Consider the following 230686-nt stretch of genomic DNA (forward strand, 5'->3'; position numbering starts at 1 on the left):
ACAACTAAATACCATAGTGTAGGGTAATCTATACCTAAAAAAGTTTCCATAATGCTGGTCTTAAACGTATTTTAAAAATTCATCTGGGTTTTTTGCCTCGTCATATGGGCCGTGCTTTATCTTCTTATTTACTGAATAAATAAATAAAAGAAACAATACTGTGTAAACCACTAAGAATAAAATTAACGAGAACAATATCTGATTAGATGATACCTCTTGCGAAAATCCTTCATCAGTTCTTAAATGACCATAGACTATCCATGGTTGTCTTCCCATCTCTGCAGCAAACCAGCCTACTTGATTTGCAATCTGTGGTAGTAATACAGAGAAGGCAAATATTTTGAGCAACCATTTTTTATCAAATAAAGTGCCTCGCCACCATAAAAAACAAGCATATAAGGTCAATCCTATTAAAAACATGCCTATCGATATCATAATATGATAAAACTGGAAAACAGCATTTACCTGTCCAGGACGTTCATTTTCTGGAAAAGCGTTTAAACCTGTAATAGGCTCTTCAAAATCTTGATGTACTAGGAATGAGAGTCCGCCAGGTAATTTGATACCGGTGACTTCTTGGGTCTCGTCATCTACCCAACCGAATAGATACAAATCTGCAGGTGCAGATTTTTCATAATGGCCTTCCATCGCAGCTAGCTTTGCTGGTTGATTAACGGCAACGCCATCTGCAGAGCTGTGTCCAGAAAGCAATTGTGTCAAAGAAAAAATAGTGGCAACGGCTAGCGCAATTTTAAATGCTTTTTTTGATATTTCTACATATCGTCCTTTTAATAAATAGTAAGCATGTACACTAAGAACTAGAAAAGTCCCAGCAAGAAAAGCACCTTGCCAGACGTGAATGATTCTATCGACACTCGATGGGTTAAAAACCATAGCCCAGAAGTCAGTCACTTCAGCTCTGGCATCAAATCCTTCACCTACGATATGGTATCCGGCAGGCGTTTGTTGCCAGCTATTTGCCACAACTATCCATACCGCAGAAAACATAGAACCTAAGAACACCATTATAGTTGAGAAAAAGTGAACTTTAGGAGAAACTCGATTCCATCCAAAAAGTAAAATTCCTAAGAAAGTACTCTCTAGACCAAATGCAAAGAGACCTTCGGCAGCAAGTGCGCTTCCAAAAATATCTCCTACATATCTAGAATAAACTGACCAATTAGTACCAAATTCAAATTCCATGATGATACCAGTCGCAACACCTATCCCAAAAGTGATCGCAAATATTTTTAACCAAAAACGCGTCAGGACTTCATACTGTTTATTACCGGTTTTGAGATATAAACCTTCCATAATTGCCATAATTAATCCTATACCTATACTTAAAGGCGGATATATGTAGTGAAAGGCAATGGTAAAAGCAAATTGTATACGGGCTAGAATTTCTGTATCCATCGTGACATGATTTTGTTTTACAAAAATAGGTTCTAGACTTAGTTTCTTGTGTTACAATAGTCACTTAAAACCGTTAATTTTTTAAAATCTCGCTTTCGCGAAAGCGGGATCATCTGTCACATTTTCATAGATTCCATTTCAGGAAAGTCATAAATATTTATGAATGGTATTTAATGGAGTTACACGTAACTTTAGAACATGATCTGCTATTTCAGCTAACTGCATTAATGCACCGTGTAACTTTTTAAATTTAAGATGTATAGTTCAATGATTTTCTCCATTTATATCCATTGAAACATCTTAGGTTCATGTAAAGTAATTGATAGTTTGTGAGAAAATAATTAAGCTCAATTGCTGCGATTTAATCGACTGATAGCTTTATTTATATTTCTCCTGATTTTCTATTTAAATAGATAAAGTTGTCTAACTCCAGTTCATAAAACCACCTTGTAAATCATAAATTTCTTTAAAACCTATGTTTTCAAGTTTTCTAGCGGCATTATTACTACGGCTACCAGAACGACAGTATAAATAAATGGCCTTTTCTTTATCATATTTTTGTAACGCATCCATAAATTTAGACGTGTTAAAAAAGTCAATATTAACGGCGCCTTTAATGTGACCACTCTTAAATTCGCTAGGTGTTCTTACATCTAATAATTGTTTTGTCTTGTCCATACTTTTAATAGCCTGCTTAAAATCTGCAGGAGATAATTTCTTTATTTGATCAGACGATGATTTTGTGCTAAAAAGGCTGCTTAAAAATGACATGATAATATTTTTATATAATTTTTCAAAATAAAAATACCACGCCTTAAGCTATTTAAAAGTGACCTTTGTTACACTAATTCATTATAATTACAAATGTTAGATTATTAAATTTACACTTATGAATTTTGAGCAAACAAATGACCTGCTAGGTGGTATTGATATTTATATTATTGACCAGATTTTAAAAAATCGTTATCATCCAAAACAATCTATTTTAGATGCAGGTTGTGGTAAAGGAAGAAATTTAAAATGGTTCTATGACAATGATTTTGAGATCTATGGTGACGATGTAGATTCTGATTTTCTCGCTTTCGCGAAAGCGAAATACCCAAAGAGTAAAGCTAATTTTATAAATTCAAATCTGGATGAACTACCGTATAAGGATAGTAGTTTTGACCACGTTTTATGTTGTGCTGTATTGCATTTTGCAAAAAGCGAAAAGCAATTTACAGAAATGTTTAAAGAATTGATACGAGTATTAAAACCTGGTGGCACTCTATTAATTAGAATGGCCTCAAACATCGGGCTAGATGGTAATGCCCCAATAGTACGGTTTAAAGATAATGGACAAAAAGGGACTTATTATTTAACCAGAGAACGCATTGCTTTATTGCTTTCAGAATTTCAATTAGAATTATTAGAACCGGTAAAAACGACTAATGTGCAAGATGAACGAGCCATGACAACTTTAGTTCTATCCAAATAAAAAAAAGCGACAATTTCTTGCCGCTTTCAACTAACTCAACCATAACTTGATACCTTACTAAAGTGTCGATGGACAGACATAATTAGTAACAGCGATATCAATTTCTTTAATAGCGTTAAACCCTCCTTCTACATTTATTAAATTATGTATACCTCGACTTTTTAATATCGATGCTGCAATCATGCTTCTATAACCACCAGCGCAGTGAATGAAAAAAGTGTTTTCTGGAAATGATGCTAGGTGATCATTAATGTAATCTAGTGGAGTGTTGTGAGCGTCCACGACATGTTCTGATAAAAACTCACCTTCTTTACGTACATCAAAAATAGGTAGATGACGTTCATTTTGCTCTTCTTCAAATTGCTTAACTGTTATTGAGGTCACTTTATCATATTCCATAGCGGCTTGCTTCCATGCTTCAAATCCGCCTTTTAAATAGCCAATTGTTTGGTCAAAGCCTACTCGGGAAAGTCTTGTTAGAGTTTCTTTTTCTCGACCTTTTGTTGTAATAAGTAGTAATGGTTGTTTGACATCTGCAATTAGCGATCCTACCCATTGTGCAAAATTACCGTCTAAACCTACAAATATGGATCTAGGGATATGACCGTTTGCAAATTCTTCTTGAGATCTTACATCTAGGATGATTGCTCCAGTTTCATTTGCTGCAGCTTCAAACGCTGCTGGTGATAGAGCTTTTGTCGCCCTATCCATAACGGTGTCTAAACTTTCATAACCTTTAATATTCATCATTACATTTTGAGGGAAATAACCTGGTGGTGGTGTGAGACCAGTAAGAAGTGCTTTTTTAAACTCTTCTTTGCTCATTTCTTGCAATGCATAATTGGTTTTCTTCTGGTTTCCTAAGGTATCTGTAGTTTCCTTGCTCATCATTTTACCACATGCTGATCCAGCACCATGATTAGGGTACACAATTAAATCATCACTTAACGGTAAAATTTTGTTACGCAGCGAATCGTACAAGTAACCAGCTAGCTTGTCTTCTGTAAGATCTTCTACAACATGCTGAGCTAGGTCTGGACGTCCTACATCTCCTATAAATAAAGTATCTCCTGTAATGATACCGTGTTCTTTACCATCTTGATCGATTAATAAATAGGTCGTACTTTCCATAGTGTGACCAGGAGTATGGATTACTTTTATTTTATAATCACCTAACTCAAAAACCTGCTCGTCTTTTGCAATCAAAGCGTCGTAACCAGGTTGTGCCGTAGGTCCAAAAACAATTTGTGCTCCTGTTCGTTCACGTAGGTCTAGGTGACCGCTCACAAAATCGGCATGAAAATGAGTCTCAAAAACATACTTAATCTGTGCGTTATCTTTTGCTGCTCTTTCTATATAAGGATTCACCTCTCTTAGAGGATCAAATACCGCAGCTTCACCATTGCTCTCTATGTAATATGCAGCGTGAGCTATGCATCCTGTATAAATTTGTTCTATTTTCATGATGATTTTATTTCTTGTTTAAAATTAAAAAAAGTGATCATTTAAAATGGTAACATAAGTCACATAACAAGTTCTTTGATGATGATATATATACCCATCACCAAGACAAACCAACCAAATGCTTTTTTTAGTTTTTTACCGTCTATGAATTTATTGAGATAAATTCCTAAGAAAATTCCAATAATAGAAAGCGTTGTAAAGGGTAATAAAAAGAACCAATCTATTTCCAGATTTTTCACATCACCTAGAAATCCTATCAATGAATTTATGGAAATAATGAATAGGGAAGTAGCTACTGCTTTTTTCATGGGTAGCTTTGCGAGTAGTACTAAAGAAGGTATGATTAAAAATCCACCACCAGCGCCTACTATTCCAGTAATGGTACCGACTACTATACCTTCTACAACAATTATGGGATAGTTGTAAGTTACGACGCTGTCCTCATCGCTTTCTTTGCGCTTATTACGTATCATGGAAAAAGATGCTAATAACATTACAAAAGCAAAAAATAGCATGATTGCAAGGTTTTTAGTTAGCACAAATCCGTTTACCGTAAATAATTCATCTGGTATCGCTGGTATTAAATACGCTCTAGTTAGGTAAACCGCTATAAAAGCTGGAATGGCAAATATGATAGCGGTTTTAAAGTCTACCAAACCTTTAGTCATATTCTTGATAGCACCTACGAGAGATGTCGTACCTACTACAAAAAGAGAATATGCAGTGGCTAGAACAGGGTTTAATGTAAGGGCATAGACTAAAATGGGTACAGTAAGAATGGAACCACCGCCGCCTACAAGCCCAAGAACAAAGCCTATTAAAAGAGCTCCTATAAATCCTAATATTTCTATTATTTCCATTCTATAAATTTTAAAAACTCAAATATAGAAGGAGCTTAATCGCATGTTTGTAACAGATGTTACACGACTTCAATAAAACTGCGGTGTAGCTTTATCTTATTAATATTTTCCATTTTTTTAAGTAGTCGAGAGATGACAACTCTGCTGGTATGTAAATCTGCAGCAATTTCTTTGTGAGTAGTATAGATATGTTTACTATTAAGAATTTTAATTTTATCGTTCAAGTAATTCTCTAAGCGCTCATCCATATTATTAAAAGCAATATTATCTACACTTTCTAATAGCTCCATCATACGTGTATGATAACTGGTAAAGACAAAATTGCGCCAGGTCTTATATTTAGAAGACCATTCTTCCATTTTTGTAACAGGTATCATTAATAGTTTAACTGGAGTCTCTGTAACAGCATGAATTTCACTTTTAGTATTTCCTACACAGCAAGTCATAGTCATGGCACAAGTGTTACCTTTTTCTAGATGGTAGAGTAATAACTCATTGCCATCAGCATCGGGACGCATAATTTTAATGCTTCCAGAAAGTAAAAGTGGCATGGATTTAATGTATTGGCCAGGCTTTATTAAATCTTGTCCAGCAGGAACTTCCATAAAAGTTGCCACGCTATTGATGTCTTCTATAAGTGCTAGCTCAAATTGTGAACCATAATATTCTTTAAGCTCTTGTATCATTTTTGACTTGTTTTGCAATCATAGGATTGTACTTAAAAAAAAGATGTGCCCATATAGCTTTAGAAACTGCACCTATGTAGGGAAATGTTAAGGCAAGTATGGCAACTATAGCAACAAAGATAGTTAATGGATTATCTGCTAGACCTAAAAATAATAAAATTACATATGTTGCTACTGCAAAAGCGATTCCTACAGCATAACTAACATACATCGCACCAGTATAGAAACTAGGTTCAATACTGAATTTTAATTCACATTTTGAACATCTTTCTTTTACCTTATTCATCTTAGAAATTTTATAAGGATTTGCTTCAAGAAAATTCCCTTGACGGCATTGAGGACATTTTAAAAAAAGGATACTGTATATAATAGATTTCTTAAACATCTTTTTATTTCAAAGCTACTTATTGCAGCCTCTTTTATGTGTAACAATAGTTACATACATACTGAATTGACAACGGTAATTCTATTTTAAAAATAAGACTTTGTTCCTTTATTTAAGAAGACTACCTCATAGGCCACATTATAGTGTGCTATTATAAAATTCTTATTTTAAAGCTGTTTTGTTTTTAAATAGATATGAAATGGGGCGATTATTAACAGATTTTAAAATAAACAGTTAAAACATATCGATTGTAAATGTTTGTGCTCTACATTTAAAAAAAAATAAACGATGTTCAAGAATTTTACTTTTTACGCGTTGCTTATAGCCACTGTTGGGATTTTTTCATGTTCTTCAGAATCTGATGAACAAAATAATTTTATACAATTAGTGCCTAATGATGATGACACTACAGATGATGATACAACAGAAATCGATAATGTACCAGGTGATAATTTTGCATTAGCTACACTTCAAATAGAAACCAGCTGGAACACGGCAGATAGAGCTACCGTTTCTGAAGATGCAACGACACATGGCCCGACGGCATATTACTTTATGGAGAATCAAGAAATGGTTTTAATAAGTAAAGAACCAGATGGCAAACGCACAGAGCTTAAAGAACCTCCAGGGCAAGAACGTTCTCTAGATGTGGTGAAATCACTGTCTTACACAGCTACTATATTTAATATACCAGAAAACGGTGTGACTATCGCACAAGTACATAATAGAAGTACTGGTGTATTAAGACCACTAGTCAGAGTTTATATAGACGACGACCACAGGATTAAATTTAAACTAACGGACGACCCAGATAGCGATTCTCAATACACGACGATTAATGGACCTTTGTACCAAGAAGGAGAGACCATAGAAGTTTCTATGAGTACATCAAATGGAACAGCGTCTTTTACAGCAACGACACCAGCTGGTACATTTTCTGAAACCTTTACACCTTCTAATAACTGGACACCATACAGTAATGAGTACTATTTTAAAGCCGGTGTTTATACAGAAGGAAATGATACTCGAGCCGAAATTCGCTTCTCTGAATTTGATTTAATTAAATAAATCCAAATAAAAGAACTACAATAATACAGTTATTTATTAAAGCCCAAGAAGTGAATAATCAAAATCACTGACGGGCTTTTTTGCTTTTTTTAATACCCATAAACCTTCGGCAGGAGGTATTTCTAGATCTAGATTTTCTTCCATTTCATTTTGCATAAACCATATACCATTCATGGCTTTCTTCTTATAATCAAAAGAACCATTATAAACGATCTCAAAATTGTGTTCTATCTCTTCTGTATTGAAACCATCTTCTAGAATAACATCATTACTGGTATAAGAGACCGTTAAAGAAATTAGATTCTGTTCCCAAAACCCAGTAAAATTTACCGTTCTACCAGTTGAGAATGGTCCTTTTTCTTCAGTCTGATGTCCGGTTATAATGCCGTCTTTAAATTCCATTTCGGTAAATAACCTGACTTTTTCTCCAAAGAAAGGAAGATCAAAACCTAATCCATAGATAAAATAACCTTCCCAATAACCGCTTAATTCCTCCATTATTTTTTCTCTTTCTCAATCACGAGATACTCTAAATTCAATGCATTAAACTGCTCGTTGAATTTTTTAATATCAGATTGTAAAACTTGGTCAAAAATAGCTAGTTGCTTTTCAATCTCAGCAGTTAATTCATCTTTAACTTCTATACTTTGTGAAGTAGGAGCAAAGTCACCTATTTGTGCCAGACTATTTAAGTGAGCCAGTTTATTAGTTAATCTTATAGGGAAATTTAAAGGATCTTGACCACTTCGATTTTTAGTTTGATAAAGTGCTTTTTCTACCTCGCTAAATTTCTTTTTCATCTCCTTAGACATGGCAATCATATCTTTAACACCTTGTTCTTCTCTATCTCCATACAACGCTTCAAAAGCACTTAATTTTTTATTGAATGCACGTATGTTTTTAATTGATTTGTGAGCTTTGTCTACAGTAGCGTTTACTTCATTTACATAATTAAATTGTGCTAGCATGTCTGCATCGCTAGCCTCGCTATTAGGAGCAGATATAATAGTGATAGGTTGTGATTCCATTTTACCATTTACTGATAATTCTACTTTGTAAGATCCAGGTACGGCCTTAGGTCCAGACATATTTGCCCACCATAGAATCATACCTGGTAGTTTTTCTGCTCCATCATAAACCGTATTCCAATTAAAAGAGTTGGCACCTTCTTTTACTTTTAATTTGTTCTTTTTATCATAGGTAGCATAGGTTTTTATCAACTCGTTTTTAGCGTCATAAAAAGAAAGTGATACACTATCTTTTTCTTTCAACGTCGGAATATAAAAATGTACTTGTACTCCTGCGGGATGATTTGCTCCTGCGGTAAGTGAACCTGCACGACCATTTCCTGCCATACGGTAAGAGGTTTTAGGTTTGAAAAGTTTGTTTTCGTCTTGCTTTCGCGCAAGCGAACTAGAAAAAGCTTCTCTCACTAATCCTAGATCATCATGTATCCATAAACTTCTACCTTGTGTCGCGATAATTAGATTGTTATCCTTTACAGCTAGATCTGTAACTGGTACGATAGGTAAATTCATCTGGAATGATTTCCATGATTTTCCATCGTCGGTAGAAATGTATAAACCAGTTTCTGTTCCTGCATACAGCATTCCTTGTACTTGATCATCTTCTCTTACGACTCTAGAAAAATGCTCTGATGGGATGCCATTTGTTATTTTTTTCCATGATTTACCATAATCTGTAGTTCTATATAAGTAAGGTGTAAAATCGCCTAATTTATAACGTGTAGCAGCGACATAACAAGTAGCCGCGTCATAACGGCTAGGTTCTATGCTGTTAATTTGTGCCCATTCTGGTAATCCCTTAGGTGTAATATTACTCCAGTTTTTACCACCATCTTTAGAAAGGTGTATGAGTCCATCGTCGCTACCTATCCATAACTCGCCAGCGTTTAAAGGAGATTCTGCTGCGGCAAAAATGGTACAGTAATACTCTACACTTGTATTATCTTGAGTAATCGGTCCACCGCTAGAAACTAGTTTTGTTGGATCGTTTCTAGTTAGATCAGGTGAGATAGTTTCCCAGCTCTGACCTTCATTAGTAGTGACGTGTACATTGTTAGAAAATGCATAGAGTTTATTAGGCTCATGTTGAGAGAACAGAATAGGGAAATTCCACTGAAAGCGGTATTTCATTCCTTCGGCACCATGTCCCATAGGGTTATCTGGCCATACATTAATCGCTCGTTGTGATTTAGTCTTGTGATTATAACGAGTTAAATAACCACCATAACTACCTCCATAAACGATGTCGTTATTTTTAGGATCTACAGCAATGTGTGCACTCTCGCCACCTGCAGTTCCTTCCCAATCGTTATCTGTAATACTACGTCCAGTGGTGCGATGAGGTAATCTTATCGTCCCATTATCTTGTTGTGCTACGTAGATTCTATAAGGGAAAGAGTTATCTGTAGTCACACGGTAATATTGTGCTGTAGGTTGATTGTGATACGTACTCCATGTCTCACCACCGTCATAAGTGATTTGTGCGCCACCGTCATCTCCCATAATCATACGGTCAGAATCTTCTGGTGCGATCCATAAATCGTGATGATCACCATGTGGTGCTCGCGCGCTAGAAAAGTTTTTACCGCCATCGGTACTTTTATGATAGTTGACATTAACGACATAAACTTTATCGACATCTTTTGTGTCTGCATAAATACGTGTATAATACCAGGCACGTTGTCTTAAACTGCGATCACTGTTTGTCTTTTTCCATGTTAAACCTGCATCATCACTGCGGTACAATCCGCCTTGATCTTTATTTTCTACGATGGCATATAATCTGTCAGAATCTACTGGTGAGACGGTAATTCCCATAATTCCTAAAGTTCCTTTTGCAAAACCTTCATTTTTTGAGATCTCTTTCCACGTTTCTCCATAATCGTTACTTTTCCATATAGCACTACCATCGCCACCACTAGATAGACTGTATGGTGTACGTTGTAATCTCCAGGTACTTGCATACAATACACGTGGATTACTAGGGTCTATGATTAAATCTACCGCACCGGCTAGATCATTAGTAAATAGTTTTTTACTCCATGTTTTACCACCATCGGTACTTTTATAAACGCCACGGTCTGCAGTAGGCTTATAGATATTACCTAATACGGCGGCATAAACGGTATTATGATCGTTAGGATCTATAACTATTCTAGGTACGTGACGGCTTTTAGGTAATCCAGCCTCAGTCCATGTTTTACCGGCATCTTCTGTTTTCCATATGCCATAGCCGCTGGAAACATTACCACGCACCGTTTTCTCGCCACCACCTACATAAATTACGTTATGATCGCTAGGCGCAACAGTTACGGCACCTATAGAACCGCCAAAAAATCCATCAGAGATATTGCTCCAGGTACGTCCACCATCTAAAGTCTTCCACACACCACCACCTGTACTACCGAAATAGAAAAGATTAGGTTTTCCGGGAACTCCGGTAACCGCAGCACTACGTCCACCACGGAATGGTCCCAAGAGTCTAAATTCCTGCGATTCATAGAACTTCTGTTCTTTTGGTGGTTCTGGTAATTGTTGTGATTCCGCTTTCGCGAAAGCGAGAACAACAAATACAAATAGTATATAGTACAACTTATTCATGGTAGGAAAATTTCCTATAAAGATACTACACCATTTGTAATTTATCGTATCGGGAATAATAGAACAGTACTCGGGAAATGAACACATTTTTAAAGGCTACTTACTGTCGCATCTTTGTAGTGTCCTAAGGGATAAGAAAATAACAATAATTAAAAGTATATAATATCATGGCAACATTTAATGTACCACAAAGAAGTGAAGTAAACGAAGTGAATCAAGGAATTTTTGATAACCTAGAAAAGCAATTAGGTTTTGTTCCTAATTTATATGCCACTTATGCATTATCTAATAACGCATTAAACAATTACCTTTCTTTATCTGGAGCAAAAACATCTTTAAACAATAAAGAAAAAGAAGTAGTAAACCTAGCAGTAAGTGAAGTAAATGGTTGTGATTACTGTCTTGCAGCGCATACGGCTATAGCGCAAATGAACGGTTTTACTCAAGAACAAACACTAGAATTAAGAGCTGGTAAAGCGTCTTTCCAGACTAGTTATAATGCTCTTGCAGGTCTAGCAAAAAATATAACAGAGAATAGAGGTAGAGCAGATAAGGCTGTAGTAGATTCTTTTCTAGCGGCAGGTTATACTCAAGAAAATCTAGTAGATACTATAGTTTTAGTAGGTGATAAAACCATCTCAAACTATTTACACAATACAACTCAAGTACCAGTTGATTTCCCAGCGGTACAACCTTTAGATGCTTAATAACATTTAGGTAAGAGTTAAATTTTTCATAGTTGGTTAGTTGAAACAGGTCTGTCTCTTAGGAGTACGGGCCTGTTTTTTTATGTCTAAGATTAAAATAAACCAAAAAAGAAGTGAGTTGCCACCTAGTTTTTAGGATAACAACCCACTTTTATAATAAATGAAATATGTTGTCTCTTTTAATTTATTGTTTTCTAAAAGATAGCGGGCTAGAACCTGTTTGTTTTTTAAAGAATTTAGAAAAATGACTAGGCTCATTATAACCTAGTTCATAAGCTATCTCTTCGGCACTTTTGTCAGAGTAGAGTAAAAGTCTTTTAGCCTCGGCAGTGATGCGCTCGTTGATTATCTTAAGAGGTGATTTTACATCATGCTTCTTAAAAAAGTTAGAAAGTGTTTTAGGAGATTTAAAAAGTAAGTCTGCATAGTCTGCTACCTGGTGCTTTTCTTTAAAATGCTGTTCTACTAGTATATTAAATCGTCTTACTAGATCAACTTGTTTTACCGTTAAATCGGGCTGGTAACTTTCTTGTTTTATCAGTCTGGTAGAGGTAATCAACATTCTCTTTAATAAAGTACGTAACATCTCACCCTGAATATGATCTTTAGTATCAAATTCTTCCTGAAATAAAACCAGCATCGCATTAAAACTAGCTTGTTCTTTTACAGTTAAGTCTATTATAGGTGCTGTAGAAGAACCGAAAAACAACATTCCCATACAGGATACCTCAGAATCATTATGCTGTATGCAATAGAACTCACGGTTAAACACAAACGCTATTAATCCATAATTATCCTTTGGGATTTCTACTATGTTCACAGGGGTACAAAAAAGTACTTGATTCTTTTTAAGTACGACTTCATATCCATCTACAATAAGGCGTTCTTCACCTTCTGTACACCAGACTATTTTATATAAACCCTTTTCTTTAAGTAGCTGTAATGATGGTCCACATTGAAAACTTGTTACAGTAAACCTTCCTTCGTCTTTGATGTTATGGTAATCTAATTTCATAGATTAAAAATAGGAAGAATATATAACTAAAGTATCACGACTTCAAATATTTTCTCATAGAACCTATACCACCGGCATTTACAACTTTATAACCATTGGCTTTTAATTTTCCAGCAGCGATATTACTTCTTCCTCCCATGGCACAGTACACGATTAATGGCTTTTCTTTATCGAGAGCATTCATTTGTTGATCAATAACTTGAACAGGTATATTTTTAGACCCTTCTATATGACCGCCGTTAAATTCAGATGCGGTACGCACATCCAGTAATTGAGCACCTTCTTTAAGGTATTTCTGTATTGTTTCTTTTTTCTTATTTTTAAATAGACCGAACATAGTTTTCTTTATTGAGACGTTTGTTTTTAGTTTACTTACCTGCAAAGTAGTAAATTGTTATTATAATTTCGCTTTCGCGAAAGCGGAACCACAACATATCACTTTTAATACCTACATTAGGATCATGGGAGCAATTATTGGGTACATTTTTATCGGTTTACTAGTAGGACTAGTAGTTATTCAGTTTTTAAAAGAGTTGGATAGAAAAGAAGTACAAGCTAGAAAGCTGGTAGGAGCAAAGGGTCTGCATAAATTGGAAATACAACGCAATGCTATTTTACAAGAACTAGAACAAAAGTCTCCGGAAAAAACAGCCGTTAAAACAAAGGCAGTTTCATTGATCTATAAACTCGCAGCCAGTAAAAATAAATTTACTTTAAAAGATATAGAGCATACCACTCAACAACTTCAAAACCTGTATGACCAGAACATAGAAGGTGCATCGGTCTATAAAATGAATTTTCCAGAAAAGGAATTACTCAATTTTGAACCTAGAGAGATCTTGTCTTTATTAATTATTATTAATGAAGGCTTGCACAACGCAGCTATTCATTCTCAAGCTAACTATATATTCAATATCGCATCTATAGAAGACGATTTCTTACATATAATTACCCACGATAACGGACTAGGTTATGATCGTAAAGCTGTCGCAAATGGTGATGGTATTCAACAAATCACGACAGCTGTAAATGAATTAAATGGTGACTTAAAACTGACCAGCACACAAGGTAATGGTACTGTTGTAAATGCAGTTATACCATTAACTGATTTTAGTTAACCTATCAATTCTTCAATCTCCTCAATAAGCAGCCACTGCTCAGGATAATCATTTTCTACTTGAGCTTTTAATTCCTCAAGTAACGGTTTATTTATTTTATCTTCTTCTCTATAATTGCGCACTTTCTCATATAAACCTTGAATGGTAATCTCTCTTTTTGAGAAAACTGGCTTTATAGTTTTAGTATCACTCTCATGAAAAACAAGGTCAAAACTGTAATAATCTGCAGGGCCAGCATAGGCACTTACTATTTCTTTTCCTACGGCTAGGTTAAGCATGCCGTCTTCTGGAGTAAATAGAACCTCGTCCTTATAAGTTACGGTACAGTCGGTAAACTGAATGAGCATTAATTTACCATTCAAATTACGCTGTCCAGTGACGTTTAAACCTTCTACTTTAATTCCACTTTCATAGGTAAATTCAATGCGCTCGTTGTCATAAAAATTATAAGCTTGTAAATCACGAGGTCCCATATCTTCTATAGCTAGATTAATTCCCTTAAGTTTCCCTAGCGGACTCAAAAAACCGTTTTTATGCGTACTGCGGCCATGACCTATAAGCTCTTTTTCTCTATATGCAAGAGCACTCTCTCCAGTCGTTTCAAAGAAAACCACCTCGTTGTCATCATTAGTAATCATGCGTGTAAAATGACCACTTATTTGTAATCCAGTACTTAACTCAATAGTCCCAAGAGATTTTGAATTAATTAATTTTTGTAAGCCACGATGTCCGCCTTTACGAACTGCCATGGTGTTTGCAAATTCTTCTAGTACCTCACTAAGGGTCGCAAAATTAGGCGTTACATAAAGATGAGGTTGCTTGCGCGTGATATCAAAATCTTGATAAGCTGCATCAATAGTATACAGTCTTTTTTCTACCGCAGGTTCTAGACAGCTTTTACTTTCTCCTAGACTTGATAATAATCCGGCACCATAAAGTTTAGGATTATCTAGCGTACCTACCAGACCGTATTCTACCGTCCACCAGTGTAAATTTCTAATTAAAGACATTTCACTAGGTTCTACATCTTTGTTTTGAAGACGCTCTATATTTGCCTCGGCAGCTGCGATTTCTTTATCCAGCTCTGGGTTTTCTGTCTCGCTACGAGTTTCTTTAAGAATAGAAATCTTGCGCACTGCCTCATACATTTCATGATCGTGTGCGCTAGAAATAGCTTTGCTGCCTATCTCGCCAAAACGTCTTAAATATTCTGCATAATCTGGGCTTGCGATAATAGGAGCGTGCCCAGCAGCTTCATGAATAATGTCTGGTGCAGGAGTGTATTCTATGTTATCCAGCTTTCTTATGTCTGCCGCAATGACTAATATTTTATAAGCCTGAAATTCCATAAAAGCTGCTGGCGGTATAAAACCATCTACAGCAACAGCTGCCCAGCCTATTTCTTTTAGAATGCGATTCATACCATACATGGACGGTATGTTATCTATAGAAATACCTGTTTTCTTAAGTCCAGCAATATAAGATCCATGAGCCACCTGACTCAAGAATTCTACATTTTTGCTCATCACATGACGCCACACAGCCTGATCTTGATAGGTATAAAGGTCATAATTTTGAGGCTTTATAAACTGTTTTAGATGCGGTGGTAATCTTTCAAGAAGCGGATTAATTTCTATATTCTCTAACATTGTCGTAGGGTAAAGTTCAAAGCTAGTCTAAAACAAATTATTCTAATTATTGTGAATAGACTTTTAATCAATTTTATGATAGTCATGTTCTATTATATTTGCAACTTATGTCTCGCAAAAAACAAATTCTCAAAACAGCTGCTCAACTTTTCAAAGAACGTGGTTATAGCGCTGTCACCATGCGCGATCTCGCGGCCGCTATGGATATGAAAGCGGCTAGTTTGTACAATCATATTTCTGGGAAACAAGAAATTCTTGCCACACTCATTCTAGAAGTTGCTCATGAATTTACAACTGGTATGGATACGGTAGAGATGGATGATAAGTCCGCTTTCGCGAAAGCGGAACAGCTCATACTATTACACATAAAAATAGCACTAGAATATACAGATGCACTGGCGGTATTAAATACCGACTGGATGCACCTAGAAGGAACACCCTACCAAGAATACATGAAGTTGCGTAAAGACTATGAATTAGACTTTAAAAATATTTTAGAGAGTGGTATAAAAGCTGGTGAGTTTAAATCTCTGAATGTAGAAACCATGCTTTTTAATCTTCTAAGCACGTTAAGATCCATATACCTATGGATACCAAAAAAGTCGACTACCGAAGTAGCCGACCTTAAAAAAGAGTTGCCTCAAATATTACTTACAGGAATTAGTTCTTAGCCTTTTCTTCTTCTAAAGTAGGGTAGTCTGTATAACCTTCACGACCTTGTGTATAAAAGGTTTCCATATTCCAGTCTGCTGTTTTAGCCTTTAATTCAAAACGATGTGCAAGATCTGGATTAGAAATAAATAATTTACCAAAGGCAACCAGGTCTGCATGACCGTCTTCAATTACCTTATTACCAGATTCACGATCAAATTGATTGTTAATCATCAAGTTTCCATTATAAATTGGACGGTAATGTTTTGCTATTTCACTTACCAGAAAATCGATCTTACTTACATCTGTAAATGGCTCTGAAAGGTGTAAATAAGCCAGGTCGTATTCATTTAATCTATTAATTAAATAATCAAAAAACGGAATAGTATCTGGTGTTCCATCAATTCCAAAAACTCCATTTAATGATGGATTTAATCTACATCCTATTCTATTATCTGGGAATGATTCTTTTACCGCATCTAAAACTTCAAAGAAAAAACGAGCTTTATTCTCATTACTACCTCCATACTCGTCTGTACGTAAGTTAGATTTATTATTAAAAAATTGGTGTATTAAATATCCATTAGAACTGTGTATTTCTACACCATCAAAACCTGCCTTTTTAGCATTTGCAGCAGCGTTTCCATAATCTTTTACTGTTTGCTCTATTTCTTCTACCGTCATAGCGTGTGGCGTCACAGTCATTTTCTTCTCGCCATTAGGGTTTCTATGTTCCACTTCTGGATTTACAGCACTAGGTGCCCAAGGTAACTGACCGTCATGAAAATCTGGCAAAGAAATACGTCCTACGTGCCATAATTGTAAAACTATTTTCCCGCCTTCTTTATGTACACTATCTACGACATTTTTCCATCCTTCTACTTGGGCTTCATTAAATATTCCAGCCACATGTGCATATCCTCTTGCTTGTTTTGATATCTCACTAGCTTCTGTTATAATAAGTCCAGCACCAGCACGCTGCGTGTAATAATCTATGTGTTTTTGATCTGGCGATTGGTTTTCATTAGTTGCTCTGGATCTAGTTAGAGGCGCCATTACAATTCTGTTTTTTAATTCAATTGCTCCTAGGCTTATCGGTTTTAAAAGGGGTTGTGTCGTGCTCATATCTGTTTTTAAGTAAAAATATTGTATGTACAAGTAAATACGGTTAAGAGCGCGTTAATTAGAGTTTTTTTAAAGTTTTGGAGCATTAAAAAAAGCGGTTATATCATCAAATTTGATACAACCGCTTTTATTATTTATAAATAAATATTATCCTATTTATTTATGCCTTTTAGCGAGCTCTTTCTCAATATCTGCTAGAGATAATCCTTTGGCTTTTAATAAAACGAGGTAGTGATACATCAAATCACCAGCTTCATAAATAAAATCTTCCTCCTTGCCATTAATGGCATCGATTACCGTTTCTACAGCTTCTTCACCTACTTTTTGAGCTACTTTATTAATTCCTTTTTGGATTAATGAATAGGTGTAAGATCCTTCTACTTGATCGTCAATACGCTGGTGGATGGTTTTCTCAAGATCATTAATTGTAAAGCTGTTCTCGCTTTCGCGCAAGCGAGATTCATCACCATTATCAAAACAACTCACCGTACCGGTATGACAAGTAGGTCCATGTGCATTTGCTTTAATAAGAATGGTATCTTGATCACAATCGATCTTTATAGCTACTACATCTAGAAAATTATTAGAAGATTCTCCTTTAGTCCAAAGTCGTTGTTTGCTGCGTGAGTAAAAAGTTACTCTATTTTCAGCTTTAGTTTTTTCAAATGCCTCTTCATTCATATAACCTAACATCAACACTTCTTTGTTAGTAGCGTCTTGTACGATTACAGGCAATAATCCGTTTTCTCCTTTATTCCAGTCTAGTTTCATATTTGTTCCCACGAAAGTGGGAATCTCTTCGATTCAACACTTTCGATTTTATTTACGCAGGCGGAAATCTTCATTTCCCCACCGCAATCATTTTTAATGTCAAGCCGTCGTAGGCCAGACTTTATTTTGTCATTCCGCTGCGTAGCGGAATCGCTTTATTTTATCGCAATCCTATTTTAATTTCTCACAGCAACTCCAGCCGCAGCCAATTGTTTTTTCAACTCAGGAACTGGTAATTCTCCAAAATGGAAAATACTTGCTGCTAGTCCTGCACTCGCTTCTGTGTCTTTAAATAAGTCTGCAAAATGAGCACTTGTTCCTCCACCACCTGATGCAATGATAGGAATACTCAATTTTCTAGAAATGGCATCGGTAAGTTCTAGAGCAAAACCATTTTTTGTACCATCATGATCCATACTGGTAAGCAAGATTTCTCCAGCACCTAATCTTTCAATTTCTTGACACCAAGAAATGGTTTCTAATTCGGTCTCTACACGTCCACCAGCTACATAGACTTTATTTCCGCGCAGGCGGATATCTGTTGGTGTTGATTCGCTAGGCTTGCTTTTTGAATCAGCTAGATACTCACTTTCGTGAGAATGCTTCGTATCCACCGCAACTACAACACACTGACTACCTAACTCAGCAGCGAGCTCACTAATTAATTCTGGTCTTTTTACGGCTGCACTATTGATAGCTATTTTATCAGCACCAGCTTTAATGATTTCTTTGGCAAGAGCTACGTCGTTAATTCCGCCACCTACAGTAAATGGAATATTTAAAACAGCAGCGATTTCACGAACTAGCGGTACTAAAGTGTCACGCTTCTCAATAGTTGCGGTAATATCTAGAAAACATAACTCGTCAGCACCTTGAGCAGCATATTGTTTTGCAAGTTCTACTGGATCACCAGCATCTCGCAATCCAACAAAGTTGATCCCTTTTACGGTACGTCCATCCTTAATATCAAGGCATGGTATAATTCTTTTTTTTAAGCTCATACAAATTCTCTCAATTCCTTAAATGTAATTCTACCTTCATAGAATGCTTTTCCTACTATGGCTCCTTCGCAATTCATTTCGCGCAAGCGATATAAATCTTCTACGACAGCAACGCCACCACTAGCTATTAATTTAACTGGTGCTGTGTTAAGGATTTCCTTATACAGCTCATTACTAGTTCCAGCAAGCATACCGTCTTTTGCTATATCGGTACAAATCACATACTCGATTCCTTTTTTATTCCACTCTTTGATGAATTCTACCACTTCTAGTTCACTACTTTCTAGCCAGCCGTGTGTGGCGATCATTCCATCCTTAGCATCTGCTCCTAGGATGATTTTATTAGTTCCATATCTGGAAATCCAACCTTCAAAAGTTGCAGCATCCTTAACAGCAATACTACCGCCAGTAACTTGTTTTGCTCCACTTTCAAATACGACCTTTATGTCTTCGTCAGTTTTCACTCCACCGCCAAAATCAACCTGCAAACCAGTCTGTCCAGCGATGCGCTCGAGCACTTTCCAGTTCACGACGTGACTACTTTTTGCTCCATCTAGATCAACCAAATGCAAGTGTTTTATTCCATTTGCTTCAAACTCTTTGGCTACTTCTAATGGGTCTTCATTATAAACCGTTTTTTGGTTGTAATCGCCTTGTGATAGACGTACACATTTACCGTCTATAATATCTATTGCTGGTATAATACGCATACTATAATTCTATAAAGTTCTTTAATATCTGCTCACCTATTCCAGCACTTTTCTCAGGATGAAATTGTGTTGCATAAAAATTGTCTTTTTGCAAGACACTACTGAAAGGCAAAATATAATCACAAGCCGCAACTGTGTTTTCACAAACTTCAGCATAGAACGAGTGTACATAATATACATCTGCTGCAGGTTGTAAGCCTTGCAAGATGGTAGATTGTTGATCAACAACCTCAGTATTTAAACTATTCCATCCCATGTGAGGCACTTTCATTCCTTCAGTAGCCGGAAATTTCTTTACGGTAGTATCAAAAATCCTTAGACATTCTGTATCACCTTCTTCACTGTGGCTGCACATCAATTGCATTCCTAAGCATATTCCTAGTACTGGCTGTTTCAATTCTTTTATGACCTGATCTAGTCCACGATCACGCAAATAGTTCATCGCGGTACCAGCTTCTCCTACGCCAGGGAAAATAACTTTGTCTGCTGCCTTTAATTCTTCAGGATCGTCAGTTACTTTATTCTCTATTCCTAGTCTATTGAGCGCATTTGTGACGCTTCCTATATTTCCTGCGTTATATTTTACAATGGCAATCATAAAGTTCCTTTTGTACTCGGTAATTTACCATCACCAGTTTGTTTTACCGCCATTTTTATTGCTTTGGCAAATGCCTTGAAAAGCGCCTCTATTTTGTGGTGCTCGTTATCGCCTTCTACTTTCATGTTCAGATTGCATTTTGCCGCATCGCTGAATGATTTAAAGAAGTGAAAGAACAATTCTGTAGGCATATCGCCCACATATTCACGTTTAAATTCAGCTTCCCAAACGATCCATGGTCTACCACCGAAGTCTATTCCTACCTGTGCTAGCGAGTCGTCCATAGGTAACAAGAAGCCATATCTATTGATTCCTTTTTTTGAGGATAACGCTTTCGCGAAAGTGTCACCCAAAGCAATCGCCGTGTCTTCAATAGTGTGATGTTCATCTATTTCAAGATCGCCATTTACTTTAATATCTAAATCTAATGAACCGTGACGTTGCAACTGCTCTAGCATGTGATCATAGAACTTTAAACCTGTGTCTATTTTTCCGTTTCCAGATCCATCAAGGTTTAAAACGATGTTGATATCGGTTTCATTTGTTTTACGACTTACCGTGACCTTGCGAGGTTGTCCTTTTAAAAAGTCAAAAATCTCTTTCCAAGAATCTGTTTTAAGAACTACTAGTTCGTCTTCAAATTCACTATCATCAGTAATGCTAGGTAGCTGTATTCCTTTACAACCTAAATTCTTAGCCAGTTGCATATCGCTATTGCGATCACCGATTACAAAACTATTTTCAAGGTCGTAATTACCTTTTATATAATGCGTCAATAAACCAGTTTGTGGTTTACGAGTAGGTGCATTTTGCTCAGGAAAAGAACGATCGATTAAAACCTCACTGAACTTAATCCCTTCGTTTTCTAGCACATTCATCATTAAATTATGCACTGGCCAGAAGGTGTTTTCTGGAAAACTATCCGTTCCTAACCCATCTTGATTAGTCACCATAACTAGTTCATAATCCAGCTCTCGAGCGATGCGATGTAGCTGAGTAATTGCCATAGGCAAGAATTCCAACTTTTCATAACTATCCAGTTGATAATCTACTGGTGGCTCTTTCACTATCGTTCCATCACGATCTATAAATAATACTTTTTTCATGTATTTCCGCGAAGGCGGAAACCTCTTCCCGCAATCGACTTTATTTGATTAAATGTCATCAACGATGACTCTTTTATAATTTTTAAACTATTGAAGAACGGCTTCGGTTTTAATTCATCTAATTCTCTTTAATTTCTCGCAACGCAGTAATTACCGCTTTACATTCCATCATCGTCCCAACGGTAAATCGCAACGTGTCTTCAATCTGACTGCTGCGATTACGTATGATAATTCCTTTATCACGTAGGTAATTATAAACTTGTGTAGCATTTTCTACTTTGGCAAGTACAAAATTTGCCTCACTAGGATATACTTCTTTTATAAAGTTAAAACTGTTTAAATGCTCCACAAGAAAATCTCTGTTATGGATGATTTCTTGGATTTCATTTTTTGTTTTTTCTTCGTTTTGTAAAGCCTCTAGAACTGCTTTTTGAGACAATTCATTTACGTTATACGGTGGCTTTGTTCGATTGAATAATTCAATGATTTCTGGAGAAGAAAAGGCAAATCCTACTCGAGCACCAGCCATACCATGAGCCTTAGACATGGTTTGTAACACCACAAGATTAGGATAATCTTCTAGTCGTTTTATGAAACTCATGTTCTCTGTAAAATCTTGATAAGCCTCATCTACCACTATAATACCATTAAAACTACCGAACAAGCGATCTAATTGTCTTTGGTTTTCTAACATTTCAGCTTCAAACTCTGGAGCAAATGGCATATCCATCATACCACCACGAGTGTAATTTTGTGCTTGCCAGTCGTGTTTTAAATCGGCTTTGAGCAGTACGTTACCTGTAGGATTATTAGGAGAGCATATCCATAATAGTTTAATATCCGAGCAGGCGGATATCTCTTCGAGTATTTCATCAACGTTCAACTCAAAGCGATCATTCAAAGGAACCTTCAAAACACTAACATCATTAATCGCTGCACTAACTTCATACATTCCATAAGTAGGCGGACAAGTAATTACTGTGTCTTTTCCTGGTTCACAGAAAATGCGATACAATAAATCAATAGCCTCATCACTTCCATTACCTACAAAAATCTGATTTGGTGAAATGTCTCTTTGTTTTGCCAATTCTTCTTTTATCGAAGACTGCAATGGATCTGGGTAACGGTTTAAATCTCCCTTAGGATTTTCATTTGCGTCTAGTAACGTCAGCTCATTTTTATCGCTGCCGTATAAATCAAATTCACTGCGCGCACTAGAATAAGGCTTCAAATTCCAGATGTTCTTGCGGACTATGTTTTTTAAGTTAAATTCCATTTTATTTTATTGCGTGTAAGCCCCATTGTCCTGCGGACATTTCCCCAAAGAGGAAACTAATTGGGTCTCGCTGTGCTCGTGTTTTTTATTGTTTCAATTACTGATTCTAAGTCGTTTAATACATTGTCATTTGTGAACCTTATGACTTTAAAACCTTGTGATTCTAAAAAATCTTGTCTTAATCTGTCCTCTTCTATTTGATTTAAATGTATGTCGCCATCTATCTCTACGATTAAACGTTTTTCAACAGATGCGAAATCAACTATATATTTATCAATGATGTGCTGTCTTCTAAATTTAATGTCTAATTTTTTCTTTCTCAATTCTTCCCAAACTAACGCTTCAGTTTCTGTTGGGTTTTTGCGCATTTGAGAGGCTCTTTCTTTTAACGTGCCGTAAATTGATTTGCGAGCAGTTTCATACGAGTATTTTTGACGTCCTTTAAAAGTCCCTTCCTCTGGAAGGGATTTAGGGTTGGCTTTTATACTATTCAAACGAAGTGTAACCGCATTTTTATGCGCATCGAGACCTTCGGCAGTAGCCATAATTTCAACGGCTGGTCCTAGGTTTTTTAAACCTTGTGGTGTTGCTTTTTGATAGGTCACTTTGTTTACAAAACTATCTACAGATACACCACTATAATTACGCGCATATCCATAGGTAGGTAATGTGTGGTTTGTACCACTAGCATAATCACCTAAACTCTCGCAAGTATATGATCCTATAAAAATAGATCCAGCAACTTGAATTTGTTCTGCTACATCATCAGCATTTTCTGTGTTTATAATCAAGTGTTCTGGTGCATATGCGTCCGACCATTTGATGCATTCTTCTATGCTTTCTAGAACGATAGTTTTACTGTTTTCAATAGCTTTTTCTGCTGTTTGCTTTCGCGAAAGCGTACTTAATTGAATAGTTAATTGTTCATTTACAGCCTCTGCTAGAGTAGTAGAATCAGTTAATAGAATTACTTGAGAGTCTGGTCCATGTTCTGCTTGTGCTAGTAAGTCTGCTGCTACAAATGCTGGATTTGCTTCTTGGTCTGCAATAACTAAAACTTCCGACGGTCCAGCAGGCATATCAATGGCGACACCTTGTTGTTGAGCAAGTTCTTTAGCACGTGTTACAAATGCGTTTCCAGGGCCAAATATTTTGTCAACGGCAGGAATACTTTCTGTTCCATGAGTCATTGCAGCAATGGCTTGTGCACCGCCGGCTTTATAGATTTCTGTAACTCCACAGAGACTTGCTGTATATAATACGGCTGGATTTATATCTCCGTTTGCATCTGTAGGGCTACAAAGTACAACACGTTTATTACCTGCAATCTTAGTAGGAATGGCTAGCATTAATACCGTAGAAAAAAGAGGAGCAGAGCCACCAGGAATATACAGTCCTACTTTTTGAATAGGTAAAGATTTTCTCCAGCAGGTCATGCCAGGCATGGTTTCTAATACGGGATAGTCCTTTGTAAAACAAATGACGTGAAACTTATAAATGTTTTGGTAAGCCGTTTGAATCGCTTCTTTTAATTCTGGCGCTACAAGTGTTGCTGCGTGCTCGATTTCTTTTTCTGTAACTCTTAGAGAATTTAATTGTGCTTTATCAAACTTCTCTGCAAAAGCAAATAACGCCTGATCACCATTTTCTCTAACCAGCTGTATAATATCTTTTACAGCAGTCTCTACATTAGCACGTTCTTGTTGCGGACGTTCTAATAGGTCTTGTTGTTGAGAATAGTCAGGATTAGAAATAATTTTCATTATGCGATCAATTTTTCAATTGGACTTACTAAAATGCCTTGCGCACCAGCATCTTTTAATCGGTCGATTACATTCCAGAAATCATTTTCTTCAATCACAGAGTGTAAACTGGACCATCCTTCTTCAGCAAGTGGTAAAACTGTTGGGCTTTTCATACCTGGTAATAAGGCAGATATTTCTTCTATCTTATCATTAGGTGCGTTCAATAAGATGTATTTGCTTTTTTGTGCATTTTGCACAGCATCTATTCTAAAGGTAAGCTTATTTAATAACTCTTGCTTATCACCGCTTAGATTAGGATTAGAAATTAAAACAGCTTCACTATACATTACTGTTTCTACTTCTTTAAGACCGTTCATTATAAGAGTAGATCCTGTAGAAACGATATCGCAAATACCTTCTGCAAGGCCTATTCCTGGTGCAATCTCTACAGATCCGCCTATTTCTTCTGTCGTTGCATCGATTCCTTTTTCTGTAAAGAATTTTTTAACGATTGTAGTATAACTACTAGCTACCTTTTTACCGTTAAACCATTCTAGACCTGGATAGTCTACATCTTTTTGAACAGCTAGACTTAAACGACAGCCTGCAAAACCTAGTTGCTTGATCACGTCTACTTCTTGGTCTTTTTCTTCTACCTCATTAAGTCCTAGAATTCCAAGGTCTGCAACACCATTTGCAACGTATTGTGGTATATCATCATCTCTTAAAAAAAGAATTTCCATAGGGAAATTTTTTGCTTGAGTAGATAATTTGCGACCACCGTTGTCAAATTTAATTCCGCAATCCTTTAAGAGTTGCAAAGATTTGTCTGATAGTCTTCCTGATTTTTGTACTGCTATTCTGATCATAATTTTTGTTGCCATTCTATTTTGAGAATGTTGTTTAAGCTGCTTACAAACTGTTTTTTATTTCAAACTTTTTTAAAACAAAAAAACCGCCTGAAACAGACGGTTTTTTGTAAAATATGTTTGAGTTACATCAATACATTTTTAGCTCGCCTGACGGGAAGTAAAAAAATGATGATGATGTACGTTTTGTGTTTTCATTGTGGTGCAAACATAATACTGAAAATTGAATATTAAAAGGATATCCTAGCTTATTGATAGGATTTAACTTTAATTTAAAACTTTATCCGTTTTGATTATGCTTTAAAGGTAAACTTATTTAATCGATGCTACAAAGTTTGTAGCTGCCTTAGATATATCCTCTACATCAGTAATTTGTCTTATAAATTCACTACCTATAATTGCTCCATTTACATACTTACAGGCATCATTAAAATTCTGTTGATTTTTAATATTAAAGCCGGTAAGAATAGGAGTTTTTAGTTCCATGTCTTTAAGCTTACCTAAGTAGTCTGCTGCTGCAGAGAAATCTGTTTTAGATCCTGTAGTACTTGCAGAGCTTACTGCATAAATAAAGCCGTTAGAGTTATCGTCGATTTCTCTAATGCGTTTTTCTGAAGTTTGAGGAGTTACTAAGAATATGTTGCTGATGTTATATTTCTCAAAGACTTCTTTAAATTCTGTCTGATAAATATACATAGGTAAGTCAGGAACAATTAATCCGTCCACACCTACTTCTTGACATCTTTTGCAAAATGCCTCAAGTCCATATTGCATCACAGGATTGAGATAACCCATTAGAAGAACAGGAACTTTAGGAGTATTATTTTCTAATTGAGAAAATAATTTTTCAATAGACATTCCATTCTCTAAAGCAATTTTACTACTTTCTTGAATAGTAGGGCCATCTGCTAGTGGATCGCTGAAAGGGATTCCTATTTCTACTAGATCAACCTTTGCGTTTTCGAGTGCTGTTAATAGAGTAGTGGTGTCCTCTAATTGAGGATATCCAGCGGTATAGAATATATTCAACAAGTTTTGAGGCTTGTTTTTAAGTAATTCTGTGAGTTTATTTTTCATTTTTTTTAGTTTTCAGCGCATCGCATGCGCTTAGTTGGGCGATGTGCAATCCATCCTTGTGTTTTCAGCACATCCACATGCGCTCTATTCTAGGTAAGTACCACCTATCTTAATATTCTCAACGCATGACATGGCATGCGCACAGCATAGTAAGTGTGACTTTGTTTCTACAGTAGGTTCAACTCTTCCATATACGTATTCATATCCTTATCTCCACGACCAGAAAGGTTAATCACTACACGATCAGTTGGTTTTAAGTCTAAGTCTTTTAAGACAGAAAATGCATGAGCAGTTTCTAAAGCTGGAATGATACCTTCTAATCTACTTACCTCTACAGCTGCGTCTAGTGCTGCAGCATCTGTAACAGCCATATATTGAGCGCGGTCAGACACTTTTAACCATGCATGTGCTGGTCCTATTCCAGGATAGTCTAGTCCTGCACTTATACTATGTGGCTCGATAACCTGTCCATCTTTATCCTGCATCATTATAGAACGACTAGCGTGCAATACACCAGGAGTTCCTAGAGTTAAAGTTGCAGCAGTTTTATCTGTATCAACGCCTAAACCAGCCGCTTCTACCCCTATTAATTTTACTTCTTTATCATCTAAAAAGTGATAAAAAGCTCCCATAGCGTTAGAACCGCCACCTACACATGCAATGACATAATCTGGTAAACCATCCATTTGCTTCTTAATCTCTTCAGAAATCACTGATTGATATCTTGCTACCATGTCAGGATAAGGATGTGGTCCAACTACTGAGCCTATAATGTAATGAGTGTCTTCTGGATTATTGATCCAGTCTCGCATTGCCTCATTAGTCGCGTCTTTTAAAGTTTTAGAACCGCTAGTTGCAGGTCTAACCGTTGCACCTAACATTTTCATGCGGGCAACATTAGGCGCTTGACGTTCTATATCTTTCTCACCCATGTAAACGATGCATTCCAGGCCTTTTAAAGCACAAACGGTTGCTGTTGCTACACCATGTTGTCCTGCTCCGGTTTCGGCAATGATTCTTTTTTTACCTAGTTTTTCGGCAAGTAAAATCTGACCGATCGTGTTATTTACTTTATGAGCACCGGTATGACAAAGATCTTCTCTCTTTAACCAGATTTGAGCTCCATATTTTTCAGAAAGTCGCTTAGCTAAAAATAGTGGAGTAGGGCGACCTACATAATCTTTAAGCAATTGATGAAACTCTTCTTGAAATTCTGGTGATTTTTCTATTGCTAGATAATTCTCTTGTAGTTCTTCAATATTAGGATAGAGCAATTCTGGAATGAATGCACCACCGAATTCTCCATAAAACCCTTGTTCATTTACTTGATAGCTCATTTTCTTAATTTTTCTATGAATGTTTTTATTTCTTCTATGTTTTTAACGCCAGGTTCAGTTTCAAATTTTGAATTAAGATCAATACCTAAAAACATATTGTGTTTAAATTCTTTTACTAATGCGACATCATCTTTTGAAATGCCACCGCTCAATAAAAAAGGAACTTCTCCTTTATAAGAGTCGAGAATAGACCAATTAAATTTCTTACCACTACCACCATAATTGGGAGTAGCTGTGTCAAATAAGAAGAATAGTTTACCAACATATTGTGCTGCAAGTTCTTCCCATTCTTTTAAACTATTGAAATCAAAGTCCTCTGTGATTTGAAATGCTTTAAATATCTTGATGTCTATTTCTAGTAACGCTTTCGCGAAAGCGGAATCCTCATCACCATGTAATTGAATAACGTCCAGTTGCAATGGAATGATATCCTTTAAAATGTTTTCAAGGGATTCATTTACATACACGCCTACGGTACCTTTATTCATGGTTTGTTGGGCGACCTTTTCTTTTTGAGAATCGTCTACAAATCGTTTAGACTTTGAGTAACGTATAATTCCCATAAAATCAATATCCAGTTCTTGTAACTGGTTAATGTTTTCTATATCGCGCATACCGCATACTTTAATCATCATGACTTTATGGCTTTTATAAATTGCTCGCAGCTTGCTCCTGGTAGGTCGGTTTTCATGAAGTTTTCTCCTATTAAGAAACCTTCAAAGCCTAGTGTTTTAAGTTCTTTTACTATGTCAGGATCTGAGATACCGCTCTCTGATATGGCAAGAACATTTTCAGGGAAATGTGGTAAAAGATCTTTACTATTCTGAATATCAGTTTTAAACCTTTTTAAATCACGATTATTAACTCCTATCACAAACTTAGACGTATTCAAAGAAGTGGTTACCTCTTTAATGCGATTAAGCTCTTCTAAATCATGAACCTCAAAAAGAATTTCAAGACCTAGATTCATTGCCTCTAGAGACATGGTTTTTAATTCTTCATTATTTAAACATGCTGCGATAAGTAGGATAGCGTCTGCTCCATAAGCTCGCGCTTCATGAATTTGATATAGATCTATCATGAAATCCTTGCGCAGGATAGGTATGTTAACTTGTGATCTTGCTTCTAGTAAATCTTGTAGGGTTCCACCAAAGAAAGGCAAATCAGTTAGACAACTAATAGCGCTTGCACCGGCATTTTCATATCCTTTTACTACTTCTGTTAGGCTTGCAGGACATTGAAACGAGCCTTTACTAGGACTTTGTCTTTTATGCTCGGCAATAATACCGCTGCCTTTCTTCAAACTATCGTTTAAGGATAGCGTTTCTCTAGAATAATGAGGCATCTCTCTTAGGTCAGAAAGAGAGGTAACCTGCTTTCTAGCTTTTAAGTTTAGTGCGGTTTGATTTGTTATTTTCTTAAGAATGTCTTCCATTTTATTTCTTTTTAGGCAGGTGTCACCTGGCCTTACTTTTAAACGCTTAATAAGCGTCAGTCTAGAACTGCTATCTAGGGTTTACCTCTGAACGTTTTGTAAGCGGTTAAAACTTTTCAATGCTTTTCCAGATTCTAGAGATTCTCTAGCTACTATAGCTCCTTGATGTAAATTTAAATCCTGAGCCACAGAAATAGCAGTTGCGGCATTTGCTATCACTACATTTTTTTGTGCTTCGGTCGCTTTGTTTTCTAATACTTTCATGAAAATATGTGCCGCTTCTTCTACAGTTTCTCCACCATAAATATCTGCCTGCTTTAATGGTTTCATACCGAAATCACTAGCAGATAGATCGCTTACTCCTGCGTTTCTAGCAAGTCTTACTTTTCCTGTAAGACTTACCTCGTCATAACCTTCATGTGAATGGAGAATAGCGTATTTCTTATCTGTTTCAGACTGAAATAAGTATTCATAATTACGCGCTAGTTGTAAATTGAAAACACCAACACTTTGTAATTTAGGTTTTGCAGGATTTACTAATGGGCCCAACATATTAAAAAATGTTTTTACACCTAATTGTTTTCTAATAGGTGCAACAGCTTTCATCGCAGGGTGAAATAATGGTGCGTGTAAGAATGTAATGTTTGCCTCAGAAATTTGTTTTCTCAGCACATCATGGTCATTTGTAAAAACAAATCCTAGATGTTCCATAACATTAGAAGAACCACTTACTGAACTTACTCCATAGTTACCGTGTTTAGCAACAGGTACACCTGCACCAGCAGTTACAAAACTAGCTAGGGTACTTATGTTAAAAGTGTCTTTTCCATCACCACCAGTACCACACAAGTCTATCGGATTAAATTCTGATAGGTCGATGAGGTTTGCTTGTTCTAACATCGCGTCTCTAAATCCAGCTAATTCTTCTACAGTGATACTGCGCATTCCATATACGGTTAAAAAAGCAGCGATTTGTGCATCATTAACGGTACCACTAGTTATTGCAGTTAATATATCATGAGCAGCTAGTCTAGAAAGCGTACGATGATTAAATAATTCATTTAAAATATCTTTCATTCTATAAAGTCTCTATAAAGTTCTTAAGCATTTGTTTTCCTTGCGGAGTCATAATACTTTCTGGGTGAAATTGTAAACCGTAAATAGGTAGTTCTTTATGTTTAAGAGCCATGATTTGGCCATTTTCATCAGTTGCTGTTATTTCTAGAACATCTGGAAAACTGCTATTTTGTGCAGCCCAAGAGTGGTAACGTCCTGCTTCAAAATTAGTGTCGATATGATTAAATATTTCATTACCGTTATGTGTCATGTTAGTAGAGATACCGTGATATACTTTATCTAGGTTTATAATTTCTCCACCGAATACTTCAGTTATCGCTTGATGACCTAAACAAATTCCTAAAAGTGGTTTTTTATCTTTAAGGTGATCAATTATCGCAATTAAATTTCCAGCTTCATTGGGTATACCTGGTCCTGGAGATAGCACTACCGCGTCATAATTCTCGCATTCTTGAGGTGTGATTTGATCATTGCGCACCACAGTGAGTTGAGCGCCTAATTCTTCTAGATAGTGCACAAGGTTGTACGTAAAAGAATCATAGTTGTCTATTAATAATAATCTCTTATTCATCTTTCAAAGTTTTAATACTACCATCAGTTTCTATTTGTGCTATAGTTTCTTCACCACTTGGACAGCTGGTAATTATTCTTAGGTCCGAAGTTACTTTTCCTTCACATTGTAATCCATCAAGAGTAGAGGCTATTACCATTTCATCTTTTATTTTACCATCTTTACTATAGGTTCTAACTAAAAATCCATGTTTATAACCATCTTTTGAAAAAAAACTTCTAGTAAACACTCTAACTTTAATAACTTCATTTTGATAAATAGGTGGAGCGACTTTAATCTCGCTGGACATTATTCTGTAGTAATCTTGGTTATTGAATAAAGAGGATGCGCTATCTCTTGCATTATTAAAGGTTAAATTAGGTAGGTATTGAAAAACCGTTTCGCCATCTTTTTCAACTATTTTAATATCGATTAAGTCTTCTTTCTTGCTATCCTGACACGAGAATAATAGAAAATTAAAAGAAAGAAGGGCGATTGATAAATATCTTAATTTCATAATTAATATTGATTTGCTTTATTGATAGCACTGCGTAGTGCGTTAGTCTTGTTGTAAACTTCTTGCATTTCGTTTTCTAAATTACTTTCTACAACCACACCAGCTCCTGCTCTAAATAGTAACTTATTATTACGTGATAATATACTTCTAATAATTATGGCGTGGTTAAAATTGCCGTCAAATCCAAGATAACCTATCGCGCCACCATAAAATTCTCTAGAAGATTTTTCATATTGATCTATGAGTTGCATGGCTCTATATTTAGGAGCACCACTCAATGTACCTGCTGGGAATGTATCTCCTATAAGTTTGATTTTATCATTTTCATTAATGGTACCGCTCACTTTACTTACCATGTGAATAACGTGAGAGTAGAAATGTATGTTTTGATAATCTTCTACCTTTACATCTCTAGCATGACGGCTAAGGTCATTTCTTGCAAGGTCTACTAGCATGATATGCTCGGCAGTTTCTTTAGGGTCTTTTTTTAGCTCTTCGGCAGCTTTTAAATCTGCAACATCATTACCGGTTCTTTTATAAGTACCTGCAATAGGTTGAATACTAGCTTTAGTATCTGAAATTAATAACTGCGCTTCTGGAGAAGAACCGAATATTCTAAAATTACCGTAATCAAAATAAAATAAATATGGACTAGGGTTTATCGCTCGTAACTGCCTGTAGACATTAAAATCATCACCTTTAAAAGGTTGTTCAAATTTTCTAGAGAGAACGATTTGAAAAACATCGCCTCTACGACAGTGTTCTTTACCTTTTTCTACAAGTTCTTTGAAATCATTATCAGTCATTTCAGAAGACTCTTCTTCTGTACATTCAAAACTATAGTTTGCTACATCGCGATGATTAATAACTGCTACGATCTCATCTAGTTTTGATTCAAAATCGGCATATTGATGATCAAATACATAAAGCTGGTTATGGTAATGATCAAAAACGATTACATTTTGAAATACTTGATAGTAGGCAAGAGGTATGTTGTTGGTATCGCTTTCGCGAATGCGAAACTCTAAATCTTCAAATAATTGAACAGCATCATAACTAAGGTATCCGAAAAGCCCGTTAGTAGGGAAGGGGAAATTATCTGTTACTTTTTCAAAAGAATTTTTAAATTCATTTAAACCTGTAGTAAGGTCAAAAGTAGAACTGTAATCTTGTGAACTTATAGAGTTATCTGGAAAAGTAGATTTTATCTCATTCTCATTTACCTCAAAAGTAGCAACTGGATTACAGCAAATAAAAGAATAACTATTACTGCGCTGTCCATACTCATTACTTTCTAGAAGAATGCTGTTTGGGTATTTATCCCTTAATCTCATGTACATAGCGACTGGGGTAAGGGTGTCTGCTAGTATGACTTTATGAGCTGTATTTGCTTTATGTAATTCTTGAACTGAGTTCATTAGATGTTTTTTACTAATTAATGTAAATGAAAAAAGGTCTACCGTTAAGTAGACCTTTATCGTTTATAAATAAACATGCGGGCGACTTTACGGCTGTTGAGCTGTATTATTCCACCACCATGTATGATTTGTTCTTTTCATTTGCCACAAAGATAAAGTTTATTATGTATTCAGACAACTAATTAAATGTTATAGAAATCAAAATAAAACCTCTAATTTGTAATGAAAATTCTTCTGTAGGTATAGTAAACATCGTATATTTCCCACATCAATAACCAATTTAAATACTTTTTATGAAAAAAATTTCAATGTTAATTCTGTTAGCCCTCTCCTTATCTTTAGGGAGCTGTTCTATGCGATTAGTTGACTTTACAGTTATTAGTTCTAAAAATGTAAATCTAAATATAGATAAAACACAAGGAAAATCGGTAGAGGCTAGTAAAGGTTATTTCTTAGGAATAGGATGGAACATCAAAGACGCTATGGATAAGGCTTTAGAAGAAGCAGGACCAGGATACGATTTATTAGTTGATGGAGTAGTGTCTTATTCTAGCTATCCTTTCTTTGCATCAGTAAAAGTGAAAGGTACGGCAATGAGTACTAGTAAAATGAAAATGAGCATGACTGAAACTGAGTACAACGAGTGGTTAGCAGGGCTTAATATTTTAGACCCTAATACTGCTGAAGTAGTTACTGAGGATTAAATATCTTTTTAATTGTAAATAAAAGGCTGCCCAATGGCAGCCTTTTTTGATTTTGTATGTCATCTTTTAATAACCTTCGTCATGAACACCACTTACTGCACGTCCCGATGGATCGTTCATGTTTTTAAATGCCTCGTCCCATTCTAATGCTACTGGAGTAGAACAAGCTACTGATTTTAAAGAAGGTACACAGCTTGCTGCAGCGTCACTAGGGAAATGTTCTGAGAAAATACTGCGGTAGTAATATTCTTCCTTATTCTGTGGCGGATTGATTTTAAATTTAAAGGGAGCTGCCTCCATCATTTCATCAGTCACAACACCTTCTACCACTTCTTTTAATGTGTCGATCCAGCTGTATCCTACACCATCGCTGAATTGTTCCTTTTGTCTCCAGGCAACGCTTTTAGGTAGGTCATCTTCAAATGCCTCTCTTAAAATGTGTTTTTCCATTTTTCCATTTCCACACATTTTATCTTTAGGGTTGAGTCTCATAGCTACATCCATAAATTCTTTATCTAAGAATGGAACGCGACCTTCTATGCCCCATGCTGCAAGCGATTTATTTGCTCTAAGGTTATCATATAGATGTAAGGTATCTAATTTACGTACGGTTTCTTTATGAAATTCTTCGGCACTAGGTGCTTTGTGAAAATATAAGTAACCTCCGAAAATCTCATCACTTCCTTCTCCAGATAGAACCATTTTAATTCCCATAGATTTTATAACGCGTGCAAGAAGATACATAGGTGTGGACGCTCTAATGGTAGTAACGTCATAGGTCTCTAGAAAATAAACTACGTCCTTTATTGCGTCTAGACCTTCTTGAATTGTGAAGTTAACACTGTGATGTACGGTGCCTATATGGTCTGCAACTTCTTGAGCAGCTGCTAGATCAGGACTGCCTTCTAGTCCTATGGCAAATGAATGTAGTTGAGGCCACCAGGCATCTTTGTTATCACCTGATTCTATACGTTTTGCCGCATATTTTTTTGCAACGGCACTTACTATAGAACTATCTAGGCCACCAGATAATAAAACCCCATAAGGGACATCGCTCATTAAATGTCTGTGTACGGAGTCTTCCATAGCTTGTTTAAGATCTGCTACGGAACTTGTGTTGTCTTTTACCGCATCATAATCTTTCCATTCTCTATCGTACCATTTTATAAATTCACCTGTTTCACTATAGTAATAATGTCCAGGTGGGAATGGAGCTATCTCATTACAAGTTCCCTCTAAGGCTTTAAGCTCGCTCGCCACATAAAACTGTCCTAACTCGTCATAACCATAATAAAGTGGTATGATACCCTGATGATCTCTGGCGCATAAAAAGACATCTTTTTCGATATCATATAATGCAAATCCGTACATACCAGTAAGCTCATCCATAAAGTCAACGCCTTTATCTTGATATAGAGCAAGGATTACCTCGCAGTCAGATTTTGTTTTAAATTTATAATCACTGTAGTTTTCTCTCAGGCTTTGGTGGTTATATATTTCACCGTTAACAGCAAGTACTACTTTACCATCAGGACTATAAAGCGGTTGTCCTCCAGACTGAGGATCTACTATAGTTAATCTCTCGTGTGCTAGAATGGCGTTATCACCACAATAGATTCCAGACCAGTCTGGTCCACGATGTCTTAGTTTTTTAGATAATTCTAAGACTTTTTCTCTTTGTTCCTGGCTGTCTTTTTTCAACTGAAACATTCCTACAATTCCGCACATAATTTGTTTTTTTAAATGAAAAAAGGCCTACCGTTAGGTAGACCTTTTGAATATATTAAAATACCAGATTCTACCCCTTACGTTTGTAAAGAATTATTATTGATTCTGATATTATTATTTAATGACATAAGACAAATGTAATTAAAATGTTGAAAGGAACAAGTTTCTCTTGAGATAAATTGTTCGTTTTACTTTTAATGTTGTGCTTCTGGTTTAATTACTTGCGGCATTTTTTGAGCAAATTTTCTAAATCTAGGTATAGATACTCCTCTTATATAACCGTGTGTAGGGTGCAGTTTTGCATAATCTTGGTGGTAATCTTCGGCAATCCAGAATTTTTGAAAAGGTTTTACCTCGGCTCCAATACTGTATCCTTCTTCTGTTAAGCTGGTAATTTTATCTTCAATAATTTTTTTCTGATCATCATTTTGATAAAAAATAATACTTCTATATTGAGAACCATGATCAGGACCCTGACCATTAACTTGTTCTATGTTTTGAGAAGCAAAGTAAACATCTACTAGTGTTTTAAAAGAAACGACGCTAGGGTCGTATATGATTTCATTAGTTTCAGCATGTCCCGTTTTACCAGTATTACTGTCTTCATAGGTAGGATTTTGAGTGTGGCCACCAGAGTAGCCAGAAATAGATTCACTAACACCTATTACGCCTTCATATATTTCTTCTACACACCAGAAACAACCACTTGCAAAATAAGCTCTTTCCATACCTTCTTGAGAAGGAACCTCAATAGGGTCAGTATTAACAGCAGTTTGTGAGGCGTTATTATCTTGTTCGTTACAATTAGATGCTAGGAACATCATAATTAAAATTGATACTATTTTCATTTACTATAAGTTTTAAACGATAAAAATAGGATTAGCTCTTCATGAAGTGTATTAAAAAAGGGTTAAATAAAAAAAAATCCCTTTATTAAAAAATAAAGGGATTAAATATGAAGAAAAAAGTTTTACTATAATTTAGCAAATACTTTATCCATTTTTTCTACTTGTTCATATGCAAGAGCAGCATCTACAAGAATTCTACCAGAATGCTCATCTGTAATGATTTTCTTGCGACTTGCGATTTCTACTTGTACTTGTGGCGGTATAGTAAAGTAAGAACCACCAGAAGCACCTCTTTCAATAGGTACAACTGCAAGACCGTTCTTTACGCTTGTTCTGATACGAGTATATGCCTTGATTAACCTTTCTTCGATTGATTTTGCATGATCCTCGCTCATCTTCATAAGGTTTTCTTCTTCTTTTTGAGTTTCCTTAAGGATCTCTTCTAGTTCAGATTTCTTATGCTTTAAGTGGTCAGTTTTATCAGCAAGACGCTTCTTACTTTTATCGATAACCTCTTTTTGTTGCTCTATTTGAGCTTTGAATTCACGTATATGTTTTTCAGCAAGTTCCATTTCTAGTTCTTGAAATTCCATTTCTTTAGAAAGAGAATTGAACTCACGGTTGTTACGTACGTTTTTTTGTTGATCTGTATATTTTGTAATCAGGGCTTTGGCCTCTTCAATTAAATTCTTTTTGGACTTAATGTTTTCACTAAGTTCATCAGAATGTGCGTCTAATTTAGACAGTCGAGTTTTTAATCCTTCTACTTCATCTTCAAGATCTTGTACTTCTAGAGGTAATTCACCACGCACATTGCGTATCTCATCTATTCTAGAATCGATTAATTGTAGATTGTAAAGTTCTCTTAACTTATCTTCTACAGTAGCCTCGGTCTTTTTTGCCATCTTTTAAAAATAATTAACTGGGTTTGTTCGCGCTTGTGCACAAAGGACTGCAAAACTACTAAATTTTTCTGTAAGATATTCATGTAAAAGGTTTTTTGTAAACTGCTCGCTTTCATAATGTCCCACATCACATAATAGGATGTCTTGACCTTGAAAGAAATCGTGATATTTTAGATCGGCTGTGATGTAAGCGTCAGCACCTGATTGAATAGCATTTTTTATTGCAAACGCTCCAGAGCCTCCTAGCAGTGCGACTTTTTTAATGTTCCGCTTTCGCGAAAGCGAGCTTCTAACAACTCCAGTTTTAAATACGGTCTTTGTTTTTTGTAAAAATTCTTCTACACTCAGGCTTTCTGGCAGCTCACCGATTGTGCCCATTCCTATGTTTTGATAACTGTTTTCTAGCGTAGAAATTTCAAAAGATACCTCTTCATATGGGTGGGAATGGATTAATGCGGCTTTTATCGAACTTTCTAAATGGGGTAAAAATGTAATAGAAAGCATCTTTTCTTCTATGTTCTCCCGGTTTAATTTTTCTCCAATTTTAGGTTTGCTATCTTCATTTCCCTTAAATGTCCCTATTCCCGAAATAGAAAAACTACAATCTGTATAATTACCTAATGATCCTGCACCGGCATTAAATAATGCTTCTTTAACCTCTTCAAATGAGTTAGCAGGTATATATGTTACCAGTTTTTTTATTAATTGTGATTTAGGAAGTAGTGTTTTTACGTTATTCAGTCCCATTTCTTGAGCCATTCTATAGCTTACACCACCTTTTGTGACGTCCAGTGCGGTATGAGTTGCGTATATGGCTATATCGTTTTTAATAGCCTTAACAACAGCGCTGCGTACATAATCGCTAGGTTGTAAATGTTTTAAACCAGAAAATATAATGGGGTGAAAACTTACAATTAGATTACAATTATTTTCAATAGCCTCATCCACAACGTTTTCTAAACAATCTAGAGTGACTAGAATACCGGATAGATCAGTGTTTTTATCACCGGTTAATAAGCCTGTGTTGTCAAAATCTTCTGCATAGTGTCTAGGAGCAAGTAGTTCTAGATGTGAGATAACATCTTTAATTTTCATAATGGTACTATTTATGTCTGTTGTAAAATTAACCTACTTTTGAGCTCATGCAAAATTTGAGACTTTTATTATATCCATTTTCCATAGTTTATGATGGTATTACTTCATTGCGCAATTATGCCTTTAATAAAGGTATAATAGAACAACATGAATTTGATATACCTATAATAGCTGTGGGTAATTTAAGTACTGGTGGTACTGGTAAAACACCTATGATCGAGTATTTCATAAAGAAAAATAAAGGTCTAAAGATAGGTGTGCTAAGTCGTGGATATGGTAGGAGGACGTCTGGTTATATTGAAATAAATCTAAATGATACGGTAGAAAAAGTAGGAGATGAGCCTTTACAAATTAAACTTAAGTTTAAAAATTTGATCGTGAGTGCTGTTTGTGAAAAGCGAGTAGATGGAATTAATAATCTATTAAAGAATCATGATTTAGATCTTATTTTATTAGATGATGCTTACCAGCACAGACATGTAAAGGCGAGTCATTATGTCTTATTGACTAGCTATGGTAATCTATATAAAGATGATTATTTGTTACCGGCTGGTAATCTAAGAGAGTCTCGAAGTGGTGCAAAACGTGCACAAACTGTCGTAGTTACTAAATGCCCGTTTTCCATTAGTGTTGAAGAAACTCTTAAGATTAAACAAAAGCTACAATTGTTGCCATCTCAGCAATTGTGTTTCTCTTACATAGCCTATGATAATTTTGTTTACGGTGCTAATGATTCTAAAAATCTTAGTGATTTTAAAGGATTAGAAGTATCGGTCGTGACTGGTATTGCAAACCCTATACCTTTCATAGAATATTTGAAGAAATTTATAACTGTAGATCATCTTAAATATACAGATCATCATAATTTTACAAATGAAGAAGTAGAGCTTATTAGAAGTAAAAAAATAGTTATTACTACTGAGAAAGATTACGTGAGGCTAAGGAATTATGATTTAAGTAACGTTATGTATTTACCTATACAGACTAAGTTTATAGGGAAAGAACCTAGTTTATAGAACTTCAAAATTAGAAAATGCTTTTTGAATCTTTTCAAAAAACTCATCCATTTTAAATGGTTTTGGGATAATATCATCAAAACCTATTTCGTAGAATTCTTTTTCAGAATCGTTTAAAGTTACCGCTGTGAGTGCTATTATAGGAATCTCTCTATCAAAGCTCCTTATGTCTCTAGTAGCTTCTTTTCCATCTTTTATGGGCATGTGAACGTCCATAAGTATTAGGTCGTACTTTCTGGTTTTTGCCGCTATCACCGCTTCTTCACCGTTATTAGCAACCTCGCATGTAAAATTCTTACCTTCAAGAATCTTTCTAGTGATCATTTGATTGATCTTATTGTCCTCTACTATTAATATGCGTTTGTTCAATAACTCAGTGGGTGACGCTGGTTTAGAACTTATCACTTCATCCTTAGTGTTTTCTGACTTTGTCACTTCAGGATCGTTATATTCGTTCTTTTTAGGAATATTTAAATCTATGTTAGGTAAAATTACTTCTTTATGATCGGTAATAGTGGTGGTTGTAGAATGAGTGATATTACTTGTTTCTGGATAATGATTTTCATTAAAGAACCTGTTAGAGTCTGGTAGGTCAAACCATATTTCAAATGTGAATTTACTACCTCTTCCTACTTTACTGTCTAGTTGAACTGAGCCGCCCATTAATTCTACTAGGTTTTTCACAATAGCTAGGCCTAGACCTGTACCACCATATTCTCTAGTAGTACTAGACCCTTCTTGTGTAAAGTTTTCAAAAATCGCTTGTTGTTTCTCTTCAGAAATTCCTTTACCGTTATCTTCTACTTCAAATTTTATAAGGCATTTATCCTCAATAGTGTTTATTTTATGAGCCCTTACCCATACATCTCCATCTTTGGTAAACTTGATAGCATTACCCATCAGGTTGATTAAGATCTGTGATATTTTAACTGGGTCACCTTGTAATCTAGATGGTATGTTATCATCATATTGAATATGAAGATTATTTCTTTGATCTGTAGCTTGTCCTTTTAAAGATAGGCTTATATCATTTACCCTTTTATTTAGGTCAAATGGAATGGCTTCTAATTCAACTTTGTTAGCCTCTAGCTTGTTGAAATCGAGTATATTATCAATAAGTGATAATAAATATTCTCCTGAGGATTGTAACGTTTCTAAGTGTTCTTTTTGATCTATTCTAGGATCTGTTTCTAATAATAAATGGGTAAGACCAGTAACAGCATACATAGGTGTTCTTAACTCATGCGTTATGGTAGATAGAAAATCTGCCTTTATTTTTGCAGCATCTTGAGCTCTATCTCTTTCATCTATAAGAGCAGAGTTTTTATCTTCTAGCACGTGATTACTCTTTGCTCTTAATTTGTTATTCTTAAATAATGATAAAGTTAACAAAGAGAGTAGTGTGATAAAAACACATAATAATATATAAGATGTGTCTTTACCTTTTAGTTCTCTCGCTTTTTCATTGTTGGATACCACCAGGGCTTCATTCTCTTCTTTAAGCTTCTTAAATTCTAGAAGCTCTTCATTAGAAACCATAGAATTCATATCTTTCTTATTGAGCTCGGTGTATTTCTGTAGATAAGAGATGCTATTTTTATAATCGCCTTGTTGTTCTAATAACTCTGAATAGAGGTAAAAGCCATTTTTTAAGATATCGTTAAATTGATATTTTTCTGCTATGGAAATACTTTGTTGTGTGTATTCTTTGGATAAATTCAACTCTCCTTTTCCAGCAGCTATTTGAGCTAGTTCTAGACTCACTTGTGCAGTAGAGTAGTGCTGGTTGTTATTTTTAAGATGAGGTAATAATTCTATAAATGATTCTCTGGCCTCATCTACCTTATTGATCCTTAGGTTTAATTGTGCTATTCTTAATTTTAAAATAGCATTGAGATTTTCGTTTTTAGTTTGTGCTAGAATTAATTGCGCATTTGTAATCTCTTCTTTAGCATGGACTAATTGGTTAGATCTAATAAGTACATCTGACTTTAAAAGTAATAATTGTGCATTACCTAGAGAAGATTTATCAAAATAAGGAGCGATTCTTTTAATAACCTCGCTAGCATTTTTTAATTGACCTGTTTTATTTAAGTAAGAAACTCTTAATAATTGAGTTTGAGCATAAATGGAAGAATCTTTGGCTATGTCGGTAGCGCCGGTGATTAAATTATCGGCTTCGATGTAATTTGCTCTTTGTAGAGCAAGTTGTGCCTTTTCTAACATTAAATCAACAGCAAGTTGTTGATTAGGTTTTGATATATAATCTTCTTGACCATTAGCTTTTTGAAGAAAACTAATAGTGCATAAACACATTACAATAAAGTATAAAACTCTAGAAGACAAATCTATTAATTAGGTAGACAAATATAAAAGGACTTGATTCTATTCAAATAAAAAACGACTATAATCTTATCATAAATGCTTTTAAACGATGTTTTTACGAGGGATTATGTATTATTTTATGCTTTTGGCGTAAACTACCATATCTCTTAATCGGTGAGAATACCCACTTTCATTATCGTACCATCCTATAATTTTCACCATTTTACCTATTACACTAGTCATTAATGAGTCGTATATGCAAGAATATGGGCTTCCTGATATATCTATCGATACTAATGGAACATTTGTAAAGGAGAATGTTGTAGGATTCGCTTTCGCGAAAGCGGAAAAAGCATCATTAATCTCTTCTATAGAAGTGTCACGTTTTACATTAATAGTAAGGTCAGTCAGGCTACCGTTAGGTACTGGTACTCTGATACCACAACCACCTATGACATCATTTAAATCTGGGAAGATTCTAGTTAGCGCCTTTGCAGCACCAGTGGTGGTAGGTACTATGGACTGCCCAGCAGCTCTTGCTCTACGTAAATCTCTATGAGGTTGATCGTGTAAGCTCTGGTCGGTGGTATAACTATGTACCGTGGTTATGTATGCTTGTTCTATGCCACAAAGCTCATTCATTACTTTAATAAGTGGAGCGGCATTATTTGTCGTACAGCTGGCATTTGAGAAAATAAGATCTTCTTTATTTAATATATGCTCATTAACACCTAGAACCACTGTTTTAATATCGTCTTCTATAGGCGGTGCGCTCAGGATTACTTTTCCAGCTCCAGCGTTAATGTGTTTTTGTAATTCTTTTTTCGTTTTAAATTTACCAGTAGATTCTATTACCGTGTGCATACCGTCCCAGTTTAAATCTTCTAAATTGCGGTGGTGTGTAAAGGCGATTTTATGATCATTAACGGTAATAGAATTTGCGTCAAAAGTAACCTGAGCATCTAGTATACCGTGAATAGAATCATATTTTAAGAGGTGTGCCATTACCTCTGTAGATGCGAGGTCATTAATAGCTACTACTTCAATTTGAGGGTCGTTGTAAACCGTTCTTAAAAAAGTACGTCCTATACGACCGAATCCATTAATGGCTACTTTAATCATTTGATAAGATTATTTTCTTTTTAACCTCCTAGTAGTTGGAGTTAAAATTATGAATACTGCAAATTCCTGAAATTAAAATAAACCAGAATGACTATCAGAAATTTTAAATTGAGATAGTGGAACCTATTAAAGATAATACCATTAAAGTAGAAGTTATCTTTAATAAGGTTCCATATGTTTTTATGTAAACTACGTAGAGTTTATAAAATATGTTTGTGTGCCTTGTAAGAACTTCTCACTAGAGCGCCACTCTCCACATGTCTAAAGCCCATTTCTAGACCTATAGTTTCATATTTCTTGAATTGTTCTGGCGTGATAAATTCTTTTACAGGTAAATGTTTCTTAGAAGGCTGTAAGTACTGACCTATAGTAACCACATCTACATTATTATCTCTAAGATCTCTCATAGTCTGGATTACCTCTTCTTCCAGCTCTCCTAGACCCAGCATAATCCCAGATTTAGTTCTGTTGATACCTTGTTGTTTTAGATATCTTAATACTTCTAGGCTTGTATCATACTTAGCCTGTATACGCACCTCACGAGTTAATCTTCTTACCGTTTCCATGTTGTGAGAAACCACTTCTGGATTTGCCTCTACGATGCGATCTAGATTACGCGTGTTGCCTTGAAAATCTGGAATAAGAGTTTCTAGTGTCGTTTCAGGATTCATACGTCTTATGGCAGCAACAGTTTCCTTCCATATTATAGATCCCATATCTTTTAAATCATCACGATCTACACTAGTGATAACACCGTGTTTAATCCCCATTAATTTAATACTACGTGCTACTTTCTCAGGCTCTGCCCAGTCCACAGTGTCCGGTCTTCCAGTTTTTACACCACAAAAACCACAAGAACGTGTACAGGTATTACCTAGAATCATGAAAGTTGCCGTTCCTTCTGTCCAGCATTCACCCATATTAGGGCAGCTACCAGATGTACAGATGGTATGTAAATCATACTTCTCTACGGTACTTCTTAATTCTTTATATTTTTGACCTACAGGTAATTTAACGCGCAACCATTTTGGTTTGCCCTTTGCCTTAGGTGGTGCTACAGATGTTTTTACTGATTCCATATTACAAAGTTAGTGATAAAGTAGTCGTTTGAATAAGAATACCTAACTAGTTCCATTGTTTAGGTTTATTAACCATGTTTGAAACAAATAGTGCTAGCTGACTTAAAATTAATAATAATTCTAAAAAAGGAAGTAGGATAATGATATCGCTTTCGCGAAAGCGAGATAAACCTTTACCCATCACTATCCAAAATATCAAATATCTAAATAGTACAACCCCTAAGATAATCATCCAGTTAATACCGAATACGAATCCTAGAATAGCTGAAATAATAAACCCTATTTGAGATATGTAAAATAAACCTAATAAGAATTTATGAGCTCCTTTATAGTGACTCGCTGTATTTATGTGTCGTTTTTTCTGTTTCCACCAGGTGGACCAGCTCTGTTTTGCTATACTAGTAGTAAAAGAATCTGGATTTAAAGAGACAATAGTGTTCTTTTTAGTCGCTGCTTGATTTACAAAAAGGTCGTCATCTCCACCCATAATTTTCATATGACTCATAAAGCCACTTACATCATAAAATTGAGTAGCGGTATAGGCAAGGTTGCGGCCTACGCCCATATATGGGTTACCACTCATGGCATAACTAAAATATTGAATAGCTGTCAGTCCAGTTTCAAATCTTATTAATGCATTAAGAAGTGAATTTTTAACCTTTTGATAGCCGCCATATCCTAAAACGATTTTTTTCTCTTCAGATAAATGAACCGCCATAAGGGAAAGCCATTGCTTACTATTAGGTGTACAGTCTGCATCGATAAATATTAAATGATCGTTTACGGCTTTTTTGATACCTAGGGTAAGTGCATATTTTTTATTACCCCAAAAACTTTCATTGTTCACGACATCTACCATTTTTACACGAGCGTCTTGAGACATGAAATCTTCTATTACATCTCTAGTGTCGTCATAACTAGCATCATTAATTAGAATCAATTCAAAAGTAGGATGATCTTGTTCTAATAGTTGAGGTACTAGTGTTTTAAGGTTTTCTTGTTCGTTTTTAGAACATACGATTACTGAAACAGCCTTTTTTAAATCTCCTTGTGGTTGTGGTGTTTTACCAAAACCGGCTTTTGAATAGAAGAAATAATAAATTATATTGATCAAGGCAAAGCCTGTCAACACATAGAAGAATACACCTATTTCCATGAAGAAAGGCCTAAGCTGTTAGCTCTTCGTTTTTGCAATCTTGCTCTTCTGGTAGTTTACCACACATGCTGCATGCTTCACCATCTTTGTTAAGAAAAGGACTTTGACTGGCACAAGTTCCAGCAAATTTACCATCCTTTTTACCCCATATTTTTATTGCTATTCCTGCAAATCCAAGAGCTAATAATACAAACGATATAAGTACGAGTTTTAAATCCATAATGCAAAGATAAGGTATGGTTATAAGTCTCTAATGAGAACCACAGTTTAATTATAAATACAATTATTAGTTATTCTAATAGTTTATTAATCGATTAGGTTTACTTCAGTGTCAATTTTAATGCCGTATCGATTCATGACATGTTGTTGTATTTTATGAGCAACATCAAGTATTTCTTTACCGGTGGCATCTCCATAATTTACTAAAACTAATGCTTGTTTTTCATGCACACCAGCATCACCATATCTTTTTCCTTTAAAACCAGACTGGTCTATAAGCCAGCCAGCAGGGACTTTTACATAATTCTCGTCTACAGGATAAGATGGCATGTCAGGATGCATTCTTATAAGGTCTTCATAAACAGTTCTTTTAATAACTGGATTTTTGAAAAAACTACCACTATTACCTAATACTTTAGGATCAGGTAACTTACTGCTTCTTATATTAATTATAGCTTGTGATATTTTTTGAATAGAAAGGTCACCTTGTAAACTGTCTAACTCTTCTTTAATCGCGCCGTAGCCTATTTTAAAATCATAATCATTAGTCTGATTAAGATCTGTTAATTTAAAAGTCACTGACGTAATTACATATTTACCAGCAGCATCGTTTTTAAATATAGAATCTCTGTATCCGAATTTACAGTCGGCTAGAGTGAGTGTTTTTTCTTCTAGCGATTTTAAATCAATTACTTCACAGCTATGGAAAACATCTTTAAGTTCTACACCATAAGCGCCTATATTCTGAATAGGAGATGTGCCCACGTTACCAGGAATGAGTGATAAATTCTCGACACCTGCTAGATTATTTTCTATACAATAAAGTATAAAGTCATGCCAGTTTTCTCCTGCCATGACTTTAAGAAATACATTATTTTCTTCTCGCCTAGTAACTTCCATTCCTTTTAATAGAACATGAATTACTGGTTTTTGAATATCGTTTATAAGTAGCATGTTACTTCCGCCGCCTAATAAAAAGATATCTTGACCTACATAGTAACCTAGAGATTCTTTTAATTGTTGCGTTGTAGTTGTTGCTGAGTACGCTTTCGCGAAAGCGGATATTCCAAAAGTATTGTAACTTTTTAAAGAAAAATGATGCTTAATTTCTATCATGCTTTATATGCTTTCAACGCATGATCTAAGATACGTACCGCTTTTTCTAGAGATTCCTTTTCTAGAACATAAGCTATTCTTATCTGGTTTTTTCCCATTCCTGGAGTACTGTAAAAACCAGCTGCAGGTGCTACCATAATGGTCTCCCCATCTAGTTCAAAGTTTTCTAACATCCATTGTGCAAAAACGTCGGTGTCCTCTACAGGAAGTTGTGCCACACAATAAAATGCGCCGCCAGGATTTGCCACTTCTACACCGTCTATTTTCTTAAGACCGTCGATGAGAACGTCGCGACGCTCTATGTATTCTCCTATAACCTCGTCAAAGTATTCTTGTTTTGTTTCTAAAGCAGCCTCTGCAGCTATTTGTGCAAATGTAGGAGGGCTTAATCTAGCTTGTGCAAATTTCATTGCAGTAGCCATTACTTCTTTATTTTTTGAGACCATGCAACCTATACGTGCACCGCACATACTATATCTTTTTGATACAGAATCTATCATGATGGCATGTTCTTCTAGACCAGCAATGTTCATTACTGAAAGATGTTTACGGCCGTCATAGGCAAATTCTCTATAAACCTCGTCAGATAAGAGGAAAAGATCGTGTTTTTTAACTAGAGCAGTTAATTGATCCATTTCTTCTTGAGTGTATAAATAACCAGTTGGATTTCCTGGGTTACATATAAGAATAGCCTTAGTTTTATCAGTAATCAGTTTTTCAAACTCGCTTATGGCAGGTAGTGCAAAGTTGTTTTCAATGGTTGTTGAGATAGGTTTTACAGTAACACCGCTTGCTGTTGCAAAACCGTTGTAATTTGCATAAAATGGCTCAGGTATAATAACCTCGTCTCCATTATCACAAATACTACCCATGGCAAACATTAACGCCTCACTACCACCAGTAGAGACTATTATGTTTTCATCAATTAGATTCATGCCTATTTTATTGTAATGTACCGCCAGTTTATCTCTGTAAGATTGGTTTCCTGCACTGTGGCTGTATGCAAGAACAGTCATATCAGTATCTTTAACAGCATTAATTGCTTGTTCTGGCGTTTTAATATCTGGTTGACCTATGTTAAGTTGATAGATGTGAACACCTCTAGCTTTTGCAGCTTCGGCATAGGGAACTAATTTTCTAACAGGGGAAGAAGGCATTTTAAGCCCTTTTTCAGAAATCTTTGGCATAACTTAATTTTATTACTACAAATGTACTACTTGAGTAAGGATGCTCAAAAGACTTTGACTAAACCTTATATTTATTGTTCATGAAAAACGCGGTTCTTTTATTTTCTTTGATTTTCTGTTTGTGTAGTGCAACTGCTCAAGAAGGTTTTGTGTTTAATAAGAATATAAAAAAGGATAAGATTGCTTTTGATCAATATTCTAATTTAATCGTACTGCCAGTAACAGTTAATGATGTAGAGTTTAACTTTATGCTAGACACTGGTGCAGCAAGAACTATTATTTTTAATTTAAAAGGTATAGACTCTCTTAGTATTAAGGAAGGTAAGTATATCTCAGTAAATGGTTATGGTAGTAATGAGGCGTTGAGTGCTTATTATTCTAGAGGGAATAAAATAGAAATAGGCGATTTTATAAGCGATACTCATGCAGATGTTCTTGTTCTAAGCGATAGCGAGATAGATATATCACCAAAGTTAGATGTAGAAATACATGGAATTCTTGGAGTTAATTTTCTTGAGAATTTTGTTACACATATAGATTATGAAAGTAGTTATTTAAAGATATATGAGAACTTTGAAGATCTTCCATTTTCATTGAGAAAAGCAAAGCAGTTTAATGTTACTAGTTATAATAGTAGGTTGTTTGTCAATCTAGAATTAGATAATAGGTTAGTAAAAGGCGATTTTAAACTACTTCTGGATTCAGGAAGTGGCGATGCTTTATGGATTTTTGACGACATAGATGATGCGATGACTATTGAGAATAGTTTTGAAGACTATTTAGGTTTTGGTATAAATGGAGAGATTTTTGGGTTAAGGACTAAAGTGAATGCGGTTCATTTATTCAATTCAACTTTAAAAAATGTGGCCGTTTCCTATCCTTTTAAAAAGTATCAAAGTACAGAAAAAGCAAATACCTCTCATGATGGTAGCTTAGGAGGAGAGGTGTTAAGAAGATTTGACGTGGTGATCGATTATCCCAAGGGTAAAATCAGTATGAAACCTAATAATAGTTTTGAAGAAGGTTTTTATTACAATATGACCGGACTAGGTGTTAAGAAAGGCGAGTTAGAATTATTCACACATTTAGATAGAGATTTTACAAACAGAAACGTAGATGGTTCTAGTAGTCAGATAACGCTTACTTCTAAGACTAGAATGACTTATCAATACGTCCCTAAAATATATGTAGACTATTTGCGAGAAGGCTCTCCTGCTCATAAAGCTGGTATTCAAATAGGAGATCAAATAATTTCTGTTAATGGACGACAAAAAAAACAGCTCACTGTAAATAATGTCAGTGAGCTGTTTTATAAAAATCCTTATAAGAAGTTGAAAATGAAATTAAAAAGAGGAGAAACGGTATTTAATGTAAAGATTATAAATGTTCCATTAATCCGTTAATTAAATTATTCTTCTTCCTTAGCTGGTAATACTTCACCTTTTAATCGCAAAGGGATCAATTTTTTTTCAATATTAGCATAAGCCGTGATGGTCTTTACAATAGGACCTACCTTTTTAGTGTCGTATTTTACAACTATTTCACCTGTCATGCCTTGTGCAATAGGTTCTTCTGGCTTTGATAAAATGTCACAACTACATGAAGAGTATATTTTATATATCTTCAATGGGTTCTCACCAGTATTTTTAAAAGTAAAAGTTCTGACACCATCACTTCCTTTTTCAACTTTTCCATAATCAATAGTAGAAGTTTCAAATTCTACGGTAGTCATAGGGTCTAAAGTTGTACTATCTTGTGCTTGCATACTTGTAGAAACGAGTCCTGTAAACAAGAAAATAAGTAGTAAATTTTTCATCATTATTTATTTAAGTTAATAAAAGTAAACTATCGAGCTTAAAGTGGCCGTTAATGGCGTGTAATTTTTAAGTTAATAGTACTTTTGTCGTTGTAAATTCAAAAACTAAGCCAAACATGTCCTTAGCATCTAAATACGATTCTAAAACTACTGAAGAGAAGTGGTATAAATTCTGGATGGATAACGATTTCTTTAAATCTGTACCAGACGAGAGAGAAAGTTACACCATTGTAATCCCACCACCTAATGTGACAGGAGTCTTGCACATGGGCCACATGTTGAATAATACTATTCAAGATGTATTGATACGTCGTGCTCGTTTAAAAGGTTACAATGCATGTTGGGTTCCTGGAACAGATCATGCTTCTATCGCGACAGAGGCTAAGGTAGTTAAGAAACTTAAGGAACAAGGAATTGATAAAAATGACTTGTCTAGAGAAGAGTTTTTAAAACACGCTTGGGACTGGACAGATGAATATGGAGGTATTATCCTGGAGCAACTTAAAAAATTAGGAGCTAGTTGTGACTGGTCTCGTACTAAATTTACTCTAGATGACGATATGTCTGCATCTGTCATAAAGGTATTTATTGATCTTTATAATAAAGGACTGATTTATCGTGGTTACCGTATGGTTAACTGGGATCCAGAAGCAAAAACAACTCTTAGTGATGAAGAGGTTATTTACGAAGAACGTAACGGACACTTGTATCATTTAAAATATCAAATTAAAGGAAGTGAAGATTTTGTAAGTATTGCAACTACACGTCCTGAAACCATTTTAGGAGATGCAGCTATTTGTGTGCATCCAGAAGATGAGCGTTACACAGATTTAATAGGTGAAACTGTTATTGTACCTATCGTAAATCGTGAGATACCAGTTATAGCAGACTCTTATGTAGATATGGAATTCGGTACTGGAGCGTTAAAAATCACTCCTGCGCATGATGAAAATGATAAGAAAATAGGAGAGACGCATAATCTAGAAGTAATAGATATCTTTAATGCAGACGCTACTTTAAATAGTTTTGGTCTTCACTATGAAGGTAAAGATCGTTTTGTAGTACGTAAAGAAATCTCTGCTGAGTTAGAAGAAAAAGGTTTCTTGATTAAGAAGGAAGACCACGTTCATAAAGTAGGTACCAGCGAGCGTACAAAGGCAGTAATAGAACCACGTCTATCAGACCAGTGGTTCCTTAAAATGGAAGACCTTGCTCAACCGGCTATAAAAGCAGTTAAGGAAGATATAGTAGAATTATTGCCTCCTAAATTTAAGAGTACTTATTTCCACTGGATGGAGAATGTGCGCGATTGGAATATCTCTAGACAGTTAATGTGGGGACAACGTATTCCAGCTTACTATTTTGGTGATGGGAAAGATGACTTTGTTGTTGCAAATAGTTTAGAAGAGGCTGTTACGCTTTCGCGAAAGCGAACTAATAACGATAACCTGAAAGCAGAAGATCTACGTCAGGAAAACGACGTTCTTGATACTTGGTTCTCTAGTTGGTTATGGCCTATAAGTGTATTTAATGGTGTTCTTGAACCAGAAAATGAGGAGATTAATTATTATTATCCTACTCGTGATCTAGTAACTGGTCCAGATATTCTTTTCTTTTGGGTGGCTAGAATGATAGTTGCTGGTTATGAATTAAGAGATGAGAAACCATTTGATAAAGTATATTTAACAGGATTAGTGAGAGATAAACAACGTCGCAAGATGTCAAAATCTTTAGGTAATTCTCCTGATGCACTAGGTTTACTAGAACAATATGGAGCAGACGGTGTACGTGTAGGATTGCTTTTAAGTGCAGCTGCAGGAAATGACATTATGTTTGATGAAGATCTTTGTCAGCAAGGAAAAGGTTTTGTAAATAAAATGTGGAATGCATTTAAACTTACCCAAATGTGGGAAGTTGATAACTCAATTGCACAACCAGCGCATAGCGCACAAGCAATAGCATGGTATAGAAGTCGTTTTAATGAAACTCTTGCTTTAATAGAAGATCATTACTCTAAGTATAGAATTAGTGATGTGTTAATGACATCGTACAAATTAATCTATGACGATTTTTGTGGTTGGTTATTAGAGATCATTAAACCAGAATATCAAAAACCGATAGATGCAAAAACACTTGCTGAGGTTATCGAGCTTTTTGAAGATAATTTGCGATTGATGCATCCGTTTACTCCATTTATTACAGAAGAGATATGGCAAACTATTTCAGAACGTAAGGTAGAAGATGCCTTATGTATTAATACATGGCCTAAAGGTGGTGATGTTGACACTGCTTTGTTATCTGACTTTGTACTGGTTCAAGATGTGATATCTGGTATTAGAACTGTACGTAAAGAGAAGCAAATTGCCTTTAAAAATGAAATTGAATTAAAAACAATTAATAACGAGAACCTTGATACAGCTTATAATCCGTTAATTCAAAAAATGGGTAATGTTTCAAGTGTTGAGGTGATTACAGAACAGTTGTCTGGTGCTGCAAGTTATCGTGTAAAATCTAATGAGTATTTTATACCGTTAGAAGGAAACATAGACGTAGCTGCAGAATTAGTTAAACTGGAAGGAGAGCTTAAAAGAGCTAAAGGCTTTTTAATTGGTGTGCAAAAGAAGCTAAGTAATGAGCGTTTTGTAAGTAGTGCTCCAGAGCAAGTAGTTGCAATAGAAAAGAAAAAAGAAGCAGATACTCTTGCTAAAATCGAGACCATCGAAGCGAGTATAAATGCCTTAAAGTAATTTATATGGACACGGTAGATACTACAGCTTTATTTATATTAGGTGGTGCGATACTTTTTGTTATTATACTAGTGGTAATAGTAATGAGGTATATGACTTATTTACTCAATAAAAGAAAATAATATATGAATCCATTTGTAACTATAGTTGTTGTTTTAGGTGCTGCAGTGTTGTGTTTAACAATACTTGCTATCTATATTCTTAGAAAAAAAGAGTAATTGCCTGCACCTGTTTTAACTAAAAACCCTCAAAAGAAATTATTCTTTTGAGGGTTTTTTTAATTGATTCTGTGTGGTGAGAATGATGAATTCTTTACCAAGGTTTAGGATATAATTTTTCAATTATCTCTATGTATTTTCTCTTAGCTTCGGTTTTAGTAAGAGATTGCACTTGTATAAGTGCGTTCATCTTAAATGCGCTTCTCAGGTCGTTAGATTCAAAGCTACGATTGTTAACATAAGGTTCGTCTATCGCGCGCTTATAATAGGCGTATAGATGTAATTGCAAGTCTGGTGGCACTAGAGATTGTTCTTCAGTGGATGCTTTGTCAAACGCCTTATTAAAAGCTATGTCTATATCTTTTTCTGTCATTTAAAATGTAGCCAGTACAGTTTCTCCTCCTTTTACTTTTTCATTCAGTTTTACGGTTACTGGAGTGTCTATAGGTAGATAAACATCCACACGACTACCGAATTTTATAAAACCACTATCGCTTCCTTGTACAATTTGCTCGTTTTCTTGTGCATAATTTACAATACGTTTTGCAAGTGCGCCTGCTATCTGGCGATACATTACTTGTATTTGATTTTTGTGATTTATAACTACAGTCGTTCTTTCGTTTTCTTCACTTGCTTTAGGGTGCCATGCTACTAGATATTTACCAGGGTGGTATTTACTGTAGGCTACCTGACCAGAAATAGGGTATCTGGTAACATGAACATTTATAGGCGACATAAACACAGAAATCATTAATCGTTCTCCTTTGAAGTATTCATTATCCGTAACTTTTTCTATAACAACCACTTTTCCATCTACTGGAGAAACTATCGTTTTGTCATTTAATTCTGTGTTTCTTTTAGGGTTTCTAAAAAATTGTAGAATTATAAATAAGAATCCAATAGTAAATACAGATAGGGCTATTTGTAACCATTGTGGCATACTTACAAGCCATATAGCGCTCATTATTGCAATAGTTAATAGAAATGCAATTAAGATTATTTTACTTCCTTCTTTATGAAACATGATTGATAATTATAAATGTTGCGTAAGCAAATGGGGCTGCAAATATAATACTATCCATACGGTCAAAAATACCACCATGTCCAGGCATTATACTACCGCTGTCCTTCACCTCGGCCTGTCTTTTAATTTTACTTTGTATTAAGTCTCCTATGGTACCAAAAAATGCTACTACAAATGCGATAATCATCCAGTCCCAAACAGTATAGTTAATGATACCTATATAAAGTAGGTAGTAATAAAGGCCAGCACCTGCTGCAATTGCCATAACTAGGCCACCTAAAAAACCTTCAATAGTTTTTTTTGGTGATATGCGCTTCATTAATTTGTGCTTACCAAAGTTTTTACCAAACAGATAGGCAAAACTGTCGTTAGTCCAGATAATAGCAAAAATACCAATTAATAATTCTGGTTGATACTTTGGTGTTACTAGGTCCAGTTGTTCTACAACATCTGGTATGAGTGCTAGAAATAAACTACTACCTATAAGATACAATAAAGCAATGATGTGTTTTTTTGTGTTAAATAGTGCAATCCTATCTACCAGTACTAGATCTCTTATCAAGTAAATGTTTACTAATAAAGTAGCACCTAGTAAGATATAAATAAATTCCATCGATACGCTTTTCCACACAATGAAATAATAGGCAATAGGTAGAATAGGGTATATAAACCACTGTTTAAGCCTAATCATAGGCATTAATTCTAGAAGGCAGATAAATGCAAATACACAAAATAAAACGATAAATACATCCCTAGAAAATAGAGCGCTTAATACCACTAAGGAAACGTAAACGATTCCTGATATGGAACGAGTTATTAATTCTCTCATTTACAAGTCTTCTAAAAGTAAAAGATATACTCTTTTATTAGGTGTGCCGTAGTCCATTAAATCTTTTTCTTGTTTAAGAACCTTTTCTTTAAAATTTTTAAGCGTAGTAATATTTGTAGGAATATGAGCTTTACTATTATGTTTAATACCTCTCAATCCTTCTCCTATAGATTCGACTATCTGACTAGTGCTGGCTAGAATTACATAAGTGTCTGGTAGCTCAGCTGGTTTAGTTTCTTTAATCTGTCTAGAAGAAAAAAGTATGGCTCCATTATTTGCAATAACGTTTTCACAAGTTCCTAAGAAAAATTCTCCATCTAGCTTTGTAGATGAAAAATTAAGATTGAAACCCTGAAAACGTTTGCTTAGTTCGTGATCAAAACACAAAACATTCTTTTCAAAATAATCGTGCTCTACAAGAATATCTTCAAAATGTTGCTGAATTTCTTTTTCATCTATGGCATAAAGAAATCTACCACCTTGATGCTGGAAATTATGAATAAACTCCTCATCTAGAGGAGGTTTTTCTTCTGGCATATATTTAGAACGTTCCGGTCCAGAACCTTCAACAGGTTTAGATTCAGTGGATTTCTTGAAAAACTTTTTAAATATACTCATTGCCTATGACAGCATTAATTTAGGGATGAAATGTAAATATAGTTACTATTACTTATGCTAGCAAACTATTCTTCTTCATCCACAGATGGAGTACTGTTTAAAACAGGTCGATTAGACGATTTTAAAGAGATGGCTTCTTCCTTAATAAATGGTCTTTTTCCAAATATTTTTTCTAGATCATCTTTAAAGATTACCTCTTTCTCTAGAAGGATTTCAGCTAGCTCAGTTAATTTATCTTTATTTTCATCAAGAATCTTGATAGCGCGCTGGTATTGCTCTTCTATAATTTTAGAGATTTCTTCATCTATAACTACAGCAGTTTGTTCACTATATGGCTTAGTCATAGAATACTCTTGTTGACCACTAGAATCGTAATAAGTAATGTTACCTACTTTATCATTAAGACCGTAAATAGTAACCATAGCTCTTGCTTGTTTGGTTACTTTTTCAAGATCACTAAGAGCACCTGTAGAAATGTTGTTGAAGATAACCTTCTCTGCAGCACGACCACCCATAGTAGCACACATCTCATCTAGCATTTGCTCTGGACGTACAATTTGCCTTTCTTCAGGTAAATACCATGCAGCACCTAGTGACTGTCCACGTGGGACAATAGTAACCTTAATTAATGGAGCAGCATGTTCAGTCATCCAGCTTACCGTTGCGTGACCAGCTTCATGGTATGCAATAGTTTTCTTTTCTGACGGTGTGATTAACTTATTTTTCTTTTCTAGTCCACCTACTATACGGTCTACAGCATCTAAGAAATCTTGTTTTCCTACCGCTTTTTTACCATTTCTTGCTGCGATTAGAGCAGCTTCATTACATACGTTTGCAATATCTGCACCAGAGAAACCAGGTGTTTGTTTTGCTAAAAACGCCGTGTCTAGTTCATTTTCTACCTTTTTCAGAGGTCTTAAGTGCACTTCAAATATTTGTTCACGTTCTCTTACATCTGGAAGATCTACATAAATCTGTCTGTCAAATCGTCCAGCACGCATAAGTGCTTTATCTAATATATCTGCACGGTTAGTAGCGGCTAGTACAATTACGTTAGTGTTAGTACCAAATCCGTCCATTTCTGTTAGGAGTTGATTTAATGTGTTTTCTCTTTCATCATTAGAACCAGACATGTTTGATTTTCCACGCGCACGTCCTATAGCGTCTATTTCGTCTATAAAGATAATCGCAGGTGATTTTTCTTTAGCTTGTTTAAATAAGTCACGTACACGACTGGCACCTACACCTACAAACATTTCAACAAAGTCAGATCCACTCAAAGAAAAGAAAGGAACCTTTGCTTCTCCAGCAACAGCCTTAGCAAGTAATGTTTTACCAGTACCTGGTGAACCTACAAGTAATGCTCCTTTAGGTATTTTACCACCTAATGACGTGTATTTTTCTGGGTTTTTAAGGAAATCTACTATCTCTTGTACTTCTTCCTTAGCACCTTCTAATCCTGCAACATCTTTAAATGTTGTTTTTATATCAGTTTTCTGATCAAATAATTTAGCTTTTGATTTTCCTATATTGAAAATCTGTCCGCCGCCGCCGCCAGCGCCGCCGCCACTCATACGTCTCATTAAGAATAACCATATTCCTATGATAAATATAAACGGTAAAAAGGAAATTAATAGATCGATGATCCCTTCATCTTCACGGTCAAAAACTAGTTTAGTTTCTGGGCTAGATTCATTTATTTCAAGAATTAATCTTTCTTCAAAAGTCTTTGCATCACCAAATTCTACCGTGTAATTAGGTAGTTTAATGCCTCCTAGAGAAGGGTCTTTTTTTGCAGCTTTATGTTCTTCTAGTTTTAAAGCCTCTTTAGTAAGGTATACTTGAGCGATACCTCTGTTGCTAACAACAACGATACTGTCTACCTGTTTTGCATCTATAGATTTAAAAAACTCTAAGTAATTTAATTTCTTAGTTTGATTAAACGTGCTATTAAATACACTGTACCCTACAAAAAGTAGCGCGATAGGTACTACTACCCACCATATACTGTATTTAGGTTTTCCTTGTCCAGGCATTAAATTAGGACGTTTTTTATCTGAATCTTTCTTTTGATTTTCTGACATTACGTGGTGTGATCTTAATTAATAAGTGCTTTCTATAACTGTAGATTTTGCATCGCCCCAAAGTTCTTCAAGGTCGTAATATTCTCTGATTTGTTTTTGAAATACGTGAACTACTACGTTTACATAATCCATTAAAACCCATTCTCCTTGGTCAGTACCCTCTACATGCCATGCATTTTCATGTAGTTCTTTACGTACTCTTCTTTGAACTGAGTTTACTATTGCATTTACTTGAGTGTTAGAGTTACCATTGCATATTATAAAATAACTAGTAACAGTGTTTTCTAGTTCTCTTAAATCAAGTATTGTTATGTTATTTCCTTTTACATCCTCTATTCCTGCAACGATTTGTGCGATAAGGGCATCTGTAGAAACTTCTTGTTTAGTCATCAAATATTTTTTGTATTCACAAATTTATTCTTTTTTTGAGCTGGATTTGCTAAATATCCCATAAACTCGCGAATAAATTTTCGTTTTGAACATAGTCAAATTACATGCCACTACATCTACTAATGATGAGTTGAAATCTCGCTTTCGCGAAAGCGTGCTCCCACATCTAACTGCTATCTATAGTTTAAAGCAAACTAGAGGTAAAGGACAACAAGGTGCTCAATGGGTTGCAGAAGATGGTAAAAACTTGACATTTAGTGTTTTAATAACGGAAGGTATCTCAGATTTAACCCCTTTTTTAATTAATCAAGTCGTATCTGTCAGTATAGTAGAATGGTTAAAAAATGATTTACAGATTCAGTCAAAAATAAAATGGCCTAACGACATACTGTCAGTTAATCATAAATTAGCCGGTATTCTTATCGAGAATAGTTATTCTGGCAATTTTTTGTCAAGTAGTGTGGTAGGTATCGGTCTTAACGTAAATCAGGACGAATTTGAAGGATTGCCCAAGGCTATTTCTTTAAAAAATATAACAGGCAAAGAATTTGAACTAGAGGTCTTACTGATAAGTTTTTTAAATGTTCTTAAAAACAATTTGCGCGACCCTTTAAAAGTCGCGCAAGATTATAATAAATATTTATTTAAATACCGTCAAGTAATTAGTTTTGAATCTAGTAATGCCGTTTTTAATGGCAGGGTAGAAGGTACAGATAAAGACGGTAAATTAATTTTAAGAGTCGATAATGAGTTAAAGATTTACGATCTTAAAGAATTGAAATGGGTGTATTAAATCTTTTCAATACCGTTTGCTAGCTGTTCTAAAAACTTTTTTATTGGGCCTTTAATCATCATCGCCATCATAGCATTAAAGTCTCCGTCAAAGTTGAGTTGAGCTTCAGATCCTGTTGCTACTTCATCGATATTACAAGTTAATGTAAATGCTAGTTTATCACTAGTAGAACCCAATACTACTTTAGAAAAAGGTGTTTTTTCTTTTAGGCCTAGTGCTATTTCTGGCATGCCTTTAAGACCGAATAAGAATTTATCTTCTCCTTTTAATTCAAACTTAGTGTCTTCGGGCATTAATTCTTTGAAGTTTTCTACCTTAGTTAAAAAGTTATATAAATCTTCAGGATTCTTTTGTGTTTTTGCAATGCGGCTTTCTAGATTCATCTTGTTTAATTATGCGTTCCAGTTGCTAGGATCTTTTCTCCAGCTTTTTAATAATTCGATTTCTTCATCTTTAAAATGACCAGCTTGTGTAGCTTGTTCTATAAGATGGTTGTAATCACTTAGAGTGGTTAGCTCTATGTTGTATTCCTTAAAATTCTCTACTGCAAAATCAAAGCCATAAGAGAAAAGTGCTAACATTCCTTTTACGTCAGCGCCAGCTTCCTTAAGTGCATCCACTGCATTTAGGCTACTTTTACCTGTACTTATTAGATCTTCTACGACTACAACTTTTTGACCTTTTTCTAGATGTCCTTCTATTTGATTCTTGCGACCGTGCTTTTTTGCTTCTGGTCTTACGTATATGAAAGGAAGGTTCATGTAGTCTGCTACTAGCATACCTATTCCTATCGCTCCTGTAGCTACTCCTGCAATAACATCTGGCTTACCGTATAACTCTTCTATACGTGCCGCAAGGTGTTCTCTTAAAAAGTTTCTAATCACTGGATATGATAGAGTAACTCTATTATCACAGTAGATTGGTGAACTCCATCCGCTGGCCCAAGTAAATGGTGTTTGCGGTTGCAGTTTAATTGCTTTAATTTGCAACAATAACTCAGCAGTTTTTATTGCTATATCCTTATCTCTTACCATGGCACAAATGTATAAAGTTTTTGTGAAAGAGGTGGCTATAATCGTCACTTCAGATAAAAGCAATTTTAAAGATCATAATACCTTTAATATTAAAAAGGTTGATTTTCATAAACTGGTAGAACAGATTGAAAATAAAGAACTTACAAATGTTGTATTGTATTCTAAAAATAAATCTAAGCTTTTAAAGAGACTTCATAAACTACTGCCTATTGTTATTGCAGGAGGTGGACTGGTTTTAAATCAAGAAAATGATTTCCTTTTTATTCACCGCAATGGAAAATGGGACCTCCCAAAGGGTAAGGCAGAAGACGGAGAAACTATTGAAGAAACTTCTATAAGAGAAGTGGAAGAAGAAACTGGTGTTAAAAATCTAGCAATCACTAATTACCTAGGTCATACGTATCATACTTTTTCCAGAAAGGGCAAGCTTAAATTAAAGCTTACCCACTGGTTTATTATGGAAACAGACTCTGTGAAAAAATTAAAACCTCAAAAGAAAGAGGGAATCGATAAAGCAGTATGGCTTAATAAAGAAATGGCTACCATGGCATTAAAAGACTCTTATGCTAACATTAGAGAGCTTTTTCCTGATGATATGTTAGTCGATAACGCGAGAAAGGTCTAAGTAATGACTTAACTCAAAAGCGTTTATTTCTATTACTATCGTGTTGTTTAAAAAATCAAATTCTTTAGGTAATTCAACTGTTTTAGATACTCTTATTTTTTTAGAAACGTCACTTTTGAAATCAAGAGATAGACCGGTGTTTTGAAAATCTGCGGTTTCAAATTGGAAGACCTTATTTAATACATGTTCAGTAAACCTATTCTGTATTTCTCCTTCAGGTAATTCTAGTGCTAGGTTTGCAACTGCCTGTTGTAAATTTGCATCAAAAATTATTTTAACATCTCTTCTTTTTTCTTCAGGGATAAGATCGTTAAGATATATTTCTTTGAGCTCTGGCTTTAAATACGTTTTTAGGATTCTTCCTTTGCTATTTGTTTTACTATATTCTATTTCATAACTAGTGAATTGAGTATTGTCAGTTACAAATAGTGTCTCTAATTGGGTAAAGCCCTCATTTTTTTTATCATCACATAATATGCGTTCTCTACGCGATGTGAATGTTTCAAAAAGAGATTTTAAAGGAGTACCCTTTGCATAGGTCACATCTATAAAGTCTTGGGTAATTAAGCTGGTTATTTCATGATTTAAAACAAGGTCAGCATCTGTATTAGAATTAAAATTAGGAATAGAATAGTCGTATGATGTTGCTTCACACTCTATCTTTTTATTTAGAATTTCATGAGATATTTCTCCAGTTATTTGGACTTCTATTTGTGGTTTTTCTATTTCAGTTTTTTTTGATTCATTACAGGATAGTAATGCTGCACAACATAGAATTAGGGCTGTTTTTTTCATTATTTGTTCCATTTGTAGATTGGGTAATTAAGGTGTGCTGGTTCATAATTTGCACTTCGTTTATGAATCCAGTTGAGTTGTAGGTGATTGTTTTCTTTAAATTTTTTATCGGCTTTTTTTAAGGAGTCAAATTCTCTTTTTAGAGCTTTGTTTTCACTCAATAATTTACGAGCTGTAGCTTCAAATACATAGCTAGAAAAACCTTCTTTTTGTTGTAAAATGGTGTCAAAGTAATTCCATTTAAAGAAAGAATCTGGTCCAGCAGGTTCTAGCGTTTCAATTATATATCTAATACCAGGTTGAAGCGTTGGGATGATTATATCGCTTTCGCGAAAGCGTAACTCCACAACATCTTCTTTTACATCAATACCGCTATGTGGGTAATGACCTTCATATGCGTTAGTAGCTGTTTTGTAATTTGCTATGCGGTATTTACTTATTGTTAGTGTAGTGTCCTTAGTTAAAAACTCTAGTTGTATGTTATTGCGACGCATTAATTCAATTACTTTCCACTGACTTTGTGGTACTACATAATAATCTGGTATGGATATACTGTCGGTTGCTACAAAGTAATTGTGATAAACTGTTTTTTTATTAAATGGTTTACTGCGATCATATGTAAGTAAATCATTTCCTGTAACGTCACTCTTTCCTATGACTGCTTCATATCCTAGAAAATCTAATGTGTCTGCCTGTGTTTTATCTAAGGAATAATTGAGTGTGTAATGTGTTGCGTTTTCAAAGTTATTAAAGGAACTCTTGCGAGCTTTCTTTATGGTATCTACATTTTCAGATCCTATATGGATCATCTCTTCCATGATAGCTTTTGTACCTAATACTCTGTCTTTGTATGGTTTTAACATGTGTGTTTCTACCATCATGCCTAGTGTGTTCCACAGGCTGGTATATCCAGTAGAATATCTAGGGTAATCCATGAATTGAGAGAAACCCTTTACTGGAGATGCGTTGTGCACGTTTACATAAGGCGTGATAGGAAGATCTCGTGCTGCCAGTCTTTTTTCTAATTGTGGCTGTAATTGTGTATGTAAATAATGACCAGTGGTACTGCCTAATTTATTGTGTTGTGTAAAAAGATGGGTTAATGTGTACTGGTAGTCTGCACCGTTACTTACATGGTTATCAATAAAAATATCTGGATTTATTTTATGGTAGACATCATAAAAAGCTAGTGCATTGCGCGAGTCTGCCTTTATAAAATCCCTATTAAGATCATAATTGCGTGCGTTACCTCTAAAACCATATTCTTCTGGACCATTTTGATTTGTGCGTGTAGATGAATTGCGATTTAAAGAGCCACCTACATTATAAACGGCAATGGTGCTGAAGATTAAATTCTCTGGAGCGTCTATAGCACCTGTAGCAAGATCTCTCATGAGCATCATGGTAGCATCTATACCATCGCTTTCTCCTGGGTGGATACCATTATTTATTAATATTTTAATTTTATCTTCATTAGCACTATTCCAGTCTATAGTATTTTTAGAGAAGCTTATTAAGTGCAAAGGTTTCCCACTGTCGGTCTGACCTATTTCTTCTAGCTCGATGTTAGAAAAGTCGGTAGAGAGTTCTTTGTAAAATTTAATAACTTCATTATAGGTCGCGGTTTGATTACCGTTACCTAGCTCAAAAGCAGTTGGGTATTCTTTGGCTTCTTGTATGGCTTCTTTTTGAGTAGTTTTATTACAAGAGTGGAGAAGAAGTGCTGCTGTAAATAGTGCTATAAGTTTTTTCATATTTATATTCTTACTGTGTCTGGTACTAAACTGGTGTAATCACCATTATTTCTAATGACATCTCTTACTATAGAAGAAGAGATGTAGCTTTTGCCAGAACTAGTAAGTAAAAATACAGTTTCGATTTCAGATAGTTTTCTGTTAGTGTGTGCGATGGCTTTTTCAAATTCAAAATCACCTGGATTGCGCAGGCCTCTTAATATAAATTCAGCTTCTTGTTTTTTACAAAAATCTATGGTAAGTCCTGAGTAGGTCATCACCTTAATCTTTGATTCATGTTTAAAAGACTCTTCTATAAAACGCTTGCGATCTTCTAATGAGAACATGTATTTCTTATCGGCATTAACGCCTATAGCGATAATAATCTCGTCAAAAAGGCCTAAACCTCTCTCTATAATATCAAAGTGACCTAATGTTATAGGGTCAAAACTCCCTGGAAAAACGGCTCTCTTCATTAGTTATGGTGTTTAATAGTGTTTTCAATAATCTCTGTAAATACATTTTTCATAGTATCTCCAGATGCTTTTATTTGTTGTGGTATTATACTTTCTTCACTCATTCCTGGATTTGTGTTAATCTCAATAAAATGAGGTGTGCCATTGTGAAAAATAAAGTCAGCACGTGCTAGACCTTTAAGCTTTAATACTTGGTAAATACGCCTAGTTGTTTCTTGAACTACACGCGTGTTTGCATCGGTAATACGTGCAGGTGTGATTTCTTTAGATTTACCTTGATATTTTGCCTCGTAATCAAAGAAGTCATTTTCACTAACAATTTCTGTAGGTAGTAAAACTTTTATCTCATCATCTATTTGATAGGCACCTACAGACACTTCTACACCATCTAGAAAGGATTCTATAATGATCTCATCATCTATTTTAAAGGCTATTTCTAGTGCAGCATCCATATCTTTAGTCTTATAGACCTTAGTCACGCCTAAACTACTACCACTACGATTTGCTTTAACAAAGCAAGGTAAACCTATGTTACGAGCTATTATTTCGACATCTATTTGATCACCATGATTCAAGTACATGTGATTACCTGTGGTGATATTCCATGGTTTAAGTATGGCGATACAATCTCTCTTATTAAATGTAATAGCACTTTGATAAGAATCACAAGATGTTTGTGGAATGTTTAAAAGCTCTAACATCGCTTGTATTTTTCCATCTTCTCCTGGAGTACCGTGAATGGTGTTGTAACAACAGTCAAAGTAGACTTTGTCTCCATTTATGGTGAGGCTAAAATCATTTTTATCTATTTCATGACACTTACCAGCAGCATCTTTATAGTGCCAGCTATCTTTTAAAATAGCAACTGGATACACTTTATATAAGTCAGAATCTAAATTCTGGGTAATGACGGCGCCACTCTTCATAGAGATTTCCCACTCATGAGAATAGCCGGCCATTAAAACTGCGATGTTTTTCATTAATTTAATTTATAAACAAGCTTAAACAACAAAGTTAAAAAAGATGTCGTTCTAAGAACGTTTTCTATCCTTATCTTTGTTCTTTTATTAACGGTCATAGAAAAATACATCTTTTCGAGCCTATAAAATCATTTTATCCTTATGAATTTCTTCAGATTCATTTTTACTAAAGCCTTCTGGATCCAAGTAGTTATTGCTGGATTAGTTACTGTTTTATTATGTTTTGCTTATTTATTCTGGCTAGACTGGTATACTAATCACGATCAGGAAATTAAAGTGCCTAATTTAGAAAAACTGACACTCACTCAGGTAGATGAGCAGTTAGAACAGCTTAATCTGCGTCGCAAGATTATCGATAGTGCTAGTTTTAACCCTGCTTATGCACCTAGAACGGTAATAGAACAAGATCCACTAGCAGATAAGTTAGTAAAAGAGAATAGACAGGTTTATATCAAATTAAATGCGTCTGGTTATGGAAAAGTTACTGTTCCAGATTTGATATATAAAACTAAAAGGCAGGCTATACCTACATTAGAAGCTTTAGGCTTTAAAATAGGTGATATTACTTATAAACCTAATATTGCAGAAAACACAGTGCTAGAAATGCGTTATAAAGGTAAAAAACTTGAGCCTGGAACACAATTAAGTAAAACATCTACTATAGATCTAGTCTTAGCAGATGGTCGTAATCCATCTTCAACCTTAGAATCTAGTAACTAATGAATAACGAGGTAGAACACGACGATTTAGAAGAGAAAACGAAACACGAACATCATCATTTTGTTGCTGGTAGTGGACAAGACCCTTTACGTATAGATAAATATTTAATGAATTTTATAGAGAACGCAACACGTTCTAAAATTCAGCAAGGGATAAAAGAAGGAGCGGTTACCGTAAATGGAGACGTTGTAAAATCTAATTACAAGGTAAAACCTCATGATGATATTAGAGTTTTATTTGACCATCCGCCGCATGAATCACTTCTTGTTGCTGAAGATATTCCTCTAAATGTAGTTTATGAAGATGACCATTTAGTAGTCGTTAATAAGCCTGCAGGTATGGTGGTGCATCCAGGACATGGTAACTATTCAGGTACTTTAATTAATGCTCTGATTCACCATTTTGATAATTTACCTAATAATACGAGTAATAGACCAGGTCTAGTACATAGAATAGATAAAGATACCAGTGGTTTACTAGTTGTTGCAAAAACAGAAGAAGCAATGGCACATCTATCTGCTCAATTTGCAGCAAAGACCAGTGAGAGAGAATATATCGCTATAGTGTGGGGTAACTTTACAGAGCCTAAAGGAACAGTAGAAGGTAATATAGGACGCCACCCTAAAAACCGTTTACAAAACACTGTATGGTTAGGTGAAGATGCTTATAAAGGTAAGGTCGCAGTTACACACTATGAGGTGACTGAAGATCTAGGTTATGTAAGCGTTATAAGTTGTCGACTAGAAACTGGTCGTACACATCAAATACGTGTACACATGAAATTTATAGGACACACCTTATTTAACGACGAGCGTTATGGAGGTGATAAGATTCTTAAAGGAACTAACTTCACTAAGTATAAACAATTTGTAGACAATTGTTTTAAAGTCTTACCACGTCAGGCATTACATGCTAGAACATTAGGTTTTGAGCATCCACATACTAAGGAGTGGATGAGTTTTACAAGCGAGGTTCCCTCTGATATGGTAGAATGTATAGAGAAGTGGCGTGTATATGCTACTAATTCAAAAGATATGTAAATGAATGGTAATTATCTCGCTTTCGCGAAAGCGAGATAATTATTTACCAATCGTTATTATTACATCTAGACTATAGTATTTGATTATTAAAAACAAATGCATTATAATCATTACTTATACGTGTATTAAGAACTTAACTTGAAATTGAGTGCTTAATCGCATTACCCATAGTATTTTTACGACTCAAAATTTAAGTCATGAAAATCTTACTTTCTCCAGCAAAATCACTTGATTATAAAACCGATTTACCTACTGATAGAGCTACACAGCCTTTATTTGTAGAAGATGCCATTAAGATAAATGCAAAGTTAGAACGCATGAGTACAGGTGAAGTAGGTAAATTAATGCATATTTCTGATAAGCTAGCAGATCTGAATTACCAACGCTATAAAAGTTTTGAGTCAGAATTTAATACAGAAAATGCACGTCCAGCGATCTATGCCTTCTCTGGAGATGTTTATACTGGTTTTAATGCCTATGATCTAGATTCTAAACATTTAGATTATGCACAAGATAATATTCGTATTCTATCTGGAATGTATGGTTACTTGAGACCATTAGATTTATTACAACCTTATCGCTTAGAAATGGGGACTTCTTTACCTATAGAAAGTAATAAAAATCTTTATGAATACTGGAAAGATAAAATCACACCAGCATTGAATAAAGAAATCAAAGAAGGTGAGTTATTAGTTAATCTAGCTAGTAATGAGTATTTTAAGGCTATAGATAAAAAGCAACAGCACGGTACGATTATTTCTCCTGTTTTTAAGGACTTTAAAAACGGTAAATTAAAAATCATATCTTTCTTTGCAAAAAGAGCTAGAGGTACAATGGCAAGATATCTAGTAGAAAATAAGATTGATACTTTAAAAGGTATCCAGTCATTTGCAATGGATGATTATAAATACTCTGAGCAGGAAACCGTTAAAGAAAACGAGCCGGTTTTTGTGAGATAAGTTCTATCTTTCGTTCATGGAAGAAGAAAAAGCTCATTTTTCTATTAAAGACTGGTCGCTCAATGATAGACCTCGAGAAAAATTATTACATAAAGGTAGTTCATCACTTTCTGAGGCAGAGTTAATTGCTATCTTAATAGGTAGCGGTACACGTAAAATGAGTGCCGTAGAATTAAGTCGCATTATAGTTAATGACGCTCAAAATTCATTAGATATTTTAGGTAAAAAAAGCCTGAAGGAACTTATGAAATATAAGGGAATAGGAGAGGCTAAGGCTATTACCATTGCCGCGGCAATGGAACTGGGAAAACGTCGTGCTATGGAAATGCCTATAACATTACCTAAGATTAAATCTAGTAATGATGCTTTTAAAATATTGCAGCCTATTTTAGGTGAATTACCGCATGAAGAATTTTGGATTTTATTATTAGATAATAGCCATAAAGTTTTAGAGAAAAAAAATATAAGTATAGGTGGAATTACTGGTACTCTAGTAGACACAAGATTGGTTTTTAAAAAGGCTATAGAAGCCGGTGCTGTCGCTATGGTGTTATCTCATAATCACCCTAGTGGTAATTTAAAACCTAGTCATCAAGATAAAGCTCTTACTATGAAACTGGTGGAAGCAGGTAAGTTATTAGATATTAAAGTTTTAGATCATTTAATTATAACGCAACAAGGCTTTTACAGCTTTGCAGACGAAGGCCTGATGTAATGATATTAGTTTACTGTTCTCATATAACGCCTAGGAAAGAATACATTTTCAAGCATATTTTCCGTAGAATGATGATGCAAGAATTTAAACTTACATCAGATGTAAGTGAATTTGTAAGTCACTCTGGTGTTAAGTTAAGTTATGGAGTTAAACCACTAGGAGATGAGCTTTTTATATGGTCTCAAGGATTATTGGATGAAACTGGTATAGATTATCACGAGATAGATTTTCATAAATGGGACGAGTTACCCATATTTTTTAAAGCACCAGATAGGAGTGATATTCCTTTTGATATATTCTCTGCAGCATTTTATTTAATCACTAGATACGAAGAGTATTTACCACAAGTAAAAGATGATCTAGGTAGATATAGTGCTAAAGAAAGTGTAGCGGTTCAAGGCTGCTTTATTTTAATGCCTGTAGTAGATTTATGGGTTAGAAAACTTCTAGATATATTAAATAGAAACTTTGAGGTCTCATTAACAAGAAAACAGAAGCTTAAAACTACTGTTGCTATCGAGGTGTCCTCCTTTTTTAAATATCGTGGTAGAGGTGCTCTAGATAATTCTATGATGCTTTATAATCACTTTAGAAGATTTAAAATAAGACCTTTTTTTAAACAGATTGTGGTCCTGTTGGGGTTAAGAGTAGATCCTTTTAAAAACTATGAAGAGTTAATCTCTACGATAAGGAAGAAATGGAAATACGGTAAGAAATCTACTAATGCAGCGCATAACATGATTTTCTTTTTTCACTTAGGGAGCTATAATCGCGTAGATAATGGTATCAATTATACATCTAGAAAATACCGTGAGGCTATAAAACTAATAGGTGATTACCTAGATATAGGTTTACGTTTTTCATTTTATTGTAATGATAATGAGGTTCTAAAACAGGGTAGGAAGTTTGAAGAAATATCTAACCGATCTTTACATAAAACTATGGCAGCGTATTCTAAAATAGCAACACCTGGTCATTACAAGCGGTTAGTAGACCTAGAAAAATTAGAGGATTACAGCATGGGTTATGAATCCATGCCTGGTTTTAGAGCTAGTACGAGTCATCCATTCTATTTCTATGATTTAGATTATGAAGTACAAACCCCTTTATTAATATATCCATATGCTTTGCATTATAAAAGTATTTCTGGCAACATGCTTAATGGACAAAAACAAGTAGTACAACAATTAAAGCGCAGGGTAGAAGAGGTGTCAGGGCATTTTATTGTTATGTTCAATTATGCTCAATTTGAGAAAGGATTAAAAAGTCATGCGACTACCACATTAGAATATATATACGATAATGAAGTTTAATAATTTAGAACACATTTTTTTTGATTTGGACCATACCCTGTGGGATTTTGATCTAAATAGTAAATTAACCTATCAACAAATCTTTGAAGAGCATCATGTCGATTTAGATTTAGAAAAATTCATAAGGATATATGAACCGCTTAATCTGCAATTTTGGCGCATGTTTAGAGAAAACAAAATCACTAAAGAAGATTTACGTTTCCAACGACTTAAAACTGCTTTTGATGCTTGTGACTACCCATTAACAGACGAACAAATACATCTCTTTGCAGATTTGTATATCAAATACCTGCCCAATCATAATCATTTATTTGATGGTTGTATAGAACTTTTAGATGCACTGTATGAAAAGTATCAACTGCATCTAATTACTAATGGATTTAATGGTGTACAGCAAAATAAAGTGAAGAATTCTGGATTATCAAAATACTTCAAGGTAGTTCTTACAGGTGAGACAGCAGGTGTGAAAAAACCTGCGCCACAAATCTTTCATAAAGCATTAGAAATGGCAGGTGCCAAGATAGAAAATAGCATTATGATAGGTGACAGTTTTGAGGCAGATATTAAAGGAGCTCAGAATATAGGCCTGCCGACTATATGGTTTCATGTCACTAATGAAGAAATAAAAGAAGGAGAGGTAGTAGTGCATCACCTTAAGGATATTTATCCTTTATTATCATAATCATAATGATCTTTCCAGCGTTTTTGTAAAAAATCTCTTTGTGTTTGCTCTCTAGGGTTATTACCAGGTTCATAAAACTTGGTTTTACTTATTTCTGTAGGTAAAAAGTCATAATGAGCAAAATTACCAGGGTGGTCATGTGCATATTTGTATTGCTCTCCATAACCTAACTCTTTCATGAGCTTTGTAGGAGCGTTTCTTAGACCTAGTGGCACAGATAGGTCTCCGGTTTCTTTTACAGCACGTTGAGCGTTTCCTATAGCCATGTAGCTAGAATTGCTCTTTAAAGAAGTAGCGAGATAGACAGCACACTGACTTAAAATGATACGCGATTCAGGATAACCTATGGTAGACACTGCTTGGAACGTATTATTAGCCATGATTAATGCTGTAGGATTTGCATTACCTATATCTTCAGACGAGAGTATGAGCATTCTACGAGCTATAAATTTTAAATCTTCACCGCCTTCTATCATGCGTGCTAGCCAGTAAACCGCTCCATTAGGATCACTACCTCGTATGGATTTTATAAAAGCACTGATTATGTCATAATGTTGTTCTCCAGTTTTATCATACCTAGCTGGGTTTGCTTGGACTTGAGATAACACCATTTTATTAGTGATTATAATTTTGTCTTCAGTTTGTGCATTTACCACTAATTCAAAAACGTTGAGTAGTTTTCTAGCATCACCACCACTTATTCTTATTAGAGCTTCTGTTTCAATAATTTCTATATCTTTCTTAGATAATATTTCATCTATTTCTATAGCTCTATTAAGTAAATTTTCTAGGTCCGCTTTCGCGAAAGCGTCTAAAACATAAACCTGACAGCGAGATAAAAGTGCAGGAATGACTTCAAAACTTGGGTTCTCTGTAGTTGCCCCAATAAGAGTTACCCAGCCTTTTTCTACAGCACCCAGTAAAGAATCTTGTTGGGATTTACTAAAACGATGAATTTCATCTATAAAAAGTATAGGGTTCTTTGCAGTAAATAGTCCTCCTGAATTTTTAGCCTTTTCAATAACTTCTCTTATATCTTTTACACCACTATTTATGGCGCTCAAAATGTAGAAAGGTCGTTTACTTTCTGCAGCAATAATTTGTGCAAGAGTAGTCTTACCTGTACCTGGTGGTCCCCATAAAATCAAAGATGGAGTAGTACCGTTTAGTATATGTTGTCTCAACGTTCCTTTGTCACCTACTAGATGTTGCTGACTTAGGTATTGATCAAGATTAATAGGTCTTATACGTTCTGCTAGAGGAGTGTTTTGCATGGTGCTAAATTAAAGTTTCTATCCTACTCATACAATTTGATTAACAATAGTTTTGTCGTTTATGTCATGACATTTTTGGTAGATATAGGTTTGGCTTCTATATTGATAACTTTGTTGTAATGAAAGATTCTGATTATTTTAAATTTGATATAGTAACCGTTTTTCCGGCCTTACTTTTTGTGCTTATTATGTGGGCGGTATATTGGTTAGAAGTTAAATTTCACTTCCGCTTCAATAGTCATGGAATACAACCGCAGAACGTGTCTGGTTTACAAGGTGTTGTTTTTGGGCCTTTTATTCATTCAGGTCTTAAACATTTATGGAGCAATTCTTTACCTAGTCTTGTACTTATAACAGCTTTGTCTTTTTTCTATAGAAGAATTAGCTTATTTGTTTTAATAATAGGACTTCTTTTAACTGGTATTCTTACTTGGTTAATAGGTAGACCATCTTATCATATAGGAGCGAGTGGTGTAGTGTATATGTTAACAGCTTTCTTGTTTTTCAAGGGTTTGTTTACTGGTCATTACAAACTGTTGTCATTAAGTTTTTTAGTCGCTTTTTTCTATGGAAGTATGGTGTGGTATGTTTTACCTATAGAAGAAGGTATTTCTTGGGAAGGACATTTAAGTGGTGCCATCTCTGGAATTGTCTTAGCAATTTTCACTAAAAACAAACTCCCACAAAAGAAAAAGTATTTGTGGGAGTTAGATCATTATAAAGAAGATGAAGATCCTTTTATGCGTCATTTTGACGAAAATGGAAACTTCATTGAATTCTCTGAAGAAGAGGAGTAGGAGTAAAGGGTTATAACTTTTGTCTTACTACTTCATATAACATGGCTCCACACGCTACAGACACATTTAATGAAGCGATATCACCTTGCATTGGTAATTTGACAACGTGATCTAGAATCTTTAAAGTAGATGGGTTAATACCTCTGTCTTCACTACCCATAACTATGGCTAGTGGAGTGTTGAGATCTACATCATATATTAAATCTGTAGTTTTCTCATTTGCCCCAGCAGTTTTCACACCGTATGCTTGCAATAAAAACACAGCATCTTTAATGTGGTTCACTTTACAAATAGGCATATTAAATACAGCTCCTGCACTTGTTTTTACAGTAGCTGCGTTTACAGGTGCGCTTCCTTTTTCAGATACTATAATGGCTTTTACTCCAGTACATTCTGCTGTGCGTATAATAGCACCAAAATTTCTAACATCAGTCACACCATCTAGTAATAAGAACAATGGTTTTGTTTCCATATCTGTATTTTCTAGAATCGTTTCTAGATCATGAAAATTAACAGGAGAGATACTAGCTGCTGCCCCTTGATGGTTTCCACCTTTGGCTATGTGATCAAGTTTTTCTGATGGTACATAAGATACGGCTATGTTGTTTTTACGAGCTGCATTTTGAAGTTGGTGCATAAGTACACCGTCAGCTTCTTTAAGAAGGTAGAGTTTAGATATCTCTTTGTTACTTTCTATCGCTTCTATAATTGCTCTTATTCCGTAAATGTATGTAGTCTTTTCCATGCTGCAAAGGTAGTAGTAATTATTTGAGTTTATTGCATAAAAAAACCCAAGCCTAAGCTTGGGTTTCTAAATTTATAATGTGTGTCAATAATTATTGATTCACACAGAAAGGTACTGATTGACTTGGACCAAAATCACCACCACCTGAAGCAAAAGTAATAATTGAACAAGTTAGTGTAAAATTACCATTAGGATTAGTTCCATCAACTTGACCATCACCAAATGAATCTGTAATAACTGCAGTATAGCAACCGTCTGCTAAGAAGATATCAGCTGTAAATGTTTGAACAGCTTGACCCAAAGTACCTGCAGCTAGTTCATAAACAACGGTATTAGTGTCATCCAAAATTTGGAAGCCAGTTTCTTGAGCATACAAATCAGTATTGATCGTTAATGTTGCGTCATTGCATACAATCTCACGGAAATAAGTTAGATTAACTATATCAGCATAAGCAGTAGCACCTTCAGAAGGTGTTAGTTGTATAGATGCGTTTCTTAAATCACCATCATTACCACCAATAGCAGCAAAATCTATGTTTATGTCTAAGGAACCTTCATAAGTGTCTGCTGGGATAACAACAGATCCTACAGTAATAGCAGCAGTATCATCAGCTTCTAATACAGAAACATTGTAAGTTCTACTTTCTGCAGAAATAGTTGTTATTTCTACTGGTACAGTTACCGTTGCACCAGCTTGTGGTACCGATGTTTCAAAATTAGTTTGCTTAAAAGAAATAGCTGTATCTCCATTTACATTGTCAAATACAACAGCATCTTCATCACATGAAGCAAGTAATGCTATCACACAAACTCCAATAAATTTTATATAATTTTTCATTTTTTAAATTTTAGATATTAGTAACCACTATTCTGTTGTGCAGCAATAACTGTATTTGTTCTAGTCTCGTCTTGTGGAATAGGAAGAGCTTGAACTCTAAAGTCATTGAAACTTAAATCACATTCTGCTGATGGATAAAGTGAACAGTCTATTTCATTTCTGTCGTAACCTTCACCTGCTAAATCACCGATTCTTCTTACATCAATATATCTATGACCTTCGGCAAAAAATTCAATTTTTCTTTCAGCTAAAATGTCGCTAAATGCTTCAGTTTGACTAGCGTATACAGGAGCAGGAGCAGGTGTGGTGTAACGTGCGTCTCTGATGATTTTAATTTGTTGTGCTGCTGTTATAAAGTCACCTCTACTAGCCGCTTCTTCAGCAAGGATAAAATACATTTCAGCTACTCTAATTACTTTGATGTCGTTAGTGTAACCACCTACTAGACCAGCAATTGCTGGGTTACCAGGATACTTATCTACTACAAGAACATCACCTGTTCTTGGATTAGCTTCTGCGTTATAATCAGGACTTACAACTGACGTAATATCAATGTAAATATCTCTTCTTATATCTCCAAAAGCGGTAGCGTTTGCATCTAATACATCAAATAAATTTCTACTCATTTCATAGTTTACAGCACCGTCAAAATCACTTTCGTTAGTGTTAAATATTTGACCTGGTCTAGATCCATTATTAAGTGTTGAAACGAATTTGAAAATTATCTCATTACTACCTGAAGATGGATCATCTTGCCAGATTCTACGATGTGCAGCTAAATCTGCAGTTGTAGGGAAAGAGTAATCAGCTAATACAGAATTAGCAGCAGCGGCAGCAGCAGGGTAATCTTTATTATACAAGGCCATTCTTGCTCTCAACGCTCTAACAAATTTAGCATCAATAAATATTTGAGATGCATTGGTTCCTGCAGAAGTAAATAAAGCCTCGGCTCTATCTAAATCATCATTAATTAGGGTTAAAACTTCACCTACTGTATTTCTACCGAAATTATCTAAAGGATTAGGTACAAAATCAAGTGCGATAACTCCTAATGAGTTGTTGTCAGCTAAATCTTCTGCAAAAAAGCTTAATAATTTACTGTGACCTAAAGCTCTTAAAGCCAAAGCCTCCGCGACGCTTTCGTCATATAAGGCTTGTTCAGCGGCATCAGCCGGAACAATATTTTCAGCTGCTGCTAATAAAACATTTGCTCTTAAAATCAGGTTATAGTTATTTAACCAAATACTACTTACTATACCAGTGCTAGGATTTAAGGTGTAACCATGTAATGCTGATCCTTGTTGTCCAACTAGACCAACTGCTGCTTCATCTGTAAATTGAGACGTAAATGAAATCTCAGTTGATGATACACCAGAAAGGTATACTCCTGAAGTTCCAGTTTTTAAATCTTCTACTGTGATAAAAGCATTAGCTGCTCCTAATTCACCAGGCTGTACGATATCTGTAGCATCCTCACAAGAGAATGTCATCGCTACAGCTGCTATTAATATTACTATTTTTTTCATTTTCGTTTTTTCTAAAAGTTTAAATCAATTCCTACACTAATAGTTCTTGGAGTTGGGTATCTGTTTGAGTTAGACTGTGCTGAGTCAAGTGTTAAACTTGCAGGTCTTTCCGGATCACTACCGTTCCACTTAGAGAAAGTTAATAAGTTCTCAGCGCTAACATAAATTCTTCCACTAGATAAAAAGATATTATCTGTTAATTCCTTAGGGAAGTTATATCCTACTTGAACAAAACGTAATCTTAAGAAATCAGTGTCAGTTAAGAATCTGTCAGTAGTTACTCCATTTGCAACTAAGTTAGTAGCATCAAAAGCAGCAACATCTGTCACTCTATTATCAGGTGTCCAAGCTCTATCAAAACTTGAAGATATCTGATATGTACCAAGGTTAGTAGGATCTAAATATCCTTCTAAATCAGTGTCATATTTTGCTATTCCAGTCATGAAAGTAAATTGAGTTTCAAAAAAGAAATTTTTGTAACCGATGTTAGTACCAAAACCTCCTTGAAATTCAGGATTACTTCCTTTACCAGTATGTCTTCTGTCAGCATCAGTGATATTTTCTGTAATATTTCCATCAATATCTTCAAATAATAGATTACCATTTGCTGGATTGATTCCTCTGTAAGGTACTGCAAAGTATTCACCTAGTTGATGACCTACTTCTATAACTCTACCTGCATCGGTTAAATCTTGTCTACCATCTGGTAAATCTATAAATGTAACTTTGTTTTTGTTATATGCTATATTACCAAATACTGTTGCGAAAAAGTCGTCAGAATTAACTCTCTGTACTATATCATAACTAAGACCTAATTCCACTCCTCTGTTGTACATATCACCAAGGTTAGCAGTAGTAGAGTAACTTCCATTAATACCAGATATAAACTGACTAAAGAATAAATCGGTAGTATTCTTGTCATATACATCTAAAGTACCTCTTAGACTATTGTTAAACATTTGAAATTCAGCACCGATGTTAAATGTAGATACAGTTTCCCATTTTAAATCAGGGTTTGCTATAGTTCCTCCTCTTACAAAAGTTTGGCTGTCATTGTAACCAGATCCAGTAGCAAACAATTGTCTTGTATTACTTAGAGCGCCATAATAACCACCACCTAATCTATCGTTACCAGTTACACCGTAACTAGCTCTTAATTTTAAAACATCAATAACTTCAGAATCTTTTAGGAAATCCTCTTTGTGTAAGTTCCATCTACCTGCAACCGAGTAGAAAGTACCCCATGCATTATCGTCTGTAAATCTAAATGAAGCATCTCTTCTAACTACGGCAGTAAATCCGTATGTATTGTCATAATCGTAGTCAAATTCTCCAAAGTATGAAAATAAACCTGTTTCATTCTTACCTGCGAATACAGTTGGAACGTATAAGTCATCTGCTCCAGAATCTAGTAAGTAACCGCTTCCATCTCCAAATGAGAACGTTCTTGGGTCTAAACCATTTTGGTTATAGCCGAATTGTTTTAGTTCAGCTTTTACGTATTCTACATAACCGTTTGCTAGTATTCTATGCTTTTTTGAAGCATCATCTTCTCCAGGACCAAATTTCTTTTCCCATCCTAAGTTTAAACTTGAATTGAATCTGAAGTCTCTTAAATATGTTTCTGATTGATCTCCTTCTAAAACACCATTACCTCTTATTTGAGATAAAGCTGAGTTTGGAGGGTTTGATCTAAGACCTATAACATTTTGATAATCCATTCCTATTCTATATCTTACTGTAAACTCATCGCTGATATCGTACTCAGCGTTTGCACCTACGATCATTTTTAATTCATCGTTGGTGTTAACATTTTTAGTAACATTGTCAATTAGTACAAATGGAAAGTTTTGTAATCCATTGAAATATTCTTGAAAGATATTTGGGTCATAAGCATTTGCATCTAGATAAGGCAATGCGTTGTTTGCTCCAAATGTAGAACTAAAGTATATGAAGTTGTTTCTATTTGAAGTTGTTGCATCTGGTTCTGTTTGAGATGCATTCTTAGAATATCCCATGAATATATTAGTACCATATCTAAATCTTCCATTTTCAGATTTCCCAGTTACGTTATTTCTTACTGAAAACCTTTGAAGACTACTATTTAAAAGAGAACCTTCTTGATCTGTATAGTTTACAGACGTAAATTGTGTAGCTCTTTTGCTTCCTGAAGATAAACTTAAATTGTGTGATTGTGATACACCTGTCTTAAAAAATACATCTTTCCAATCAGTGTTGACATCAAATGCATCTATTTGAGCATCAGTTAATGTTGCACCTAAACCAGCTCCTTGGGCTTGCTCAAATCTTAAATACCCTTGTGCATCATAAATTTCGTAGTCATTTTCAATTAACTCAGAAAAAGATGTAGTACCAGTATAACTTACCTTCAAAGGAGAATCATAACCACCAGATTTAGTAGTTAAAATAATAACACCATTTGCTCCTCTATTTCCATAGATTGCAGTAGCGGCAGCATCTTTAAGTACAGTTGTACTTTCAACATCGTTTGGGTTGAAAGATCTAAATACGTCTTCATCTACTGGTACTCCATCAACAAGAATAAGTGGTTCTGTGTTACCATTAATTGAACTAGGTCCACGTAGCTGAATAGTCGAGTTAGCACCAGGTTGTCCAGATCCAGTTTGAACCGTAAGACCAGGAATTTGACCCTGTAGTCTTTGGATAATTGATGCGTTTGGTCTATCCGCTGTATCTTCTCCACTGATAGTGGTGCTTGATACGTTACTAGTGGTTTTAGTTGCAGTTCTGTACGCTTGTACAACTACAGTGTCTAATGCACTAGATACCATTGTGATATTTATTGTCGTTTGATTTCCTACTATAACTTCTTGTGAATCATAACCAGTGTAAGAAAATACTATAGTACTCTCTGGTGTAGCTTCAATTGTGAAATTACCATCAAAATCAGTAGAGGCGAATGTTGATGTCCCTTTAATAGACACAACCGCACCAATAACTTCTTCCCCATCGGGACCTGTCACCTTACCGGTAACAGTTTGTTGTGCAAAAGCTACTTGCGCAACTAACACTAGCAAAAGTGTTAAAATTCCATTTAATTTTGTTTTCATGTTTAGATTTATTTGAATTAGCCAGCTCCAAAAATCAAAAAAAGAAGTTAATAAAACAACTTTTCTGTGTTCTATTTATACTATTTCTTAAGATCTCATTAACATTAAGCTAACATATCAGAAATTTATTTTTAAGCTTATATGAGCTATTGTGCTGGATAAGTCCACTTTAGCATCTTCAAATCGGCCGTTTGCGATGCTTAAATTTAATATTCCAGCTTGTGTTAAAATTGCAATTCCTCCTCCAAAACCGTAAAGCTTATCAAGGTTTTTACTGTTAAAATTCTCAAATACACCTATATCTAGAATGGTGTGAAGGTAAATTTGATCGTTTAAACGGTATCTATACTCTGTAGCGAGCGTCGTATAGAAAGAGCTGTCAATGCTATTTTGGTTAAAACCTCTAATGCTTCCCAATCCTCCGAACTGATAAAGCTCATTAAATTGTATGTTTTTCGATTTCAAATAATAGCTAGTGATATTGCTTAAAAATACACTTCTATGAGATAGATGCCATAACTTTAAAAAGGTTGCGTTAAAACTTAATTGTTTTTCATTTATTTCTATTCCAGTCCTTTTTATTAATCCGAAATTCGCTTTTAAATAGAAGTTTTCTGGCATTAAAGGATCAGTCGTGTTTTTTTGATAGTTAGATGTTAGTTCAACTCCGTTTTTGATGTAGTTTTCTAGATCTGTATCTGTTGCTGTAGCATTGGATGTTGCCGATTTGTAGTTAAGTCCTAAGCTAGTTTTCCAGTTTGGTTTATAAAATAACCCAGTGCTGAATGATGTGCTTTGGTATGTGCTGTCTCTACGCTGAATATTTAATTCTGTATTTATACCTATTGGAGTCTTCCATACATACGGTAGATTTATACTAGTTTGAAAATTGGTTTGATCTCCATTATCATTTCGATATTGTAAAATGAAAGTTTCAGCTCTATTTAAATTATTCTGTAATTTTAAATCTATATATCCATTCAGTTCTAGTTTTCCATCTGTGGTGTTGTTAAAGCCTAATAAGCCTTCTGCAGTATTGGTGTTGATTTTTTCTAAATAAACATAAATATTAGTGGAGTCTTTTTTAAATAGGACTTCGGTTTTTTTAGTTTGTTTTGCAAAAGGTATGTTTTTTATAATTTCATCTATTTCTTTAATTGTTTTTTCATTATAGTTTCTTGTTTTGTTGTTAAATGAAGATATAGTTGTTTTTGGAAAGTTAGTGTAGCCTTTTAAAATGATGTTGTCGATATAACGTTTTTCAATTATCTTGAAATTTAAATTTGCTGTTATAGTATCGCTATCGTTTAGTTTTATATTGGATAATTTTATTTCGTTAAAGGGGTATCCCATTTCTTTTAATTGCTCATTGTAATCATCAATGATTTTTTTTTGATCTTTAATTGTTATTATGTTTTCTCGCTTTCGCGAAAGCGAATGCATAATCAAACTATCTTGTTTATTTTTAATATTGAAAAAGTATTTAATGTGGGTGTATTTTCGGTTTAAGTTAATAGTTACCTTGGAAATATTATTTGTGATTCTTTTAGGTTCAGAAATTAATAGATTTAAATATCCTTGATTTTTTAATTGTGATTTTAAACTGTCGGTTATTTTATTAGGAGTGGTTGAATGGTTTAATTGTATAATTCTTGTAGAGTCTGCTTTTTTTGTAGTGTTGCTTTTGTACTGCAGTAAGACTTCTTTATTCTGTGATAATAAAGAATGGGTGGTTAGTATATATATAATAAGGACTATGCAGGATTTGATTTTCATTAATATCTATTGTTTTTCATCATTTTGTAAACGGTAATTTTTTCTTGTTTCTTGTGTATTTTGAAAAGATATTCTAAATATTTGAAACTGAGGTTTGAATAACTCTTTTTTATTCATACCTTTGCCGACTCTTAAAAAAGGGAATTAATTTATTAGCGTAAAACAATATGCCAACGATTTCACAATTAGTACGTAAAGGAAGAGCCAAAATAACCAAGAAGAGTAAATCGGCTGCTTTAGATTCTTGTCCTCAACGTCGTGGAGTATGTACACGTGTTTACACAACTACACCTAAGAAGCCTAACTCAGCAATGAGAAAGGTTGCAAGGGTTAGACTTACTAACGGTAAGGAAGTAAATGCTTACATCCCAGGAGAAGGACACAATCTACAAGAGCACTCGATAGTATTGGTTAGAGGTGGAAGGGTAAAAGATTTGCCAGGAGTTAGATATCATATCGTGCGTGGGGCACTGGACACCGCTGGTGTTGCAGACCGTACACAACGTAGGTCTAAGTATGGAGCAAAACGCCCAAAGAAGTAAACCAATTTTTAAAGATTCTAACAATACTCTGTTAGGGTTTTTTAATTAACAATTTCAACAAGAAGAAATGAGAAAAAGACAGGCCAAGAAACGTCCTATCCTTCCGGATCCACGTTTTAACGACCAGCTAGTGACACGTTTCGTTAACATGATGATGTTACACGGAAAAAAGTCTACGGCTTTCAAACTTTTCTATGATGCAATGGATATTGTAGAAGAAAAAAATCAAGATGAAGAGAAAACTTCTTTGGAAGTGTGGAAAGATGCGTTATCTAACGTTATGCCGCACGTTGAAGTGCGTTCACGCCGTGTAGGTGGTGCTACGTTTCAAATTCCAATGCAAATCAGACCAGATAGAAAGATATCTACAGCAATGAAGTGGTTGATTAGTTACTCTCGTAAGCGTAACGAAAAATCTTTTTCTGTAAGATTAGCTTCTGAAATCCTTGCTGCGGCTAAGGAAGAAGGTGCTGCTGTTAAGAAAAAGGTAGACACTCATAAGATGGCTGAAGCAAATAAAGCATTCTCACACTTTAGATTCTAAGAAATGTCAAGAGATTTAAAATTTACTAGAAACATAGGTATTGCTGCTCATATTGATGCAGGTAAAACAACTACTACTGAGCGTATCCTTTATTATACAGGAGTTTCTCATAAGATAGGTGAGGTTCATGATGGTGCTGCTACTATGGACTGGATGGAGCAAGAGCAAGAGCGTGGTATTACTATTACGTCTGCTGCTACTACTTGTACATGGAAGTTTCCATTAGAAAATGCTCAAACTACTCCTGATACGAAGGATTATCACTTTAATATTATTGACACACCTGGTCACGTTGATTTTACTGTAGAGGTAAATAGATCGTTGCGTGTATTAGATGGTTTGGTTTTCTTGTTTAGTGCTGTAGATGGTGTTGAGCCACAATCAGAAACTAACTGGAGATTAGCAGATAATTACAAAGTGCCACGTATTGGTTTTGTAAATAAAATGGATCGTCAGGGGTCTAATTTCTTAGCTGTTTGTCAGCAAGTTAAAGATATGTTGAAGTCTAATGCGGTGCCAATTGTATTGAACATTGGTGACGAAGATGAGTTCAAAGGTGTTGTTGATCTTGTAAAGAATCGTGCTATTGTATGGCATGATGCTACGCAGGGTTCTACTTTTGATGTAGTGGACATTCCTGAGGACATGAAAGAGGAAGCGAGAAAATATCGTGGGTTGCTAATCGAAGAGGTTGCTGCTTATGATGAGAACCTTCTTGAAAAATTCATGGAAGATGAGGATTCTATTTCAGAGGATGAAGTGCATGCTGCTCTTCGTGCTGCTGTTATGGATATGTCTATCATTCCTATGATTTGTGGTTCTGCGTTTAAAAATAAAGGTGTTCAATTTTTATTAGATGCAGTTTGTCGTTACTTGCCTTCTCCTACGGATAAGGAAGGTATTGTTGGTACAAATCCTGATACAGAAGAACAAGAATTACGTAAGCCAAGTGTTAAGGAGCCTTTTGCTGCTCTTGCATTTAAAATTGCAACGGATCCTTTTGTAGGTCGTCTTGCATTTTTCCGTGCCTATTCAGGTCGTTTGGATGCTGGTTCTTATATATTAAATAATCGTTCAGGTAAAAAAGAACGTATTTCACGTATTTATCAAATGCATTCTAATAAACAGAATGCTATTGAATACATAGAAGCTGGTGATATTGGTGCAGCAGTAGGGTTTAAAGATATCAAGACTGGTGATACTATGTCTGATGAAAAGCATCCTATTGTTCTTGAGTCTATGGACTTCCCAGATCCAGTAATCGGTATTGCTGTAGAGCCTAAAACTAAGGCTGATGTGGATAAAATGGGTATGGCTTTGGCAAAATTAGCTGAAGAAGATCCTACTTTCCAGGTAAGAACTGATGAGGCTTCTGGTCAAACTATTATATCTGGTATGGGTGAGCTTCACCTTGATATTATCGTTGACCGTATGCGTCGTGAATTTAAAGTAGAGCTTAATCAAGGTGCTCCTCAAGTGGAGTATAAAGAAGCTATTACAAGATCTGCTGATCACAGAGAAACTTATAAGAAGCAATCTGGTGGTCGTGGTAAATTTGGAGATATTGTCTTTACTATTGAACCTGCTGAAGAAAATGAAGAAGGTAAGGTAGAAGAAGGTCTTCAGTTTGTTAATAAAATTAAAGGTGGTAATGTTCCTAAGGAATTTATTCCTGCAATTGAAAAAGGTTTCCGTGAAGCTATGAAGGCTGGTCCTCTTGCCGGATTCGAAATGGATAGTATGAAAGTTACTCTTACAGATGGTTCTTTTCACCCTGTAGATTCTGATGCTCTTTCTTTTGAATTAGCAGCTAGGATGGGTTATAAAGCTTCTGCTAAGTCGGCCGGTGCTGTTATATTAGAACCTATGATGAAACTTGAAGTTATTACTCCTGAAGAAAATATGGGTGATATAGTTGGTGACCTTAACCGTCGTCGTGGTCAAGTAAATGACATGGGTGACCGTAATGGTGCAAAGGTTGTAAAGGCTGATGTTCCTCTTTCTGAAATGTTTGGTTATGTAACAACGTTACGTACTCTTTCTTCAGGTCGTGCAACGTCTACAATGGAATTCTCTCATTATGCTGAGACACCTTCTAATATTAGTGAAGAGGTAATAGCAGCAACAAAAGGTAACAATTAATATTTCAAACGATGAGTCAAAAAATCAGAATTAAACTCAAATCATACGATTATAATCTGGTAGATAAATCTGCTGAAAAAATCGTTAAAACTGTAAAAAGTACTGGTGCTGTTGTAACTGGACCTATTCCACTTCCTACACACAAGAAGATTTTTACTGTGTTAAGATCTCCTCACGTAAATAAAAAATCACGTGAGCAATTTCAACTTAGTTCATATAAGAGACTATTAGATATATATAGTTCTTCTTCTAAGACTATTGATGCTCTTATGAAGCTTGAACTTCCTAGTGGTGTTGAAGTTGAAATTAAAGTGTAATTACTTTAATTTATTAAATCAAAATTTGGTTCCGTCTATTATTAGGCGGAACTGTTTTTAAAATTATATATAACAATTATTAATTAATATAAATATGTCTGGGTTAATAGGAAAAAAAGTCGGAATGACTAGTATTTATGATGAGAACGGCAAAAACATGCCTTGTACTGTTATAGAATTAGGTCCTTGCGTGGTTACCCAAGTCAGAACTGAGGAGGTAGATGGATATGCTGCTTTGCAATTAGGTTTCGATGACAAATCAGACAAGAATGCTTCTAAGGCTGCTCAAGGGCACTTTAAGAAAGCAGGAACTGCTGTCAAAAGAAAAGTTGCCGAATTCAAAAGTTTTGATGAGGAATACAAATTAGGAGATTCAATTACTGTTGATATGTTCACTGAAGGTGAATTTGTAGATGTTTCAGGAACCTCTAAAGGTAAAGGTTTTCAAGGTGTTGTTAAACGTCACGGTTTTGGTGGTGTTGGTCAAGCTACACATGGTCAACATAACCGTTTGAGAGCTCCAGGATCTATTGGAGCTGCATCTTATCCTGCACGTGTATTCAAAGGAATGCGCATGGCTGGACAGATGGGGAATGAAAAAGTAAAAGTTCAAAATTTAAGAGTTTTAAAGGTTGTTGCTGACAAGAACCTACTTGTGGTTAAAGGTTGTGTACCTGGTCATAAAAATTCTTATGTAATCGTACAGAAATAATGAAGGTAGCAGTATTAGATATAAAAGGAAAAGAAACTGGACGTCAGGTAGAATTATCTGAAGAGATATTCGGTATTGAGCCTAGTGAACACGCTATTTATCTTGATGTAAAGCAATATCTTGCTAATCAACGTCAAGGTACGCACAAAGCTAAGCAACGTGCAGAGATTGCAGGTAGTACTCGTAAGATCAAAAAGCAAAAAGGGACAGGTACAGCTCGTGCTGGTTCTATCAAGTCTCCTGTATTTAGAGGTGGTGGTCGTATTTTTGGTCCTGTACCTCGTAGTTATTCATTCAAATTGAATAAAGGTCAGAAGAGATTAGCTCGTAAAAGTGCACTAAGTCAAAAGATGTCTGAAGGTACACTTTCAATTGTTGAGAATTTCAATTTAGATGCTCCAAGTACTAAGGATTTTGTTAAGGTTTTAGAAGGTCTAGGTCTTGAAAATAAAAAATCTCTAATTGTCTTGGGGGAATCAAATAATAATGTATATTTGTCTTCGCGAAATTTAAAGGGTTCTGATGTTGTACTTAACTCAGAATTAAGTACTTACAAAATTTTGAACGCAACTAATGTTGTTCTTTTGGAAGGTTCGTTAGAAGGAATTGAAGAAAATTTAAGTAAATAAGCTATGAGCATTTTAATTAAACCGATTATTACTGAGAAGGCAACTAGAGATAGTGAGCTTCTAAATCGTTATGGTTTTGAGGTGTCTTCAAAAGCTAATAAAGTACAAATAAAGAAAGAAGTTGAAGCGACGTATGGCGTTACTGTTCTTAAGGTTAGAACAATGAATACACGTATTGATCGTAATACTAAATATACTAAATCAGGGATTCAAGTTGGTAAAACAAGTGCACGTAAGAAGGCATTTGTACAGCTTAAAGATGGTGAAACCATTGATCTTTATAGTAATCTATAATTAAAAGACAATAATGTCAGTAAGAAAATTAAAACCTGTAACTCCTGGACAGCGATTTAGAGTTGTGAATGGCTACGACGCTATCACAACTGATAAGCCGGAGAAGAGTTTACTCGCTCCGAAAAAACGTTCAGGTGGTCGTAATGCTAGTGGTCGTATGACTATGCGTTACATTGGTGGTGGTCATAAGAGACGCTACCGTATCATTGATTTCAAAAGAGATCGTCATGGTGTTCCTGCAACTGTTGCGTCGATCGAGTATGATCCTAATCGTACTGCTTTCATAGCTTTAGTTAATTATCAAGATGGAGAGAAGCGTTATGTAATTGCTCAGAATGGTATGAAGGTTGGTCAGAATATTGTTTCTGGTGAATCTGCAACTCCAGATGTTGGTAATGCAATGAAGTTGTCGCAAATGCCTTTGGGTTCAATTATTAGTTGTATTGAATTACGTCCTGGACAAGGGGCTGTGATCGCTCGTAGTGCTGGTTCTTTTGCTCAGTTAATGGCTAGAGATGGTAAGTATGCTACTGTTAAGATGCCTTCCGGTGAAACTAGATTGATTTTACAAGAATGTTTAGCTACTATTGGTGCTGTTTCTAACAGTGATCATCAACTTGTTGTTGGTGGTAAAGCTGGTAGATCTAGATGGTTAGGCAGAAGGCCTAGAACTAGACCGGTTGTGATGAATCCAGTGGATCACCCAATGGGTGGTGGTGAAGGTAAGTCTTCAGGTGGTCATCCAAGATCTCGTAATGGTATACCTGCTAAAGGTTATCGTACACGTGATAAGAATAAAGCTAGTACTCAATATATAATAGAACGTAGAAAGAAATAAATTATGGCTCGTTCACTTAAAAAAGGACCTTACGTATTTCATAAACTTGAATCTAAGGTGGCTCAAAATGTTGAGTCTGGTAAAAAAACTGTAATAAAAACTTGGTCTCGTGCGTCTATGATTACGCCGGACTTCGTTGGTCAGACAATTGCTGTTCATAACGGACGTCAGTTCATACCTGTGTATGTTACTGAGAACATGGTTGGACATAAACTTGGGGAATTTTCACCTACTAGATCTTATAGAGGTCATGGTGGTGCTAAGAATAAGGGTAAAAAATAATCTAAGCTATGGGAGTTCGTAAAAGACAAATGGCTGAAAGGCTAAAGGAAGAGAGAAGTAAGATAGCGTTTGCAAAATTAAACAACTGTCCTACATCTCCAAGAAAGATGAGATTGGTTGCTGATATAATTAGAGGTAAAAAGGTTGAGGATGCGTTAAATATCCTTAAGTTTTCTTCTAAAGAAGCGGCAAGAAGATTAGATAAGTTAGTTCTTAGTGCTGTTGCAAATTGGCAGGCTAAGAACGAGGATGCTGATGTGGCTGAGGCTGGACTCTTTATTAAAGAGATTCGAGTTGATGGTGGTGCTATGTTAAAAAGATTGCGTCCAGCACCGCAGGGTAGAGCACATAGAATAAGAAAAAGATCAAACCACGTTACTCTTGTGTTAGGTCAGACTAATAATTTAGAGGTTAACTAATAAAGGTATGGGACAGAAAACAAATCCAATAGGAAATCGTTTAGGTATCATCAGAGGATGGGAATCTAATTGGTACGGTGGAAATGATTATGGTGATAAACTTGCTGAAGATGATAAAATACGCAAGTATATTCATGCTCGTTTATCTAAAGCTAGTGTTTCACGTATTATTATTGAACGTACTTTAAAGTTAGTTACAGTTACTATTACTACTGCTAGACCTGGTATTATTATCGGTAAAGGTGGTACGGAAGTTGATCGTTTAAAGGAAGAGTTGAAGAAGATATCTGGTAAGGATGTGCAGATCAATATTCATGAAATTAAAAGACCTGAGCTAGATGCGCATTTAGTAGGTTCTAGTATTGCTAGACAAATAGAGAATAGGATTTCTTATAGACGTGCTATTAAGATGGCTATTGCCGCTGCGATGAGAATGAATTCTGAAGGTATTAAAGTTCAGATTTCTGGGAGATTGAATGGGGCTGAAATGGCTCGTTCTGAATCTTATAAAGATGGTCGTATTCCTCTTTCTACTTTTCGCGCTGATATAGATTATGCTTTAGTAGAATCTCATACTACGTATGGAAGGATTGGAGTTAAAGTATGGATTATGAAGGGCGAGGTTTATGGTAAAAGAGATTTATCTCCTTTGGCTGGCTTAGCAAAGAAACAACAAGGTAATAAAGGTGGTGGTGCAAACAATCGTGGAGGCAACCGTCGTCGTAGAAAATAATAATAGCTAGAAATGTTACAACCTAGAAAAACAAAGTTTAGAAAACAGCAGAAGGGTCGCATGAAAGGTGATTCAGGACGCGGTAACCAACTAGCCTATGGGACTTTTGGAATTAAATCTTTAGATGCAAATTTCATTAATTCTCGACAAATCGAAGCGGCGCGTATTGCAGCGACTAGATTTATGAAAAGAGAAGGTTCTTTATGGATAAAAATATTTCCGGATAAACCTATTACGAAAAAGCCTTTAGAGGTACGTATGGGTAAAGGTAAGGGTAATGTTGAGTATTGGGCTGCAGTGGTTAAACCAGGTAGAATTCTTTTTGAAATCTCAGGTGTACCGCAAGCAGTTGCACAAGAAGCTTTAAGGCTTGCTGCTCAGAAATTACCAGTTAAAACTAAATTCATAGTCGCTCGCGATTATCAAGAATAGATTTGAGTTATGAAACAATCAGAAGTTAAAGGATACTCTCTTGAAGAGTTAAAAGATAAGCTTGTAGAATCACAAGTTGCTTACGGAGATTTGAAAAGGACTCATAGTATGTCACCGCTGGATAATCCTTCACAGATTACCAAGTTACGTAAGACTATCGCGAGAATCAAGACTGCTATCAACAATAAATAGTACGACAATGGAGACTAGAAATTTAAGAAAAGAACGTGTAGGTGTTGTTAAAAGCAACAAGATGGACAAGAGTATTGTCGTAGCTGAAGTTAAAAGACAGAAGCATCCTATGTATGGTAAATTCGTTTTGAAAACTAAGAAATATGTTGCTCACGACGAAAATAATGACTGCAACGAAGGAGATACAGTTCGTATTATGGAAACTCGTCCTTTGAGTAAGTCTAAGAATTGGAGATTAGTAGAAATAATAGAAAGAGCTAAGTAATGGTACAACAAGAATCGAGATTAAGAGTCGCTGATAATACTGGTGCAAAGGAAGTTCTTTGTATACGTGTTCTTGGTGGTACTAAAAGAAGATATGCTTCGGTTGGTGATAAGATTGTTGTTTCTGTAAAGGAATCAACTCCTAATGGTAATATAAAAAAAGGTGCTGTTTCTACAGCGGTTGTAGTGCGTACTAAAAAAGAGGTGAGAAGACCTGATGGTTCTTATATCCGTTTTGATGATAACGCCTGCGTTTTGTTAAATCCTACATCTGACATGAGAGGTACTCGTGTTTTTGGACCTGTAGCACGTGAATTACGTGATAGACAGTTCATGAAAATTGTATCACTTGCTCCAGAAGTACTATAATAATTATTATGGCAAAGTTAAAAATTAAAACCGGAGATACAGTTAGAGTAACTGCTGGTGAGCATAAAGGTGCTGAAGGGAAAGTAGCAAAAGTTTTTATCGAAAAGAATAGAGCTATTGTAGAAGGTGTTAATATGGTTTCTAAACATGAGAAACCTAGCGCTACTAATCCACAAGGTGGTATAAAAGAAAAAGAGGCTGCATTACACGTTTCTAACCTTTCTTTAATAGATAAGAATGGTAAGAATACTAGAGTTGGATATGAATCTAAGGATGGTAAAAACGTTCGTTTTGCTAAAACAACTAAAGAAGTAATATAATCATGTCATATTTACCAAGATTAAAAGGAGAATATAAAGAGCGTATTGCTGATGTTTTACAGAAGGAGTTTGCTTACAAGAATGTAATGGAGATTCCAAAGCTTCAGAAGATTGTACTAAGCCGTGGGGTTGGTGCTGCTGTAGCAGATAAGAAACTTATCGATTATGCATTGGAAGAACTAACGACTATAACTGGACAAAAAGCAGTTGCTACTTTATCTAAGAAAGATGTTGCGGCATTTAAGTTGCGTAAGGGAATGCCTATCGGTGTTAAGGTAACATTACGTGGAGAACGTATGTATGAATTTTTGGACCGTTTCGTAACCGTTGCTTTACCAAGGGTTAGAGATTTTCAAGGAATCAAAGCAGACGGTTTTGATGGAAGAGGAAATTATAATTTAGGTATTACTGAGCAAATTATATTTCCAGAGATAAACATAGATAAGGTTAACAAAATTTCAGGTATGGATATTGCTTTCGTTACCAGTGCTAATACTGATAAAGAAGCAAAGTCATTACTTACGGAACTAGGTTTACCATTTAAAAAGAACTAAGTAGAGATGGCAAAAGAATCAATGAAAGCGCGCGAGCGCAAGCGTCAGGCATTAGTGGATAAATATTCTGCTAAAAGAAAGGCACTTAAGGAAGCTGGCGACTACGAGGAGCTACAAAAGTTACCTAAGAATGCGTCTCCTGTTAGATTACATAATCGTTGTAAATTAACGGGAAGACCTAAGGGTTACATGAGACAATTTGGTATTTCTCGTGTAATGTTCAGACAAATGGCAAATCAAGGTTTAATCCCAGGCGTTAAAAAAGCTAGTTGGTAATCGCTTAAAGATATATTTATGAATACAGATCCAATCGCAGATTATCTAACGAGAATTAGAAATGCTGTAAGAGCAAATCACAGAGTAGTTGACGTTCCTGCTTCAAAATTAAAAAAAGAGATTACTAAAATCTTATTTGATCAGGGGTATATCTTAAGCTATAAGTTTGAAGATAACACAACTCAACAAAATATCAAAATCGCTTTAAAATACGATAGAGATACAAAGGAATCAGTAATAAAAGATTTACAACGCTTATCAAAGCCAGGTTTACGTAAGTATTCAGGAGCTAATGATTTACCACGTGTTCTTAATGGTCTTGGTATTGCAATCATATCTACTTCTAGAGGTGTTATGACTGACAAGCAAGCTCGTTCTGAGAACGTAGGAGGTGAAGTTCTTTGTTACGTTTATTAATATACAGCTATGTCTAGAATAGGAAAAAATCCAGTAACTATACCTGCTGGTGTTACAGTAAAAGTTGAAAACAACGAGATTGTTGTAGAAGGAAAATTAGGAAAGTTGGTTCAGCCTTTTTCTGATGTATCAATTGAGGTTGACGCGGAAGAAGTAGTAGTTACTAGACCTTCCGATGCTAAGGATCATAGAGCTAAACATGGCTTGTACAGATCTTTAATTAGCAATATGGTTGAAGGTGTTTCAACAGGTTGGACTAAGGAGTTAGAACTAGTTGGTGTTGGATATAGAGCATCAAATCAAGGGCAAAAATTAGATTTATCTTTAGGTTTTTCTCACAATATCGTTTTGAATATAGCTTCTGAAGTTAAGGTTGAAACGATCTCAGAGAAGGGTAAAAATCCTCGTGTAAAGCTTACATCATTTGACAAGCAGTTAGTTGGTCAGGTTGCTGCTAAAATTCGTGGTTTCCGTCCGCCAGAGCCTTATAAAGGAAAAGGTGTTAAGTTTGTTGGAGAAATTATTAGAAGAAAAGCTGGTAAATCAGCATAATTTATAGATATTATGGCATTTTCAAAGTCAGCAAGAAGAATAAAAATTCGTAGACGCATTCGTAAAACAGTTAATGGAACGGCTTTACGTCCTAGGTTATCTGTTTTTAGAAGTAATAAGGAGATTTATGCTCAAGTAATTAATGATGTAGATGGAGTGACCATTGCATCGGCTTCATCACGTGAATTAAAATCTACTGCTGGAAAGGTGGAGGTTGCTAAGGAAGTAGGTATTGCAGTTGCCGCTAAGGCTAAAGCTGCTGGTATTGAATCTGTTTCTTTTGATCGTGGTGGATATTTGTACCATGGTCGTGTGCTATCTCTTGCAGAGGGAGCTCGTGAAGGTGGTCTTAAATTTTAATTTGAAACATTTAATATAATGTACCAAAAATATAAAAACGTAGAAACGGTTAAGCCAGGAGGACTTGAGCTTAAGGATCGTTTAGTAGGTGTTCAACGTGTTACTAAGGTGACAAAAGGTGGTCGTGCATTTGGATTTTCTGCAATAGTTGTTGTAGGTGATGAAAATGGAGTTGTAGGTCATGGTTTAGGTAAATCTAAAGAGGTTTCTGAAGCTATTTCTAAATCTGTTGAAGATGCAAAAAAGAATTTAGTACGCATACCATTGCTAAAGGGAACTATTCCTCATGAGCAAAAAGGTAAGTTTGGTGGTGCTAGGGTGTTATTGATGCCTGCATCAACTGGTACCGGAGTTATTGCTGGTGGAGCAATTAGAGCTGTACTTGAGGCTGTAGGTGTTCATGATGTACTTAGTAAAAACCAGGGTTCTTCTAATCCTCATAATGTAGTTAAGGCAACTTTTGATGCTTTATTACAATTGAGAAGTGCAGAAACAGTAGCGAAGCAAAGAGGGATTTCAATGAATAAAGTATTTAACGGATAATTTCTATTATGGCTAAGTTAAAAGTAAAAAAAGTACGTAGTGCTATTAATAGGACTGCAAGACAAAAGAGGACTCTTGAGTCTCTTGGTCTAAGAAAAATGAATCAGGTTGTAGAGCATGAAGATAATTCTGTGATACAAGGAATGATCGCAAAAGTTCAACATTTGGTTTCTGTAGAGAAGGCTTAAAAATATTTATAATGGGTTTACATAATTTAAAACCGGCTGAAGGTTCTGTAAAGAGATCTGCAAAGATTATTGGTCGTGGTCAGGGATCTGGTAAAGGTGGTACTGCAACTCGTGGTCATAAGGGAGCTAAATCTCGTTCTGGTTACTCTAAGAAAGTAGGTTTCGAAGGTGGTCAAATGCCTCTTCAGCGTCGTGTTCCTAAATTTGGTTTCACGAATATTAATCGCAAGGAATATGCGGGAGTTAATTTAGACGTTATTCAGGCTTATCATGAGGCTGGTAGGTTTTCGGATACAATCACTATAGGTGATTTAGTTGCTGAAAGATTGGTTTCAAAAAATGACTTGGTAAAGATTCTTGGTCGTGGTGAGTTGAAGGCTAAAGTTAATATAACTGCACATAAATTTACTTCTACTGCAAAAGCTGCTATAGAAGGAGTAGGTGGACAAGCACAAACAATTTAATTTTACTCGATGAAGTTAATTGAAAATTTAAAGAATGTTTGGCAAATAGAAGAGCTAAGGGATCGTATTTTAATGACCTTTAGTTTGCTTCTTGTTTATAGGTTTGGTGCTCAAATTACCTTACCAGGTATAGATTCGACTCAATTAGTTGGTTTGGCTTCTAATTTTAAGGACGGAATTGGTGGTATACTTAATGCTTTTACAGGTGGTGCTTTTGCTAAAGCCTCTGTTTTTGCCTTAGGTATTATGCCGTATATATCTGCTAGTATTGTTGTTCAGTTAATGGGTATAGCTATACCTTATTTACAAAAACTTCAAAAAGAAGGTGAGTCTGGTAGAAGAAAGATTAATCAAATAACTAGATGGTTAACGATTGGTATTTGTTTAATACAAGCACCTAGCTATATGCTGTCTTTAGGTTCTTTAGGTGTTCCTGAGTCTGCATTTATGATGCAGGATCAACAAACTTTGTTTTTAGTAATTAGTACAATAATTTTAGTTACTGGCTGTGTTTTTGCAATGTGGCTTGGTGAAAAAATTACGGATAAAGGTATTGGTAATGGTATTTCATTATTAATCATGGTCGGTATTATTGCTACTTTGCCTCAAGCGTTTATTCAAGAAATAGGCTCTAGAGTAGATGGAGTAGGTGGATGGTTTCTCATTATTGTAGAAGTAGTGATTTGGCTTCTTGTTATAGCGGCTTGTATTATGCTTGTTATGGGTGTTAGAAAGATACCTGTTCAGTATGCTAGAAGGTCTGCAACTGGCGGTTATGAGAAGAATGTTTTCGGTTCTCGTCAGTATATTCCTCTTAAACTTAATGCTTCTGGCGTTATGCCAATAATTTTCGCTCAGGCTATTATGTTTGTACCGTCGGCTATTGGGCAGATGGATGCATCTTGGGCTAAGTCTATTGGTACTGCTTATGGCGATATTTTTGGTTTCTGGTATAATTTAACTTTTGCACTATTAATCATAGTTTTTACTTATTTTTACACCGCGATAACAGTTCCAACTAATAAGATGGCTGATGATCTTAAAAGAAATGGTGGTTTTATACCTGGAATTAGACCAGGGACTGAAACTTCTGAGTACTTAGATCGTATCATGTCACAGATTACATTACCTGGTTCTTTGTTTTTAGCAGCAGTGGCTATTTTTCCTGCAATTATTTCATTAATGGGTGTTACTCAATCATGGGCTTTGTTTTATGGTGGTACGTCATTATTAATTATGGTTGGAGTAGCAATAGATACAATGCAACAAATTAACTCTTATCTTCTTAATCGTCATTATGATGGTTTGATCAAGACTGGTAAGAATAGAAAAGCAGTAGCATAATGGCAAAACAATCAGCGATAGAGCAAGATGGTTCTATCATAGAAGCACTTTCTAATGCAATGTTTAGAGTTGAGTTAGAAAATGGTCACGTCGTGACTGCGCATATTTCAGGTAAAATGCGTATGCACTATATTAAATTATTACCTGGTGATAAAGTGAAATTAGAAATGAGTCCTTACGATCTTTCGAAAGCAAGGATAACTTATAGATACTAAAATGAAAGTAAGAGCGTCAATTAAAAAAAGAAGTGCTGACTGTAAGATAGTTCGTCGTAAGGGCAGACTATACGTCATTAACAAAAAGAATCCTAAATTTAAACAAAGACAAGGGTAAGCTATGGCTAGAATTGCAGGGGTAGATGTACCTAAAAATAAACGTGGAGAGATTGCATTAACTTACATTTACGGTGTAGGTAGGAATCGTGCTAAAGAAGTTCTTATGGCTACAGGAGTCGGTGTAGATAAGAAAGTTAGTGATTGGAATGACGATGAGATCAGTAAGATTCGTGCTGCTATTGGTGAATATACTATTGAAGGTGAATTAAGATCTGAGACGCAGTTGAATATTAAACGTCTTATGGATATAGGATGTTATAGAGGTATTCGTCATAGATCTGGGCTTCCATTAAGAGGTCAGCGTACAAAGAATAATTCTCGTACACGTAAAGGAAAACGTAAGACTGTTGCTAATAAAAAGAAAGCAACTAAATAATAAGTAACTGATATGGCAAAGTCTAAAGCGGTAGCTAAAAAACGTAAAGTTATAGTAGATAGTGTTGGTGAGGTTCACATTTCATCATCTTTCAATAATATTTTGATATCTCTAACAAATAAAAAAGGTGAAGTGATCTCTTGGTCATCAGCTGGTAAAATGGGTTTTCGTGGTTCAAAAAAGAATACACCTTATGCAGCGCAATTAGCAGCTGAGGATTGTTCTAAGGTGGCTCACGAGGCGGGATTACGTAAAGTGAAAGCATACGTAAAGGGACCTGGTAATGGTCGTGAAAGCGCTGTTCGTTCAATTCATAATGCAGGAATCGAAGTAACTGAAATCATTGATGTTACTCCTTTACCACATAATGGTTGTCGTCCTCCGAAAAGAAGAAGAGTTTAATTTAATTTTAATATCGAGTGATTATTAGATCATTGAAGGATATAGACCTGAATTCATGATACATCACTCACAAAATTTATAGAAATGGCAAGATATAGAGGTCCTAAGGCAAAGATTGCTCGTAGATTCAGAGAACCAATTTTTGGCCCTAGTAAAGCGTTGGAGAAGAAAAACTATCCTCCAGGTATGCACGGTAACGCAAGACGCCGTGGTAAAGAGTCTGAATATGCTGTTCAGCTCAAAGAGAAGCAAAAAGCTAAGTATACTTACGGTATTTTAGAAAAGCAATTCAGACTTATGTTTGACAAAGCTGTTCGTAGTACAGGTATTACAGGTGAGGTGTTACTTCAACTTTGTGAGTCAAGACTAGATAACGTGGTTTATCGTATGGGTCTTGCTAGAACAAGAAGAGGAGCTAGACAACTTGTTTCTCACAGACACATGACGGTTAACGGTCAGTTGGTGAATATTCCTTCTTACCAATTAAAACCAGGTGATGTTGTTGCAGTTCGTGAAAAGTCAAAATCTTTAGCTACTATCGATGATTCTTTATCAAGTAATGATCGTGTTTACGATTTTATAACTTTCAATAAAGCTTCTTTATCAGGTACTTTCGTTAGCGTTCCAGAACGTCTACAGATTCCTGAAAATGTTAAGGAACAACTGATAGTAGAATTGTACTCTAAATAATAACCAATTCATTAAGTAATCTTATGGCAATATTAAATTTCCAAAAGCCGGATAAAGTAATCATGATTGATTCGACTGATTTTGAAGGAAAATTCGAATTCAGACCGTTAGAACCAGGTTATGGACTTACCGTTGGTAATGCACTTAGAAGAGTACTTTTATCTTCTTTAGAAGGGTTCGCTATAACTTCAATTCGTATTGAGGGTGTGGATCATGAATTTTCTACAATCGAAGGTGTTGTTGAAGACGTTACTGAAATTATTCTTAATTTTAAACAAGTACGTTTTAGAAGACAAATTGACGAGGTAGATAGCGAAGTTGTTAATGTATCTTTTTCAGGTAAGAATCAATTTACTGCCGGAGATTTGCAAAAACATATTTCAGGTTTTCAAGTTTTGAACCCTGATATGGTTATTTGTAATACTGAAAGTAGTGTTAGTCTTAATTTAGAACTGACTATTGAAAAAGGTCGTGGTTATGTTCCTGCAGAGGAAAATAAAAACGTAAGTGCTGCGATTGGTACTATAGCAATAGATTCTATTTTTACACCTATTAAGAATGTTAAATATAGCATTGAAAACTATCGTGTAGAACAAAAGACAGATTTTGAAAAATTAGTTTTTGAAATTGTAACGGATGGTAGTATTCATCCAAAGCATGCATTAACTGAGGCTGCTAAAACTTTAATTCATCACTTTATGTTATTTTCTGATGAGAGAATAACTCTAGAGGCAGATGAGATAGCTCAGACTGAAACTTATGATGAAGAAAGTCTTCATATGCGTCAGTTGCTTAAGACTAAGTTAGTAGATATGGAGCTTTCTGTAAGAGCTTTAAACTGCTTGAAAGCTGCTGAAGTTGAGACATTGGGTGATCTTGTTTCTTATAACAAGAATGATTTGATGAAGTTCAGAAACTTCGGTAAGAAGTCTTTAACTGAGTTAGAAGAATTAGTAAATGTCAAAGGCTTGAACTTTGGTATGGATCTAGCAAAATATAAATTAGACCGTGACTAGGTTCTTCCTAGTTCAAGAATATAATACAAAATGAGACACGGAAAAAAAGTAAACCATTTAAGTAGAAAGACTGCACACCGTAAGGCTATGCTTTCAAATATGAGTTGTTCTCTTATTGAGCACAAACGTATAAATACTACTGTGGCTAAGGCTAAAGCGCTTAAGCAATTTGTTGAGCCATTGATAACAAAGTCTAAAGAGGATACAACTCACAATAGAAGATTGGTTTTTGCTAAACTTAGAAGTAAGGAAGCAGTAACAGAACTTTTTAGAGATGTAGCTGCAAAAGTAGGTGACCGTCCAGGTGGTTACACTAGAATTATCAAATTAGGTAATAGACTTGGTGATAATGCAGACATGGCTATGATAGAGCTTGTTGACTATAATGAAATCTATAAGTTAGAAGCTGGTGCTAAAAAAGCAACTACTAGACGTAGTAGAAGAAGTAAGTCATCTTCTGCCGCTGCTGTAGCTGATACAAAGTCAAATGAAGAAGAGTAAATTTCTTTATAATATGTAGAAAAAGGATCAATGATTATTTCATTGATCCTTTTTTTTTGCATTTTTTTTAGATTATTTTTGAATACAAACTGATTATGGGATATTTAGAGAAAAAAGACGCCATTATTTTGTTGGAAGATGGAACCATTTTTCACGGTAAGGCGGTAGGTAAGGGTGGTACTTCCACAGGCGAAATTTGTTTTAATACCGGAACTACGGGATATCAAGAGATCTTTACAGATCCTTCTTATTTCGGTCAGATTATGGTTACTACAAATGCGCATATTGGTAATTATGGTGTAACTAGTGTCGATGAAGAGTCAGACTCTGTGAAAATAGCAGGATTAATTTGTAAGAATTTCTCTGAAGTATTTTCAAGAGAAGCTGCACAAGGTGATTTGTTATCTTATTTAGAGAAAAAGGACCTAGTAATTCTATCAGACGTAGACACTCGTGCACTAGTTTCATATATTAGAGATAATGGTGCTCAAAATGCTATTATTTCTACTGAAATTGATGATTTAGATGGTCTTAAAAGACAACTAGCTACCGTTCCTTCCATGAAGGGCTTGGAGTTATCTTCTCAGGTTTCTTGCAAGGAGCCTTATTTTTATGGAGATGAAAATTCTAACATTAGAATTTCAGCCCTTGATTTAGGTATTAAAAAGAATATTCTTCGCAACCTAGCGAATCGTGGTGCTTACATAAAGATATTTCCATTTGATTCTACTTATGAACAAATGAAATCTTTTAATCCAGATGGTTATTTCCTATCAAATGGTCCTGGTGATCCAGAACCTTTAACGCAAGCAGTTCTTACTGCTAAGGATATTTTAAATGCTGAGGATCCATTATTCGGTATTTGCCTAGGACATCAAGTTATAGCTTTAGCAAATGGAATATCTACTTTTAAAATGCATAATGGTCATCGCGGTATTAATCATCCCGTTATGCATGTAGAAACTGGCAAAGGTGAGATAACTAGCCAAAATCATGGTTTTGCAATAAGTAGAGAAGATACTGAGAATAATTCAGATATCTCCATCACACATTATCATCTTAATGATAACACAGTTGCTGGTATAAAGCATAATAGTAAGCCATGTTTTTCAGTACAATATCATCCAGAAGCTGGCCCTGGTCCAAATGACGCTACTTATTTATTTGACCAATTTATCAATCTTATTAACTCAACAAAAGAAGTAACAATATGAGTACAATTATAGAAGTTCACGCAAGACAAATCTTTGATTCAAGAGGTAATCCTACTGTAGAGGTGGATGTCGTTACATCAAACGGAATTATGGGTAGAGCAGCAGTTCCATCTGGAGCTTCTACTGGTGAGCATGAAGCGGTAGAATTGCGCGATGGCGGTAAAACTTTTATGGGTAAAGGTGTAAGTAAAGCTGTTAATAATGTGAATACCATTATTGCTGAAGAGCTTTTAGGAACTTCGGTTTTTGAACAAGCCTATATTGATCAATTAATGATACAATTAGATGGTACTCCTAACAAAGCTAGTTTAGGTGCCAATGCTATTTTAGGTGTTTCATTAGCTTGTGCAAAAGCCGCAGCTAGTGAGCTTAACCAGCCTTTATATAAATATATAGGAGGTATGAGTGCGAGTACTCTTCCAGTTCCTATGATGAATATCATTAATGGTGGATCGCATAGTGATGCGCCTATTGCTTTTCAAGAATTTATGGTTATGCCGGTAGAGGCAGAAAGTTTTTCTCATGCTCTTCAAATGGGTACTGAAATCTTTCACCATTTAAAGAAAGTTCTTCATGATAGAGGATTAAGTACTGCAGTAGGGGATGAAGGTGGTTTTGCACCTACATTAGATGGAACAGAAGATGCTTTAGATACTATATTGTTAGCTATCAAAAATGCAGGCTATGAACCAGGAACACAAGTGATGATCGCTCTTGACTGTGCTGCTGCTGAATTTTTTGTAGATGGAAAATATGACTATACTAAGTTTGAAGGTGAAACTGGGGTTATTAGAACTTCAGAAGAGCAAGCAACTTACCTTTCTGATCTGGCAGATAAATATCCTATTATCTCTATCGAAGATGGAATGGATGAAAACGATTGGGATGGTTGGAAATTTTTAACAGAAAAAGCTGGTCATAAAGTACAACTCGTAGGTGATGATTTGTTTGTTACTAACGTAGAAAGACTTTCTAGAGGTATTGAAAATGATATTGCAAATTCTATTTTAATTAAGGTTAATCAAATCGGTACTCTAACAGAGACTATCGCAGCTGTAACTATGGCACACAAAGCAGGATATACATCTGTGATGTCCCACCGTAGTGGAGAGACTGAAGATAATACTATTGCAGACCTTGCTGTGGCGTTATCTACAGGACAGATAAAAACAGGTTCTGCATCACGTTCAGACCGTATGGCAAAGTATAACCAACTTATCCGTATAGAAGAAGAGTTAGGTGATGCTGCTTATTACCCAGGTAGAAAAGCATTTCAGTTTTAATATAATTGATATTATTCCGCTTTCGCGAAAGCGGTAAAACACAAGCCACCTAGAACATAGGTGGCTTTTTTTATTGATATATGTTCATATCACTGGTTTTTAAAATCGATTAAATGCGTTAAAAGCCAATTAAAAGCGCATTTGATAGATGAAACAACCTAAAGTCAGACGAACTGTTGTTTATTTGTGATCCCAAAAATTCACAACAAATGAACAAAATTCTATTTTTTGCATTTTTAATTCTCTTACCGTTTTCTACTTATTCACAAACGATCTGGAAAAGTCCAGATATGTCTATAGTAGGTAAGATATCTAAAGATTTAAGACCGATACAGCCTAATAAATTTGATATTTTTGATATTGATGTAGATGCACTTTCTACAAAGTTAGATGGTGCAGTCGATAGATTTGATGGCGGCACAGCTATAGAAGTAGACTTTCCATTAGGTAATGATCAATTTGAAACATTTAGCATCTACACTTCTGGTGCTGTTTCTGAAGAGCTACATGCTCAATACCCACAGATTCAATCTTATGTAGGTCAGAGTAAAACAAACCTTTTAAATAAAATATATTTTACCATTACACCTAAAGGTTTTCATGGTTTAATCACTGGAGAGAAGATTCTTTATATGGATCCATATTCTAAGGTATCTCCAGAATCTATTATGATCTATAATAGAAAAGATCTTAACCGTGCTAGTGACGATAATTTTGCGTGTGAGGTAGACGATAGTTTAGACGCATTAAGTAAGTCGTCTGTTGCTGTTGCACAAACAAAATCATTTAGAGATCTTACTTTTAGAACATATAGAATAGCAATTGCTGCTACTGCAGAATATACTGCCTACCATGATGATGGAAACATAGCCAATGGGAATGCCGTGTCAGATGCTCTTGCTGGAATAGTCGTTACTCTTACAAGAGTTAACTCTGTCTATGAACAAGAAATGTCTATGAGATTCAGTCTTGTAGGAAATAATAGTAATGTTATTTATACAGATCCATCTACTGATCCTTACAGTAATTACTCTGGAAGTGATATGCTAGCTGAAAACACAAATACATTAACAAGTGTTTTGGGTACTGGTAGTTATGATATAGGTCATGTGTTCTCTACAGGTGGTGGTGGTATTGCTGGGACTAGTCCTTGTAGCACAGGTAAGGAACGTGGTGTAACGGGAATAGTTACTCCAGAATTTGATCCTTTTGATATCGATTATGTATGTCATGAGATAGGGCACCAATTTGGTGCTTCTCATACTTATTATAATCCATGTTTTGGTTCCGCTGGTGGTCAGCCGTTTGAGACAGGTAGTGCGTCAACCATTATGGGTTACGCAGGTATTTGTTCTCCAAATGTTCAGGAAAATAGTGATGCATATTTCCATGCAGCAAGTATTCAGCAAATGCATAATTCAATTGATGCAGATACTTGCGAAGTAGAAGTTAACTTAACTAATGATAATCCTACTGCTCCTATATCAAATGATTTAGCAGAAAAGTTTTTACCTATTTCTACTCCTTTTAAGCTGACTGGAAATTCTGGACAAGTTCCTGATAGTGGTGAGGTGTATACATATAACTGGGAGCAATGGGATGAAGGTACATCGGCAAATGCTGGATCAACTCAACCTCCGGTCAGCACAAATACGACTGGGCCTATGTTCCGAACTAAATTTGCAACAACTAGTCCTACTAGATATTTTCCGAACTTAGAGGAAGTGCTGAATGGTACAGATGATACTTGGGAAACTTTAAATTCGGTGTCGAGAGATATGAGGTTTGTTTGCACTATAAGAGATAATAATCTTTTTGGAGGTCAGACAGATCGTGGAGAAGTAATAGTTAAACCTAGGGATGTCGTAGGTCCCTTCGTAGTCAATACTCCATTGTTAAATGAAATATGGCACGAAGGAGAGATACAAACTGTAACTTGGGATGTTGCTGGAACCAATAGAGTAGAGCTAGCAACAGAAGTTAATATCAAATTATCATTAGATGGAGGTTACACTTATCCGGTTACATTGGCATCTAATGTGAGTAATACAGGATCTAGTAGTGTTGTTATTCCTACTGGGACTAAAACTGCAAATGCTCGAATTATGGTAGAAGCTGTAGATAACTATTTCTTTAATGTGAATAACGGTAACTTTGAGATCAAAGAAGGAACATTTGAATTAACTGCAGTAACAAAAGACTTTTCTGTTTGTCAACCTGGTAACGGAACAACTTCTTTTCAATACAACGCTGCGCCTGGTTTTAATGAAACGGTTACATTTAGCGCAGTAGGTTTACCAGCAGGATTAATAGCAAGCTTTAACCCTAACACAACTACTGTAGACGCTACGGTAGATATTGTTATTTCAGGAACATCTTCGGTAGAAGCAAGTCAGTATGATTTTACTGTAGAGGCACAATCTTCTACGGCAACAATAGTTAAAGATTTTACATTTAAACTATTTGATAATAGTATAGGAGATGTTCTTCAAGTAGCGCCAGTAAATGGTGCAGGAAATCAAGTTGCAAATCCATTACTAGAATGGGAGGATCTAGCTAGTGCTGCTAATTATTTTGTTGAAATATCAGAAAATCCTAGCTTTTCTACTATTGCAGAATCTGGTATGGTTTCTTTTGTGAATTCATATCAACCTACTGCATTAGAAGCAGGTAAAATCTATTACTGGAAAGTAACACCTTCTAGTGATTGTGTCGCTGGAACTATTAATTCAATAAGTTCTTTTCAAACAGCACAAGATGTATGTAGAACTTATGAAAATGAATATTTTGAAAACGGAGATAATGTGTGGGAAAACAGCGCAGTTAATGCCGTAAGCGCACGTATGAATATTCCAGATGATATAGAAATTACTCAAGTGAGTTATTATATGCGAGCAAGTCATTCAGATACAGGAGATATTAAAATGCAATTTAGCGCACCTTCTGGAAGATTTTCTGAAGTATATAATCGGGAATGTGCAGATGGAGCAAACTTTGACCTTACAGTAAGTGATAATGGTACTCAGAACTTTAGCTGTGCTTCAACTTATCGTGGTGCCCTAACTGGTAATCAAAGACCAGGGCAAGCTTTTACTCGTTTCAATGGGTTAAGTGCTCAAGGAGAATGGGTGCTTTTAGCAACCGATAGAGTTGGAACAGTCAGAGATAGATTTGGCAATATTACAACGCAAGATGGTGGAACATTCAATGAGTTTTCAGTTACCGTTTGTGGTAGATTACAATATGTAAATGATATCGATAATAATAGAAACTTAGGATTAACAAGTGCTTTTAATGCAACTAGCATCATTGATAATACATTATTAAGATCGGTTCAAACAGGATTTACTAATGCAAACCTAGTTTATGTAGTAACTAACGATGTAGATTATGGACAAATTCAATTAAACGGTGTAGATCTTAATGTAGGAGATTCATTTAGTCAAGGAGATTTAAATAATAGTAATATTCAATATGTACATGACTCTATGGAGTTGGTTAATGAAGACTCATTTGGATATACAGTTTTAGGTAATTCAGACACTGTTTTATTAGGTGATGTATTTACTATCACGATAGAAGATCCTACACTTATATATGATGCTGGTGCATGGTCTCCATTTGCTCCTCATGCAGAAACAGGAGGTTTAAATGCTCAAGTATTAAGTGGTGTAGCTCCTATATCTGTTAGTTCTGTGATTAATAATATGGATGTTATGGGTGCCATGAGTACTTTAGATATTAATGCAACACTTGCTGTAAAAGGCAACCTGACTGTAGATGGTCTAGTAGATGCAACAGATGGTGTTCTAGAAATAAGTGGAGCATCTAGTCAGACAGTAACTGGTACTGGATCTTTGGACTTAGATATTCTAGAGGTTAACAACACAGCTGGAGTGACCTTTGATGCTGTTACAAATATTTATAATGTCTTAAAACCTCAGTCATCTGTTATAAATGCCAATAATAATATTGTATTTAAGAGTAATGCAACCACAACAGGACAACTGGATAATGCTAGTCTAGCAACTATCAACGGCAGTGTAAAAGTAGAGCGTTATATACCAGCAAAACGAGCTTTTAGATTCCTCAGTTCTTCAGTAAACTCTACTGGTAGTATAAGAGAAAACTGGCAAGAGGATGGGAGTGTTGCAACAGGATTAGGTACGCATATTACAGGGCCAAGCGCTGCAAACGGTTTTGATGTTACCTCTACAGGAGCTTATTCTCTATTTACATTTGATAATGATAATTATTTATGGAACACGGTGCCTAATACTAATATAGAACAATTAGTTATAGGTACACCTATGAGAATGTTAGTAAGAGGAGATCGTAATACAGATTTAACAAATAATGCAGCAACACCTTCTAACACGACATTAAGGTCTAGTGGTGTTTTACATACAGGAGATTATTCGGCATCTTATGCAACTAGTAATGGAGAATTTGCGATGATAGCAAATCCATACCAGGCAGTCGTAGATTTCAAAAGCGTTTTATTAGATGCTGCAACTACTGGTATGAATGCAAACTTTGTTTATGTATGGGACCCTAATTTAAATGTACGTGGCGGTTATGCCACAGTAGATTTAGGTACGGCAAATGGTGACGCGATACCTATGTCTAGTACAGCAAATAAGTTCTTGCAACCAGGACAGTCTCTGTTTGTGTCCACTAACGGTGCTAGTACTTTAACATTTAAAGAATCTCAAAAAGCAGTTAGCCAGCCGTTGACTCAAGTCTTTGGAATCTATGATTTAGATAATGAGATAATTATTGGATTAAAGAATGCAGCGACTAGGACTGTTTTAGATCAGGCTGTGATGCGTTTTAATAATTCATATAACGACCAGGTAGATAAGAGTGATGCATTAAAGTTTAACAACTTAGATGAAACTCTTGCTATATCAAATGGTGTTGATATTCTAAGTGTAGAAAAAACACAACATCCACAAGCAGGAGATGTAACACCACTACATATTTCTAATTATAGAATAAATAACTATGTGATGGAATTAGATCTCAATTTAAACAGTGGTGTAACAGCGACTCTAGTAGATAATGAAATAGGAACGCGCACAATTTTACAAAACGGTGTGAATGTCGTTAATTTTAATGTAAGTGCTGCTGGTAGTAGTAGCAACAGATTTAAGATAGAGTATGGGGCAGCGATACTTTCCTTAGAGCAGTCGTTATTAGAAAACGATCTAGAAGTATTTCCTAATCCGGTAGTAGGTAATTCGTTTCAAGTAAATAGTAGTTATTTAAGTGGTAAAGAAGTGACTATGACTTTGTATAATACGTTAGGTCAAAGGATTTATACCCATACAAATCAGTTTGATGGTTCTCAAACCATAAAACCATCTACCGTGTTAAGCGCAGGTATGTATATTTTAAAAGTAGAAACAAATGTAGATGCTGCTGCTGTACAACTTATAGTGAAATAATTTTTTGTTAGTTTTTGGGACTACAAATTGCTTTACGGCGGCCTTTTTTGGTCGTCGTTTTGTTTTTAAGATGGTTTTAGTTTCGCTTTCGCGAAAGCGGAATTCAAGTTAAAACTGTGCTTATTCGTAGAATATTCTAAGTTATCGCCCTAAATAGATGTATTAAAGATTAAATATTTATTAAATAATTAAACTTCACTTCTATATAGTATGAAAATTAAAGCTTGTGACGTATTTTCGTAGACAGAAAATCCAAAAATAAAAATGGCAGACAAGGCGATATTAGAGTTTGAAGGCAAGAAATACGAGTTTCCTGTTATTACTGGCTCAGAAGATGAAAAGGCAATAGACATAAAAACACTTAGAGGTGCAACTGGTGGACTTACCACTATTGACCCAGGTTATAAAAATACTGGTAGTTGTACTAGTGCAATAACATTCTTAAATGGTGAAGAAGGAATTCTTAGATATAGAGGTTACTCTATAGAAGACCTTGCAGATAAAGCTGATTTCCTTGAAGTTGCCTATTTATTAATCTTTGGTGAGTTACCTACAACTACTCAATTAGAGAAGTTTCACAGTGACATTAAAGCTCAATCTCATGTAGATGAAGATGTAAAGAAAATTTTAGATGGTTTTCCTAAGACGGCTCACCCTATGGGAGTGCTTTCTTCTTTAACAAGTGCGCTTATAGCATTTAATCCATCTTCAGTAAATGTAGATAGTGAAGAAGATATGTACAAAGCTATCGTGAACATCATGGGTAAATTCCCAGTTCTTGTAGCATGGGCATTAAGAAAACGTACAGGACAGCCACTTGATTATGGTGATGATAGTCTAGGTTATGTAGATAACATCCTTAAAATGATGTTTAAGAAACCTAATTCTGAATATAAAGTAGACCCTATTGTTTCTAACGCACTAGATAAATTATTAATCCTTCATGCAGACCATGAGCAAAACTGTTCAACAAGTACAGTACGTATCGTAGGTTCTTCTCATGCAGGTCTTTTTGCTAGTTTAAGTGCTGGTATATCTGCACTTTGGGGACCACTTCATGGTGGTGCTAACCAGGCAGTTCTTGAAATGCTAGAAGCAATTAAAGAAGATGGTGGTGATACTAAAAAGTATATGGCTAAGGCTAAGGATAAGAATGATCCATTCCGTTTAATGGGATTCGGACACAGAGTTTATAAAAACTTTGATCCACGTGCTAAGATCATAAAAGTAGCTGCAGACGAGGTTCTTGAAGCATTAGGTGTAGAAGATCCTATCTTAGACATTGCTAAAGGTCTAGAACAAGAAGCTCTTAACGATCCTTACTTTGTAGATCGTAAATTATATCCTAACGTAGATTTCTATTCTGGTATTATTTACCGTGCAATGGGAATTCCAGTTGAAATGTTTACAGTTATGTTTGCATTAGGACGTCTTCCAGGATGGATCGCACAATGGAAAGAAATGAGAGAAAATAAAGAACCTATAGGTAGACCACGTCAGGTTTATACAGGTGAAAACTTAAGATCTTTTAAAGAAGCATCTGACAGATAATCTCTTTTAAATTAGATATTTAAAACTCCCAAAAGTAATTGCTTTTGGGAGTTTTTTAATTTTATAAACTTTATAAGTTGATCTTTAAATGATTATAAATGGTTGATAAATGCATTATCATATTGGTAGAAAAGACTAGCGGTAATTATTAAATTCGCATTATGGAAAAAATTAATCTTCATGTTAATAACGAGACCTCAAGGTTAAGGTCGGTAATTTTAGGTACAGCTAAAAGCAATGGTCCAGTGCCAGATCTAGTAGATGCCTATGACCCTAAGTCTAGAGAACACATCATAGCAGGTACTTATCCTAAAAATGAGGATATGGTAAGAGAGATGGAAGCGGTTGCTGCTGTGTTTGAGAAATATGATGTAAAGGTTTTTAGACCTGAACAAATAGAAGACTGTAATCAGATATTTACACGTGATATAGGTTTTGTAATCGATAATGTTTTTGTGAAGGCAAATATTCTCCCAGATCGTGAGGAAGAAATAGAGGCTATACAATACGTAATAGACCTAATTAATCCTGACAACGTAGTACGACCTCCAGAAGAGGTTCATATAGAAGGTGGTGATGTTATGTTATATAACGATCATGTTTTTGTGGGGACTTATCGTGGAGAGGACTATGCAGATTATATAATAGCTCGCACTAATGTACAAGGTGTGGAATGGCTAGAAAAAACTTTTCCTAATAAGAAAGTGGTCTCTTTTAATTTAAGAAAAGATAATCACGATCCATACAATAACGCATTGCATTTAGATTGTTGTTTCCAGCCTGTAGGTGACGGTAAATGTATTATACATAGAAACGGATTTTTACAAGAAGAAGAGTATCAATATTTAATTGATTTCTTTGGATCAGAAAATTGCTTTGAAATATCTCAAGAAGAGATGTATTACATGAATTCAAATATCTTTTCTATCGCTCCAGACGTAGTAGTGTCAGAAAATAATTTTACAAGATTAAATACATGGTTGCGCGGTCACGGTATCACCGTAGAAGAAGTGCCATATGCTGAAATATCAAAACAAGAAGGTCTTTTAAGATGTTCTACCTTACCCTTAATTAGAGATTAATGAGACAAATTACTGATACCATTTTCATGGTACGCCCTATACAGTTCCGTTTAAACGAAGAAACTGCCGTAAACAACTATTATCAAGATGAAGGCGTAAAGATCATTGATCAAAACAAGAAAGCTCAAGATGAATTTGACGCTTTTGTAATAGCATTACAAGAAAAAGGAATTCATGTATTAGTAGTACAAGATCGCATAGAATTTGACACGCCAGATTCTATATTTCCTAACAACTGGATCTCTACTCATGAAAACGGAGACATCGCATTATATCCTATGTTTGCCGAGAACAGACGTAGAGAGAGAAGACCAGACGCTATGGAGTTAATGGAAGCAGAAGGTTTCCAGATCAATAACGTTATAGATTACACAAGTGCTGAAGACGAAGGGATCTTTCTAGAAGGAACTGGTAGTTTGTTATTAGATCGTGTAAATCGTAAAGCATACTGTAGTTTATCTGCTCGTGCAGACGAAGAACTGATGATCGAATTTTGTGAAGATTTTGAATACACACCTGTTATCTTCAAAGCTTATCAAACAGTAGGGGAAGAGCGTCTATCTATTTATCATACTAACGTAATGATGGCTCTAGGAGAAGATTATGCAGTAATTTGCCTAGATTCTATTGATGATAAGAAAGAAGCTAAAAACGTTCTTAATCACCTTAAAGAAAACGGTAAAGAAGTTATAAAGATTACCGAAGAGCAAGTGAATGCGTTTGCAGGTAACATGATGCAGGTTCATAATGATAAAGGTGATCGCATTCTAGTAATGAGTGACCAGGCATATAAGTCGTTAACTCCTATGCAAATTGAAAAATTAGAAAAATATAACGAGATTTTACATCCATCTATTTCTACTATTGAAACCTTAGGTGGTGGCTCTGTAAGATGTATGATGGCTGAGGTGTTTTTACCTAAGGTATAGATGCTTTTGATTTTCTAGATTAATTTTTTCGACTCTTTTTTAACTTTTAAATGATGTTGTTTTAAGAACCACTGTTAAAGTTGTTGCGTTTATTTATAAACTTGTGGCATCTATTATAGGAATGCTTAAATTCATAGAAATAAGCGTAATACATAAATCTTAAAATTTAATATATGAGTTTTTTAGAATCGATGCAATGGAGGTATTCAACAAAAAGATATAATCCTTCAAAGAAAGTGGCGGTAGATAAAATGGAAGAATTGAAAGAAATTCTTAGGTTATCACCTTCTTCTATTAATAGCCAGCCGTGGAATTTTACATTTGTAAATGATGACGATTTAAAAGATAAATTAGCTGCAGCTTCTTATTTTAATGAACATAAAATTAAAGATTGTGATACTCTAGTTATCTTTAACAGAGTTGATAATTTAGAATTATTTGAAGAGCAAATAGAAAACTCATTACCAGAGGGTTCTGTAAAGTATTATAAAGATGTTTTAAAGCCATTATCTAAGAAAGATATAACTACATGGTTTGATAAGCAGGTTTATCTTTCTATAGGTGTATTATTAAGCGCTTGTGCGCAAATGAAAATAGATGCAACACCTATGGAAGGTATCGATGCTGTAAAGTATAATAAAATTTTAGGACATAAAGGTTATCATTCTATAGTCGCAGTGGCTGTTGGATATCGAGATGAAGATGATAGTAATCAAATAGATCGTAGTCCTAAATCTAGATTACCTATGGAAAAAGTTGTAACCTCTATTTAAACAAATATGCTCACGAGAGATAGAGTTAAATTAACCTCTCGTGAGGATTTTTCAATACTACTTACCAGTTGCAATTTTCCTGATCATACCAGCAAAAATAAAGTAATGAAACGGTAGCATAGAGTACCAGTATAATCTACCCCAAATACCTTTGGGTCTAAAAGTGGCTGTTTGATGTACGACATTGTTCTCATCGATTTCAAATTCTAACCAGGCTTCTCCTGGCACACGCATTTCAGCAAAGAGTAACAATCTTTTTCCTTCCCGATCTGCAACAAGAACACGCCAAAAATCTAAGGCATCTCCAGCATAAATAGTGGTAGGATTTGTACGACCGCGTCGCAAGCCTACACCACCTAAAAGCTTATCCAGATAACCTCTTATTTTCCATAAAAACGTTGCGTAATAATAACCGTTTTTACCGCCTATGGACCAGATCCTTTCCAGCGCCGCGTCAGGATTATTAGCTGCTAGTTTTTGAGCATCCTTAAGACATCCATAACTTGGGACCTGTTTATATTTATTGAGATTGTTTTTAAATCTGCCGCTCACCATAGAATCTTTCCAGCTGCTGACTACCTGATTTTGCTCAATTTTTGCAAAAGCCATAGTAAGCGCTTCTTGATAATCGTATAATTCTATGCCTAACCTTTGAGCAAGATCATTCTTAGAAGCGATCACTTCTATAGCCATGCTGTTTACTAGATTTTGAGCAAGTTTATAACTCGTGCTGGTTACAAAGTACAACCAGTAACTACTCAACTTAGGCGTCATAACAGGCACCGTAATTATAGCCAGTTTTAAATTCCTATTTTTAGCATAGCCTTGCATCATTTCCTTGTAGGTTAGAATGCTTTTACCACCTATATCAAAACTTTGACGGTAACAATCTTCTCTACCTAAAACGCCTATTAAAAAACTCATCACATTGCGTATAGCGATGGGATGCGTTTTAGTATTTACCCATTTAGGAGTGATCATTACAGGTAACTTTTCACATAGGTCGCGTACTATTTCAAAAGAAGAACTACCACTACCCACAATTATTCCAGCTCTTAATACCGTGAGGTTATAATCTCCTGTATAGAGTATGTCTTCCACTCGCTTTCGCGAAAGCAAATGCTTACTCAATTTATCCTCGTTCACTATTCCGGAGAGATAAATAACTTGTTTACAGTCTGTTTCTCTAATTAATTTTACAAAGTTTTGAGCACTTTGCGCTTCTAGTTGATCAAAATCTTCTGTGCTCGATGTCATGGAATGGATCAAATAATAGGCAGCATCGATATCTTGAGGTAATTTTTGATTTAATTCTACCTTTAGAAAATCTACTTCTATAATCTCTATTTGATCGCGTATTTCTTGTGGCACAGATAGTCTTGCCGCATTGCGCACTGCACAAACCACTTTATGATCTGCTTTAAGAAGTTCATATAATAAACGAACTCCTATATAACCGTTGGCACCTGTAAGTAATACTTTCATGTCTTAAAGATACTACACTAGATAGGTACCTCGACCAATAGTTTGTTAAAACAAAAAACGCCATCTGGTGAAGATGGCGTTTTAAGACTATTATAAAAGTATTTTACTCTTCTTTTTTCTTGCTTTTTTTATTGTCAGATTTGCTCAACAACATGCGATTATCATCACTGTTTCTATCAATCAGAATATTGAATGGATCAATTCCTGCTTCAATAGGTTTTGAGTCTACAACAATGTCAAAGGAATTAGAAATCTCCGAGATCTTAACTTTTTTAAGGTATAGTACGCTTTCTTCTCCTGTTTCTTTGTCTTCTTCTCCAAAAACACCTACCTCGATATAATCAGCAAGTGGTAAGGATTTTATGGCTCTTTTCTTTCCTTCTGGAGTAAATGAAATGCTGTCTCCTGCGATGTTTTTGTAAACAGATTTACCTTTTTTATCAGACCTGTATTTACTTGTCAAAGCATTTATGTTGACAAGGTATTTACCATCAGGAAGTTCTGTGTAAGTAGCTTTTTTAACTTTATTATCATATAAAGTTATAGTTTCAAACATATCGGTAACTAGATACTGCAATGAGTCTGGTGTTACAGCTCTTATATCTTCCACAAATTCTATAGACGTGGGATAAGGAGCTGCTTTGAATTGATATTTCTCTGCAAATCTTTTTACTACATCATTGAATTTCTTTTCACCTAGATAATCACTCATCGCATACAACACGAGAGATCCTTTTTGATAATGAATATACTGTTGATTTTCATTAAACATCAATGGATTCTCACCTATAGATTCTACCGTTCTACCTAGTAAATATCGATCCATAGCATTCTTCAAGAATTTGCGCATTTGTATTTTACCACTTCCTTTTTCTAGAACTTTTAAAGAACTGTACTCAGAAAGGCTTTCAGAAAGTAAAGTCATTCCTTTTGCTTTGGCACCTATAACTTGATGCGCCCACCATTGGTGTGCTAGTTCGTGAGCAGTAACACTATAAGGAACATCAACACCGTTTTGGTCATCTTCATCAACATCTGCAATGAAACCTATGGCTTCACTAAAAGGTATCGTATTAGGGAACGCTTGTGCAAAACCACCACCAGTTCTCGGGAACTCAATGACACGTGCTTGTCTATGCTGGTAAGGCGTATAATTATCATTATAATAATCTAGACCATCTTTAAGACCACTCATCATTCTATTAATATTATAATCATGATCTGGATGATAGTAAATTTCAAGTTTCACACCATCATGTTCATCTCTTAATACATCATACTTACCACTCATGAAGTTATAGAAGTTAAGAATCTTACTATCCATTTTATAATGAAAGTATTTACGATCATTTTCTTCCCATTCTTTAGTAAGATATCCAGGAGCAATAGCTATTTGATCATTACTCGTGCTTACGGTTGCTTCAAAGTCTATCCAGTCGCTATTTCCACCTATATAATTATTATTTGTTGCTCCAGGAGCTAATGGAGATGGCAGCCTGTCCTTAGGAGGTAGGTCATATTTCTCACGTAATTTAGTATTTCTTATTTCAAAATTATCGCTATATCCTAAGGTAGGGAAAATACTGCTGTTAAGGAATGTACCATTTTGAACGATAGGAGAGAAGTTGTTAAGCAAAGAAGCTTTTCTATTATGCTTATCAACCGTAAAAATTAATGTATCATTTGGTTGCAGCGCTTCTTGAAATTTATAGATGGTATAATCATAATCTTTGTTTTCATAAACGATATCTGCTTTACGACTTAATTGAATATTAACAAGACTATCCATAGCACTATTAACATGTAAACTGTCGATTGCTACACTAGATTTGTTAACCATAGTCATTACCGCTTTGGCATTGTAATCGCCGTCGTAAGGATAGATGTCAACATTTGCTTTCACGGAAATTATTCTAGGTTGAGGTATGTCTAAATATTGAGAAAGGTCTTTTTCATAGTTGACTCTTAATTGTTCTCTTTCTTTCGATGAAGTGATCTCGCGTTCCACATTATTAGACCTCCAGATCATAGTACCTGTGGTAAAGAATCCTATTAGAGATATAAATAATACACCTAACATTGCAGGTTTAAATCTTTTTTTAGCTATGTAAAAGCGTTCTACAGCTTTTACACCTACACCTCTTCTGTACAAAGTAATTGAAGTTACGATACTTGCAATACCTAAGAATATCCAATAGACTCTGTAAGCGATAAACTTATTGATAAAACCATAACCATTCATGTCGCTGGCGCTTAAACCACTACCGCCTTGATTAAATTTAAATTGAGCTTGTTCTATACCTATTCCATCTAAAATTAATGGTATAAATAAGAGTACAAATAGTAAAAGAATAAATCCTACCCATCTATTTTTAATGAGCGTATGAACAATAAGTGATAATCCTATCCAAGGAATGAACCACCAAATCCCAACTAAGAATAAGTCCTTTAGGTAAAGTCCTATTTCATATTCATAAAAACCTCTTGCCGTTTGAACCGTCATACCGGTAAGCATTATAAAAGATTGATACAATGCAATCATTAAAAATAAAGCTAAAGCCTTTGAGATCAACATAGAAGTATTGCTTACTGGTGTAACATCTAGTATCTGTCCCATATGAGCAAGTCTTGCTCTATTCATCAAAAAACCTCCATAAAGAGCGATAAGAATCACACCAAAAGCTCTAAATGATCCAGAAGCATTTGATAACATACTCCATGTTTTAGGTAAAGAAGATGTTCCAAAAACGCTGTTAATATCTATCATACTTAAAAATGCAAATAGAAATGCAAACAAAGTAATGATGATAAACGGCCAGCTTTTTACGATATATTTAAAATCAGTAAAAGCCATAGTCCATAAAGATTTAAGCTGGTTTGTAAAGCCGAAATCTCTTTTTACCCTAGGCATTTCAACTCTTTGAATTACTCCAAAGTTGCTTTTGGTCATTCTCTTTTTCTTAGGTTTTCTTAATGAAATACTTGAAGGGTTTTGAGAGAAATTAAACCTGAAGATGGTACCTATAAAAACGATAAGAGATATAGTTAACCATATCAATCTATTATACAGTATATTTCCCTCAATAGGTATCAATTGATTACTTTGCTCATCAGGAGTCCAATATTTGATCGTTTCTGCAAGAGCTGTATCTCCAGTAGGTTCTAGTAATTGTAACCAGGTAGTGTCTTCCATTTCTTGACCAGCTATTCCTGTTGCAATTTGGACTATGAATAAGATCAATACAAAAATAAATGCAGCATTTAAGTTTCTGAAAAAGGCGGTGATTGCAAAAATAATAGCGCTGTAAAAGAATGTATTAGGGATGGTGTAAACTAAGAATGGTTGCAGGTAATTAATCAATTTGAAAGGCCCCAAGTTCTCCTCGTTTGCACCAGGTAAATAAAATCCTATAGTAATAAATACAATACAGCCTAAAACAATAATTAAAGTAATCGTAAACCCAGCTAAAAATTTTGATGCTAGATAACTGACTTTAGTCATTGGATAACTATACAAAACATTATGCATATTATTTCGATAATCTCGTTGTAACGTTCCTCCTATTAGTGTAGGTAATAAGAAATAAAGAAGTATCATGAATATACCTAGCATACCATAGATAGAAAGAGCACTATTTACTTTGGCAGTCGAAACTACAGTTGCACCTGTAAAATCAAATACTCCTGAAGCAAGGGCACTTAATAACAATGCAAGAATCCATAAAATAGCAGCAAATATATAAGGAGCTGGTTTCTTAAACCAGGTCTTTATCTCATGTAAATAAATCGTACTAAACATAATTATACATTTGAAAGTTCAGTTACACCTTGATCTTGACGCAATGTAGTAAAGTATACATCTTCTAGTGTTGGGCTCGCTTTCGCGAAAGCGGAATCCAATAAATCTTTACTGAAAACACGTATCATTAAATCACTATTTTCATTAAAACTAGTAGAAATAACATTGTATTCAGATTCATAACGCTCTAATTCTTCTCTTTCAATAGATCTAGTAAATACCTTACCATTTAATGCTGCAACCATTTCTTTAGGAGTTGATTGAGCGAGTATTTTACCACCATTAAGAATCGCCATGTCGGTACAAAGCTCTTTAACGTCATCCACAATGTGAGTGGAGAAAATAACAATATGATTAGTTCCTATTTCTCTAAGAACATTTAAAAAACGTCTTCTTTCTGCAGGATCCAGTCCAGCTGTAGGTTCATCTACAATAATTAACTTAGGGTCGTTAAGTAGTAATTGAGCGATACCAAAACGTTGTTTCATACCGCCAGAATATCCAGCTACGTGCTTGTGTTGTACCTCAGTAAGATTAGTGATTTCTAGCGCTTTTTCTACGATAAGTTTTCTATCTGATTTGCTAGAAACACCTTTAAGAGTTGCAAAGTAATGCAGTAAATCATGTGCACTCATTTTAGGATACACACCAAATTCTTGTGGCAGATAACCTAAGTTTTTTCTAAATTCGATCTTGTTATTTAAAATATCTAATCCGTCTAGATGTATACTACCAGAGTCAGGAGACTGTAAAGTAGCAATAGTTCTCATTAAGGAAGATTTACCAGCACCATTAGGACCTAGTAAACCGAACATACCAGCGTTGATATCTATCGTTACATTATCTAGCGCTTTTACACCATTACTATATGTTTTAGAAACATTCTTTAAACTGAGAATCATGTGATTGAAATTTATTATTTAAAGAGTTAGTGTCTCCTTCATCCAATACGTTACATTTTTCTCTTATAAAGACGCCGATTATAAGTCATCTATGTATTCAAAACCTTGGTCAGATTTTAATTGAGCTAGCTTTTCAAAAAACTTATGAATCTTCTTATGATCTGCCTTTACTTTAATAAAGTAGTTATCTCTATGTATACTATACTCTTGGGCTTTTCCTTTATAAATAACCAGTTTATAATAGGGAATAGGCAGGGCATAGGTTTCTAGTAAAGATCTAAATCTTAATATCACACCGTTTTTCCTCAACTCCATGTTGCAAGAATTAATGTTGTTACCCAGTACTAATAGGTTGTGAATCTGTATGCTGCATGCGGTTATAAAAAGCTTAGGAGAACCAGATCCTTTTAATTTCCACCTTTCCTTTAAAGTGAGAATAGCACCTACCTCGCTAGAAATAGCGCGTTCAATTTTAGGATTATTGTAAGAGACATTATGTAGCATATCGTAAAGTTACTTTCTTAGTAGTAGTAATTCCCTAAGCCTTTCATAATCCTTATCTTTGCGGGCTTAAATTTTTATTATGACACTTTTTCAACAACTGGAGAACGCATCAAAAGAAGCTGTAAAATCTATTTTTTCTATAGAATTAGATAATGTAGAAATTACGCTTACGCGAAAGGATCAAAACGGAGACTTTACCATCATGGTATTTCCTATGTTACGTCATATTAAAGGTAATCCAGCGGCGATAGGTCAACAAATAGGAGAGTATCTAATAGAGAATACTGATTTAGTTACCGATATAGAAGTCATTAAAGGTTTTTTAAACATAACAGTTGCTGCAACAGCATTCTTAAAAGACTTTAACCGAATACTTAGTGATGCAAATTATGGTGTAAAAAATCAAGATACTACCCAACCTGGTGTTATGGTAGAATATAGTTCTCCTAACACAAATAAACCGCTTCACTTAGGACATGTTAGAAATAACTTATTAGGTTTTTCTGTAGCAAATATTATTGAGGCGACTGGACGCACAGTAAACAAAACACAAATTATAAACGATCGTGGAATTCATATTTGTAAATCTATGCTAGCATGGGAGCAATATGGAGATGGCGAGACTCCAGAATCTACAGGTTTAAAAGGAGATAAATTAGTAGGTAACTACTATGTGAAATTTGATCAGGAATATAAAAAGGAAATAGCAACTCTTATTGCTCAAGGTAAAACCGAAGAAGAAGCAAAGAAAGAAGCTCCGTCTATTCTAGCAGCTCAAGAAATGCTTCAAAAATGGGAGCAAGGCGATGCTGAGGTAGTTGCACTATGGGAAAAGATGAACAGCTGGGTTTATGACGGTTTTGAAACTACGTATAGAAATCTAGGAGTAAACTTTGATAGTTTGTATTACGAAAGTAATACGTATTTATTAGGTAGGGATGTCGTACAAGAAGGTCTTGATAAAGGTGTTTTTGAAAAAGATCCTGATGGTTCTGTATGGATAGATCTTACAGAAGATGGGTTAGACAGAAAAATTGTTTTACGTAGTGATGGAACTGCAGTTTACATGACTCAAGATATAGGAACAGCTATACAGAGAGTAAAAGATCACAACATTAATTCTATGGTTTATACCGTAGGTAATGAACAAGATTATCACTTTAAAGTACTTTTCTTAATACTTAAGAAACTAGGTTTTGACTGGGCAGAGAACTTATACCACCTGAGTTATGGTATGGTAGAACTTCCTTCTGGTAAAATGAAATCTCGTGAAGGAACGGTGGTAGATGCTGACGAGTTGATGGAAGAAATGACCTCAACTGCAAAAACCATTGCACAAGAACAAGGAAAATTAGAAGGTCTTTCTGAAGATGAGAAAGAACGTCTGTATAATATGATAGGCTTAGGGGCTTTAAAATACTTTATGCTGAAAGTAGACCCTAAGAAAAACATGATGTTTGATCCAGCAGAATCGGTAGATTTTCAAGGGAATACCGGTCCTTTTATTCAATATACACATGCTCGTATTCAGTCGATATTAAAGAAAACAGGATTTGATTCTAATAAATTAATGACTGCCACAAATTTAGAGTTGACAGATAAGGATACCGCAGTGATAATGTCATTGCAGCAATATCCTACCATGATACAAACTGCGGCAGATAAATACAGTCCAGCATTAATAGCAAACTATGTATACGAGTTAGTAAAAGAATTCAATTCTTTCTATCAAAACGTACCAAAAATAGTAGAAGAAAATAATGCAGACTTGAAGCAATTCCGTTTGTTATTATGTTATAAGACAGCAGCTGTTGTAAAAAGCGCTTGTCATCTTATGGGAATAGAAGTTCCTGAACAAATGTAAAATACAGTAAGAACTCATATCTATGGGTACTAAGCTTCTTTTTAATTCATCGTGAATTAAGAAGAAGCTTTTTTTGTTATAGATAATTCATTGAACGGACTCTTTCTCTCAATTATTCTCATCATTTACTAGAATTAGATGATTTAATTCAAGTTTTAAGAACTGAGTTGGTCTAATCTTTTAGACGAATGACATCCTAATTTATGTGATTTCAGCTGTATTTGGGTATTTATACCCATTAGGCTATGGGTGTAAGTACGTAATTTAAAGTCATCGTCCTGATAACAGGTCATAACAGGCATTTTTCAAGTGTATTTTTAGCGTCTCAAACCTTAAAAATATAACCTGAAATTACTATTATGAAAAAAACTACTTTTATTTTATTATTCATGCTTTTAGGAAGCATTTATAATGTGAGTGCACAAGATGACTTTATAGGCGAAGTGAAAATGTTTGCTGGGAATTTCGCTCCTAGAGGATGGGCGCTTTGTCAAGGTCAATTATTACCTATTGCTCAAAATTCAGCTTTATTTAGTATAATAGGAACCACTTATGGTGGTGATGGTCGTACTACTTTTGCACTTCCAGATTTACGTGGTAGAGTACCAGAAGGAGTTGGAACTGGTCCAGGATTATCTCCTGTCCAATGGGGACAAAGATCAGGAGCTGAAACTGTGACCTTAACAACGGCAAATTTACCATCACATAATCATGCGGTAAATGGTGTGTCCGAAGTAGGGACTACTAATGTTCCTTCAGGAGCTTACCCTGCAAATTCAGGTGTTTTTGATAATGAATATGGAACTGGAACATCTACTCCTATGCATGCAGGTATGATAGGGTATACTGGTGGTAGTCAGCCAGTCAGTATCAAACAACCTTCTTTAGGTATGTATTACATCATTTGTTTACAAGGAATTTTCCCTTCAAGAAGTTAGTCATGAGAAATTTTTATAAAACCTTATGGGTCGGTTTGATATTTCTTACTGGCTCATTAACTTATGGACAGATCACTCTTAATGGGTGTGATGTTGTATTTGGAGATCAAGACTTTATATTTAATAATGTAGGAACAGACGCTACGGGAAGAAATATATATCAAACGACACCTTTACCACCAGCAGATATTCAATCTTGCCCATTGGGCTTTTGCGAACTCCAGATTTCATGGAGTACTGCAAATAATAGATGGGAACTTGTTGCAGACGATGGTGCTGATGCCACCTTTTTTAATGGAGAGAATTTGATCCAATACAATACGAGTCCATCTTTACCTAATCCACCAGATTTATCTTTAGGAACATGGACAGATGCTACACCTGCAGGAGGTTGTGGAACCGATGGTTTTGATTCCTTAACTGGTGATGTGCAGTCCTCTATAATTTTGGGAGATCAAGATCCAGAGGTGACTTTAGCAACACGTACCTTCTTTTATACAGAAGGAGATCCAGCTACTATAGCTAATAATACTTTAACTGTAGTTGACGCTAATAATCATCCTATTACTTCAGCAAGTGTTAGTATATCAGGATTTTTTATTGGAGATGAATTGGCAGTAACAACTCCAGGCCCATATACTATAAGTTATAATTCAGTTACAGCGGTACTTACTTTAGTCGGTTCAGGGTCTCCCGCTCAAATGCAAACAGCTCTACGATCAATAACGTATAGAAATACAGGTGATGATCCTGCAAACGGTAATACTCAAAACACTCGTTTTTTAAATTATACAGTCACAGATTCCACAAATGGTTCAGGTACAACTGGAGCAAATTTTGGTATTTCTATAACTGCAGTTAACGATGACCCTACAATTTCTGGATTACCAACAGATGTTAGTGTATTGGAAAATACAGCTAGTAATGTAGATCTATCTGCTGTTATTTTTACAGATGTAGATGCAGGAACTAATGCTGTTACTTTAATAATCACTGCAGCTCAAGGAACACTAACAGCTTCTTCATCAGGTGGTGTTACAATAAGCGGTTCTGGTACAACAACTTTAACCTTAACAGGTAGTGATGTTAATATTGACAGTTATTTAAATATAACTTCAAATGTTCAATACATTGGCCCAGCAGCCTTAATAGGAGATAACGCATCGACTTTAAGTATCATGGCAAATGATGGAGGAAATACAGGAATTGGAGGCGGTTCAAATGTGGCTCTAGGAACAATTAATATCGATATAGAAATGTGTAGTGATCCAGTTCCTGACGCAGCTACATTGGTTAATATAACATCAGAATGTGAGGTAGTTTCACTACCGAGTCCTACAGCTACAAGTAATTGTGGAAGAACAGTAACGGTAACAAACGATGCAACATTACCTATCACAACGCAAGGAACTACAACAGTTACTTGGACCTATGATGATGGAAATGGAAACACATCTACACAAACTCAAAATATTATTTTAGATGATGTTACTGCTCCAGTAATTATTTGTCCTACAAACATCACAGTAGATTGTACTGATGGTGCAACGGTAGTTAATTATGCAATGCCTACAGCTACAGACAACTGTTCATTAGCATCTACGACTACGTTATCTGGTTACACGAGTTTAGGTAGTTTTAATGGAAGTGATTACTTTATTGCTGACGCTTCATTTACACCAGAATCAGCTTACTTAGACGCAGTTACAAATGGTTATAACCTCGTGACAATAAATAACCAGCAAGAAAATGACTACCTAGCTGGTCAATTGCTTATCCAAGGTGTCGGAGCATTGATAGGTTATAATGATGTTGACTCTGAAGGAAATTTTGTTTGGCAAAGTGGCAGTCCTGCTACTTATACAAACTGGTCGCTTGGAAACCCATCCAATTCTTTTATTGCAGGATCACCTCCAGGAGAAGATTATGCTATTATTGCGACAGACGGTTTATGGAACGATATCCCATCAAATTTCAGTCAACAATATTTAATTGAAATACCGTTCGGCGTTCCAACACAAACTGCTGGATTAGTCTCTGGAAGCAGCTTTCCAGTAGGAACAACTACAAATACCTTTACTGTAACAGACGCTGCTGGAAATTTAACCACATGTAGTTTTGATGTGATTGTAGAGCAAGATGTTCTTGCACCAGTTCCAGATGCAACGAGCCTATCAGATGTTACAGACGAATGCAGTGTTACAAGCCTAACAGCGCCTACAGCAACAGATGACTGTGTAACAACAGTTACCGTAACTAACGACGCAACTTTACCTATCTCAAATCAAGGAACTACAGTAGTAACCTGGACTTATGATGATGGTAATGGAAATACATCTACCCAAACTCAAAATGTAATTATAGATGATGTAACTGCTCCGATCATTACTTGTACTAGTAATATTACTCAAGTAAATGATGCAGGAGATTGTGGTGCGGTGGTAAATTATACTACACCTATTGTTTCAGATAATTGTGTTCCAAATGATGGTGATATTTTAATTAATGGGAGTTTTGAAATGGGAGATTTCACAGGTTGGACTGTGATAGATTTTAGAATTCCGTTTATTAATTATTCAGTAACCAATTCGTCAAACAATTCGTTTTTCTCTCCAACAACCGCTACTGATGGTATGTTCTTTGCGGTTAATGGATTTGATTCTAATAGTGGACCAGACACATCATTGCTTTATCAAGAGGTTAATATTCCTGTAGGAATCGATAATGCTCAATTAAGTTGGGATGAAAATATTGATTTTGATCTTCAGACATTTTGCAATAACTGTTCTAATAGGCGTTATGAAGCTCAAATATTGGATACTTCTAACAATGTATTGGAAGTGCTTAAGATTTATGTAGCTCAAGCAGGCACTATAGATAATGATAATGTGTTTGTAAGTGAAATAGCTGATCTAACTTCTTATGCGGGACAGACGATTAGAATTGGTTTTTGGCAAAGTACACCAGACCCCTCATCAGGTCCAGGTAGATTTATTTTAGATAATGTAAACTTAAATATTTCAAGTAATTCTAACCTTTCCGTTATTCAAACAGCAGGTCTAGCTTCAGGAAGTACATTCCCTGTAGGAACTACAACTAATACATTTAGTGTTACAGATGCTGGTGGTAATACTTCTACTTGTAGCTTTGATGTGATTGTAACAGATAGTGAAGCTCCACTGGCAGACGCAACGACTCTAATGGATGTAACTGCAGAATGTGAAGTAACTACATTAACAGCACCTACTGCAACAGATAATTGTGCAACTACAGTCACTGTAACTAACGACGCAACTTTACCTATCTCAACTCAAGGAACTACAGTAGTGACCTGGACTTATGATGATGGTAATGGAAATACGTCTACGCAAACACAAAACGTAATCATTGATGATGTTACTGCTCCAGTGGTTACTTGTCCTAGTGATGTTTTAATTACATGTTCAGACAGCGCCGTAGTAAACTATGTACTACCTACGGTAACAGATAATTGTAGTTTACAAGCGAGAGAAATAGGTGCAGACTTTACAAGTCTTGGTAACCTAAATGGTAAAGCATATTATATCTCAAACACTCCAGTTTCTTCTGTAGATGCTTTTGCAGCAGCTGCAACAAATGGATATAACTTGGTTACTATAAATAATCTTGAAGAAAATGACTTTTTATACAACCAGGTAAGTAGTTTAGGAGGTGAGATATTATTTGGTTTCAATGATGTAAACTCAGAAGGTACTTTTGTTTGGCAAAACGGTTCAACTTCTACGTATACAAATTGGAATACATTTGAACCTAATAATGCTAACGAAGAGGATTATACAGGTTTTACAACTAGTGGAAGATGGAATGATATACAAGCACAAACTCTTGTTAGATACCTGATAGAAGTAGAGTCATTCTCTATAAATCAGACAGCAGGTTTAGCTTCTGGTAGTACGTTTCCAGTTGGGACCACTACAAATTCATTTACTATAACAGACCGTTCAGGTAACACAGCTTCTTGTAGTTTTGATGTGGTAATAGTAGCAGATACAACTGCTCCAGTAGCAGATGTTGCAACGCTAACCGATGTAACTGCAGAGTGTGAGGTAACAAGTCTAATTGCACCAACAGCAACTGACGATTGTGCAACTACAGTAACGGTAACTAATGATGCTACTTTACCTATCTCAGGAGAAGGAACTACAACAGTAGTAACTTGGACTTATGATGACGGTAATGGAAATACATCTACACAAACACAAAACGTAATTATAGATGACGTGACTGCTCCAGTAGCAGACGCAACAACTCTAATGGACATAACTGCAGAATGTGAAGTAACTAGTTTAACTGCTCCAACTGCAACAGATAACTGTGCAGGTATAGTAACGGTAACTAACGATGCAACATTACCTATCTCAGGAGAAGGAACTACAACTGTAGTGACTTGGACTTATGATGACGGTAACGGTAATACATCTACTCAAACACAAAATGTAATTATAGATGACGTGACTGCTCCAGTAGCAGACGCAACAGCTCTAATGGATGTAACTGCTCAATGTGAAATAACAAGTCTAGTCGTACCTACTGCAACAGATAACTGTGCAGGTATAGTAACGGTGACTAATAACGTGACTTTGCCTATTACAGTTCAAGGTACAACGGTAGTAACTTGGACCTATGATGACGGTAATGGAAATACATCTACACAAACACAAAATGTGATTTTAGATGATGTAACGTTTCCTGTGGCAGACGCTGCTTCACTACCTGATTTAGTTTTTAATTGTGAGGTAGCTAGTTTAACTGCACCTACAGCAACAGATAATTGTGTTGGAGTGGTAACTGGTACAGCTACTTTCCCGATTACATCAACTACGGTAGTTTCTTGGCAGTTTGATGACGGTAACGGTAACGTGAGCTCTCAAGACCAATTAGTAATTATCGAGCAAAGAGCTATAGATGCTATTGCAAACGTTACAGTTTGTGATTCATTTACCCTAGCCGCTATAACCGGTGACTATTTAACTGGTTCTCAATTATATTATACGCAAAGTGATGGTAATGGTATCGCTTTCGCGGAAGCGGATACTATAAACTTCTCTGATTTTGCAAGTTATCCGGTGACTATATATGCTTATGATACTGATATGTCAGGTTGTAGTGCACAAACTAGTTTCCAGTTGACTATTACAGAAACACCAGTTATAAATCCGATTATGGACGTGACGGCTTGTGATGAGTATGTATTACCTGTATTAAGTGTAGGTTCTTATTATTCTTTCCCAGGTGGTAACGGTAGCTTGTTAAATGCAGGTACGGTGATCGATGCGACGCAAACTTTATTCGTTTATGCAGAAGATGTTTCAGGTAACTGTACAGATCAAGAGACTTTTACAGTAACTATCTTACCGTTAGATGATGCGTCATTTAATTATAACACTACGGTTTATTGTCCTAGTGCTATAAATCCTACGCCTACTATAACAGGACTTGCTGGAGGTACTTTTACTTCTACAGCTGGATTAGTTATTAATGCGGCAACAGGAAGTGTAGATCTAGATACTTCTATGAGAGGCACTTATATAGTTACTTATACAACTAACGGTGATTGCCCGCAATCAACAACGGTAAGTTTCACCATCGAAGATAATGTAGCACCTACACCAGGCACAACTGTTCTTGCAGATGTTGTTGCAGAATGTGAAGTGACTACTCTAGTAGCACCTACTGCGACAGATGATTGTAGTGCTGTAGTAACGGTAACTAACGATGCGATATTCCCAATCACAGGAGAAGGAACTACAACAGTAGTAACTTGGACTTATGACGACGGTAATGGAAACACATCTACACAAACACAAAATGTAGTTATAGATGACCTTACTGCTCCAGTTGCAGATGCTACTATTCTTACAGATGTAACTGCAGAATGTGAAGTAACTAGTCTAGCTGCACCAACAGCAACTGATAACTGTGCAAACGCAACAGTTGTTGTTTCTAACGATGCTGTATTCCCAATCACAGGAGAAGGAACTACAACAGTAGTAACTTGGACTTATGACGACGGTAACGGTAACACATCTACACAAACGCAAAATGTAATTATAGATGACGTTACTGCGCCAGTTGCAGATGTCGCTACACTTACAGATGTAACTGCAGAATGTGAAGTGACTAGTCTAGTTGCACCAACAGCAACAGACAACTGTGCAAACGCAACAGTGCTTGTTTCTAACGACGCGATATTCCCAATCACAGGAGAAGGAACTACAACAGTAGTAACTTGGACTTATGATGATGGAAACGGTAACACATCTACACAAACACAAAATGTAATCATAGATGATGTTACTGCACCAGTAGCAGATTTAGCTACACTTACAGATGTAACTGCAGAATGTGAAGTAACTAGTCTAGCTGCACCAACAGCAACTGATAACTGTGCAAACGCAACAGTTGTTGTTTCTAACGATGCTGTATTCCCAATCAGTGGAGAAGGAACTACAACAGTAGTAACTTGGACGTATGATGACGGAAACGGTAACACATCTACACAAACACAAAATGTAATCATAGATGATGTTACTGCACCAGTAGCAGATTTAGCTACACTTACAGATGTAACTGCAGAATGTGAAGTAACTAGCCTAGTTGCACCAACAGCAACAGACAACTGTGCAAACGCAACAGTTGTTGTTTCTAACGACGCGATATTCCCAATCAGTGGAGAAGGAACTACAACAGTAGTAACTTGGACTTATGACGACGGTAACGGTAACACATCTACACAAACGCAAAATGTAATTATAGACGACGTTACTGCACCAGTTGCAGATGTTGCTACACTTACAGATGTAACTGCAGAATGTGAAGTGACTAGTCTAGTTGCACCAACAGCAACAGACAACTGTGCAAACGCAACAGTGCTTGTTTCTAACGATGCTGTATTCCCAATCACAGGAGAAGGAACTACGACAATAGTAACTTGGACGTATGACGACGGTAATGGAAACACATCTACACAAACACAAAATGTAATTATAGATGACGTTACTGCGCCAGTTGCAGATGTAGCTACACTTACAGATGTAATTGCAGAATGTGAAGTGACTAGTCTAGTTGCACCAATAGCAACAGACAACTGTGCAAACGCAACAGTGCTTGTTTCTAACGACGCGATATTCCCAATCACAGGAGAAGGAACTACAACAGTAGTAACTTGGACTTATGATGACGGTAATGGTAACACATCTACACAAACACAAAATGTAATTATAGATGACCTTACTGCACCAATAGCAAATTTAGCTACACTTACAGATGTAACTGCAGAATGTGAAGTAACTAGTCTAGCTGCACCAACAGCAACTGATAACTGTGCAAACGCAACAGTGCTTGTTTCTAACGACGCGATATTCCCAATCACAGGAGAAGGAACTACAACAATAGTAACTTGGACTTATGATGACGGTAACGGTAACACATCTACACAAATACAAAATGTAATTATAGATGACGTGACTGCACCAGTAGCAAATGTCGCTACACTTGCAGATGTAGTTGCAGAATGTGAAGTAACTAGCCTAGTTGCACCAACAGCAACAGACAACTGTGCAAACGCAACAGTGCTTGTTTCTAACGACGCAATATTCCCAATCAGTGGAGAAGGAACTACAACAGTAGTAACTTGGACGTATGATGACGGAAACGGTAACACATCTACACAAACACAAAATGTAATCATAGATGACGTTACTGCTCCAGTAGCAGATGTAGCTGCCCTTCCTACACTTAATTTTAACTGTGAAGTGACTGTATTAACAGCGCCTACTTCTACAGATAATTGTGCAGGAACTATTACAGCTACTAACACAGTGATATTCCCTTTAACATCTTCTACTTTAGTAAATTGGAGTTATGATGATGGTAATGGAAATGTAAGTTCTCAAGATCAACTTGTGGTGGTAGAACTTAGAGCTATGGATGCTATTTCTGATGTAACGGTTTGTGATACATATACCTTGCCTAACATCTCTGGAGATTTCTTAACTGGTTCTCAAATGTACTATACTCAAAGTGGTGGTAATGGTATCGCTTTCGCGGAAGCGGATGTATTAAATTACCTAGACTTTGCAGTATATCCAGTTACATTATATGCTTATGATGTAGATGCTGCAACAGGTTGTAGTGCTGAGACTAGTTTCTTATTAACCATAAATGAGTCGCCAGTATTAAGCCCTATTGCTGATGTCACAATTTGTGAGAAATATATTTTACCAGTATTAAGTGTTGGTGATTACTACACGTTCCCTGGTGGAAATGGTACACTAATGAATCCAGGTACAGTGATCGATGCGACACAAACCATATTTGTATATGCAGAAGATGCGAGCGGTAGTTGTACCGACGAGACGTCATTTATTGTAAATATTACACCTAGCGATGTTTTAGGAGCAACTTTTAACGATGCTAGTTTTACTTATGACGGTACTACTCATTCTATAGCAGTGGAAAATATACCAGCAACAGCAACGGTAGTTTATACTAATAATGATCAGGTAGATGCTGGTACTTATACAGTAACAGCAACAGTTACATCTGCAACTTCTAGTTGTAATTCTGTAGTTCTTACCGCTACTATGGTTATAGATAGAGCACCACAGACCATTACTTTTGATTCTCTAACACGTAGAAGGCTAAATGTAGATCCAGATTTCCAGCTTATGGCTAGTAGTACGTCAGGTTTACCGATAGCGTATAACTATAGCTTTACAGGTGCAACAGCTGCTGCAACGGTAAGCAATACTGGATTTGTAAACTTACTTGCCGAAGGTGAGATTCTTATATCTGCAAGTCAGGCTGGTAATTCAAATTACTTACCTGCAACTGCAGTGCAACAAGTACTAGAGGTTTATCTAGGTGATAATGCAGATTTAGATTCAATATCTATAGATGGTAATATTACTAATAACCCAGCTAGTGAGGTTTATTATCTTATTGATTGTGGTACAGGTACAGATTCTGTTGAGGTGAATTTATCAAATTCTGATGGAGCAACATTTACTCCAGGTGCAACCTTTAGTATCGCAACGCCACGTCCAGGAATCTATACTCAAGAAGTAACGGTTACTGCAGATAATGGTCGCAACACTAGATCTTATATCATCACAGTAGAAAGAAGATTTGAGTTTGATGAAATCGTAGAGCAGAAGTATAATAACACTCTAGTAGTTAATAATAACTTTGATAACAATGGAGGTTATAACTTCGTTTCTTATGAATGGTTTAAGAACGGTAGACTAGTAAGTACAGAACAGTTCTTTTCTGAAGGTGATAACGCTTCTGATCTTTTAGATCCTACAGCAAGTTATTATGTAAGAATGACTACAGATGCTGGTGAGGTTTTACAGACTTGTATATCTAGTGTGAGTTTAGGGAATACATTCTCACTTACTGTTTTAGAAAATCCTGTTATTCAAGGACGTTTGTTACAAGTAAGAGCAGATTATCCTGCAGCAGAGTTAGACCATGCGATGTATCAAATATATTCTGCTCATGGGCAGTTTATTAAGGCGGTGAGTGTTCAAGGATTAGAATCTCAAATTAGACTTTCAGAGAGTCTGCCAGTGGGATTATATAGACTTGTTCTTATTACATCACAAAGAACAGAATCTGTAAACTTCATTAAAAATTAATCTGACTTTATTATGTATAACAAACAAAATCCCAGAGTACCTATGAGCCAGTTTAAAAGAAGGTTCTTAAAATTACCATTATTATCTATTGCTTTATTAGGAATGTATAGTTCTTATGCGCAGTCGGACTGGAAAGCATCTGTAGGAGGGCAAATGTCCTTTGCAGAACTTAGAGCAGACGAGAGTACATTAAACACCTCTACAGATCCTGGAGCAGGTTTTAATCTAGGTATATCTTATGGACTTAATGAAAGCTGGAGTTTACATTCTGGTATAGGAATAAGCTATATAGAAACTAGTAATAACAGTTCAAATTATAGTGACCAAGCGGCTGCAACAGATTTTGAGGGTGAAAACTTTGAATTTAGATATAGGCTTGAGAATTATTCTGAAAGGCAGAAAAGCACCATGCTATCTATTCCTGTAGGAGTACAGTATGAGTCTAAAGGAAGTCAGACTAGATTTTACTCTAAAGCTGGTGCCAGTGTAAATGTGTTTCTTAGCCCTAAGGTAGAAGGTAGGGCAAACAGACTGACTACTAGTGGTTACTTTGAAAGGTTCAATGCTGTACTTACTGCACCGGCATTTGCTGGTTTTGGAACCTTTGATGAAATTCAATTTTCTGAAAACGACCTAGACATTAAGAACAGTTTTAATGCTTTTCTAGAAATAGGAGTGAAGGAAAAATTTGGTTCTAATAATTGGGTTTACATAGGTTTATTTGCAGAGTATGGACTCAACGATTTGTTGGAAAACAATAACTCTAATCTGATAGAATACAACCAGAATACACCTACAGATTTTATCAATAACAGTAGTTTAAACTCTACTATAGGTAATGCACCATTATTTGATAAAGTGACTCTTAATATGATAGGGTTGCGTGTCAAATATGAATTTGGTATCTAGATTTTAAAAATCTACTAACGTTAAAAAGCCTCTTCAAATTAAGTTTTGAAGAGGCTTTTTTATTTCTAAGAAGAATTTAAAAACAGGATATTAGTTCTGTTTTTACTCTATTTTAATGCGCCCATTTTTTTAAGAACCTTATCAGCTTCTGCATATGCTTTATCACTAGCTGTGCGATCTGTTGTAGAAAGTGTGTGGTAATCTTTCATGAGCTTCTCATATTGAGACTGCAGTTTTTCTATTTCTGTTTTCTTTTTAAATAATCCGAACATGGTGTGTAGTTTTAAAAGTAGTCGTGATGATTCTTATACCTTTCTTTTAAGTTTTTCTATTGCATTTTTTGCAATAAAAAAGAGCAGTAAGAATATCTGGTGTAGATATACGTACTGCTCTTTCTTAATTTTAGTTGAGGTCTATATATTACCCCTTTTAATACTAACAGCATTTGCAAACCACTGGAAAGCAAAGAAACTAATTAGAAAACCGATAACAAAAGGGTTGTCCACATTACCAGTAGTAAAGCTTATAAATAATGCAATAGAAGCAATAATAGTCATGATACCAGCAGCGAGCGGCATCATGTATTTAGGTTTAGTCTCTAGATAGAACATGCTCCACGGAATCATTAATATAAGTCCAGCTATGGCAACCATTAAAAACCTACCATCTTCTAGTGCAAAATAAGCAGCCACACCACTAAGTGAGGTGAATACACATATACCGGTAAATATTACGGCTTGCTTTTCTTTCTTGCTTAATAAGAACTTTGCATATTTATTAAAGCTGAAAAGTAATTTTGAAATAGGGCCTATAATCCATGTACTCAAAGCAACCAGTGCTAGTAGTATTACAATAGGAGAGAGAAAAGGCTCCAGCGCAGGTACTGAGTCTGCAACATATCTTAATAATCTAGTCCCTGCATAAAAACCTATGATAAAATACCATTGATATTTTGCAGCCATATTACCTATCCAGAATTGGTATTTTAAAAACCATCGATATACAAAATACTTAGCCTGTAACGCCTCCATCATTCCTGATTGAGCATAAGAGTTATTTGGGTCATAACGTAGAGCCTCTTTAAAATGCTCTAGCGCTTCTTTGTGCTGTCCAGTTTCTAGCTTGTTCCAGCCGTAATTTGTGTGGGTATAAGAATCTTCTGGATTTTCTCCCAGCGCACCTTTTAAAGTTTCTTCAGACTCTGCTTTCTTATTCTGTTTTAATTGTGCCGTACTTTTTACATTTAAAGCGAGCAAGTTAGCTGGATCTAGAGATAAAGATTTTTCAGCCAGTTGTTCTGCTTCTTTATACCGCTTTCGCGAAAGCGATATATGAGCCAACATTGCATAGTTTTGTGGTTCATGTGGATTTAAACTTATCGCTTCTTTCAGTAATTCTTCGGCATCATCATAACGCTCTACATCTAGCATTATTCTAGCCTTAGTAGCATATAATAAATCTGTAGATGGTGATAACCCTATAGCTATGTCTATAAAGTGATTTGCCTTTTTAGGGTCGTCTTGAGCTAGGTTTACTTCGGCCAGTAAATGCAGACAGGATATACTATTAGGATCTTGAGTCAGTGCCTGATTAAGTAACTGCTCTGCCTGTGGATAGCGTCTTTGCTGGAAAAGTAAATAGGCTCTTTCGTATAAGGCTTCTATCATTACTTTTTAATCTTCAAATAAGTCAGTATGTCGTCATAAAGCCCAGATTCATTTGCATATACAGCAAAGTTCTTTGCAGTGGTAAACCATTCCTTAGTACTAGGTTTATGTTGTTTGAGAGATTTTAAAAGATCTTTTGTAACCAGGGGTTGTGGTGCTCCTAATTTAATTGCGTCTTCTAGTTTGTTCTCAATTGCGATATCTATCACAGCTTCTATATCTGCACCAGAGTATTCTGGAGCTTTTTTAGCAAGTGCTTTAGTGTCTATATCTTTAGTAGGTTTCTCTTCTAGTTTTAGGTCAAAAATGGCCTCACGTGCTGGAGCATCTGGCGGCGGTACAAAAAGTATGCGGTCAAATCTTCCTGGACGTCGGAAAGCAGTATCTAGATGCCACGGCATGTTAGTTGCTCCTAAAATAAGTAGACCTTCATTATCATTAGATATTCCATCCAGCTCTTGTAAAAACTGATTGATCAAATTTTTACCTGCGCTTTGTTTCATGTCACTACGACTTGCACCTAGAGCATCTATTTCATCAATAAATAAAACACAAGGCGTATTATTTCTAGCAACTTCAAAAATGCGGTGTAGGTTTTTTTCAGAATTACCTATCCACATATCTAGAATGTCATTGAGACTTAAGGATATAAATTTTGCGTTGATTTGTCCTGCAGTAGCTTTGGCAATGTAAGTTTTACCACATCCTGGAGGTCCGTAAAGTAAAATACCGCCACCTATTTTTTTACCATAGGCTTTGTAAATTTCTGGATGTAATAAAGGCTGCACGATCTTTAAATCGATCTCGCGCTTTACATTATCCATACCGCCTACATCCTTAAAACTTATTTCTGGTTTTTCTATAAAGACGCTTGCTTCATTAAATCCATCGTCATAGTCGTCATCATATTCATCACCGTCTTCATAATCACCTTCACTAGTAGATGGTCTTCTTAATTGTTTATCTAACTCGTCATCACTAAAATCGGGATGAAATTTCAATAAATCTTGATAAGCATCTATCGCCTGTCGAGTGTCATTAGACCTCACTAATGCACGTGTGTAGAATAAATGAGTGTCTAGATCTTTATTGCCTTCTTGAATCAGGCTTTCTAAGATAACGATGGCCTTAGAATAATTTTTCTGTTTATAAGAAATAAGAGCGAGACCTATTCTAGCTTTGGGCTCTGCCTTGTACTGTAAAATAATTTCATATTCTTCCTCAGCTTCTTCTAGCATGTTAGCTAGTCGCAGTGATTCGGCCAGGTGTAATCTCAATGGGATATTATCTGGAGAGAATTCTAGTGCTTCTCTTAAATTTTGAATAGTCTTATCGTCCATTTATTTTCTTCAATAGATTTTCAAATAGGGGCATTTTTAGTTTTTAAATCTCCATGCAACAAAGCGAGATTCTTTATTACCGGTAGTCATTTCTACAACTCTTACGTCTGCTTTGAGCTTTTTAAGTTGTTTGAGAGGTTTGATGAGGTTTTGCTTTCGCGAAAGCAAACACGTAAACCATCCTACCTGATTTTTAAAAGCTACAGATTCTTTAATCATACGCTTTATAAAAAGTGCTTCACCACCATTGCACCAAAGCTCGTGCGAGTGACCGCCAAAGTTGCGTATCTCTTCTCTAGTACCTAGTTTTCTTTGTTTAGTGATATTTGCTTTTATAGCTTCTTCTTCACTAGTGTAAAAAGGAGGGTTACACATCGTGAAATCATAGTTTTCACCTTCTAGAATAACACCTTTAAAAATATTTCCTTTATCAATTTGATGACGTATTTCTATGGCATCATTTTTTGAGGTATTCTTTTTTGCAAATCCTACACTGTCGTCATCTACATCACAGCCTACCATTTTCCAGTCGTAAATAGCATTACCTAAAATAGGGTAAATGGCACTGGCACCACAGCCTATGTCTAGACCTGTTCTATCACCTTTTTCAAGAAGGTCAGAAATGTGGTGTATGTAGTCTGCACGACCTGGAATAGGTGGGTATAAGGATTGTTCTGGAAGTTTCCAGTATTTGATTTTATAATGATGTTTTAATAAAGCGGTATTGAATTCTAGTATAGAGCTAGCGTCACTAAAATCTATGGTGGCTGCTCCCGTAGGGCTTTCAATTATATGTTGTTCTAATTCTGGGTGTGATTCAGTTAGTTTTTTAAAGTCGTAACCGTATCTATGTATGTTTCTTAAATGCATGATGCAAAGATACTTTAAGTAAAATGTTATTACCTATAATGTACTTCAAAGTTATTCTAGTATCATTCAATTTTAATGAAGATAAAAAACAATACTAGACTGATTATTTTACTAAAAACGGAACTGCATTTCTCATACTGCTGTCTTCAACCTAATAAACTACCTTTGCAAAAAATTACCAGTATGAAATCCTTTGTAGATCTGAATCTTAAAACGCCATTAATTAATGGATTAGAAGAATTAGGTTTTGAGACCATGACGCCTATTCAAGAAGAGGCTTTTCCAGTTATTCTTTCAGGTCGAGACATGATAGGTATCGCGCAAACAGGTACTGGTAAAACGCTAGGTTACATGTTGCCATTGCTTCATGAACTTAAATATGCTCAAGTTAATGATCCAAGAGTATTAGTTCTTGTACCTACTAGAGAGTTGGTAGTACAAGTAACTGAAAATATAAATCAATATTCAAAGTATCTTAATTTACGTGTGTTGGGGATTTATGGAGGGACAAATATCAATACGCAGAAAAAGGCATATGCTGACGGTGTGGATATACTAGTCGCTACACCTGGTAGACTGTATGATCTTATTATAAGTCAAACGGTAAATTTAAAGAACTGTAAAAAGGTAGTAATAGATGAGGTAGATGTAATGCTGGATCTAGGTTTTAGATTTCAATTAACTAATATCTTTGATCACTTACCTAAGAGACGTCAGAATATAATGTTCTCTGCAACGATGACGGATCAGATAGAAGGTTTTATTAAGGAATATTTCTATAATCCTGAAAAGATTTCTATTGCTGTTTCTGGTACACGTTTAGAAAATATAGAACAGACTGCTTATGCTGTAGAGAATTTTTATACAAAAGCAAATCTACTCATGCACTTAGTGAGTGATAGAGAAAAGTTTCACAAAGTACTGGTCTTTGTGGGTAATAAGAAAAGCGCAGATAGATTACAAGAAGTGCTTAGTCCCCATTATGGTGGAGAAATATCTGTAATACACTCTAACAAGACACAAAATTATAGATTGCGTTCTATTGAACTCTTTGATAGTGGTGAGAGTCGTATTCTAGTTTCTACAGATGTGATGGCGCGTGGGCTGGATCTTGATAAAATATCGCACGTTATTAACTTAAATGTACCTGCGTTTCCTGAAAATTACATGCACCGAATAGGTAGAACAGGTCGTGCTGAAGAAAAGGGTAGATCTATCTTGTTCTACACAGAAAAAGAAAAAGAAGATAAGGAGAATATAGAGGAATTGATGAGTTATAAAATTCCTGAAATAGAGTTTCCTGAAGAAGTTGAGATTTCAAAACAAAAAACACCAGAAGAGAAACCTGTAGTACGTGAGATTTTTAACCCTCATAAAGTAATAGAAGAGCAACGTGGAGCAGCTTTTCATGAAAAAAGTGAGAAGAATTCTAAGACTAATGAAGGAGGTAGTTACCGCCGTATCATAGCAGCAAAATATAAAAAACCTAAAACGCGTGGTGATAAAGGAGCAAATAGACGTCGTAAGAAATAATAATATTTTATAGTTCTTCATGCTTTAGTACTTTCATTTTTAAAGTGGTGTCATTATTCTGGTAACAATTTCTTAATGTAGGTATCTACTTATGTAAGCGTCTGAAAATCTTATTTTCGCGAAAAATTAAATTAATTTGAAGAAGCTATTATTTTTTTGTTTCATAATTTTAAGTGCAACATTTGTAAATGCACAAGCGGTAAATACAGCATATTTGTGTTTAAGTAATGGAGATGTAGTTCTTGCAGATTTAAGTTCTTGTAGTTCTACGGTAGTTGCTACAAATACTCAGCCCATGTTTGACATAGCGCAAGGTGATAGCGCTACTACTCTTTATGGAATATATGATACAGAGTTGTATTTAATAGATCTTAATACAGGTAATTTTACCTTATTAGGTAGTCTTACAATCATAGGACATAGTGGTAGCTTTAGGGTAGACTCTCTGGTAAAAGAGCAAAATGGTGTTTTACTAGGAGTGAATAAAAATGGACAAGGAGAACTTTTTAGAATTGATGTAGCTGCACTTACCGCTACTAATTTAGGAGCAACAGGTTTCAATAGCGCAGGAGATTTAACCTACTTTGATGGAGATCTTTATCTAAGTGCGACAAATAGTGAACTGGTACAAGTTAATGTAGCAAACCCAAGTGCCTCTTTCTTAATAGGTAGTATGGCTAGCAGTGGTTTTGGAAATGTTTTTGGTGTAGTTACTATAATAACAGCAAATCCGTGCTCTGCTACACCTACCATTGAACTAGTTGCAACCGGTGGACGTACTACTAAATTTGTTGATGTAACTAACGGTAATACGACTAATAACTGTACTAGTTTTTCACCGTCAGATATTTTTGGGGCTGCAGAGGTAACATCAGACATACTTTGTCCTATCAATGTAGAAATTATTGATACCACACGCATGAGTCCTGATCCTACTTCTTACTGCAGTCAGGCAACTACGACTTTAAGTGCAAATGCAGATCCTACCGTAGCATTGGGAACTTATTCTTATGAATGGAGAGAGCAAGGTAATACAGCTGTTATAGGAACTAATATGACATTACCTATAATGATTAATACAACTACTGTTTATGAGTGTACGATAACAGATAGCGGTATTGCACCACCAGATAACTTTGCAGTAGATGCGATTACTATAATAGTAGATCCTATGCCTACATGGGCGCCGCTAGGTAGTATTTATGCAAACGCAAACTATACACTACCTGGAATAACAGGAACTAATGTGCCTGCTAACAGTGCTTATTATACTGGTCCTAATGGAACAGGAACACAATATAATATAGGTGATGTAGTTACAGAACTTGATTTTATAACTAATCCGGTCACTTTATATATTTATGGAGATGAGACTAACGGTTGTGAAATAACAGGACAGTTTGATCTAGAATTTGTAGACGTACAATTAACAATAACACCGGGCGGTATACAAGATATTTGTGCAGGAGAAACAGTGACTCTAACTGCCACACCTACTCCAGCAACCGCATATGGAACTTACACTTATAATTGGACAGATTCTCAAAACACGGTTTATCCTAATACAGATACTATAGTTTTTACGGCAACAGTAGATACTACGGTAGCGGTAATGGTAAATGACTCTGGTGTAGAAAACGGTGTAGATATGGGATTTGATATGACAGATTTCAATGTCTTGACACCAGTTGATATAACAGCTATTACTGATCAGACTGCGACTTCTACTTTTACTTTTCCAACTATTAATGGAACCGGATTGACCACTGCAGAGCGTTATTATACACAACCTAATGGTATGGGAACTGTATATGATGCAGGTGATATTGTTAATGCGTCAGATTTTACAACGTTACCGGTAACCCTTTATATGTATGACACTAACGGTGCATGTGAAGATCAAGAAAGTTTTGTACTCAACTTTGATACACCTATATCGTTAACGGTTTCTATAAACGCTACTGCAAATGATTTTTGTGCCGGAGAAATAACAAATTTAACTGCCACACCTAATCCTGCAATGGCGCAAGGAACGTACACTTATCAATGGGTAGAGCAAGGCACAACGGCCGTTTTATCCACAGGCAATACACTAACGGTAACACCTTTAGTAAATACAGTATATGAATGTACGGTGACAGATAGTGGATTAACTACTAATAATACGGCAACTTCTACCATAACAATTAATGTAATAGATGTGCCAGTTATTGATGTAATAAATAATCAAAATAGCACCACCACATTTACATTTCCTACTATCACAGGTATGAACTTGAGCGGTAATGAGATGTTCTTTACACAGCCAGACGGCTTAGGAACAGCTTATAATGCTGGAGATGTAATAGATAGAATAGAATTTGCTAGTTATCCAGTTACAATTTATGCCTATGATGTAAATGCCTCAGGCTGTAGTGATCAGGTTAGTTTTAATCTGGTAATAACAGAAGATGTAATTATCCCAGAGCCAGAGGTTGAATTGTTTCATGTGCCAGATTACATGACACCTAATAATGATGGGTATCATGATTACTGGCAAATAGAGGTTTTTGAACCGTCCGTTCAGTTCAGTAATATCTATATTTTTGATAGGTACGGTAAATTACTCAAGCAACTTTCCATAGACGGGCCAGGTTGGGACGCTACTTATAATAATAACCCATTACCATCTTCTAGTTATTGGTATAGTTTTGAATATACCTATGATGGTGTTACAGTTTTAGAAAAGGGATTCTTTGCAGTAAAACGTTAAGACGGTGGATTAATTTATCGCTCGTATTAGAAATGATTATTTTAATAAGTTCGCTTTCGCGAAAGCGGAATTTCAACAACCATAACACTAATTAACACTAAACGACTTAAAAGTGGTCTAATAGTTGAAAAGTGATGGTAGAATATGTCCGAAAGTGTAAGAGGACTTAACTATATTGCACACCTTAATTTAAAGAAAATGAAAAAATTACTTTTAGTATTATTTTTAGCCGCTGGAACAGCAATGGCACAAACTGGTTATGTAGCATCTGAAGCTCTTCTTCAATCTATGCCAGAATTTCAAACAGCGCAACAAGAAATCACTAAATATGCAGAGTCTATTAAAGCTGACGATGTAAAAGCAGAAAACAATGCTAGAACTAGAATGGCAGAGTTGCAACAAAAAGTACAAGAGCTTTCTAAAACAGCAACAGATGAGGCTGCTTTTAACAAAGAAGTAGAGGTTTACAAAACACAAGCAGCTGCTATCGAGAGCGAGCTAGTGAATAGTAAAAGAATCGCAGAGCAAAGACTTGGTGAGAAACAAAACAAATTAATCACTCCTCTTACTATTAAGTTGAATGAGGCGATTAAAAAAGTAGCTCTTGCCAAAGGTTATAAAGTAGTAGTAGATATTAATTCTATCGCTTTTGCAACTGAAGAAACTAACATCAGTCAGGATGTAGCTAGAGAATTAGGTATTCCTATGCCATCTAACTAAGACTTAATCGTTATTATTTAAAAGTCACTTCTATAGAAGTGACTTTTTTTTTGGATTTTCTTAAGGTAGATTATGTTAAATTTCTTAACATTGTTTAATATGGATGGAGAACCATATTATATTTGTTTATACAATAGTCCCCTTTACATAACATATGTCAATACCTACAAAACGATTTAATTTTTTCATGCATGCGTGTATGATAATTATATGCGCTTTGGTTTTAAGTCAACCAGTGATAGAGGTATTTGTAAAACTTGATAATAATATTACCGTTATCGATACAGATGTGGACAGTGACTTTGATGTAGAAGAGAACTCAAAAAAAGAGCTAGAGGACGAGTCAACTTTTAATGACTTCTATTTTGTAGCTTCAAATGACGAGATTTTAAATAAAATTGTTTTAAATTATTTAATCGATTTAGTTTGGGAAAGTCATTCTCAAGAAATTCTTATACCGCCGCCTAAAGGGATGCTAGCATAACATCCGTAGAGGTAATATCTCAAATTTTATATTTATCAATGAATTGATTTTACAGTTAAATCAATTTTTAAAGTTCCTTTATTTATAGGGGATAACACAAATTTTATGCATTATTCAAATCCGTTTAAAAATTTTAAAAATGATATCCCGGCTAGTGTCGTGGTGTTTTTTGTTGCTTTACCTTTATGTCTGGGTATTGCACTAGCTAGTGGTGCGCCACCATTTGCTGGACTTATAGCTGGTATTATAGGTGGTATAGTAGTAGGTTCTATAAGTGGCTCTAATATAGGTGTCAGTGGTCCGGCTGCTGGACTTGCTTCTATAGTTGCCCTTGCGATTAAGGACTTTGGTGGTCTAGATAATGGAGGTTTTGAAATTTTATTGGTCGCCGTGGTGATGAGTGGAGTGATACAAATTGTTCTAGGCTTATTAAAAGCAGGAATCATAGGTTATTACTTTCCATCATCAGTTATTAAAGGGATGTTAGTTGGTATAGGAGTTATTATTATATCTAAACAGATACCTCACTTTTTTGGACTAGATGAAAATTATGAAGGAGCTTGGGATTTCTTTCAAGAAGATGGAGAGAATACTATTACTGAGATTTTAAGGATAGGAGAGTTTATAAGTCCAGGAGCAACGCTTGTAGGTTTTATAGGTCTAGCGATACTATTACTTTGGAATAACGTCTTGAATGGTAAGTCAAAGGTCTTTGAAATTATTCAAGGACCATTAGTTGCCGTGGTTGTTGGGATTATATATTATGTTCTTACAATGGATGCAGGATATTGGAGTATTTCTACAGATCATTTAGTAAAAGTTCCCGTACCAGAAGATTTTGATTCTTTTGTAGGGCAGTTTAGGTTTCCAGATTTCTCACAAGCTGCACGTGTAGATGTTATCATCGTAGGTTTCACGATTGCACTTGTCGCATCATTAGAAACCTTATTATGTGTTGAGGCGACTGATAAATTAGATCCGCGTAAGAGAGTAACACCTACTAATAGAGAATTGATAGCACAAGGAACTGGTAACATACTCTCTGGTCTAGTTGGTGGATTGCCTATAACACAGGTTATTGTTAGAAGTAGTGCAAACATTCAATCTGGTGGTAGAACAAAGATGAGTGCTATTTTACATGGTTTCTTGTTACTGGCATCAGTAATTTTGATTCCGACTTTAATGAATAAAATACCTTTGTCTGTTCTTGCGGCCATACTTCTAGTAGTAGGATACAAGCTAGCAAAGCCGTCAACATTTAAACAAATGTGGAAAGCAGGGTGGAGACAGTTTATACCATTTATTGTAACGGTTGTGTTGTTGTATTTTAATTTCCTGTTAGGAGTAGGAGTAGGGCTTGCTATAGGAATTATAGTTACACTTTATCAGAGTTTTCAAAACTCTCACTTTCTTCATGCTACACAAAGTAATGAAGATGGTAGAAATGAAGTAAAAATGGTCCTTGCAGAAGAGGTTACCTTCTTTAATAAAGCAACTATTTTAAAGGAGTTGGACAATTTACCTCAAAATACATTTCTAGAATTAGATGTTAGAAAAACTAATTATCTAGATCATGATGTTATAGAAATACTTGACGATTTTAGAGAAAAGGCAAAAAACCGTAAAATTAATATTAAATTGATATCTGAAAGAGGTATTATTGAGAATCCAGATAGTTTCTTAGAGTTTTTCAAATTAAGACCTATTCAAGATAAATTTAAATTTAAAAGATAAAAAGATGAAAGCACATACTAAAGAATCTCAATCTACCATGACACCAGAAAAAGCAGTCCAGTTTTTATCTGAAGGTAACGAGAGATTTCAAAATAATTTAAAAGCAAATCGCAACCTATTACAACAAGTTAACGATACTAGTGAGGGACAATTTCCATTTGCGACTATTCTTAGTTGTATTGATTCTAGAGTGTCTGCAGAGCTTGTTTTTGATCAAGGTCTAGGTGATATTTTTAGTGTACGTATCGCAGGTAACTTTGTAAATGAGGATATTCTAGGAAGCATGGAATTTGCCTCAAAACTAGCTGGTACTAAATTAATAGTCGTTCTAGGACATACAAGTTGTGGTGCGATAAAAGGAGCCTGTGACCATGCGAGACTAGGTAATCTTACTAAGTTAATACAGAAGATAGAACCAGCAGTAGACGCAGTAAAAGAACCTCAAGAAGAAGAAAAACGTAATTCTAAAAATCTAGAATTTGTGGATGCCGTTTCTGCAAAGAACGTAGAACTGACCATCGATAGAATACGTAAAGAAAGTCCTGTTCTTAAAGAGATGGAAGATGATGGTGATATAAAAATAGTAGGAGCAATGTACAATGTTGCAACAGGAGCAGTAGATTTTTTATAAATAGCACTTTACTTTGTTGATATTTAAAAGCGTTTTTTACATGTTGTAAAAGACGCTTTTTTTATCTATCAAAAATATCTGTTTTTTCCAGTTCTAGAGAGGCTGTTTCATAACCTATCTCAAATATTTCTCGCAACGCTTTAAAATTAAATAAACCATAATTATATAGTTTATCTGGTTCTATAAGAAGATCACATTGTGTAAATTTTATTTTGTCTTGATGGTATTGATTAATCGCATAGGCTCTACTAGCCACATCATAAGAGTGTTTTAATTTACGACTCTTTAGGTCTACCTTATTTACATAACTTCCTATTTTAAGATCACAATCGTCTAATAAATCGATGGGAAAGTTATTGATAACGCCGCCATCTACATAGAGATTACCATCTATTTCTATAGGTGTAAAAATACCAGGAAAAGCAGCACTGGCTAGAATTGCGGCATATATTTCTCCTTCTTTAAATACTTTAAGTTTACCTGTATTGAGGTCTGTAGCCGTAACAGATAATGGCGTTTTTAGACATTTAAAACTGTTCTCTGGAATGTAATGAGATAAACTCTCTATAAATACAGAAGAGTTGATGAAACCAGCCTGTCTAAAAGCAAATTTTCTAGGGTGAAAAAGATTAGACTGCTCAAAGAAATTGAATATATCATCTACATCTATTCCCATAGCATACAGCGCACCCACCAGCGCACCAGCACTTGTACCAGTTATTTGATGGACAGTAATATCATTCTCTTGCAGTGCTTTTATAACACCAGCATGAGCAATACCTCTAACACCACCTCCAGAAAGTGCAATACCTATTTTCATTTATTTTACTCTTTTTTACTCTTTTTTACTCTTTTACTTCTTTTATTTCGTCGTTCTTCTTAATAAATAAATAATATCCATTCACCACTAAAATACCTAAATTAGTAATGATGATGGGAATGTTAACGGTGTCAAATAAGAAACCATAAAGTATAAATATCGCACAACCTAATGAATTCACAATACGCAATGTATTGATGTTTTTCATAAAAAAGGATATTAATACGACTACACTCGCTGCATATCCTACTAAATCTAATGTTTCTGTACCGAAGGTAAAATCCATAATTCAAATTTGAACTGCAAAATTACCGTTATTAAACCTAATTAAGTTATTCAATTATAATTTATAATAGAGATAAGAATAAAGTACTGCCACTATTATAGATGCAGTATTCTACCCTTTATGACTTAAATTTGCAACTAGATAAGGAAGGTTATGGACTTTTTAAATGAGATATTAGAATTCAGATTTTATAACTATGTAAAATCATTACATCTCATTTTTGTGGTGACGTGGTTTGCAGGCTTGTTTTATATTCCTAGACTTTTTGTGTATCAAATTGAGGCACATGCAAAGCCAGAACCAGATAAAAGCATACTTCTTAAACAATTGAAAATAATGACCAGTAGGTTGTGGTTTATTATCACCTGGCCTAGTGCTGTTCTAACCGTTTTTTTTGCTGTCTGGTTATTAATTTTGAGACCAGGATTACTAGAGTACAGCTGGATGCATATTAAGTTAGGTTTTGTTTTACTACTATTTATTTACCACATAAAAACTCATTTTATTCAAAAAGAACTGCAAACGGATATTGTTAAATGGACTTCTAACGGTATGCGCATATACAATGAAGGCGCAACTTTAATTTTATTTTCAGTAGTGTTTTTAGTCATTGTTCAAAGTGCTATCAATTGGATTTATGGTTTGGTTGGCCTTTTAGTTTTTGCAGTCATTTTAATGCTCTTATTTAAATTATATAAAAGAATAAGAGAGAAGAATAAAAGTTAGGGTTTGTTGTTATTCCGCTTTCGCGAAAGCGAGATAAAAACCATCTATCTCTATATTATTTAAATTATACCTACCAGTGTTCTAGCACTTATACAATAAAAGGAGCTGAGGTATGGATACGTTTGCTGGTTGCTTTTTAAGAAATAGCAACTTTATTTGCAGCATGAATCCCAGAATAAATAGCGCCATCCATATATCCACCATTTAGAGGAGAGGTTTCTGTGCCAGAAAATATCAGTTTACCATCGAAGTATTCTTCTTGATAAATAGGGTTGCCATAACCTGGATTCAATCCATCATTTTTAAGAGTTCTAGAAGATGTGTGGAGATCTATAGACCAGTCCTTTTCTACGTATTCTAGATAATCATACACTTCTGGACCTAAGTACGTCGCAATGTGTTTCAAGATAATAGCTTTTCTATCTGCCGGCTGGAGATCTCTTAATCCTTCATTAACAAAGCCCATTAAAGAATAAATTCCAGTTGATGGATCACAATGATCATAAAGCTCTGTCATGGGGCCTATCTGTCCTATAAGCATGCCAGATAAATCTCGTTCTCTCCAGAATGGTTTTTTAAAAGTTATTCCCGCTTTAATGGCATGACTCATCCAGGTGTGTGTTGCGTTCATAGCAGTTTGTAGACGTTCAGGTAACTGCGGTTTAAAATCTATTTGAGATACAATGCGCGGCGGTATAGTTACTACAACTTTGTTTGCGGTAAAATTTTCATTTGCCGTGTGCACCTCAAGAAAGTTGTCCTTTTCTATAACTTTATGGACTGTGGTGTTGGTCTTAATAAAGTCTTTTATCGAGCTGGATAAAGCTTCTATTATAGAAGTACTACCACCTACTATACGTTGAGAAGCAGGAGCATTAGAATCACTTTTAAAATAATGAGCTGGTGCCATGGCGTTATAAACCAGTATACTGTTACCATCTACATACTGATTAAAAGCTGGTATTTTTAAAAGTTGGAGTACATCTTTTACATGAGTGTGATGACCTTGAAACCAAGTGGCTCCTAGGTCTATGCCTTTTTGGGTGAGAATTCTACCACCTATGCGTTCACGAGATTCTAGAATAAGAACATCATTCTCGCCTAGTCTTTTTAATTGAAAAGCAGTGGTAAGACCAGATAGTCCAGCACCTATAATAATATACTTGTAATGTTTCATGAATCAGTTATTCATTAAATGCTATCGTGAGCAATGACAGTTCTAGTGGATCATACATTGCAGTTACATTTACGTAAAAGTTGTTATCTAGTAAAGGGTTAGTATACGGCATTGCGGTAGTCTAATAAACAATTTGTTATTTTCAATGTTTTGTAGCGTACACAAAAGCTTTAAAAAGTAAGAAAGACTTATTTTTTATCCTTAGTTATAGGCACATTGTTATCTTTAATTTTTAACTCATTGTCACTTAATATAACCGTACGAGTAGGGTAGGCTAGATCAATACCAGCCGCGTCAAATTTTTCTTTGATCGTTTCATTTACATCACATCTCAAGTCAAAGGAGTCTTGAAAATTGCGGCACCAGGTCCAGGCTCTTATAGTTAAGGTAGAGTCATTAATTTTAGTCATGGCAGTTCTTACCATAGGGACACCATCCATGATTTGAGCTTGTGTGCGGTTATCAATGCTCAATCGATGGTTTTCACACACCTCGCTCATAATAGTTTTGGCAACTTGTACATCACTATCATAAGAAATTCCCATCTCTACATGTTCACAACATTTATGCTCTCCTAGATCGTAATTAATCAGCTTTTCTTTATTAATTATCGCATTAGGAATAACGATCATCTTGTTTTCAAAATTGCGTATTACGGTATGTCTCAAAGTAATATCGGTAACCGTACCTACCATGGTGTCGGTAACGCGTATAATATCACCTATTTTAAAAGGCTTAAAAGAGATTATAAAAATACCACCTATAAGATTAGAGAGTGCTTCTTGTGATGCAATACCAGCGACTAGTGCTAGAATACCAGCACCACCTAATGCGGTTTGTGCGACGCCTCTTAAAGAAGGAAAGGCTAGTAAACCAAAAAGAGTACCAGTAAAGTAAATTATAATAACAACCAGATACCTGAAGAATTTATAACTGGTAGGGTCTTCATTTGCTCTTATTTTCTTTTTTATAGTACCTAGAAACCACATGTTAATAGTCGCCGCGATAACTATAGTAATGACAGATAAAAACCCTAGATAAAGAGCCAGTTTAAAATTGGCCACCATAGCGTCATTATCCTCTTTGTCCACAAAAACAAAACCTATAGAGATAGCACCTAAAACGATCCATAACGCATTAAGTATGACTCTCACTAGCTTAATAGAGGTAGCTTTCTCACCAGGAAAACGTTCTTTTTCTTTTTTTAATAACCAGCGGTATAAAAATCTAGTTATAAAATGTAATAGAACAACCGTACCTATAACAGACAGTATCCAGATAATTTGGGACTTATACGTGGTTATAAACTCTTCCATAATTTATGTAGTATCGCTAGATGTCTGTTTAAAACTTGATTCTATTTTTCATTTTCTAGAAAGCGAGTCATTTTATCGGCTGTTTTTTTAACTAATTGCAGCTTTTCTTTAAGGTAATCTTGATAGATGATTCCTAGAGACTCTTCATTGTTAAATTTTTCTGGATGGTAGGTTTCATTAAAAGCATTTACCTCGCCTACTATTTTAATTTCCTTTTCTATCGCTGTATGATATGCATTTAGTGATATAATAGAAGAGTATCTGGCCAGTTTAAAGTATCGTTTTCTATCACCAGGTTTAGTCTGGTAAGTAATGTAGTTTAACTGTGTTAATACATTGATGTTTACAGATATAGAGCTTTTACTAGCTTTGATGATTGTTCTTATCTCTTCAAAGGTTAGACCGTCATAAGAGCATAATATAAGTAATGCATATATGCGCGAGGCTAGAGGTGATAAGTTCAATAAATCTTGAATTCCTATTCCTAATTCCTCAATCAGTAATTGTTGTTCAGTTTGCTCTGACATTAAAATCGTTTTATTCTAAAAAAAGCTAATATACATCTAGTTCGGCAAGTAGCGAACTCTATCCTTAAGAACTATCGTTATTTAGGTTCTTAAAGTAGGTGGTTGTTCCGCTTTCGCGAAAGCGGATCCATAATCCATCTCTTTCACGATCCAATGACTTAATAATAGAGCAATTTCTTAAAATGCCTTTTTCCTGAACATAAGATGCACCACAATAATACTAATGGATAGCGCGATACCCAAAGTAGAAACACCAGTCCATTTATAATGTTCCCAGGCATAGGCGCCTAGAGTGGTACCTAACGCGCCGCCTATAAAAAAGCTCACCATGTAAATGGTGTTGACTCTATTTCTAGCGTCAGGATTTTTAGAAAAAATGATATTTTGATTGGTAATATGCAAGGCCTGTACACCTAGATCTACCAGTACTACACCTATCATAATACCTAGTATAGAATAGCTAGAAAAATAGAAAATAATCCAGGAAACTACCAGACTAAGAGCGGCATACATGATTATTTTATTCTTGCTCATGCGGTCATTTAATTTGCCTACCACTGCAGCAGTAAGCGCACCTAGAATACCTATTAAACCAAAGGCGCCCGTAACGGCACTACCATAACCAAAGTTGACCTCCATAAGAAAAACTAATGTCGTCCAGAAGGCGCTTAAACCTGCAAAAGCCAGTCCACCGCGCAATGCTGCCAGTCTTACTGTAGGTTCTGTCCTGAAGTAATAACCTATGGATTTAAGTAAACTACCGTAGCTGCCTTTATAAACTGGTGTTATTTTAGGTAGTTTATAATGCAAGATTAAAAACAATGCAGCCATGAGTACAGTGGCGGCATAGTACATGACTCTCCATCCGTATTGATCTCCTACCAGACCACTTATGACGCGACTACCTAAAATACCTATCAGTAAACCACTCATTACTATTCCTATGGCGCGGCCTCGGTTAGCATCGTCAGAGAGTTGTGCTGCCATGGGTACAAACAGTTGAGGTATCGCACTAGAAAAACCTATAAAAAAACTACTTATAATTAATAGAACAAGTGTGTTAGAAACAGAAGCTGCGATTAAGGAAAGAATCATTAAAGCAAAATCAAATTTTAAAATTTGCTTGTTAGAAACCTTATCACCTAGAGGAATGATAAAAAATAAACCAGTGGCATATCCTAATTGTGTCGCTAGCGCTACATTACTTATTGCAGCCTCACTTACCTGTAATTCTACAGACATTTTGTGCAGCAAAGGCTGGTTGTAATAAAGATTTGCAACTACTAGACCGGCAGATGTACTCATTAAGTACAATAAGGAATTGCTCAATTTCTTTTCCATAGAATAATTAGAAAGCTGTTGCGGTTTTAAATAACGTAGATCGCTATTTTTTTATAACAGTTGCAAAGATCTATCTAGACCATCAAATAACCGCTAGAAGAACTGTTATAAAAAAGAAAAAGTGGTAAGAAAAAAGAAGACCTTAAGAACTTTCTTTTATTCAAACCACTAATTTTAAGAGTAACTTATAGATTATAAACATAAAATCCCCTAATTTCAAATTTAAAGTACTGTTAAGTTACCGCACAAATATAATATTAGTTCGTAAATTTATGAACTAAAAAAGTTAAAAAATTATTTAAAAATCAAAGATCATGAGTCAGATTAAGAAATACGTCATCGGTTTTTTTGCTGTTTTAGCCGTTATGATTAGCATGATCTCTTGTAAAATGGCAGTAGAGCATCCAGAAAATTCAGATAAAAAAGAGTATACCGTTAATCGATTATGGGAATTACCTACCTCTCTAGAAGAGATAAGTGGCATGGCATGGTTACCTAATAATAAGCTGGCATGTATAGAAGATGAAGATGGTGTCATTTTTATTTATGACCTCAAGACAGAAAAAATCGAGGAGCAAATCAAATTTGGTACTCCAGGAGATTATGAAGGTATAGCAGTAGACAAAGAAGACGCTTATATTTTGAGAAGTGACGGCGTTATTTTTCAAGTAGCTCAGTACCGTAGTGATGCCATCGAGACCAGCCATTTTAAAACCCTTTTTACCATCAAGAATAACATGGAGAGTCTTACCATGGACAGTAAAAACAATCGTTTAATCACTATTACCAAAGACCGCGATCCATACAGTGACGACTATAAAGGACTGTATCAAATACCGTTGGACACTAAAGAAATGGATGAGAATCCCATTTTAAAAATAAGCATGAAGGACGACGCGTTAAAAGAGTATCAAAAGAAGAAAGCTTATAAAAGTTTTAATCCCTCTGACGTGGCGATACATCCCATTACCAGAGATTATTATGTGCTAGAAGGTAAAACACCTAGACTTATTATAATGGATAAAACAGGTGCGATAAAGAATTTCTACAAGCTAGACAAAAAGAATTTTCCACAACCAGAAGGCATCACGTTTGCTCCAGACGGCACCTTATATATCTCTACAGAAGGTAAGGGCAACCACGGCGCAATACTAGAAGTGACACTCGATAAATAGAGTTGTTAATTTTTTACGGAATTTCTATTTTTTGTTTAAAATCACCTAAATTATAATTAAATAGATAATTTGAAAGCTTCTTTGTTAAGAAATGCATAGTTGATAAAGTGCGGCATCACGTTGTGCAGAAATAATAAAACTGCCACATTACGGTTTACCTCAATAAAATGGTAAACCGATAGATTAATTTTAAACTCTTTAAGGAAGACGAGTTTAAAACATGGCATATTTTCTATCACATTGCACGATTAAAACGGCATCTATATGCATGCGTTTTATAGATCTATGGAAAAGGATTTATACTATAAATTCTTATCTTCACAGACCCCTAAAACACACTTATCCCTATAACGCTGGATAAGTGTGTTTTAGGGTTTTTAATTTTAAGTGTTTCGCTTTCGCGAAAGCGGTAACAATAATAACCATAACCCCAAATGGCCAAAAAGAAACAAGAGAAAGAAAAATCTATAGAAGAAGCTCTATGGCAAAGTGCTAACAAACTGCGTGGTAGTGTAGAAAGTGCCGAATATAAACACGTCGTACTGGGACTCATATTCCTCAAATTTGCCAGTGATAAATTTGAAGTACGCCGTGCAGCATTGATAGAAGAAGGAAAAGAAAAATACCTAGAAATGGCAGCCTTCTATAACGAGAAGAACGTCTTTTTTCTAGAACCGAGTTCGAGATGGAGTTTTATAATCGATAATGCAAAACAGGATGATATTGCTATTAAGATCGATACCGCATTACACCAGATTGAAAAAGCCAACCCAAGTCTTAAAGGCGCACTGCCCGATAATTATTTCTCCAGACTGCAACTCGATAAAAGCAAGCTAGGTGCTTTACTCGATACTATTAATAAAATAGACACGCAAAAAGATGAAGCGACTGATATTGTGGGACGCGTCTATGAATACTTTTTGAGCAAGTTTGCACTAGCCGAAGGAAAAGGAAAAGGAGAATTCTACACGCCTAAGAGTATTGTAAATCTTATTGCAGAGATGATAGAACCCTATGAAGGGATTATCTATGATCCTGCCTGTGGCTCTGGTGGTATGTTTGTACAGTCCATTAAGTTTATAGAGAACCACAACGGTAATAAAAAGAACATCTCTATTTACGGTCAGGAATATACAAATACGACTTATAAACTGGCCAAAATGAACCTCGCCATACGTGGTATAGCAGGTAATTTAGGCGCAATAGCGGCAGATACTTTTGCACGAGACCAGCATCCAGATCTTAAGGCAGACTATATTATGGCAAATCCACCTTTTAATCAAAAGGACTGGCGCGCCGCAAATGAACTCACAGACGATCCCAGATGGCAAGGCTATGAAACTCCACCTAAGTCTAATGCAAACTATGCGTGGATTCTTAACATGGTCGCAAAACTCTCTGATCAAGGAGTCGCTGGTTTTATACTCGCAAATGGCGCACTAAGTGGTGGTGGCGAGGAATATAAAATACGTAAAAAACTCATTGAGAATAACCTGGTAGAAGCGATTGTGATTTTGCCTAGAGCGATGTTTTATACCACAGATATAAGTGTGACGCTTTGGATCATTAATAAAAACAAAAAAGCACACACTCGTACCATAGGCGATGTAGAAAGAAAATACCGCTTTCGCGAAAACGAGGTTCTATTCTTAGACCTGAGACAGCGAGGCATACCGTTTGAAAAAAAGTTCATCCAGTTTAGTGATGAGAATATTACTGAAATTACCGATGCCTATCACAACTGGCAACAAGAAGACAGCAATTATAAAGACGTGCCAGAGTTTTGTGCCAGTGTAACTAATGAAGAAATAGAAAAGAAAGATTTCTCACTCGTACCTAGTAAATACATAGAGTTTGTGAATCGTGATGAGCAAATCGATTACCACGATAAAATGGAAGAATTGCAAACTACCGTTAAATCCCTAATGCAAGAAAAAGCGCAAAACGACACCGCACTGGCAGCAGTCTTTAAAAAGATGGGCTATGAAATCTAATTATAAAAGACTTGGTGATTTTATAGAAGAGATTAATATCCGTAATCGAGATTTAGAGGTGGATTTACTTTTAGGTGTAAGCATACGTAAAGTTTTGATGCCATCCATTGCAAATACCATAGGTAGCGATATGAGTAAGTACAAAATCATATCAAAAAATCAATTTGCTTATGGACCTATTACTTCCAGAAATGGAGATAAAATCTCTATAGCTTTATTGCAAGATTATGAAAAAGCGTTGTTATCTCAAGCATATAAAGTTTTCCAAATAATAGATTCCACTCAATTACTGCCTGAATATTTAATGATGTGGTTTAGGCGACCAGAATTTGATCGTTACGCACGTTACATGAGTCATGGAAGTACGCGAGAGGCATTTGACTGGCAAGAGCTTTGTGAAGTAGAAATACCAGTTCCATCCCTAGAAAAACAACAAGAAATTGTAGCTGATTATAATACCGTACAAGAACGTATACGCATTAATGAACAGCTCAACACCGCACTAGAAGAAACCGCACAGGCGTTGTATAAACGCTGGTTTGTTGACTTCGAGTTTCCCACAAATGTCAGTTCGAGCGAGAGTCGAGAACGTTTATCTAACGATAAAGCTTTACCAGCACTAGGCTACAAATCCAGCGGTGGCGCTATGGTTTATAATGAGGAATTGGATATGAAGATTCCTTTGGGATGGGAAGTTAGAGATTATGAAACTTCCTTTAATTTCACCACAGGTAAGTTAAATTCAAATGCAGCAATTGAAAATGGAAACTTCCCTTTTTTCACATGCTCCTCCGAAACATATTTGACTGATACTTATTCATTTGATTGCGAAGCGCTTATTCTAGCTGGAAATAATGCAAGTGCTGTTTATCCTTTTAAATATTTCAAAGGTAAATTCGACGCATATCAAAGAACATATATAATTACACCTAAAGATAAACAAATATCTATTCAACAAGGTTATTACGAGATTTTATCGCAATTAGAGGGTTTTAAAGGAAGTTCCTCTGGTACTGCTACCAAATTTTTAACAATGAAAATATTAAACTCTTTAAAGTTGTTAGTTGCCACAGATGTAGTTAGTAATAATTTTCAAATACTTTGTCAGCCTATGTTTAGTAATTTTTTAGAGTTAGCAGTAGAAAACAAGCAATTAAATTCATTTTCAGTTTTATTACTCTCAAAAATGGCAACGGTAGTGGATGATAAAAGATTAATGAATTAAAAAGGGTAAGGGATTATGAAACAAAATAAAATATATACATGCTTTATATCATCAGCAGGAGATTGTTATGAAGAAAGACAGATTGTTAAACAAGCGCTAAATGATATAAGTGATAAATATTCTGGTCTCACAGGAGTTACAATTAAGCCTTTCACTTGGGAAGAAGATGTTTTGAACGAATTTGGAGCTGATGGACAAACATTAATAGACAATGCGGCGGATAAAGCTGATTACGATATTTTTTTAGGTATAATGCGTTATAGGTTTGGGACTCCGACACATTCAAGCGGAAGCGGTACAGAGCATGAATTTAAAAAAGCTTTAGAAAAGAAGAAAGAAAATCCTGATACAAAAGTCACTTTCTTTTTTTACGGAGGTCAAATGAATCCAGAAGATTTTGACCAGAATCAATTTTCAAAAGTCAAAGAGTTTAAAAGCTCTATACAGAGCAAAGGTTTGTATTCTGACTATGACTCTATAACAAACTTTGAAAAAACGATAAAAAGTAAATTAGAGTTGCTATACAAAGAGTTATGTGAACCTCAAGTCTCTACTGAAAATAGTATTAGTCAATATGAACTAATCCATCAAGTTTTGAGTAATGAACTTGAAAATGCATTGACTTGTTATAATGAAAAATTATCAACTTGGGTAGAGCCTGTTGTTACTAAAGACTCCGAGATTGATCAGAATCCTGAAAAGAGTTATGAATCGCGAATAGAAATAATTGATTTAATAAATAGTAAAGAAAACATAATAATCAAATCTCCACCTGAATTTGGATTGACTTGTTTAGCACATTACATAAAGCTTAAGGCATTTGAAAAGGGAGAGAATTTTGCGTTTGTTTGTGCAAAAAAAACAAAGAAGCATAAGGCGATTAGAGATGTTAAAAATTACATCGTTGATGTTTTAAAGACAGAAACTGAAAAAATTGATTCCATTTTAGTTGATTCAGTCCAATTTGAGACAATAGGAATGCTTAAACTCTTAAAAAATTTAAGTGAAGAGTTTTCTGATGTTAGATTTATAGTTTTCAATACAATTGAGAATAATTTATTTGCAGCAAGTGGCGAGGATCAGGAACAAGTAAAGATAAATAGAGAATTTAGCAGGTATAATTTATTAGCTCTTCGTAAATCTGCTTTAAGGCAGTTTATTGTCGATTATTCTAATAAAAAACAAATTGGAGTCGATGAGGATAAGGCAGTTGATAAAATGTCTAAAGATTTGGCAGTTCTCAATATGCATCGCACACCTAAAAACTGTTTATCAATACTTAAAGCCTCCACAAAAATAGGCCAAGAATACAATGCCGTAAATAGAACCAAGCTTTTGGATGTTATTTTAGCAATCATATTTGAAGAATATGAAATTCCATCTTATCATGACGAGAAGCCAGATATAAAAGACACTACGTTTTTACTTGGAGCATTTTGTGAACTACTTATTAGAAGAAATGACTTCGAATTTTCAAAGGATTATTTCGTTACCGAATTAAATACTATAAAATCTGATAATTTTATTGAGATAGATAATCATTTCTTATTTGGTGCATTATTTGACAATGGAATTTTATCAAAAAAAACTGACGACTTCTTCTTCTCTCATGCTTATTGGATATTTTATTTTGCCGCACATAGAATGAATATTAATGAAAAATTTAGAGAAACTGTTTTTGAAGAAAAACGATATGTTGATTTTCCAGAAATAGTAGAATTTTATACAGGAATCGATCGAAATAAAAAAGATGCTGTTGAGATATTAATGGGTGATTTCGAGAAAACACTTTTATCAGTAAAATCTAAAGTAAAAATTGACTCTTTAAATCCATTTGAAAATATAAAATGGACTCCAGACGTTAAAGAACTTCAAAAAGAAGAGAAAAAGATAAGTGAAAATGTCTTGTCTTCAGGTCTGCCTTCGGAAGTAAAGGATAAGCATAATGATTTAACATACAATCAAAAAAAGCCATATTCTCAAGTAATTAATAATGTACTTAAGGACTACTCATTTAAAACTTTGATGACTCAAATTGAGGCTGGATCAAGAGCATTGAGGAATAGTGATTATGTAGATGCAGATATAAAGGTGAAATTTTTAGATCTAATTATTGAAGGTTGGAACGAAATCTCTAAATTATTAATAATACTAACTCCTATTCTAGCTGATCGTGGAAGAGCTTCATATGATGGAGCGAGTTTTCATTTACTAGAGGATACTATTAACTATAAGTCTCCAGAAGAAAAACGACTAGCGGTGTTAACAGCTGTTCCTCTCAATATTGTGAATTTTTATAAGGATGACCTTTTTTCTAAAAAAATGGGTCCATTGATAATTAATAAAGCAAAAACGGAATCAAACAGCATGTTAAAGCATGAGTTGATGCGCTTATTAGTATCTGAAAGACCTAAAAACTGGAATAAAGAATTAGATAATTATATAGTTGGTTTAAATAAAAATTCTTTCTTTTTGAAAGATATTACTTTGGCATTAAATACTCAGTTTGATTACAATGCAACAGAAATATCTGAGCGCAGACAAATAGAACAACTTTTGTCAAAATCAAGAGCGAAACATTTTTTACAACAAGATAATCCTAACGCAGGTCATTTGAAAAGAGCTCGTAAAGGAGGAAATAGTAAATTTCATTAAAATGGCGAAATACTCCGTACATCAACTACCTGTAGATACCTTATTAGGCAGGATTAAATTCCAGTAAAAAAAATATATTAAAAAATTTGTATGAAAGATTTGTCGAGAATAGTAACCTTAGAAAGATTCAAAAATGCATATATTATATGTAGATCATATTGTGAAAAAACGGATAATATTCTTGACGTTAATTTTCGATTAATTAAAGATCATATTTTAGAATTAAGTGAGGCTAAGGTTGAGACTTTTTATAAAAAATTTATTGAAACAGATTTAGTATTTGCTTTACCTGAGTTTTTTTCTTGTGAACGTGTGACTATTCCTAAAAATTCTACCGGTACTAGAGAGTACAGATATTTTTCTACTTTTTCAATGATTCTATATAATGCGATAGGCTTAAACATTGTAGATACTTGCTATGATACAATTGGATCAATTCAATTTAATGAAAAGTCGGTTTTCCCTTTCTATCCAACAAAATTTTTGATAAATAGTGAATATAAAAGTGATAAGGATAAATGGAGAGTTTCAAACAACTATAAAACTGAATATAATAAATATCAAAAAAAATTAGAGGAGCTAGCCATCGAAAATTGCGCAGTTCTACAGATAGATATAACTCAATACTTTGAAACAATAGTTCATGAAAAATTATTGCATAGAGTTTATCAATATGCTAATAAATCTATTCTAAACAAGAATAATCTAGATTCAGATTCCTATCAAGCGATGGAGTTTTACTTTGAGTCATTAATGTCAAAAAGAACTTCAATACCTCAAGGAAGAAAGAATTTTATTAGTGATTATTATGGCTATTTTTATTTAATTCCCTTCGATATGGAAATAGAAACCCTTTGTAAAGACTGCCAATTATCATTCAAAGGAATGATTAGGTATGTAGACGATATAACTATTGTATTTGATAATCCAGGAAATCTTATTCATGCCAATGTTTATAAAGAACTTTTGGAAATAGAATCAAAAATTATCAATTGGATTTTAAATAAATTAGGATTAAATGTTAACCCTTCTAAAACAGTACGACGCTATTTGAAATCTAAAACCGATAAAGTAAGTTTTCTTAAACTGAATAAAAAGAATACTTCTGGATTTCATTTAGTTGACGAAGAAAAATCGATAGATGAAAAAGTTAAGGTATCTGACTCGAAATTTTTAATAAACGACAAGTTCGATGAGTTTAATATAGCCATCAAGAAATTTATATTTTCTGAGGAGGATGAGTTTAGACTGAAAATAACTAAAGATGATAGAGAAAATTTTAAATTAATATTTAATGAAAAATTTCAAAAATTTTTATTGAAAAAAGATGTTTCAAAACAACTAATTAAAACGTTAGAAAATGTAGAGATCGTTCTAACCGTAGATTATATCAACCTTTTAATAGTATTATTTTTAATAAAAAATAAATCAGGAAAGTATTTGTACAGAAAGCCTATTGATAATTTTTTAAAAAACAATTTCAATCCTTTTGATAAAAGGCATATACATATCGTTCATATTTTAATTGCGCAAAAAGCTTTAGATAATAAAATAATTTATGATCAAATAAATAGAATTAAAGCTGAACTTCTTCAAGATAATTATGGAAAATACTTAGTTACGTTCGTGAAAGAAAATGAAATTGAAATACCTTACACAAAGCTATATGATGAAACTTGTTTCTTTGCAAGATTAAATAATGAATATAGAATTCCAAAAGTACAAAGTCAATCAAATTATTTATACAGTCGTAAGAGTGATAAATATGAATATTTGATTGATTTATTGATTAAGAAAGATATTGTTTGTAATTCAATAGTAGAACAAATCAAATATTACATTAGTTATAGAAGACTCAAAAAATGGGACTTAGCATTTAATCATTTTCATAACTTTTTTCATGAAATGTGTAAAAAATCAATGAAACTTAGTGACAAGTCTACTGTTAAAAATATAATTTCCTACTCTGCATTTAGCTTAAAGGATCAACTTACAATTGGTAAGTTTTATAGTCGAAGAAACTTCAATTCCATCTCTCACCCTAGTCAAAATGATGTTCCTTCTGAGAAGGTAAATAAAAATAGTCTTGTAGAGTACGAAAAACTTATTGTTGAAGTTTCCATCAAACTATTGAAGCATATATAAATATAAATATCATGGCAACAATAAAACTCAACCAAAAACTAAAACGCGTAGAGATTCAAAAATTTGAAGTCGATAATTCTATTGTGTTCAATTACTTTGATAACCTACCGGCAAGTGATCGTGATGAAAAGTTTATACGAGCTTTATACATAGGTGTACTTGCTTTAATGGAAGATCGTATTTCTTCGTTTCTTTCTAAAACTACTAACGAGTTAGGAACAGAACTAGAAAGTCTTAAAATGATTTTTGAGATGAAAAAAGAGCTGTTCTATAAATCCACTATAAAAGGAACACTTGCAGAAGATGAAATAGCTGAGGAGCTGAATGAATACTTTAAGAGTAAACGTATTCCAGATACAGCAATGCTCACAGGTAATAATGCAGGAGAACTAGCCAGAAATAAAACTGGAGATATTATTTGCCGTTTGAATAATGATCCAGATTTGAAAATAGCCATTGAATGTAAGTTTGATAAAAGTGTAAAGCTAGGACCTATTGATGGGAAAGATATTTTCATAAGAAAATCAGATACCGCATGGAGTCAGCTTATAGAATCAAATGCCAATAGAAATTCTAAAGTAAGTATTATTGTTTTTGATATTTCGCTAGTAGATAATTCAATTCTAAAATTCACCGAAAACGTAGGTTTTATTCCAGAGATCGGTTTTGTTGCCGTTATAGATTCTCAAAAAGGAGATTATTCTAATTTAATTATTGCATACATGCTGGCGCGAGATATCGCTATAAATGCAAAAGAATTAGATTTTGATAAAGATATTTTATCAATTCTAGTGACTCGTATTTTAAAAGATATTAATGAAATCAGAACGGTTAAAAATCTTGTAGAAAGAAATATTGACAACAATAAAGAAATCCTCAAGCAGATCGAGAAATCGATTTTGTTGATGGAGTTCAATCAAAAGTATTTAGCTCAGTTTTTAGAATCTGGAACGCTCACTAAAAAAGACTTACTTGATTTCTATATGGGAGAAGATGTAAAAGATCAGTTTAAGTTGATTGAGAAAGATATTCAAGAATTATAAGTCAATCACATGAAAGAAATCCAACAATTACAAGATATCGTAGCTTCTTTAAATAAGCAATACAATGAGGTTACTAATGATAATGAAGATGATCACAAACCTAAATTTACTTTAGATGGCAAATTAGTCGGTGACATAGGTGAAGTTATTGCAGCAAAGGCTTATGGCTTAAGATTGTTTAGAGCTAATAAACATCGCTATGATGGTTGTGTTATTGGAGATGAAGAGAAAAAGGTACAAATTAAAAGTACAATTAAAGGACACATTTATTTTCCACAAAATAAAGATAAGACACCACGTTATTTCCTTGCTATCTTAATCAATGAAGGTGGAACTTTTGAAGAATTGTATAATGGTACAGGCGGTTTTATTTGGGAGAATTATTTATTGAACGGTAATCGAAATTTAAAAGCTAAACATCCTTTTAAGTTGAGCCTTAATAAATTAAGGATGCTAAATCAAGCGAAAACTAACATTGATAAAATCATTAGAATCGATGATTGAGAAACTTGAAGAACTTAATACCTTTTTGAATCAACACGAAATTCCGCTCGAATCGGATAAAGTTGGTTTTTTAGAGATCATAAGAAAAGCGCATAACGAGACAATTAATAGCAATATTTACTCCTACTTTCTTAATTGTAATGATACCACAATTGCAAATGTTTTTTTATCCAGTTTATTAGAATTAATAAAGGAAAAGTGTCACAAAAAATTGAAGTTTTCAGGTCATTATGCCTTAACTGAGTTTAGTACTGACGAAGGAAGAATTGATATTTTAATTAAAGATAATTTCAATCCATCTACGATTATCATTGAAAATAAAATATATCATCACCTACACAATTCTCTTAGAGAATACTGGAATTACATTAAAGTTTCTGAGCAAGAAAAAGTAGGAGTTTTATTAACTCTTAATCCGCATGCTATTCCAAATGAGGTAAAGGATGAGTTTATCAACATTACTCATTGGGAATGGGTAACAAGAATTAAACAAGAACTAGATTTTGATGAGATTACAAAAGAGTCAAACGTCGTTTATTTAAATGATTTTTTTAATTCGATAGAAAAGCTTTCAACTACTTACACTATGAATCAATCTGCAAAATTTTATTTCGAGCATGCCTCTAAAATCAATATGGCTCAACAAACATTACATGAAGGTCATAACTTCATGCTAGAACAATACCAATTGATCTCAAGTAAATTGGGGTTAGAGCAATATGGGAATCAGGTTGAATGGAAAAATTTTTGGGATGAGGAAAACCACATGGATACTTTCTTTACCGTAGCAACTCACAATCTCATTTCAGGGAAAGGATTAAGCTATCAAATTATAGTAGAGGTGATAAGAAAAGACTTAGCAAGAGTTGATGAAATTAAAAAAGAGTTTAGCAATCACTTACAATTTAAAGATAAGAATTCAGGTGAATTAAATAGTAATTACCACCACCTACTAGTAAAAACGTATAGTATAACTGTGGAAGAACTCGGTAGCTTTGCAGATCATGCTCTAAGGAACATAAGAAAGGATTTTGGAGAAATATTCATAGCATTAATTGAGTATCTTTATTCTGATATCCCTATTGAAAGGTGGAAAGAAAATTTGTCGATAAAATAGCTTTCGCGAAAGCGAAACTAAAATAAGTGTATGCAGAAATTTACAGAAGCACAACTAGAAGAAACATTTACAGAATTACTTGTTCAGGAAGGTTATCCTCATACTTATGGAGAACACCTGAATAGGTCCACAGAAGATGTGCTCATAGAAGATGATTTAAAAAATTATCTAACGCGTAAATATGCAGATAATGGAATAACAGAAGCGGAAATTAAAGTCATTATACAAGACTTAAAGAAATTACCAGCGTCTGACCTTTATGAAACTAATAAAAAAATCATGCAGCGATTGCGCGATGGTTTTATACTAGAACGTGAAGACTATAAGCAGAAAGATTTTCATGCTTATTTAATAGATTATTCTGGTCTAGAAGAACAAGTAAATAGTATGAACGTAGATCATGTTGCTGCAGAGCCAGAACCTGATACAGCTTATACCAATAAAGACAAGAACATCTACCGTTTTGTCACACAAATGAAAATAGTAGAAAACCATCCAGAGGGCCGCATACCTGATGGGATTCTTTATGTGAATGGATTACCGCTTGTGGTTTTTGAATTTAAGACAGCGATAAAAGAAGATTGCACCACTCATAATGCCTATAGACAAATCACGACTAGATACGGTCGTGATATTCCTTCTCTTTTTAAATACAATGCTTTTTGTGTGATAAGTGATGGAGTAAATAATAAAGCAGGTTCTTTTTATGCCTCTTATGATTTTTATTATTCCTGGCGTCGTGTATCTGGTCTCGCGACAGATGTGGATGGAATAGATAGCATGTTTACTCTAGTACAAGGAATGTTGCATAAGAATAGAGTACGTGATATTGTGCGCAACTTTATCTACATGCCAGATAGCAGTAAAAAGGACATGAAGATAGTGTGTCGCTATCCACAATACTATGCTGCAAGAGCTTTGTACAATCAGGTTAAGTTAGCACAACGACCAGATGGTAATGGTAAAGGTGGGACTTATTTTGGCGCTACAGGATGTGGTAAGAGTTTTACTATGTTATATCTAGCTAGGTTATTAATGAAGAGTGTCTACTTTAATAATCCTACAATCATTCTTATTACAGATCGCACAGATCTAGATGATCAATTATCAGAGAGCTTTACTAATGCTAAGGCCTTTTTAGGTGATGAAAATATCATAAGCGTCACAAGTCGTAAAGATTTAAGAGAGCGATTGCAGGGTATAGAAAGTGGTGGCGTTTATTTGACTACCATTCACAAATTCACAGAAGATACCAAAGTACTAACTGATAGAAATAATGTGATTTGTATTAGTGATGAAGCACACAGAAGTCAGACCAATCTAGATCAAAAAATTAAAGTCACTGATAAAGGAGTGAAGAAAAGCTATGGATTTGCGCACTACTTGCATAAGTCCTTACCACAAGCGACTTATGTAGGTTTTACAGGAACACCTATCGACGCGACCCTTGATGTTTTTGGAAAAGTAGTAGATATCTATACCATGACAGAATCTGTAAGAGATGAAATCACGGTACGATTAGTTTATGAAGGTAGAGCAGCTCTTGTAAATCTCAAGAATAGTAAACTTAAAGAAATAGAACAATACTATAATGAGGTAGAAGAAGCTGGAGCAAACAGCTATCAAGTAGAGCGCAGTAAGGAGCAAAGTGCTAGCATGAATGCTATTCTAGGCGATCCAGACCGTTTAAAAGCTATTGCTGAAGATTTTGTAAAGCATTATGAAACTAGAGTGAATGAAGGTGCTACGGTAAAAGGTAAAGCGATGTTTGTGAGTAGCAGTCGTGAAATAGCTTACGAACTTTATAAACATTTGATTTTACTACGTCCAGAATGGGCAGAAGTTAAGGTTGCTGAAGAAGGAGTAGAACTTTCTGAACAGGAAATGAAGGTAATCAAACCTATGCAACGTGTGAAGCTGATCATGACCAGAAATAAGGACGACGATAAGAAGCTTTATGATATGCTAGGCACAAAGGACTATCGTAAAGAACTGGACAGGCAATTTAAAAATGGTAAGTCTAATTTTAAAATAGCCATTGTTGTAGATATGTGGTTAACAGGTTTTGACGTGCCATTTTTAGACACAATTTATATTGATAAACCATTACAAGAACACAATCTTATACAGACTATTTCTCGAGTTAACAGGAAATTTTCTGGCAAGAAAAAGGGATTAATCGTCGATTATATAGGTATTAAAAAGCGCATGAATATCGCCTTAAAAAAATATGGAGAAGGCGAAGAGGAGAACATGGAAGAGGTGGAGAAGTCAGTAGGAGTGATGCGTGACATGCTGGACTTGCTAAATCGCATGTTTCATAAGTTTGATAGTACGCCATATTTTACAGGAATCGCAATGCAGCAGTTGCTCAATCTCAAGAAGGCGTCTGAATTTGTGATGCAGGCAGAACAACAAGAAAAGCGCTTTATGGATATGGTAAAACGTTTAAAAGCGTCTTATGATATTTGTTCTGGTAGTGAAAAAATTAAACAGATAGAAAGAGATCAAGTACATTATTATCTAGCCATAAGAAGTATAGTTTTTAAACTCACTAAAGGAGACGCTCCTGACACCGCACAAATGAACGCAAAGGTGCGTGACATGATTAAAGAAGCATTAGAAAGTGATGGAGTTACCGAGATTTTTAAAATAGGAGAAGAAGATGCTGTAGAATATGATCTCTTTGATGAAGATTATATGGCAAAAATTGATAAAATAAAACTGCCTAATACTAAAATCAAATTATTACAACAGCTTCTTAAAAAGGCGATAGGTGAGTTAAAGAAGAATAACAAGGTAGCTGGTGTAGATTTTAGTAAAAAAATGGAAGCGCTGGTAAAACGTTATAACGAGCGTGAAGCAGATAAATGGGAAGCTGAGACTTATAAAGATTTTAGTCAAGAGGTAACAGATTTAATTTGGAAGGTAAAAGAAGAGTTTGATGCTGGAGATAATTTAGGAATCAGTTTTCAAGAAAAAGCATTTTATGACATTCTAAAATCACTATGCATAAAGTATGATTTCAGTTATCCAGAGGATAAACTTATTCAACTAGCTAAAAAAGTAAAAAATCTAGTAGATAAAGAAACGGACTTTCCGGACTGGAAAAACAATACAGCTATACAAGCATCTCTTTTTGCAGGAATTATAATCCTTCTAGATGAGAATGGATATCCGCCGATAGAACGTAATGAGGTTTACAAAGAGATATTAGATCAGGCAGAGAATTTCAAAAGGCATAGATAGGAATAGAATTATGAGTGACTTTTACACAGGAGATAAATTAAATGATCTCATAGAAGATGTTTTTCTGAGAGCAAAAAAGGAAATCATTATTGTATCACCTTATATCAAACTAGATGATCAATATAAAAAAGTACTTGATAAAGCTACAGAAGATCATGATGTTCATTTAAAACTTTTGATAGGTAAAAATGAAGATGATATTTACAGAAGTATTTCTAAAGATGATTTAGAATATTTTAAATCACATAGTAATATATCGATTCTATATGAGCCAAAATTACATGCTAAATGTTATATGAATTATAATGAAGCGGTTATAACTTCTATGAACTTGTATGACTACTCTGCAAATAATAATGTAGAAGCTGGTGTTCATTTGAGAAAGGTCATGATAGGTAATAGCAACTCATTTATTGATTGTTATAATTCATTTGAAAAAATAATAGAAGAAGCACATTGTCTTTTTATTCAGCGTCCACTTTTTAAGAAAAAACTATTTGGTCTAGCTAAAGACTTTCATGGAGCTAAAACTTTATACGACATCACAAAAGATTTTGATAGTTCTTGTCCTAACTATAAGAAGGTGTCTATAACCACTTTTCACGATCCTGTAGTGATTAATACTCAAAGTGATGAGGCAACATTAGAACGAAGAAGAAAAAAACCTGTAGATAAATTATCAACTGCAATCAGTAGAAACATTTCACCTAGTAAAAAAGAAGAGTCACCAGATTTTGGTTATTGTATTAGAACAGGAAAGCAAATACCTTTTAATCCTGCACAACCACTTTCTAAAGAGGCGTACTATGAATGGAACAAATGGGAGAACATGTATTATTCTGAAAACTACTGTCATAAAACAGGAGAGAATAGTTTTGGTAAAACATCCATGAGATATCCTATTCTCAATTCAGATTATGAGAATAAAGATGATTTTCGTCGTGATTCAAGAATTTTGTAGAAGGATTAAAATTCTCTTTTTAACTTGTCAATCACATATAGAAAACACCACTATTCTAATGATAGCGGCGTTAATTTTTGGTTTTCAACTATAGAGTTTGAATTTTTTCAATAAAGTATGTAGTTAAAATTTTAGCATTTTAAAAAGGTATCTTTTTTGTGATGATTTTCTAACTTTTGACTGTTTGTGAAATTTCAGGAATGTTAGTGTTCATCTTGCTTTCGCGAAAGCGAAACTTTTAAACAATTATTTACAGACTAGAGAAGTATGAAATTATCAATCTTCTTCAACAAGCTTGTCATCTTTCCATATGCCGCTGGTGACTACTTTTTCATTTACATCATAAAAGGTACCGCGACCATTGCGCTGGTCGTCTTTCCAGTTGCCTTCATACTTTTCTCCATTAGTCCAGTAATATGTTCCTAAACCGCTGCGTTGATCGTTAACATAACTGCCTTCATAATGTTCACCATCGATCCAATAAAAGATTCCTTGTCCGTGGCGCATGTTATCCATCCAGTCGCCCTCATAACGGCTACCAGAATCTAATATGGCAATTCCCTGTCCGTTTGCTTTTTTGTTTTTTACCTGACCTACGTAATGGAGTCGGTTGCCTTTTTTACTTTTAAAGGTTAGGTATTCTCCAAAGGCTTTCTGACGCAACTGGCCTTTTATACTTTTAAGCTGCAATTGTGCTTTTTCTAATGCATAAGAAAGTGAGTCGTACTGCATGATTTCTGGCGTGGAAAGCCTACTTTTCTCATCGTTTGATGAAGTTGTGCTTTGCACGTTAACAGCCTTCTTGTTTTGATCTTCTTGAAGTTGTAATAATGCTGTAGAAGCAGTTTTTCTAAGTTCTATATCTGTACCAGTAGTGTTCTCCATGCTGCTATACATGTGTAGAGCTTCACGATAATTACCTATAGCCAATAGAGAATCTGCAATTTCTAGTTCTAGCTGGTTGTCAGTTACGGTTGGTATATGTGCGGTGGTTTCTTTTTCATTCAGGGCACTCTGCAAATCATTTGATCGCATCATGTAATAAATGGCGATGGCAATGGATACAAGTACTAATAGGTAAGGAAAAAATCTCTTCATCTTCATAGTTTTTAGTCTCTGAAATGGATTTCAGGCAGTTTGTTTTTTCTTTTACGTAAATCTGGAGAAAAGTAAATGTGCATACGTGCGGTATAATTTTGATTATATATACCTCCATCTTCTAGAGTTTGTCCAAAGGAATACATAAATCCGGCAGCTACAGTGAGCCTAGGGTTTATGATGTAACCTATTGTGGCGTTGAGACGTAGGTCTTCTAGAGGGCTACCTATGACTGTTTTACCACTTTGTAAGATCAATTCTGACTCTGGAGCGATGTACAGTGTTTTTGATTGCAACTTAGGTGTATTGAGGGGTATTTTGAGACGGAACATGTAGCGCCATCTATTTCTAAAGATAAAATCATCATCTTCTCCAAATCCCTTTGTCCACCTGTGTTCAACACGCAGTCTATGATAAGCCATAGAAGTCCATAATGGAACGGCAAATTGATATTGATGCCAGATACGGTATTCTGGGATCATATTAGGACCGCTACCATCTTCACTGGTATTAAAATTAAGCCTTAATACACCACCGAGTGCAAAGTTTGCTTTCTCATTATAGATGTAACCTATGGCATGTCGATTATAAATTTGCCCAAGTTGCCCTACAAATGGAGTGTCCTTAGTCTCTTCAAACCTAAAGTGCGTTTGAGCAACCCAAAAAAGTCTTTTGGATATTCTCATGTTGCCATAAGTGTTTACCCAATATTTAGTTTTAGGCTCTTTAAACTTAGATTCTGTCGGTTCAATTTGTTCTTCTTGCGCTTTCGCGAAAGCGAAACATAGCAACAAGATCACGACCATTATATTTTTTGTGTGCATATATAGAGTACTTTTCATTATGGTTGTTGCTGTAGTAGTCCAAAAAGCTGTAGTAGGCTAGTAGGGTCTTTAGTTCGTTTTATTTTTCTCTCTAGTCGTTGGGTATCTTCTTCTCTTAACAGAGTTAAACGAGCGTCGAGTTCCTTAAAGGTATTATCTATCATAGTGATGTCCTCGCAGGACATGTCTTTCTTTACTATTGAAATTAAATAGGGAGATATTTCTTTAAAATAAGCTTTGGTAATTTTTTTCTTTACGTCTTCATCCATTATGGTAGCCGTAAATGGATTCCATACTTGATCTTGATAGAGCTTTTTAATCTTTTTGTGCTCTTGATCTAGCTGTGATAGCGTATGTGTAAGCTCTATAGCATTTTTATAGCAGGTGATTAATTCTTCAGATCTTCTTATCTTCTGTTCACTTTCTGACATGACAGAATAGGAGGTTAAGGTCTGGTCTATAAATTCATTAACTGATTCTAGTGCTTTTCTGACATTCTTAGAATGGTCCTTTTTTTGTACCGAATCTACCGTATTTTTCACCAGATTTGCTTGTTCAATCAGTCCTTTTTCCTGGTGGATGTATTTGTCTTCTTTGTTAGTTTTTAAAACCTGACCGTCCAGTTTTTGCTGTAGGATTTGCAATGTTTCTAGTAATCGATCACTCAAATCAGTCACCTCGGTAAGGTCATATTTTTCTAATTTAAGATGAGGTAGTTCAGGGTCTCCCATAACCATGGTAGAAGCTAGAGATTGCTCATCGTTAAATAGTCCTTTTATTAAAATAGGTCTTTGAATATGTTTAGTGATGCTTTCATTATGGTAAACCATTAGTTTTTCTATAGGGTTTACATACTGTTCTTGTAAATGACCTACATATTCGTATTGGTTTTTAATAACGGAATCCCTTAATTTTAGTAAGTTGACCTGAGTGTCTGATAATAGGAAGTCTATTATTTCTTTAGACTGTTTATAGTTAGTGTTGATTTTTGAAAATTGTTGTTCTTCCTGCTCAGCGATAGGATATTCTGGGACATTAACAGAAATGTTAGTCAGCAAAATATTAAGGTCTAAATTTTTTAATATATCTTCTATATGGTGGTAGTGTCGTGCATTAGTTTTTAATAGCTTACTAAGACCAGCGTCTAGTTGGAGTCCACTGTTTTTGTCCATTAAGCTCAACTTTAATACTTCTATATAATGTTGGTCTAGATAAATACTTTTCTCGGCAACTTTGATATTTGCAGGTATGGATAGTTTATTTTCTACACTATCGCGATACTGTGTAATTTCTTGCAGTGTGCCTTTGTCAAATTTCCAATTTTCTAATTCGTCTATACCATCTTTGGTAAATAAAGACCAGGAGTCATGTGCATCACCATTTCTTAATAACCTACCGATCATGTAACTATCTGTATTCTCTATACGGAAAGATTGTTGTGGAATACCGTCCTTAAAAGAAACTTTACTTTTAAAAAGAGAAGTGGTTTTTGCAGAGTTTTTAAGACTGTCCATTTCTATAAACCAATCTCCTGTAGGTATTCCGTTTTTAAAAGAACCTGTAATGTGTCGTTGCACACCGTTAACCTGAACCACATATTGATAATCTACGAACTTTTTTTCTGCTTGAAGAGAATAGTTACCAAACTTAAATTCCCACTTTCCATCTGGCAAACCTTCTTTAAAGGACCCACTAATCATAAAGGGATTGGTGTCCAACTCTGTTCCCTGTTTGCTATTAAACAAAAATGGACCTGTTTTAATGGAATCACCATTTTTCAGGAAGTAATTATAATAGGCATTCCCTTTATAAGATGCAATTTTTAAATTACCGTCATACCTTTTTATTTCCTGACCAAAACAAGTAGAAACACCTATTAAGGATAACAGTAAGAATGACAGGGTAAAGTTTAGGAGTTTGGCTTTCATATAGGCTGTTTTAATTTATATTAAAGCGTAAAACTTTGATAATAAATTACTTGGTTGTTTTTTGAGAAAGGCAAATATATATATTGATACAACACCGTTTGTGTTTAAAACTAGCTTAATGACCATTTTTAATGAATCTTTAACAGCTGTTACAAAAGTTATCATAAAATGGGGTTTTAAATAAATAAGTTGCGTATTTATCTAAATATCTCTAGATGCATGCACGTTTTTAGCTTGAATTCAATGGGTTAGTGTTTATAGAAATAGGGTATAATGTACTGAAAGTAAAATAGTAGTGTAGAGAATTTTTAAGACGAATAATTTACTGGTTCGTCCTGAATATTATTGTAAGAGAAGATAGAAGTTCAATATCTCTATACATATGCACCAAGTGTAGCAAAGGTGCTCAAAAAAGAATATTTTGTTTATACAAAAACTTAATAGTGTTACTTTAAAACATCTTACCGTACAATAATCGTACATTGTAAAGCGTAAAAAAAACCTTAACTAGATAATAATTAACTAATTAAGGTTTATTAAAGTGGAGTCGGAGAGAATGTTGGAGTACATATTTGGATAACTAAATTTTAGTTGTATGTTGTTATAATACAGTTGTTTACAGCTGAATTATAAGTCTTGTTATATCATTTTTTTATAACATGATATAAACTTTTTTATAACGATTTTGACAACGCTACCGTTCGTCGAGATAACTAAAATTTATTTTATGAAATGTACATTTAATTTGAGAAATCGAAATGCCAAAAATGAAACGCTCATTTTGTTCATCTCTTATTTCAATGAAGAGAAAAAGAAATTAGTTTATTCTACCAAAGAATCGATACTTCCTTCCCATTGGGATTTCAAAAATAAGCAACCCAATAAAACAGGTAAAAACGTATCCATTGATCAAGCACAAATTTCTAAAACCCTAAGAAAGTTTCAGGACGTGTTTGAACGTGTACAGGCGCAATCTAATTTAGGTGATGTCCACTTTGATAGCAATGTCTTAAAAGAGCATTTAAATAGGGAATTTGAGCGTGTAAAACGTGTAAGTTCCTTCTTTGAAGTCTATGACCAGTTTACTGAAGAAAAAATCAAACTTAAGGAGTGGAAGAATTCAACTATCAAGCGATATCAAAATATTAGGAATCTTTTGATGGAATTTCAGGAGGTTAAAAGTTATAAATTGACTTTCAGTAAAATAAACAAGAAGTTCTATATTGAGTTTACTGACTTTTGCTTTGAGCACAAGAATCATTATACTAATACATTTAGCCGCAATATAGGGCTAGTAAAAACCTTTTTGTTTTGGGCTGTTAAAAATGGTTTTGCTTTTAATACAGCATTTGAAGATTTTAAGAAGCCTACTCGAGTCCTAACAAGAGAAGAGGCACTTAGTTTAGAAGATGTAAAACTATTGAATGAATTTCATTGTTCTAGTAGAGTCCTAAATCAAAGAAAGGATGTGTTCATATTTCAAACACTAACAGGTATGCGTTATGGTGAATTGAAGCTAGTTAATAAAAGGAATGTTGTTAATGATCAATACATCATTCTAAAAGAAGAAAAAGACTCCTCTAAACCATCTAGAGAAATTCCATTAATTAAAATAGCTCTGGATATTCTTTTAAAATATAATTATAACCTTCCCTTAATATCAAATCAAAAACAAAACGATTCAATAAAAGTGATATTAAAAGAAGCTGGTTTTGATCACGAGGTAGAGTATACCAGGACTAAAGGAGTAGAGCAGGAGCGATTTATAAAATACTTTTATGAGCGTGTTTCAACTCATACTGCTAGAAGAAGTTTTATAACTATAATGAGAAATAAAGGTATTGCTGACAAGACCATTATGAGCATAAGCGGCCACAAAGACATTAAAACCTTTAATATGTACCATCAAGTTAATGATACGGCAAGAATAAATGCTGTGAATAGGGTTTTTGGTGATATGTGAACTTTATACCTAGTTTACCTATTAATTCTTATTATATGATATAATCTATAATACATTTTTGAAATTTTAGGTTCAATTCTCTTTTTTCCTAGTATCTTTATAATCCCCTAAAACACACCTGTCCTTATATATTTGGATAAGTGCGTTTTAGGGTTTTTAATTTAAATTCCGTTTTCGCGAAAGCGAGACGAAAGCATGTCTATGAATAAACAACAACTTGCCGCAAAAATTTGGGAATCTGCCAACCAAATGCGATCTAAAATCGAGGCAAATGAATATAAAGATTACATACTGGGTTTTATATTTTATAAATACCTATCTGAAAAACAATTACAGTTTGCCCGTAAAAATGATTTTACAGAGGAAAATATAAAAGCACTAAGTGAGGACGATACAGAGACCGTTGATTTTATTAAAAAGAGCATCGGCTATTTTCTGTCTTATAATAATCTATTTCATACTTGGATAGAAGAAGGTGCAGATTTTAGTGAGGACAACGTAATTACGGCACTATCTGCCTTTAATCGATCAATCAGTTCCAAACATAAAAAATTATTTGACGGTATATTTAATACGCTGGAAACTGGTTTAAGTAAGCTGGGCGAGACCGCTGCAAAACGTACCAAAGCCATACGAGACTTGCTATATCTTATCAAGGATATCCCTATGAATGGTAAGCAAGATTATGATGTGCTAGGTTTTATCTATGAGTATTTGATTGAAAAATTTGCAGCTAATGCAGGTAAAAAAGCAGGAGAATTTTACACACCTCACGAGGTTTCTGTTTTAATGTCTGAGATTGTTTCAGACCATCTTAAAGATCGTAAAGAAATACAGATTTATGATTCTTGTAGTGGTTCTGGATCTTTGCTTATCAATATAGGTAGCAGTGTCGCAAAATATATGGATGATAAGGACAACATAAAATACTTTGCCCAAGAACTTAAAAAGAACACGTATAACCTTACCAGAATGAACCTGGTAATGCGTGGCTTAAAGCCTGATAATATTGAGACACGCAATGGTGATACTTTAGAAGACGACTGGCCATATTTTGATGAAAACGATCCCGTACATAGTTACAACACACTTTATGTAGATGCTGTAGTTTCTAATCCGCCATATTCTCAAAAATGGACATCAGCAAATAAAGAGTCAGATCCTCGTTACTCGCGTTTTGGGCTGGCACCTAAAACCAAAGCAGATTTTGCATTTTTATTACACGATTTATACCATTTAAAGCCAGATGGTATTATGAATATCGTACTACCTCACGGTGTATTATTTCGTGGTGGTGAAGAAGGTAACATACGTAAACACCTTATTGAAGAAAACCACATTGATGCCATTATCGGGCTGCCAGCTGGGGTGTTTTTTGGCACTGGTATTCCTACTATTATTATTGTATTGAAGCAGAAACGAACCAACACCGATGTACTTATAGTAGATGCCTCAAAAGGATTTATAAAAGAAGGTAAAAACAATAAACTACGTGCCAGTGATATAAGGCGTATTGCAGATGTGGTACGTGACCGTAAGGACACCCCTAAATTTTCTAAAAAAGTAACGCGCGACACCATACGATTAAACGACTATAACCTAAACATACCACGTTATGTAGATTCATCGCCAGCAGCAGAAAGTTGGGATATCTACGCGGCAATGTTTGGCGGTATTCCTGTAAAAGAAATTGATGCTTTGCAAGCGTATTGGGAGGCATTACCAGATTTACGCGCCTCACTTTTTGAGAAAACAACAGCTATAAATGCGCAATTAAAAGTAAACGACATTAAAGAAGGTCTCTATGCACATTCTAGTGTTTCCGCTTTCGCGAAAGCGTACAAAGAAGCATTTCACAGTTTTGAGTCTTACTTAAATGACAGATTGTTAAGCGATCCCACACAAATAGGTATATCTAAAGAGCAAATCATTTTAAGCAGCGACATCTTTACCAGATTGGACACTATTGCTTTAATAGATAAATATGAAGCTTACCAATTGCTAGATGATAAATGGCAAACCATAAAAGTAGATCTCGAGATCATACAAACCGAAGGCATCGAAGCCACGCGCATAGTAGACCCTAATATGGTGATGAAGAAAAAGAACGGTAAGGACACTGAGGTACAAGACGGCTGGAAAGGGCGCATTATGCCTTTTGAGTTAGTACAACAACTCTATTTAAGTGAAGACTTAGCAGCATTGCAAGACAAAGAAAACAAACTGGTGCAAATTGCTGCAAGTATAGAAAGCATATTTGAAGACCTGGATGAAGACGACAAAGAAGAAGAAACCGTAAACGAGGCAAAAACAGGCTTTACAAATGCAGCTGTTATAAGAGAGGCAAAACAATTGCGTGCTGCACTTAAAAAAGACAGCAAGCTGGCATTAGAGCCTTATGAAAAAACGATTATTAAAGTAGATGGTTTACTTACCGAAGAAAAGAAATTAAAGAAAGAAGTAAAAACTGATGCTTTAGCACTGCACCTAAAAACCAAGGACACTATTGAAGCGGTAACAGATTCTCAAATTACCGAGCTACTCCAACACAAGTGGATTAATCCAGTTGTAAAATCACTACAGAGTTTACCAGATAATACAATAGATACGCTTTCGCGAAAGCTACAACACCTTGCCGATAAGTATGCCACTACATACTCTGAGGTCGCCAAAGACATTAAACAAGCGGAAAACGCACTTGCCGATTTACTGGACGATCTAACAGGGAACGAGCACGATATGAAGGCAATGAATGAGTTTAAGAATTTACTTAAAACTGAAGGTTAATGAAAAAACATCGTGAAAATGTGGAGATGCGTTTTAGTACTTCAACTAAACCTTTAAAAGAAGAACAGTTATTACAATTAGCTGATTTTTCAAAAGGTAAGGACTATAGTAAAAAAGATATTAAACTTGAAGGCCACCCCATTATTCTATATGGCCGACTTTATACAAAGTATCAGGTAAATATTGCAGACGTTGACACTTTAACTGAACCTAAAGATGGATCTATCTATAGTCAAGGTGGCGAAGTAATTATTCCATCATCAGGAGAATCGGCTGAGGATATTATTCGCGCATCCGTAATTGAAAATGATAACATCATTATCGGTGGTGATTTAAATATAATTAAACCGAAAGAACTAATTGACTCAACATTTTTAGCATTATCAATTTCTAATGGTAAAATGTACGAGGAGCTTGTTAGAAAAGCACAAGGAAAATCAGTTGTACATATACGGAATAGTGATCTTGAAGAAACATATCTTATATATCCACCATTAGAGGAACAAATTCTAATAGGTGATTTTTTTAAAAATTTAGATAGTCTTTTAGCAAACCACAACACCCAACTCAAAAAACTAACCAACCTTAAAAAAGCAATGCTCATTAAAATGTTTCCGCAGGATGGTGCAAGTGTGCCAGAGATACGTTTTAATGGCTTTGATGGGGAATGGGAGAAATGTATTTTATCAGATGTAACAGAATATCATAATGGTAAAGGTTATGAAAGTGAACAATCTATGTCTGGTAAATATGAATTAATCAATCTTAATTCTATTTCTATTGATGGAGGATTAAAACCTTCTGGAAAATTCATTAACAATGCTGAATTAACTTTAAACAAAGATGATTTGGTTATGATTTTAAGCGATGTTGGACACGGTGATTTACTTGGTAGAGTAGCTATAATACCAGAGAATAACAAATATGTACTCAATCAACGCGTCGCATTATTACGACCTGAACTGGAAGTGTTGCCTCTGTTCTTATATTACACAATTAATGTTAATCAGATTTATTTCAAAATGCAAGGTGCAGGAATGTCTCAATTAAATATTTCTAAAAGTAGTGTAGAGGATTTTGAATTTTTGTACCCTACGAATAGGGAAGAACAAATTAAGGTTTCAAACTACTTCAAAAATTTTGACAACTTAATTAATAACCACAAAGAACAACTTAAAAAACTCAACCAAATCAAAAAAGCCTGCTTGAGTAAGCTTTTTGTGTCTCAAGAGTAATACCCACCAGTATATGACAACAATATTTCATAAAGAAAGTGATTTTGAAGCCGCTTTAATTGAGGCGCTATCTCATAAAGGTTGGGAAAGTGAGGTTATAAAAAACCCAACAGAAAAAGACTTACTGGATAATTGGGCAAGCATTCTTTTTGAGAACAACCGCGATATCGATAGGTTGAATGACCACTCATTAACCAGTGGCGAGATGCAACAAATACTGGAGCAAATTAATGAGCTGCGCACACCATTGCGATTAAACGGTTTTATAAATGGGAAAACGGTAACCATCACGCGCGATAATCAAAAGGATACTTTGCACTTTGGTAAAGAAGTAAGTTTAAAAATTTATGACCGTCACGAGATAGCAGCAGGACAAAGCAGGTATCAAATCGTACAACAACCCAGATTTGACAAAAAGAAAGCCATTTTAGGCGACCATCGCGGCGATGTAATGTTGCTTATAAACGGTATGCCATTGATACATATAGAGCTTAAACGCAGTAATGTGCCAGTAAGTCAAGCCTATAATCAAATAGAAAAATATGCTAAGGCTGGTAAGTTTTCTGGACTGTTTGCACTAGTGCAAGTATTTGTAGCGATGGAGCCTGAGCAAACCAAATACTTTGCAAATCCTGGTCCAGACGGCAAATTCAATAAAGACTTTTATTTCACTTGGGCAGACTTTAATAACGAGCCTATAAATAATTGGAGTGATATCGCAACCTCTTTACTATCTATACCAATGGCGCATCAGCTTATCGGTTTTTATACCGTACCAGATAGTAGTGATGGCGTACTTAAAGTAATGCGAAGTTATCAGTATTATGCTGCAAATGCCATTAGCGATAAAGTAGCTAAAACCGATTGGAAAAGTAAACAGGCACTTGGTGGTTATGTGTGGCACACCACAGGCTCTGGTAAAACAATGACCAGTTTTAAGAGCGCGCAACTTATAGCCAGCTCTAAAGATGCAGATAAAGTTATTTTCTTAATGGATCGTATTGAGTTAGGTACGCAATCCTTAAAAGAATACCGTGCTTTTTCTGATGATGATGAAGACGTACAAGCGACTGAAAATACAGGTGTATTGATTACCAAACTAAAAAGTGGTGATCCTGCAAATACACTTATCGTGACCTCTATCCAAAAGATGAGCCTCATCAACGAAGAAGAAGGCGCAAATGGAGCAGATATTAAAATAATGAACAGCAAGCGTATTGTTTTTATTATAGATGAAGCGCATCGTAGCACCTTTGGCGATATGTTGATTGTGATTAAGGAAACATTTCCTTGGGCAATTTTCTTTGGTTTTACAGGCACACCTATTGAAAAAGAGAACCAAAAGAAAATGAATACCACGAGTACCGTTTTTGGTAACGAGTTGCACCGCTACACGATTAGAGATGGTATCAGTGATAAAAACGTTTTAGGCTTTGATCCCTATAAAGTCTTAACCTATAAAGACAAAGATTTACGCACTGCTGTAGCGTTAGAAAAAGCAAAAGCACAAACCGTAGAAGAAGCACTTGCAGATACTAAAAAGAAGAAAATCTTCCTAAAGTATATGAATGATGTGGAGATGGCAGGCGCATATACAACTGCTGGAACTTATGAAACTGGTATTGAAGATCACATTCCAGAGTCACAATACGATAGATCACAGCACTATAATTTAGTGATAGAAGATATTTTGGACAACTGGTTGGTTTTGAGCCAGAATAGTAAATTTCACGCCATATTTGCCACCAGTAGTATCCCAATGGCAATAACCTATTATCGTGCGTTAAAAGCGGCTGCGCCACATTTAAAAATAACAGCATTGTTTGATCCTTCTATAGATAATAATGGTGGATCTGAATATAAAGAAGAAGCGCTTGTTGAAATTATCGAAGACTACAACGAGCGTTATGGTCAGGACTTTAAATTGCCCACCTTTGGTAAAATGAAAAAGGACATTGCTTCGAGAATGTCTCATAAACAACCTTATCAACGTATAGAAACAGCGCCCGAAAAACAGTTGGACATAATGATTGTGGTAGATCAAATGCTAACAGGTTTTGATAGTAAATGGGTAAACACGCTATATATGGATAAGCGTATGCAGTATGAAAATATCATACAAGCCTTCTCACGCACAAACCGTCTTTTTGGACCAGATAAGCCACACGGTACCATCCGATATTACCGCAGACCACACACTATGCATCGTAATATAAATTCGGCAATTAAATTGTATTCTGGAGATAAGGCAATCGGGCTATTTGTGCAGCACTTAGATTTTAATCTTAGTGTAATGAATGCTACCTATTCTGAAATAGAAGAGCTGTTTGATAGCGCAGGTGTTTCCAACTTTGAAAAGCTACCAGAAGATTTATCGGAACGTGGTCGTTTTGCAAAGCTGTTCAATGAGTTTAATACATTTATGGAAGCTGCAAGAGTACAAGGCTTTACTTGGAATACATTAGAATATATTTTTGGCAAAGGCAAAGACAGGAAAGTGATTCAACTTGCACTGGACGAAGACACCTACTTGATTCTTGTACTAAGATATAAGGAACTTTTAGGCATAGGTGGCGGTGGCGATTTTAGTTCACCTTATGAAATCAATGGACATCTAACAGAAATAGACACCGGTAAGATCGATGCAGATTATATGAACTCACGTTTTGAGAAGTACCTCAAAAAACTGCAAAGTAAAGACGTAAGTAAAGAAGAGCTTCAGCAAACTTTGAACGAGTTGCACAAGTCCTTTGCAAGCTTAACACAAGAGCAACAGAAGTACGCTAACTTGTTTTTGCACGATGTACAACGCGGTAATGCACAATTAGAAGCTGGCAAAACACTTAAAGATTACATAACTATCTACCAGTATAACGCAAAGAACGATCAGATTAAAAAAGTGGCTACCGTTTTAGGGTTAGACGAAACACGCTTACGCGAAATGATGGACTCTGGTCGTACAGAGAAGAATATAGATGAGTACGGACGTTTTTCAGACTTAAAAGACACCGTAGATAAAGACAAAGCAAAAGTTTACTTTGAAAAGACTGAAGGTACAGCGATACCAGCGTTTAAGGTAAATGTTAAAGTAGATAAACTGCTACAAAAATTTATTCTGGAAGGTGGGTTTGAGATTTAGAAGATATTAAATAAATAGAAGTTTATGAAATTAGATCATTTATACTCCTTAAGAAGAGAATTTACGGTTATAGGGCTTACAGGTAGAACAGGCTCAGGTTGCACTACAATTGCTAATTTGCTTTGTTCAGATTATAAAACACTAGAGGAGAAAGGTCTCAGAAAATTGGAAGATTTAGATTCAACCGATCTTTTTTATAGAAAATATTCTATTCTTAAAAAATACGTGAGTCACGGTGATAATTGGATTAGGTTTAGTAAGATTAAGTATAAAAATGTGATCATTTTATTTCTCTTTCATAAGCACGGCAATGATCTTAAATACCTTAAAAAATTACTTTCAAGTCTTTATAAAGAACACAAAAATGATGATAATAGCAAAGCTTTTCAAAACATCTTTCCTAAAATAACATCTATACATAAAGAATTTAAGAATACCATTAATAGATTGCAGAAACTAGATTCTTTGACAACCATTAGAGAGGAAGAAGAGTTAAAAGAACTTAGCACTATTTTTTTTGGCAAAAAATTCCGCAGTCTATGCTCGAAAATATTTGACGCACTTGGATCTGAAGGTCACTATCGAGGTACAAATATGTTACACCACATCGCTTGTAATATTCGACAATGTGGTGACCCAATTAAGACTGATAATGTAAGTGTCGAGTATATTTACACAATAGCATCCGTAATTAATAGAATTATTAAGGCTAAAAAACATACAGATGGAGAAAATTCTACAAAAATTGTAATTGACTCCTTGAGAAACTCTTTAGAAATTATGTTTTTTAAAGAGCGCTATTCTGCATTTTATATGTTGGCAACGAAAGATGTTTTAGAAAATTCTAAAACTCGTATAATAGATAGATTATCACATACAATTGAAGATCCTCAAGAGCAATCTGAAGTGGCTACCAAAATTTTAGAATTAGATGCAATAGAATATAAAACAGGGGATTTTGCAAAAGGAAAATTTTATGCTCCAGATGTAGAAAATTGTATTCAAAAAAGTGATTTTCATATTCTTAATCTTAAATTATCATTACTAGAGGACTTTTTAGAAAAGTATAAACCACCATTTGGTAAGCATAACTTTTTAACTAGGGAGGAACAGCTACTCAAATTGATTGCACTTATAAATCAACCTGGGATTATAACTCCCAGTGCAGTTGAAAGATGTATGCAAGTTGCAAACACCGCTAAGTTAAATTCTGGATGTATTTCAAGAAATGTTGGTGCTGCTATAACTGATGAAGCTTTTCACGTCAAATCTATTGGTTGGAACGACGTTGCAAAAGGTCATACTCCTTGTAATCTTAGAAACGTAGAAGATCTAATTAATAACGAAGATGAAGAATTATTGATAAAATCAAGGCATTATAGCCCTTTTGAAAAGGGCAATGTTTCTAGTAACTCAGCTTATAAGTATAAGGGTGATTCTCCGGGAGACTTTAAGGAAGCTATCAAAGATTACTTCGCCGATGCTCTAAATAAAAATAAACAAGACTTGAACGGTAAAAATTGTTCATTTTGTTTCAAAACAGTACATAATCATTACGAAGGAGAAGCTAATCAAGTACATACTCGTTCATTACACGCAGAAGAAAATGCTATGCTTCAAATAACTAAGTTAGGAGGTCAAGGAGTCGCTAAAGGCATACTTTTTACTACTGCAAGTCCTTGTGAGTTGTGCTCAAAAAAAGCCTATCAATTAGGTATAAGGAAGATTTTCTATATTGACCCTTATCCAGGTATATCAAATGATCAAATACTTACTGGTGGAAGAGAAGATACAGTACCTGTAATGATGCCTTTTTCTGGTGGTATTGGTAATGCTTATCATAAGTTATATGATTCATTTATGTCATATAAAGATGAAGTTTCGATGACTTTAGAGAACAAATCCAAAAACAAAGTAGGTATTCAGTTCAAATATCTTTTGAATTCGCTAAAAAATCAAAGTGACGAAATAAAGGAGATACTAGAATCGAATGAGAATTTTACTGATGAAGAAGTTATTGAACTTTTGTCTAGATCATTAAAAAATAAAAACATTTAAAATAGCAAGATTAGAATGGGAAGAAAGGCCACAAGTATAGACCGTCAGATTGAGCTTCTTCAAGAACGCGGTATGGTGTTAGATTATGAAGTATCCAAAATCAAAGAGTTTCTTTTAGATATAGGATATTACCGTCTTGGCTTCTATTGGCAACCATTTGAAATTGACGCAAAGCATACTTTGAAACCTGATACAAAATTTTCAGATATCATCGCTCTTTATTATTTAGATGTCGACTTGCGTAACATACTTTCTAGATATATGAATCGTATTGAAATCAATTTTAGAACAAAACTGGTGTATTATGTATCCAATAAATACAAGACATCTCCAACTTGGTTTGTAGATGCTTCCGCAATGTCTAATACCTATATTCAGAATTTTGGCAAGTATTATGATGATGAATTTATTAGAAATAATAAACCTATAAAAAATCATCATAAAAATTATATCAATGATAGATATGCGCCAGCGTGGAAAACTATTGAGTTTTTTACTTTTGGTGGAATACTTAAAACATTTACATCTCTAAAGGACGAAGAGATAAAAAAGAGAATTGCCGGTTGCTACGATATTAGAGATGTAAAAAAATTCATCAACTTTATGACCACTATTAAACAAGTTAGAAATGTCTGTGCACACAGTGCCGTAATTTTTGATTTTCATACACCAAAAGGTATAAATCGTATTCCAGCATTTGAATTCAATAATGATAATAGACACTCTCTTGACTCGTCTATAAAAGTTATTCTCTATATCTTATCACAAATATCTACAACACGCCACGATGAAATGCAGGAAGACATTCAAAGATTATTCAACAAACACGCTGAAAATCAAGTGTTGAAACATATTATTGAGTCAAAAATGGGATATAATTTTTAGTTTGGAATATATTTTGCTATCTTTAAAATGCTGTATATATTTGCAGCCCAGTGCCCGACTATACATTGTGCTATAGTTCTGCACTATAAAATAATAAAGAATAAGCCCGCACTTGCTGCGGGCTTTTTAATTCCCACTACCCAATCCGTCTTTTAAACTCCGTAATAAAAGCCTGCTTCATCCCACTACTTTTATAAAAATTTAAAAAGCCTTCCAGATTAATTTTAGTCTTGATGTGTTCCGCTTTTTCTTTAGTCATAGCAATGAAGTAGCTGTGTAAAGAATCCTTGAGTGTTTTCCCGTTAGGCATCTTGCGATAGGTTTTACCAAATTCATCTTTCATTCCAGTTTCTTGCTTCATTTCAAGCTCGTAGGCACGTTCAAAGTTGAGCATGGTGCGAAGTGTCATAATATCTTCCGTGTCGTCGTCTCCAGCTTCTTTACCTTCATATTTCAAAATAGATTTACGAATGGTTAAACAGATATCTACTACTGCAGGATAAACGAGCTGTCGCTCTAAGGTTTCATTAAACCCATAAGGAGGAAATAGAGGAAAGAATTCACCTAAATCAAGTCCATTTAAAAGTAGAAACTTTGGTTCAAAGGGAAAGAATTAAAACTTTATTAAATGCTCGTGATAATAAATACTTTGGATCATTTTTTAAAGATAATGGTCTGAGTGGACGGCGAAATTTTACCTTATTAGAAACCTATAAGATTTTGGAATTTTGGCAAGGAGAAGGTAATTGGGGTAGATTAAAAGCAATAAAAAAGAAGAAAATAGCAGGAATACTTCACAATAAGAATTATGAAAGGACTGCTGATGAGTTTAAAGCAGCCCTAGGTTCTGATAGTTATAAAACAAACCTAATAAGTCCTAAAAATATAAAAAAGGTTATCGCTCATATCGATTTGACAGAAGAAAATCAAGTAGAGGACTTAATAGGGTACAAAGAAACTAAAACTCAATTCCTATGGGCGTTTGGTATCCTCGTACTTGTTTTTCATCTGGAGCAGTTAGAGTTAAAACAGCATTAAATAATGCTATTAATCAAGGCCTTAAAACCCTTCATCCTCAAATTCGTCAATTTGTTCAATCGAAATATTCATGCCAGCCAATAGATCTTTAAGCGATAAAACAAAATCCAGCTGCATTGATAAACAGACGTATTGTTCCATTAAATCTATATCCTCATTTGATTCACAAAAACTTTTATAAACTTCATATTCCTGGTTTTCTAATTCTTCTATATCAGTAATCTCCCCAAACTCGCAATAGATAATATTAGTTATGTAGTCATCAAAGGAAGCTTCACTTGTTAATCCTTCAAAAGAGTAATTAATATTTATACTACAAGATGCTCGTTTCTCCAGTTCTTCAATGTATGTTAATGCATTTTTCATATGTTCATTTATATATTAAGACAATTCGTTTATAGATTTAGATCTTGTAATAATCGTCATAATTTCTTATTTCTATATCTGCTCTTTGCTCGCCTTCTTTTTCTAAGGCTTTAAATATAGCGAGATTTACAAAGTCGTAAAATTTGATGTTTTTTTGATCACAGAATTTTTGGATATCTTTTTGAAGTATAGGTGATATTCCTTTAATAGTTTCATTTATAGGGTAATAAACTTTAGGAAGTTTGTGACTATACTGACCACAAAGATCTACTCCTGTATAAAAATTATATTCATAACCATATGTTTTTTGATTATAAAGGTAGTCATCCAACATCGAGGAACAACTTTTTAAAAGTCTAAATTCGTGCATTCCACTGAAATTTATTTCCGGATCCCATATGGCTTTCCATTTCTTGGAGATGTCTAATAAATTTTTTTCAAGTAATAATATTGTTGAATTATTGGTATGTGTTATTATATTAATACGTTCATGATGAACTCTAAATCCAGTAGAGTTCTCTATACTGCTTATTCTTTGCTTTAAATTTCTGGTAACACCTATCTTCATAATATGCTTTTGTTTACTGTGAAAACTGGCGAGTTTTAAAACCAAATCAGAAGCTAAACGCTTTCAATATTTTAAATCAATTTACTGATAAATTGATAGGCTAAATTTAATAAATGTTATTAGATCAACCCTAATGCTTGAAGTATTTCTTTGTTGTTTTATTAGTTATTTATAATTAATTCTATTGTTTCTAAAAAGGAAGGTTCTTTTTTATTGGATGACCATGAGTGATATTCTTTAAGAGCATTTGGTGAACTTTCTAAGAATAAAGAAAAATCTTTGTTAGCAATTTGTACTCCTTCTTTTCTTCCGCTTTCAAATGCATCTCTACTTCTCTCTATAGAGAAGAACATTAAGGTGGCTAGACCTAGACCTACGACATAAGGATAGAATCTCAAATACCATACTTTATCCACTATTGTTTGATTTATATTTTTGAGATCATTTAAAGTACTATAAGTCGATCCAGAAAGTTGAAGAATAGTTTCTGCTTTGTCATTTTTAATTTGATGGCCTAATACTTTTTTGATCCATAAGAAGTCTTCAAACGCTTTTGTTCGTGAGAGTTTAATTTCTTTGTCTAGCCTTAACTGGTTTTTTTGTAAGTTCTCTTTTGCTGAGTCTAGTTGATTTGCAATACTACTCTTGAAGGTAGATAATTCACTTTTAGTAGTTAGTTTTTCAATACTCAGACTATTTACCTGTTCTGAAATCTTTAATAGATTTTCTAATAGAATCTCTTGATTCTGTTCTGCTTTTGTTTTTGCCATAATTTTTAATTTTAATTATATTGATCTTCCCCTACGTTTTTTCTTCTTTCTCTTCTTTTTAATGATTTCATCATCACCTGGTCCAAAATCCTGAACTTGGTCACTTGGAACGATAGGAGAACTGTAAGAACTTGTATAGCTATCTAACTGTTCTAAAATGTCATTTTGATTTCCTTTAGCACCATAACTACCATTATAAGATCTAAAATTCTGTTTTTTCAATTCGTTGTTATTCATAGAAGGAAATAAGACTTTGTTCAAATTGACTAAACTCATAGATCGATGAATTTGACTTGCTTTGAATGAGATACCATTCTTCTCATATCTGAAGCCATTGAGATGACCATTTTTACTTGTAACCGCTAGTACCTTTATGTCCGCTTTCGCGAAAGCGGAAACATATTCAGAATAACTACTAGGTTTAATTTTATCTAATACAAAACAATGATGCTTGTAAATTGATGCTCTAATATCTCTGTGGTCACTCTTCAGCTTTTCTTCACGATCTTTCTTGATTTGTTTCGGACGCTCAATACCATATTTAATATTTAATCGATCAGCTGCTATACCACACTCTGATCCAATGAAGGAATCCTTATATGCTTCACCTTTAAAATTTATCCTGTTTATATATAAATGAACATGATCATGATTTTTATCAAAATGCCTAAATCCTATATGTTGATGCTCTTCAAGATTCATTTCCTCTATAAAATCTTTGATGTATTGTTTCCATTCTTTTTTGGTAAAATGATTGTTCGCTTTGTTAGATCTGGAAAGCACAACACTAATGGTGTTTTTATCACAATTACTATTTGTGGACTGTACTAATTTGAACATTTCTGCAGCCTCTTTTGGGGAATTAGCTATCATATGCTTTTGAGAAATAACGGTTGCATTTTTCTCTTTTTCATTCCATCCATATCCCATACTTTCTGAAGTGTGGGATATACATTTTGCAAGTGCCATCATCTGAAATTTTGAATTATTATTTCTCTCAATTCTTTTATTAAAACACTGACTTCTTCAGAAATTTTTGGATCTCTTTTTTTGAATAGATTACTAATACTTTGCCATCTGTTCGACTCGATTAATAGTTTTTTCATTAAGTCTAAATCTTTATTTGATAGCTTTGGATCGAGATGCTGTCCATCTAATTTTTTTCTTACAAACTCAGCAAGACTTATTCTATTTTTCTTAGCAATTTTCATATACCGAGCATGTTCTAATGCTGTCACTCTTAACTGAATTCTCTTTGAACGTTTCATGATTTTTTTGTTTTTAAATGCCGACCATCGGGAGCATTTCGAGTTCGTTTAGATGGTCACTTTTGTGAGCCTCTAAACACTACTCGAATTACCTCTCAATTCAATTTTTTTCGGTTCACTAAGAAATCATTTAAGTCTTTAAAACCTTCAAAGTATTTTCTATAATCTTTAAAATCACAAATCATATTTTTTCTTAATAGAAGAGTCGTTTTTTCTCCCGCTTCATCGTTATCTAAAAAAGTTTTTACTCTCTCGTATTTCTTAATATCCTCAAAACATTTTCGAACTAGAGAAGTGCTATTTAGAATCATATAATCTTCAACAGGTTTTTCTTTTTTTAAAGTGAGGTAAGAAAGAAAGTCCGACCAAGATTCAAAAAGGGAAAGTGTTTTTGATTCTTGAGAAATAGTTGTAATAAACTTTCTCCCTAAGCATCCTTTGAAATATCTATTTCTTATTTCATAGCCATTTAAATCATTTTTAAATCCTATTCCATAATAGGTTTTGTCAGATGAGAATTGATAATGTATTTGACAGCAAAATTGCTTTGCAATAGCCAAGTCAATTTTTCTTTCCTTTAAATATTCTAGTAAAGCTGGACTAGATAATGGTCTGATAGCTTTAATCAAGTATTTGGGTTCAATATTTATTTGTGGAATAGTAGTTTGCTCTTGAAAAGAAAAAGACTCCTTAGAGAGTTCGTTTAGAGCTTCAGCTACATTGCAGTTTCTGATTTTCATTACTAGATCGATAATTGTACCTCCAATACCTTCTCCGAAGTCATAATAAAGATTCTTCATATGATCTACTTTAAATGATGCTGTTGATTCTGTCCTGAATGGTGACAGATACCAAGATTCATTATCGGTATCTTTTTCAGGTTTTAAACCAATACTTGATAGGTAATGTATAATGGATATGTTTTTTGCTTCTTTACAATTCATTGTATGATATGTTTTGAGTTCTAATAAAGTGATGATTTTGATGATTTGATGATTTCCGGCTTGAATCCCTTTGTAATACTGATTTTTTGTCATCATCAAAGCATCATCATTGATGGTTAAGTTTTCTGATTGAAGAGCCTTTCATTATTCAAATGATGATTTGATGATGTGTTGATGACGGATTGATGATGACCTCTATCTCTTATTATTACTGATTCTAGAGTATATATAGAATGCTAGGTCATCAAATCATCAAATTTTTCTATCAGGAAACTTTTAGTAATGGTGAAATAGCGTCCTTTTGCTTTTTTCAGCTTTAGATGTTTTTCTTTATCGTAATAGAATTTGGAATAATTATAAGAGTTGTCTTTCCCTTCCAAAGACCACTCTTTTTGAATGGTTTTTCTAATTTCAGCTAGAGTAATATTATTTCTGAACTTGCTTAGGCCATCAGCTAAATCTCCTACTATGAATTGTAGCTCATTAACATCTAGCGATTCCATAACAGTGAATAGAAAATGAGCAATTTCATTTCCTACTTTATCTCTGCTGTTGTTTTTTAAAGCTTGTAAGGCTGGAGTAAAGATTTGTTCTGGAGTAAACCAGGACCTTGTTTTATTTTCACTAGCAAATTTCCTTTCTATTATAAAGTTTAGAAAAGCTGGTATTTCCTCAATCACTTTTTTTAGAAAATGAACATCTTCTGTTTTGAGAACAGGAAGTTTACGTACCCAGAGTCTAGTTTCTTCCTGATCAATTTTCATAAATGAATCTACTCTGTTGCTGGTTAATACAAAGTGTCCAAAAAAATCTACTTCATATTTCTCTTTTCCCTTTGCCTCAATCTTATTCTTGTTTGAGGTAGATAAGTGTTTGATTTTTTCAACTGTTTCAGCTTTATCAAAGAAAGCTTCGTCACAGGCAAGAATTAACTTGTTTCCCCAATCTAAATTGAAATTGCCACTCATTGAATGGCTATCCAAATAAGTCATATTGTACCCAAACACTTCTTTTAGATACTTTAGAAAAGAGGTTTTTCCAGTAGATCTTTCTCGACTGACCAGACATAGAATAGGTAAGTTTTGTGTTGGTTTTTCATATAATAATTTGAAATAATCTAGTCCAAACTCTACTTGATCACCAAAAATGTGTTTAAAAAAGCCAATAGTTGAGTCACAACTTCCTTTCTCAGGTTTCCATTTAAATGGAGAGTAGGTATTGTAGAATCCATGAATATCCTTTTGAAAATTGAAATGATCTGGAAAGCATACTTTTCCTAAATATTTGGGAATGTCATGTAGATATTTAGAGTTATGATCTAGTTTTATCGTATTGATGCTCCATTCTAGTAAAGCTTCATTTAGTTCATTATTCAACGTCGGGATTTGTACAATTCTATAATAGGATGTACCTATCCTTAAATATGGTATATCTGACATATTTAGTGATTATTTCCGTAAATTTGTCATCTACGGCAGTTAGTAGGTGTTGATAGAAATACAAAAGGCTTAAAAGTTGTGATGAACTTTTAAGCCTTTCTTTTGTATTTAAAATTAATTAAAGAGTTGTCCTCTTTTGAGAAGATCTGGTAATGGTGGATCAGTATTTTCTTAGGCCCAAAGTTCTGAGCTTGAATCCACCCTTTCTCAATGTAGTTGTCCACACTTTGAACTGAGGAGTTAGTTAAGTCGGCAACTTCCTTTCTCGTGTAATACTTTAAAGAATAATCTTCTTTCGGAGCGTTTTTGATACTTAAGAGAAGTTTTTTCATCTCAGCGAGCTCGTTAAAGATAGGAGTGAATGGGTTGACATTTGTAGACATGTTGAATTGTTTTTATTGTTTAACACAACAAATTTCCTTCAAATGGTATAATTAAGATATCAATTTTTCTGTCACGGAGTTTTATTTAACATAATAAGATCTTTAAATAAATGTTGATATAAGCAGTTGCTATCAATTTTAGGTAAATGACTTATTTTAAACCCATTCCAATTATCACTACTTAAAGATCCTCCTCTTATTTTAAAATTTTCATTGAAGAGATCATATATTTTTGTTTTCCCAGCATTTGCTGGGAGTTCATATTTTCTTTGAAAGTAAACTATCATAGTTTGATATGCTTGACGTTCCGTCAAAGGATAATCTTCAAAACGTATTTTGTTATTAATTCGATCAAAATAGTCAAGTTTTTTCACTGCTTCATAAAATTCAGGAAATCCCTTTTCAACTATAGAGTTTGCTTCTATTATTGAGAGCTTCTCATCAGTTTTATTCATATACATTCTAGGGAGTTCAAGAAACTGGTTCTTCAAAGTCATCATACTTGCATTAATAATTAAAATTGAGGATTCTAATTTTATATTTTTTGAATGAACTAGGTTTTTTAATGCCTTTACATTTTTAATTTGTTGTAAATGTTTTGAATCAGCATTCTTATTTAAAGAGCTGATATCAGTTTCTAATTTTGAATTTTCTGAATGGATTAGGTTTTTTAATTCCTTTACATTATTAATTTGCTCTAAGTGTTTTGAATTAACCTTCTTATTTAAAGAGCTGATATCAGTTTCTAATTTTGAATTTTCTGAATGGATTAGGTTTTTTAATTCCTTTACATTATTAATTTGCTCTAAGTGTTTTGAATTAACCTTCTTATTTAAAGAGCTGATATCAGTTTCTAATTTTGAATTTTCTGAATGGATTAGGTTTTTTAATTCCTTTACATTATTAATTTGCTCTAAGTGTTTTGAATTAACCTTCTTATTTAAAGAGCTGATATCAGTTTCTAATTGAGTATTTTTTCTATTGGATAGGTCAATTGTAGCGTATAAATCGCTTCCCATATTATTTAATTCAACTGTAATAGATTCAGTTTTAATATCCAGAGTATCTAATCTCTTAGCATTTTTATCTTCTAAATTTTCTGTTTTCTCTTTCGCTTTATTTTTACAAAAATCATCGAAAAGGAGAGTTGAAAGAATTAGTAAAAATATACCAGCGTAAATAGAAAGTTTTGATAAAATCTCATAATCCTTGGTGAAATATTGACTGAACAATGTTAAACTTACTGTTAATAGACTAAGACTAAAAATCAAAGAATAGTATGATTTCTTATTTCTCAACAATCTTTGCGTAAAAACAGGAGAGATTGAGTTGAGAAGTACATAAAAAGAGAATATAGCGGTGTGCTGATTTATCGTATTTAGTTTGAGCATAATCTTACTACTTATAAGGTGTTATAAAACTAAAACTACTAAATTCGCATCATATAACAAAGCGACTAAGCTAGATATCGTATAGATGTGATTTACAGCTATTTTTACAGCTCAAAAAGAAAAGCCTCGTAAACACTGGGCTTACGAGACTTTAAAGTGGAGTCGGAGAGAATCGAACTCTCGTCCAAACGAGCGAATTCATCGCTTTCTACATGTTTAGTTCTTAATTAATTTCAGTCGTAAGGCCGGTCAAGAACTACCAATTTTACGCTTGTCTTCAATTGAGTTTCTCCTCATCATCAAAGCCCTGATGAGAATAGATTTACTTTTACGAAATCTCATAATCAGTCGCCGTAAATCAAGGCTCCTGAGAGATTTCCTGCTTGTCTACCTAGTAGACCGAGGCACTATCCTACTGTAATTCGGATTATGCAGCTAGGGCGTAGTTATTCTCGCCGTTTAAAAAAGTTTGAAAAATGAGATTTAAGAGCTGTTTCCCAGCGCTCTACATGCTTACAATCAAGTCGGTCTCGCTGTCAAAACCAGTCGACCCCATTTTTTTTTCATTCTCATTAATGATAAAAAGAAAATGAATCACCTGTTTTAAAATGCTCGTATAAAACTTACATTTCAAAACACGGATGGCAAATATAAGAATCTACCACACATACTACTGTAAAAACTATGCCAAATACTTACATAAAAAAAATCCCAGTTAATTAAAACTGGGATTTAAAATTGAAACTAGTTAAACAGACTAATAGTCTCAATCGAGGGGAAAGCTATTACTTCACTCGTATTACTTTACGATAAGTAAGTTATCTGTAGAAGTAGGATTTAATGGGCAAAAATATACGTACTCACCTTTTTCTAATTTTGTCGCATTAGAATGTTGTGTACCGTTATTTACAACTTGCTCTGTTACATAAGCAGTTTTAATGTGGTTTTTTGGATTAGAAATATCTTGTCCTTTTTTTACAAGTACAAAACCTACATTGTGACCTACGTTGTTGTTTTTAATGTCAAATACATATGTACCAGCGTCTACAGTAATTTGTTTTTGTACAAATTCTCCAGTTACTTGTTCTAGAGCGATAGTCTTTACCGTCTGGTCCATCATTTTTTCTTTCATCATTTTATCTTGAGCTTGTGTTGTCATACCCATTCCTAAAGCGATTACTACTAGTGTTATTAATTTTTTCATGATTTATTTATTTTAATTATTGTTTTTATTTATATGGCAAAGATGCGACGCTTTACCAGTGCGATATTGGGTCTTTTTTCCCTACTACTATTCATTTTTTCCCTACTCGCAATTTTTGAGCTATTTCCTTATCTTGCTGCGATAAAACCTAGCCCATGAAATTTGCGATTATAAGAGAAAGAAAGAGCCCGCCGGATAGAAGAGTAGTCTTTACTCCAGAGCAATTGAGTCGTTTAGATCTCGCTTTCGCGAAAGCGGAATTTATAGTAGAATCCTCACCGATAAGAATCTTTCCAGATAGTCAGTACGCATCTCATGGTATTGCAGTACAAGAAGATGTAACTGCGGCTGATGTTATGATAGGTGTAAAAGAAGTACCTAAAGAGGCGCTGATACCCAATAAAAAGTATTTTTTCTTTTCTCATACTATTAAAAAGCAACCTTATAATAGAGAGTTGCTTAAAACCATACTGGATAAAAAAATAGAACTGTATGATCATGAAACCATTACTAGAGAAAATGGTGCGCGATTAATCGGTTTTGGTAGATATGCCGGTATAGTAGGAGCGTACAACGGTTTTAGAGCACTAGGTTTGCGAGATGGTTTATATGATTTACCTAAGGTAGAATCCTTGCCAGATTATGCAGCTCTTAAAGCACAATTAAAAAGTATTAAAAATTTATTGCCAGCTATCAATATAGCAATGACAGGTAATGGAAAGGTAGCCGGCGGTATTCTAGAGATTTTACAAGAGCTAGAAATTAAAGAATTAAAGCCTAAAGAATATTTACAACTAGGTCAGTTTAAAAATGATCAAACTACTTTTACCATATTAGACGTAGAAGATTATTATACTCGCAAAGATGGTTTACAGCCTACTAAAACAGAGTGTTATAATAACCCTGAATTACTGGCAAGTGATTTTGTGAAATTTGCCAAAGTGACTGATATGTTAATCACTGGGCATTTTTATGGAAATAACGCACCTTATTTGTTTACAAGAGAAGATGCAAAACAATCTGATTTTAAAATAAGCCTAGTGGCAGACGTGAGTTGTGATATAGATGGTCCTATTGCATCTACTTTAAGACCTAGCACCATAGCCGACCCTATTTATGGTTATGACGCTCAAGGCGAAAAAGAGGTCGCATTTAAAACTCCAGGATCGATTACGGTCATGGCGGTAGATAATTTACCATGTGAGTTACCTAAGGATGCGAGTGAAGGTTTTGGCGAGATGTTTGAAAAGTATGTGATACCGTCGTTTTTTAATGGCGACAAAGATGGTATTCTAGAAAGAGCACAAATGACTACTAGTGATGGTAAACTAACAGAGCGTTTTTCATATTTACACGATTATGTGTATGGAGAGCAGACTAAGTTCTAAAACTATTATTTCAAGATATTTGAAAAAGCGAGTTACTGTTAAGTAACTCGCTTTTTGATTTAAGAGTGTTGCACAGTTCTAGTTGCTGTTCATAGAAATGGTTTTCTCTAGTATAATAACCGTTATAAAACCTAGAGTGTACATGAGCATATCCCACCAGGAAAAACTTGTACCTATAACTATACGGGCAAATTTGTTTTCTTCTAGTCCTAATAGATTCACTAATTGTAAATATTGTGCTGTTTCTACGGCATAGCTAAATAGTAAGGTGGCTATCGCACCGGTCCATACTTTAATTTTACTACAGGCCATAACTATGGCATAGATCAATATCACTACAAGTAGATCACCTAAATAAGGTCTTACAAAATTATCGTGCACATAGCGTTCTATAAGTACTTCTATAATTAATAAAAAGACGGCAGTAGCTATGTAGAGTGATTTTTGTTTACGGTGCAGTTTTAGTAACAATGGTGTTGTTTTTGAAAAGTGAAAATATAACGATTAAAAATAAGCTCATACTCATAATAAGCAACCATGCTTTTTGATTTGAAAAGGGATGTATAAAAAGATTTCCCATGTCATAAAATAATTTTTCTGGACGTTGTATAATGTCCCAACTATTCCATCGCAATACACGTCCTAAATAAATGCCATAACCGCACAGTGCAAGAATAGTATATTCAAAAAGTGAGCGGTATTTTGAGGTAGTAATCCAGCCTTTTTGTTGGAGAACGGCGCTCATATCTCTCAGGCTTAAAAATCCTAGATATAATCCTGTAATGGCAAAACTAACTAGCATTAATACTTCATAAACCATCCACTCACTACTCGCATGTCGTACATGAATTAAATCGGTAATGATGTAAGGCGCGTTAGGTAAAAAGGCGAGCCATAATATGCCAGTAAGAATGATGTTTGTTGTAGATACGCTTTCGCGAAAGCGTAACCTAACCACCATTAAATAAGGAATAAAAGCAAGAAACAAATTCCAGATTAAGAAAAGTAAAAAGAAGTCGTGTGTAATTTTCATGCGCAATGCGAGTAGAAAAACACTTAATAGGGTCAGTAAACTAACTTGTTTAAACTCTGTAAACCGATGTGAGATAAATTCTTTCATTTTATAAACGTGTGTATGTGGTGACAATGTGAAAATAAAACAGGGCGATAGGTACGTTAAGTAATAATACATAACTGCTGAAAAAGAACTCTTTGATACTTAATTTACCTGTCAATAATTGTATAAAAACACTTAATAGTATTAATGAATTAAACGGTACGGCTATTACTAGAAAACCAAATCCTAGGACGGCAAATACATTATTTGCCGTAATTAAATAGAGTCCTAGAATTAAGGTTCCTAAAGCAAAAGAAGCCAGAGCAAACTGTATCGATAAGCGACTAACGCTAGTTAATCTATTTAGTAATCTCATGCTGGTCTTGTTTAATTTTATAAGCGATATAATTAAACTCTTGCCAGTTGCGATTTAAAAATTTAGACTCATAATATCTATCGCGACTGCTACCACTGCGGTATACTTGTTTTGTGTATTCTTCATAAAGGCCATGATCTTTAAGGACTAGCGCATTTTGAGGCAATAGACTCTCTAGATAAGGACGGTCTACCTGTTGTACGTTAATATTGTGATCTGTAATGATAGCAGACCAGTTGATGAGTCCGTAGATAGCGATGACTGTATATCCTATGGCCATGTTGCGTCTTATTAAATAAACAAAGTTTAAACGATAACTAACCTTTAAGTATGTTGTGACTAACCCTATAATGGTAAGTAATAAATACACCAGCACACCTATACGTTTATGGGTTAACCCATGGTCTGTGATATATGCATAGTTTTTAATAAAAATACTGATTACTAGTAATGCGTTAAGACCTATCCAGCTGTAGGTGAGTATTCTTAGTTTTTCATTGTTTTTAATAAAATTTAAGTCACCGCGATATATAAATGCTATCACACCTATAGCGAGTATAATGCTGACTATAGAAGCATACACACCTTGATGTACTGCGTCAGAAAGTACACTGGCTTTACTAGATCCAGACATGTTGGTTATAAATAAAACCTCAGTTATTAAAACAACTACTAGTAAGATGTTAAGACAAATGATAGAGATAAAGCCTATTTGCTTTTCGTTTTTTACAGTGAGCAGTTGTAGATCGTTTAATTTTTTAGGAGCCAGTTCATTTGGGTAATTAATATCCTGATCTGTAATTTCGATTATAGGTTGCGGCGATTGAATATTTGCCATAATTAAAGCGCCTAAAGCTGCGGTAAACACCCAGAATATATCAATAAACGATAGGTCTATAGCCGTAAGGAAATCACTGAAAACAGGATTTGCTGTACTATATAAAAGAGTAAAGACTACTACTAGAACTAGAGGAACAAAAATAACTTTAACTAGTTGTCCTACATCTACGGCTTTTTTAGGTGTTGTGATTTCAGGTTCTTCTATTTGATAAAAAAACGAATGAAAAACACCTAAAACAGTATTGTAAATTCCATTGAGCCAACTCAAATATATACTGGTTTGGTGACTGGCTACATAACCTATAAATAATAAGGTGCTTAAAAAATAACCAACAATACTCCATGCAGAACCATGAACAGCTATTGCGGTAGCACTGGCTAGCATTCCTACTGCGCTTAATATAATGGTGCTTTTTAATAGTATTTGATGCCTAGAAATAGCTAATGCAATGATGAGAAATAGGGAATAAATGAAGGCGTTAATTCCTAAATCTTGTGTGTAAAATAAGGTCGAGAATACGATCCCGCCTAGAATGATGATAATTGTTTTTTTCATGGTTTTAGTTTGAAGTGATACTAATGGGTTTGATAAGAGATATAGGAGAGTATAAATTTTGTTTAAAATCTATATCATGAATAGGAGATGCTTTATGTCCTGCCTCGATGGCAATAATGAATAAGCTGTATTGATCTACATAAAGAATGACACCTACGAGCATGGCAAGCAGTACAAAAGGACTGCGCTTTCCATTGCCCCATAACCAGTATTGCATGGCTATTTCTTGAGCGGTATCTATTTTATAACCTGTGAGAACATGAAAGACATCGTGATCTTCACATCTAGGTTGAGGTTCTAATTTATGTTGAATTAAAAAGCAGCCTAAGTGATATCCTAAACTATCTGTCGGATAGGAGAGTAGTTGCTTAGTATGCACATTCCATGACGGACCTGTTTTAAATCTTATATAAACCGTACTGGCTAGCTCAAAAGAAAAATTAACGAAGACCTCTCTGAATAGAATTAAAGTACTTTGAATTTCAAAGTAAAGGTGTAAAAAAAATGTTTTCTTGATTTTGGGTATGTGTGATGGATTCTTCATGCTGTTTTAATTTGGGTTATAGTTTATCCGAGTCTTATGGGCAGTACAACTAAATCAGTTTTATTTCTAATTTTAAGTTTCACAGATATCTCACTGTTTAATGTTATGGAACAGATACTTGCTTTAAAGTATTCATATATCTTTAACCACTTATTAATTTTTCCAACGCCTCGATGTGTTTTTTAAACTCTAGTTTACCTACATCTGTAGCGATATATTTAGTGTTCGGTTTACGACCTATAAAGCTCTTTTCTACTCTTATATATGCCTCTTTTTCAAGAGCTTTAGTATGACTGGCCAGGTTACCATCGGTAACATCGAGCAACTCCTTGAGTTCTTTAAAATCGGCATGATCGTTTACTACGAGCACAGACATAATGCCTAGTCGTATACGGTGATCAAATGCTTTATTTAGTTTGTTTATGAGACTCATGAGTCGGTTTACTGCTTTGTAATATTCATTAACTGCTCATCATAGCGCACAGCTTTTTTAACTGGTGCTGTTAGATCTACTACGTAATTACGGTAGTTATCACTGCTGTCAAAAATACCATTACCATTTACATCTTTTTGAGTTTGAAAATATAATTTATCATTTTCTACTATAAATCGCTGACCGTTAAATTCCTCAAAATCTTCTGTCAATTTTGTGAAATTTGACCCATCTAGATCACTTATGAATAAAGCTGATAAATCATTGTGATTAAGTTTTTTATCTTTATTAGTATCTAGATTATGACCCTTATACAGGACAAATTCTACACGAGGATTATTCTCTAACTTATTATATATAGTTGCGCTAGTAATAGTAATCCCTTCATTGATCACATTAATTTTATTACCGGTTTGTATATCTTCTACTATAAACCCTGCATATTCACCAGAAAAAGTATACTTTTTATAAGAAGTAGATGCTGCTCCATAGGATCCATACCTACTTTTACTAATAGAAAAATCGTCATCAATAGCTACACGTTCTATAGCGATAGCATGATACAAATACTGAGTACTATCTATATGCACTGGTAGTTTTAAAACCTTTATAGCTGTAGAATCTTTTTTTATTGTAAAATCTTCTGCACTTTCTACGGTGTCGTCTATTGCAACAGTAGTTTTCTGTTCTGTATCACAAGACATGAATAACAGCCCTATACAAAGAATGAATACTGTTTTATTAAAATGTTTTTTCATGGTGTAATTTTTAATTCTTAAAACTGAAAGCTTCACTACTATTTATCATACTTATAATACATCACTGCACCATAAATGATGTGACACAATCCAAAACCAGCTGTCCAGAAATACAATCCGTAGCCTATATATTGTGTGTTGATTAACCCTAAAATTGCACAGCTCAAGCCTAAGTATTTTACCGTTCCCAAAGTGAATTGTGCTGCATTCATGCAGGCTAGTCCATAAAAAACCAACATGGCTGGCGCTACTAGACCTATTAAATTATATTGTAATAAAGCCAGTGTGAATAAGGCTCCTATATTAAGTGGTACCATAAAATTAACTACTAATCTTATGGACTGTTTGGTCCATACTTTTTGTTTGTGTTTTGATGCTTTTGCCTTAGTGAGAAAAAATGCAGTAAGTACAGCCATGAATAAAACGATAGCCGCCACAACTAGTATTTGTAAAGATGGATTTTGATCCCATGGGGTAGTGGTGAGCCTGCTAAGAGTGTCTCTTGTACCATTTTCTCTCGCTTTTTCAATGATAAAGTACCCAAAAACACCACCTATCAATGCATAAATACCTGCCATGACACCACTCATACCTGATAAAGATATAAATCTGGTAGATTTATTCATGAGTGATTTAATTTCTTTAATGTCGTCTAGATATTTATCTGTTGTCATAATTAAAGTACTTTGAAATACAAAGTAAATGTATTTCAGGATAGTATGAAAGCTTTTTATTATTTATTTTAAGTGGAGTAAAGTTTGTTGAGATCTCGCTTTCGCGAAAGCGGAATAACTTCTAACTTTAAACCATGAATCCAGCCGAAGAGTATATCAATAACAAACCAGAGCCGTATCGTGCGGTAATGCTACACTTGCAGTTTTTAATAGAATCAAATTTTCCTGAGATGCAATTGAAGTATAAATGGCACATGCCTTTTTATTATCTAGACGATAAAACGATGTTTTGTTTTTTTAATTTCAGAAAGACTTTTGTCGATTTAGGACTAAGCTATGGAGATAGATTAAGTAATCAGCACGGTGTTTTAATGGCTGGAGAAGGTAGAAAAATGTTGAGATCTCTAAGATTTAAAAATCTAGAGGATATCAATGACACTATTATTATTGAGACTTTACAAGAGTTAAGTGTCATACGCAAATCCATGAAAAAGAAATGAGTAGAAGTAAATGGATCTTGCTGGTTGTTGTGTTTTTAATCTTTACAACTATTACAGCGATAGTGGTCATGGAGCGTTACTCGTACCACAATTCTTCTAGAAAACCGACGAATGCTTATTTGCATAGCCGTATTAAAAAATATAAAATTCAAGGGATAGATATCTCACACCATCAAGGAGAGATAGATTGGGAAGAGATAAAACATCCTGATACTACACAAGAATTAAAATTTGTGTTTATAAGAGCCACAGTAGGAATAGATAGCGATAATCGCTTTACAGAAAACTGGAACGGCGCTGGTAATACACAATTATCACGAGGCGCATATCATTATTACTGGAGCGATGTAAATAGTACCACGCAAGCAAATCATTTTATTGAAACGGTAAAACTAGTAAAAGGAGATTTACCTCCTGTGCTGGATATAGAAGATATAAGCTCTATTCAAAATGTAACCTCGTTACGAAAAGGATTGAAAAACTGGATACAGCTGGTAGAAGATCATTATGGAGTAAAACCCATTATTTACACAGGTGATAGTTTTTATAATTCTTTTCTAGAACCAGACAGTTATTTTAAATCGTATCCTAATTTATGGATAGCAAATTATAATCGTGTGGATTTACCTGACGCAGACTGGGATTTCTGGCAGTATACAGATCGAATGCCAGTAAATGGGGTAGAAACCTTAGTAGATGCAAATGTGTTTAAAGGATCTCAAAGTAAATTTAACGCCTTGCTCGTTCCTTAACTTTGAAATCTAATGAATTGCACATAAAAAAAGGCTTCTTGAATTTACAAGAAGCCTTTAATTAAGAATAAGAGTTTATTTCTAGTTGAACGCAACTAGAACACCATCTACTGTTTCTTTAGTGTTTTTTGCATTTGCTGCAATAACTTTACTGTCGTCAGTACGTATGATTTGTAAATCTTTAATTTCTGTATCTCCAGTATCAACTATAGCGCCTTGTTTTACAAGAATTACCATTTTATTTTGATACTTGAATTTTGATAACGTTACTTTAGTATCTCCTGTTACAGAAAGAGCTGTCAAATCATTTGTGTAGATTCTGATTTTTAAGTCTTCAATTTTAGCATTAGAATTTTGCTTTATTGTTAAGGACTTACCTTCTGTTGAAATACTTAGATCCTGAGTATCTTTATTGATAGCAACTTGGTTTTTTGTAGAGTAAACTATCTCTACTTGTGCATCAGTATCAATTTTGATTTTTGAGAAGTTACTTACTTCTTGAATAGATTGTGCAGTACATATACCTGCAAAAAGAATAACGGTTAATAAAATTAGCTTTTTCATGTTTTAAAGTTTTAAGTGTTAATAGCTTACTTAATAGACATGCAAATATCTCTTTTGTTTCATCGTTGTGTAAGAGCTTTACAATTTGTTCACGTTATTATGTGAAATTAGCAACAAATGAAATGTTAAACACCTTATTTTAGTGAGGCTCAGGTGATTTGTTAAAAGTTGTTAAAATGTTTAAAATATGCGATTTACACTTCTTTTTTATAATAAAAGTCAGCGCATTTAGGTGGTAGAAAACTATCAAAACGGCAGATTTAAGCTAGTTCTATTCTATTTAACATAATTTTTAATGTTACTTTTTGAGAATAATAAGCACAAAAAAGCGGTGCTATTTAATAAGTTAAATAGCACCGCTTAATAAAATCAAGGTTTTTATTAAAACGAATTAATCGTTTTTCTAATAGTAACTAATCTAGACAATAATCCTTCTAAATGTTTTAAGTCTAGCATGTTTGCACCATCACTCTTTGCATTTGCAGGATCAAAATGAGTCTCTATAAAAAGCCCATCTACGTTATTTACAATTCCGGCTCTTGCTATAGTTTCTATCATATCTGGTCTACCGCCGGTAACACCACTAGATTGATTAGGTTGTTGTAAACTATGCGTTACGTCTAGTACAGTAGGAGCAAACTCTCTCATGGTAGGAATACCTCTAAAGTCTACGATCATATCTTGATAACCGAACATAGTACCACGATCTGTGATCCATGCTTTATCACTACCAGAATCTTTTACTTTTTGTACCGCATGTTTCATAGCCTCAGGAGACATGAACTGACCTTTTTTAAGATTTACTACTTTACCAGTTTTTGCGGCTGCAACCACTAGGTCTGTCTGTCTAACTAAAAAAGCAGGTATTTGTAATACATCTACATACTGCGCTGCTAGAGCGGCATCGCTTACCTCATGGATATCGGTAACTGTAGGTATGTGAAAAGTTTCAGAAACCTTACGTAATATTTTTAAAGCCTCTACATCACCTATTCCAGTAAAACTATCAATACGGCTGCGATTTGCTTTTTTAAAACTTCCTTTAAAAATATAAGGAATCTTAAGATCGTCTGTAATTTTCAAGACTTTCTCTGCAATGCGCAGTGCCATTTCTTCACCTTCTATGGCACAAGGTCCAGCAAGTAAAAAGAAATTGTCTGAATCTGTATGTTTTATGTTAGGTATTTTATTAAGTTCCATAAATGCTTTTTGTTAGTTTTTAACGATAACTTCTCTACCGCTTTCTTCCCATTTGGTTATACCACCTTTCATATCATATATGAGAGTAAAACCTTTGTCCTGCAAGATTTTTGCGCATCTAGCGCTTTGACCACCTTTATTACAATACACTAATAGAGGTTGGGTTTTGTCCATAGTGTCTAGATAGGAATTAAGATCGTCATTTTCTACCTCGATATTTACAGCATTTTTGATGTGCTTCTCAGTAAACTCTGACTTAGTTCTTACATCCACGACCTTTACACCTTCTACAGCGATAATTTCTTCAGCTTGTTGTATAGATACTTTATTAATGGTACCATCTTTTTCTTCTACACAGCTGTGAAATGCTAGCGCTAGCAGTAATACAATAATGAAGTTGAGTAACCTTTTCATTATGATTTCATTGCAGTATCTCCATCCCAGTTACTAAAACCTCCTGTTAGATTAAATGTATTTTTAATCCCAAGTTGTTCCATAATCTGACAGGCTTGCATGCTGCGACTACCAGCACGACAGTACACATAATAATTTTTATCTGCGTCCATTCCATTAACGGCCTCCATAAACTCTTGTGGTTTAAAGATGTCGTAATGTAGCGCATTAGGAATCATACCTTCACTCACCTCGTCATCGGTACGCACATCTAGTATAATAGAATTATTATCTTGAGCTGTTTGCTCTTTCCACTCTTGGTTATTTAAATTTGTCATAATTTATAGGGAACAGCTGCTCGTAGCAACTATTTTTTGATTTTTTAGATTTGTTTTCTTGATTGCTCCGTATCCACCTTCTACATTTACCATATGTGGTATACCGTTAGCTGCAGCTATACTAGAAAAAATTACCGAGCGATAACCACCAGCACAATGTACGTGATAGGTATCTTGGGAATTAAGTTTTTTCACCTCTTCATGAACTAAGTCTAGAGTATGCATAGGCACATTACCTATGTGGCCAGCTTCATATTCTCCAGGTTTGCGACTGTCGATAGGATTTTTAATACTGCCATCTTCTAGGCCGTCTATAAAATCTTGAGCTGTAATATTTTCTATTTTAGAAATTTCGTTCTCACTATTTTTCCAAGTATCAAAACCACCTTCTAGATAACCTTGAGCATTATCATAACCTACTCGAGCAAGTCTAGTCACCGTTTCTTCTTCTCTACCACTAGGTGCAACGATTATTATCTTTTGATCTATGTCTTCAATAAGAGCTCCTATCCATGGAGCAAACTGTCCATCTAAACCTATAAACCATGATCCTGGAATAGAGCCAGCGGTGTATTCTTGTGGTGATCTCACATCTAGAACTAGATAGTCATCATCTTCAGCCAGTGCTTTAAAAGAGTTCAGTTTAAGTGGAGTGATTCCTCTAGCGATAATCTCATCTATGCTAGAATTTACCCCTTTATTCATGGATACGTTCTTTGGAAAATAGCCTGGTGGAGGCGCGATACCGTCGGTTACTTCTTTTATAAAAGCCTGCTTGTCCAGTTGTGGATTAAGCGCATAGTTGGTCTTCTTTTGATTACCTAACGTGTCGCTAGTTTCTTTACTCATGCTTTTACCACAAGCGCTACCTGCACCATGTGCTGGATATACAATCACGTGATCTGGTAACGGCATGATATGATTTCTAAGAGAGTCGTATAAATGACCGGCTAGATCTTCAGTAGTTAGATCTGATTTTGCAGCAAGATCTGGTCTTCCTACATCGCCTATAAATAGAGTGTCTCCACTAAAAAGCGCTTGTTCCTTTCCTTCGGCATCTCTTAATAAATAGCAAGAAGATTCCATGGTATGTCCAGGGGTGTGCAGTAATTGAAGAGTTATGTCTCCTACGTTAAATGTTTGTAGGTGTTCCGCTTTCGCGAAAGCGTAACTAGTAACAGCATTAGGCCCTATTACAATGGTAGCACCTGTTTTATCTGCTAGATCTACATGACCAGAAACAAAGTCTGCGTGAAAATGTGTCAGAAAAATATACTTAATCTTTACACCATCTTGTGCCGCACGATCAATGTACTGTTGTACTTCTCTTAAAGGATCTATGATTACAGCCTCACCATTTGAAGCGATATAGTAGGTTCCTTGAGCGAGACACTTCGTATAATACTGTTCAAGAATCATTAGTTAAATTTTATGCAAAAATACGATTTATAACGCTCAGAAATGTAAAAAGCCCATGAGTACATCATGGGCTAGTATAGAAATTAATTATAGTTGTTTACTTAATGCGACACCCTATGGCTGTTGAGGTGGTTACAGCTATTTTTTCTCCACGTATTAGAGACTGCAGGGCGTCTTCTAGATAGTTGTTTTTCACTGCATTTTCATCGTGATAATTATCATCTATCGCACCGATATATTTAACGATGTTTTGATCTCCTTCTTTTTTAAGTAAGAAAACATGTGGCGTTTTTGTGGCACCGTACTGTGGGTAAATCTTCTGACCAGCATCTACTAAATAAGGAAAGGTAAACCCTTTTTGCTTTGCTCTAACCTTCATTGCATCAAAACTATCTGAAGGATATTCATCAGGATTATTGGGGTTAATTGCTATTACCGGATAGCCAAGGTTTTTGTATTTCTTATCTAGTGCAATAATGCGATCTTCATATGCGACACTGTACGGGCAGTGATTACAGGTAAAGATGACCATAAAACCCTTAGCATCGTCATAATTTTTAAGGGAAACTTTTTCTCCATCTATGTTTATTAGTGAGAAGTCTGTTGCAGCATCACCTATATGATATCCTTTAAGAACAGTTGCTTTTTCTTTTACAGGAGTTTGCTTTTTATTTTCATTAGGCACTGGACGCTCAGCAAATAGGTTAGTACGCTCGTGCGTGTCTAACATGCCCGACACTACTGCGATGCCAATGGCGCCTACCACCGCGACAGTTAAGATTTTTAAAGTTTTCATAAGAATTCCTTTATAGCTTTTTCTAAATCAGCTTTTGATAAAGCTTTATTATAAAATTGTTTTTTATTTTTTGAAACGATTAAAGTCACAGGAATTGCACCATCCCAATGCTGGTCTACTATGGGTATCCATTCTGCAGCATATGGGTCGTCTAATAGGAGGACAGTAGATTTAATTTCTTTCTTTTTAAGAAAAGGCTCTACGGCAGTTTGAATATTTTTCTTTTCGTCTAGAGAGATAAATATCATATCTACATCTTCTAGGTAAGAACTTCCTATACTTTCAAAATAAGGTAATTCTTCTACACAAGGTGCGCACCATGTGGCCCAAAAGTTAATCACTTTAACCTTATCACCAGGTAAAACTGTTTCTCTAAGACCGTCTTGACCAATAGCTGTAACTGTTGCTATAGGTCTGTTGTCACAGGCTGTGCAAATAATTAGGAGTACAAAAAGAGTTAGTAACTTGTTCATCTAAACAAATATAGCGCTGTGATCGAATAATTAATCATGGTTTAACTATTCTTAGCTATGTTTTAGAAAAAATATAACATTTTAAATGTCAGAAACTTCTTGTAATCAGGATTTAATACGTGATTTCATAAGTTCTACGACCTTATAAGCAGCTGGACAAATACTCGTATTCTTAACGGTAAGTGTTCCTATTTGATAAATTTTTCTTCTATCTGTGTGTGGGTACTCTCTGCATGCTTTAGGTCTTACTTCATAAATAGAGCAATAGTTATCTGCGCCTAAAAAATGACATGGAGTTTGTTGTAAGACATAGTCTTGATCTTCATCTACTTTTAAAAACTGATCGATGAAGTCACTAGGTTTCATTCTGAAGTGTTTTGAAATTCTATTGATATCTATATGCGTAAAAAGTGGGCCAGTAGTTTTGCAACAATTGGCACACTTTAAACAATCAACTTCTTCAAATACCTCGTTGTGTATTTCTTGAACTGCGCCGTCTAGACCTTTAGGTTTTTTCTTGCGTAGTTTTTTAAAGTAATCTGTGTTTTCTTTTTTGTTTTGCTGCGCTAGATGTGGCAGTTTCTTAAGAAAATCTTCCATTAATTACAGCTAGGCATGTGCATAGAGCTTTGATAACCTTGCTCTTTAAGTTGGGTGGTAACAGAGCAAATTAACTCTCTAGACCAGTATACACTAGCACTTTCTTTTGCTTTATTAATTTGAGCAATACGACCGAATAGTTTTAATCCTGTATTAGATTTTTTGAAAGTTTGCAATTCTGCTCTTTGACTATCTGTCATTCCTTCTCTGTTTTTTCTGTATTGGATACCAGTATCAGAAGAGTAAAACTTAATCAAATTGCGTAGGTCTTCTTTATCTTCAAAAACAGCACGGTATTCTGATGCTAGAATTCCTTTAAATTTTGCAACAGATGCATTTTTGTTGGAGTAAAATTTTTGCCATGTGTCTGCTGGTACTTCTTGAGTTTGATAGGCATCTTGTACCATTTTAACCATACCATCATAAGCACCTTCATATTCTGCATCAATACCACTGACAGAAAAGTATTCCATCATTAGAGATTGATAAGATTCTTTTTTCTGCGCGCTGGCAAGAGTGGTTACAAATAATAAAGCTAGTATGAGTTTAAAAGTATTTTTCATATTATAAATGTGTTGAGGACAAAAATAATTTTAATGGAGCACTATAGGTGAGTATTTATTCTTTTTATTCTGTTAATCGGTATAAGTAGTGGTTATAGCGATAAAGAGTTGATAAATCACGTTAATGAGTGTAATTTGATTTTATTCAGTGCCTTCAATTCATGTGGTAAGTTATAATAATAAAAATGCCTGTCTAGAATTATGATACTTTCTAGACAGGCACTTTGTATAAAACTCTTGTTGATTATCTGTTTGCTGCTCTGTGACGTTCTCTAGCAAGCAACGTGTTTTTTAATAACATGGCGATAGTCATAGGGCCTACACCACCAGGAACAGGTGTGATGTAACTAGCTTTTTTTGATACGTTTTCAAAATCTACATCACCAGTGATATAATAACCACGCTCACGAGAATCGTCTGGTACGCGAGTAATACCTACATCTATAATAACTACATCATCTTTTACCATTTCTGCCTTTAAGAATCCAGGAACTCCTAATGCTGTTATGATAATATCTGCTTGTGAGGTAATTTGAGTAATGTTCTTTGTATGACTGTGTGTAAGGGTAACTGTAGAGTTACCAGGAAATCCTTTTCTACCCATTAAGATACTCATAGGTCTTCCTACTATGTGAGATCTACCTATTACCACGGTATGTTTACCTTGTGTGTCTACACCATAACGATCTAATAATTCTAGAATACCGAATGGTGTTGCAGGGATAAAAGTACTCATGTCTAGTGCCATTCTACCAAAGTTAGTAGGGTGGAAGCCATCAACATCTTTATCTGGATCTACTGCCATTAACACTTTTTGAGTATCAATTTGTTTAGGTAAAGGAAGCTGTACAATAAACCCATCTATTTCTGGATTATCGTTTAACTTTTTAATTTCTTTAAGTAGCTCTGTCTCGCTAGTTGTGTTAGGCATGCGCACCATAGTGCTTTCAAAACCTACACGTTCACAAGCGCGTACCTTAGAACCTACGTATGTAAGACTTGCGCCATCATTCCCTACGATAACAGCTGCTAGGTGAGGTACCTTCTCACCGTTATCTTTCATTGCTTGAACGGTATCTGTGATCTCGTTCTTAATATCATTACTTGTTTTCTTTCCGTCGAGAATAATCATAAGTTGTGTGTGATGGTTAATTCCGTTGTAAAATTGGTTAATAAGAGTGAAATTAAGAAATTTAATCGTCTACACTTATTATCTACTTGTTAACGATAAGGTTTGCGTTACTATATAAATGAGATAAAAAAATCCCAAGCGTTAACATGGGATTGAATTTTTATTTGATAAGGGTGAAAGAATGTTGTTTATTTCATTTTTCCTAAAGCATTCATCATCGCTTTTCCTTTACCACCTTGCATCATTTTCATCATTTTGCTCATCTGGTCAAATTGTTTGAGCAGTTGATTTACTTCTGTAACTGTAGTACCACTACCTTTTGCGATACGTTTTTTACGAGAACCATTGATTACTTGTGGTTTTGTACGCTCTTCTATAGTCATAGAGTGTATAATAGCCTCAATACCTTTAAATGCGTCATCGTCTATGTCTACATCTTTAAGCATTTTTCCTGCACCAGGAATCATACCCATAAGATCTTTCATGTTACCCATTTTTTTGATTTGCTGGATTTGAGAAAGAAAATCATCAAAACCGAATTGGTTCTTTGCGATTTTTTTACTCAGCTTTCTAGCTTGCTCTTCATCAAATTGTTCTTGGGCACGTTCTACCAGCGAGATAACATCTCCCATACCTAGAATACGGTCTGCCATACGTTCTGGATAGAAAATGTCGATAGCCTCCATTTTCTCACCAGTACCTATAAATTTGATAGGTTTATCAACAACAGATTTAATAGAAAGTGCAGCACCACCACGAGTATCACCATCTAACTTTGTAAGGATTACACCATCAAAGTTAAGACGATCATTAAAGGCTTTTGCTGTGTTTACAGCATCTTGCCCTGTCATAGAGTCTACTACAAAAAGAGTTTCATGTGGTTTAATCGCTGCGTGTACGTCAGCAATTTCGGTCATCATTTGCTCGTCAACAGCTAGGCGTCCAGCTGTATCTATAATTACAGCATTAAAGCCATTTTGTTTTGCATATGCGATAGCCGCTTCAGAAATCTTAACCGGATTTTTCTCTTCACGATTAGAAAAAACCTCTACACCTACACTTTCTCCAACTACGTGTAACTGGTCTATTGCCGCTGGGCGATAGATATCACAGGCTACTAAAAGAGGCTTCTTACTCTTTTTAGTTTTAAGAAAATTTGCGAGTTTACCAGAAAAAGTAGTTTTACCAGAACCTTGTAAACCAGACATAAGAATAATACTAGGATTACCACTTAAGTTAATTCCAGCAACATCACCACCCATTAATTCAGTAAGCTCATCTTTTACAATTTTTGTAAGTAGCTGTCCTGGTTTAAGAGTAGTTAATACACCTTGACCTATAGCTTTTTCTTTAGCTCTAGATGTAAATTCTTTTGCGATTTTATAGTTAACATCGGCATCTACTAGTGCGCGACGTATTTCTTTAAGAGTATCTGCAACGTTAACTTCGGTAATGCTTCCATGTCCTTTAAGGACGTGCATCGCTTTATCGAGTTTGTCAGTTAAATTATCAAACATATTTTTTGACTCAATTTTAGAAGATAGCAAAGATACTATTTCATGCCTTTAAGTTCAAGATTTTAAAGTGCTTTGTTATCAATGAAATAAAAGAGAATAAGATGTCTTTGTTGCGATTATAAATTCATCTTAAATAAACTAGTAATTTTTGATGAGGTTTTTATTGAGAATAAGTGAGTTTTGAAAACGAAATGGTACTCTTAAATTATTGAAGAATACTTATAATAAATGTTAAAAAGCTTATTTTATGTATATTGCAGAAACTTAAAAAACTATAATGAAAACTCTCAAAACAGCCTTTAATTTACTCAGTTTACTCACTCTTTGTTTCATAATTATAAACTGTAGTGGTGATGACGACACTGCTGGTGATGGTGCTACAGACAGTGTTACCTTAACAACATCAGTAAGTCAGTTAAATTTTAGTGACACAGCTGCAAATGAAACCTCACAAGATCGATCTTTTTCTATAACTGGTTCTTCTCTTGTGTCACAAATAGATCTTTCTGCTACTGGAAATTTTGAAATTTCTAGTGATGCGGTTAATTTTTCCAGCAACCTAAGTATCGTTCCTGCCGATGTAAATGGATCTAACACGATTTATGTTAAATTCCTTCCTGATACGATAGGTGCTTTTCAAGGTGTTGTAACCATTCAAAGTGCTGATGTTTCTACCGATTTACAAGTGGCATTAAGTGGTAATGGAGTACCTGTTATCCATAATTACCAAACCTTTAATAGAGAGCGTGTGGCATTCGGTGGTGGTTTTTCTCAAACTTCAGTGCAGTCATATAACTTACATAATGACCTTACTAATATTGAGACAATTAAAATGTATGTAAAACTAACCTGTCCAACAGGTGGTTGTGATGAGTGGGATGTTTATGCAAATGTAAAAGTGACTGATGTAGCGTCTGGAGAGCGTTATGAGTTAGCGCGATTTATTACTCCTTATTGGAATGATAATAGCCAACTTGCTAGAGGTTTTGAATTTGATGTTACCGATTTTAAGTCTTTATTAAATGGTAATGTAGAATTAAGAATAAGAACAGAATGCTGGAATGCTAGAGGTTATGAGGTAAGTGTTGATTTTGATTATATAGAAGGTACTCCAGATTATGCTTATTATGGTATTACACGCGTGTTGAATTATGATAATGGCTCTGCAGCAGGTGTTCCTTATGGAGTGGCACATACTAAAGATTTAACTAGGTCCATTTCTGTACCTGCAAATGCACAAAGCACACATTTAAGAACCATTATCTCAGGTTGGGGACAGGCAGCATCTGGAGATGCAGACGGTCGTACTTGTGCTGAGTGGTGTTTCAGAACTCATGGCGTATTAATTAATGGAGCAAATATGTTTCAACACGACCTAGCACCATTAGGCTGTGCTAGTAATCCTGTGAATAATCAGGCACCAGGAAACTGGATGCCAGATAGAGCAGGATGGTGTCCCGGTATGGAAGTGCCTACTAGAATAGATAATTTTACATCGAGTATGGCTGGGACTACGTTTACTTTTGAATATGATTTTGAAGACTGGACTAACACTACTACAGATGAGTCTTTTTATCCTATATCTTCTTTTGTTGTTGTAAAAAGCGATACTCCTATAACAAGAGCAACGGTTATTGATTAGATTTAATACAATACAATTTTTAAATCTTAATGGATACGTGTTCTCAATGCGTGTCTATTAAGATTTTTTTATTTTAATCTCGCTTTCGCGAAAGCGGAACAAGTATAAAATATGTTATTTGAGTAAAAAAATAGAGCGTTTATATTCATTATAAACGCTCTTAATTAATTTTATTTAATAATCATCATTTCTGATAAGGGTCCCAACTGCAGAGTAGCCCCAGTCTGTATAACCATTTGTATCGTCAGACTCATTAGAAACATGTCTAGTGTGATAGATGGATAATTTATTACTAGAGGTCCATGATAAAGAATAGAATTGAGTTTCTGTCCATACACCACCAGAATCCATCCAGAATGCGTTAAGTTGACCGCCGTAACCTTTGCTTACTATAACTTCTTTAGAAAAATTTTTGGCTAGGTCACCATCCTCATCTGTATCTGTCAGGTAGACATTATTATCCTCTATAAAGAGTCGTATGAAAACACTTTCGCCATCCGTACTTTCAATATTTCCTTCCCATAGTCCATCAAAGTTCTTTGCCTGCGCATAAATATTACTACTAGCCAAGCATATAATTAATGCTGTAAGAATCCATTTTTTCATAATTTAAAAGGTTTTAAGTTGGCTCTAAAGTTACATTGATTTTATTTGTTTAAAAATACCCTTTACAGGGGATGTTTCTTTAATTTTTCACTCCATAACAAGTTTTTTTTAGAAAAAGGTCAATTATAAAAAAAACAAAAATCCCATCGAGAATAAACTCGATGGGATTTTTTATGAAATAAATAGAGAATTAGTTAATCTCTAAAACCTCTAATTCAAATACAAGGTCGTGACCTGCAAGTGGGTGATTTGCATCTACAACGATGTGATCTTCTTCTACCTGTGCAACACGCAACTGACGCTCAGAACCATCAGGGTTTTGAGAAATCAATCCCATACCTACTTCTGGCTTTACTTCTTGAGGTAGCTGGTCTTTAGGTACTTTATGGAAAAGCTCTTGAATGATTTCTCCATAAGCTTCTTCCTTAGGGATTTCAATAGTTTTCTTTTCATTAACCTTCATATCCACAAGACCTTTTTCAAAACCTGGTATCAACGCTCCTTGACCTAGTTGAGCCTCTAATGGCTCTCTGTCTAAAGAACTGTCAAAAACCTGTCCGGTAGATTTTAATTTCCCTGTGTAATGCACTTTGATAGTGTCATCTGCTTTAACTTGACTCATAAAAATTGATATTTTTGTATCAGCTGCAAAGGTATGATTTACAAATACCTAAGAAAAACTATCTGCATACAATCTTCTTAGATTAATAAAGACTTAACGATTAGGTCTTATTTATGAAAATAGTGGTTGTGAGATGTTGTTATTTTATGGTAGATTAGAAATAAAATTAAGATGGGATTATTTGATAAGATTTTAGGCAATGCTGGAGAGGTAGAGCATGATAAATTAATGAAAGAGTATGGACATTTGTTAATCAATGAAGAGGTTATAGAAATGGGATTTATTCTTATGAGAGATGTATTCATGTTTACCAGTCGCAGACTTATTTTAATCGATAAGCAAGGTCTAACAGGTAAGAAAATAGAAATGAAATCCATGCCTTATAAGAGTGTTTCTAGGTTTTCGCTAGAAACTGCTGGTACATTTGATCTAGATGCCGAACTTAAAATATGGATAAGCAGTGAAAATTTACCTAGTGTAAGTAAGAAATTTTCAAAAGGTGTAGATGTTTATAAAGTACAACGATTACTAGCTAGTAAGACCTGTTAATTGGTTTATAGATTCAGTTCATGGCTGTGGCACCTGTAAAACAATTGATAAAACTGTTCGAGCCTGCTGCAGCTACATGGTAATGGTAGCCGCGTTTTTCATCGGTATGTCCTCTACAATCGTCTAGATCTGTAGGTTCTTTGCCGTTTTCATCTAGCTGATTATACATGCCGTAACCGTCCATGGCATAACCTATCATTGTGGCGTGACCATCTTCTTGTTTTATTTGTGTGGATATACCTGTGGCAGCATGATAATGGTAACCTGCGTTCAGGTTGATGTGTCCTCCAGCATCATCAAAAGGAGCAAGTGTATATGCACCTAAAATAGCATTAGTCGGTGCTGGTGCGTCAAATCTGACACCGTTAAAGGCAAGACCTCTAGCATTAAAATCTGGTCTAGCTCCATTTTCTGGACGTTCTGGTGGTGGACCATTTCCTTCTCTATCCACTGGAGGATGTCCATCTGCTCTCGGACCACCGCCTCTGGATTCTAGAGAATAAGGTTGATCTAATTTTACCGGAGAGATAGGTATTAAATAAGTTTGTGTAAGGTCTGCTACATAAGAAGGTAAGCACTCTACACAAAAGTTCTCATATTCTACACCTACGTTAGGGTTAGCAGCCTCTCTACATTCTTCTATTGTTTTGGTTCTATATATAATACCGTCTTCATCATACATTTTCCATTTGCTGTCGTTATATAAGGTCGCCATATTTTTAACGAAATCACCATCTACATCATAAACCTCTCCATTTTCTAACCATATACCACCTTTACTAGCATCGTCATCTATGGATTTAGGACACCATGGACCCATTTGATGGTCTTGTGGTGTGCTGTTGGTGACTATTTCATAACATTCTGTAATAGTGCCGTCAGATAAGGTGCAAGGAGTTTTTGTTATTGATAAAACACTTTCTTTTAAAAAGAGAGAGCTATCGACTTGTACTTCACTGCTTATTACTTTATCTGTACTGGTATTGCTCTTGCAGTTAGTTATTAAAACTGTAATCAATGCCAGTGAAATTAGCTGTACTATTTTAATTATTAATTTCATAATTATAATGGTTGAGTATGTACGGTTTACTTTTTATTTTTAAAGTAAAAATATGTAAATAAAGATACTAATATCATAAGGGAAATAGCTAATAAGGAATAGATTATAACATTTCTATTTCGTTTTTCAGAAACCTCTTTTAATTCAAACTTTGAACCAGTATTGATTATTGAAGCTGTGAAATTGTTGTCTTTTTCTAGAACAAAATGATCTTTTTCATAACCATCCATTAAAATTATAAAAGCACTTTTACTACGGTTGATATCCTTAAAACTATTGTTAGTAACCGTCATCGATGTTAGGGGAGTTGGGATGGCATCTATTTCAAAAACAACATTAGTCTCATGACCTAATTTTACATAAGCCTGATTTAAGTTAATCACGATTTTATTATTAGCTAGTACCACGATGTGTTTTTTAAGATATTTTATTACTAACTCTTCAAATTCTTGTGCTGTTTTATAGCTATCCTTTCCATAATGATAGTGAATTTCACTTTCAAAAGCCGTTAATGAAGAGTTTACTTGCAGTACCCACGTGCCGTTTTCAGTTTTAGAAAACATAGTGGTAGATGTAGTAGGTTGATGGGCAGCTGCCGTTAAGCTCATCAACATAAATACTATAGTGATTTTGAGTAATTTCATATTTTTTAATCTAAGAAAAAGTAGTCCTAAAACGATTAGTTATAGGACCACTTTTGTACTTGTTTTTATATTAGTTAACCGTTGCACCATATAGACAGTCTATAAAACTGTTAGTTCCAGGAGCAGCTACATGATAATGATAACCTCTTATCTCGTCATAATGTCCTCTACATTCATCTAGGTCAGTAGGTTCTACGCCATTACTGTCTAGTCTTTCATATAATCCATGTCCATCCATTGCATAACCTATCATGGCAGAGTGTCCGTCATTTTGAGCGATTTGAGTAGTTAAACCGGTTGCTGCATGATAGTGATATCCAGCAGTAAGATTAATATGTCCACCAGCATCATCAAAAGGTGCTAGAGTATAAGCGCTCAATATCGCATTAGTAGGAGCAGGCGCGTCAAATACCACACCATTAAAAGCCAGACCTCTTTGAGATATTCCACCGCCAGGCCCACCAGGACCGCCGCCTCCCATACCGAATTGTGTAGCGGTAGTAGTTTTTACAGGTGTGATAGGTATTAAATAAGTTTGCGTTAGGTTTGCCACATAAGACGGTAGACATTCTACACAATAATTCTCATACTGTGCACCTACATTAGGATTTGCTGCTTCTTCACATTCTTGTAGAGTCTCTGTTTTTTGAATATCACCATTTGCGTCGTACATATTCCAAGTATTATCGTTATAAAATGTAGCTAGATTTTGTATAAATGCCCCATCTACATCATAAACTTCTCCACCTTCCAGCCATATTCCGCCTTGGCTAGCGTCGTCGTTTATATTATCAGGACACCACGGTCCCATGTTGTGATCATCTGCTAGGCTAGTGGTGGTGATCTCATAACAGTCTGTCACAGTACCGTCAGACAGAGTACAAGGTGTTGTGACTATAGAAGTAACTGTAGAGGTAATGAATAAAGAAGAATCGACATCTATTACAGTTGCGACGTCAGCACCTGTATCTGTAGTACCACCAGTTGTAGTGTCATCGTCAGATTCACAAGAAAACAGTACAGTTGCTAATAGTAGTAAGCTCAAAAATTTCAAGGTTAACTTTTTCATAGTATTCGATTTTAAGAAATAATTATGATACTGTGACTTGTAAAAATGAGAATGGTTTAAATGTTGTTTCCGCTTTCGCGAAAGCGAAACTAATAACAATAAACCTAGTTGAAAATCAGGTATTTGAGAGAAATGGCTTAATTATGCTAATAAACCGCTAAAAACCAATAAATAAGCCTATTTTTGCAGCCGCTAACAAGCGTTATTTTTATGAAAGACATTAGAAACATTGCAATTATTGCTCACGTAGACCACGGTAAGACTACGTTAGTAGACAAGATTTTACACCACTGTGAGATTTTCCGTGAGAATGAATCCACTGGAGAATTGATCCTTGATAACAATGACATCGAGCGTGAACGCGGGATTACTATCCTAGCAAAGAACGTATCGGTAATGTATAAAGGAACTAAAATCAATATTATTGATACTCCTGGTCACGCCGATTTTGGTGGTGAAGTAGAACGTGTATTAAATATGGCCGATGGTGTGCTACTTCTAGTAGATGCATTTGAAGGACCGATGCCACAAACTCGTTTTGTGTTACAAAAAGCAATAGACCTAGGTTTAAAACCTTGTGTTGTTGTAAATAAAGTAGATAAAGAAAACTGTACTCCTGATGAAGTACATGAGTCTGTTTTTGATCTAATGTTTGAATTAGGTGCTGAAGAATGGCAACTAGATTTCCCTACTGTTTACGGTAGTGCAAAGAATAACTGGATGTCTGATGACTGGAAAGATGAGACGACTAACATCGAGCCTCTTCTAGACATGGTAATCGAGCATGTTCCTGCACCTGTTGTAGAAGAAGGAACTACTCAGTTATTAATTACTTCTCTAGATTTCTCTAACTATACAGGTCGTATCGCGATAGGACGTATTAAAAGAGGTTCTATTAAAGAAGGTCAAAACGTGACTCTTTGTAAGCGTGACGGTTCTCAAACTAAAACTAAAGTCAAAGAAGTTTATGTCTTTGATGGTATGGGAAAAGCCAAAGTAACAGAAGTAATGGCTGGTGATATTTGTGCTATAGTAGGACTAGAAGGTTTTGAAATAGGTGACAGTGTTGCTGATTTTGAAAATCCTGAAGCGATGGAAACTATCGCTATCGATGAGCCTACAATGAGTATGTTGTTTACTATTAATGATTCTCCTTTCTTCGGTAAGGATGGTAAATTTGTAACATCTCGTCACATTAATGACCGTCTTACTAAAGAATTAGAAAAGAATCTTGCTCTACAGGTACACGATACTGGTAGTGCAGATAAATTTATGGTTTTCGGTCGTGGGGTATTACACCTTTCTGTATTAATTGAAACGATGCGTCGTGAAGGTTATGAATTACAGATAGGACAGCCACAGGTTATCATAAAAGAAATAGATGGTGTTAAATGTGAACCAGTAGAAGAGCTTACTATCGATTTACCAGAAGCGGTAAGTGGTAAAGCTGTTGAAATGGTTACTTTGAGAAAAGGTGAAATGACCAGTATGGCTCCTAAAGGTGAGCGTATGGTTTGTGAATTTAAAATCCCTTCTCGTGGTATTATAGGTTTAAGAAACCAATTGATCACTGCTACTGCTGGTGAGGCTATTATGAATCACCGTTTTGTAGGTTTCGAACCTTATAAAGGTGAAATCGCTGGTCGTATCAACGGTTCTATGATCTCTATGGAAAAAGGAACTTCTATTCCTTATTCTATGGATAAATTACAAGATCGTGGTAGATTCTTTATCGCACCAGGTGAAGAGATTTATGGTGGTCAGGTAGTAGGTGAAAATTCTAGACCAGATGATCTAGCAATTAATCTTACTAAAACAAAGAAACTTTCTAACGTGCGTAGTGCAGGTAATGATGATAAAGTAAAGATCGCTCCACCAGTGAAATTTACTCTAGAAGAAGCTCTAGAATACATCCAGAAAGATGAATATGTTGAGGTTACTCCTAACTTCTTGAGAATACGTAAAGTTATTCTTGATGAGGGTGAGCGTAAACGCGCAGGAAAACAACTTTCTTAATCACGGATTAAGTTAATTATATTGAAAAAGCAGATTCGCAAGAATCTGCTTTTTTTTGCTCTATACTTTTACTAACTACTAAGCTTGTTTAAAGGTGTAGCATTCTCTTATCTTAGCATTAAATTACACTAGTTTTTGACTTTAACGATACAACAATACCATCCTGATCTTAAACGAGTATGGAATGATTTTATAGATCATTCTATTAATGGGACATTTTTATTGCATAGAGATTTTATGGACTACCATCACGATCGGTTTAAAGATCATAGTCTGTTGGTTTTTAATGAGGACGCATTAATTTGTTGTATTCCTGCACATACGGTTCAGGATTCTATTTATAGCCATCGTGGTTTGAGTTATGGAGGTTTGATTTTAAACAAAATCAGCGCCCAGAATATAGACTTAGTATTAGAGTTATTTGTGGAGTATGTTAAGGGGCACGCTTTCGCGAAAGCGGAATTACAACCACCACCTTTATCTTACAATACTATAAATAGTGAAATAGCAAAATATTTAAAAAATTATGGGTTTAAGATAAATCGTGTTTTACATAATCAATATGTGAACCTAAAGGAAGAGGTTAATGTTTCTCCTAAAAAGAGTATAGGTTACCGTAATGGGAAATTTGATGGTTTATCAATTCATAAAGGAAGTGATTTTAAATCTTTTTGGGACTTTGTACTCGTACCACAACTAGATTCTAGACATGCATCTAAGCCAGTACATAATGTGGAAGAGATAGAGTTATTGCACTCTAGATTTCCTGAACAAATAATTCAACACAACGCATGGAGAGATGGAGAATTACTGGCCGGAATTACATTTTTTATAAAAGATAAAGTAGTGAAATCGCAATATGCATCTAGTTCATTAAAAGGTATGAAAACCGATGCAGTGGGCTTTATTTATATGGAAGCGATGAAAGAGTTTAAAGAAAAAGGATTTTCTATAATGGATTATGGGCCTGTAAATGAACGTGACGGAGCTATTAATGAGGGATTGTTGCGTTTTAAGAAGCAATTGGGTTGTGTAGAAGAAGAGTGGAAAAGATGGGTGATTGAGCTTTAAAAACTCTATAAATGATAAAAACCACTAGTAAAAAGGTGCTATCAGACACTTATTCACTAGCGGTTTACCAACCAAACTTAACTTATTTTTCTTTTTCATAATATATAGAGGTGTTTATAATTAATTAAAGGCTAATTCAATAATCTAAACAAGAACTTCTTATCTTATGATGGTACAAATTTAATGCAATGACCAAGTTTAAGATGCTAACGTGTCGTTAAGCAATGTTAAGTAGTGTTATCTATAAAATTGAAAAAAGCAGTTATGTTTGCAACAGAATATTAACAAATGAAGAATACAAAGCGATCTTTTCACATGGCCATTATTTCTAGTGTGCTACTGTTAGTCTTTACTTTACTATCTTATACGACTAGAACTGCAGGAAATAATATTAATGATATTACAGGTTATTTGATGACCTTGTTTTTTGTTACTGTGGTTATGGGTTTTGTTTTAAGCTTGTTGAGTATTAAAGAAAAGTACCATTGGAAAAAGTACGTGGGTATAGGGATCAATACTTTTTTCTTCATTTTATTAGTCATAGGATTATTGGGTAATCTGGTAGACATAGTAAATGCTTTTAGTTAAAGCACTTTTGTTTTGATATATTCGTTAAATATCCATGACCGAGATGACTCCACCTTACATTCCATACTTAGACCTCAAACCTTTAAACGATAGGTTTGCTCAGGAAGACCTCTTGTCATTTAAAGAAATTCATGCTTCTGGCAGATTTATAGGAGGTAAATATGTAGACCGATTTGAAAAAGAGTTTTCAGTCTATTGTGGTACTAGTCATTGTATAGGAACTGGGAATGGATTAGATGCTTTAACTATTATTTTAAAGGCCGAAGTTGCTCTAGGTAACTTACCACAAAACGCTTCTATACTGGTACCAGCACATACGTACATAGCTACGTTTTTAAGTGTTATCCATGCAGGTATGCGACCTGTGCCTGTAGATGTAGAAGAACTTACCTTAACTGCAAATGTGTTGCGCAAGGTAACTCTAGAGTATGATGCGATCATCGTTGTTGATATTTATGGAAAATTAGTAGATGATGAGGTGTATGCTTTTGCAAAAGATAATTCTTTACCCATTTACTGCGACACCGCACAATCTCATGGTGCTACAAATAAATTAGGTGAACGATCTGGAAATCTAGCTAGGGCTAGCGCTTTTTCTTTTTACCCCACTAAAAATTTAGGTGCACTAGGTGATGCAGGTGCAATAACTACCAACGATTTTGAACTAGCAAACATGTGTCGTAAAGTGGCTAATTATGGTAGAGAGAGTAGATTTGTAAATAATATTATAGGTGTTAATTCTAGATTAGATCCATTGCAAGCGGCTTTCTTATCTAACAGATTACCAATGCTGGATGCAGATAATACCAGAAGAATAGAAATAGCTACCTATTATTACCAGCATATCAATAACGTAAAAGTAAAACTATTACCGTCTGATTTTTTGAACAACTGTGTGTCACATGTTTTTCCTGTATATGTTGCTAATAGAAAAGTTTTTATGGATTACCTCGATCATGAAGGAATAGGAACAAGTGTGCATTATGAAATACCGCCACATCAACAAGCGGCATTTAAAGAGTTGAATCATCTTAGTTTTCCTGTTACCGAAGAATTACATCGTACCGAGGTGAGTTTACCATGTCATCCTTTATTGAGTAATGAAGATGTAGAATTTATTGTAAAAGCAGTAAATGCTTATTAAATGAGAAGACTGCTCGATAAACTTAATAAAAACCTACTTCTTAAAGTAGCAGGATTCAATTCTATTTATATACTTATAAAAATAGGAACTGGTACCGTTATGTCTTGGGTTCTTGCAAATTATGTAGGTGCGGCAGGAATGGGTGTTTTAGGTAATTTGCGCAATTTTACACAAGGAGTATGGAGCTTTGCCTCTTTAGGTCTTGAAAATGGACTCGTTAAAAACACTGCAGAACATAAGGAGAATCCAGTAGTTTTAAAAAAGGTTATAAATACTGGTTGGACCATGTCTATTGTAACAAGCATGGTTGCTGCTATTGTTATATTTTTTTCGGCAAGATGGCTGGATCAAGAACTCATTGCTGTAGATGCAGATTTTTCTCTAGTATTTAAATTGTTTGCCATAGGGTTGCCATTTTATGTTCTTTTCATTTTTATAACTAGCTTAATGCAAGGATATGAATGGTATAAGAAATTCATAACGCTCAATATTATAATTAGCTTAATTGTTTTTTTAATATCAGCTTATTTAAGCTTTGAGCATAATTTAACTGGAGCACTTTATGCTATTGCGTTAGTTCCATTTACACAATGTTTAGTAGGAGTTTTGTTTTGGTTTACTAGGGTAAAAGCTCAAATAGCACTTAAAGAATTGCTAGCTTTAAATTTTGATAAACGCACAAGTGGGCAACTATTAAAATATAGTGCGATGGCATTATTTAGTACATTGCTTATACCTTTTGTTAATATTCTAGTACGTAATACGGTTAGGGTAGAGGTGAGTGATGTAGCTGCAGGGTGGTGGGAAGCTGTAGTGCGTATTTCTGGTTATTACATGCTTTTTGTAACCAGCCTAGTGAGTCTTTATGTATTACCTAATCTAAGTAAAGATAGCAGCCTTAAGAATTATAGAATAACGATAGTACATTTTTATAAAACGATGCTACCTATAGTTATAGCAGGACTAGTGACTATTTATCTTTCTAGAAATTTAATTCTTTCCATACTTTTTACTGAAGAGTTTAATGGTGCCCAACCCTTATTTAAATGGCAATTATTAGGAGATTTTATAAGAGTAATCACCACAGTAATCGCTTTCAGATTTATTGCGATTAATGACTTGTGGCGTTACTTAACTGCTGAGGTTTTAAGTATTCTATCTTTTTATTTGCTATCAATATACTTTATACCTATTTATCAAGAAGAAGGTGTGGTAATAGCCTATTTAGGTAATTATTTATTCTATCTAGTCGTTTTGTTAGTTTTACTGCGCAAAGAACTATTTAGTAAAATAAAAGTAGTTTAATTACCATTAGATGCCTCGCGTCTTATTTGTTTAACCACTGTGTCTGATTTTTTAAACATCATGCTGTTATCCTTTTCAGTAACTATTGCCATGTAAGAATGTACAGTGTCAGCACCTTTAAGAGGTATTAATTCTATTAGGTCTATTTTCTTTTTTGCTGGTATGGTGGTAATCATAGGTCGGTCTGCACTGCGTCTAAAACCAGAACTCTCTACCCTGAAGAATAGGTCTATATCCTTTCCAGTCGTATTCTCTGCTACATACACAATACTTTTACGCTCATTGCGCACAGTGATATCTATGCCTTTATGAGAATTTTGTTCTGGTGTTATGAATAATAGTAAAAAAAGAATAGTAATGAGTTTCATGATAATATTTTAATAAATGCATTCAAATTTTATGCCTAGCTGCCTTGCACAAACTTATATTTGTAAAGTTAGTTAATTTCTGTATCAGTGATAGTGGTTGTTCCGCTTTCGCGAAAGCGGATCCTTTAAAATAAATATCCAGTATTATTATGAATTTACAACTCAACAGACCTATTTGCTTTTTTGACCTAGAAACAACAGGAACCAATATTTCTAAAGATAGAATCGTTGAGATTTCTATACATAAGGTTTTTCCTAATGGAGAAGAAAAAACGTATACTTTTAAGGTAAATCCTACTATTCCTATCCCGCCAGAGACTACTGCTATACACGGTGTAAGCGATGATATGGTTAAAGATGAACCGACTTTTAAAGAAAGAGCGCACGAGGTACATAATATTATCAAAGACTCTGACCTTGCTGGTTTCAATTCTAATAGATTTGATATACCACTTCTTGCTGAAGAGATGCTGCGCGCCGGTGTGGATTTTGATATGGGTAATCGCAATGCGATAGATGTGCAAAACATCTTTCATAAAATGGAACAACGTACACTAGTGGCTGCTTATAAATTCTACTGTGACAAAGATCTTACTAACGCACATAGTGCAGAGGCTGATACCATCGCAACTTATGAGGTTCTTAAAGGACAGTTAGATCGCTATCCAGAATTAGATAACGATATGAAATCGCTTGCAGAATTCTCTACACGTAGAAAACCTGTAGATTTTGCTGGGATGCTTGCGTTTAATGATCAAGGAGAAGAGTGTTTTAACTTCGGGAAACATAAAGGAAAAAGAATTGTTGATGTTCTAGAAAAAGAACCTGGTTACTACAGCTGGATTCAGAATGCAGATTTCCCTCTATACACAAAGAAAGTTCTTACGGCTATAAAGCTGAGAGGTTTTAATGGGTAGATTTATCCTAATAAATCAAAAAAAAAGGATGTTTTTTTATAAGAGACATTCTTTTTTTTGTTTAATTATTTGAGCTGTTTATGTGGCTAGAGTTGATTCTTTTTATCGCCTAAAAACACAAAGTCGGATAAACGGTAATTTTTAAAAAGACTATTTTATTATAGAAAAGAGGTATAATGCAGCGTTAGGTTTAGAATGTTTCTTAATAATCTTAAAGGGTAAATAAGCACTTTGTATTCATGTAATTTATATCACTTTATGACTATTTTTGTTTATTAGACAGAGGTCCATGAATAGATTAGCTAGACTATCTAAAAATAAACAGATGCTTTATATAGCAATGATTTTCATTGTTTTAAACATCATAACCATATTCTTTTTTGAGCTTATTGAATTTAGGTTAGTTAGACTCTTATCTTCAATTACCGCATTACTGTACTTTCATTTCTACATAAGTTATAAAAACAGAATTATATACAGTATTTTCATCATGTTAGTCTGTTCTGATGTTTCCATGGTTTTTTATGAGCATTATTTGGGTTTAATCACATATACTTTGTGGTCTATCGCTATTTATCTAACGTTAAGTATTTCTGCTTTGAGAAAAATACAATGGAGGCGTGTTACTAGCTTAGATTACATTGTTTTTATATTGGTTTTTCTTTTTAATATTTACATTTTAGAATTCACAGTGTCAGATATAAGGGAATTATTTGAAACTAGACTAGCTTATTATTTAATAAAGATGACTGGTTATACAGGATTGATTTCTTGTCTATTGTCTGCGTTTTTGAATGCAACGCGTCTGAGTTTTAGAACAGCTTACTTTATGTATGCTTTATTTGGTTTAATATTTTCAGATTTTGTTGCAATGCTTGCATTTTATTATAAAATTGAGCCCAAACTGTTTTTTCTAATCGATAGAGCAGCTTATTTGTTTGCATTGTTCTTTTTAGTACGACATGCTTATATGGCATATTTGCAAAAAGAAGCAGCTAAAGCGGCGGCAATACTCAAAAAATCTTCCCAGGATTCAATAAGTCTTTAGAATCCATTAATGTTTTAAGTGATCTCATTAAAGATATTTCTTCTTTTGTTCTACATAGTTCTAGGTAATCTTTTTTGTGCGTTCCTATACCATGTTCTGCACTTACAGAACCACCTATTTCCTTTAAATCACCATAGATACAGTGGTCGATTTCTTTTTTCAGATCGACACTCAAATTCTCTTTGCCTATCATGAAATGTATATTACCATCTGCCACATGGCCAAAGGCATATACCTGCTCAACGCCATTTATTAATGCAAGCGTCTCATACCTTTCTTTTATATAAGAACCTATTAATGGTATAGGTAGACTTATATCAAAGTGTTGATCGTGTTTCATGAAGTCTACTAGATTATTAACGTCTTCTCTAATTCTAAAAAACCATTCTATATCACTAGGAGATTGCGCCATTACGGCATCTAGAATAAGATCATTTTCTAATGCGTTTTCTAAAATTTGTTGAAACTCTTCCTGGTCTTTTATTTGATCACTACCTAAGGCTTCAACTAATACATAATAATTATAATCATAAGGTAGTGGTGGTTTTACTGCATCACTTACACTTGTCATTTGCTGATAACTGTTTTTCCAGATCAGTTCAAAGCCGCTCATTTTTCCTGCTAGATGGCTATCCATGTATTTAAGAAATTTTACCACATCTTCATATTCATCAAATGCGATATAGGCTGCATTACGGCTTTGTGGAGCTTCTTCTAGTTTAAGTATAGCTCTAGTGATAACACCTAGTGTCCCTTCACTACCTATAAATAATTGTTTTAGATCATAAGCGCTATTGTCTTTAATAATCTTTTTCATAGAAGAGATGATAGTCCCGTCTGCGGTTACTGCCTCGAGGCCTAATACAAGTTGTCTAGTCATGCCGTATTTGAGAACCCTTAAACCACCAGCGTTAGTAGAAATAATACCACCTATTTGTGCGCTACCCTTTGCTCCAAAATTTAAAGGGAATAAGAGGCTTTTTTCTGTAGCTGCGTTATGTATATTTTCTAGAATAACACCTGCTTGTACAGTCATAGTTCGGCTTGCTGTATCTGTTTCCTCAATTTTATTTAATCTTTCTGTAGAAATAACTACCTCGTTGCCTGTTGTCTCTGTACTACCTACTAGATTAGTTAGGCCTCCATGAACGACTATCGGCAGCTCTTGTGCATAGCAAATTTTCATGATCTCACTTACTTGTTGCGTTGTTTCTGGTAGGAGAACGCATAGAGCATTTAATGGTTGATCCATGTGCCATATATGATGATATCGATGTGATAGATCATCAGGCCCTAAAATCTGATCTGATTTTAAAATGGTAGTGAATAAGGAGGTAATAGACATTTGAGAAAAGTAATTAAATAAACGGAAAATCTATGAAACGTATGAAAATATAATATAATTTCAAATCTAAAGTTTATTAATTAAAACGAGACTCTTTAGAATACTCTATAGTTCAATTAAAATCAAGCTTATCTATTAAGTTTGTATATTTTCATTATAAAATTTTAATGACTATAGAGTGTGTAATAAAACTTTATCAACGTTTAATCTTTAAAATAGGTTTTTAAACGATGTTTAATTCAGGTTTTAAATGTAATTTACCACACAAAGGATTAATAATTTATTTTTGTCCAAAAGGAATTAATAGTTGCCTGGCAAGTTTTTACATAAAGAATTTATAGTAATAATAGCAACCTTATTGTTATTAAACTTTGCTTCCGTTTATATTGAAGATTTATCTTTGATAAGATGGAGTAGGTTATTAACAAGTGTTGTGGGGTGCGGTTATTTGGTGTCTAGGTATAAAATATATTTAATACCCAGATTTCTATTAGGTACATTATTATTAGTGCTTACCGATGTTTTTTACATCTATCTCAATTTCACCGTAACGCATCTACTGTATTTAGTAGCTTCTACGGCGGCATTTTTATTGTTTGTTATTTCTATTAATCAATTTATTAAATGGAAATCAATCTGTAAGACTACCGTATTACTTTTAATTTTAACTAATGCAGGGTTGTATTATTTCTTAAACTACTTATTAGAAATTGTAGTTCTAGATATAGAGGGCTGGCTATTGCATCTGTATAATATTTATGCGATAACAGGAATGATATATTGTTCTATTACAATAATATCATTTTTACAAGTAGATGATCGTACAGGAAATGGTAATTATCTATATATATCATTCGGCTTTTTACTGTCTAACACTTTTCTTCTAGTGGCCTTTTACAGCGATATCATAGATTTTTATTACCTCACTCGTATTTTCTATTTTTTAGTATGGGGATCTTTAGTTCATTTATTGGGTAGGCGAGCAGTTGAGCGTTTTTCTAAATTAGAAGTAAAAAAACTTAATTAGACGGTTGCCATAATTGTCCGCGGTGTGGTTTTAGTGCATCTCGCACTGCTGGCATGAATAACTCTTCTAGTGCTAGAAATGCTATAAAATGATTCTTATTTATTTGTTCTGTACCAGTTGCTAGAGATTCTACTTTATTTTCCTTTACATATTCATCTAAATGTATAAGATGGTGAGCTGCAGTTTTTTGAGCATCTGGGCCCTTAAAATCCCAAATTAATTTTAGTTGTCTCATAAATTAGTATTGCTTTACTGGTATTTTACTTTCTGCAAATATCTTAAAATCTTTCATGTGTTGATAGGTTTGGTTAGTAAAGAGTTGTGGTCTTGTTTTAGCTATTACTCTCATCATACCTGTAAATTTAAAAATGCTGTTGACGTTCCATAGGGTAGATTTTACTACTTTGTTTTTTATGATAGTTTCGCTTTCGCGAAAGCGATTACTCTGTAAGTTAAGTACACCACTAGTACGGTAAGTGGCTTCCCAGAGATGTGGCAAGTCTACAGCAGTAATCTCTTCTTTCATGTTAATAATAGCACCGCTTACCTTAATTTTCATATCACGAGTGCTACCTACTTTTCCGGGCTCGCCAGATAGAGGTCTTGAGCTTACTAACCCTTTTTGCCAGTGTTGAAAAAAGTCTTCATTTTTAAATAGTTCCATCACCTGATTAATGGGTAAAAGTATCTCGATTACATTCTCACTTTTTATCATAGAAGAGCAGTCGTAAAATGCATCTAAAACTTATACGGTAACCTTAAAATAATTGCTAGTTTCTAGCGTTTTGAAAGGCAATCTTAAATAACTATTTTTGCAATCCTTGAAAAGGAACTATATGAAGTATATAAGTAGTCTATTATTGATAAGTGTTTTTTTTCTGACGGTAAAAGCAACGGCACAAGACATAGGAGATAAAACGTTGCTTACCATAGATGGTACAGATTATGACGCTGGAACATTTATGAAGTTTTACTTTAAAAACATAGATATAGTACAAGATGAAGATCAAAAAAACATTGATAATTATCTCGATCTTTATATTGATTATCGTCTTAAATTGCAGCAGGCTTATAGCCTAGATTTACATAAAAAAGAAGATTACCTTAAAGAAATAGAGAGCACTCGTTCTAGTATTGCACAGGCATATTTAACTGATAACGAGGTGTCAGATCAGTTAGTGAGAGAGGCCTATGAGCGGGGTAATAAAGAGGTAAATGCAAGTCATATTCTCATAAAAGTAGATCGTGCAGCTTCACCTGCAGACACGTTAAAGGCATGGAATAAAATCCATGATGTCGAACAAGAATTGAAAAATGGAGCCAGTTTTTCTTCTCTAGCAAGAACTAAAAGTGAGGGCCCTAGCGCAGGTAATGAAGGTAATCTAGGCTGGTTCGGTTCTTTTAGAATGGTATATGAATTTGAAAATGCTGCATTTGAAACAGAAAAAGGCAGTTTTTCTAAACCATTTAGAACAGACTTTGGCTATCATATAGTTTATGTTAATGATACAAGACCTAATCCTGGTGAGTTAACAGTGGCGCATATCATGGCTTTTGATAAAAAAGATTCTGGTAGTAAAAATGCTCAAGAGCGTATTCTAGAGATTTATAAACAGGTACAATCGGGCAAAGATTTTAAACAATTAGCTCGTGAATTCTCTGACGATGGTAACAGTGCTGCTCGTGGTGGTAAATTAAATAAATTTGGCACAGGTGGTGTGGACGAGGTGTTTGCAAACGCTGCGTTTGCATTGAAAAATGTAGGAGATTATAGTGAGCCTATAAAAACTAAATTTGGCTGGCACATTATTAAATTGTTAGAAAAACATCCTGTTAAATCTTATGATGATTTAAAAAAGGAGTTAGAGAATAAAATTAAAAAATCTCCAAGATCTAGAAAAATAACAGAAGGCTTTATAAATAAATTAAAGACCCTCTATAACATAGAAAATCAAAATGCGTTGCCAAAAAACGTATATACGATGGTAAACGATACGTTACTACTTTCTGGAAAGTATAAATTTGATGATCAGCTAACAGGTCTGGATCAAAAGCTTTTTACTATCAATGAGGCTTCTTATAAAATAGGAGATTTCTTAAAGTATGTAGAAACTAAAATGGCTAAGGATTTTAAACCTTATCCATCTAAGAAAGCAAAGTTAGATGCTTATTATACAGAATATAGCAACGACCAGTTGATGTTATACTACGATAAAAATCTGGAGAGAGATAACAAAGAATTTAGATTTTTGTATAATGAATTTAAAGAAGGTTTTCTAGTCTTTGATCTCATTGAGACAGAAATATGGAACAAGGCAAAAAACGATTCTATAGGTTTAAACGAATATTTTAATAATCACCGAGAGGATTATAAATGGAAACGAAGACTAGACATCGTATTAACTCAAAATGTATCTCGTGATATAGCTGAAAACGTACGTCAGCAGCTCATTAAAAAAGTAGCGATAGATGATATAAAAAGCAGTTTAAATATCGATAATAAGACTCAAGTCATTGTTTCTAGTGGAGAGGTAGAAGAAACTTATAATAGGTTGCCAGATAACTTTGAAATAAAACTGGGAGTTTCTTCTGTTTATCACGATGCCGGCGATAGCTTTTATAAGGTGATAGATGTTAAAGGAATTAAAGAGCCTACAAATAAAACACTAGAAGAGGCTAGAGGTAGTGTGGTAAATGACTACCAGCAAGAACTAGAAAAGAACTGGTTAGATAATTTAAGAAATGGCCATCAAATTAAGGTGAGTAAAAAAGTGTTTAAAAAAGTAAAAAAAGCAATAGAAAATCAACTTGATTAAAAGATTTATATACATATTAATAGCAGCTAGTCTAGCATCCTGTCAGTTTTTTGAAAAAGAAACAGAGCCAGACGCTGTAGTTAGTTTAGGAAAGCATTATTTAGATAAAAGTGATGTAATGCGCATCCTGCCATCTGATTATACCGTGGCAGATAGCACAAGAATTATGGATGCTTATATCAATAAATGGGCTACAGATTATCTGTTGTTAGATAATGCTCGAGATAATATAGGTCAAAACCGCCAGCAAGAACTAGAAGAGTTAGTAGAGAATTATCGTGTAGAATTATATGCTCAAGAATATTTAAAAGATCTAACTAAGCAAAATCTGGATACTATAATTTCAGAAAATCAAATTAAAGCATTTTATGAATTACGTAAAGAAGACTTTAAATTAAATGAAGATTTAGTACAGTTTAGATACCTGCAATTAGATCCTCTTAACACTGATTTGCAAAAAATAACTAAATGGTTCAATAAAGGAGATGTACCTTCGTTGAGAAAGATCGATAGTTTAAAATTATCGTACCGCAATTACTTTTTAAATGATAGCATATGGGTTAAAAAGAGCCATCTTTTTGACGCCATGAATGTAATCAACCCTGTAAATGAAAAGTTATATATAAAAGAGAATAAAATTTGGAAACTAGAAGATAGTCTTGGTGTATATTTGGTGCGCTTCAATAAAGTGCTCAAACGCGGTGATCGTGCGCCTTTATCTTATGTTAAGCCTACAGTAAAACAGGTTTTGCTCAATAAAAGCAAGCTTGCCTATATTAAAAAATTAGAAAAAGATTTATTAAATGACGCTATTAACAGTGATAAACTTAAAATCAACAATTAAATACCTAGGTGTTTTTATCGTTCTCGCTTTCGCGAAAGCGGTAACCGCACAAACAACTACGACAGATAATGATGTTGTAGATGTAGATAACCAGATCGTTGCAGAAACTCTAGCCGCTATGGATAGTGTAAAACCTGTAAAGAAACGATTCCTTATAGAAGGTGTCGCTGGTGTGATAGGAGATTATGTAATCTTAGGATCTGATATTGTAAGTGCTAAGCAGCAAGCAAATAGACAGTCTGGAATAGCTAATATTTCAAATTGTGAATTAATGGAAAGCCTACTGTCAGAAAAAATGTATGCCCACCATGCAATTCAAGATAGTATAACCATAAGCGATCGTGAGATAGAAGGTAGAACAGAGCAAACTATTCAATATTTTAAGAATGGTTTACAGACTACTGATGAGCAAAAAGTAGCCGATTTCTATAAAAAGGATAATATAGCTCAGGTAAGAGAAGCTCTTAATAGATTAAATCGTGATGTATTGCTAGCACAGCGCATGCAAGAAAGAATTACAGAGCAGGTAGAGATTACACCAGAAGAAGTACGTGAGTTTTTCAGTAAAATATCTGAAGAAGAATTGCCTCTTTTTAACACAGAAGTAGAAATGGCGCAAATAGTCGTTATTCCTGAGGCTGAACAAAGTGAAATAGATATAGTCGTTAATAAACTTAAAGAATATAGAGAAGATGTTCTTGATAATGGTGCAGATTTTGCCGCAAAGGCAACTCTTTATTCTGATGATACTGGGACAGAACGTGCTGGTGGTGTTTTAGAATTACAAAGATCTAGTCCATTTGTAAAAGAGTTTAAAGATCAAGCATTTTCATTAAGAGAAGGAGAAATCAGTGAGCCTTTTGAGACTCAATTCGGCTGGCACATTCTTTATGTAGAGAAAGTTATAGGACAGATAAGACAGGTGAGACACATTCTATTAATACCATATATATCGGTAAGTCAGATAGAAAAAGCAAAAGCAGAATTAAATGCTATGCGTGATCGTATCATTCTTAAGGAGATCGAATTTGGTGAGGCAGCAAAAGAAATAAGTGACGAAGAAAGAACAGCTCAAAATGGTGGTAAAATTATTAATCCTAACACAGGAACTGGTAGAGTAGAGATCACTAGACTTGAGTCTGATATGGCATCCACATTACAATTTCTTGAAAAAGGAGATGTAAGTGGTATTATAGAAGAAAAAAGTCCAACAGGAGCAAAATCTTTTAAGCTAGTTTATGTTATCGATAAAATTCCAGACCATAAAGCAAATTATGCTCAAGATTATTTAAAGATTAAGGATCTTGCATTAAAAGATAAGCAAGTAAAAGCTATCAATAAATGGCGTAATGAAAAAATAGCCGATACTTATATTAAAATAGGATCAGAATATAATGAGTGCGATATTCTGAATGCTTGGAAATAAATAGTTAATAAACCAACCCCACCACATGTCAGATGTAGCTGCGATTGATAACCTGGTAAAAAAACATCAGGAACTTAAAAAAGAAATAGCCAAAGTAATAATAGGTCAAGAGAACGTAATCAATGAAATATTGATTTCTATTTTCTCTGGTGGTCATGCACTTCTAGTAGGTGTTCCAGGACTGGCTAAAACTTTAATGGTTAATACGATATCGCAAGCTCTAGGATTAGATTTTAAACGTATACAGTTTACACCAGATTTAATGCCTAGTGATATTTTAGGAAGTGAAATTCTCGATGAGAATAGAACGTTTAAATTCATTAAAGGACCTGTGTTTACTAACATAATCCTTGCAGATGAGATTAACCGTACACCACCTAAAACTCAAGCAGCTCTTCTAGAAGCGATGCAAGAGAAATCTGTAACAGTTGCTGGTCATAAGTATAAGTTAGATGCACCTTATTTTGTACTGGCTACACAAAACCCTATTGAGCAAGAAGGTACTTACCCATTGCCAGAAGCACAGTTAGATAGATTTATGTTTTCTATCTTTTTACAATATCCTTCTTATCAAGAAGAAGTGGATGTGGTAAAGGCGACTACTAGTGATAAAAAACCGGTGATAAATGCACTGTTCACGGCAAAGGAAATAGTAGATTTTCAACAACTAGTAAGGCGCATTCCTGTTGCAGATAATGTTATTGAGTATGCAGTTAAACTAGTGGGTAAAACGAGGCCTAAAAGTGATGAGGCTCCAGAAATTATTAAGCAATATATAGATTGGGGTGCCGGTCCTAGAGCATCGCAAAATTTAATTCTAGCTGCAAAAACACATGCTGCGGTTAACGGTAAATACAGTCCAGATATTGAGGATGTAAAAGCGGTTGCTACAGGTATCTTAAGACATAGAATTATTAAAAATTACAAAGCAGAAGCGGAAGGTCATACAGAAGAAAGTATTATCGCGCAGATTCTATAATCAGTTTTCTGACTTAAATTATATAAAAGCACCTTTTACGAGGTGCTTTTTTTATATTCAATATTATTTAATAGCGGTATAAGCATAAACAATTACGCTTTCGCGAAAGCTAAAATACTACTATCGATATAGTTATTTGTCAAATTGATAATTTAAGGTTGTTTAAATTGTCAATTTGATAAAATCTATCCTTTTAAAACCTCGCTATTTTGATAATGTCTAAACTACTGTGATACTGTGTTAAACTTTCATTTAACGGCTCATTTTTGTAGCTTCGCAATCCATTAAAAATGATAAATTATTTTTATGATTATGGCTTCTGATGATAGACTGTCAGTAAGAAAAAGTTTACATCATAAAGACATATCTTAATTTACATTGAACCGAATACTATTATAAAATATATGAATACTTATAAGAACTATCTTCAGCAAATTGAAGACCGAAAAGAACAAGGACTTCACCCACAACCTATAGATGGAGCTGAATTATTAAGCGAAATTATATCGCAAATTAAAGACGTAAATAACGAGTTTAGAGAGCAGTCTCTTAACTTTTTTATCTATAATGTTTTACCAGGTACGACTAGTGCTGCTGTTGTTAAAGCTAAGTTTTTAAAAGAAATTATTTTAGGTCAGGAAGCGGTAAAAGAAATTACACCAGCTTTTGCTTTTGAACAATTATCTCATATGAAGGGTGGACCTTCTGTAGAGGTTTTATTAGATCTTGCTTTAGGTAATGATGCTCAAATTGCTCAAGATGCTGCCAAAGTTTTAAAAACTCAAGTATTCTTATATGAAGCAGATACTGAAAAGTTAGAAAAAGCTTTTAACGATGGTAATGCTATTGCTAAGGAACTTATAGAGAGCTATGCACAGGCAGAGTTTTTTACTAAGTTACCAGATGTAGAAGAAGAAATAGAGATCGTAACTTTTGTTGCAGGTGTAGGTGATATCTCTACAGATTTATTATCTCCTGGTGCAGACGCGCATTCAAGATCAGACCGTGAATTACATGGTCAGTGTATGTTTGAGCATAATAAAGACATGCAGAATGAATTGTTAGCTTTAAAAGAGCAACATCCTGATAAGAGAGTGATGTTAATCGCTGACAAAGGAACTATGGGAGTAGGTTCTTCAAGAATGTCTGGTGTGAATAATGTAGCGCTATGGACTGGTGTTCCTTTTAGTCCATATGTACCGTTTATTAATTACGCTCCAGTAATCGCAGGTACTAACGGTATTGCACCTATTTTCTTAACTACCGTAGGAGTAACTGGTGGTATAGGTATTGATTTAAAAAACTGGGTTAAGCAAAAAGATGCAGACGGTAATACGATAGTCGATGAAGATGGTGAGGCTATTCTTAAAGAAGAATATTCTGTAGCTACTGGTACGGTTCTTACTATCAATACAAAAACCAAGAAATTATATAACGGAGATAAAGAATTAAAAGATATCTCTACAGCTTTAACTCCACCTAAAATGGAGTTTATCAAAGCTGGTGGATCTTATGCAGTTGTTTTTGGTAAAAAATTACAAACCTTTGCTTGTAAAGTTTTAGATATAGATGTGCCTCAAGTATATGCTACTGCAAAAGAAGTATCTGTAGAAGGACAAGGTTTAACAGCAGTTGAAAAAATATTCAATAAAAATGCAGTAGGTTCAACACCAGGAAAAACGTTACACGCTGGTTCTAATGTAAGAGTAGAAGTAAACATTGTAGGTTCTCAAGATACTACTGGTTTAATGACTTCTCAAGAATTAGAAATGATGGCAGCGACTGTTATTTCTCCTATCGTTGATTGTGGTTATCAATCTGGTTGTCATACAGCTTCTGTATGGGATGATAAGTCTAAGGCTAATATCCCTAGATTAATGAAGTTCATGAACGACTTCGGATTAGTAACAGCACGTCACCCAGAAGGGAAGTATCATGCAATGACAGACGTTATTCATAAAGTACTTAATGACCTTGCAGTTGATGACTGGGATGTTATTATCGGTGGAGATTCTCACACTCGTATGGCAAAAGGTGTTGCCTTTGGAGCAGATTCAGGAACCGTTGCCTTAGCTCTTGCTACAGGAGAGGCTACTATGCCTATTCCAGAATCAGTAAAGGTTACCTTTAAGGGAGAAATGAAATCTTACATGGACTTCCGTGATGTAGTGCATGCTACTCAAGAGCAAATGTTAGATCAATTTGAAGGAGAAAACGTTTTCCAAGGAAAGATTATTGAAGTACATATTGGTACCTTAACTTCTGATCAAGCATTTACGTTTACAGACTGGACAGCAGAGATGAAAGCAAAAGCTTCTATCTGTATTTCTGAAGATGAGACTTTAATTGAATCGTTAGAAATATCTAGAGATCGTATTCAGATTATGATTGATAAGGGTATGGATAACCCAAAACAAGATCTTAAAGGACTAGTTGATAAAGCAAATAACCGTATTACTGAGATTAAAACAGGTGTGAAGTCTGCTTTAAAGCCAGATGGAGATGCAAAGTATTATGCTGAAGTAGTTATCGATTTAGATAAGGTTGTAGAGCCTATGATAGCAGATCCAGATGTAAATAATGAAGACGTTTCTAAGCGTTATACGCATGATAATATTAAACCACTATCTTATTATGGTGGTACTAAGAAAGTAGATTTAGGTTTTGTAGGGTCATGTATGATTCATAAAGGAGATATGCAAATCTTAGCTCAGATGTTAAAGAATATCGAGAGACAACAAGGAAAAGTAGTGTTTAATGCACCTCTAGTTGTGGCTCCTCCTACATACAATATCGTAGATGAATTAAAAGCAGAGGGAGACTGGGATGTTTTAGTTAAATATTCAGGTTTTGAATTTGATGATAACGCGCCTAAAGGACTAGCACGTACTAAGTATGAAAATATGTTATACTTAGAGCGTCCAGGTTGTAACCTTTGTATGGGTAACCAAGAAAAGGCAGAGCCAGGTGATACGGTAATGGCTACTTCTACTCGTTTATTCCAAGGTAGAGTGGTAAGAGATACAGACGGTAAAAAAGGTGAGTCTTTATTATCTTCTACTCCAGTAGTTGTATTATCTACAATTTTAGGAAGAACACCTACAATGGAAGAATATGAAGCAGCAGTTGAAGGTATAGTTTTAACTAAATTCAAGCCTTCTACT

General features: G+C 34.7%; 218 protein-coding genes and 1 other RNA gene (2 of these 219 only partly in view). 103 read left to right on the forward strand and 116 right to left on the reverse strand.

Features of this window, described 5'->3' with window-relative positions:
• The 3 genes from cydB to ACJJVJ_RS13065 all read right to left on the reverse strand — a co-directional run.
• On the reverse strand, positions 1-50 hold the 5' portion of the coding sequence (cydB, locus tag ACJJVJ_RS13055; protein ID WP_042247779.1) for a cytochrome d ubiquinol oxidase subunit II. The gene continues 988 nt to the left of window position 1, outside the view; the window shows 50 of its 1038 coding nt (coding positions 1-50); the start codon lies at positions 48-50; the stop codon falls past the left edge of the window.
• 10 nt (positions 51-60) lie between these two features.
• Entirely contained in the window at positions 61-1416 is a 1356-nt protein-coding gene (locus ACJJVJ_RS13060; protein WP_405370790.1) for a cytochrome ubiquinol oxidase subunit I, read from the reverse strand.
• Positions 1417-1839: 423 nt separating this feature from the next.
• The gene (locus ACJJVJ_RS13065) at positions 1840-2187 is read right to left on the reverse strand and encodes a rhodanese-like domain-containing protein (protein WP_405370791.1); all 348 of its coding nucleotides are present in this window, start codon (positions 2185-2187) and stop codon (positions 1840-1842) included.
• A gap of 118 nt (positions 2188-2305) precedes the next feature.
• On the opposite strand from ACJJVJ_RS13065, the gene ACJJVJ_RS13070 reads away from it, so the two are divergent.
• Entirely contained in the window at positions 2306-2893 is a 588-nt protein-coding gene (locus ACJJVJ_RS13070) for a class I SAM-dependent methyltransferase (RefSeq protein ID WP_405370792.1), read from the forward strand.
• A 57-nt stretch (positions 2894-2950) separates the two neighbouring features.
• Here the strand turns inward: ACJJVJ_RS13070 and ACJJVJ_RS13075 are convergent, their stop codons facing one another.
• From ACJJVJ_RS13075 to ACJJVJ_RS13090, 4 genes are read right to left on the reverse strand one after another with little or no spacing between them, the layout of a single operon-like run.
• Positions 2951-4357 carry a rhodanese-like domain-containing protein gene (locus ACJJVJ_RS13075; protein WP_405370794.1) on the reverse strand — a complete coding sequence of 469 codons (1407 nt, stop codon included), beginning with the start codon at positions 4355-4357 and terminating at the stop codon, positions 2951-2953.
• A 59-nt stretch (positions 4358-4416) separates the two neighbouring features.
• Complete coding sequence (locus tag ACJJVJ_RS13080) at positions 4417-5217, reverse strand: sulfite exporter TauE/SafE family protein (protein WP_405370796.1); 801 nt, start codon at positions 5215-5217, stop codon at positions 4417-4419.
• A gap of 59 nt (positions 5218-5276) precedes the next feature.
• Positions 5277-5903, reverse strand: a complete 627-nt coding sequence (locus tag ACJJVJ_RS13085; RefSeq protein WP_104515731.1) for a Crp/Fnr family transcriptional regulator — start codon at positions 5901-5903, stop codon at positions 5277-5279.
• On the reverse strand, positions 5887-6189 hold the full coding sequence (locus ACJJVJ_RS13090) for a DUF983 domain-containing protein (RefSeq protein WP_405370798.1): 303 nt from the start codon (positions 6187-6189) through the stop codon (positions 5887-5889). Before ACJJVJ_RS13090 ends, ACJJVJ_RS13085 begins: the two co-directional genes overlap by 17 nt.
• Positions 6190-6576: 387 nt before the next feature.
• On the opposite strand from ACJJVJ_RS13090, the gene ACJJVJ_RS13095 reads away from it, so the two are divergent.
• Positions 6577-7356, forward strand: coding sequence for a polysaccharide lyase family 7 protein (locus tag ACJJVJ_RS13095; RefSeq protein ID WP_405370800.1), 780 nt, complete (start codon positions 6577-6579; stop codon positions 7354-7356).
• Positions 7357-7392: 36 nt separating this feature from the next.
• Here the strand turns inward: ACJJVJ_RS13095 and ACJJVJ_RS13100 are convergent, their stop codons facing one another.
• Together ACJJVJ_RS13100 and ACJJVJ_RS13105 are read right to left on the reverse strand one after the other, a co-directional pair.
• Entirely contained in the window at positions 7393-7854 is a 462-nt protein-coding gene (locus ACJJVJ_RS13100; RefSeq protein WP_405370801.1) for a hypothetical protein, read from the reverse strand.
• Positions 7854-10982, reverse strand: coding sequence for a WD40/YVTN/BNR-like repeat-containing protein (locus ACJJVJ_RS13105; RefSeq protein ID WP_405370803.1), 3129 nt, complete (start codon positions 10980-10982; stop codon positions 7854-7856). Before ACJJVJ_RS13105 ends, ACJJVJ_RS13100 begins: the two co-directional genes overlap by 1 nt.
• Before the next feature lie 167 nt (positions 10983-11149).
• On the opposite strand from ACJJVJ_RS13105, the gene ACJJVJ_RS13110 reads away from it, so the two are divergent.
• On the forward strand, positions 11150-11689 hold the full coding sequence (locus ACJJVJ_RS13110) for a carboxymuconolactone decarboxylase family protein (RefSeq protein ID WP_104515726.1): 540 nt from the start codon (positions 11150-11152) through the stop codon (positions 11687-11689).
• Positions 11690-11873: 184 nt separating this feature from the next.
• Here ACJJVJ_RS13110 and ACJJVJ_RS13115 read toward each other — a convergent pair whose 3' ends face one another.
• Both ACJJVJ_RS13115 and ACJJVJ_RS13120 read right to left on the reverse strand, forming a co-directional pair.
• The gene (locus ACJJVJ_RS13115) at positions 11874-12704 is read right to left on the reverse strand and encodes a helix-turn-helix domain-containing protein (protein WP_405370805.1); all 831 of its coding nucleotides are present in this window, start codon (positions 12702-12704) and stop codon (positions 11874-11876) included.
• A 34-nt stretch (positions 12705-12738) separates the two neighbouring features.
• Positions 12739-13041, reverse strand: a complete 303-nt coding sequence (locus ACJJVJ_RS13120; protein ID WP_104515815.1) for a rhodanese-like domain-containing protein — start codon at positions 13039-13041, stop codon at positions 12739-12741.
• Positions 13042-13165: 124 nt separating this feature from the next.
• Between ACJJVJ_RS13120 and ACJJVJ_RS13125 the strand changes: the two genes are divergently transcribed.
• Positions 13166-13822 carry a histidine kinase gene (locus ACJJVJ_RS13125; RefSeq protein WP_405370806.1) on the forward strand — a complete coding sequence of 219 codons (657 nt, stop codon included), beginning with the start codon at positions 13166-13168 and terminating at the stop codon, positions 13820-13822.
• Here the strand turns inward: ACJJVJ_RS13125 and ACJJVJ_RS13130 are convergent.
• A complete protein-coding gene (locus tag ACJJVJ_RS13130) occupies positions 13819-15471 on the reverse strand; it encodes an aromatic amino acid hydroxylase (RefSeq protein ID WP_405370808.1) in 1653 nt (550 codons plus the stop codon). The genes ACJJVJ_RS13125 and ACJJVJ_RS13130 overlap by 4 nt on opposite strands.
• 107 nt (positions 15472-15578) lie before the next feature.
• Here ACJJVJ_RS13130 and ACJJVJ_RS13135 point away from each other — a divergent pair, with 107 nt between their 5' ends.
• Positions 15579-16142, forward strand: a complete 564-nt coding sequence (locus ACJJVJ_RS13135) for a TetR/AcrR family transcriptional regulator (RefSeq protein ID WP_405370810.1) — start codon at positions 15579-15581, stop codon at positions 16140-16142.
• Here the strand turns inward: ACJJVJ_RS13135 and ACJJVJ_RS13140 are convergent.
• The 17 genes from ACJJVJ_RS13140 to ACJJVJ_RS13220 all read right to left on the reverse strand — a co-directional run bounded on the left by ACJJVJ_RS13140 (position 16132) and on the right by ACJJVJ_RS13220 (position 32734).
• The gene (locus ACJJVJ_RS13140; RefSeq protein ID WP_405370812.1) at positions 16132-17247 is read right to left on the reverse strand and encodes an alkene reductase; all 1116 of its coding nucleotides are present in this window, start codon (positions 17245-17247) and stop codon (positions 16132-16134) included. The genes ACJJVJ_RS13135 and ACJJVJ_RS13140 overlap by 11 nt on opposite strands.
• 156 nt (positions 17248-17403) lie before the next feature.
• Entirely contained in the window at positions 17404-18018 is a 615-nt protein-coding gene (hisIE, locus tag ACJJVJ_RS13145) for a bifunctional phosphoribosyl-AMP cyclohydrolase/phosphoribosyl-ATP diphosphatase HisIE (protein WP_104515720.1), read from the reverse strand.
• Between the two features lie 176 nt (positions 18019-18194).
• Positions 18195-19019: an imidazole glycerol phosphate synthase subunit HisF gene (gene hisF / locus ACJJVJ_RS13150; RefSeq protein WP_405370814.1), complete on the reverse strand. Its 825-nt coding sequence runs from the start codon at positions 19017-19019 to the stop codon at positions 18195-18197.
• Positions 19016-19729 (reverse strand): 1-(5-phosphoribosyl)-5-[(5-phosphoribosylamino)methylideneamino]imidazole-4-carboxamide isomerase, encoded by a 714-nt coding sequence (gene hisA, locus ACJJVJ_RS13155; protein WP_405370816.1) that lies wholly within the window; start codon positions 19727-19729, stop codon positions 19016-19018. Before hisA ends, hisF begins: the two co-directional genes overlap by 4 nt.
• A 1-nt stretch (position 19730) precedes the next feature.
• Complete coding sequence (gene hisH, locus ACJJVJ_RS13160; RefSeq protein WP_405370818.1) at positions 19731-20327, reverse strand: imidazole glycerol phosphate synthase subunit HisH; 597 nt, start codon at positions 20325-20327, stop codon at positions 19731-19733.
• Positions 20324-21433, reverse strand: a complete 1110-nt coding sequence (gene hisB / locus ACJJVJ_RS13165) for a bifunctional histidinol-phosphatase/imidazoleglycerol-phosphate dehydratase HisB (protein WP_405370820.1) — start codon at positions 21431-21433, stop codon at positions 20324-20326. Before hisB ends, hisH begins: the two co-directional genes overlap by 4 nt.
• 118 nt (positions 21434-21551) lie before the next feature.
• Positions 21552-22709 carry a pyridoxal phosphate-dependent aminotransferase gene (locus ACJJVJ_RS13170; RefSeq protein ID WP_405370821.1) on the reverse strand — a complete coding sequence of 386 codons (1158 nt, stop codon included), beginning with the start codon at positions 22707-22709 and terminating at the stop codon, positions 21552-21554.
• A gap of 56 nt (positions 22710-22765) precedes the next feature.
• Positions 22766-24472, reverse strand: a complete 1707-nt coding sequence (gene hisD, locus ACJJVJ_RS13175; protein WP_405370823.1) for a histidinol dehydrogenase — start codon at positions 24470-24472, stop codon at positions 22766-22768.
• Positions 24472-25338 carry an ATP phosphoribosyltransferase gene (hisG, locus tag ACJJVJ_RS13180; protein WP_104515713.1) on the reverse strand — a complete coding sequence of 289 codons (867 nt, stop codon included), beginning with the start codon at positions 25336-25338 and terminating at the stop codon, positions 24472-24474. The genes hisD and hisG overlap by 1 nt, the downstream gene beginning before the upstream one ends.
• A gap of 297 nt (positions 25339-25635) precedes the next feature.
• The gene (gene trpA / locus ACJJVJ_RS13185; protein WP_104515712.1) at positions 25636-26400 is read right to left on the reverse strand and encodes a tryptophan synthase subunit alpha; all 765 of its coding nucleotides are present in this window, start codon (positions 26398-26400) and stop codon (positions 25636-25638) included.
• Positions 26401-26567: 167 nt separating this feature from the next.
• Positions 26568-27737 (reverse strand): tryptophan synthase subunit beta, encoded by a 1170-nt coding sequence (trpB, locus tag ACJJVJ_RS13190; RefSeq protein ID WP_405370826.1) that lies wholly within the window; start codon positions 27735-27737, stop codon positions 26568-26570.
• Positions 27734-28372, reverse strand: coding sequence for a phosphoribosylanthranilate isomerase (locus ACJJVJ_RS13195; protein ID WP_405370827.1), 639 nt, complete (start codon positions 28370-28372; stop codon positions 27734-27736). The genes trpB and ACJJVJ_RS13195 overlap by 4 nt, the downstream gene beginning before the upstream one ends.
• On the reverse strand, positions 28369-29172 hold the full coding sequence (gene trpC, locus ACJJVJ_RS13200) for an indole-3-glycerol phosphate synthase TrpC (protein ID WP_405370829.1): 804 nt from the start codon (positions 29170-29172) through the stop codon (positions 28369-28371). The genes ACJJVJ_RS13195 and trpC overlap by 4 nt, the downstream gene beginning before the upstream one ends.
• Positions 29173-29253: 81 nt before the next feature.
• Complete coding sequence (trpD, locus tag ACJJVJ_RS13205; RefSeq protein WP_405370831.1) at positions 29254-30249, reverse strand: anthranilate phosphoribosyltransferase; 996 nt, start codon at positions 30247-30249, stop codon at positions 29254-29256.
• A gap of 1 nt (position 30250) precedes the next feature.
• Positions 30251-30820, reverse strand: a complete 570-nt coding sequence (locus tag ACJJVJ_RS13210; RefSeq protein WP_405370833.1) for an anthranilate synthase component II — start codon at positions 30818-30820, stop codon at positions 30251-30253.
• Entirely contained in the window at positions 30813-31316 is a 504-nt protein-coding gene (locus tag ACJJVJ_RS13215) for a hypothetical protein (protein WP_405370835.1), read from the reverse strand. Before ACJJVJ_RS13215 ends, ACJJVJ_RS13210 begins: the two co-directional genes overlap by 8 nt.
• Before the next feature lie 2 nt (positions 31317-31318).
• Positions 31319-32734 carry an anthranilate synthase component I family protein gene (locus tag ACJJVJ_RS13220; RefSeq protein ID WP_405370837.1) on the reverse strand — a complete coding sequence of 472 codons (1416 nt, stop codon included), beginning with the start codon at positions 32732-32734 and terminating at the stop codon, positions 31319-31321.
• 293 nt (positions 32735-33027) lie between these two features.
• On the opposite strand from ACJJVJ_RS13220, the gene ACJJVJ_RS13225 reads away from it, so the two are divergent.
• Complete coding sequence (locus ACJJVJ_RS13225) at positions 33028-33438, forward strand: hypothetical protein (RefSeq protein WP_405370838.1); 411 nt, start codon at positions 33028-33030, stop codon at positions 33436-33438.
• A gap of 66 nt (positions 33439-33504) precedes the next feature.
• Here ACJJVJ_RS13225 and asnB read toward each other — a convergent pair whose 3' ends face one another.
• From asnB to ACJJVJ_RS13245, 4 genes are all read right to left on the reverse strand, one after another.
• Positions 33505-35166, reverse strand: a complete 1662-nt coding sequence (gene asnB, locus ACJJVJ_RS13230) for an asparagine synthase B (protein WP_405370839.1) — start codon at positions 35164-35166, stop codon at positions 33505-33507.
• Between the two features lie 194 nt (positions 35167-35360).
• A complete protein-coding gene (msrA, locus tag ACJJVJ_RS13235) occupies positions 35361-36014 on the reverse strand; it encodes a peptide-methionine (S)-S-oxide reductase MsrA (RefSeq protein ID WP_405370841.1) in 654 nt (217 codons plus the stop codon).
• A gap of 125 nt (positions 36015-36139) precedes the next feature.
• On the reverse strand, positions 36140-36919 hold the full coding sequence (locus ACJJVJ_RS13240; RefSeq protein ID WP_104515703.1) for a zinc ribbon domain-containing protein: 780 nt from the start codon (positions 36917-36919) through the stop codon (positions 36140-36142).
• 3 nt (positions 36920-36922) lie between these two features.
• Entirely contained in the window at positions 36923-38014 is a 1092-nt protein-coding gene (locus tag ACJJVJ_RS13245) for a Nif3-like dinuclear metal center hexameric protein (protein WP_405370843.1), read from the reverse strand.
• A 47-nt stretch (positions 38015-38061) separates the two neighbouring features.
• Between ACJJVJ_RS13245 and lpxK the strand changes: the two genes are divergently transcribed.
• Complete coding sequence (gene lpxK, locus ACJJVJ_RS13250; RefSeq protein WP_405370845.1) at positions 38062-39030, forward strand: tetraacyldisaccharide 4'-kinase; 969 nt, start codon at positions 38062-38064, stop codon at positions 39028-39030.
• On the opposite strand, the gene ACJJVJ_RS13255 is transcribed toward lpxK, so the two are convergent.
• The 7 genes from ACJJVJ_RS13255 to ACJJVJ_RS13285 all read right to left on the reverse strand — a co-directional run bounded on the left by ACJJVJ_RS13255 (position 39025) and on the right by ACJJVJ_RS13285 (position 47234).
• Complete coding sequence (locus ACJJVJ_RS13255) at positions 39025-41346, reverse strand: ATP-binding protein (protein ID WP_405370847.1); 2322 nt, start codon at positions 41344-41346, stop codon at positions 39025-39027. The two genes, lpxK and ACJJVJ_RS13255, sit on opposite strands and share 6 nt — an antisense overlap.
• 141 nt (positions 41347-41487) lie before the next feature.
• The gene (gap, locus tag ACJJVJ_RS13260) at positions 41488-42477 is read right to left on the reverse strand and encodes a type I glyceraldehyde-3-phosphate dehydrogenase (RefSeq protein ID WP_405370849.1); all 990 of its coding nucleotides are present in this window, start codon (positions 42475-42477) and stop codon (positions 41488-41490) included.
• A gap of 200 nt (positions 42478-42677) precedes the next feature.
• Positions 42678-43556 carry a lipoyl synthase gene (gene lipA, locus ACJJVJ_RS13265; protein ID WP_104515699.1) on the reverse strand — a complete coding sequence of 293 codons (879 nt, stop codon included), beginning with the start codon at positions 43554-43556 and terminating at the stop codon, positions 42678-42680.
• 46 nt (positions 43557-43602) lie between these two features.
• Positions 43603-44712 (reverse strand): glycosyltransferase, encoded by a 1110-nt coding sequence (locus ACJJVJ_RS13270; RefSeq protein ID WP_405370851.1) that lies wholly within the window; start codon positions 44710-44712, stop codon positions 43603-43605.
• 10 nt (positions 44713-44722) lie between these two features.
• Complete coding sequence (locus ACJJVJ_RS13275; RefSeq protein ID WP_104515697.1) at positions 44723-44932, reverse strand: membrane or secreted protein; 210 nt, start codon at positions 44930-44932, stop codon at positions 44723-44725.
• An 86-nt stretch (positions 44933-45018) separates the two neighbouring features.
• Entirely contained in the window at positions 45019-46047 is a 1029-nt protein-coding gene (gene murB, locus ACJJVJ_RS13280; protein ID WP_405370853.1) for a UDP-N-acetylmuramate dehydrogenase, read from the reverse strand.
• Positions 46044-47234, reverse strand: a complete 1191-nt coding sequence (locus ACJJVJ_RS13285) for a pyridoxal phosphate-dependent aminotransferase (RefSeq protein ID WP_405370855.1) — start codon at positions 47232-47234, stop codon at positions 46044-46046. The genes murB and ACJJVJ_RS13285 overlap by 4 nt, the downstream gene beginning before the upstream one ends.
• A gap of 80 nt (positions 47235-47314) precedes the next feature.
• Here ACJJVJ_RS13285 and ACJJVJ_RS13290 point away from each other — a divergent pair, with 80 nt between their 5' ends.
• Positions 47315-48637 carry an aspartyl protease family protein gene (locus ACJJVJ_RS13290; RefSeq protein WP_405370857.1) on the forward strand — a complete coding sequence of 441 codons (1323 nt, stop codon included), beginning with the start codon at positions 47315-47317 and terminating at the stop codon, positions 48635-48637.
• Positions 48638-48642: 5 nt separating this feature from the next.
• Here ACJJVJ_RS13290 and ACJJVJ_RS13295 read toward each other — a convergent pair whose 3' ends face one another.
• Complete coding sequence (locus tag ACJJVJ_RS13295; RefSeq protein WP_317044694.1) at positions 48643-49050, reverse strand: DUF1573 domain-containing protein; 408 nt, start codon at positions 49048-49050, stop codon at positions 48643-48645.
• A 116-nt stretch (positions 49051-49166) separates the two neighbouring features.
• Between ACJJVJ_RS13295 and ACJJVJ_RS13300 the strand changes: the two genes are divergently transcribed.
• A complete protein-coding gene (locus tag ACJJVJ_RS13300) occupies positions 49167-51797 on the forward strand; it encodes a valine--tRNA ligase (RefSeq protein ID WP_405370860.1) in 2631 nt (876 codons plus the stop codon).
• A gap of 312 nt (positions 51798-52109) precedes the next feature.
• Here the strand turns inward: ACJJVJ_RS13300 and ACJJVJ_RS13305 are convergent, their stop codons facing one another.
• The 6 genes from ACJJVJ_RS13305 to rsfS form a co-directional block, all read right to left on the reverse strand.
• A complete protein-coding gene (locus ACJJVJ_RS13305) occupies positions 52110-52388 on the reverse strand; it encodes an acyl-CoA-binding protein (RefSeq protein ID WP_104515691.1) in 279 nt (92 codons plus the stop codon).
• Positions 52389-53039: a phosphatidylserine decarboxylase family protein gene (locus ACJJVJ_RS13310; RefSeq protein ID WP_405370862.1), complete on the reverse strand. Its 651-nt coding sequence runs from the start codon at positions 53037-53039 to the stop codon at positions 52389-52391.
• Positions 53029-53868 carry a phosphatidate cytidylyltransferase gene (locus tag ACJJVJ_RS13315; RefSeq protein WP_405370864.1) on the reverse strand — a complete coding sequence of 280 codons (840 nt, stop codon included), beginning with the start codon at positions 53866-53868 and terminating at the stop codon, positions 53029-53031. Before ACJJVJ_RS13315 ends, ACJJVJ_RS13310 begins: the two co-directional genes overlap by 11 nt.
• Positions 53869-54486 (reverse strand): lactate utilization protein B/C, encoded by a 618-nt coding sequence (locus tag ACJJVJ_RS13320; RefSeq protein WP_104515688.1) that lies wholly within the window; start codon positions 54484-54486, stop codon positions 53869-53871.
• A 65-nt stretch (positions 54487-54551) separates the two neighbouring features.
• On the reverse strand, positions 54552-56570 hold the full coding sequence (gene ftsH, locus ACJJVJ_RS13325) for an ATP-dependent zinc metalloprotease FtsH (protein ID WP_104515687.1): 2019 nt from the start codon (positions 56568-56570) through the stop codon (positions 54552-54554).
• An 18-nt stretch (positions 56571-56588) separates the two neighbouring features.
• The gene (gene rsfS, locus ACJJVJ_RS13330; RefSeq protein WP_104515686.1) at positions 56589-56960 is read right to left on the reverse strand and encodes a ribosome silencing factor; all 372 of its coding nucleotides are present in this window, start codon (positions 56958-56960) and stop codon (positions 56589-56591) included.
• Positions 56961-57045: 85 nt separating this feature from the next.
• Between rsfS and ACJJVJ_RS13335 the strand changes: the two genes are divergently transcribed.
• Positions 57046-57753, forward strand: coding sequence for a biotin--[acetyl-CoA-carboxylase] ligase (locus tag ACJJVJ_RS13335; protein WP_405370867.1), 708 nt, complete (start codon positions 57046-57048; stop codon positions 57751-57753).
• Here ACJJVJ_RS13335 and ACJJVJ_RS13340 read toward each other — a convergent pair.
• Both ACJJVJ_RS13340 and pyrE read right to left on the reverse strand, forming a co-directional pair.
• Complete coding sequence (locus ACJJVJ_RS13340) at positions 57750-58136, reverse strand: orotate phosphoribosyltransferase (protein WP_104515684.1); 387 nt, start codon at positions 58134-58136, stop codon at positions 57750-57752. The genes ACJJVJ_RS13335 and ACJJVJ_RS13340 overlap by 4 nt on opposite strands.
• A 9-nt stretch (positions 58137-58145) precedes the next feature.
• Complete coding sequence (gene pyrE / locus ACJJVJ_RS13345) at positions 58146-58787, reverse strand: orotate phosphoribosyltransferase (protein ID WP_104515683.1); 642 nt, start codon at positions 58785-58787, stop codon at positions 58146-58148.
• On the opposite strand from pyrE, the gene ACJJVJ_RS13350 reads away from it, so the two are divergent.
• Positions 58786-59412, forward strand: a complete 627-nt coding sequence (locus tag ACJJVJ_RS13350; protein ID WP_104515682.1) for an NUDIX hydrolase — start codon at positions 58786-58788, stop codon at positions 59410-59412. The genes pyrE and ACJJVJ_RS13350 overlap by 2 nt on opposite strands.
• On the opposite strand, the gene ACJJVJ_RS13355 is transcribed toward ACJJVJ_RS13350, so the two are convergent.
• Genes ACJJVJ_RS13355 through ACJJVJ_RS13370 form a run of 4 tightly spaced genes read right to left on the reverse strand, consistent with a single transcriptional unit; the run spans position 59386 to position 63396 of the window.
• On the reverse strand, positions 59386-60219 hold the full coding sequence (locus ACJJVJ_RS13355) for a hypothetical protein (RefSeq protein ID WP_405370870.1): 834 nt from the start codon (positions 60217-60219) through the stop codon (positions 59386-59388). The genes ACJJVJ_RS13350 and ACJJVJ_RS13355 overlap by 27 nt on opposite strands.
• On the reverse strand, positions 60207-61961 hold the full coding sequence (locus ACJJVJ_RS13360; RefSeq protein ID WP_405370872.1) for a M14 family metallopeptidase: 1755 nt from the start codon (positions 61959-61961) through the stop codon (positions 60207-60209). The genes ACJJVJ_RS13355 and ACJJVJ_RS13360 overlap by 13 nt, the downstream gene beginning before the upstream one ends.
• Positions 61962-61963: 2 nt before the next feature.
• Positions 61964-62416, reverse strand: coding sequence for a pantetheine-phosphate adenylyltransferase (gene coaD, locus ACJJVJ_RS13365; protein WP_405370873.1), 453 nt, complete (start codon positions 62414-62416; stop codon positions 61964-61966).
• Positions 62416-63396 (reverse strand): D-alanine--D-alanine ligase, encoded by a 981-nt coding sequence (locus tag ACJJVJ_RS13370; RefSeq protein WP_405370874.1) that lies wholly within the window; start codon positions 63394-63396, stop codon positions 62416-62418. The genes coaD and ACJJVJ_RS13370 overlap by 1 nt, the downstream gene beginning before the upstream one ends.
• Before the next feature lie 141 nt (positions 63397-63537).
• On the opposite strand from ACJJVJ_RS13370, the gene ACJJVJ_RS13375 reads away from it, so the two are divergent.
• From ACJJVJ_RS13375 to ACJJVJ_RS13400, 6 genes are all read left to right on the forward strand, one after another.
• The gene (locus ACJJVJ_RS13375) at positions 63538-64116 is read left to right on the forward strand and encodes a PASTA domain-containing protein (protein WP_405370876.1); all 579 of its coding nucleotides are present in this window, start codon (positions 63538-63540) and stop codon (positions 64114-64116) included.
• A complete protein-coding gene (locus ACJJVJ_RS13380) occupies positions 64116-65156 on the forward strand; it encodes an RluA family pseudouridine synthase (RefSeq protein ID WP_405370878.1) in 1041 nt (346 codons plus the stop codon). Before ACJJVJ_RS13375 ends, ACJJVJ_RS13380 begins: the two co-directional genes overlap by 1 nt.
• A 197-nt stretch (positions 65157-65353) precedes the next feature.
• On the forward strand, positions 65354-66115 hold the full coding sequence (gene yaaA / locus ACJJVJ_RS13385) for a peroxide stress protein YaaA (protein ID WP_405370880.1): 762 nt from the start codon (positions 65354-65356) through the stop codon (positions 66113-66115).
• Between the two features lie 16 nt (positions 66116-66131).
• Positions 66132-66830: a DNA repair protein RadC gene (radC, locus tag ACJJVJ_RS13390; protein WP_405370882.1), complete on the forward strand. Its 699-nt coding sequence runs from the start codon at positions 66132-66134 to the stop codon at positions 66828-66830.
• Positions 66830-68143, forward strand: coding sequence for a DUF7033 domain-containing protein (locus ACJJVJ_RS13395; RefSeq protein WP_405370884.1), 1314 nt, complete (start codon positions 66830-66832; stop codon positions 68141-68143). Before radC ends, ACJJVJ_RS13395 begins: the two co-directional genes overlap by 1 nt.
• A complete protein-coding gene (locus ACJJVJ_RS13400) occupies positions 68133-68825 on the forward strand; it encodes a YjjG family noncanonical pyrimidine nucleotidase (RefSeq protein ID WP_405370885.1) in 693 nt (230 codons plus the stop codon). Before ACJJVJ_RS13395 ends, ACJJVJ_RS13400 begins: the two co-directional genes overlap by 11 nt.
• Here the strand turns inward: ACJJVJ_RS13400 and ACJJVJ_RS13405 are convergent.
• Positions 68807-70099, reverse strand: a complete 1293-nt coding sequence (locus ACJJVJ_RS13405; protein ID WP_405370887.1) for a replication-associated recombination protein A — start codon at positions 70097-70099, stop codon at positions 68807-68809. The two genes, ACJJVJ_RS13400 and ACJJVJ_RS13405, sit on opposite strands and share 19 nt — an antisense overlap.
• Positions 70100-70218: 119 nt before the next feature.
• Between ACJJVJ_RS13405 and ACJJVJ_RS13410 the strand changes: the two genes are divergently transcribed.
• Positions 70219-70896 carry a rhomboid family intramembrane serine protease gene (locus ACJJVJ_RS13410; RefSeq protein WP_405370888.1) on the forward strand — a complete coding sequence of 226 codons (678 nt, stop codon included), beginning with the start codon at positions 70219-70221 and terminating at the stop codon, positions 70894-70896.
• A gap of 10 nt (positions 70897-70906) precedes the next feature.
• Here the strand turns inward: ACJJVJ_RS13410 and rlmB are convergent, their stop codons facing one another.
• From rlmB to ACJJVJ_RS13435, 5 genes are all read right to left on the reverse strand, one after another.
• A complete protein-coding gene (rlmB, locus tag ACJJVJ_RS13415; RefSeq protein WP_405370890.1) occupies positions 70907-71641 on the reverse strand; it encodes a 23S rRNA (guanosine(2251)-2'-O)-methyltransferase RlmB in 735 nt (244 codons plus the stop codon).
• Positions 71642-71732: 91 nt separating this feature from the next.
• Entirely contained in the window at positions 71733-72479 is a 747-nt protein-coding gene (locus ACJJVJ_RS13420; RefSeq protein WP_405370892.1) for a hypothetical protein, read from the reverse strand.
• Positions 72480-72496: 17 nt separating this feature from the next.
• Positions 72497-74005 carry a RagB/SusD family nutrient uptake outer membrane protein gene (locus tag ACJJVJ_RS13425; RefSeq protein WP_405370894.1) on the reverse strand — a complete coding sequence of 503 codons (1509 nt, stop codon included), beginning with the start codon at positions 74003-74005 and terminating at the stop codon, positions 72497-72499.
• Between the two features lie 11 nt (positions 74006-74016).
• Positions 74017-77097: a SusC/RagA family TonB-linked outer membrane protein gene (locus ACJJVJ_RS13430; protein WP_405370896.1), complete on the reverse strand. Its 3081-nt coding sequence runs from the start codon at positions 77095-77097 to the stop codon at positions 74017-74019.
• 117 nt (positions 77098-77214) lie between these two features.
• The gene (locus tag ACJJVJ_RS13435) at positions 77215-78873 is read right to left on the reverse strand and encodes a BamA/TamA family outer membrane protein (RefSeq protein WP_405370898.1); all 1659 of its coding nucleotides are present in this window, start codon (positions 78871-78873) and stop codon (positions 77215-77217) included.
• Between the two features lie 167 nt (positions 78874-79040).
• On the opposite strand from ACJJVJ_RS13435, the gene rpsL reads away from it, so the two are divergent.
• From rpsL to ACJJVJ_RS13630, 39 genes are all read left to right on the forward strand, one after another.
• Entirely contained in the window at positions 79041-79415 is a 375-nt protein-coding gene (gene rpsL / locus ACJJVJ_RS13440; RefSeq protein WP_015361172.1) for a 30S ribosomal protein S12, read from the forward strand.
• 67 nt (positions 79416-79482) lie between these two features.
• On the forward strand, positions 79483-79959 hold the full coding sequence (gene rpsG, locus ACJJVJ_RS13445) for a 30S ribosomal protein S7 (RefSeq protein ID WP_041566866.1): 477 nt from the start codon (positions 79483-79485) through the stop codon (positions 79957-79959).
• Between the two features lie 3 nt (positions 79960-79962).
• Positions 79963-82101 carry an elongation factor G gene (gene fusA / locus ACJJVJ_RS13450; RefSeq protein WP_104515665.1) on the forward strand — a complete coding sequence of 713 codons (2139 nt, stop codon included), beginning with the start codon at positions 79963-79965 and terminating at the stop codon, positions 82099-82101.
• A gap of 11 nt (positions 82102-82112) precedes the next feature.
• Positions 82113-82418 (forward strand): 30S ribosomal protein S10, encoded by a 306-nt coding sequence (gene rpsJ / locus ACJJVJ_RS13455; protein WP_008992279.1) that lies wholly within the window; start codon positions 82113-82115, stop codon positions 82416-82418.
• A gap of 94 nt (positions 82419-82512) precedes the next feature.
• Positions 82513-83130: a 50S ribosomal protein L3 gene (gene rplC / locus ACJJVJ_RS13460; protein ID WP_104515664.1), complete on the forward strand. Its 618-nt coding sequence runs from the start codon at positions 82513-82515 to the stop codon at positions 83128-83130.
• Entirely contained in the window at positions 83130-83759 is a 630-nt protein-coding gene (rplD, locus tag ACJJVJ_RS13465) for a 50S ribosomal protein L4 (protein ID WP_104515663.1), read from the forward strand. Before rplC ends, rplD begins: the two co-directional genes overlap by 1 nt.
• 3 nt (positions 83760-83762) lie before the next feature.
• On the forward strand, positions 83763-84053 hold the full coding sequence (rplW, locus tag ACJJVJ_RS13470) for a 50S ribosomal protein L23 (RefSeq protein WP_104515662.1): 291 nt from the start codon (positions 83763-83765) through the stop codon (positions 84051-84053).
• A gap of 13 nt (positions 84054-84066) precedes the next feature.
• Positions 84067-84891 (forward strand): 50S ribosomal protein L2, encoded by an 825-nt coding sequence (gene rplB / locus ACJJVJ_RS13475; RefSeq protein ID WP_104515661.1) that lies wholly within the window; start codon positions 84067-84069, stop codon positions 84889-84891.
• 3 nt (positions 84892-84894) lie between these two features.
• Positions 84895-85173 (forward strand): 30S ribosomal protein S19, encoded by a 279-nt coding sequence (gene rpsS / locus ACJJVJ_RS13480; RefSeq protein WP_104515660.1) that lies wholly within the window; start codon positions 84895-84897, stop codon positions 85171-85173.
• Between the two features lie 8 nt (positions 85174-85181).
• Entirely contained in the window at positions 85182-85592 is a 411-nt protein-coding gene (gene rplV / locus ACJJVJ_RS13485) for a 50S ribosomal protein L22 (RefSeq protein ID WP_104515659.1), read from the forward strand.
• 7 nt (positions 85593-85599) lie between these two features.
• On the forward strand, positions 85600-86325 hold the full coding sequence (rpsC, locus tag ACJJVJ_RS13490) for a 30S ribosomal protein S3 (RefSeq protein WP_104515658.1): 726 nt from the start codon (positions 85600-85602) through the stop codon (positions 86323-86325).
• Positions 86326-86337: 12 nt separating this feature from the next.
• Positions 86338-86757 carry a 50S ribosomal protein L16 gene (gene rplP, locus ACJJVJ_RS13495; RefSeq protein ID WP_104515657.1) on the forward strand — a complete coding sequence of 140 codons (420 nt, stop codon included), beginning with the start codon at positions 86338-86340 and terminating at the stop codon, positions 86755-86757.
• Between the two features lie 9 nt (positions 86758-86766).
• Positions 86767-86949, forward strand: a complete 183-nt coding sequence (gene rpmC, locus ACJJVJ_RS13500; RefSeq protein ID WP_104515656.1) for a 50S ribosomal protein L29 — start codon at positions 86767-86769, stop codon at positions 86947-86949.
• A 7-nt stretch (positions 86950-86956) separates the two neighbouring features.
• The gene (rpsQ, locus tag ACJJVJ_RS13505) at positions 86957-87214 is read left to right on the forward strand and encodes a 30S ribosomal protein S17 (RefSeq protein ID WP_104515655.1); all 258 of its coding nucleotides are present in this window, start codon (positions 86957-86959) and stop codon (positions 87212-87214) included.
• Complete coding sequence (gene rplN / locus ACJJVJ_RS13510) at positions 87214-87582, forward strand: 50S ribosomal protein L14 (protein ID WP_104515654.1); 369 nt, start codon at positions 87214-87216, stop codon at positions 87580-87582. Before rpsQ ends, rplN begins: the two co-directional genes overlap by 1 nt.
• Positions 87583-87590: 8 nt before the next feature.
• Positions 87591-87902: a 50S ribosomal protein L24 gene (rplX, locus tag ACJJVJ_RS13515; protein WP_405370904.1), complete on the forward strand. Its 312-nt coding sequence runs from the start codon at positions 87591-87593 to the stop codon at positions 87900-87902.
• A gap of 2 nt (positions 87903-87904) precedes the next feature.
• A complete protein-coding gene (rplE, locus tag ACJJVJ_RS13520) occupies positions 87905-88456 on the forward strand; it encodes a 50S ribosomal protein L5 (protein WP_104515652.1) in 552 nt (183 codons plus the stop codon).
• Positions 88457-88462: 6 nt separating this feature from the next.
• Positions 88463-88732: a 30S ribosomal protein S14 gene (gene rpsN, locus ACJJVJ_RS13525; RefSeq protein ID WP_104515651.1), complete on the forward strand. Its 270-nt coding sequence runs from the start codon at positions 88463-88465 to the stop codon at positions 88730-88732.
• Positions 88733-88750: 18 nt separating this feature from the next.
• Positions 88751-89149 carry a 30S ribosomal protein S8 gene (gene rpsH, locus ACJJVJ_RS13530; protein ID WP_104515650.1) on the forward strand — a complete coding sequence of 133 codons (399 nt, stop codon included), beginning with the start codon at positions 88751-88753 and terminating at the stop codon, positions 89147-89149.
• Positions 89150-89158: 9 nt separating this feature from the next.
• Positions 89159-89701 (forward strand): 50S ribosomal protein L6, encoded by a 543-nt coding sequence (rplF, locus tag ACJJVJ_RS13535; RefSeq protein ID WP_405370907.1) that lies wholly within the window; start codon positions 89159-89161, stop codon positions 89699-89701.
• Between the two features lie 12 nt (positions 89702-89713).
• Positions 89714-90061 carry a 50S ribosomal protein L18 gene (gene rplR, locus ACJJVJ_RS13540; RefSeq protein WP_104515648.1) on the forward strand — a complete coding sequence of 116 codons (348 nt, stop codon included), beginning with the start codon at positions 89714-89716 and terminating at the stop codon, positions 90059-90061.
• A gap of 18 nt (positions 90062-90079) precedes the next feature.
• Positions 90080-90604 carry a 30S ribosomal protein S5 gene (rpsE, locus tag ACJJVJ_RS13545; RefSeq protein WP_104515647.1) on the forward strand — a complete coding sequence of 175 codons (525 nt, stop codon included), beginning with the start codon at positions 90080-90082 and terminating at the stop codon, positions 90602-90604.
• Between the two features lie 8 nt (positions 90605-90612).
• Positions 90613-90792 carry a 50S ribosomal protein L30 gene (gene rpmD, locus ACJJVJ_RS13550; RefSeq protein ID WP_104515646.1) on the forward strand — a complete coding sequence of 60 codons (180 nt, stop codon included), beginning with the start codon at positions 90613-90615 and terminating at the stop codon, positions 90790-90792.
• An 11-nt stretch (positions 90793-90803) separates the two neighbouring features.
• On the forward strand, positions 90804-91256 hold the full coding sequence (gene rplO, locus ACJJVJ_RS13555; protein WP_104515645.1) for a 50S ribosomal protein L15: 453 nt from the start codon (positions 90804-90806) through the stop codon (positions 91254-91256).
• Between the two features lie 9 nt (positions 91257-91265).
• On the forward strand, positions 91266-92600 hold the full coding sequence (gene secY / locus ACJJVJ_RS13560) for a preprotein translocase subunit SecY (RefSeq protein ID WP_104515644.1): 1335 nt from the start codon (positions 91266-91268) through the stop codon (positions 92598-92600).
• Entirely contained in the window at positions 92600-92815 is a 216-nt protein-coding gene (infA, locus tag ACJJVJ_RS13565) for a translation initiation factor IF-1 (RefSeq protein WP_013549436.1), read from the forward strand. Before secY ends, infA begins: the two co-directional genes overlap by 1 nt.
• Position 92816: 1 nt before the next feature.
• Entirely contained in the window at positions 92817-92933 is a 117-nt protein-coding gene (ykgO, locus tag ACJJVJ_RS13570; protein ID WP_015361145.1) for a type B 50S ribosomal protein L36, read from the forward strand.
• Positions 92934-92936: 3 nt separating this feature from the next.
• Positions 92937-93311 (forward strand): 30S ribosomal protein S13, encoded by a 375-nt coding sequence (gene rpsM / locus ACJJVJ_RS13575; protein ID WP_104515643.1) that lies wholly within the window; start codon positions 92937-92939, stop codon positions 93309-93311.
• Between the two features lie 12 nt (positions 93312-93323).
• Positions 93324-93713, forward strand: coding sequence for a 30S ribosomal protein S11 (gene rpsK, locus ACJJVJ_RS13580; protein ID WP_104515642.1), 390 nt, complete (start codon positions 93324-93326; stop codon positions 93711-93713).
• Positions 93714-93797: 84 nt separating this feature from the next.
• A complete protein-coding gene (gene rpsD, locus ACJJVJ_RS13585) occupies positions 93798-94403 on the forward strand; it encodes a 30S ribosomal protein S4 (protein WP_104515641.1) in 606 nt (201 codons plus the stop codon).
• Between the two features lie 23 nt (positions 94404-94426).
• A complete protein-coding gene (locus tag ACJJVJ_RS13590; RefSeq protein ID WP_104515640.1) occupies positions 94427-95419 on the forward strand; it encodes a DNA-directed RNA polymerase subunit alpha in 993 nt (330 codons plus the stop codon).
• 30 nt (positions 95420-95449) lie between these two features.
• Positions 95450-95920, forward strand: coding sequence for a 50S ribosomal protein L17 (gene rplQ / locus ACJJVJ_RS13595; RefSeq protein WP_104515639.1), 471 nt, complete (start codon positions 95450-95452; stop codon positions 95918-95920).
• Positions 95921-96015: 95 nt separating this feature from the next.
• A complete protein-coding gene (carA, locus tag ACJJVJ_RS13600; protein ID WP_405370912.1) occupies positions 96016-97134 on the forward strand; it encodes a glutamine-hydrolyzing carbamoyl-phosphate synthase small subunit in 1119 nt (372 codons plus the stop codon).
• Complete coding sequence (eno, locus tag ACJJVJ_RS13605; protein ID WP_405370914.1) at positions 97131-98417, forward strand: phosphopyruvate hydratase; 1287 nt, start codon at positions 97131-97133, stop codon at positions 98415-98417. The genes carA and eno overlap by 4 nt, the downstream gene beginning before the upstream one ends.
• Before the next feature lie 209 nt (positions 98418-98626).
• Positions 98627-103867 (forward strand): reprolysin-like metallopeptidase, encoded by a 5241-nt coding sequence (locus ACJJVJ_RS13610; RefSeq protein ID WP_405370916.1) that lies wholly within the window; start codon positions 98627-98629, stop codon positions 103865-103867.
• Between the two features lie 264 nt (positions 103868-104131).
• On the forward strand, positions 104132-105418 hold the full coding sequence (locus ACJJVJ_RS13615) for a citrate synthase (RefSeq protein WP_104515635.1): 1287 nt from the start codon (positions 104132-104134) through the stop codon (positions 105416-105418).
• A gap of 161 nt (positions 105419-105579) precedes the next feature.
• Complete coding sequence (locus ACJJVJ_RS13620) at positions 105580-106500, forward strand: dimethylarginine dimethylaminohydrolase family protein (protein WP_405370918.1); 921 nt, start codon at positions 105580-105582, stop codon at positions 106498-106500.
• Complete coding sequence (gene ctlX, locus ACJJVJ_RS13625; protein WP_405370920.1) at positions 106500-107429, forward strand: citrulline utilization hydrolase CtlX; 930 nt, start codon at positions 106500-106502, stop codon at positions 107427-107429. Before ACJJVJ_RS13620 ends, ctlX begins: the two co-directional genes overlap by 1 nt.
• A gap of 173 nt (positions 107430-107602) precedes the next feature.
• Positions 107603-108202: a nitroreductase family protein gene (locus tag ACJJVJ_RS13630; protein WP_405370922.1), complete on the forward strand. Its 600-nt coding sequence runs from the start codon at positions 107603-107605 to the stop codon at positions 108200-108202.
• Between the two features lie 57 nt (positions 108203-108259).
• Here ACJJVJ_RS13630 and ACJJVJ_RS13635 read toward each other — a convergent pair whose 3' ends face one another.
• From ACJJVJ_RS13635 to ACJJVJ_RS13650, 4 genes are all read right to left on the reverse strand, one after another.
• A complete protein-coding gene (locus ACJJVJ_RS13635) occupies positions 108260-109687 on the reverse strand; it encodes an SDR family oxidoreductase (RefSeq protein ID WP_405370924.1) in 1428 nt (475 codons plus the stop codon).
• Positions 109688-109790: 103 nt separating this feature from the next.
• Positions 109791-113486 carry a M1 family aminopeptidase gene (locus ACJJVJ_RS13640; protein ID WP_405370925.1) on the reverse strand — a complete coding sequence of 1232 codons (3696 nt, stop codon included), beginning with the start codon at positions 113484-113486 and terminating at the stop codon, positions 109791-109793.
• A gap of 2 nt (positions 113487-113488) precedes the next feature.
• Positions 113489-114388, reverse strand: a complete 900-nt coding sequence (locus ACJJVJ_RS13645; RefSeq protein ID WP_405370926.1) for an ABC transporter ATP-binding protein — start codon at positions 114386-114388, stop codon at positions 113489-113491.
• Positions 114389-114466: 78 nt separating this feature from the next.
• A complete protein-coding gene (locus ACJJVJ_RS13650; protein ID WP_405370928.1) occupies positions 114467-114892 on the reverse strand; it encodes a hypothetical protein in 426 nt (141 codons plus the stop codon).
• Between the two features lie 79 nt (positions 114893-114971).
• Between ACJJVJ_RS13650 and argS the strand changes: the two genes are divergently transcribed.
• The 4 genes from argS (at position 114972) to ACJJVJ_RS13670 (ending at position 128283) form a co-directional block, all read left to right on the forward strand.
• The gene (gene argS, locus ACJJVJ_RS13655; RefSeq protein ID WP_405370930.1) at positions 114972-116756 is read left to right on the forward strand and encodes an arginine--tRNA ligase; all 1785 of its coding nucleotides are present in this window, start codon (positions 114972-114974) and stop codon (positions 116754-116756) included.
• Between the two features lie 359 nt (positions 116757-117115).
• Positions 117116-117694, forward strand: a complete 579-nt coding sequence (locus ACJJVJ_RS13660) for a phage tail protein (protein ID WP_405370932.1) — start codon at positions 117116-117118, stop codon at positions 117692-117694.
• Positions 117695-117696: 2 nt separating this feature from the next.
• Positions 117697-127374 carry an HYR domain-containing protein gene (locus ACJJVJ_RS13665; RefSeq protein WP_405370934.1) on the forward strand — a complete coding sequence of 3226 codons (9678 nt, stop codon included), beginning with the start codon at positions 117697-117699 and terminating at the stop codon, positions 127372-127374.
• Positions 127375-127386: 12 nt separating this feature from the next.
• On the forward strand, positions 127387-128283 hold the full coding sequence (locus ACJJVJ_RS13670) for a hypothetical protein (protein WP_405370936.1): 897 nt from the start codon (positions 127387-127389) through the stop codon (positions 128281-128283).
• A 107-nt stretch (positions 128284-128390) separates the two neighbouring features.
• Here ACJJVJ_RS13670 and ACJJVJ_RS13675 read toward each other — a convergent pair whose 3' ends face one another.
• From ACJJVJ_RS13675 to rlmF, 4 genes are all read right to left on the reverse strand, one after another.
• Entirely contained in the window at positions 128391-128555 is a 165-nt protein-coding gene (locus ACJJVJ_RS13675) for a Lacal_2735 family protein (RefSeq protein WP_104516375.1), read from the reverse strand.
• A 141-nt stretch (positions 128556-128696) separates the two neighbouring features.
• Entirely contained in the window at positions 128697-129950 is a 1254-nt protein-coding gene (locus tag ACJJVJ_RS13680; protein ID WP_405370938.1) for a tetratricopeptide repeat protein, read from the reverse strand.
• A complete protein-coding gene (locus ACJJVJ_RS13685; protein WP_405370940.1) occupies positions 129950-131290 on the reverse strand; it encodes an AAA family ATPase in 1341 nt (446 codons plus the stop codon). The genes ACJJVJ_RS13680 and ACJJVJ_RS13685 overlap by 1 nt, the downstream gene beginning before the upstream one ends.
• Before the next feature lie 36 nt (positions 131291-131326).
• Complete coding sequence (gene rlmF / locus ACJJVJ_RS13690; RefSeq protein WP_104516380.1) at positions 131327-132160, reverse strand: 23S rRNA (adenine(1618)-N(6))-methyltransferase RlmF; 834 nt, start codon at positions 132158-132160, stop codon at positions 131327-131329.
• A 183-nt stretch (positions 132161-132343) separates the two neighbouring features.
• On the opposite strand from rlmF, the gene ACJJVJ_RS13695 reads away from it, so the two are divergent.
• The 6 genes from ACJJVJ_RS13695 to ACJJVJ_RS13720 all read left to right on the forward strand — a co-directional run bounded on the left by ACJJVJ_RS13695 (position 132344) and on the right by ACJJVJ_RS13720 (position 140014).
• A complete protein-coding gene (locus tag ACJJVJ_RS13695; RefSeq protein WP_405370942.1) occupies positions 132344-133693 on the forward strand; it encodes a DEAD/DEAH box helicase in 1350 nt (449 codons plus the stop codon).
• Positions 133694-133829: 136 nt separating this feature from the next.
• Positions 133830-136445 (forward strand): T9SS type B sorting domain-containing protein, encoded by a 2616-nt coding sequence (locus ACJJVJ_RS13700; RefSeq protein WP_405370944.1) that lies wholly within the window; start codon positions 133830-133832, stop codon positions 136443-136445.
• Positions 136446-136643: 198 nt separating this feature from the next.
• Entirely contained in the window at positions 136644-137165 is a 522-nt protein-coding gene (locus ACJJVJ_RS13705; RefSeq protein WP_170034650.1) for an OmpH family outer membrane protein, read from the forward strand.
• A 199-nt stretch (positions 137166-137364) separates the two neighbouring features.
• Entirely contained in the window at positions 137365-137649 is a 285-nt protein-coding gene (locus ACJJVJ_RS13710) for a hypothetical protein (protein ID WP_104516387.1), read from the forward strand.
• A 105-nt stretch (positions 137650-137754) separates the two neighbouring features.
• Positions 137755-139383, forward strand: a complete 1629-nt coding sequence (locus ACJJVJ_RS13715) for a SulP family inorganic anion transporter (RefSeq protein WP_405370947.1) — start codon at positions 137755-137757, stop codon at positions 139381-139383.
• A gap of 4 nt (positions 139384-139387) precedes the next feature.
• The gene (locus ACJJVJ_RS13720) at positions 139388-140014 is read left to right on the forward strand and encodes a carbonic anhydrase family protein (protein WP_104516391.1); all 627 of its coding nucleotides are present in this window, start codon (positions 139388-139390) and stop codon (positions 140012-140014) included.
• Positions 140015-140075: 61 nt separating this feature from the next.
• On the opposite strand, the gene ACJJVJ_RS13725 is transcribed toward ACJJVJ_RS13720, so the two are convergent.
• Together ACJJVJ_RS13725 and ACJJVJ_RS13730 are read right to left on the reverse strand one after the other, a co-directional pair.
• The gene (locus ACJJVJ_RS13725; RefSeq protein ID WP_405370949.1) at positions 140076-140834 is read right to left on the reverse strand and encodes a patatin-like phospholipase family protein; all 759 of its coding nucleotides are present in this window, start codon (positions 140832-140834) and stop codon (positions 140076-140078) included.
• 25 nt (positions 140835-140859) lie between these two features.
• Entirely contained in the window at positions 140860-141120 is a 261-nt protein-coding gene (locus ACJJVJ_RS13730; RefSeq protein ID WP_405370951.1) for a uroporphyrinogen decarboxylase, read from the reverse strand.
• A 153-nt stretch (positions 141121-141273) separates the two neighbouring features.
• On the opposite strand from ACJJVJ_RS13730, the gene ACJJVJ_RS13735 reads away from it, so the two are divergent.
• A complete protein-coding gene (locus tag ACJJVJ_RS13735) occupies positions 141274-141846 on the forward strand; it encodes a CopD family protein (protein WP_405370953.1) in 573 nt (190 codons plus the stop codon).
• A 136-nt stretch (positions 141847-141982) separates the two neighbouring features.
• On the opposite strand, the gene ACJJVJ_RS13740 is transcribed toward ACJJVJ_RS13735, so the two are convergent.
• From ACJJVJ_RS13740 to ACJJVJ_RS13755, 4 genes are all read right to left on the reverse strand, one after another.
• Positions 141983-143023 (reverse strand): flavin monoamine oxidase family protein, encoded by a 1041-nt coding sequence (locus tag ACJJVJ_RS13740; RefSeq protein WP_405370955.1) that lies wholly within the window; start codon positions 143021-143023, stop codon positions 141983-141985.
• 188 nt (positions 143024-143211) lie between these two features.
• Complete coding sequence (locus ACJJVJ_RS13745) at positions 143212-144339, reverse strand: mechanosensitive ion channel family protein (RefSeq protein WP_405370957.1); 1128 nt, start codon at positions 144337-144339, stop codon at positions 143212-143214.
• Between the two features lie 41 nt (positions 144340-144380).
• Positions 144381-144866, reverse strand: a complete 486-nt coding sequence (locus ACJJVJ_RS13750; protein ID WP_405370959.1) for a GbsR/MarR family transcriptional regulator — start codon at positions 144864-144866, stop codon at positions 144381-144383.
• Positions 144867-145043: 177 nt separating this feature from the next.
• Positions 145044-146207 (reverse strand): MFS transporter, encoded by a 1164-nt coding sequence (locus ACJJVJ_RS13755; protein WP_405370961.1) that lies wholly within the window; start codon positions 146205-146207, stop codon positions 145044-145046.
• 314 nt (positions 146208-146521) lie between these two features.
• Between ACJJVJ_RS13755 and ACJJVJ_RS13760 the strand changes: the two genes are divergently transcribed.
• From ACJJVJ_RS13760 to ACJJVJ_RS13805, 10 genes are all read left to right on the forward strand, one after another.
• Entirely contained in the window at positions 146522-147382 is an 861-nt protein-coding gene (locus ACJJVJ_RS13760; RefSeq protein WP_405370963.1) for an SdiA-regulated domain-containing protein, read from the forward strand.
• Positions 147383-147816: 434 nt separating this feature from the next.
• Positions 147817-149376 carry an N-6 DNA methylase gene (locus ACJJVJ_RS13765; RefSeq protein WP_405370964.1) on the forward strand — a complete coding sequence of 520 codons (1560 nt, stop codon included), beginning with the start codon at positions 147817-147819 and terminating at the stop codon, positions 149374-149376.
• Positions 149366-150601, forward strand: a complete 1236-nt coding sequence (locus ACJJVJ_RS13770; protein ID WP_405370965.1) for a restriction endonuclease subunit S — start codon at positions 149366-149368, stop codon at positions 150599-150601. The genes ACJJVJ_RS13765 and ACJJVJ_RS13770 overlap by 11 nt, the downstream gene beginning before the upstream one ends.
• A 15-nt stretch (positions 150602-150616) precedes the next feature.
• Complete coding sequence (locus ACJJVJ_RS13775; protein WP_405370967.1) at positions 150617-153256, forward strand: hypothetical protein; 2640 nt, start codon at positions 150617-150619, stop codon at positions 153254-153256.
• 90 nt (positions 153257-153346) lie between these two features.
• On the forward strand, positions 153347-155401 hold the full coding sequence (locus ACJJVJ_RS13780; protein WP_405370969.1) for a hypothetical protein: 2055 nt from the start codon (positions 153347-153349) through the stop codon (positions 155399-155401).
• Positions 155402-155412: 11 nt separating this feature from the next.
• Positions 155413-156444 (forward strand): hypothetical protein, encoded by a 1032-nt coding sequence (locus tag ACJJVJ_RS13785; protein WP_405370971.1) that lies wholly within the window; start codon positions 155413-155415, stop codon positions 156442-156444.
• Positions 156445-156453: 9 nt separating this feature from the next.
• Positions 156454-156948, forward strand: coding sequence for a DUF6998 domain-containing protein (locus tag ACJJVJ_RS13790; RefSeq protein ID WP_405370973.1), 495 nt, complete (start codon positions 156454-156456; stop codon positions 156946-156948).
• Complete coding sequence (locus ACJJVJ_RS13795; protein WP_405370975.1) at positions 156941-158065, forward strand: PD-(D/E)XK nuclease family protein; 1125 nt, start codon at positions 156941-156943, stop codon at positions 158063-158065. Before ACJJVJ_RS13790 ends, ACJJVJ_RS13795 begins: the two co-directional genes overlap by 8 nt.
• A gap of 30 nt (positions 158066-158095) precedes the next feature.
• Positions 158096-161314 carry a type I restriction endonuclease subunit R gene (locus ACJJVJ_RS13800; RefSeq protein ID WP_405370976.1) on the forward strand — a complete coding sequence of 1073 codons (3219 nt, stop codon included), beginning with the start codon at positions 158096-158098 and terminating at the stop codon, positions 161312-161314.
• 10 nt (positions 161315-161324) lie between these two features.
• Positions 161325-162275: a phospholipase D family protein gene (locus ACJJVJ_RS13805; RefSeq protein ID WP_405370977.1), complete on the forward strand. Its 951-nt coding sequence runs from the start codon at positions 161325-161327 to the stop codon at positions 162273-162275.
• Positions 162276-162551: 276 nt separating this feature from the next.
• Here the strand turns inward: ACJJVJ_RS13805 and ACJJVJ_RS13810 are convergent, their stop codons facing one another.
• Genes ACJJVJ_RS13810 through ACJJVJ_RS13820 form a run of 3 tightly spaced genes read right to left on the reverse strand, consistent with a single transcriptional unit; the run spans position 162552 to position 166125 of the window.
• Entirely contained in the window at positions 162552-163373 is an 822-nt protein-coding gene (locus ACJJVJ_RS13810) for an MORN repeat-containing protein (protein ID WP_405370979.1), read from the reverse strand.
• Positions 163374-163384: 11 nt separating this feature from the next.
• Positions 163385-164197: a DUF2490 domain-containing protein gene (locus ACJJVJ_RS13815; RefSeq protein ID WP_405370981.1), complete on the reverse strand. Its 813-nt coding sequence runs from the start codon at positions 164195-164197 to the stop codon at positions 163385-163387.
• 17 nt (positions 164198-164214) lie between these two features.
• Positions 164215-166125: a hypothetical protein gene (locus ACJJVJ_RS13820; protein WP_405370983.1), complete on the reverse strand. Its 1911-nt coding sequence runs from the start codon at positions 166123-166125 to the stop codon at positions 164215-164217.
• 727 nt (positions 166126-166852) lie between these two features.
• Here ACJJVJ_RS13820 and ACJJVJ_RS13825 point away from each other — a divergent pair.
• The 6 genes from ACJJVJ_RS13825 (at position 166853) to ACJJVJ_RS13850 (ending at position 178192) form a co-directional block, all read left to right on the forward strand.
• Complete coding sequence (locus tag ACJJVJ_RS13825) at positions 166853-168088, forward strand: tyrosine-type recombinase/integrase (RefSeq protein ID WP_405370985.1); 1236 nt, start codon at positions 166853-166855, stop codon at positions 168086-168088.
• Positions 168089-168289: 201 nt separating this feature from the next.
• On the forward strand, positions 168290-170875 hold the full coding sequence (locus ACJJVJ_RS13830) for a type I restriction-modification system subunit M (protein ID WP_405370987.1): 2586 nt from the start codon (positions 168290-168292) through the stop codon (positions 170873-170875).
• The gene (locus ACJJVJ_RS13835) at positions 170875-172110 is read left to right on the forward strand and encodes a restriction endonuclease subunit S (protein ID WP_405370989.1); all 1236 of its coding nucleotides are present in this window, start codon (positions 170875-170877) and stop codon (positions 172108-172110) included. The genes ACJJVJ_RS13830 and ACJJVJ_RS13835 overlap by 1 nt, the downstream gene beginning before the upstream one ends.
• Before the next feature lie 13 nt (positions 172111-172123).
• Complete coding sequence (locus ACJJVJ_RS13840; RefSeq protein WP_405370991.1) at positions 172124-175249, forward strand: type I restriction endonuclease subunit R; 3126 nt, start codon at positions 172124-172126, stop codon at positions 175247-175249.
• 24 nt (positions 175250-175273) lie between these two features.
• Complete coding sequence (locus ACJJVJ_RS13845; protein WP_405370993.1) at positions 175274-177307, forward strand: hypothetical protein; 2034 nt, start codon at positions 175274-175276, stop codon at positions 177305-177307.
• Between the two features lie 15 nt (positions 177308-177322).
• The gene (locus tag ACJJVJ_RS13850) at positions 177323-178192 is read left to right on the forward strand and encodes an Abi family protein (protein ID WP_405370995.1); all 870 of its coding nucleotides are present in this window, start codon (positions 177323-177325) and stop codon (positions 178190-178192) included.
• A 136-nt stretch (positions 178193-178328) separates the two neighbouring features.
• Here the strand turns inward: ACJJVJ_RS13850 and ACJJVJ_RS13855 are convergent, their stop codons facing one another.
• Positions 178329-178649: a hypothetical protein gene (locus tag ACJJVJ_RS13855; protein WP_405370997.1), complete on the reverse strand. Its 321-nt coding sequence runs from the start codon at positions 178647-178649 to the stop codon at positions 178329-178331.
• A 137-nt stretch (positions 178650-178786) separates the two neighbouring features.
• Between ACJJVJ_RS13855 and ACJJVJ_RS13860 the strand changes: the two genes are divergently transcribed.
• Positions 178787-179230 carry a hypothetical protein gene (locus ACJJVJ_RS13860; RefSeq protein ID WP_405370999.1) on the forward strand — a complete coding sequence of 148 codons (444 nt, stop codon included), beginning with the start codon at positions 178787-178789 and terminating at the stop codon, positions 179228-179230.
• A gap of 21 nt (positions 179231-179251) precedes the next feature.
• Here ACJJVJ_RS13860 and ACJJVJ_RS13865 read toward each other — a convergent pair whose 3' ends face one another.
• The 11 genes from ACJJVJ_RS13865 to ACJJVJ_RS13915 form a co-directional block, all read right to left on the reverse strand.
• Positions 179252-179596 (reverse strand): hypothetical protein, encoded by a 345-nt coding sequence (locus ACJJVJ_RS13865; RefSeq protein WP_405371001.1) that lies wholly within the window; start codon positions 179594-179596, stop codon positions 179252-179254.
• A gap of 37 nt (positions 179597-179633) precedes the next feature.
• Positions 179634-179966 carry a hypothetical protein gene (locus tag ACJJVJ_RS13870; protein ID WP_405371003.1) on the reverse strand — a complete coding sequence of 111 codons (333 nt, stop codon included), beginning with the start codon at positions 179964-179966 and terminating at the stop codon, positions 179634-179636.
• A 359-nt stretch (positions 179967-180325) separates the two neighbouring features.
• Positions 180326-180934 (reverse strand): hypothetical protein, encoded by a 609-nt coding sequence (locus tag ACJJVJ_RS13875; RefSeq protein WP_405371004.1) that lies wholly within the window; start codon positions 180932-180934, stop codon positions 180326-180328.
• A 15-nt stretch (positions 180935-180949) separates the two neighbouring features.
• Positions 180950-181903 (reverse strand): relaxase/mobilization nuclease domain-containing protein, encoded by a 954-nt coding sequence (locus ACJJVJ_RS13880; protein ID WP_405371006.1) that lies wholly within the window; start codon positions 181901-181903, stop codon positions 180950-180952.
• The gene (locus ACJJVJ_RS13885; protein WP_405371008.1) at positions 181903-182202 is read right to left on the reverse strand and encodes a plasmid mobilization protein; all 300 of its coding nucleotides are present in this window, start codon (positions 182200-182202) and stop codon (positions 181903-181905) included. The genes ACJJVJ_RS13880 and ACJJVJ_RS13885 overlap by 1 nt, the downstream gene beginning before the upstream one ends.
• Before the next feature lie 95 nt (positions 182203-182297).
• Positions 182298-183242: a toprim domain-containing protein gene (locus tag ACJJVJ_RS13890; RefSeq protein ID WP_405371010.1), complete on the reverse strand. Its 945-nt coding sequence runs from the start codon at positions 183240-183242 to the stop codon at positions 182298-182300.
• A gap of 140 nt (positions 183243-183382) precedes the next feature.
• A complete protein-coding gene (locus ACJJVJ_RS13895) occupies positions 183383-184585 on the reverse strand; it encodes a primase-helicase family protein (protein WP_405371011.1) in 1203 nt (400 codons plus the stop codon).
• Positions 184586-184674: 89 nt separating this feature from the next.
• On the reverse strand, positions 184675-184968 hold the full coding sequence (locus ACJJVJ_RS13900; RefSeq protein WP_405371013.1) for a hypothetical protein: 294 nt from the start codon (positions 184966-184968) through the stop codon (positions 184675-184677).
• 71 nt (positions 184969-185039) lie between these two features.
• The gene (locus ACJJVJ_RS13905) at positions 185040-186359 is read right to left on the reverse strand and encodes a hypothetical protein (protein ID WP_405371015.1); all 1320 of its coding nucleotides are present in this window, start codon (positions 186357-186359) and stop codon (positions 185040-185042) included.
• 154 nt (positions 186360-186513) lie between these two features.
• Positions 186514-186913, reverse strand: a transfer-messenger RNA (tmRNA) gene (gene ssrA / locus ACJJVJ_RS13910).
• A 245-nt stretch (positions 186914-187158) separates the two neighbouring features.
• The gene (locus ACJJVJ_RS13915; RefSeq protein ID WP_405371017.1) at positions 187159-187563 is read right to left on the reverse strand and encodes a plastocyanin/azurin family copper-binding protein; all 405 of its coding nucleotides are present in this window, start codon (positions 187561-187563) and stop codon (positions 187159-187161) included.
• Between the two features lie 155 nt (positions 187564-187718).
• Here ACJJVJ_RS13915 and ACJJVJ_RS13920 point away from each other — a divergent pair, with 155 nt between their 5' ends.
• The gene (locus tag ACJJVJ_RS13920; RefSeq protein WP_405371019.1) at positions 187719-188951 is read left to right on the forward strand and encodes an NAD(P)-dependent oxidoreductase; all 1233 of its coding nucleotides are present in this window, start codon (positions 187719-187721) and stop codon (positions 188949-188951) included.
• A gap of 78 nt (positions 188952-189029) precedes the next feature.
• Here the strand turns inward: ACJJVJ_RS13920 and ACJJVJ_RS13925 are convergent, their stop codons facing one another.
• The 8 genes from ACJJVJ_RS13925 to ACJJVJ_RS13960 all read right to left on the reverse strand — a co-directional run bounded on the left by ACJJVJ_RS13925 (position 189030) and on the right by ACJJVJ_RS13960 (position 194189).
• Positions 189030-189422, reverse strand: coding sequence for a DUF2809 domain-containing protein (locus tag ACJJVJ_RS13925; protein ID WP_405371021.1), 393 nt, complete (start codon positions 189420-189422; stop codon positions 189030-189032).
• Positions 189400-190071, reverse strand: a complete 672-nt coding sequence (locus ACJJVJ_RS13930) for a DUF1361 domain-containing protein (RefSeq protein WP_245890740.1) — start codon at positions 190069-190071, stop codon at positions 189400-189402. Before ACJJVJ_RS13930 ends, ACJJVJ_RS13925 begins: the two co-directional genes overlap by 23 nt.
• Before the next feature lies 1 nt (position 190072).
• Entirely contained in the window at positions 190073-190384 is a 312-nt protein-coding gene (locus ACJJVJ_RS13935) for a hypothetical protein (RefSeq protein WP_405371023.1), read from the reverse strand.
• Entirely contained in the window at positions 190368-191780 is a 1413-nt protein-coding gene (locus ACJJVJ_RS13940; protein ID WP_405371024.1) for a DUF4173 domain-containing protein, read from the reverse strand. The genes ACJJVJ_RS13935 and ACJJVJ_RS13940 overlap by 17 nt, the downstream gene beginning before the upstream one ends.
• A gap of 4 nt (positions 191781-191784) precedes the next feature.
• A complete protein-coding gene (locus ACJJVJ_RS13945) occupies positions 191785-192324 on the reverse strand; it encodes a hypothetical protein (protein WP_405371025.1) in 540 nt (179 codons plus the stop codon).
• Between the two features lie 142 nt (positions 192325-192466).
• Complete coding sequence (locus ACJJVJ_RS13950) at positions 192467-192757, reverse strand: transcriptional regulator (protein ID WP_104516442.1); 291 nt, start codon at positions 192755-192757, stop codon at positions 192467-192469.
• An 8-nt stretch (positions 192758-192765) separates the two neighbouring features.
• The gene (locus tag ACJJVJ_RS13955; protein WP_405371027.1) at positions 192766-193515 is read right to left on the reverse strand and encodes a hypothetical protein; all 750 of its coding nucleotides are present in this window, start codon (positions 193513-193515) and stop codon (positions 192766-192768) included.
• A 38-nt stretch (positions 193516-193553) separates the two neighbouring features.
• The gene (locus ACJJVJ_RS13960; protein ID WP_405371029.1) at positions 193554-194189 is read right to left on the reverse strand and encodes a hypothetical protein; all 636 of its coding nucleotides are present in this window, start codon (positions 194187-194189) and stop codon (positions 193554-193556) included.
• A 134-nt stretch (positions 194190-194323) separates the two neighbouring features.
• On the opposite strand from ACJJVJ_RS13960, the gene ACJJVJ_RS13965 reads away from it, so the two are divergent.
• Positions 194324-194689, forward strand: a complete 366-nt coding sequence (locus tag ACJJVJ_RS13965) for a DUF1801 domain-containing protein (RefSeq protein ID WP_104516447.1) — start codon at positions 194324-194326, stop codon at positions 194687-194689.
• Positions 194686-195441: a glycoside hydrolase family 25 protein gene (locus ACJJVJ_RS13970; protein WP_405371031.1), complete on the forward strand. Its 756-nt coding sequence runs from the start codon at positions 194686-194688 to the stop codon at positions 195439-195441. Before ACJJVJ_RS13965 ends, ACJJVJ_RS13970 begins: the two co-directional genes overlap by 4 nt.
• An 81-nt stretch (positions 195442-195522) precedes the next feature.
• Here ACJJVJ_RS13970 and ACJJVJ_RS13975 read toward each other — a convergent pair whose 3' ends face one another.
• From ACJJVJ_RS13975 to ffh, 11 genes are all read right to left on the reverse strand, one after another.
• Complete coding sequence (locus tag ACJJVJ_RS13975; RefSeq protein WP_405371033.1) at positions 195523-196005, reverse strand: GIN domain-containing protein; 483 nt, start codon at positions 196003-196005, stop codon at positions 195523-195525.
• A 381-nt stretch (positions 196006-196386) separates the two neighbouring features.
• Complete coding sequence (kdsA, locus tag ACJJVJ_RS13980; RefSeq protein WP_104516453.1) at positions 196387-197205, reverse strand: 3-deoxy-8-phosphooctulonate synthase; 819 nt, start codon at positions 197203-197205, stop codon at positions 196387-196389.
• Positions 197206-197217: 12 nt separating this feature from the next.
• Entirely contained in the window at positions 197218-197619 is a 402-nt protein-coding gene (locus tag ACJJVJ_RS13985) for a rhodanese-like domain-containing protein (RefSeq protein ID WP_104516455.1), read from the reverse strand.
• Positions 197619-197936 carry a rhodanese-like domain-containing protein gene (locus ACJJVJ_RS13990; RefSeq protein ID WP_405371035.1) on the reverse strand — a complete coding sequence of 106 codons (318 nt, stop codon included), beginning with the start codon at positions 197934-197936 and terminating at the stop codon, positions 197619-197621. The genes ACJJVJ_RS13985 and ACJJVJ_RS13990 overlap by 1 nt, the downstream gene beginning before the upstream one ends.
• A gap of 3 nt (positions 197937-197939) precedes the next feature.
• Entirely contained in the window at positions 197940-199355 is a 1416-nt protein-coding gene (locus ACJJVJ_RS13995; protein WP_405371037.1) for a rhodanese-like domain-containing protein, read from the reverse strand.
• Positions 199356-199452: 97 nt separating this feature from the next.
• Entirely contained in the window at positions 199453-200151 is a 699-nt protein-coding gene (locus ACJJVJ_RS14000; protein WP_405371039.1) for a thioredoxin family protein, read from the reverse strand.
• Complete coding sequence (locus ACJJVJ_RS14005) at positions 200148-200624, reverse strand: TlpA disulfide reductase family protein (protein WP_245890741.1); 477 nt, start codon at positions 200622-200624, stop codon at positions 200148-200150. The genes ACJJVJ_RS14000 and ACJJVJ_RS14005 overlap by 4 nt, the downstream gene beginning before the upstream one ends.
• Before the next feature lie 105 nt (positions 200625-200729).
• The gene (locus ACJJVJ_RS14010; protein ID WP_104516463.1) at positions 200730-201224 is read right to left on the reverse strand and encodes a YkgJ family cysteine cluster protein; all 495 of its coding nucleotides are present in this window, start codon (positions 201222-201224) and stop codon (positions 200730-200732) included.
• Entirely contained in the window at positions 201224-201787 is a 564-nt protein-coding gene (locus ACJJVJ_RS14015) for an excinuclease ABC subunit B (RefSeq protein ID WP_104516465.1), read from the reverse strand. Before ACJJVJ_RS14015 ends, ACJJVJ_RS14010 begins: the two co-directional genes overlap by 1 nt.
• A gap of 244 nt (positions 201788-202031) precedes the next feature.
• Positions 202032-202919: a bifunctional 5,10-methylenetetrahydrofolate dehydrogenase/5,10-methenyltetrahydrofolate cyclohydrolase gene (locus ACJJVJ_RS14020; protein WP_104516467.1), complete on the reverse strand. Its 888-nt coding sequence runs from the start codon at positions 202917-202919 to the stop codon at positions 202032-202034.
• 188 nt (positions 202920-203107) lie between these two features.
• Positions 203108-204436 carry a signal recognition particle protein gene (gene ffh / locus ACJJVJ_RS14025; RefSeq protein ID WP_104516469.1) on the reverse strand — a complete coding sequence of 443 codons (1329 nt, stop codon included), beginning with the start codon at positions 204434-204436 and terminating at the stop codon, positions 203108-203110.
• A gap of 277 nt (positions 204437-204713) precedes the next feature.
• Here ffh and ACJJVJ_RS14030 point away from each other — a divergent pair, with 277 nt between their 5' ends.
• Positions 204714-206078 (forward strand): peptide-N-glycosidase F-related protein, encoded by a 1365-nt coding sequence (locus ACJJVJ_RS14030; protein WP_405371041.1) that lies wholly within the window; start codon positions 204714-204716, stop codon positions 206076-206078.
• A 174-nt stretch (positions 206079-206252) separates the two neighbouring features.
• Here ACJJVJ_RS14030 and ACJJVJ_RS14035 read toward each other — a convergent pair whose 3' ends face one another.
• Positions 206253-206684 carry a hypothetical protein gene (locus tag ACJJVJ_RS14035; RefSeq protein ID WP_104516471.1) on the reverse strand — a complete coding sequence of 144 codons (432 nt, stop codon included), beginning with the start codon at positions 206682-206684 and terminating at the stop codon, positions 206253-206255.
• Between the two features lie 190 nt (positions 206685-206874).
• Complete coding sequence (locus ACJJVJ_RS14040; protein WP_348116820.1) at positions 206875-207306, reverse strand: peptidylprolyl isomerase; 432 nt, start codon at positions 207304-207306, stop codon at positions 206875-206877.
• 171 nt (positions 207307-207477) lie between these two features.
• On the opposite strand from ACJJVJ_RS14040, the gene ACJJVJ_RS14045 reads away from it, so the two are divergent.
• The gene (locus ACJJVJ_RS14045) at positions 207478-207855 is read left to right on the forward strand and encodes a PH domain-containing protein (protein WP_104516475.1); all 378 of its coding nucleotides are present in this window, start codon (positions 207478-207480) and stop codon (positions 207853-207855) included.
• Between the two features lie 13 nt (positions 207856-207868).
• Here ACJJVJ_RS14045 and ACJJVJ_RS14050 read toward each other — a convergent pair whose 3' ends face one another.
• The 3 genes from ACJJVJ_RS14050 to ACJJVJ_RS14060 all read right to left on the reverse strand — a co-directional run bounded on the left by ACJJVJ_RS14050 (position 207869) and on the right by ACJJVJ_RS14060 (position 210628).
• Positions 207869-208915, reverse strand: coding sequence for a YHYH protein (locus ACJJVJ_RS14050; RefSeq protein ID WP_405371043.1), 1047 nt, complete (start codon positions 208913-208915; stop codon positions 207869-207871).
• 26 nt (positions 208916-208941) lie between these two features.
• The gene (locus ACJJVJ_RS14055) at positions 208942-209559 is read right to left on the reverse strand and encodes a hypothetical protein (protein ID WP_405371045.1); all 618 of its coding nucleotides are present in this window, start codon (positions 209557-209559) and stop codon (positions 208942-208944) included.
• A 70-nt stretch (positions 209560-209629) separates the two neighbouring features.
• The gene (locus ACJJVJ_RS14060) at positions 209630-210628 is read right to left on the reverse strand and encodes a YHYH protein (protein ID WP_405371047.1); all 999 of its coding nucleotides are present in this window, start codon (positions 210626-210628) and stop codon (positions 209630-209632) included.
• A gap of 210 nt (positions 210629-210838) precedes the next feature.
• On the opposite strand from ACJJVJ_RS14060, the gene typA reads away from it, so the two are divergent.
• The 5 genes from typA to ACJJVJ_RS14085 all read left to right on the forward strand — a co-directional run bounded on the left by typA (position 210839) and on the right by ACJJVJ_RS14085 (position 216752).
• Positions 210839-212644: a translational GTPase TypA gene (typA, locus tag ACJJVJ_RS14065; RefSeq protein WP_104516477.1), complete on the forward strand. Its 1806-nt coding sequence runs from the start codon at positions 210839-210841 to the stop codon at positions 212642-212644.
• Positions 212645-212779: 135 nt separating this feature from the next.
• Positions 212780-213715 carry a hypothetical protein gene (locus ACJJVJ_RS14070; RefSeq protein ID WP_405371049.1) on the forward strand — a complete coding sequence of 312 codons (936 nt, stop codon included), beginning with the start codon at positions 212780-212782 and terminating at the stop codon, positions 213713-213715.
• A 288-nt stretch (positions 213716-214003) separates the two neighbouring features.
• A complete protein-coding gene (locus ACJJVJ_RS14075) occupies positions 214004-214303 on the forward strand; it encodes a hypothetical protein (RefSeq protein WP_104516491.1) in 300 nt (99 codons plus the stop codon).
• Positions 214304-214346: 43 nt separating this feature from the next.
• Positions 214347-215447: a DegT/DnrJ/EryC1/StrS family aminotransferase gene (locus ACJJVJ_RS14080; protein WP_405371051.1), complete on the forward strand. Its 1101-nt coding sequence runs from the start codon at positions 214347-214349 to the stop codon at positions 215445-215447.
• On the forward strand, positions 215448-216752 hold the full coding sequence (locus tag ACJJVJ_RS14085; protein ID WP_405371053.1) for an O-antigen translocase: 1305 nt from the start codon (positions 215448-215450) through the stop codon (positions 216750-216752).
• On the opposite strand, the gene ACJJVJ_RS14090 is transcribed toward ACJJVJ_RS14085, so the two are convergent.
• A complete protein-coding gene (locus tag ACJJVJ_RS14090; protein WP_104516495.1) occupies positions 216749-217120 on the reverse strand; it encodes a hypothetical protein in 372 nt (123 codons plus the stop codon). The two genes, ACJJVJ_RS14085 and ACJJVJ_RS14090, sit on opposite strands and share 4 nt — an antisense overlap.
• Before the next feature lie 149 nt (positions 217121-217269).
• On the opposite strand from ACJJVJ_RS14090, the gene ACJJVJ_RS14095 reads away from it, so the two are divergent.
• Entirely contained in the window at positions 217270-218037 is a 768-nt protein-coding gene (locus tag ACJJVJ_RS14095; RefSeq protein WP_104516497.1) for a 3'-5' exonuclease, read from the forward strand.
• A 289-nt stretch (positions 218038-218326) separates the two neighbouring features.
• The gene (locus ACJJVJ_RS14100; protein ID WP_405371055.1) at positions 218327-219085 is read left to right on the forward strand and encodes a hypothetical protein; all 759 of its coding nucleotides are present in this window, start codon (positions 218327-218329) and stop codon (positions 219083-219085) included.
• On the opposite strand, the gene ACJJVJ_RS14105 is transcribed toward ACJJVJ_RS14100, so the two are convergent.
• Entirely contained in the window at positions 219051-220430 is a 1380-nt protein-coding gene (locus ACJJVJ_RS14105) for an FAD-binding oxidoreductase (protein WP_405371056.1), read from the reverse strand. The two genes, ACJJVJ_RS14100 and ACJJVJ_RS14105, sit on opposite strands and share 35 nt — an antisense overlap.
• 508 nt (positions 220431-220938) lie before the next feature.
• Between ACJJVJ_RS14105 and ACJJVJ_RS14110 the strand changes: the two genes are divergently transcribed.
• Entirely contained in the window at positions 220939-221457 is a 519-nt protein-coding gene (locus ACJJVJ_RS14110; protein WP_405371058.1) for a hypothetical protein, read from the forward strand.
• Here the strand turns inward: ACJJVJ_RS14110 and ACJJVJ_RS14115 are convergent.
• Complete coding sequence (locus ACJJVJ_RS14115; protein WP_405371060.1) at positions 221450-221692, reverse strand: hypothetical protein; 243 nt, start codon at positions 221690-221692, stop codon at positions 221450-221452. The genes ACJJVJ_RS14110 and ACJJVJ_RS14115 overlap by 8 nt on opposite strands.
• Before the next feature lie 3 nt (positions 221693-221695).
• Positions 221696-222172, reverse strand: a complete 477-nt coding sequence (locus ACJJVJ_RS14120; RefSeq protein WP_405371062.1) for an SRPBCC family protein — start codon at positions 222170-222172, stop codon at positions 221696-221698.
• A gap of 121 nt (positions 222173-222293) precedes the next feature.
• Here ACJJVJ_RS14120 and ACJJVJ_RS14125 point away from each other — a divergent pair, with 121 nt between their 5' ends.
• The 5 genes from ACJJVJ_RS14125 to ACJJVJ_RS14145 form a co-directional block, all read left to right on the forward strand.
• Positions 222294-224273: a peptidylprolyl isomerase gene (locus ACJJVJ_RS14125; protein WP_405371064.1), complete on the forward strand. Its 1980-nt coding sequence runs from the start codon at positions 222294-222296 to the stop codon at positions 224271-224273.
• Positions 224266-225117, forward strand: a complete 852-nt coding sequence (locus ACJJVJ_RS14130; RefSeq protein WP_405371066.1) for a hypothetical protein — start codon at positions 224266-224268, stop codon at positions 225115-225117. The genes ACJJVJ_RS14125 and ACJJVJ_RS14130 overlap by 8 nt, the downstream gene beginning before the upstream one ends.
• Positions 225077-226543, forward strand: a complete 1467-nt coding sequence (locus tag ACJJVJ_RS14135; RefSeq protein ID WP_405371068.1) for a peptidylprolyl isomerase — start codon at positions 225077-225079, stop codon at positions 226541-226543. The genes ACJJVJ_RS14130 and ACJJVJ_RS14135 overlap by 41 nt, the downstream gene beginning before the upstream one ends.
• A 25-nt stretch (positions 226544-226568) precedes the next feature.
• Complete coding sequence (locus ACJJVJ_RS14140; RefSeq protein ID WP_104516511.1) at positions 226569-227522, forward strand: MoxR family ATPase; 954 nt, start codon at positions 226569-226571, stop codon at positions 227520-227522.
• Between the two features lie 404 nt (positions 227523-227926).
• A protein-coding gene (locus tag ACJJVJ_RS14145; RefSeq protein ID WP_104516513.1) for a bifunctional aconitate hydratase 2/2-methylisocitrate dehydratase crosses the window boundary here: on the forward strand, positions 227927-230686 show its 5' portion. 21 nt of this gene lie beyond the right edge of the window; only the first 2760 of its 2781 coding nucleotides appear in the window; its start codon is at positions 227927-227929; the stop codon falls past the right edge of the window.

The organism is Nonlabens sp. Asnod2-A12, from assembly GCF_045063745.1.
Taxonomy (GTDB): domain Bacteria; phylum Bacteroidota; class Bacteroidia; order Flavobacteriales; family Flavobacteriaceae; genus Nonlabens; species Nonlabens xylanidelens.

Bases quoted from the DNA above. Each gene is read 5' to 3' on its own strand.
- ACJJVJ_RS13060 (WP_405370790.1), bottom strand. From the start codon at position 1,416: ATGGATACAGAAATTCTAGCCCGTATACAATTTGCTTTTACCATTGCC.
- ACJJVJ_RS13065 (WP_405370791.1), bottom strand. From the start codon at position 2,187: ATGTCATTTTTAAGCAGCCTTTTTAGCACAAAATCATCGTCTGATCAA.
- ACJJVJ_RS13070 (WP_405370792.1), top strand. From the start codon at position 2,306: ATGAATTTTGAGCAAACAAATGACCTGCTAGGTGGTATTGATATTTAT.
- ACJJVJ_RS13075 (WP_405370794.1), bottom strand. From the start codon at position 4,357: ATGAAAATAGAACAAATTTATACAGGATGCATAGCTCACGCTGCATAT.
- ACJJVJ_RS13080 (WP_405370796.1), bottom strand. From the start codon at position 5,217: ATGGAAATAATAGAAATATTAGGATTTATAGGAGCTCTTTTAATAGGC.
- ACJJVJ_RS13085 (WP_104515731.1), bottom strand. From the start codon at position 5,903: ATGATACAAGAGCTTAAAGAATATTATGGTTCACAATTTGAGCTAGCA.
- ACJJVJ_RS13090 (WP_405370798.1), bottom strand. From the start codon at position 6,189: ATGAATAAGGTAAAAGAAAGATGTTCAAAATGTGAATTAAAATTCAGT.
- ACJJVJ_RS13095 (WP_405370800.1), top strand. From the start codon at position 6,577: ATGTTCAAGAATTTTACTTTTTACGCGTTGCTTATAGCCACTGTTGGG.
- ACJJVJ_RS13100 (WP_405370801.1), bottom strand. From the start codon at position 7,854: ATGGAGGAATTAAGCGGTTATTGGGAAGGTTATTTTATCTATGGATTA.
- ACJJVJ_RS13105 (WP_405370803.1), bottom strand. From the start codon at position 10,982: ATGAATAAGTTGTACTATATACTATTTGTATTTGTTGTTCTCGCTTTC.
- ACJJVJ_RS13110 (WP_104515726.1), top strand. From the start codon at position 11,150: ATGGCAACATTTAATGTACCACAAAGAAGTGAAGTAAACGAAGTGAAT.
- ACJJVJ_RS13115 (WP_405370805.1), bottom strand. From the start codon at position 12,704: ATGAAATTAGATTACCATAACATCAAAGACGAAGGAAGGTTTACTGTA.
- ACJJVJ_RS13120 (WP_104515815.1), bottom strand. From the start codon at position 13,041: ATGTTCGGTCTATTTAAAAATAAGAAAAAAGAAACAATACAGAAATAC.
- ACJJVJ_RS13125 (WP_405370806.1), top strand. From the start codon at position 13,166: ATGGGAGCAATTATTGGGTACATTTTTATCGGTTTACTAGTAGGACTA.
- ACJJVJ_RS13130 (WP_405370808.1), bottom strand. From the start codon at position 15,471: ATGTTAGAGAATATAGAAATTAATCCGCTTCTTGAAAGATTACCACCG.
- ACJJVJ_RS13135 (WP_405370810.1), top strand. From the start codon at position 15,579: ATGTCTCGCAAAAAACAAATTCTCAAAACAGCTGCTCAACTTTTCAAA.
- ACJJVJ_RS13140 (WP_405370812.1), bottom strand. From the start codon at position 17,247: ATGAGCACGACACAACCCCTTTTAAAACCGATAAGCCTAGGAGCAATT.
- hisIE (WP_104515720.1), bottom strand. From the start codon at position 18,018: ATGAAACTAGACTGGAATAAAGGAGAAAACGGATTATTGCCTGTAATC.
- hisF (WP_405370814.1), bottom strand. From the start codon at position 19,019: ATGAGCTTAAAAAAAAGAATTATACCATGCCTTGATATTAAGGATGGA.
- hisA (WP_405370816.1), bottom strand. From the start codon at position 19,729: ATGCGTATTATACCAGCAATAGATATTATAGACGGTAAATGTGTACGT.
- hisH (WP_405370818.1), bottom strand. From the start codon at position 20,327: ATGATTGCCATTGTAAAATATAACGCAGGAAATATAGGAAGCGTCACA.
- hisB (WP_405370820.1), bottom strand. From the start codon at position 21,433: ATGAAAAAAGTATTATTTATAGATCGTGATGGAACGATAGTGAAAGAG.
- ACJJVJ_RS13170 (WP_405370821.1), bottom strand. From the start codon at position 22,709: ATGGAATTTAACTTAAAAAACATAGTCCGCAAGAACATCTGGAATTTG.
- hisD (WP_405370823.1), bottom strand. From the start codon at position 24,472: ATGAAAATTATTTCTAATCCTGACTATTCTCAACAACAAGACCTATTA.
- hisG (WP_104515713.1), bottom strand. From the start codon at position 25,338: ATGGCAACAAAAATTATGATCAGAATAGCAGTACAAAAATCAGGAAGA.
- trpA (WP_104515712.1), bottom strand. From the start codon at position 26,400: ATGAAAAATAAACTCACAGAATTACTTAAAAACAAGCCTCAAAACTTG.
- trpB (WP_405370826.1), bottom strand. From the start codon at position 27,737: ATGAGCTATCAAGTAAATGAACAAGGGTTTTATGGAGAATTCGGTGGT.
- ACJJVJ_RS13195 (WP_405370827.1), bottom strand. From the start codon at position 28,372: ATGATGATTAAAGTATGCGGTATGCGCGATATAGAAAACATTAACCAG.
- trpC (WP_405370829.1), bottom strand. From the start codon at position 29,172: ATGGAAGACATTCTTAAGAAAATAACAAATCAAACCGCACTAAACTTA.
- trpD (WP_405370831.1), bottom strand. From the start codon at position 30,249: ATGAAAGATATTTTAAATGAATTATTTAATCATCGTACGCTTTCTAGA.
- ACJJVJ_RS13210 (WP_405370833.1), bottom strand. From the start codon at position 30,820: ATGAATAAGAGATTATTATTAATAGACAACTATGATTCTTTTACGTAC.
- ACJJVJ_RS13215 (WP_405370835.1), bottom strand. From the start codon at position 31,316: ATGAAATTAAGATATTTATCAATCGCCCTTCTTTCTTTTAATTTTCTA.
- ACJJVJ_RS13220 (WP_405370837.1), bottom strand. From the start codon at position 32,734: ATGAACTCAGTTCAAGAATTACATAAAGCAAATACAGCTCATAAAGTC.
- ACJJVJ_RS13225 (WP_405370838.1), top strand. From the start codon at position 33,028: ATGAAAAAAATTTCAATGTTAATTCTGTTAGCCCTCTCCTTATCTTTA.
- asnB (WP_405370839.1), bottom strand. From the start codon at position 35,166: ATGTGCGGAATTGTAGGAATGTTTCAGTTGAAAAAAGACAGCCAGGAA.
- msrA (WP_405370841.1), bottom strand. From the start codon at position 36,014: ATGAAAATAGTATCAATTTTAATTATGATGTTCCTAGCATCTAATTGT.
- ACJJVJ_RS13240 (WP_104515703.1), bottom strand. From the start codon at position 36,919: ATGGCAAAAAAGACCGAGGCTACTGTAGAAGATAAGTTAAGAGAACTT.
- ACJJVJ_RS13245 (WP_405370843.1), bottom strand. From the start codon at position 38,014: ATGAAAATTAAAGATGTTATCTCACATCTAGAACTACTTGCTCCTAGA.
- lpxK (WP_405370845.1), top strand. From the start codon at position 38,062: ATGCAAAATTTGAGACTTTTATTATATCCATTTTCCATAGTTTATGAT.
- ACJJVJ_RS13255 (WP_405370847.1), bottom strand. From the start codon at position 41,346: ATGTGTTTATGCACTATTAGTTTTCTTCAAAAAGCTAATGGTCAAGAA.
- gap (WP_405370849.1), bottom strand. From the start codon at position 42,477: ATGATTAAAGTAGCCATTAATGGATTCGGTCGTATAGGACGTACTTTT.
- lipA (WP_104515699.1), bottom strand. From the start codon at position 43,556: ATGGAATCAGTAAAAACATCTGTAGCACCACCTAAGGCAAAGGGCAAA.
- ACJJVJ_RS13270 (WP_405370851.1), bottom strand. From the start codon at position 44,712: ATGGAAATAGGTGTATTCTTCTATGTGTTGACAGGCTTTGCCTTGATC.
- ACJJVJ_RS13275 (WP_104515697.1), bottom strand. From the start codon at position 44,932: ATGGATTTAAAACTCGTACTTATATCGTTTGTATTATTAGCTCTTGGA.
- murB (WP_405370853.1), bottom strand. From the start codon at position 46,047: ATGATAGAAATTAAGCATCATTTTTCTTTAAAAAGTTACAATACTTTT.
- ACJJVJ_RS13285 (WP_405370855.1), bottom strand. From the start codon at position 47,234: ATGCCAAAGATTTCTGAAAAAGGGCTTAAAATGCCTTCTTCCCCTGTT.
- ACJJVJ_RS13290 (WP_405370857.1), top strand. From the start codon at position 47,315: ATGAAAAACGCGGTTCTTTTATTTTCTTTGATTTTCTGTTTGTGTAGT.
- ACJJVJ_RS13295 (WP_317044694.1), bottom strand. From the start codon at position 49,050: ATGAAAAATTTACTACTTATTTTCTTGTTTACAGGACTCGTTTCTACA.
- ACJJVJ_RS13300 (WP_405370860.1), top strand. From the start codon at position 49,167: ATGTCCTTAGCATCTAAATACGATTCTAAAACTACTGAAGAGAAGTGG.
- ACJJVJ_RS13305 (WP_104515691.1), bottom strand. From the start codon at position 52,388: ATGACAGAAAAAGATATAGACATAGCTTTTAATAAGGCGTTTGACAAA.
- ACJJVJ_RS13310 (WP_405370862.1), bottom strand. From the start codon at position 53,039: ATGTTTCATAAAGAAGGAAGTAAAATAATCTTAATTGCATTTCTATTA.
- ACJJVJ_RS13315 (WP_405370864.1), bottom strand. From the start codon at position 53,868: ATGAGAGAATTAATAACTCGTTCCATATCAGGAATCGTTTACGTTTCC.
- ACJJVJ_RS13320 (WP_104515688.1), bottom strand. From the start codon at position 54,486: ATGAGTATATTTAAAAAGTTTTTCAAGAAATCCACTGAATCTAAACCT.
- ftsH (WP_104515687.1), bottom strand. From the start codon at position 56,570: ATGTCAGAAAATCAAAAGAAAGATTCAGATAAAAAACGTCCTAATTTA.
- rsfS (WP_104515686.1), bottom strand. From the start codon at position 56,960: ATGACTAAACAAGAAGTTTCTACAGATGCCCTTATCGCACAAATCGTT.
- ACJJVJ_RS13340 (WP_104515684.1), bottom strand. From the start codon at position 58,136: ATGAATCTAGAAAGCCGCATTGCAAAAACACAAAAGAATCCTGAAGAT.
- ACJJVJ_RS13350 (WP_104515682.1), top strand. From the start codon at position 58,786: ATGGCACAAATGTATAAAGTTTTTGTGAAAGAGGTGGCTATAATCGTC.
- pyrE (WP_104515683.1), bottom strand. From the start codon at position 58,787: ATGGTAAGAGATAAGGATATAGCAATAAAAACTGCTGAGTTATTGTTG.
- ACJJVJ_RS13355 (WP_405370870.1), bottom strand. From the start codon at position 60,219: ATGGAACAAATAATGAAAAAAACAGCCCTAATTCTATGTTGTGCAGCA.
- ACJJVJ_RS13360 (WP_405370872.1), bottom strand. From the start codon at position 61,961: ATGAAAAAACTTATAGCACTATTTACAGCAGCACTTCTTCTCCACTCT.
- coaD (WP_405370873.1), bottom strand. From the start codon at position 62,416: ATGAAGAGAGCCGTTTTTCCAGGGAGTTTTGACCCTATAACATTAGGT.
- ACJJVJ_RS13370 (WP_405370874.1), bottom strand. From the start codon at position 63,396: ATGAAAAACATCGCAGTTTTAATGGCCGGCTATTCTCATGAGTGGGAA.
- ACJJVJ_RS13375 (WP_405370876.1), top strand. From the start codon at position 63,538: ATGAATTTCTTCAGATTCATTTTTACTAAAGCCTTCTGGATCCAAGTA.
- ACJJVJ_RS13380 (WP_405370878.1), top strand. From the start codon at position 64,116: ATGAATAACGAGGTAGAACACGACGATTTAGAAGAGAAAACGAAACAC.
- yaaA (WP_405370880.1), top strand. From the start codon at position 65,354: ATGAAAATCTTACTTTCTCCAGCAAAATCACTTGATTATAAAACCGAT.
- radC (WP_405370882.1), top strand. From the start codon at position 66,132: ATGGAAGAAGAAAAAGCTCATTTTTCTATTAAAGACTGGTCGCTCAAT.
- ACJJVJ_RS13395 (WP_405370884.1), top strand. From the start codon at position 66,830: ATGATATTAGTTTACTGTTCTCATATAACGCCTAGGAAAGAATACATT.
- ACJJVJ_RS13400 (WP_405370885.1), top strand. From the start codon at position 68,133: ATGAAGTTTAATAATTTAGAACACATTTTTTTTGATTTGGACCATACC.
- ACJJVJ_RS13405 (WP_405370887.1), bottom strand. From the start codon at position 70,099: ATGCAAAACACTCCTCTAGCAGAACGTATAAGACCTATTAATCTTGAT.
- ACJJVJ_RS13410 (WP_405370888.1), top strand. From the start codon at position 70,219: ATGAAAGATTCTGATTATTTTAAATTTGATATAGTAACCGTTTTTCCG.
- rlmB (WP_405370890.1), bottom strand. From the start codon at position 71,641: ATGGAAAAGACTACATACATTTACGGAATAAGAGCAATTATAGAAGCG.
- ACJJVJ_RS13420 (WP_405370892.1), bottom strand. From the start codon at position 72,479: ATGAAAAATTATATAAAATTTATTGGAGTTTGTGTGATAGCATTACTT.
- ACJJVJ_RS13425 (WP_405370894.1), bottom strand. From the start codon at position 74,005: ATGAAAAAAATAGTAATATTAATAGCAGCTGTAGCGATGACATTCTCT.
- ACJJVJ_RS13430 (WP_405370896.1), bottom strand. From the start codon at position 77,097: ATGAAAACAAAATTAAATGGAATTTTAACACTTTTGCTAGTGTTAGTT.
- ACJJVJ_RS13435 (WP_405370898.1), bottom strand. From the start codon at position 78,873: ATGAAAATCAAATCCTGCATAGTCCTTATTATATATATACTAACCACC.
- rpsL (WP_015361172.1), top strand. From the start codon at position 79,041: ATGCCAACGATTTCACAATTAGTACGTAAAGGAAGAGCCAAAATAACC.
- rpsG (WP_041566866.1), top strand. From the start codon at position 79,483: ATGAGAAAAAGACAGGCCAAGAAACGTCCTATCCTTCCGGATCCACGT.
- fusA (WP_104515665.1), top strand. From the start codon at position 79,963: ATGTCAAGAGATTTAAAATTTACTAGAAACATAGGTATTGCTGCTCAT.
- rpsJ (WP_008992279.1), top strand. From the start codon at position 82,113: ATGAGTCAAAAAATCAGAATTAAACTCAAATCATACGATTATAATCTG.
- rplC (WP_104515664.1), top strand. From the start codon at position 82,513: ATGTCTGGGTTAATAGGAAAAAAAGTCGGAATGACTAGTATTTATGAT.
- rplD (WP_104515663.1), top strand. From the start codon at position 83,130: ATGAAGGTAGCAGTATTAGATATAAAAGGAAAAGAAACTGGACGTCAG.
- rplW (WP_104515662.1), top strand. From the start codon at position 83,763: ATGAGCATTTTAATTAAACCGATTATTACTGAGAAGGCAACTAGAGAT.
- rplB (WP_104515661.1), top strand. From the start codon at position 84,067: ATGTCAGTAAGAAAATTAAAACCTGTAACTCCTGGACAGCGATTTAGA.
- rpsS (WP_104515660.1), top strand. From the start codon at position 84,895: ATGGCTCGTTCACTTAAAAAAGGACCTTACGTATTTCATAAACTTGAA.
- rplV (WP_104515659.1), top strand. From the start codon at position 85,182: ATGGGAGTTCGTAAAAGACAAATGGCTGAAAGGCTAAAGGAAGAGAGA.
- rpsC (WP_104515658.1), top strand. From the start codon at position 85,600: ATGGGACAGAAAACAAATCCAATAGGAAATCGTTTAGGTATCATCAGA.
- rplP (WP_104515657.1), top strand. From the start codon at position 86,338: ATGTTACAACCTAGAAAAACAAAGTTTAGAAAACAGCAGAAGGGTCGC.
- rpmC (WP_104515656.1), top strand. From the start codon at position 86,767: ATGAAACAATCAGAAGTTAAAGGATACTCTCTTGAAGAGTTAAAAGAT.
- rpsQ (WP_104515655.1), top strand. From the start codon at position 86,957: ATGGAGACTAGAAATTTAAGAAAAGAACGTGTAGGTGTTGTTAAAAGC.
- rplN (WP_104515654.1), top strand. From the start codon at position 87,214: ATGGTACAACAAGAATCGAGATTAAGAGTCGCTGATAATACTGGTGCA.
- rplX (WP_405370904.1), top strand. From the start codon at position 87,591: ATGGCAAAGTTAAAAATTAAAACCGGAGATACAGTTAGAGTAACTGCT.
- rplE (WP_104515652.1), top strand. From the start codon at position 87,905: ATGTCATATTTACCAAGATTAAAAGGAGAATATAAAGAGCGTATTGCT.
- rpsN (WP_104515651.1), top strand. From the start codon at position 88,463: ATGGCAAAAGAATCAATGAAAGCGCGCGAGCGCAAGCGTCAGGCATTA.
- rpsH (WP_104515650.1), top strand. From the start codon at position 88,751: ATGAATACAGATCCAATCGCAGATTATCTAACGAGAATTAGAAATGCT.
- rplF (WP_405370907.1), top strand. From the start codon at position 89,159: ATGTCTAGAATAGGAAAAAATCCAGTAACTATACCTGCTGGTGTTACA.
- rplR (WP_104515648.1), top strand. From the start codon at position 89,714: ATGGCATTTTCAAAGTCAGCAAGAAGAATAAAAATTCGTAGACGCATT.
- rpsE (WP_104515647.1), top strand. From the start codon at position 90,080: ATGTACCAAAAATATAAAAACGTAGAAACGGTTAAGCCAGGAGGACTT.
- rpmD (WP_104515646.1), top strand. From the start codon at position 90,613: ATGGCTAAGTTAAAAGTAAAAAAAGTACGTAGTGCTATTAATAGGACT.
- rplO (WP_104515645.1), top strand. From the start codon at position 90,804: ATGGGTTTACATAATTTAAAACCGGCTGAAGGTTCTGTAAAGAGATCT.
- secY (WP_104515644.1), top strand. From the start codon at position 91,266: ATGAAGTTAATTGAAAATTTAAAGAATGTTTGGCAAATAGAAGAGCTA.
- infA (WP_013549436.1), top strand. From the start codon at position 92,600: ATGGCAAAACAATCAGCGATAGAGCAAGATGGTTCTATCATAGAAGCA.
- ykgO (WP_015361145.1), top strand. From the start codon at position 92,817: ATGAAAGTAAGAGCGTCAATTAAAAAAAGAAGTGCTGACTGTAAGATA.
- rpsM (WP_104515643.1), top strand. From the start codon at position 92,937: ATGGCTAGAATTGCAGGGGTAGATGTACCTAAAAATAAACGTGGAGAG.
- rpsK (WP_104515642.1), top strand. From the start codon at position 93,324: ATGGCAAAGTCTAAAGCGGTAGCTAAAAAACGTAAAGTTATAGTAGAT.
- rpsD (WP_104515641.1), top strand. From the start codon at position 93,798: ATGGCAAGATATAGAGGTCCTAAGGCAAAGATTGCTCGTAGATTCAGA.
- ACJJVJ_RS13590 (WP_104515640.1), top strand. From the start codon at position 94,427: ATGGCAATATTAAATTTCCAAAAGCCGGATAAAGTAATCATGATTGAT.
- rplQ (WP_104515639.1), top strand. From the start codon at position 95,450: ATGAGACACGGAAAAAAAGTAAACCATTTAAGTAGAAAGACTGCACAC.
- carA (WP_405370912.1), top strand. From the start codon at position 96,016: ATGGGATATTTAGAGAAAAAAGACGCCATTATTTTGTTGGAAGATGGA.
- eno (WP_405370914.1), top strand. From the start codon at position 97,131: ATGAGTACAATTATAGAAGTTCACGCAAGACAAATCTTTGATTCAAGA.
- ACJJVJ_RS13610 (WP_405370916.1), top strand. From the start codon at position 98,627: ATGAACAAAATTCTATTTTTTGCATTTTTAATTCTCTTACCGTTTTCT.
- ACJJVJ_RS13615 (WP_104515635.1), top strand. From the start codon at position 104,132: ATGGCAGACAAGGCGATATTAGAGTTTGAAGGCAAGAAATACGAGTTT.
- ACJJVJ_RS13620 (WP_405370918.1), top strand. From the start codon at position 105,580: ATGGAAAAAATTAATCTTCATGTTAATAACGAGACCTCAAGGTTAAGG.
- ctlX (WP_405370920.1), top strand. From the start codon at position 106,500: ATGAGACAAATTACTGATACCATTTTCATGGTACGCCCTATACAGTTC.
- ACJJVJ_RS13630 (WP_405370922.1), top strand. From the start codon at position 107,603: ATGAGTTTTTTAGAATCGATGCAATGGAGGTATTCAACAAAAAGATAT.
- ACJJVJ_RS13635 (WP_405370924.1), bottom strand. From the start codon at position 109,687: ATGAAAGTATTACTTACAGGTGCCAACGGTTATATAGGAGTTCGTTTA.
- ACJJVJ_RS13640 (WP_405370925.1), bottom strand. From the start codon at position 113,486: ATGTTTAGTACGATTTATTTACATGAGATAAAGACCTGGTTTAAGAAA.
- ACJJVJ_RS13645 (WP_405370926.1), bottom strand. From the start codon at position 114,388: ATGATTCTCAGTTTAAAGAATGTTTCTAAAACATATAGTAATGGTGTA.
- ACJJVJ_RS13650 (WP_405370928.1), bottom strand. From the start codon at position 114,892: ATGCTACATAATGTCTCTTACAATAATCCTAAAATTGAACGCGCTATT.
- argS (WP_405370930.1), top strand. From the start codon at position 114,972: ATGACACTTTTTCAACAACTGGAGAACGCATCAAAAGAAGCTGTAAAA.
- ACJJVJ_RS13660 (WP_405370932.1), top strand. From the start codon at position 117,116: ATGAAAAAAACTACTTTTATTTTATTATTCATGCTTTTAGGAAGCATT.
- ACJJVJ_RS13665 (WP_405370934.1), top strand. From the start codon at position 117,697: ATGAGAAATTTTTATAAAACCTTATGGGTCGGTTTGATATTTCTTACT.
- ACJJVJ_RS13670 (WP_405370936.1), top strand. From the start codon at position 127,387: ATGTATAACAAACAAAATCCCAGAGTACCTATGAGCCAGTTTAAAAGA.
- ACJJVJ_RS13675 (WP_104516375.1), bottom strand. From the start codon at position 128,555: ATGTTCGGATTATTTAAAAAGAAAACAGAAATAGAAAAACTGCAGTCT.
- ACJJVJ_RS13680 (WP_405370938.1), bottom strand. From the start codon at position 129,950: ATGATAGAAGCCTTATACGAAAGAGCCTATTTACTTTTCCAGCAAAGA.
- ACJJVJ_RS13685 (WP_405370940.1), bottom strand. From the start codon at position 131,290: ATGGACGATAAGACTATTCAAAATTTAAGAGAAGCACTAGAATTCTCT.
- rlmF (WP_104516380.1), bottom strand. From the start codon at position 132,160: ATGCATTTAAGAAACATACATAGATACGGTTACGACTTTAAAAAACTA.
- ACJJVJ_RS13695 (WP_405370942.1), top strand. From the start codon at position 132,344: ATGAAATCCTTTGTAGATCTGAATCTTAAAACGCCATTAATTAATGGA.
- ACJJVJ_RS13705 (WP_170034650.1), top strand. From the start codon at position 136,644: ATGAAAAAATTACTTTTAGTATTATTTTTAGCCGCTGGAACAGCAATG.
- ACJJVJ_RS13710 (WP_104516387.1), top strand. From the start codon at position 137,365: ATGATAATTATATGCGCTTTGGTTTTAAGTCAACCAGTGATAGAGGTA.
- ACJJVJ_RS13715 (WP_405370947.1), top strand. From the start codon at position 137,755: ATGCATTATTCAAATCCGTTTAAAAATTTTAAAAATGATATCCCGGCT.
- ACJJVJ_RS13720 (WP_104516391.1), top strand. From the start codon at position 139,388: ATGAAAGCACATACTAAAGAATCTCAATCTACCATGACACCAGAAAAA.
- ACJJVJ_RS13725 (WP_405370949.1), bottom strand. From the start codon at position 140,834: ATGAAAATAGGTATTGCACTTTCTGGAGGTGGTGTTAGAGGTATTGCT.
- ACJJVJ_RS13730 (WP_405370951.1), bottom strand. From the start codon at position 141,120: ATGGATTTTACCTTCGGTACAGAAACATTAGATTTAGTAGGATATGCA.
- ACJJVJ_RS13735 (WP_405370953.1), top strand. From the start codon at position 141,274: ATGGACTTTTTAAATGAGATATTAGAATTCAGATTTTATAACTATGTA.
- ACJJVJ_RS13740 (WP_405370955.1), bottom strand. From the start codon at position 143,023: ATGAAACATTACAAGTATATTATTATAGGTGCTGGACTATCTGGTCTT.
- ACJJVJ_RS13745 (WP_405370957.1), bottom strand. From the start codon at position 144,339: ATGGAAGAGTTTATAACCACGTATAAGTCCCAAATTATCTGGATACTG.
- ACJJVJ_RS13750 (WP_405370959.1), bottom strand. From the start codon at position 144,866: ATGTCAGAGCAAACTGAACAACAATTACTGATTGAGGAATTAGGAATA.
- ACJJVJ_RS13755 (WP_405370961.1), bottom strand. From the start codon at position 146,207: ATGGAAAAGAAATTGAGCAATTCCTTATTGTACTTAATGAGTACATCT.
- ACJJVJ_RS13760 (WP_405370963.1), top strand. From the start codon at position 146,522: ATGAGTCAGATTAAGAAATACGTCATCGGTTTTTTTGCTGTTTTAGCC.
- ACJJVJ_RS13765 (WP_405370964.1), top strand. From the start codon at position 147,817: ATGGCCAAAAAGAAACAAGAGAAAGAAAAATCTATAGAAGAAGCTCTA.
- ACJJVJ_RS13770 (WP_405370965.1), top strand. From the start codon at position 149,366: ATGAAATCTAATTATAAAAGACTTGGTGATTTTATAGAAGAGATTAAT.
- ACJJVJ_RS13775 (WP_405370967.1), top strand. From the start codon at position 150,617: ATGAAACAAAATAAAATATATACATGCTTTATATCATCAGCAGGAGAT.
- ACJJVJ_RS13780 (WP_405370969.1), top strand. From the start codon at position 153,347: ATGAAAGATTTGTCGAGAATAGTAACCTTAGAAAGATTCAAAAATGCA.
- ACJJVJ_RS13785 (WP_405370971.1), top strand. From the start codon at position 155,413: ATGGCAACAATAAAACTCAACCAAAAACTAAAACGCGTAGAGATTCAA.
- ACJJVJ_RS13790 (WP_405370973.1), top strand. From the start codon at position 156,454: ATGAAAGAAATCCAACAATTACAAGATATCGTAGCTTCTTTAAATAAG.
- ACJJVJ_RS13795 (WP_405370975.1), top strand. From the start codon at position 156,941: ATGATTGAGAAACTTGAAGAACTTAATACCTTTTTGAATCAACACGAA.
- ACJJVJ_RS13800 (WP_405370976.1), top strand. From the start codon at position 158,096: ATGCAGAAATTTACAGAAGCACAACTAGAAGAAACATTTACAGAATTA.
- ACJJVJ_RS13805 (WP_405370977.1), top strand. From the start codon at position 161,325: ATGAGTGACTTTTACACAGGAGATAAATTAAATGATCTCATAGAAGAT.
- ACJJVJ_RS13810 (WP_405370979.1), bottom strand. From the start codon at position 163,373: ATGAAGAGATTTTTTCCTTACCTATTAGTACTTGTATCCATTGCCATC.
- ACJJVJ_RS13815 (WP_405370981.1), bottom strand. From the start codon at position 164,197: ATGCACACAAAAAATATAATGGTCGTGATCTTGTTGCTATGTTTCGCT.
- ACJJVJ_RS13820 (WP_405370983.1), bottom strand. From the start codon at position 166,125: ATGAAAGCCAAACTCCTAAACTTTACCCTGTCATTCTTACTGTTATCC.
- ACJJVJ_RS13825 (WP_405370985.1), top strand. From the start codon at position 166,853: ATGAAATGTACATTTAATTTGAGAAATCGAAATGCCAAAAATGAAACG.
- ACJJVJ_RS13830 (WP_405370987.1), top strand. From the start codon at position 168,290: ATGAATAAACAACAACTTGCCGCAAAAATTTGGGAATCTGCCAACCAA.
- ACJJVJ_RS13835 (WP_405370989.1), top strand. From the start codon at position 170,875: ATGAAAAAACATCGTGAAAATGTGGAGATGCGTTTTAGTACTTCAACT.
- ACJJVJ_RS13840 (WP_405370991.1), top strand. From the start codon at position 172,124: ATGACAACAATATTTCATAAAGAAAGTGATTTTGAAGCCGCTTTAATT.
- ACJJVJ_RS13845 (WP_405370993.1), top strand. From the start codon at position 175,274: ATGAAATTAGATCATTTATACTCCTTAAGAAGAGAATTTACGGTTATA.
- ACJJVJ_RS13850 (WP_405370995.1), top strand. From the start codon at position 177,323: ATGGGAAGAAAGGCCACAAGTATAGACCGTCAGATTGAGCTTCTTCAA.
- ACJJVJ_RS13865 (WP_405371001.1), bottom strand. From the start codon at position 179,596: ATGAAAAATGCATTAACATACATTGAAGAACTGGAGAAACGAGCATCT.
- ACJJVJ_RS13870 (WP_405371003.1), bottom strand. From the start codon at position 179,966: ATGCACGAATTTAGACTTTTAAAAAGTTGTTCCTCGATGTTGGATGAC.
- ACJJVJ_RS13875 (WP_405371004.1), bottom strand. From the start codon at position 180,934: ATGGCAAAAACAAAAGCAGAACAGAATCAAGAGATTCTATTAGAAAAT.
- ACJJVJ_RS13880 (WP_405371006.1), bottom strand. From the start codon at position 181,903: ATGGCACTTGCAAAATGTATATCCCACACTTCAGAAAGTATGGGATAT.
- ACJJVJ_RS13885 (WP_405371008.1), bottom strand. From the start codon at position 182,202: ATGAAACGTTCAAAGAGAATTCAGTTAAGAGTGACAGCATTAGAACAT.
- ACJJVJ_RS13890 (WP_405371010.1), bottom strand. From the start codon at position 183,242: ATGATGACAAAAAATCAGTATTACAAAGGGATTCAAGCCGGAAATCAT.
- ACJJVJ_RS13895 (WP_405371011.1), bottom strand. From the start codon at position 184,585: ATGTCAGATATACCATATTTAAGGATAGGTACATCCTATTATAGAATT.
- ACJJVJ_RS13900 (WP_405371013.1), bottom strand. From the start codon at position 184,968: ATGTCTACAAATGTCAACCCATTCACTCCTATCTTTAACGAGCTCGCT.
- ACJJVJ_RS13905 (WP_405371015.1), bottom strand. From the start codon at position 186,359: ATGCTCAAACTAAATACGATAAATCAGCACACCGCTATATTCTCTTTT.
- ACJJVJ_RS13915 (WP_405371017.1), bottom strand. From the start codon at position 187,563: ATGAAAAAATTAATAACACTAGTAGTAATCGCTTTAGGAATGGGTATG.
- ACJJVJ_RS13920 (WP_405371019.1), top strand. From the start codon at position 187,719: ATGAAATTTGCGATTATAAGAGAAAGAAAGAGCCCGCCGGATAGAAGA.
- ACJJVJ_RS13930 (WP_245890740.1), bottom strand. From the start codon at position 190,071: ATGAAAGAATTTATCTCACATCGGTTTACAGAGTTTAAACAAGTTAGT.
- ACJJVJ_RS13935 (WP_405371023.1), bottom strand. From the start codon at position 190,384: ATGAGATTACTAAATAGATTAACTAGCGTTAGTCGCTTATCGATACAG.
- ACJJVJ_RS13940 (WP_405371024.1), bottom strand. From the start codon at position 191,780: ATGAAAAAAACAATTATCATCATTCTAGGCGGGATCGTATTCTCGACC.
- ACJJVJ_RS13945 (WP_405371025.1), bottom strand. From the start codon at position 192,324: ATGAAGAATCCATCACACATACCCAAAATCAAGAAAACATTTTTTTTA.
- ACJJVJ_RS13950 (WP_104516442.1), bottom strand. From the start codon at position 192,757: ATGAGTCTCATAAACAAACTAAATAAAGCATTTGATCACCGTATACGA.
- ACJJVJ_RS13955 (WP_405371027.1), bottom strand. From the start codon at position 193,515: ATGAAAAAACATTTTAATAAAACAGTATTCATTCTTTGTATAGGGCTG.
- ACJJVJ_RS13960 (WP_405371029.1), bottom strand. From the start codon at position 194,189: ATGACAACAGATAAATATCTAGACGACATTAAAGAAATTAAATCACTC.
- ACJJVJ_RS13965 (WP_104516447.1), top strand. From the start codon at position 194,324: ATGAATCCAGCCGAAGAGTATATCAATAACAAACCAGAGCCGTATCGT.
- ACJJVJ_RS13970 (WP_405371031.1), top strand. From the start codon at position 194,686: ATGAGTAGAAGTAAATGGATCTTGCTGGTTGTTGTGTTTTTAATCTTT.
- ACJJVJ_RS13975 (WP_405371033.1), bottom strand. From the start codon at position 196,005: ATGAAAAAGCTAATTTTATTAACCGTTATTCTTTTTGCAGGTATATGT.
- kdsA (WP_104516453.1), bottom strand. From the start codon at position 197,205: ATGGAACTTAATAAAATACCTAACATAAAACATACAGATTCAGACAAT.
- ACJJVJ_RS13985 (WP_104516455.1), bottom strand. From the start codon at position 197,619: ATGAAAAGGTTACTCAACTTCATTATTGTATTACTGCTAGCGCTAGCA.
- ACJJVJ_RS13990 (WP_405371035.1), bottom strand. From the start codon at position 197,936: ATGACAAATTTAAATAACCAAGAGTGGAAAGAGCAAACAGCTCAAGAT.
- ACJJVJ_RS13995 (WP_405371037.1), bottom strand. From the start codon at position 199,355: ATGATTCTTGAACAGTATTATACGAAGTGTCTCGCTCAAGGAACCTAC.
- ACJJVJ_RS14000 (WP_405371039.1), bottom strand. From the start codon at position 200,151: ATGAAAACTTTAAAAATCTTAACTGTCGCGGTGGTAGGCGCCATTGGC.
- ACJJVJ_RS14005 (WP_245890741.1), bottom strand. From the start codon at position 200,624: ATGAACAAGTTACTAACTCTTTTTGTACTCCTAATTATTTGCACAGCC.
- ACJJVJ_RS14010 (WP_104516463.1), bottom strand. From the start codon at position 201,224: ATGGAAGATTTTCTTAAGAAACTGCCACATCTAGCGCAGCAAAACAAA.
- ACJJVJ_RS14015 (WP_104516465.1), bottom strand. From the start codon at position 201,787: ATGAAAAATACTTTTAAACTCATACTAGCTTTATTATTTGTAACCACT.
- ACJJVJ_RS14020 (WP_104516467.1), bottom strand. From the start codon at position 202,919: ATGATTATTCTCGACGGAAAGAAAACAAGTAATGATATTAAGAACGAG.
- ffh (WP_104516469.1), bottom strand. From the start codon at position 204,436: ATGTTTGATAATTTAACTGACAAACTCGATAAAGCGATGCACGTCCTT.
- ACJJVJ_RS14030 (WP_405371041.1), top strand. From the start codon at position 204,714: ATGAAAACTCTCAAAACAGCCTTTAATTTACTCAGTTTACTCACTCTT.
- ACJJVJ_RS14035 (WP_104516471.1), bottom strand. From the start codon at position 206,684: ATGAAAAAATGGATTCTTACAGCATTAATTATATGCTTGGCTAGTAGT.
- ACJJVJ_RS14040 (WP_348116820.1), bottom strand. From the start codon at position 207,306: ATGAGTCAAGTTAAAGCAGATGACACTATCAAAGTGCATTACACAGGG.
- ACJJVJ_RS14045 (WP_104516475.1), top strand. From the start codon at position 207,478: ATGGGATTATTTGATAAGATTTTAGGCAATGCTGGAGAGGTAGAGCAT.
- ACJJVJ_RS14050 (WP_405371043.1), bottom strand. From the start codon at position 208,915: ATGAAATTAATAATTAAAATAGTACAGCTAATTTCACTGGCATTGATT.
- ACJJVJ_RS14055 (WP_405371045.1), bottom strand. From the start codon at position 209,559: ATGAAATTACTCAAAATCACTATAGTATTTATGTTGATGAGCTTAACG.
- ACJJVJ_RS14060 (WP_405371047.1), bottom strand. From the start codon at position 210,628: ATGAAAAAGTTAACCTTGAAATTTTTGAGCTTACTACTATTAGCAACT.
- typA (WP_104516477.1), top strand. From the start codon at position 210,839: ATGAAAGACATTAGAAACATTGCAATTATTGCTCACGTAGACCACGGT.
- ACJJVJ_RS14075 (WP_104516491.1), top strand. From the start codon at position 214,004: ATGAAGAATACAAAGCGATCTTTTCACATGGCCATTATTTCTAGTGTG.
- ACJJVJ_RS14080 (WP_405371051.1), top strand. From the start codon at position 214,347: ATGACTCCACCTTACATTCCATACTTAGACCTCAAACCTTTAAACGAT.
- ACJJVJ_RS14085 (WP_405371053.1), top strand. From the start codon at position 215,448: ATGAGAAGACTGCTCGATAAACTTAATAAAAACCTACTTCTTAAAGTA.
- ACJJVJ_RS14090 (WP_104516495.1), bottom strand. From the start codon at position 217,120: ATGAAACTCATTACTATTCTTTTTTTACTATTATTCATAACACCAGAA.
- ACJJVJ_RS14095 (WP_104516497.1), top strand. From the start codon at position 217,270: ATGAATTTACAACTCAACAGACCTATTTGCTTTTTTGACCTAGAAACA.
- ACJJVJ_RS14100 (WP_405371055.1), top strand. From the start codon at position 218,327: ATGAATAGATTAGCTAGACTATCTAAAAATAAACAGATGCTTTATATA.
- ACJJVJ_RS14105 (WP_405371056.1), bottom strand. From the start codon at position 220,430: ATGTCTATTACCTCCTTATTCACTACCATTTTAAAATCAGATCAGATT.
- ACJJVJ_RS14115 (WP_405371060.1), bottom strand. From the start codon at position 221,692: ATGAGACAACTAAAATTAATTTGGGATTTTAAGGGCCCAGATGCTCAA.
- ACJJVJ_RS14120 (WP_405371062.1), bottom strand. From the start codon at position 222,172: ATGATAAAAAGTGAGAATGTAATCGAGATACTTTTACCCATTAATCAG.
- ACJJVJ_RS14125 (WP_405371064.1), top strand. From the start codon at position 222,294: ATGAAGTATATAAGTAGTCTATTATTGATAAGTGTTTTTTTTCTGACG.
- ACJJVJ_RS14135 (WP_405371068.1), top strand. From the start codon at position 225,077: ATGACGCTATTAACAGTGATAAACTTAAAATCAACAATTAAATACCTA.
- ACJJVJ_RS14140 (WP_104516511.1), top strand. From the start codon at position 226,569: ATGTCAGATGTAGCTGCGATTGATAACCTGGTAAAAAAACATCAGGAA.